The following is a 221,290-nucleotide window of genomic DNA, read 5'->3' as shown; positions in this document are numbered from 1 at the left end:
GCTTCCAAGGCCGAGCAGCGGCATCACGGTGCCGAGGCTGAGCTGGCGGTCGAAATCGGTGCCGCCGATCCGCACGCCGTCATTGGCCAGGATGTCGCCGGCCCGGTCCGGCCGCCCCCTGCGCTCCGGCGCGAGGCGCACGAGCGAGAAATCCGAGGTGCCGCCGCCGATATCGGCGACGAGGGCGATCTCCTCCGCGCGGACCTGCCGCTCGTAGTCGAGGGCCGCGGCGATCGGCTCGTACTGGAACGAGACCTCCCGGAAGCCGACGTCGCGGGCGATGTCGCGCAGCGTGTCCTCCGCGCGGCGATCCGCCTCCGGGTCACCGTCGACGAAGTGGACGGGACGGCCGTGGACCACGCTGTCGAGGCTCTGGCCGCAGGCGGCCTCGGCCCGCGCCTTCACGACGGTGAGATATCGGGCGATGACGTCGCGCAGGCGCAGCCGCTGGCGGCCGACCGGGGTCGCCTCCTCCATGAGCGGCGTGCCGAGGACCGATTTCAGGCCGCGCATCAGGCGGCCGGACCGGCCCTCGACGTAGGCCGCCGTGGCGGCCCGGCCGATGATCGGCTCCCGGCCGAGCTCGAAGAAGATCGCGCTCGGGATGGTCCGGTGCGCGCCCTCCAGGGGCAGCAGCGTCGGACCGTCCGGGCCGTCATGCCCGAGGGTCGTGTTCGACGTGCCGAAATCGAGGCCGCAGGCCGCCATCGTGTCGTGGATCCGAGTTTTCTCTGGGGGGCCGGTGCCCGTACAGGGCCGCGGCATCCCGGTCCAGGCCGTGCTCGGCACGGCTGGTATGGCGGGAAGCGTGGACAGCGCGCCGGCGGCACATCCGGACCCGCGGGGGCCGTGCTATGAGGCCCTATGCGTTCCGACATCGATCTCGGCCTGACCGGCGAGCGCCCCGCGCTCCTCGACCTCACCGAACTGCTCGCCACGCGGCTCCTGGTCCAGGGCAATTCCGGGTCCGGCAAATCGCACCTGCTGCGGCGGCTGCTGGAGCAGAGCGCCGGCCTCGTGCAGCAGGCGATCATCGACCCGGAGGGCGATTTCGCCAGCCTCGCCGACCGCTACGGCCACGTGGTGGTCGAGGCCGACGGCGACGATGCCGCGCTGCAGCGCATCGCCGCGCGGGTGCGGACGCACCGGGTCTCGGTCGTGCTGTCGCTGGAGAACCTCGACGCCGACGGCCAGATGCGGGCCGCTGCCGCCTTCCTGGGCGGGCTGTTCGACGCCGACCGCGACCACTGGTACCCGATGCTGGTGGCGGTGGACGAGGCGCAGCTCTTCGCGCCCGCGGCCGCCGGCGAGGTTTCGGACGAGGCCAGGCGCCTGTCGCTCGGCGCGATGACCAACCTGATGTGCCGCGGCCGCAAGCGCGGCCTCGCCGGCATCATCGCCACGCAGCGCCTCGCCAAGCTCGCCAAGAACGTCGCGGCCGAGGCCTCCAATTTCCTGATGGGCCGGACCTTCCTCGACATCGACATGGCGCGCGCCGCCGACCTCCTCGGCCTGGAGCGCCGGCAGGCCGAGACGTTCCGCGACCTGCCGCGCGGGCATTTCGTGGCCCTGGGCCCGGCCCTGTCGCGGCGCCCGCTCACCATCGCGGTCGGGCCGACCCAGACCGTGAGCCGGAGTTCCTCGCCGGTCCTCGTTCCCCTGCCGGACGCGCTGGAGGATGCCCGCGCGCTGATCCTCACGGCGAGCCCGCAGGAGACCGTCGCGCCGCTGGCACCGCGGCCGAAGCCGCGCTCCACGCCGGCACCCGACGTCCTCGTCCAGCTCGCCAATTACCGTCCGCCGGCGCCGGCCGAGGAGCCGGAGGAGGAGCCGATGGATCCGGAGGCCCGCGAGGCGGCGCTCGCCGAGGTGCTGGCCTCCGTGCTGGCGGATGCCGACGCCGCCGCCTGCACCCCCGCGACGCTCTATCAGGACTTCACGGTCCGCTGCCGCATCCGACGCCTGCGCGGCGACACGATGGGCCTGCCCGAGTTCAAGCGGCGGCTCGCCGTGGCGCGGGCCGAGGCTGGCGGCGCCGTCGCGGACAATTCCGGCTGGGAGCAGGCCCAGGCCATCGCGGCCGGCCTGCCGGACGACCTCGCCGGGCTGTTCCTCGTGGTCGCGCGGGCCGCCATCGAGGGCGCGCCCTGCCCGACCGACACCGTGCTGGCCGAGGCCTACGGCACCAGCTCGGGCGGCCGGGCGCGGCGGATGCTGGCCTATCTCGAGGAGCGCGGCGCGATCGTCACCCGCAAGGACCTGCGCGGCGCGCCGATCATCGCGGTGCCGGATCTCGGCGTCGAGACCGGACCGGGCGAGCCGCAGATGCTGCCGACGGGTCCGAAGCGGCGGGTGGTGTAGCGGGATCGGGCACCGGGATGGTGCCGGGTGCCCGGTCAGACGCCCCGGGCCATCTCCAGCTTGGCGAGCTCCACCGCGGCCCGCAGCTCGATCTCGGCCATGAGACCGTCGAGCCGCGGATCCCCCGAGAGGCCGGCGCGCTCGTTCAGGCGGCCGGCGATGGCGCGCAGATCCTGCGGCGCGACGCGGCCGCCGAGCAGTGCCGCCTTCAGCCGGTCGAGGCCGTCGAGCAGGTCCTGGCCGCGCTGGGCGGAGCGCCGGCGCCGCTCCTGGGGCGTGTCGGCCTCGGCCTGGAGAAGCAGGACCGCGTCGAGCCCGGCGAGCGTCGCGGCGGCGGCCGGCGCGCCGGCCGAAGTCGGCGACGACGGGGCCGCGCCGAGGCTGAAGGCTGCGCCGCCCTCGGGCTTCCGGGCGGACGCGACACCGCCGGCGCTCTGGATCGGCTGGCGAGTCTCGACACGCATGATCCGGTTCGCGTTGCTCCAAGCGCCCCCGCGCAGAACCGGAAAATCCGCCGCCAGGGTTAAGCGCGGGTAAACAAGGCGGCAGAAGCTGCCGGGTCGGCAGGTTCGGTGCCGGTGCCGCGGCGCGCGCGGGCGGGAACACTTCGAAAAGAATCCCTTCTCTTCAACAGCTTGCGCGGATCGAGCGACTGGCACGACCCTGGCAGGATGGCGTCAGGTCCGTCACGGTCGAAAACACGGCATGCGCCCGCGTCACGCGTTCAGTCCTCTCCGGTCTCTCCTGGCGGCCCTCACGGGCGCCCTGCTGCTCGCCGCCCTGCCCGTACCGGCGCTCGCCCTGTCGCGCGTCAAGGATCTCGCCTCCATCGAGGGTGTCCGCCAGAACCAGCTCGTCGGCTACGGCATCGTGGTCGGCCTCAACGGCACCGGCGACACGCTGAACAACATCCCGTTCACCAAGCAGTCCCTCCAGGCGATGCTGGAGCGCCTCGGCGTCAACACCCGCGGCGCCACGATGCGCACGCAGAACCTCGCCGCCGTGATGGTGACCGCGAGCCTGCCGCCCTTCGCCGCGCAGGGTACCCGGATCGACGTGACGGTCTCGTCGCTGGGCGACGCCAAGTCCCTCCAGGGCGGAACCCTGCTGGTGACGCCGCTGCTGGGCGCCGACGGCGAGGTCTACGCCCTGGCGCAGGGCTCGGTGGCGATCGCGGGCTTCTCCGCCGAGGGCGACGCCGCCAAGATCACCCGGGGCGTGCCGACCAACGGCCGGATCTCGAACGGCGCCAATATCGAGCGCGAGATCGCCTTCAAGCTGAACGACGCGCGCTCGCTCCGGCTGTCCCTGCGCAATCCCGACTTCACTACCTCTAAGCGGATCGCCGCCGCGATCAACGACTTCATGGGCGCCGACACCGCCGAGCCCACCGACCCGGCCACCGTCACGATCCAGATCCCGACCCGCTACAACGGCAACATGATCCGCCTTATCACCGAGGTGGAGCAGCTGAAGGTCGAGCCCGATCAGACCGCTCGCGTCGTGGTCGACGAGCGCTCCGGGATCATCGTCATGGGCCGCGACGTGCGCGTCTCGACGGTGGCGATCGCGCAGGGCAACCTCACCGTCACCATCACCGAGCAGCCGCAGGTCAGCCAGCCGGCGCCGCTCTCCAACGGGCGCACCGTCGTGGTGCCGCGGACGGGCGTGAAGGTCGATACCGGGGACGGCAACAAGCTCGCCCTGGTGAAGGAGGGCGTCAGCCTGCGCGAGCTGGTCGACGGCCTCAACGCGCTGGGCGTCGGCCCGCGGGATCTGATCTCGATCCTCCAGGCGATCAAGGCCGCGGGCGCGCTCCAGGCCGATATCGAGCTGATGTGACCGACCGGACGCGAAGGGACGATCCATGCTGCAACTCGCCAGTCTCGCGGCCAGCGCCGCCGCCAGCGTCGGGACCTCGGTCGCCGGGAGCGCCGTCGACGGGATCCTCAAGACCGCCAACAAGGCCAAGGCGCTGAAGACGGCGACCGAGTTCGAATCGATGTTTTTGGAGAACAGCCTCGACCGGCTGACCCAGTCGGAGGGCACCGATGGACCGCTGGGCGAGAACGGGACCGGCGGCGGCGTCTATCGCTCGATGCTGACCAAGGAATACGCGAAGCAGATCGTGAAGAGTGGCGGCGTCGGCATCGCCGATTCGGTTTTCCGTGAGATCATGAAGCTGCAGGGTGCCGCGAGCGATGGAGCGACCAATGCAAAGGGCTGAACCGCTGCGCGTCGGGGACCGGGTCACCGCCGAGGCCCTGGTGGCGGGCGTGCTCGGCAACATGGTCGCCCTGGAGGCCGTGCTCGCCGAGGAGGCCGCCTACGTCCGGGACGGGCGGCTGCAGGAGGGCGTCGCCGCGGCCGAGCCGAAGGCCGCGCTGGCGGCCGCCTACATGCAGGGCCTGGAGGTGGCGAAGGCGAACGCCGTCGCGCTGAAGCGCTTCCACCCCGACGGGATCGAGGCGCTGCGCACGGCGCATCGCCGCTTCACCGCGGCCGTGGAGGCGAACCAGACGGTGCTCGCCAGCGCCAAGACCGTCTCGGAAGGGCTGATCAAGACTCTGGCGGAGGATATCGGCCGGGCGCAGCTCCCGTCCGGCTACGGTCGGCAGGCCCCGTCGCCCTCCCCCTACGGCCGGGGCGTGCGCAGCGGGCCGCTGGTCCTCTCGCGCAACCTCTGAGCCGGCCTCACCGGCGACCGGCGCCGATCCGGACATAGGTCCGCACCTCGCCGAGATCGGTGTCGGCGCGGTTGTCGATCGCGATGCGGCCGGCGACAGCGGGCGCCGCCGCGACGCCGTGGACCGTGCCGACATCCGCACCCGCGACGACGCGGCCCGAGACACGGACGCAGCTGTCGCTCCCCGGCAGGCGCACGAAGCCCTGCCCCTTGGACGGGCACGGCACCGGACCCGGGATCACCGGCAGATCCCGGAGGTCGAGGGCCGCGGCCGGCCCCGCGCAGGTCAGGATCGCCGCGAGGGCGGCGCAGATCCGGAGGCGGCCGCGCATCTCAGGCGGCCTGGCGGGCGAGATCCCGATGAAGAAGGTCGATGTAGAGCTCGACCTCGCCGATGAACCCGTCGAGATCGGGCTCGTGGATGCGCATGCGGGCGAGATCGCGCAGCAGGATGTCGAGGGCTACGGCGCGCTCGTCGGGATACGCGTAGCCCGCGAGATAGGTGTCGACGGCCTGCTCCACCAGGACGATCGCGCCGATGCGCGGGGCGGCTCCCAGGCGGAGAACGAGTTCGATGGGTCCGGACAGCGCCATGCCGACCTCTCCTCAATCGAATGACGGCGCGCCAGCGCGTCCGCACGCTGCGCTTCATTCCCGGAAAGCGGCAAGACTATGGTGAATCCGACCGGTGACAAACCCATTTTTAAACGTCACACGCGCCGCGTCCGGTCGCCGCCCTCGACTCAGCCGATGTAGTTCACGAGCGAGAGCTTCGAGAGCGTCGCGGTGACCTGATAGCTGGCCTGGAGCCGGTTCTGCACGTCGAGCAGCTTGGTGATGACCTCCTCGGGGGAGATCTGCTCGATCCCGTCGAGGGTGTTCTGGACGGTGTTCTGGGTGGCCTTGTTGGTCGTGCTGGCATTCGAGAGCCGCGTCGACGCGACGGTCAGCTGCGTGATCGTGTCCTGGACGCTGGGGGTCTGGTTGACGGAGGCGAGCAGGCCGCCGGCCTTCGTCGCCACTGTCTGATAGGTGTTGTAGGTGTTGGCGTCGTTCGTGGTGGGCAGGCCGAAGGCCATGGTCGCCAGGCCGGCGAGCACGTTCTGGACCGTGGGATCGTTGGCGCGGGCCCCCGTTCCGACGCTCCCGGTCGCACTCACCTGGACCGACTGCGTGTCGATCGCCGAGGTCGGCTTCCCCGTAGAGGGATCGTAGGTGTTCTCGCCCTGGTACCAGAGCACCGTGTTCTGGGGCGTAGCCGCGGTGTAGCCGATCGGGTTCTTGCTCCCGTCGTACACGATGCGTTGCGGCATCACGCCGGACCCCGACGGGCCGCCCGTCGCCGCGCCCGAGAAGAAGTTCGACGCGGTCGCCGCCGTGGCGTTCACCGCCAGCGTGCTGTTGGCCGCGCCGGTGAGCGCGTTGCTCAGCGTCGTCGACAGGTTCGCCATCGTCTGGGCCGGGCTCGAGCCGATGGCGAAGTTGGTGATCGATTTCGGGTCCGCGCTCGTCGCGGCCGTGAGCGTGATCGTCGTCGAGGTGCCGTCCGCCATCTTCAGCGCGAACGACACGGTGTCGCCGGCACTCGGCTGCGTCGTCATGCTGAGGCTGAAGTTGCCCGGGCTCGTGGCCGTGCCCGCCGTGTAGGTCGCGCCGATCGCCGAACCGGTCGTCGTCGGCGCGCCTGCCAGCGTGAAGCCGAACTTCCCGCGCGTCGCGTTGTTCGTCTCCTCGGTGACCTGCACGGTCGTGGTCGGGTTGGCCGGCGTCTGCGTCAGGCGGCCGTTGCCCCCCGCGCCCAGCTCGGCGGTGACCCGCTGCGAGATCAGGGTCGAGAGCCCGTCGAGCTTGTTGCCGCTCGCGTCGGTCGTGCCGTCGAGGATCTTGCTCGAATCGACCACCGGCTGGGTCGTGGTGTTGCTGCCGCCGAACAGGTAGTTGCCGGCCGCCGACTCGTTGAGCGTGTCGAGCGCCGTCTGCAGGTTGGCCAGGGCCGTGGACCGCCCGGAGACCGAGTTCGCCGCCACGCTCTGCAGGCCGTTCTGGAGCATCGTCCCGGTGGAAGTGCCGAGGGTCGACACCTGCGTCAGGCTCGTGACCGCGAGGTTGGTCCGGGTCTGCGCGGCGGTGATGCCGGCGGCGTAGCCGGTGAGCGCGCTCAGGGTGGCCTGGGCGGACAGGGCCGTCGACCGACCGGAACCGAGGCCGCCATAGGTCTGCGAGACCTGACCGCTCGAGAGCTGGTTGGTCAGGTCGTTGAGCTGCCCCTTCAGCGCCTGGAGCTGCGAGGCGTTGCGGGTGGTCAGGTACGAGCCGGCCGCGAAGGGCGTGATCGTCGTCATGATCAGATCTGCAGCAGCTGGGTGAGCATGTCGCGGGCCGCGGTGAGCACCCGGGCGTTGGCGCCGTACGCGGTCTGCAGGGCGATCAGGTTCGACATCTCCTGGTCGATGTTGACGCCCGCCCCGGCGGAGAACCGGCTCTGCGCGGTGGAGAGCGCCGTCTGCTGGGTGGCGTCGAGTGCCGACGCGTTCGAGGCGTTTGCGCCCTGCGTGGAGACGATGTCCTGCGCGAAGCCGATCACGGTGGCGCTGTAGGGCGCCGACACGCCCCCGATCCCGCTCGATGATGAGAAGGTCTGCTGGGTCGAGGTCAGCGCCGAGAACAGCTTCTGGGCGCGAGCGCCGGACGCGCTCGTATCCGTGGCGCTCGTCGCCGTCAGCGCGGCGGTATTGCCCGACAGGGCGCCGTTGACGGTGATGCGCTGGGCGAAGCCGGTGAGCTGCGACCCGCCGTCGAACGAGCCGGTGTAGAGCTTGTTGCCCGAGCCGTCGACGAACATGGCCAGCGACGGGTTGCCGGTATTCAGGTCCGACGTCGAGACGGCCGAGACGCTGGCGCTCGCCGCGCCCGCGACCTTGCCGGCCGCCCCCAGCGTCAGCGTCGCGCTGGTGCCGGTCGAGGAGACCGGGGTCGCCGACAGGGTCGGCAACTTGTAGGCGCTGCCGGACGCGTTGAACGTGTTGAAGGCGGACTGGATCGCCGCCGCGTAGGTGCTGGGACCGCCGCTGGCGTTGAAGGTCAGGGTGAGGCCGCTCGAATCTGTGGTCTGCGCGGCGGGCACGATTGTGCCGCTGGAGGTCGCCGACGCCACCAGCGTCACGTTGCGCACCGCACCGGTGTTGTCGGTGACCGGGAAGGTGATCGTGTTGCCGGGCTTCATGGTCGACACGCTGATCTGCGTGTCGGTTCCGCTATACGTCCCGGTGGACGCGGTGTTCGTGAGCGCGGTCGAGAGGCCGGCCGCGAGGTCGTCGAGCTGGCGCTGCGCCTGCGGCAGGGTCTGGTCGCGCATCTCGATCTCGGCGGCCAGGCTGCCGGAGCGCAGCACGCCGGGCGCACCGAGGTCGATCTTGCCGCCGCCCGGCAGCGTCGCCGTTATGGTCCCGACCGTCCGCTGCGCCGGATCGGTCGCGTAGCTCGCGGTGGGGCTGAGCACGCCGCGCCCGTCGAAGCTCAGGGTCGCGGCGTTGCCGCGGTCCACCAGCGTCACGCCCGAACGGGTCATGACCGAGACCGTCCCGTCGCGCTGCGGGACCGTCTGCACGTCCATGTAGCTCGACAGGCTGTTGATCGCCTGGTCGCGCTGGTCCTGGAGGTCGGTGAGCGAGGTGCTGTCGGTGGTGTTCTGGATCTTGCCGTTGAGCTTCGCGATGTTGGACAGGATGGTGCTGGCCGCGCTCGTGTCGGTGCCGAGCTGCGACTCAAGGCCGGTGCGCAGGTTCTGAACCGTGCCGGCGGCGCTGTTGATGAGGCTCGCGACGGCCGAGGCATTGCCCAGCACCGTCGTGCGGGCGGCCGCCGAGGTCGGGTTGGCGGCGAGCTCCTGGAGGGATTCGGTGAAGGTGTTCAGCGTCCCGTCGAGAGACGTGAAACTCCCGGGCACGCCGTAGAGGGCGTCGAGCTGGGTGGCGATGCCGGACTTGGTGCTCGTATAGGCGGCGCCCGAGGTCTCCAGCCGGAGCTGGTTCAGCGCCGCGGCGTCGAAGCTGCGGGTGATCTGCCCGGTGGCGACACCGGAATTGTTCGGACCGTTGGCGACCGTCGAGAGCGTGCGCTTGACGTAGCCCGCCGTCCCAGCGTTGGCGACGTTCTGCGAGACGATGTTGATCGCCGCCTGCGTGGCGGCGAGGCCTGCGGCCGAGGTGGAAATCGCATTCAGCGACATGTCACGGCCTCCGCGGCTCGAATCGCACCCTCACTCAGCGGATCACGTTGAGCAGATCAGACATCATCGTCTGGGCCGTCGACATGACGCGCGTGTTCGCAGAGTAAGCCTGCTGGGTTACGATCATCTTAGAGAATTCGCTCGCAATGTCGGTGTTGGATTGCTCGTTGCTGGCCCCCGAGATCGTGCTGCCGTTGAGGCCCGCGAGCGGCGGCCCCGAATCGACGGTCTGAAGGTAGTTCCCGTTCGTATCGGCCTTCAGCCCGTCCGCGTTGGCGAACTGGACGACACCGACCGAGGCGAGAGCCACCACCGAACCGTTGGAGAAGGTGCCGTTGACCTTGCCGTCCGGACCGACGGCCACGCTCGTCAGCGTGCCGGAGCTGTTGCCGTTCTGCGTGAGCGCGTTGGTCGTCGCCGCGCCGGTGGTGTCGGCATACTGCGTCAGGCCGGAGGCGCTGAGATTCATGCTCAGGCTGGGGAACGTGTAGTCGCCCATGGTGATGGGCCCGAGCGGGACCGGATTCGTCGAGGGCGAGGTGAGCTTGCCGGTCGAGTCGAAGGTGAAGGCCGTGCCCACGTTGTTCCAGTCGGACGTCGTGAGCGCGCTCGGATTGCTCGAGTAGTACAGGTTCCACACGGCCGGCTGCGCCGGCGTGGTCGTCGCGTCCTGGACCTTGGCCCAGCGGGTCGTCAGCGTAAGCGGCGCGCCGGTCGACGTGTAGACCGGCAGCGACGGGCCGGCGATGCTGTTGCTCATGAAGGTCGTGACGGCGCCAGTCTGGGTCGAATCGACCTTGACGCCAGTCTGCCCCGATCCGGAGGTCACGACGGCCGCCGAATTCTGATTGTAGAGATCGGAGCCCGACGTCGCCGAGGCCGAGGTGCTCGGTGTCGAGGGCAAGTTGGCGGCGTAGGTGATCGTCGTGGTGGCCTGGGCCGGCAGCGCCGAGTTGCCGATCTTGATCGGACCGATGCTGGTCGTCTGGCCGGTGATGGGATCGAGGTTGGACCCGGTCAGGTACCCGCCGGCGCCGTTGACGAGGTAGCCGTCCTTATCCTGGGCAAAATCGCCCCGGCGCGTGTACAGGCTCGTGCCGCCGAAGGAGGTGGCGCCGTTCGCGTCGCCGGTCTTCTGCACGACGGTGAAGAAGCCCTGGCCGTTGATGGCCATGTTGGTGGGCACGCTCGACGAGACGACGTTGCCGGCCAGCGTGTTGGTGAGCTGCGACTGGGGCAGTACCGAGCCCGCGACCTCGCGACCCGGGGTCTTCTCGGACATCAGGTCGACGAAGCTGGTGTCGATGCGCTTGTAGCCGGTCGTCTGCGAGTTCGCGATGTTCCCGGAGATGTTGCTGATGGCGTAGGACTGCGCCTGGAGTCCGGAGACCGAGGTCTGCAGGGCGGTGAAAAGATCCATGGCGAACGATCCCGATGCGCGCCGCACTGGCCCGCAGGCCTGAACGGCCGCAACCAGCGTGCCAGGCCTAAGCCCTTGATCAATCAAGACTCGGCCGTCGCCGACCCGGCAGGGTTCGCCGGTTGCCGCAACGCGCCCGGCAGATCCTGCCGGGTCGAGCTCGCACGGGTTCGGGATCCTGCCGGGAAGCCCCGCCGATCGCGTTTACGCGGTGTTATTCGACACGCGCGAAGATGAAGCCGGGCCGGGGCCACGCGCGGTGAGTCCTGCCCGGAAGCGCTGAACGGGTACGGATTTCGGATCTCGGGATCATGCGGGCGAAACGAACGAGCCTCGTCCACATCATCTACTTCTCGCGCCTGAACCTGTCGTCGGATCCGGCGAAGAGGTCCGAGCAGATCAACGAGATCGGTCGGACCGCTCAGAAGAAGAACGAGTTTGCGGTGATCACCAGCTTCCTGGTCATCGAGGGCAACTTCGCCTGCCAGGTGATCGAGGGCGAGCGCTCCTCGGTGCACGAGACTTTCGACCGGGTGAGTGCCGACAGCCGCCACCGGGACGTTCAGATCAGCGAGTGGCGCGAGATCGCCAAGCGGGAATTCGTCCACTCGTTCAAGAGCGCGCAGCGGACCGTCGGCAACGACACCCTGTTCGCCAAGGCCAACCTGCTGCCGATGCTCCAGCGCGGGACGCCGAAGGCGTCCGCGATCCACGGGCTGTGCCTGTCGCTCCAATCCGACGCGATGTCCCGTCAGGGCATCGACCACCTCTTCATCTGAGTCGCCGATGTCCGAGAGCGATACGCCCCCGATTCTCATCGTCGACGATCAGGAGAAGCTCCTGCGGCTGATCGTGATGCTGATGACCCGCATCGGCTTCCCGGACGTGGAGGGCGTCACCAGCGCCCCCGAGGCGCTGGAGCGGATGCGGCAGCGCCGCTACGCCCTGGTGATCTCCGACCTCGACATGGAGCCGATGGACGGGCTCAGCCTGCTGCGCGAGATCCGCGCCGACGACACGCTGATGAACACGCCCTTCATGCTCACCGAGTCGTCCTTCGACTTCGAGGACATCAACCTCGCCCATCAGGCGGGCGCGGACGCCTTCATCCTGAAGCCGTTCGACATGGCGGTGCTGAAGACCAAGCTGAAGCAGGTCCTCAACCGCAAGCCGCGCAAGCGCGAGGCGCCGATCGCGTCCGAATCGAGCCTGAGCGTGGAATTTCCGATGCTCGGGAAGTTCTGAAGGTAACGCTGAGACGTCAGAGCTCCGACCCTCCACCTCATCCTGAGGTGCCGGATCGAAGCGGAGGCCACGAAGGAGGTCTCCAGAAATCACGCGTCGCGCTGGAGCACTCCTTCGAGGCCCGCTGGCGCGGGCACCTCAGGATGAGGGCGTGGGCTGGATCAGCCGCCTCGGACGGCTTCACGCCGCGCGCTTCTGGTAATCCTTCACGTCGGTGAAGCGGACGGCCGGGTAGCGCTCCTCCTCGTAGCGGAGCGAGAAGGCCGTGGTCGCCATGAAGACCGGGGCGCCGTCGAGGTCCTTGGCCATCGCCGAGCCGTGCGAGTCGACGAACTTGTCGAGCTCGGCCTCCGAATCGGACGACACCCAGCGGCAGACCGAGAACCGCGAGGTCTCGTAATCCACCGGCAGGCCGTACTCGGCCTGGAGGCGCTCCTTCAGCACGTCGAGCTGCAGCGCGCCGACAACGCCGACGATCGCCTGGCTGCCGTCCTGCGGCACGAAGACCTGGACGACGCCCTCCTCGCCCATCTGCTGGAGCGCCTCGCGCAGCTTCTTGGCCTTCATGGCGTCGGTCAGCTTGATCCGGCGCAGGATCTCCGGCGCGAAGCTGGGCACCCCGCGGAACACGATGTCCTCGCCCTCGGTGAGGGTGTCGCCGATCCGCAGCGTGCCGTGGTTCGGGATGCCGACCACGTCGCCCGCGAAGGCCTCGTCCGCGATGGCGCGGTCCTGGGCGAAGAAGAACTGCGGCGCCGAGAGCGAGATCGGCTTGCCGGTGCGCACCAGCCGGGCCTTCATGCCCCGGTTGAGCTTGCCCGAGCAGACCCGCATGAACGCGATCCGGTCCCGGTGGTTCGGGTCCATGTTCGCCTGGATCTTGAACACGAAGCCGGTCATCCGCGGCTCGGTCGGCTCGACGAGGCGCTTGTCGGCGTCCTGGCCGCGGGGCGGCGGCGCCACCTTCGCGAGACCGTCGATCAGATCGCGCACGCCGAAATTGCGCAGCGCCGAGCCGAAGAAGACCGGCGTCAGGTGGCCCTCGCGGAACGCGTCGAGGTCGAACGGCTTCAGGCCGCCCTCGGCGAGCTCGACCTCCTCGCGCCACGCGTCGGCGGCGCCGTTCTCGGTGAGCAACTCGTCGAACAGCGGGTCGTCCGGGCCGGACACCGCCACCATCCCGGCATCCTCCGCGGCGTCGAGCCGGCGCACGCGGTTGCCGCCGAGCTCGTAAGTTCCGGAGAAGTTGCGGCCGGTGCCGATCGGCCACGTGACCGGGGCGACGTCGAGGGCCAGCGTCTTCTCGATCTCGTCGAGCAGCTCGAACGGGTCGCGGGCCTCGCGATCGAGCTTGTTGATGAAGGTGACGATCGGGATATCGCGCAGGCGGCAGACCTCGAACAGCTTGCGCGTGCGCGCCTCGATGCCCTTCGCGGCGTCGATCACCATGACGGCCGAATCGACCGCCGTGAGCGTCCGGTAGGTGTCCTCGGAGAAGTCCTCGTGGCCGGGCGTGTCGAGGAGGTTGAAGACGCAGTCGCCGTACTCGAAGGTCATCACCGAGGTGACGACCGAGATGCCGCGCTCCTTCTCGATGCCCATCCAGTCGGACCGGGTCGAGACCCGGTTGCGCTTGGCCTTCACCTCGCCGGCGAGCTGGATCGCGCCCCCGAACAGCAGCAGCTTCTCGGTGAGCGTGGTCTTGCCCGCGTCCGGGTGGGAGATGATCGCGAAGGTGCGCCGCCGCGACACCGGATCGGCCGGCCTCGCCTCGGTCTTGGTCTGCATCAGCATGGAGCGAACGCTCTAAATCGGCGGAACGTGTGGGCGCGGCCTCGGGCGCGCGGTCTCGGGATCGTGTAGCGGCAAGCCCCGATATTGGCAAAGACGCCGGCAGACTCGGGCGGCCTTTCAGGCACGGTACAGGGGCGCGGCACCACGCTTCCCCGGCCGATCCACGCTTCGCGAGGCCCCGATGTCGCGCGCCGCATCACGCTGTTGTCTGGTCACCGTCCTGCTGGTCGCCGCGGCGGGCCCAGGGTCCCGCGCGGCCGAGGCGCCGCAGCGCGCCGCCGCGGCCGACGCCGCCTTCCTGGATGCCCTGACTTGGGGCGCCACCCCCTCTTCCTTCGCGCAGCTCACCGCGGAGGGGCGGGACCGCTGGCTCAACGGGCAGCTCCATCCGCCGGCCGATTCACGCTTGCCGCCCGCCGCCCAGGCGCAGGTCGACGCGCTGACCCCGCCGGGAAGCCTGTTCGAGCGGGCGCAGGCCCTGGACGCGCAGGCCAGGGCGGCCAAGGACATCGCCGATCCCGAGGCCAGGAAGGCCGCGCAGCAGGCGTTCCAGGGCGCGCTCAACACGGCCGCGCGGAACGCCGCCTCCGCGTGGGTGCTGCGGGCGCTCTACAGCCCCGACCAGCTGCGCGAGCGGCTGACGTGGTTCTGGTTCAACCGGCTCAACGTCCACCAGGGGAAGGCGACCCTGCGCGCCGCCGTGGGCGACTACCTCGACACGGCGATCCGCCCGCACGCGCTCGGGCGCTTCCGCGACCTGCTGATGGCGAGCCTGCGCCACCCGGCGATGCTGCGCTACCTCGACAATGCCGACAACGCCGCCGGTCGCATCAACGAGAACTACGCCCGGGAGATCATGGAGCTGCACACGATGGGTGTCGGCTCCGGCTACACGCAGGGCGACGTCGAGGCGCTGGCGCGGATCCTGACCGGGGTCGGCATCGACCTGAAGCCCGACGATCCGAAAATCCGGCCCGCGCACGCCGCCGACCTTCGCCGGGACGGGCTGTTCGCGTTCAACCCGAACCGGCACGATTACGGCGACAAGGTCTTCCTCGGCACGCGCATCCAGGGCCGCGGCTGGCCCGAGGTCGAGGAGGCGGTCGACCTCATCGCCCGCAACCCCGCCACCGCCACCAGCGTCTCCCGCGCGCTGGCCACCTACTTCCTCGGCCAGCCGCCCGACGGCCCCCTGGTGGCCCGCCTCGCCGCCGTCTTCGCGCGGACCGACGGCGACATCGCCGCGGTGATGGAGGCCCTGGTGCGCGAGCCGGCCTTCACGGCCGGGCGCGGCGGCGCCTTCAAGGACCCGGTTCGCTACGTCTTCTCGGCACTGCGCATGGCCTACGACGGGCGCGTGATCCGCAACGCCGGCCCGGTCCTCGGCTGGCTGAACCGCCTCGGCGAGGGCCTGTTCAACCGCTCGACGCCGGACGGCTACCCCCTCGACGCCGCCGCCTGGAGTGGGCCCGGGCAGCTCGCGACGCGGTTCGAGATCGCCCGGCAGATCGGGTCCGGCTCGGCCGGCCTGTTCAAGCCGGTCCTGCCCGACCAGGCCGAGGAGCCGGCCTTCCCGGTGCTCGCGAACGGGCTCTACTTCGCGGCGCTGTCGGGCACCCTGTCGGCGGCGACGCGGGCGGCCCTCGACCAGGCGGTCTCGCCGCAGGACTGGAACACCCTCTACCTCGCCTCGCCGGAGTTCATGCGATGAACCGTCGCGACCTGATCCGCGCCTCGGCGGCGCTGGGCCTGTCCACGGTGGCCGGCCGCGTCTGGGCCGCCCCGAAGGCCGACGCGCGCCTCCTCGTGGTGTTCCTGCGCGGCGCCTACGACGCCGCCAACGTGGTGATCCCGACCGGCAGCGAGTTCTACTACCGGTCGCGGCCGAATCTCGCGATCGCCAAGCCGGACGCCACCGACCCGAAGGCCGCCCTGGCGCTCGACGCCGACTGGAGCCTGCACCCGGCTTTGCGCGAGACGCTCCTGCCGCTCTACGCCAAGGGTCAGGCCGCCTTCTTGCCGTTCGCCGGCACGGACGACCTGACACGGAGCCATTTCGAGACGCAGGACACGATCGAGATGGGCCAGACGGTCGGGGCCGCCCGCGACTACAATTCCGGCTTCATGGCCCGGCTCGCCGCGGAGCTGACCCGGGTCCGGCCGATCGCCTTCACCGACCAGATGCCGCTGATCTTCCGGGGCGTCGAGACGGTGCCCAACATCGCCATCAACGGCGTCGGCAAGCCCGGCATCGACGACCGGCAGGCCCGCCTCATCGCCGCCATGTACAGCGACACAAAGCTGGCCGCCGCCGTGACCGAGGGGTTCCGGGTGCGCGACGCGGTCTACCACACGATCTCCGACCATGCCGGCCAGGCCGACCGCGGGGCGGTCTCGCCCAAGGGCTTCGAGCTGTCGGCCCGGCGCATCGGCCGCCTGATGCGCGAGACCTTCAACCTCGGTTTCGTGGATGTCGGCGGCTGGGACACGCACGTGAACCAGGGCGCCGGCACCGGCTACCTCGCCGACCGGCTCGGCGAGCTCGGCCGCGGCCTCGCGGGCTTCGTCGAGGAGATCGGGCCGGGTTGGTCCGACACGGTGGTGGTCGTGCTGTCGGAGTTCGGGCGCACCTTCCGGGAGAACGGCAGCCGCGGCACCGACCACGGCCACGGCAGCGTCTACTGGATCCTCGGCGGCGGGGTGCGCGGCGGCCGGATCGCGGGGCCGCAGGTGCGGACGGACGAGGCGCACCTGTTCCAGAACCGGGACTATCCGGTGCTCAGCGACTATCGCGGGCTGCTGAGCGGCCTGTTCCGGCGGCTTTACGGGCTCGACCAAGCGAGCCTGCGGCGGATCTTCCCCAGCGCGGACCCAGCGGATCTGGCGCTGCTGTAGGGGTCAGGTCGCCGACGTATCGCGTCGTCCCAGCCCTCTCGAGCCGGGATTTCCGATCCCTCCGTCATCGCGAGCGCAGCGAGCCGATCCAGGGCCGCACGATATCGGATGACGTCGCGCGACACCGGATTGCTTCGCTGCGCTCGCGAGAACGACGGTGCGCCCGTCGCGCCAGCGTATCGACGCGCCGCAGGGAAACCCGGCACCGGCGCGCGAAACACGTTCGGTGCGGCTCCGAACCTCTGTGTCCAGCGGATCAGGCCGCGGCGGCCGCCAGCGCGCGCAGGTCGCCGACCAGTTCGTCGACCCGCTCGGCCCTCGCATCCCACGCGAACATGAAGCGCGCGCCCCCGCCGATGAAGGTGTAGAACCGCCAGCCCCGGGCGCGCAGGCCCTCCATGGTGGCGGCGGGCATCGTCAGGAAGACGGCGTTCGCCTCCACGGGGAACAGCGCCCGCACCCCCGGCAGCCCGGCGACCGCCTCGGAGAAGCGCCGGGCGCAGGCATTGCCGTGGGCCGCGTTCCTCAGCCACGCGCCGCTCTCCAGCATGCCGACCCAGGGGGCAGCGAGGAAGCGCATCTTCGAGGCGAGCTGGCCGGCCTGCTTGCAGCGGTAGCCGAAATCCTCCGCGAGCCCGGAATCGAAGAACACCACCGCCTCGCCGGCATGCATCCCGTTCTTGGTGCCGCCGAAGCACAGGACGTCGACGCCCGAGCGCCACGTCATGTCGGCGGGGCTGCAGTTCAGGCTCGCGCAGGCATTGGCGAAGCGCGACCCGTCCATGTGCAGGGCGAGGCCGAGCTCGCGGCAGGTCGCCGACAGGGACCGCAGCTCGGCGAGGCTGTAGACCTGCCCCGTCTCGGTGGGCTGCGTGATCGTCACCACCCGCGGCCGCGGGAAGTGGATGTCGCTGCGGTTCTGGGCGAGCCCGCGAATCGCCTCCGGCGTGAGCTTGCCGCCCTCGGTCCGGACGGTCAGCAGCTTCGACCCGTTCGAGAAGAATTCCGGCGCGCCGCACTCGTCGGTCTCGACATGGGCCGAGTCGGCGCAGATCACGCTGTGATAGGACTGGCACAGAGCGGCCAGGGCCAGGGCGTTGGCGGCCGTGCCGTTGAAGGCGAAGAAGACCTCGCACGGCGTCTCGAACAGGTCCCGGAACGCGTCGGCCGCCCGGGCGGTCCAGACGTCCTCACCGTAGGCCGGGGCGTGGCCGCGATTGGCCGCCTCCATGGCCGCCCACGCTTCCGGACAGATGCCGGAATAGTTGTCGCTGGCGAATTGCTGCGAGTCGTCGTGTCTCATCCGCGCAACCTAGCACGGGCCGGACGCAGATGGATCGCGCGAGCAGGTTGGAACTGGTGCGCGCTTGGTGTAATAGCCCCGTCAAGGCGTGAGCTTCACGCCGATTCGGAAACCGACGTTCCCGTCCCTCCCGGGTTCAAACCGGGCGAGGGACGTTGCCGGTTTCCAGATCGGCGGCGGGCCACGTGAACTCAGACATTCAGGTCCAGAGGATCAAGTCCGTTGCAGGTACTCGTTCGCGACAACAACGTCGATCAAGCGCTCCGCGTCCTCAAGAAGAAGATGCAGCGCGAGGGCATCTTCCGCGAGATGAAGCAGCGCAAGGCTTATGAGAAGCCGTCCGTGCGCAAGGCTCGCGAGAAGGCCGAGGCCGTCCGCCGCGCCCGCAAGCAGGCGCGCAAGACCGCGATCCGCGAGGGCCTGATCGCCGCGCCGAAGCCGAAGCCCCGCTTCCCGGCCGGCGGCCGCCGTCCCGGCTTCCCCTCGCCGTCCGCCGCGCAGGGCCAGGGTGGCAACGCCTCCGGTCAGACCCCGGTCAGCCCGGCCCCCGCCGCCTGAGCGACACCCCATCGATGACGAGGAAGCCCGGCCTGCGCGCGCAGGCCGGGCTTTCTTTTTGAATTGCATCGAGACCGGACGGCGACGCCCTGTAGCGGGGGCCGTACGTGGCGAGAGAAGTCATTCCGGATCGGGACGGCGGCGATCGGAGCTCGTGCCGCACGAGGCGCGGGTCCCCTCTCCCGTGCGGGAGAGGGGGCATGGCGCGGCTGTCTCGACCTGAAGCGTCCTTCCAAACCGTTGCAGCGCGAGCGGGAACAGCTCTAGGCGCTCAAACCGACGCCGCATCCGCGGATGTGGCGCCGGGTCGTGCCGCAGTGCTCGCGATCACGTGACGGGCTCAGGCCACCAGCTCACGCCGCCTTGGCGGCCATGGTGGCGTGCTCGGCCTGGACCAGTACGTCGAGAGCCCGCCACGGCTTCTGCATGTAGACTGCCTGATCGGGGAGCCGCGCGTCCCGGCTCGCGCCCGAGGTGACGACGACGCGCACGTCCGGCCAGCGCCGCTTCACCGCCTGCGCCAGCGACACCCCGTCCATAGCACCGGGCAGGCGCACATCGGCGAAGAGCAGCGCCACCGTCACGTCGGGCCGCTCCAGCACCGACAGGGCAGCCTCCGCGCTCTCGCAGGCGATCACGCCCAGATCGGTTTCCTCGAGCACCGCGGTCGCGAGATCTCGCACAGCCGCGTCGTCCTCAACGACGAGCGCCACGGGGGCTGAACTATCGGGCGTTGCGCGATCCATAAAAGTCTCCTGCTGACGGTGCGTAGCCCCGCTTCGGGCGGCCGCCTCCTGGGCGAACTTCTGATTCCCCGATTCGGCCATGCTGACCCTTCATGAGACGGCTCACAAGAGCGGCGTGGCTCGGGAGGCGTATGCCTGCCCTGCAGCCAGACGGCACCAATTTCATGCGGAACGCACGAAAATGGCGCAGTTTCCGAGCGGTTAAGAAACTGTTCACCGGAGTGGACCGACTGTTAACGTCCTGCGGCGGAACGTCTCCACCCCTGGGAGGCCTCTTCCCGCACCGTACGCGAACCAGAGCTGAAGGATCACCGTCCGACATGTGCCGTTTCCTCGCCTATAGCGGTGAGCCGGTCTTCCTCTCCGACCTCGTCTGCGCGCCGACCCACTCGCTGGTGCACCAGTCGCTGCACGCCGACGAGGGGAAGACCGAGACCAACGGCGACGGCTTCGGCATCGGCTGGTACGCCGAGCGGCCCGAACCGGGTGTCTATCGCGACATCTCCCCGGCGTGGTCGGACGAGAACCTGGTCAACCTCTGCGGGCAGGTGCGGGCGCGGACGTTCTTCGCCCACGTGCGCGCCTCGACAGGGACGGCCACCGCCCGGGCCAACTGCCACCCCTTCGTGCACGGCCGCCACCTGTTCATGCATAATGGCCAGATCGGCGGCTATCACCGGATCAAGCGGCGCCTCGAGGCGCTGATCCCGGATTCCTACTACGATCATCGCCGCGGGAGCACCGACTCGGAGGCGATCTTCCTCCTGGCGCTCGCCAACGGCCTCGAGGCGGACCCCGTCGGCGCGATGGCACGAACGCTGAAGACCGTCCGCGAGCTGATGGAGGCAGCCAACGTCTGCGAGCCCCTGCGCTTCACCGCGCTGCTCACGGACGGCGAGACGCTCACCGCCTATCGCTGGGCCTGCGACGGTCGTCCACCGAGCCTGTACTACCGCGAGGGTCCGGGCGGCATCGTGGTGGTCTCGGAGCCGATCGACGGCTGCCGCGAGGGCTGGCGGGTGGTCCCGAAGGGCGCGACCCTGCGCGCCCGCCACGGAACGGCGACGCTGGTCGAGGCGCCGGAGCCCGCCCGCGCGGCCGCCTGAATACAGACGGTCCCAGCCATGCCGTCGCGGGGATTGCCGGGGCGCGCCACATCGCCACATTCCGCCTGCGGCCGATGGTGCGGCCGAGCGGGAATCGACCGATGTATCCGGATACCGAGCTTCACATCGCCGGGCGCTGGCGCGCGGGTGCCGACCGGGACACCCTGGGGGTCCTGAACCCCGCCACGGGCGAGACGATCGGCCAGTGCGCGGTCGCCACGACGGCGGATCTCGACGAGGCCCTGGCGGCGGCCGCCCGCGCCTTCCCGGCCTGGCGCAGGGTCGCCCCCTTCGAGCGCGCCAAGGTGATGCGCAAGGCGGCCGACCTGCTGCGCGCCCGGGTCGACGAGATCGCCCGGATCATGACTCTGGAACAGGGCAAGCCGCTGGCCGAGTCGCGGGTCGAGACCCTGGCCGCGGCCGACATCATCGACTGGTTCGCCGAGGAGGGTAAGCGCGCCTACGGCCGCGTGATCCCGGGCCGCGCCGACGGCGTGCTGCAGGCGGTGGTCCGCGAGGCGGTCGGCCCCGTCGCCTGCTTCACGCCCTGGAACTTCCCGATCAACCAGGCGGTCCGCAAGATCTCGGCGGCGCTCTGCACCGGCTGCACGGTGATCCTGAAGGGCCCTGAGGACACGCCGGCGAGCTGCGCGGCCCTGGTCCGCGCCTTCCTGGATGCCGGCATCCCGGGCGACGCGCTCTCACTGGTCTACGGCGACCCCGAGACCATCTCGGCCTACCTGATCCCGCATCCGGTGATCCGGAAGATCTCGTTCACCGGCTCGACGGTGGTCGGCAAGAAGCTCGCGGCGCTGGCCGGCGCGCACATGAAGCGGGCCACCATGGAGCTCGGCGGCCACGCCCCCGCGATCGTGTTCGGCGACGCCGACGTGGAGAAGGCGGTGGCCGTCCTGGCCCCGTCGAAGTTCCGCAACGCCGGCCAGGTCTGCGTCTCGCCGACCCGCTTCCTCGTGCACGACTCGGTCTTCGACCGGTTCGTCGAGGGCTTCACCAACTTCGCCAAGTCGGTGAAGGTCGGCGACGGCCTCGACCCCGAGACCAAGATGGGCCCGCTCGTCCACGGCCGGCGGCTCGACGCCATCGCGGCGCTGGCTGCGGACACCGAGTCGAGCGGCGCGACGCTGCGCACCGGCGGCAAGCGCATCGGCAACCAGGGCAACTTCTTCGAGCCGACCGTCTTCACCGAGGTGCCGCTGACCGCTCGGATCATGAACGAGGAGCCCTTCGGCCCCGTGGCGGCGATCAACCGGTTCTCCGACGACGAGGAAGCGCTCACCGAGGCCAACCGCCTGCCCTACGGGCTCGCCGCCTACGCCTATACCCGCTCCGCCGAGCGCGCGGCGCGGGTGTCGAACGCGGTCGAGAGCGGCATGATCTCCATCAATCACCACGGCCTCGCCCTGCCGGAGACGCCGTTTGGCGGCGTGAAGGATTCGGGCTACGGCAGCGAGGGCGGCCCGGAAGCCCTCGACGCCTATCTGGTCACCAAGTTCGTCACGCAGGCGAACTTCTGACACATCGTCCGGTGCGCCGCCCCGCGGCGCGCCGGCCTCCGCGCTCAGTAATGCGGCGGCGGGGGCTCCGGCCCCCGCGGCGCCGCCCGGGTGGCCGCCTCCTCCACCTGCTCCCGCAGCAGGTCCAGCTGCCGCGCGAGCCGGTCGATCACCCGCCACTGCTCGGTCACGGTGCGGTTCAGATCCTCGATCGTCGCGTCCTGCTCGGTCAGGCGCATCTCCAGGCGATCGATCCGGGTGGCCTCGTCCATGTCCGACCTCCAGTCCGCGCGATGCCGGGAGCCGCTCCCACCCGGTCGGGCCGGGCTACCGACGCGCATCCCTCCTCCTAGCCCAGACCGGCCTCCGAGCCACCCGGCCATCGGCACCGGGCCATGATCAGTCGGTCACCGACTGCGGCGCGATCCAAGACCGAAATCTCGCACCAGGAGCATCAGAATAATTCTATAACGGCCCGAGATATACATGGAGACAGTTTTTCCACGACGTTTGACCTAGGCACCGCAGATCTGCAATGCTGGCCTTCGGTCGGACTCATGGTGACAGGGCGCCATTGATGAATTTTTAAGCCCGTTTCCTTATCCTTGACGGCACACATACAGATCAGGCGGGTGCAGGCTGCGATGGCGATGTTTGGTTCACGCGACGATGCCCTGCTCGCGGCGATCGACCGGACGATGGCGCGAATCGAGTTCGATCTCGACGGCACCGTCACGGACGCCAATGCGCTGTTTCTCGACCTCGTCGGCTACACGCTCGAGGAGGTGCGCGGCCAGCATCACAGGCTGTTCGTGCCGGAGGCCGACCGCGCGGGCCCGGATTACGCCGCGTTCTGGGACCGGCTGCGCGCCGGCCAGCACGAGGCCCGGGCCTTCCGCCGCGTCACGAAATCCGGCGGGATCGTCTGGATCCAGGGATCGTACAACCCGATCCTCGACCGGCGCGGCAGGCCGACCAAGGTGGTCAAGCTCGCCACCGACATCACCGAGGAGCGCGACCGCAACGCCCGCCACGCGGGTCAGATCGCGGCCCTCGACCGGTCGCAGGCGGTGATCACCTTCACCCTCGACGGGACGATCACGGACGCCAACGCCAACTTCCTGTCGACGATGGGCTACACCCTGGAGGAGATCCGCGGGCGGCACCACCGGATGTTCCTGCCGCAGGCCGAGGCGGCGAGCGCGGCCTATGCCGCGTTCTGGACCGCCCTCGGCAACGGCGAGTACCAGGCCGGCGAGTTCCGGCGGATCGGGAAGGACGGCCGCACCGTCTGGATCTTCGGCGCCTACAACCCGATCCTCGACGCCGACGGCAAGCCCTGCGCCGTCGTGAAGTTCGCCACCGACGTGACCCGTCAGGTCGAGGATCGGCACCGCCGGGCCGAGGGCCAGCGCGCCATCGACGCCGACATCGCGGCGATCCGCGATTCGATGAGCCGGGTCGTCCGGCAGGCCGACGACACCGCCGAGACGTCCAGCCAGACCGCGCGGAACGTCGAGGCGGTCGCCGCCGGCTCCGAGGAGTTCGCCGCCTCCATCGAGGAGCTGAGCCGCCACGCCCTGCAGGCGAAATCCTCCGTGGACCTGGTCGTCACCCGCGCCGAGGAGGCCGGGGCAATCGTCGTGGGCCTGACCGGCGCTGCGGACCGGATCGGGGCGGCGGTGAGCTTGATCCGCTCCATCGCCGACCAGACGAACCTCCTGGCACTGAACGCCACCATCGAGGCGGCCCGCGCCGGGGCCGCCGGCAAGGGGTTCGCGGTCGTTGCCGCCGAGGTGAAGGCCCTGGCGGAGCAGACCGCCAAGGCGACCGGCGAGATCAGCACCCAGATCGCGGCCGTGCAGGCCGAGACCTCGCGGGCCGTCGCGGCGATCGACGGGATCGGCGCCACGATCGAGCAGCTCAGCGCGATCTCGCTGAGCGTGTCCTCGGCCGTGACCGAGCAGGCCGCGGTGACCCGCGACATGACCGAGAACATGCAATCCGCCGCGCAGAGTGTCGCGGCCGTCCACTCCGCCATGGCGGAGATCGCCGCGTCGGCGGGCGTGGTCGACGCCTCGGTGCGCAAGGTCTCGGAGGCCGCCCGCGCCCTCGCGTGAGCGGCCCGCGCCCGCTTCAGGCGGCGCGGATCGCGGCCGGCTCCGCCACGGCGACTTGGTCGCGCCCGCCCTCCTTGGCGACGTAGAGGGCGGCGTCGGCCCGTCGCATGAGCGCGTCGAACGCGATGCCGGCGCGGGCCTGCGCGATCCCGATGCTGACGCTGACGCGCAGAGCCGGGAGTTCGGGGACGCTGAGCTGCGCGAAGGTCTGCCGCAGCTCCTCGGCCCGGGCCAGGGCCTCGGCGGGCGACACGTCCGGCAGCAGGCAGACGAACTCCTCGCCGCCGAGGCGGCCCAGCAGGGCGTCGCGGGGCAGCAGGGTCGTCGCCACGGCGCAGAAGCCGACGAGGACCGCGTCGCCGACCGCGTGACCGAAGCGGTCGTTGACGGCCTTGAACCGGTCGAGATCGAACAGCAGCAGGGCCGCGTCGCCGTGCTGCGCCATAGCGGCCTCGGCGGCCTGGACGAAGGACCGGCGGTTGCGGACGCCGGTGAGCGCGTCGGTGGAGGCGGCGATGCGCTGCTCGCGCTCGGCCCGCTCCTTGACCAGCGCCATGAATGTGAAGGCCGAAGCGATCGAGAACATCAGGGTGACGAAGCACAGGATCGCCACCCAGGGCGACGTGAGGGGGCTGAGACCCGGCTGCGGCGGCGCCACCAGCGTCGCGGGGATCCGCACGATGTAGAAGGTGCCGTGCAGGCCCAGGATTGTGGCCGCCGCCATGCGGGAGGCGAGCCGCTCGGCCCGACCGCGCCAGATCTCCGCGGTCGCGGCGCAGCAATAGAGGGCCGCCACCGCCGAGGCGTAGATGATGCGGGCGTCGATCGACCCGTAGAAGGTCGGGATCAGGCAGAGGACGCACCAGCCGAGTGCGCCGGCCATCGCGATGCCCACCCGCGGCTCGCGGTGCTCGAAGGAGCGGACGCCGCTCCAGATCAGGCCGTAGGCGGCCAGCACCACGGCGTTGGCCAACCCCACCGAGATCAGGTCAGGGATCTGGTTGCGCAGCGCGAGGCCGGCCGATCCGGCCGCGCCCACGAGATGCGCCGCGCCCCAGTAGGCCAGCACCCGGGATTCGGGCGCCTGCCGCCACGAGGCCATGAACAGCGTGCCGACCAGGAAGGTCGTCGCCGCGCTGACGACCAGCAGGGTGGTGGGATCAAGCTGCACGGATGACTGTCAATCCTCGACACGGACGTCGGAGCCGTCCCCTCCCCCGCATCGAGACGCCGTGCGACCGAGCAACGATCCGAATTTCGGCAGGATATCACTACATCTAAACGGAAGCCACAATAAGCTAGATTAGAACGGCACCATGACACCGAGGTGCTAGTACACCAGCATATTCATCCCAGGACCTTGAGGACGGTTTGGAGCCCTCGGAGACGGAGCTTCCGGCGCCGGCCTTCGCCGGCTCCGCCCCGCGCGGACCGAACGCGTGGCGGGCGGGCCGGTCCGTCGGCACCCCGAGGTCTCTCGTGGCTCGATCCGCGGCCTTCCGGGGCGCCGCAGGCGGGTCCGGACCCCGGCGCCGCAGTCCCTCGCAGGAAACTCGCGGTCCGGAACGCGCGTCCCGGACCGCCGATCAGGCCCCGTGGATCACCGGGACCGCGGGCGCACCCTCCCACTCGGTGTTGGCGGGGATCGACTCGCCCTTCATGACGATGGTGAGCGGGCGCAGCCGGGCGTAGTCCCCGACCTTCGTGTCGTACAGGACGGTCGAGAACGCGCCCACCGAGACGCCCCGCCCGACGACGACGCGGCCGATCTTCATGATCCGGTCCTCGTAGAGGTGCGTCTGCAGTGCCGAGACCCGGTTGATGGTGGCGTAGTCGCCGATGGTGACGCAGTCGAACTCGGTGATGTCGGTCGTGAGCATGCACACGCCCTTGCCGACCTTCACGCCGAACAGCCGCAGCACCCAGGGCAGGAAGGGCGTACCCTGGAGGTGTTCGAGCAGAACCTTGCCGGCGAGACCCCAGTAGGCGACCGCGATCGCCTCCGTGCGCATCGCCCACCACGACCACATCGGCTGCATGCCGGGCTTGTAGACGCCCATCAGCAGCCACTTCATGGCGATGACCGCCGAGGACTGGATCAGCGCGATGGCGACGCTCGCAGCGACGAAGCTGTAGGCCAGTCCCCACCAATCCTGCTCCAGGATGGCCGGGTAGAAGTACCAATCGATCACCGTGATCGCGAGGGTGATGTAGAGCATCGGCGAGAACGAGGTCGCGAAGGCCTCGAACACGCCGCGCCGGATCTTCGGCCACGCGCCGGGCTCGTAGGTCTGGGCGGTGGAGCCGAGATCGACCTTCTGGCGGGCCGGCAGCCGGATCGGCGGCGAGCCGAACCACGTCTCGCCGGGGTTCATCGCGGCGTTCTCGGGCGGCTTCGACTTGATGCCGATCAGCACGTCGTCGGGGATGACCGCGCCCGGCGGCACCACGGCGTCGTTGCCGACGAAGACCCGCGCGCCGGTGCGGGTCGGCTCCAGGTGCATCCAGCCGCGCCGGATCTCCTCCTCGCCGTACACCACCTCGTCGGCGACGAAGTTCTTCGCGCCGACCTCGGCGAGGTCGTAGCGGCCCGCGAGGTTGGTCGAGATCTCGGCACCGTGGCCCATATCGGCGCCCATCAGCCGGTACCACGCCCGCATGTAGACGGTCGCGAACAGCGACGAGAGCGTCTCCAGGGTCACCTCGACGGCGAGCGCCAGAGACCATTTGCGCAGGTAGAACAGCGAGTGGACCGAGTAGGTGCCCGAGCGAGTCCGCGGCAGCACGATCCAGCGGATGCCGGCGATCAGCAGCACCGTGCCGGCCGTCATGAGCATGGCGGTGGGCCAGGTGAGGATCGGCAGGTACCAGTGATAGTCGATGTCGGTGATGTCGGAGAGCGAGTCCGAGATCTGGTCGAAGATGAAGAACGCCGGGAAGATCGGCAGCAGGCCGACCGCGGGGATCGCGCCGAGCAGCACGATATAGGCCGCCAGGAAGGCGGCGCGGCGCGCGAACGAGGCCTCGGCGGGCGCGGGCAGATCCGCCGGATCGGCCATCCCGACCCTGCGGCCGGGCGAGCCGTCCCAGCGCTCGGCCGCGCCGACGCGCGAGCCCGCCGGGATCGTGGTCAGGTCGGCGATCTCGGCCTGCGGTCCGATCACCGTGTCGTTGCTGATCACGCAGGAGGTGCCGACCGCCGCGTCGGCGCCGATCTCGGCCGTGCCGATGACCAGCTCGTTGCCGACGATTTCGGCGTTGGCGATGACGAGACGGCCGCCCAGGGACGCGCCGTCGCCGATGGTCAGGAGGTCGGGCGCGCCGATCTCGATGTCGGAGATCAGGGTGTCGCGGCCGACCTTGGCGCCCATGAGCCGCAGGTAGATGGCGATGGCCGGGGAGCCCTGGAGCCACTTCACGTGAACCAGGGGCGCCAGCCGCTGCGCGAGCCACCAGCGGTAGTAGTAGGTGCCCCAGAGCGGGTACCGGCCCGGCTTGGTTCGCCCCAGGATCAGCCACTTGCCGGCCACCGCGGCCACCGCGGTCGCGCCGTTGATCGCCACGTAGACGAGGAGCAGCACCCCGAGCTCGGCGAAGAAGCTCAAGCCGCCGCCCGTGAGCAGAAGGTAGGTCACGAACATGCCGAGCCACTGCGCGGTCGCCAGCGCGATCACGAAGGGCAGCGCGACGAGCTGCGCGAGGCCGCACAGAGCTCGGCGCAGCAGCGGCGGCGGGTCGAAGCTCAGGTCGCGGGTCGCGGCTCCGGCACCCATCCCGCCCGTGCGGGCGATGAGCGCGTCGGCCATCGCCCGCACGGTGCGCAGGGCGTAGACGTCCGGCAGGGTGATGCCGGCGAGCGGCGGGTTCTCCCGCACCGCCGAGACGAAGCGGGCGGCGAGCAGCGAGTGGCCGCCGAGATCGGAGAAGAAGTCGCCCTCGAGGGCGATCGGCTGGTTGCCGAAGACCTGCTTGGCGGCGGCGACGAGGGCCGCCTCGGTCTCGTTGGCGGGCGGCTCCTGCTCGCCGTCGGCGGCGACCACCGTGAGCGGGGCGATCCGCAGCGCCTTGCGGTCGACCTTCCCGGAGGTGAGCCGAGGGAGGGTCTCGGCCACCTCGAAATGGCCGGGCACCATGTAGGGGGGCATCTGTCCGGCGAGCGTCCGGCGCAACGCCGCGGCGTCGATGGTCCGGCCGCGCTCCGGGATCAGGAAGGCGACGAGCCGGTCGACGCCGTCGTCCTTCCGGAGCACGACGGCCGCCTGGTTGATGTCGGGCACCGCCCGGATCCGCGACTCGATCTCGCCCAGCTCCACCCGGAAGCCGCGGATCTTCACCTGGTCGTCGATCCGGCCGTGGAACACGATCCGCCCGGCAGCGTCGAGGGAGACCGCGTCGCCCGAGCGGTAGAGCACCGGGTCGGTCCCGTCCGACGCGAAGGGATTGGCGATGAACTTCTCCGCCGTCAGCTCGGGACGGGCGAGGTAGCCCCGCGCCACGCCGGGACCGCCGATCAGAAGCTCGCCCTGCTGGTCGCGGCCGAGCAGGCTGAGGTCCTCGCCGGCGACGTAGACGGAGTAGTTCGGGATCGGGCCGCCGATGGTCACCGGCTCGCCAGCGCGCATCTCGGCCGCGGTCGCCACCACGGTGGCTTCCGTGGGCCCGTAGGTGTTGAACAGCTGGCGCCCGCCCGTCGCCCAGCGGGCGATCAGCGGCTCGGGCAGCGCCTCGCCGCCGAGCAGGACGAGGCGGACCCGCGGCAGGTCGCCGGAGATCATCGCCAGAAGCGTCGGGACGGTGTCGAGCACCGTGATCCCCTCGGCCTCCAGGATGCCGGGGAGCGATTCGAGGTCGCCCATCATGGCGGGGCTCGCGACGAACAGCGTCGCGCCCACGAGATACGGGACCCAGATCTCCTCCATCGAGAGGTCGAAGGCCACAGAGGCGCCCTGGAAGACCACGTCGTCGGCGCGCATCCCGTAGAGGGCGTTCCCCGACCGCAGGAAGTGGCAGATGTTGGCGTGGCTGATGACGATGCCCTTGGGCACGCCGGTCGAGCCGGAGGTGTAGATCAGGTAGGCGGGATGCTCGGGGGTCAGACCGGCCGCGCGCGGGTCCGGCACCGGCGCGTCGGCGGGCGTCCCGGCGGCGAGATCGGCCGGCGTCAGGGCGGGCGCGTCGTCGGNATGGAGACATCCTTCATGCCGGTTCGCAGAGGTCGACAAAGGTCATGTCGTAGTCCGCGTCGAGGACGATCCGGAACAGCGCAGCGGCCATTGACGGCAGAGGGTCGCGCTCGGACAGGACGAGCCCGACCGACTGGCGGTACGCGGGCTCAACCAAGTCGCGCATGGCGAGATCGTCCGTACCGCCGAACAGGTGCCGGAAGGTGTGCGGGACGATGCTGGCGAAGCCGCCTTGGCTCGCGCCCGCGTCGGTGAGGCACACGCCCACCCGGTCGGCCGGCGCCTCGGCGTCGAAGGGCAGCCACGCCGCCCCCGACATCGTGATGCCGATCTGCGCGACGAGGAGGTCCGGGCCCCGGGCCATCCACAGGCCGACGACGTCGCCGGGGCCGATGCCGCGATGGGCGAGCCCGGCGGCGATCCGGCCGGCCCGGGCGGCGACCGCCGCGTAGGTCAGATGCGGGTGGACACCCCCGGCCTCGACGCGGGCGCCGTCGACGAGGCAGGGATGGTCGGGCCGCGTCCGGGCCGAGTGCAGGAAGATCTCGGCCAGGACCTCGTCGCGGATCAGGTCGGGCCGGTGGTCGCCGCGCAGGATCGCCGCCGCGTCCCCGAGAGGCGCGGGCTCCCCGGCCGCCGGGCCGGGCCGGGTCTTCTCGGCGACGTCGCTCATCCGCTGCTCCGCTGGCCGGCCGCTCGCGCCGGCGCCTGTCCTGGCCGCCGCCCTATAGCCTGCCGATCATGCCGTTATCGAGGCGGCTTTGCACTGCGCCGGCGCGCGGGATCAAGCCCAGCGCCAGCCGCCGGGCTCGAGGATCAGGACCTCGCCCTGCCGGATGCCGAGGCGGGGCGCGGCGTAGATGTCGAGATGGCCGAGGGCCACCAGGGCGGCCCGGGCGACGCCGCCGTGGGCGACGATCACCGCGTCCCGCTCCAGGGCCGCGATCATCGGGCCGACGCGCTCGACGAGGCCGGCGTAGCTCTCGGCGCCGAGGCCGGGCGGGCGGTAGTGCCAGCGGTCGCGGTCGCGGCCGGCGGCCCCGGCCGGGTCGCGGCGCCGGATCTCCGCCCAGGTGGAGCCCTCCCAGCTGCCGAAGCCGATCTCCCGGAGGCGCGGATCGGTGCGGTAGGCCTCCGGCGGCAGGCCAAGGGTGGTCCGGAGGATCTCCATGGTGCGCCGGGTGCGCTTCAGCGGGCTGGCGACGAAATCGGCCCCCGTCAGCGCCGGCCCCGCCGCGGCGGCGAGGCGCTCCGCCACGGCGGCGGCCTGCGCCTCGCCCTGCGCGTTGAGGTCGGTGTCGCGCCCGCCCTGGAGGCGTCCCTCGGCGTTCCAGGCGGTCTGGCCGTGCCGGATGAAGTAGATCGTAGCCAACCGTCTCAACCCCGTCCTGCGCAGGCATCCGGAACGGCCTGGATTGCCGGCCGTTCTCGCCGTCGGTCGGCCATATCCGGAAACAGGTCCTGCCCCATGTCCAAGAAGCACGGCAAGCATCATCGCGGCCACAAACGCGGCGACGGCATGACAGGTGGCGGCGATCTGCATGGCCCCACCGTGGATCACCGCCCGTCGACGGCCCGCTGGGCCGGCAGCGTCGACGCCCTGGCCGAGTCCGTACCGGCGGCGCTCGGCCAGCACGGGCCGGTGCCGATCCGCCCCGCGCCGGGCATCGTGGCGGTGGAGCCGGGCGCCCCCTTCGATCTCGGCACGGTCGACCCGGACGACGACGGCGGGCTCGACAAGGACTGGGCCAAGGACGCCCTCGCCGAGGAGCGCGAGCGCATCGTCGCCCTCCAGGAGCGCCTCTACGCGGAGCGCGCCCGGAGTCTCCTGCTGGTGTTCCAGGCGATCGACACCGGTGGCAAGGACGGCACGATCCGGTCGGTGCTCAAGGGGGTGAACCCGCAGGGCTGCGCGGTGGCCTCGTTCAAGGTGCCCTCGAGCGAGGAGCTCGACCACGACTTCCTGTGGCGCTACCACGCCCGGGTGCCGGGGCGCGGCATGATCGGGGTGTTCAACCGCAGCCACTACGAGGACGTGCTGGTGGTGCGGGTCAAGGGCCTCGTGCCGGACGCGGTCTGGCAGAGCCGCTACGGCCGGATCAACGATTTCGAGCGCCTGCTCACCGAATCGGGCACGACGGTCCTCAAGTTCTTCCTGCACATCTCCAAGGCGGAGCAGAAGAAGCGCCTGGAGGCCCGGATCGCCGATCCCGAGAAGCACTGGAAGTTCGACCCGGCCGACCTGGTCGAGCGGAAATCCTGGGACGCCTACCAGCAGGCCTTCGCCGACGCCCTCGGCCGCTGCTCGACGCCCGAGGCGCCCTGGCTGGTGGTGCCGGCCAACCATAAGTGGTTCCGCAACTACGTGATTGCCCGGACCGTGGCGGATACGCTGGCGGCCATGGACCCGCGATTCCCCGAGGCCGCCAAGGGCATTGCGGATCTGACGGTGCCGGACTGACGCGGAGGACCCGGGATGCTGGCGGTTCGGGAGGTCGCGGTCTCGGGCTACCGCTCGCTGCGGCGGATCGGCTTCCCGGTGGACGCGCGGTCGGTCTTCGTCGGTGGCAACGGCACCGGCAAGACCAACCTTTACCGGGCCCTCGAGCTCCTTCAGTCGGCCGCTCGCGGCACCCTCACCCGCGACCTCGCCGCCGAGGGCGGCATCGACTCAACTCTCTGGGCCGGCCGCCGGCGGCAGGACGAGGCCGCGCGGATACGCCTGTCGGCAACCCTGCGCCACGACACGATCGGGCAGGACTTCGTCTACGCGGTGGAAATCGGGCTGGTGCAGCAGGTCGGCGGAACGACCTTCGGCGCCGCCTTCCGGAAGGAGCCGCAGGTCAAGGTCGAGCGCCTGACAGTCCGCGCCCGCGGCCGGGCGACCGTGATCCTCGATCGCGACGGGCGGAGCGGCTTCGTCCGCGACGCGGAGGGCCGCAAGCGCGTCCTCGGCGGGGACCTGCTGCCCACCGAGACCGCTCTCGGGAGCCTCCTCGACGCCACCGGCCATCCCGAGATCGCCGCGGTCCGCCTCGCCCTGACGGGGTGGCGCTTCCACCACGACTCCCGGACGGATGCCGAGTCGCCCCTGCGCCGATCCTGCCTCGCGGTGACGACGCCGACGCTCGCGTCCGACGGCGCGGACCTCGCGGCCGTCTTCGCCACGCTGGCGCATATCCGGCAGGACACGACCGAACTCGACGCGGCCGTCGATGCCGCCTTCCCGGGCGCGGTGCTCGTCCTTCCGGAGCCCGGCCGTCACGCGCGCTTCGGCCTGCGCTTCCCCGACTTCCCCGCCCGGACCTTCGATCCGCCGGAACTGTCGGACGGCACCCTGCGCTACCTCGCGCTGGCCGGAGCGCTGCTCGGCTACCGGCTGCCGCCGTTCATCGCGCTGAACGAGCCCGAGACCAGTCTGCATCCCGATCTCATGGATCCCCTGGCGCGGCTGATCGCGCGGGCCGCGGAGCGGACGCAGGTCTGGCTCGTCACGCATTCGGAGCGGCTGGCGGCGGGGATCGCGCGGCACGGCAACGTCCGGCCGCGCCTCGTCGTCAAGCGCGACGGCGAGACCTGGATCGACGGGCTCAAGCTCTCGGGGGAGTTCGACCAGGCGGAGGACGCGTGAGGACGGTCGGCCCGTCGCTCCGCGAAGCCCGGCGCCGGCCGCTGTCCGACCCGTCTCAGTCCTTGTCGAGGGTGAGGTCCGGCGCCTCGGGGTTCTTCATGCCGACGACGTGGTAGCCGGCATCCACGTGGAGGATCTCGCCGGTCATGCCGGCCGCCATGTCGGACACGAGGTAGGCGGCGGTCTCGCCGACCTCGCCGATCGTCACGGTCCGGCGCAGGGGCGCGTTGTACTCGTTCCACTTCAGAATGTAGCGGAAATCGCCGATGCCGGAGGCCGCGAGCGTCTTGATCGGGCCGGCCGAGATCGCGTTGACCCGGATGTTCTTCGGGCCGAGATCGGCCGCGAGGTAGCGCACCGACGCCTCCAGCGCCGCCTTGGCCACGCCCATGACATTGTAGTGCGGCATCCACTTCTCGGCGCCGTAATAGGTCAGCGTCACCAGCGAGCCGCCCGGGCGCATGATCTTCTCGGCGCGCTGGGCCACGGCGGTGAACGAGTAGCACGAGACCAGGAGCGACTTGGTGAAGTTGTCCTCGGAGGTCTCGATGTAGCGGCCGGTCAGCTCGTCCTTGTCGGAGAAGGCGACGCAGTGGACGACGAAGTCGATGCCGTCGGGGAAGACCTTCGCGGCCTCAGCGAAGACCGCGTCGATCGTGGCCGACTCGGTGACGTCGCAATGTCCGATGACGTGGGCGTCGAGTTCCTTGGCGAGGGGCTCGACGCGCTTGCGCAGGGCGTCGCCCTGGTAGGTGAAGGCCAGTTCCGCGCCGTGGGCGCGGGCGCTGCGGGCGATGCCCCAGGCGATCGAGCGGTTGTTGGCGACCCCGAGGACGATGCCCCGCTTGCCCGCCAGAAGGCCCTGCCCGTGTTCCGCCATGATCGATCCCGAAGCCGCGCGACCCCTCTCGGGGTCGGGGGGCCTCCTTAGCGGAGCCGGCCCGGCGACGGAAGTCCGGGCCGCCTCCGAGCGCCTTCAAGCGGGCGCCGATGGCTCATTCCCGCCCATCGCGCCCGGCTCGTCAGGCGGCCTTGGCGGCCCGTCGTCCGCGGGCGAACTCCGTCAGCGCGGCGTCCTCGCCCTCCGGCAGGACGATCGCCGTCGTGGCGAACAGGTCCCCGGGGGTGCCGTCCTTCTTCGGCAGCCCCTTGCCGCGCAGGCGGAAGGTCCGCCCGGAGCTCGTCATCGCCGGGATCTTCATCTCGACGGCGCCGGTGAGCGTGGGCACGCGGATCGTGCCGCCGAGGACGGCATCCTCCAGGGGGACTTCGACGCTGGTGCGCAGGTCGGCCCCGTCGACGGTGAAGCGCGGATGCGGCCGGATCCGGATCGTCAGCAGGGCGTCGCCCGGCTCGGCCCGGAGGCCGCCGCTCTGGCCGAGGCCGCGCAGCCGGATGGTCTGGCCGTCGACCACGCCGCGGGGAATCACCACGTCAACCTCCCGGCCCGTGGGCAGGGCGAGGCGCAGCTTCTCCTCGCTGGCGACCTGCTCCAGCGCCACCAGCAGCTCCGCGGCGACGTCGTCGCCCTTTGCAGCCTGGCGCTGACCGCCCGGGCCGGCGCCGCCGGCGCGGAAGGCTTCGCCGAAGATGTGCGAGAAGATATCCTCGCCCATCCCGCCACCCATGCCGCCACCCATGCCGCCGCCGCGCTGGGCGCGCGCCATGTTCTCGAAGTCGAAATTGCCCCCGCGTCCGCCGCCGAAGCCGCCGAACCCCTCGAAGCCGGTCGCGCGCGGCTTGCCCTCGGCGTCGATCTCGCCGCGGTCGAACTGCTTGCGCTTCTCGGCGTCGCCCAGGATCTCGTAGGCCGAGTTCGCCTCGGCGAAGCGGTCCTTGGCCTTCGCGTCGTTCTTGTTGCGGTCGGGGTGGAAGTCCTTGGCAAGCTTGCGATAGGCCTTCTTGATCTCGGCCTCGCTCGCCCCCTTGGCCACGCCCAGCACGTCGTAGGGATTGCGCATGGATCTCTTGGCTGTGCGGTTGGCTGTGCGATGTGGGTTCGCCGCCAGGATGTGGGATGGATGTTGCATCCCTGCAACGGTCCTGGCGGCGAAAGTCTGCGGGTTCGCGCCGAACGTCAAGCGGCCGGTCTCGCCGCGGCTCCGCGCCGGCCCTATCGTCGGGCGCGGCGCGGAAGGGCGCCTCCCGCGGGGTCGGCCCGGAGGCCGACCCCGCCGACATCAGCCGGGGCCGGAGAGCCGATGCACTACGCCTGCGACCACCTCCACCTGCGCAGCCGCGACGCCGTCGCGGCCGCCACCTTCTACGTCGAGATCTTCGGGGCACGGGAGGTGAAGCGCGTCGGCGCCGATCCGGTGCAGCGGGTCGTGCTCGACCTCGGCGGCCTGACGGTCTTCATCGAGCAGGCCCCGGCGGAGGTGGCACCCGCGACCGCCACGCCCTGCCTCGGGATCGAGCATGTCGGGCTGCGCGTCGCCGACATCGAGGCCGCGATGGCCGATCTCACCGCCCGGGGCGTGACGGTGCGGACCGGCATCACCGCGCGCGGTCCCGACCTGCGGATCGCCTTCGTGGAGGGACCGGACGGCGCTCTGATCGAGATCCTGGAGCGGAAGCCCGCCTGATGGTGTCGAGACCCCGCCGTCAAGCCCTGGCCGGGGCGCTGATCCTTCTGCTGGCGTCATCCGGCGGCGTGGCGGCGCGCCCGTTCACGGACGCGGCCGGCCGCACGGTCGAACTCCCCGATCGGGTCGGGCGGGTGCTCGCCGCGGGACCGCCGGCGGCGGTGCTGCTCTACACCCTGGCGCCCGACCTGATGGTCGGCTGGGTGAGCGCCCCGCATCCCGAGGCGCTGCCCTTCCTCGAGCCCCGGACCCGCGCGCTCCCCGCCTACGGCCGGCTGACCGGGCGCGGCGGCACCGCCAATGTCGAGGCGGTACTCGCCGCCAAGCCGGACCTGATCGTCGATTCGGGCAGCCTCGGGCCGACCTACGCGTCGCTCGCCGACCGGGTCCAGGCGCAGACCGGGATCCCCTACATCCTGCTCGACGGCAGCCTCGCGAAGACCCCGGAAGCGTACCGGCAGCTCGGCGCGGCGCTGGGCCGTCAATCCGGCGCGGATGCCCTGGCGGACGAGGCCCGGAATCTCGCCGACACGGTCGAGCGCGCCGTCGCGACGATCCCGGAGGAGCGGCGGCCCCGGGTCTACTACGCGCGCGGGCCGCGCGGCCTGGAGACGGGCTTCGCCGGATCGATCAACACCGAGCTGGTCGATGCCGCCGGCGGCCGCAATGTCGCGCAGGACGGCGGAGGCCGCCTCGGCAACGTCTCGCCCGAGCAGGTTCTCGCCTGGAACCCGGACGTGATCGTCACCCTCGACCCAGCCTTCGAGGCCGGGCTGCGTGCCGACCCGCTGTGGCGGGACGTCCGGGCCGTCCAGACCGGGCGGGTCTACGTGGCCCCGCTCCTGCCGTTCCCTTGGTTCGACGCGCCGCCGGGGGTCAACCGGCTGATCGGCCTGCGCTGGCTGGCGGCGCGGCTCCATCCGGACCTGTTCCCGCAACCAATGCCCGAGGTGGTGCGCACTTTCTACAGCCGCTTCTACCATGTCGACCTCGAGGCCGGTCAGGCCGCCGCGCTCCTCGGCCCGACGCTGGACGTGCTCCCGGGCCCGGCCCGGTGAGCCGCGTCCCGGCAGCCGCCGAGACGATCCGGGCCCGCGCCCGTCTCCGCTTGCCCGCGGCGCTGCTGTCCGGGCTCGCCCTGCTGGCGCTCACAGCCCTCGCGCTGGCGGTCGGCAAGTACCCGGTCGCGCCCGCAGACCTCGCCGCGATCCTCGGGCACCGTCTGCTCGGGCTGCCGGCCCGGGCCCCGGCGACGGCGGAGACGGTGGTGATGCAGGTGCGCCTGCCCCGGGTGATCGCCGCGCTGGTCATCGGCGCGGCGCTGTCGGCGGCGGGGGCGACCTACCAGGGCCTGTTCCGCAACCCGCTGGTCTCGCCCGACATCCTCGGCGTCTCGGCCGGCGCCGGGCTCGGCGCCGTGCTCGGAATCTATCTCGGTCTGCCGGTGGCCCCGATCCAGGCCCTGGCCTTCCTGGGCGGGCTCGGCGCCGTCGCGGCGGTCTACGGCGTCGGTCTCGCCATGCGGCGGCACGATCCGGTCCTGACGCTGGTCCTGGCCGGAGTGGCGGTGGGGGCGGTGCTCGGGGCGGGGATCTCGCTCCTCAAGGTGCTGGCCGATCCCTACAACCAGCTCCCGGCGATCACCTTCTGGCTGCTGGGCAGCCTGTCCTCGGTCACGCTCGGCGACGTCGCCGCCACGCTGCCGATGATGCTGCTCGGGCTCGCGCCCCTGGTGCTGCTGCGCTGGCGCATGAACCTGATGAGCCTCGGCGACGCCGAAGCGCGCGCCCTCGGCGTGGAGACCCGGGTGCTGCGCCCCGTCCTGATCGCCGGCGCGACCCTGATCACGGCCGCGGCCGTCGCGATGACCGGAATCATCGGCTGGGTCGGGCTGATCGTGCCGCACATCGCCCGGCTGCTGGTCGGTCCGGATTACCGCCGCCTGCTGCCGGCCTCGCTGGTGCTCGGGGCGGGCTACCTCGTGCTGGTCGACCTGATCGCGCGGAATTTGGGTACCGTGGAGGTGCCCCTCGGCATCCTGACGGCCCTGGTCGGGGCCCCGTTCTTCCTCTGGCTGCTGGCGTCCGGGCGCCGGGGCTTCAGCTGATGCTGCTCCAGGTCCGGGATCTCGCCTTCGGCTACGGCGGCCGCACGGTCGGCCACGATGTGTCCTTCGACCTCGCCGCCGGCGAGGTGCTGTGCCTCGTCGGGCCGAACGGCGGCGGCAAGACAACTCTGTTCCAGACACTGCTCGGCCTGCTGCCCGCCCGCGCCGGGCAGGTCGTCCTCGACGGCGCGGACCTGTCGCGGCTGTCGCGGAAAGCCGTCGCCCGCACGGTCGCCGCCGTGCCCCAGGCGCACGCGGCCTTCTTCCCGTTCACGGTGCGCGAGGTCGTGGTGATGGGCCGGGCGAGCCGGGTCGGCCCGTTCGCCGCCCCCGGCCCGTCCGACGTCGCGGCCGCCGAGCGGGCCCTCGCCGCCCTCGGGATCGGGCATCTCGCCGACCGGGTCTACACCGAGATCAGCGGCGGTGAGCGGCAGCTCGCCCTGATCGCGCGGGCGCTCGGCGGCGAACCGCGGCTTCTCGTCATGGACGAGCCGACCGCCAGCCTCGATTTCGGCAACCAGGCCCGCGTCCTCGGGCAGATCCGCCGCCTCGCCCAGGCCGGCATCGCCGTGCTGTTCGCGACGCACGATCCCGGGCACGCCCTGCTCTGCGCCGACCGCCTCATCGCCCTGCACGCCGGCCGCCTCGTCGCCGACGGACCCGCGGCCGCGACCGTCACGCCGGACCTGCTGCGCCTGATCTACGGGATCGACGTCGTGGTGGCGCAAGTGCCCGGCCTCGCCGCGCCGGTCTGCGTGCCGGTCGTCGACTGACCGCGCGGGCCCCTCACCCGGTCCGCGAGAGCGCTTCGAGCGCCTCGTTACGACGACGGTCCTCGGCTCCGTAGACCGCGCCGAGCACCGCCTCGCAGTGTACCCGAACGCGGGCGTGGCACTCGCAGGCGGCGGTGGAGACCGCCCGACGGTCGAGGATGGTGATGCGCCCGCGGCCGACCCGGATGAGCCCCTGCTCCTGCAGCACCCGCAGGATCCGGGTGAGGTAGGTCCGCTGAACCCCGAGCATCGCGGCGAGCAATTCGTGGGTGATCGGCAGGGTGTCGCCGCCGGTCCGGTCCTGCAGCGACAGCAGCCAGCGCAGGCAGCGCTGCTCGATCGGGTGCAGGGCGTTGCAGGCCGCGATCTGGAAAAGCTGGGCCAGGAAGCAGTCGGCGTAGCGCGCGAACAGGTCGCGGAGCGTCTCGGACTCGAGCTCGGCCTGCCGCAGCCGCTCCGCGTCGAGGCGCAGCGCCGGCCCGCCGACTTGGACCAGCCCGCCGACGGCGGACGGGAGCCGCCCCTGGCCTATGATCCCGCCGATCGCCCCCTCGTGCCCGACGCTCGCGATCTCGGCCGTCCGACCGTCCCGCGTCGCGACGACCAGCGCCACGACGGCCTGCTCGCGCGGGAAGACCACGTGGCTCGCCGTGGAGCCCGCCTCCAGCGCCGTGTCGCCCTTGGCGAAGGTCACCGGCTCCAGATGGGACGCGATCAGAGCCCGGTCCGAACCCGGCAGCGCGTCGAGAAGCAGGTTGCCGGTGGAGGCGGCAGAGTCGATCGGCATGGCGGACGGAGAGGTGCGGGAGGAGAGTTTCCCGTCAGGACCCTCTCGAGGCTCGCCCGTCGATGCGCGGGCCCGTCAGCCATACCCCGCGCTCTACGCCCTTGAACTAACCTAGGTTTTGCCGGAGCCGCTCATCTACTTGTCCGTGCAGAGACCCTGCTCCGAGAGCCGCTTGTGCTCGCGCGGGTCGCAATCGGTCGTCAGGAACGAGGCCCATTCGGACGGGGTGCCGTAGAAGGCGTTGCGGTCGACGTCGCCGCGCACGCCAGGAACCCGGCCCGTCGAGGTGAACTGCCACAGCATCCACTTGCGGTTGACGAAGCGCTGCTCCGGCTCGGCCGCGGTGGAGCGCAGCCAGTGCGGGTAGTCGGGGAGTTCGCCCTCCAGCACGTCCTTGTGGAAGGTGATGTCGGTGTAGATGATCGGGCGCTTGCCGGTGTAGCGCTCCATCTCCTCCAGCATCTCGGTGACCATCGCCAGGGCCTGGGCCTTGGGCAGCTTCTTGGGGCAGGTCTGCGAGTGGCCGTTCCACTCGACGTCGAGGACCGGCGGCAGGGCGGTGGGATCGTTCGGGACGTTCTTCTTGAACCAGTCCATCTGCTCCCGGGCGGAGCGGCACCAGAACACGAAGTGGTAGGCCCCGCGCGGCACGCCGGCCCGAGCCGCGCCGTCCCAGTTGGTCCGGAAGCGCTCGTCGACGTGGTCGCCGCCCTCGGTGGCCTTGATGAAGGCGAACTGGGTCCCGGCGGCGCGGACCGAGGCCCAGTCGACGTTGCCCTGCCACTTCGAGATGTCGATGCCCTGGATCGGGTGGAGCTTGGCCTTGGCCACGCCCGGATGGGGCTTGGCGTCACCCTTGGTCGGGTAGAAGTCGTTGTTCGACGCGCAGGCCGCGAGACCGGCCAGGATCGCGGCGGCGGCGAAGCGGCCGGCGAGGCGCCGGGCCGGCTTCAGGCGACTGGTCAGGCGCCGAGCGAGATCTTCGATCGGTGACCGCGAAGGCGTGTAGATCCGCGACATCAGTGTTTAGCCCGCCACCGAAGATGCGCCACAGACAGGCGTATTCGATGGCCCTGGCGCGGTTAACGGAGCTTTGCGATCATTGCGGCGGAATTCCGGGACGCGTTGCATCCCCGCGACATACGGCGCCGATCCCCGGCTGGTTCACAGGGCCGCATACGGCTAAGTCGCGGTCCCGCAACGCGAGTCCGGACGGCGCACCGTGAGTAAGCAACTGTTCACCATAGGCTACGAAGGCCTCGACTCGGAGCGCCTCGTCGGTGTCCTGCGCTCGGCCGGGGTCGCGGTGCTGGCGGATGTCCGGGCGGTGGCGAACTCGCGCAAGCGCGGCTTCTCGAAGGGCGCGCTCGGCACGTCCCTGCGCGAGGCCGGGCTGGGCTACGCGCATCTGCGCAGCCTCGGGACCCCGAAATCCGGCCGGCAGGCGGCTCGGGCCGGGGACGCGGCGCTGATGCGCCGGATCTACTGCGAGGAGGTGCTCGATACCGCCGCCGGGATCGCGGCGCTCGACGCGCTCGCCGCGCTGGCCGAGGCCTCGCCGATCTGCCTGCTCTGCTTCGAGCGCGATCCGGCCGGCTGCCACCGGCGCGTGCTCGCGGAACGCCTCGCGCCGCGCGGCTTCGTGGTCAGCGATCTCTACGGCTGAGCGGGTCTCAGCGCCCGGACAGGGGCTGCGCGCGCATGCCGAGCGCGCCTGCCAGACGCCGGACCGGGCCGAGGGCGGCCGTCAGTCCCAGCGGCGCGGCCCTGCGCGGCGCGCGCGGCCGGCGCCGGTCGGCGTCAGGCACCGGCTCGACCGGCAGGTAGAGCGTGTCGAAGAACGACATCTCCAGGAGCACGGCGCCGTCGTCGTCGGTGATCACCATGGCGGCCTCCATGAGGCGCGGGTCGCCGCCGTGCTGACGCATCAGCCCCTGCACGATCGTGCGCGCGGTCGACCGTGCGGACTCGACATCCTCGACCCACTGGGCCGCCGAGGCCGGGAGCGAGGCGTCGCCGAGGCGGATGGTGAAGTGGGCGCGGACCATGGAGCGCTCCTGGGAGGGGACCGGCGGGACACCGCCGGCAACGGGTGTCAGGCGGCCTGGGCGTCGTCGACCGCTTCGGCGACGCTCGCGCCGTCGGCCTCGGATCTCTCGGCCGCGGATTTCGGGTCGAAGGCGTCCGCGAGCAGGCCGAGGCGCCGCGCCATGTCCCGCACCTCGTTGAGGGCGATCGACTTCTGGCCTTCCTTCACCGCCCGCGTGATGTCGCTGACCTGGGTGGTGGCGATCCGCTTCAGTTCGTCGGCGAGCTGCTGGCTGGTCATCATCGCATCCGGACTCGGCTTGTCGGGCTGAGCCGGGACCGTGGGGCGGCGGGGCTTACCAAGGCGTTTCGCCGAGGATCGACGCCTGTGGACAAGCTTGGGGATTCGCGGCCGGCGCAACCCTGCCGTTCGGTTCCGAGCGGGCTCAATCCTGCAGGTGCCGCGCGGCGATGATCGAGGCCGCCGTGCGGTTCTCCACGCCGAGCTTCGCGTAGATGCCCTCGAGGTGCTTCGTCACGGTCCGGTGGCTGAGCCCGAGGATCTCACCGATGTCGCGGCTCGACTTGCCCCGGGACAGCCAGAGCAGAACCTCCGCCTCGCGTCCGGTGACCGGCAGGCGCGCCCGCAACCGCTCGACCCCCGCCGACAGCGCGTCGCGCGAGAGGCGGAGCAGGATCTCGTCCGGGGTGCGGCCGATGAAGCTCAGGGCGTAGGCGACGCCGTCGCGATCGGTCAGCGTGAGGGGCTGGGCGGCGCCGGCGAGGCATCCGCGCAGCCAGTCGCGGGCCCTGGCGGGCAGCTCCCGGGCGCCGGACGGATCCGCGCCGAGCCCGGCGAGCAGCCGCCCGGCCTGCGGCGTCGACCACAGGACCGTCCCGTCCTCGGCGACGGCGAACAGGGTTCGCCCGGCCGTGTCGAGGGCGGCCCGGGCGCTCTGCGCGGCGCGGGCGCTCGCGAGATGCACGCGGATCCGCGCCAGGATCTCGTCCGGGGCGATGGGCTTGGTGACGTAGTCGATCCCGCCGGCGGAGAGGCCCTTCACGATGTGCTCGGTCTCGCTCAGCCCGGTCATGAAGATGACCGGCACGCCGGCGAGATGCGGCTTGGCCTTGAGCTGCCGGCAGGTCTCGAAGCCGTCGAGGCCCGGCATGACCGCGTCGAGGAGGATGACGTCGGGGGTGATCTCGTCCACCAGCGTCAGGGCGAGGTCGCCGCCGACCGCGACCAGAACGGTGGCCCCCGACCGCTCGATCGCCTCTGTGAGGAAGCTCAGCGTGTCGGGCGAATCGTCGATCACGAGGACGATGTCCCGGTGCGGCCGGACCTTCGGCGCCTCAGTCATGGCGGGCGAGTTCCTGCAGGACCGCGAGGTAGCGGCGCAGGTCGTACCCTTCGACCAGCCCGCGCATCCGGGAGACGAAAGCCGGCGGCACGGTCGCGTCCCCCTCCATCTGGGTCAGCTTGGCCTCGATGGCGCGGATATGCCCGATTCGGCCGAGGCGCAGGAGCTCGCCGACATGCTCGCGCCCGGGCCCCGCGACGTCTGCGTCGGCCGGGACGGGCTCGGATAGCGCCGGCGCGGCGCCCTCGGTCCATTCGAGGTGCAGGAGCTTGCCGATCCGCTCCATCACGTCGCGCAGGTCGAACGGCTTGGCGAAGATCGCGTCGTGGGGGGCGTCGCCGCCGCGAGTCGGGCTGATCTCGTGGACGTTGGCGGACATCATGGCGATCGGGCCGGTATGCCCGGCCTGCCGCAGAGCCGCCGCCGCCGCCCAGCCGCTCATCCCGGGCATCGCGATGTCGAGGAGGATCAGGTCGACCCCGCCCCGCGCGACCGTCGCGAGGCACTCGGTCCCCGACCCGGCCTCCAGGACGGAGATGCCGTGCGGCTCCAGGATCGCCCGCATCAGCGCGCGGTGGGCGCTGTCGTCGTCGGCGACCAGGACGGTCCGGCGCGCGCCCGCATAGGCGCGTTCTGGAGGTGCCGCCGGCGCGGGCGCGGCGACCGCCGCGGGCTGGGCCACGGAGGCCAGCATCAGGCGCAGCCGCGCCTGCGTGCCGCCGCCGGGGGCGGCCGTCACGGTGATCTCGCCGCCGAGGAGTTGGGCCAGCAGGTTGGCGATGGTGAGCCCGAGCCCGGTCCCCGGCGTGCTGCGGGCGGCCGGGCTCGAGCCGCGCTCGAACGGCTCGAAGATCCGCGCGAGATCCGCCTCCGGGATGCCCGGGCCCGTGTCGCGGATCGTGAACACCGCGATCTGGCTCCGGTAGCTCAGGTCCAGCGTGACGGTGCCGGCTTCCGTGAACTTGATGGCGTTCGACAGCAGGTTGAGCAGCACCTGCCGCAGGCGCTTCTCGTCGGTGGCGACCACCGCGGGCAGGATCTCGGGCCGTGAGAACCGGAACTCCAGCCCGGCCTCCCGCGCCTGGAGGCGGACCATGTCGACCAGCTGGTCGAGGAAGTCGGTCAGCCGGACCTCGTCCCGGTGGATCTGGAGGCGCCCGGCCTCCATGCGCGAGATGTCGAGGAGGCCGTCGATCAGGCCGGACAGGTGCTGGGCGCTGCGCCGGATCACCCGCAGGCCGTTGAGGCGGTGCGCCGGGATCGCGGGGTCGGATTCGAGCAGCTGGGCGTAGCCGAGCACGGTGGAGAGCGGAGTGCGCAGCTCGTGGCTGATCCCGACCACGTAGCGGCTCTTGGCCTGGTTGGCGGCCTCGGCCCGCTCCTTGGCCTCCTGCAGCTTGGCGTCGGTGATCTTATGAGCGGCGATCTCGGCCTGGTAGAGCGCGGTCTGGCGCATCGTCTCGGCCTGGGCGACGCGCCGGCTCTCCTGGGCGAGCACGAACAGCCACGCCACCACGCCGAGGATCACCACCAGGGTGAAGAACACGCTGGTCAGCGCCGTGCGCAGGAACGCGCTATTCTCCGGGTGGGCGATCGTCGCGCCCGCGTGCACGATGCCGAGGATCAGCCCGATCACCGCGCAGAGCGTCAGCATCACCGCGAGGTAGCGGCCGAGCGGCGCGCCGATCCAGGCGGCGGTGCGGCCCGGCAGGATCCGCGCGACGGCGGCCTGGGCCTGCACATCCAGGCGTCCGTGGGGCTTGCACAGGTCGCCGCAGCGGGCGTCCAGCGAGCAGCAGAGCGAGCAGATCGGCGCGTCGTAGGCCGGGCAATGGGCCATGTCCTCGCCCTCGAAGGGCAGCTCGCAGACCCGGCAGACCACCTCGGCCGCGCCCCAATCCCGCTTCGGCGTCCGGGCGAGATACCAGCGCCCGGCGGTGGCCCCGGCGATCGCCGGGGCGGCGCCGAACGCGACGGCGAGGGTCAGCAGCGGCGCGAAGGGCTGCAGGGTCGCGCCGAGCCAGCCGAGATAGGCCGCGCCCCCGGCCGCGAGGGCCAGCGCCATGGCGCCGGTGCCGACCGGGTTCACCGCGTAAAGATGGGCGCGCTTGAACTCGATGCCCGGCGGCGAGAGCCCCAGCGGCTTGTTGACGGCGAGATCCGCGGCGAGCGCCCCGACCCAGGCCGAGACCACGGAAGCGTAGAGCGGCAGCGTGCTCTCGATGGTCTTGTCGATGCCGAGCTCCATCAGGAGCACCGCGATGGCGACGTTGAACACGAGCCAAACCACCCGCCCCGGATGGCTGTGGGTCAGGCGCGAGAAGAAGTTCGACCACGCGATCGAGCCGGCATAGGCGTTGGTCAGGTTGATCTTGAGCTGCGACACGAGGACGAACAGGCCGGTGAGCAGCAGGGCCGCCCGGCTCCCCTCCCCCGTCAGGTAGCCGAAGGCGACCGCGTACATGCGGGTCGGCTCGGCGGCGTGCTCGGCCGGGACGCCGTGGCCCAGCGCCAGGACCGCCAGCGCGGCGCCGAGCAGGATTTTCAGCATCCCGGGCAGGATCCAGCCCGCGCCCCCCGCCAGGACCGCCAGCCACCAGCGGCGGTCGCGCGGCCCCTCCGGCTCAGGGACGAAGCGCAGGAAGTCGACTTGCTCGCCGACCTGGGCGAGCAGCGCCAGCAGGACGCCGGTGGCGAGACCGAACCGGGCGAGGTCGAAGCCGGCCCCGCCACCGTCGAGCCCTGGGAAGCGGGCGAGCGCCCGCAGCGGCCCCGCGCCCTGCGCCGCCACGAAGACCAGCGGCAGCAGACTCAGGCCGATCCAGACCGGCTGCGTCCAGATCTGGAACCGGCTGATCAGGCGGATCCCGTAGACGACGAGGGGAATCACCGCGCCGGCGCAGAGCAGGTAGCCGATGCCGAGCGGCAGCCCGAAGCAGAGCTGCAGCGCCAGCGCCATGATCGCCGCCTCGATGGCGAAGAACAGGAAGGTGAAGCTCGCGTAGATCAGCGACGTGACGGTCGAGCCGAGATAGCCGAAGCCCGCGCCCCGGGTGAGGAGGTCCATGTCGACGCCGTAGCGGGCGGCGTAGACCGTGATCGGCGCCGCCGTGGCGAAGATGATCAGGCCGACGACCAGCACGGCCGCCACCGTGTTGGGGAAGCCCGCGGTGAGCGCCAGCGTCCCGCCGATCGCCTCTAGCGCCAGGAACGAGATCGAGCCGAGGGCGGTCTGCGCCACCTCGAGGCTCGACCAGCGCCGCGCCTTCTTGGCGGTGAAGCGGAGGGCGTAATCCTCCAGCGTCTCGTCGGCGACGAAGCGGTTGTAGTCCCGGCGGATGGGAATGATGCGCTGCGGACCGCTCATGGGGCCCCGGCCGGGACGATCCGGGCGGCATGCCCGGGCGGCAGGGCGCGTGGGCGGACACGCGCGCGCGAAACATCGCGCACCGGCGCGGTGCCCACACTATTCGCGCTCTCAGCCACCCCGACCTCAAAGTATTCCGCCGCGATGGTGCGGCGCATGCAAGAGCACGGCCATACGCAAAATCGCGTATAGGCCGCACCGCAACCCAGGACCTAGCCTGCGCTCGTCGATCCGGGCCGCCTCTCAAGGCCCGGACGCGAACAGGGTCAGGCACATGGCAGACGACACCGAGACCGGCGCCGATCACGGCTTGCGCTCCCCGCTGCGGCGCAGGCTGCTCATGGGGCTCGCCGGCGCCCCGGCACTGGCGCTGATGCCGCGCTCCGCCTGGGCCGCACCGCCGACGTCGGCGGTCAACACCACCGGTCTCGCCGTGACCGACAGCGAGGTGACGGTCGGCATCCTGCACTCGATCACCGGGACGATGGCGATCTCCGAGACGGGCGCCCAGGAGGCCGAGAAGCTGGCGATCCAGCAGATCAACGACGCCGGCGGCGTCCTCGGCCGCAAGATCAAGATCATCCAGGAGGACGGCGCCTCCGACTGGCCGACCTTCGCCGAGAAGGCCAAGAAGCTCCTGGTCAACGACCACTGCGCCGCCGTGATGGGCTGCTGGACCTCGGCCTCGCGCAAGGCGGTGCTGCCGGTCTTCGAGCAGTACAACGGCCTCCTGTACTACCCGACCTTCTACGAGGGCCTGGAGCAGTCGAAGAACGTCTTCTACACCGGCCAGGAGGCGACGCAGCAGATCCTCGCCGGGCTCGACTGGGTCCACAAGGAGAAGGGCGGCGACAGCTTCTACTTCATCGGCTCGGACTACATCTGGCCGCGCACTTCCAACAAGATCGCCCGCAAGCACGTCGAGAATGTGCTCAAGGGCAAGGTCGTCGGCGAGGAATACTTCCCGCTCGGCCACACGCAGTTCAACTCGGTGATCAACAAGATCAAGCTGACCAAGCCGAAGGTGATCTTCGCCGACGTGGTCGGCGGCTCGAACGTGGCGTTCTACAAGCAGCTCAAGGCGGCCGGCATCGACCTGTCGAAGCAGGTGCTGATGACGATCTCGGTCACCGAGGACGAGATCGACGGCATCGGCGGCGAGAACATCGCCGGGGCCTACGCCTGCATGAAGTACTTCGAGTCGATCCAGAACGAGAACAACAAGGCCTTCGTCGCCGCGTTCAAGAAGATGTGGGGTGAGAAGACCGTCATCGGCGACGTGACGCAGGCGGCCTATCTCGGCCCGTTCCTGTGGAAGATGGCCTGCGAGAAGGCCGGCTCGTTCGACGTCGACAAGGTGGTGGCGGCCTCGCCGGGCCTGGAGTTCAAGGGCGCGCCGGAAGGCTACGTGAAGATCGACGAGAACCACCACCTCTGGTCGAAGACGCGGGTGGGCCGGGCCAAGCCCGACGGCCAGTTCGAGATCGTCTACACCAGTCCCGAGCTGATCAAGCCGGATCCGTTCCCGAAGGGCTACCAGTAGTCGCGCGGTACGCGCGCCTCCAACACGCGACATCATCCTGAGGTGCGGGGCGATCATCGATCGCCCTGCCTCGAAGGAGCCCTCCAGGACCCGTGCGAGTTCTGGAGCCCTCCTTCGAGGCCTCCGCTGCGCTCCGGCACCTCAGGATGAGGTGGTCTGAGTGGGATCACGGGCCTCCGCCGAGAGCGGATCGCGTATCGGATCGGGGAAAGAGAATCATGCTCGGCGACTATTCCCTCGGCGACCTCGGCGCGATCTTCGCCATGCAGGGCTTCGCCGGCCTGATCCTGTTCTCCGTCTACCTGCTGATGGCGCTCGGCCTCGCGATCATCTTCGGCCAGATGGGCGTGATCAACATGGCCCACGGGGAGTTCATGATCCTCGGCGCCTACGTCACCTACCTCTGCTCGACGTTCTTCCAGACCTACCTGCCGGCGCTCTTTCCGATCTACTTCTTCATCGCGATGGGCCTGGCGTTCCTCGCCTCCGGGGCCTTGGGGATGCTGGTGGAATGGGGCCTGATCCGGTTCCTCTACAAGCGGCCGCTCGACACGCTCCTCGCCACCTGGGGCCTGTCGCTGATCCTCCAGCAGGCCTACCGGTCGATCTTCGGCGCCCGCGAGGTCGGCGTCGAGCTGCCGTCCTGGCTGATCGGCTCGGTGCAGGTCACCGACACGATCGAGATCCCGATCAACGGCCTGTTCGTCATGGCCGTCACGATCCTGATCACCGTCAGCGTCGCGCTGCTGATCTTCCGCTCGCGCTTCGGCCAGCAGGTCCGCGCCGTGATGTCGAACCGCGCCATGGCGGGCGCCGTCGGCATCGATACCGAGAAGGTCGACCGCTACACGTTCGGCCTCGGCTGCGGCATCGCGGGGATCGCCGGCTCGGCCTTCACGATGATCGGCTCGACCGGGCCGACCTCGGGTCAGCTCTACATCGTCGACACCTTCCTGATCGTCGTGTTCGGCGGTGCCGCCAGCCTCCTCGGCACCATCGCGTCGGCCTTCTCGATCTCCCAGACGCAGTCGACCCTGGAGTTCTTCCTCTCCGGCTCGATGGCCAAGGTGATCACCCTGCTCGCGGTGGTCGGCATCCTGATGCTGAGGCCCCAGGGCCTCTTCACCCTCAAGGTCCGGCGCTGAGGATCTTCTTCAAGATGACCAACCCCGTCCAGACCCTCACCAAGTCGGTCACCGTCAACGACAACCCGTTCATGAAGCCGGTGGAGTGGCTGAGCCTCCTCCTCCTGGCCGGGGTGATCCTGGTCGTCCTGCCGCTGATGCTCGACGGCTTCCGCCTCAACCTCGTCGGCAAGTACCTCACCTACGCCTTCGTCGCCCTCGGGCTGGTGATCTGCTGGGGCTACGCGGGCATCCTCTCCCTTGGCCAGGGCGTCTTTTTCGGATTGGGCGGCTACTGCATGGCGATGTACTTGAAGCTAGAAGCTTCGAGCATCGAAAATACGAAAATCCAGTCGACGCCCGGCATCCCGGACTTCATGGACTGGAACCAGATCACCGCCCTCCCCTGGTTCTGGCAGCCGTTCAAGAGCCTGCCGCTGACGCTGATCCTAGCGGTCGCCGTCCCGGTCCTGTTCGCGATGCTGATCTCCTTCGCGATGTTCAAGCGCCGGGTCGGCGGCACCTACTTCGCGATCATTACCCAGGCGATCGCCGCGATCCTGACGATCCTGATCGTCGGCCAGCAGGGCTATACCGGCGGCATCAACGGCATCACCGACCTGCGCACCCTCCACGGCTGGGACATCCGCACCGACCACGCGAAGGTCATCCTGTACTTCGTCAACGGCGGCCTGCTGATCGCCTGCATCCTGGCGGCGCAGTACGTGAAGAAGTCGAAGCTCGGCCGCATCCTCGTCGCCATGCGCGACAAGGAGGACCGGGTCCGCTTCTCCGGCTACTCGGTGGCGGGGTTCAAGGTCTTCGCCTTCTGCTTCGCAGCCGGCCTGGCGGCGATCGGCGGCGCGATGTTCACCCTGCAGGTCGGGTTCATGTCGCCCTCCTTCGTGGGCATCGTTCCGTCGATCGAGATGGTGATCTACGCCGCGGTCGGCGGGCGCCTGTCGCTGTTCGGCGCGGTCTGGGGGACGCTGCTCGTCAACTGGGCCAAGACCAGCTTCTCCGAGAGCTTCCCGGACCTCTGGCTGTTCGGCCTCGGCGCCCTGTTCATCGCGGTCGTCCTGGCCTTCCCGAACGGCCTCGCCGGCATCTGGCGGGAGCACATCGAGCCCCGCCTCACCCGCCGGGTGAAGGGGCTGCGCGCCCCGCCGCCCGCGATCGTCCCGCCCCACGGCACTCCGGCCGAGTGAGTTCCTCCATGAACGCCGCGATCCTCTCCTCTCCCGTGGTCGGCGCCGAGGCGGCCCCGCCCGACTACCTCCTCGCCGTCGAGGCGCTCACGGTCTCGTTCGACGGGTTCAAGGCGGTGAACGACGTGTCGTTCTACGTCGATCCGGACGAGATCCGGGTGATCATCGGGCCGAACGGTGCCGGCAAGACCACGGTCCTCGACCTGATCTGCGGCCGCACCCGGGCCAGCGCCGGCTCGATCAAGTACAAGGGCCAGGAGCTGACCCGGCTCTCCGAGAGCGCCATTGTGCAGGCCGGCGTCGGCCGCAAGTTCCAGACGCCGTCGATCTACGACGACCTGACGGTGTTCGAGAACCTGGAGATCTCGTTCCCCCGCGGGCGTTCGGTCTTCGGCGCCCTGACCTTCAAGCGCGACGCGGAGGTCCGCGACCGCATCCACGCCATCGCCGAGACGATCTTCCTGAAGGACCAGCTCAAGGAGCGGGCCGAGTTCCTGAGCCACGGCCAGAAGCAGTGGCTGGAGATCGGCATGCTGCTGATCCAGGACCCGGAGTTGCTGATGCTCGACGAGCCGGTGGCCGGGATGAGCGTCGGCGAGCGGATCAAGACCGCTGAGCTCCTCAACCAGATCATCAAGGGTCGCTCGGTGCTGGTGATCGAGCACGACATGAAGTTCGTCGAGGACATCGCCCACCGGGTGACGGTCCTGCACCAGGGCAAGGTGCTGTCTGAGGGTTCGATGGAGCGGGTCAAGAACGACCCGAAGGTCATCGAAGTGTATCTGGGACATTGACGATGGCCTCGCTCCAGACCGCGCACCCGGCCACCGTCCAGGCCCCCCCGCTCGCCGCGATCCCGTCCGCGACGCCGGCGCTCGCCGTCGAGGACCTGCACGCCGCCTACGGCCAGAGCGAGGTCCTGCACGGGCTGACCTTCTCGGTGGCGCCGGGCGAGATCGTCGCCGTGATGGGCCGCAACGGCATGGGCAAGACCACGCTGATGAAGACCCTGATGGGGCTCGTTCCCGTCAAGGCCGGCTCGATCCAGGTCGAGGGCGCGGACATCGCCGGGCTCAAGAGCCACGCCCGGGTCGCCAGGGGCCTCGCCTACGTGCCGCAGGGCCGCATGATCTTCTCGACCATGACGGTGCAGGAGAACATCGAGACCGGCCTGACGGTCACCGGCGCCCGCACGGTGCCGCGGGACCTCTACGACATGTTTCCGGTCCTGCTGGAGATGAAGGGAAGGCGCGGCGGCAACCTCTCGGGCGGGCAGCAGCAGCAGCTCGCCATCGCCCGGGCGCTGGCGAGCCGGCCGAAGGTCCTGCTCCTCGACGAGCCGACCGAGGGCATCCAGCCCTCGATCATCCGCGAGATGGGCCGGACGCTGAAGAAGATCCGCGACCAGCGCGGCCTGTCCATCGTCGTCTCCGAGCAGGTCCTGAGCTTCGCCCTCGACGTCGCCGACCGGGTGATCGTGCTGGAGAACGGCGCCATCGTCCACGAGGCCCCGCGCGACGGCATCGACGAGGCCGCCGTCGCCCGGTTCCTGTCGGTCTAGGGGCGCAGCATGGCCGACTACGAGATCTTCGTGCTCGGCGACTTCGTGCTCCAGTGCGGCAAGACGCTGCGCGCGGCCAAGCTCGCCTTCAAGACCTTCGGGACGCTGAGCCCCGCCAAGGACAACGCCATCGTCTACCCGACCTGGTACTCGGGCCAGCACACCGAGAACGAGTGGCTGATCGGCCCCGGCAAGGCGCTCGACCCGGACAAGTACTTCATCATCATCCCGAACATGTTCGGCAACGGGCTCTCGTCCTCGCCGAGCAACACGCCCGCGCCCTGGAACGGGCCGCGCTTCCCCAACGTCACCGCCTACGACAACGTCCGCGCGCAGCACCGCCTCGTCACCGAGCATTTCGGCATCGAGAAACTGGTTCTGGTCACCGGGTGGTCGATGGGCGCGCTCCAGACCTATCACTGGGCGTCGATGTACCCCGACATGGTGCCGAGAATCCTGCCGTTTCAGGGCTCGGCGAAGTGCTCCCGGCATAATTACGTCTTCCTGGAGGGCGCCAAGGCGGCGCTCCAGGCCGACGCCGCCTGGGCGGAGGGCTGGTACACGAGCCCGCCGACGCGGGGCCTGCGCGCCTTCGGCCGGGTCTACGCGGGCTGGGGCCTGTCGCAGACCTTCTACCGGCTGGAGGCCGACCTCACCCACATGGGCTACGCCTCGCTGGAGGACTTCCTGATCGGGTTCTGGGAAGGCCTGTTCTACGAACGCGACGCCAACAACCTGCTTGCCATGCTGTGGACCTGGCAGCACGGCGACATCAGCGCGAACGACACCTTCAAGGGCGACTTCAAGGCCGCGCTCGGCGCCATCCGCGCCAGGGCGATCCTGATGCCCGCCTCGACCGACCTGTATTTCCCGCCCGAGGACAACGCCATCGAGGCGGCCGCCATGCCGAACGCGGAACTGCGCGTGATCGACACGTGGTGGGGCCACTTCGCGGGCGGGCCGGGCACAAGCCCGGACGACATCAAGGTCCTCGACGACGCGCTGAGAGAGCTGCTCGCGAGCGGGTGAGAGACGCGCAGCGGCGCGCGGACGGGGCCTGTGCCCCGGTCAAGTCAGGGAGCTGGAGACACGAGATGCCCGAGACGCTGATCAAGGTCGATCTCACGCAATCGGCCTACGACAACGACATGGTGCACAATCGCTGGCACCCCGACATCCCGATGGTCGCCTACGTGAAGCCGGGCGCCGACTTCATCGTCGAGACCTACGACTGGACCGGCGGCTTCATCAAGAACAACGATTCCGCCGACGACGTGCGCGACATCGACCTGTCGATCGTGCACTTCCTCTCGGGCCCGATCGGCGTCGAGGGCGCCGAGCCCGGCGACCTGCTGGTGGTCGATCTCCTCGACATCGGCGCCAAGCCCGAGAGCCAGTGGGGCTTCAACGGCTTCTTCTCCAAGAAGAACGGCGGCGGCTTCCTGACCGAGCACTTCCCGCAGGCCCAGAAGTCGATCTGGGACTTCGAGGGGATGTTCACCAAGTCCCGCCACGTCCCGGGCGTGCGCTTCCCCGGCCTGATCCATCCCGGCCTGATCGGCTGCCTGCCCGATCCGAAGATGCTGGAGACCTGGAACACCCGCGAGAAGGCGCTCTACGACACCGATCCGGAGCGCGTGCCGGCGCTCGCCACCCTCCCTTTCGGCCCGACCGCCCATATGGGCCGCCTGAAGGGCGACGCGAAGGATGCGGCCGCCGCCACCGGTGCCCGCACGGTCCCGCCCCGCGAGCACGGCGGCAATTGCGACATCAAGGACCTGTCGCGCGGCTCGAAGATCTACTTCCCGGTCTACGTGCCGGGCGCCGGCCTCTCCATGGGCGACCTGCATTTCAGCCAGGGCGACGGCGAGATCACCTTCTGCGGCGCCATCGAGATGGCCGGCTGGGTGCATCTCAAGGTCGAGCTGATCAAGGACGGCATGGCCAAGTACGGGATCAAGAACCCGATCTTCAAGCCGTCGCCGATCACGCCGAAATACGACGACCACCTGATCTTCGAGGGCATCTCGGTCGACGAGAGCGGCGGCCAACACTACCTCGACGTCCACATCGCCTACCGGCAGGCCTGCCTGAACGCCATCGAGTACCTCAAGAAGTTCGGATACTCGGGCGCCCAGGCCTACTCGATCCTCGGCACGGCGCCGGTCCAGGGCCATATCTCGGGCGTCGTCGACATCCCGAACGCCTGCGCGACACTCTGGATACCGACCAAGATCTTCGAGTTCGACATCAACCCGGGCGCCGACGGACCGACCAAGTTCCTCGACGGCTCGGTGCAGATGCCGCTCTCGCCGGATCTCTGACCCTCCGGGCGTCCGGTGGGCACCTCGGTCTCACCGGACGCGACCTGCCCCCTCTCCCGTGCGGGAGAGGGTTGGGGTGAGGGGTTCGCCCTTTCCGGAGAGACCTGATCCCTCACCCTGTCCCTCTCCCGCACGGGAGAGGGGACCCGCGCTTGACCCGCCCAGCGGTCTGATCCGGCAGCCTTTCTGAGAGCACCCCATGCCCGTCTACGACTACGCCTGCGAGGCCTGCGGGCCCTTCACGGTGATGCGGCCGATGGCGGAGTTCCGCGAGCCGCACGCCTGCCCGGATTGCGGCGGCGCGAGCCAGCGCGCCTTCCTCACCGCGCCGCGCATCGCCGGCATGGATGCGGGGCTGCGGGCCGCCCACGCCACCAACGAGCGCAGCCGTCACGCGCCCAAGCGCTCGGGCAGTCACGGGGCCGGCTGCGGCTGCTGCTCGCCCAAGAAGACGACCGCGGCGCCTGCCGCCGCCAAGAGCTTCCCGAAGGCGCGGCCCTGGATGATCAGCCACTGAGCCGCGCGCATCCGGGGAACGATCACGGTCAGGAGGACATCACGCCATGATGCACGGAGACATCTCGTCCAGCCAGGACAGCGTCGGCGTCGCCGTCGTGAACTACAAGATGCCGCGCCTGCACACCCGCGCGGAGGTGCTGGAGAACGCCAAGGCGATCGGCAAGATGATCGTCGGCATGAAGACCGGACTGCCCGGCCTCGACCTCGTGATCTTCCCCGAATACTCGACCCACGGCATCATGTACGACGCCGCCGAGATGTACGAGACCGCCTCGACGATCCCGGGCGCCGAGACCGAAATCTTCGCCGCCGCCTGCCGGGAGGCCAAGGTCTGGGGGGTGTTCTCGCTCACCGGCGAGCGCCACGAGGAGCACCCGCACAAGGCGCCCTACAACACCCTGATCCTGATGAACGACCAGGGCGAGATCGTCCAGAAGTACCGCAAGATCATGCCCTGGACGCCGATCGAGGGCTGGTATCCGGGCGACCGCACCTACGTGTCGGACGGGCCGAAGGGGCTGAAGATCAGCTTGATCATCTGCGACGACGGCAACTATCCCGAGATCTGGCGCGACTGCGCGATGCGCGGCGCCGAGCTGATCATCCGCTGCCAGGGCTACATGTACCCGGCCAAGGAGCAGCAGGTCGTCATCTCGAAGGCGATGGCCTTCGCCAACAACACCTACGTGGCGGTGGCCAACGCGGCGGGCTTCGACGGCGTCTACACGTATTTCGGCCACTCGGCGATCATCGGCTTCGACGGCCGCACGCTCGGCGAGTGCGGCGAGGAGGAGATGGGCATCCAGTACGCGGCCCTGTCGAAGTTCCTGATCCGGGACTTCCGCGCCCACGGCCAGTCGGAGAACCACCTCTTCAAGCTCCTGCACCGCGGCTACACGGGCATGATCAACTCGAAGGAGAACCGGCACGGGATGTCGGAATGCCCATACGACTTCTACCGGCGCTGGATCGAGGATCCCGACGGAACCCGCGACGCCGTCCGGGCCATTACCCGTCAGAGCGTCGGCACGGAGGAATGCCCGATCGAGGGCATCCCGTTCGTGGGAAAGGGCCAGGGTGCGCCCGACCCGGCGCGCTGATCACCGGAGGGGAGCCGCGCGGGGGCGGTCCCGGCCGGGCCTTCGACCAGGAGAACCATGGACACGACGCCCCTCAGCCCCACCGCCTTCCGGGCCCCCGCGGTGCTGCTCTCCGGCCCGGTCGATTACGACATGTACAAGGACTTCCGCCGCCAGCTCGACGCGGCGGCGGACCGCGACCTCGTCGTGGTCGAGCTGACGACGCTCGGCGGCGATCCGGAGGTCGCCCGGATGATGGGCGAGGACATCCGCTTCAACAGCGCGGCGGACCCGGACCGGCGATTCGTGTTCCTCGGCAAGGCGGCGATCTACTCGGCCGGCACGACCTTCATGAGCTTCTTCGCCCGGCCGAACCGCTACCTCACCTGCGGCACGCGGCTCATGATCCACGAGCGCAAGATGAACAAGCAGCTCCAGGTCGAGGGGCCGCTCACCACCTGCATCGACACCGTGAAGGCGACGCTCAACGAGATCCTGTGCTCGATCGAGATCCAGAACGAGGGGTTTTCGAACCTCGTCCAGGGCTCTGACGTGACCCTGGAAGAGGTGCTCGAGAAGGCGCCGTCCAATTGGTACCTCGAGGCCGAGGAAGCGAAGCGGCGCGGCCTGATCGAGGCGGTCATCTGAGCCGCGTCCTCGCGAATGCAGGGGAGCAATCCAGGGCAGCGCGGCATCGAGGAGCGTGGCGCGGCTGGATCGCTTCGCTCCGCTCGCAAGGACAGCGCGCCCTCAGGTCTGCGGGTAATCGGCCCCGAGGCTGGTCTCGCGCCACGCCTCGATCTCGGCGAGACGCTGCTTCAGGCGCGTCGTGACCGCGTCGTAGCCCCAGGCGCCCAGCACGAGGTGGCGCGGCGGATCCGCCATCTCAGTCACCCGGATCATCGCCTCGCCGGCCCGCACCGGGTCGCCGGCCTGGGTGCCGCTCTTCTCCGACGTCGCCTTCAGGCGCGCGCCGGCGGTCTCGGCGTAGTCGGGGATCGCGTTCAGGGTCTGCACCAGGGAGCGCCCGGCCCAGTCGGTGCGGAACGGACCCGGTTCGATGCAGGTGACGCGGATCCCGAGCGGCCCGGCCTCGAGGGCGAGGGAGTCCGAGAACCCTTCGACGGCGTGCTTGGTGGCCGCGTAGTAGCCCGAGGCCGGGAAGCCCACGAAGCCCGCCACCGAGGTGATGTTGAGGATGTGACCCGACTTCTGCGCCCGCATGACCGGCAGCACGGCCCGGGTCAGCGCGAACAGGCCGAAGACGTTGGCGTCGAACTGGGCGCGGATCTTGGCCTCCTCGCCCTCCTCGATGGCGGATTGGTAGCCGTAGCCGGCGTTGTTCACGAGCACGTCGATCCGACCGAATTTCTCGGTGGCGGCGCGTACGGATTCCGCGATCTGGCCCGCCTCGGTCACATCGAGGGCGAGGGGCAGGACGCGATCCTCGGCCCCGTGCGCGAGGTCGGCGACCTTGGCGCGGTCGCGCGCCGTCACCACGGCCCGCCAACCGCGCCCGATGACGAGCCGGGCGAGTTCGAGGCCGAAGCCGGTGGAGCAGCCGGTGATGAACCAGACCGGATCGCTGTTCTGCGTCATGGCATGTCCTGAACGCGTGTGGCGGGATCAGGGCGTCGCGGCCGGCTCGGTCAGGCGATCGACCGAGAGCAGGTAGGCGATCAGCGCCGTCTGCTCCTCGCGCGAGACGCCCGAGCTGGCATCCGCCCAGAAGGCGTGCCCCTTGCCGGTAACGCGGGCGATCCGCGCGGTATCCGAGGCGGCGTTGGCGGCGATCACCTTCGCCCGGAGATCCCGGTCGACCAGGGCGCGCAGGCTGTTTCCGGGATCGGGGGCGACGCCCCTGTACAGCGTGCCCGGGACGCCGAGCTGGCCCTCGGCATCGGGCCCGACCGCGACGCCGGAATCGTGCAGGTACGGCGCCGTCCAGGCCAGCCCCACGAGGTTCGGCACCTTGTAGCCGCCCTCGGTGCCGCCCTGCCCCCAGGCGAGCTGCACCTGGGCGAGCGCGTCGCCCGCGAGCGGCACCGGCACGATCACCGGATCGGTCGGGACCGGGAACGGCGTGTCGGTGGCGAACAGCGTCGGCGCCGTCAGGCGGGCCTCCATCTCGGCGCCCGCCCGCGCCCGGGTCGGCTCGGTGCCGATCTCGGCCTCCGGGACGATCCGGTGGTTGGTCAGCGCCGGCCCCGAATGGCAGGTCCCGCAGCCGGCCCTGTCGAACACCGCGCGGCCCGCGCGCACTTGGTCGGGATCCTGCCCGGCGGCGGGCGGGTGCAGCAGGTTCTGGAAGGCCGACATGGCGTTGTTGGCGTGGTTGACCGGCTCCCCGGGGACCGAGGTGAACAGGCCGTTGTCGGTGACGTAGTTGGTCGCCGGATAGGTCGGCAGGACCGCGTAGCTGTTCAGGCCCGGCGAGTCCGGGGTCGGGTCGACGCTGCGCAGCACCGCCGACGGGCTCCGGCCGCCGTCGGGCCTGTAGCGGAACGCCTCCGTGGCCGCGCCGCGCAGCACGATGCCGAGATACGTCTCCGGATCCATGCCGAACAGCCAGGGCGCGGCGGCGGCGAGCTGGGTCGTGTCGGAATTGGCGGCGTGGACGTTGTTGTTGAGCGAGGACAGGCCCGCGAAGGGCCCGATCGCCTCGCGCCCGCTCCAGCTGTAGGGCTCGCCGTGGGCCGAGAAGCTCGACGGGATCGAGGTCGGGTTGGTCACCCGGTCGGCCGACGAGTCGAAGCTGCCCGGCGGCCAGCTCGCGACCTGCACCTTGGTGGCCGCCTCGACGGAAGCCGCGTCCGGAAGCGCCGGCCCCGTCGTGGTCGAGCCGGTATGCTGCGGGTCGGCGGAGGACCGGGCGTCGGCCTCCGGCACGCTGGCGTGCATGAAGTAGGCCGAGGAGTTCTTCGCGAGCGCCAGCAGCAGACCAGCATTGAGGTCGGTGTTCGGCGCGCCCTCCACGACCTTGCCGGTTCCGGGATCGACCGCGGCGTGGCAGAGCGCGCAGGTGATGCCCATCCGCAGGTGGCCGCGGTCGGAGAAGGTCTTGATCCCGATGATGAAGGCGCCGCCCTTCGGCACGTCGAGTCCGGTGGGGACCAGCTCGCCGGTCCGATAGACGCGGTCGCCGACGCGCACGTCCTTGGCCATGGCGACCTGCAGGTTGTTGGTGCCCTGCCCGCCGAGCTTCGCCACCGCCAGGGCGACCGCGGTGGGTGTGAGCCCTCCGTCGAGCATGCCCATCACGTCGGTCAGGAAGACCTCGTTGCCGAACGTCTCCTGGTAGAAGGCCTGCCGCCCGCGCTCGACCATGGCGGGATCTATCGCCACGGCACCGCTGGTCGGCGCGAGCGCCTTTCGCCCGGCCTCGGTGCTGGTGAGGCGGTCGGCCTCCGCCCGCGTGACCCGGCGGCCGAGGACGTCGAAGGCGGTCTGGATCGGGTAGCGGTCCGGGTTCAGCAGGTCCGCCCGGTCGGGCATCGGCGCGTAGCTGAAGCGGCCGAGACTCAGGGTCGCGCCGCCTGCGACCAGCATGATTCCGGCGGCGATCAGGATGCGGCGTGGCCAACCCATGAAACCCGATCGTCCTTCCCGGCACCCGCCCGCGGAGGTGCGGGGCCGGAGGGCCGGGCCTTAAACCGCCGGGTACGGCCAGGGTTCACCGCGGCGGCCGGGACGGGGTGTCGCGTCCCGCCCCGACCGGACTTAAGTCGTCAGATCTGCACCTGCCCTCCATCGGCGAACAGCTCGACACCGTTGACGAAGCTCGCCGCGTCCGAGGCGAGGAACAGCACCGCCTCGGCGATCTCCGCCGGCTGGCCGACGCGCCCGGCCGGGATCTGGCCCGCGAGGTAATCCTTGGTGGCCGCCGCCTGATCGCCGCCACCGAAGAGCTCGTTCAGCCCCGCGGTCTCGGTCACGCCCGGGCTGATCGTGTTCACCCGGATGCGGCGGTCCTTGAGGTCGAGGATCCAGTTCCGCGCGAAGCTCCGTATCGCCGCCTTGGTGGCCGAGTACACGCTGAAGGCGGGCGTGCCCGCGCTGCCGGCGGTCGAGCCGGTGAGCACGATCGCGGCCCCGTCCCGCAGCAGCGGCAGCGCCTTCTGCACGGTGAACAGCACGCCCTTCACGTTGGTGTCGAATGTGCTCCGGTAGTGCGCTTCCGAAATCGCGCCGAGCGGTGCGAATTCACCGCCGCCGGCATTGGCGAACACCACGTCGATCTGCGCGTGCTTCTGCTGGACGGCGTCGTAGAGGCGGTCGATGTCGCCGAGATTCGCCATGTCGCCGCGCACGCCGGTGATCCGGCCACCGATCCGCCTCACCGCCGCGTCGAGCGCCTCCTGGCGTCGACCGGTGATGAAGACCGACGCCCCCTCGGCCGCGAAGGCCTGGGCAGCCGCGAGCCCGATGCCGCTGGTCCCGCCCGTCACCACCACAACCTTGTCCTGAAACCTGCCGGCCATCGTCGTTCTCCTTCGTTCGGCAACGTCTGCGCCGCTGGCTCGGGAGATGCCGCTGGAACGGTGATGCCGGTAGTCGGCAAATGTGGCACTCATCGTTCCTCTGGAGGAACGATGAGCCGGGCCGACCTCAACGACTACGTCTACTTCGCCGAGGTCGTGTCGCACGGCGGCTTCGCCGCGGCGGGTCGGGCTCTGCACCAGCCGAAATCGAAGCTCAGCCGCCGGATCGCGGCCCTGGAGACGCGCCTCGGCGCGCGCCTCATCGAGCGGTCCAGCCGGCGCTTCCGCGTGACCGAGGTCGGACAGGGCTTCTACGAACGCTGCCGGGCGATGATGCTGGAGGCCGAGCGGGCCGAGGCGCTGGTCGCGGAGGCGCAGGCGGAGCCGCACGGGCGCATCCGCATGAGCTGTCCGACGGGCCTCGCCGCGATCGTCGCTGCGCGCGTGCGCGGTTTCCTCGTCCGCTACCCCAAGGTGAGGCTGCAGCTGGTCGTGACCGACCGGCCCGTCGACCTGATCGAGGAGCGGATCGACGTGGCGCTGCGGGTCCGGCTCGACCTGACGAGCGACGCGTCGCTGACCATGCGCACGCTCGGATCCTCGCGCTGGATCCTGGTCGCCGCGCCGCAGGTCGCGCGCCGCCTCGGTCCCGACATCGCCGCGCTCGCCACGGTGCCGACCCTCGGCACACGCGACGATCCGGGCGAGGCGGAATGGCGGCTCGAACGCGGCGACGGCACGGTCTTCACGCTGCGCCATGAGCCGCGCCTGACCTGCAGCGACTTCGGCGCGCTCCGCGACGCGGCAGCCGACGGCCTCGGTGTCGCGTTCCTGCCCGACCACGCCTGCACGGACGCCGTCGCGGCGGGCCGGCTCGTCCCCGTCTACCCGGAGTGGCGGGGCCAGCCCGGGATCGTGCACATCGTCTTCACGACCCGGCGCGGGCTGCCGCCGGCCGTGCGCGTCCTGATCGACCACCTCGCGGTGACGTTCCCGAAGCTGTGAGCGGGGCGAGCCCTCTCCGCGCGTCTGGACCGCCTGCGCCACGGGACCGTTGCCGCACCGCGGTCGCGCCGCGCCCTAATACCCCCGGGCCGCGTCGACTCCGTCCGGCACGCGGCCGGTCCGCCGATAGGCCCGCAGGTTGGCCGCCACCGTGGCGGCGGCGGAATCCATGTCGGTCGGCCCCGAGATGTGGGGCAGCACCGTCACGCCGGGATGCGACCACAGCGGGGATTCCGCCGGCAGGGGCTCGACCGCGAAGACGTCGAGAACCGCGTGGGCGAGATGGCCGGAATCCAGGGCGGCGATCAGATCTTCCGCGACGACGATCGGCCCGCGGGCGAAATTGATCAGCGCGGCGGCCGGCTTCAGGGCGGCGAGGCGGTCGGCGTTCACCAGCCCGCGCGTTTCCGGCGTCAGGGGAACGAGGCAGACGAGGATGTCGCACCGGCCGAGCAGCGCCGGGAGGCCTTCGGCGCCGTGAAACGTGTCGAGGCCCGGCACCGCCTTGGGGCTGCGGCTCCAGCCGACGACGCGGAAGCCGGCGCCGGTGAGCCGCTCCGCGGCCGCGGTGCCGAGCGCCCCGAGGCCGAGCAGCCCCACCGTGGTGTCGGACGGCTTGCGGTAGGCGTGCGGGTGCCACACCCGCTCCCGCTGCTGGCGGGCATAGGCCGGCATGTCGCGCTGGAGATAATACGTCCAGGCCAGCACGGCCTCGGCCATGGTGCGGGCCATTTCCCGATCAACCAGCCGGACGATCGGCAGCGGCCGGTCGAAGGCGCTGACGAGCTTCTCGACTCCGGCCCAGAGGCTCTGCACCCAGACGAGCCCTGGCAGCGCCGCGACCTCGGCCGGATCGGGATTGGCCACGACGGCGACCCGTGCAGCCGTCCGGGCCGCGTCGTCCATGGTCCGGAACGGGATCAGACGCTCCTCGGGCATGGCCGCCGACAGGATCCGCAGATACTCGGTCTCCTGGTCCGGCCCCTTGCACCCGACCAGGGCGATTGCCTCCGCCATCCGCGTCCTCCGCACCGTACCGCTGAACCCGTCCACGCACGGACGAATCAGGCGCTGTGCCTGACGGGACCCGGATCGTCGAGATGGACCGGGCAGTCGATCGAGAATCGGCGCGGTCAGCGCGCCTCGATCAGGGCCGGGTAGACGAGGCGGACGTTGCGGCGATCCTCGGGAATCGCGGTCGCGGACCGCTTGCGGATGCTGCCGGTCGTCGCCGCCACCGCGGGCTCCGTCGGCCGCAGGCGCCAGCGCTCGGCCGCCTGGATCGCGACGCGGGGCTTCGGCCGTTCGAGATGCCGGTCCGCCCCCTCGGTCGGGACGGTGGCGAGCCCGGCGAGCGTCAAGGCGGTCAGGAGGACGTACCGGGACCAGGACCGGCGGGATCGGGCGGGACAGGAGGGCATGGCAGGGGCACCGCGTGGACCTCCCCGTTCTCCGCGGCGCGGATGAAGACGAAATCGAACCGAATCGATTTCCGACCCGTTCCCAACACCTGCCTACGGTCGCGGTAAATGCCCGTTGTCCAGGCACGGTAAACACTTGGAACGGGAGGACACGCGGACATGGCGAGCAAGGTCGAGGGGGGATCCGGGACGCCGGAGCGCGCGGAGATCGGCCGCGTGATCGACACCGACATCTCCGCGCGCCTGGACCGGCTGCCCTGGGGCCGCTTCCACGTGCTGGTGATCGTGGCGCTCGGCATCACCTGGGTGCTGGACGGCCTCGAGGTGACGCTCGCCGGCTCCCTGGTGGGCGCCCTGCGTCAGCCGCCCATGTCGTTCTCGGAATTCGACGTGGGGCTGGCGGCCTCCTGCTACCTCGTGGGCGCCGTCACCGGCGCGATCGGCTTCGGCTGGCTCACCGACCGGATCGGCCGCAAGAAGCTGTTCTTCATCACGCTCGCCCTCTACCTCGTCGCCACCGCGGCCACCGGCCTGTCGTGGAACATCTGGAGCTTCTGCGCCTTCCGCTTCTTCACGGGCGCGGGGATCGGCGGCGAGTACACGGCGATCAACTCGACCATCCAGGAGCTGGTCCCGGCCCGGGTCCGCGGCTGGACCAACCTCGTCATCAACGGCTCGTTCTGGATCGGCGCGGCGCTCGGCTCGTTCATGTCGATCGTGCTGCTGAAGCCCGAGGTGATCGACCCGGCCTGGGGCTGGCGCGTCGCCTTCTTCACGGGCGGGGCCATCGGTCTCGTGATCCTCCTCCTGCGCACCTGGATCCCCGAGAGCCCGCGCTGGCTCGCGACCCACGGCTACGCGGCGGAAGCCGACCGGGTCGTCACCGGCATCGAGAAGCGCTTCACCGACGAGGGCGTGACCCTGCCGCCGGTGGACGAGAGCAAGCGCATGAAGGTCCGCACCCGCGACCACACCCCGCTCTCCGAAGTGTTCAAGGCGCTGTTCGTGACGAGCCGCAAGGAGACGATGGTCGGCCTGGCGCTGATGATCGCGCAGGCCTTCTTCTACAACGCCCTGTTCTTCACCTACGCGCTGGTGCTGGAGCGCTTCTACGACGTGCCCGGCAACCATGTCGGCTGGTACCTCCTGCCCTTCGCGCTCGGCTCGTTCCTCGGACCGCTGCTCCTCGGGCGGCTGTTCGACACGATCGGCCGGCGCAAGATGATCGCCTTCACCTACGGCATCTCGGCGCTGCTGCTGGCCGGCGTCGGCCTGCTGTTCCGCCTCGACGTGCTCGGGCCGGTCGGCCAGACCGGGGCTTGGATGGTGGTGTTCTTCTTCGCCTCGGCGGCGGCGAGCTCGGCCTATCTCACGGTCTCGGAGACCTTCCCGCTGGAGATCCGGGCGCTGGCCATCGCGGCCTTCTACGCGGTCGGCACCGGCATCGGCGGCGTCTCGGGCCCGCTCCTGTTCGGCAGCCTGGTCGAGACCGGCTCCCGCGACTGGGTGCTGTTCGGCTACGGCCTCGGCGCGGTGCTGATGCTCATCGCGGCGGTCGTCGGCGGGATCTGGGGCACGGCCGCGGAGGGCAAGTCCCTGGAGGAGGTGTCGAAGCCCCTGGCGGCGGCCTGAACGCCGGGCCGCGACGACGCTCGACCGCGCGCGGAGCGGAGCCGCCCGGGGCTTCGCTCCGCACCGCGTCCGGCGCCGGCGCGGCCGGTCACGCCTCCTTGCGCCAGACTTGCCCGTGGTACACGAACTTCGCGCCCTCGTTCGCCAGGGCCGCCAGGCCCCGGAAGGCGGGGTCGTGGACGGTGATCACGCTGGTCGGGATCTGGCGCATCATGGCGGCGAAGGGCGCCTTCTTCTCGAAGGCGGCGCGGAAGCCGCTCTCCTCGAGCACCTTGAGGATCCGGGGCGCGATGCCCCCGCCGATATAGACGCCGCTCGTCGCCAGGAAGGTCAGCGCGAGGTCTCCGCAGACGCGTCCGAGCACCCGGCCGAACAGCTCGAGCGTCTCGGCCGCGTGCGGATCGGTGGCGTTGAGCCCCGCCTCGGTGACCGCGGCCGGCTCGATCTTCTCGTGCGGCTGCCCGGTCCGGACATGGGCGACGGCCGCGTGCAGCCGCGACAGGCCCGGCCCCGACAGCACCGTCTCCACGGTGATCCGGTCCTCGACCCGCTCCAGGGCGTGCCAGATCTTCTCCTCGAAGGCGTCGGCCGGGCCGATATCGGTATGGCCGACCTCGGTGGACACGATGGCGAGATGCGCCGCGTAGGGGATCAGGGCGGCCGCGCCGAAGCCGGTCCCCGGGCCCAGCACCACCCGGGCGCCGCCGGGCACGGGCGGACACGGGCCGACCGGCGTGAGGTCGTGGGGCTCGATATCGGCGGCGCCGGCCGCGACCGGCACGTAGTCGTTGACCACCACCGCGGAGGAGAGACCGAAATCCTCCGCGATGCGCCGACCCGCGATCTTCCAGTGCGCGTTCGTCAGCTGGATCTCCGGCCCGTCGATCCGGCCGGCGATCGCCAGGATGGCCGAGCGCGGCGCCGGGCCGCCGCCCTTGGCGACGGACGCCTTGATGGCGCTCGACGGATCGGGATGGTCGGCGGTGGCCTCGTGCGCGAGGAGGCGGGGCTGATCGCCGGCCTTCTCGATCAGACCGAACCGCGCGTTCGTGCCGCCGATGTCGCCGACCAGAACCGGAAACTCGAACATCGCATCTAGCCCCTGCTCTCTGGCCCGCCGCGACCGGACTCGCGCCCGGCCCGGCACCGGCGATTTCATCGACCGCGAAACCCCGCGCGGGCAAGCCCTATTCGGCACCGGCCGCCAGTTCGGGACCGGGCGATCGTCTTGTCACGCGGACGGCCGATGCCCCCGAGATGCGTCTCGGCAAATCCGCGCCGGTATCCGCGACCGTAACCGAGGGCGCGGTCCGGGCCGATAGGGCGGACCCGGATCAGGGCTGATCCCGAGCGGTTGGGGCGGTTGAAAGCGAGCGCCGGAGGCAGGCCGACGAGCGGGAGGGCCGGCTGTGCACCAGCATGGAGAGCGCGGCGGCGCCGGTCAGGCCGGCGGCAGCGCGGCGGGATCGATCGCCCCCCCGGCGGCCCAATCCCGCAGCAGGGCGCGGACGGCGGCGGGGTCGGGCAGGCGTCGCCGGGCGACGGTCTGGCCGTCGCCGACGCGTATCGCGACGCCGCCATCCTCGTTGACCGACGCGAAGGCGATCTCGTCGGTGCGGTCGTCGCCGAAGAAGACGGGCGTCCGGCCGGCATAGGGCGCCTGCGCCATGAAGGCTCGGATCGCGTGGGCCTTGGTGGCCTGCGCGGGGACGATCTCGCCGACCGCCTTGCCGAGTTGCAGGCGGTAATCGGCACCGAGCGCCTCCGCGGCCCCCTTCACCAGCGTCTCGGCCCGCAAGGCGTCGTCCGGGCTCGCGAGCCGCCAGTGCACCGCCACCGACGCGCCCTTGTCCTCGATCAGAACCTGCGCCAGCGCGGCGGTCTCGGCCTGCAGGCGCGCGACCTGCCGGCGCAGATCCGGATGGTCCTCCGCACGGCCGCCCGTGACCGCACCGCCGACCCGGCGCTCCACGCCGTGGAGACCGGCCGCGTCCAGGCGCGCGGGCGCCAGGAAACCGTCGATCACCGTGACCGGCCGGCCGGTCACGATCGCGAGGGCGCCGTCGAGGCGGGCCCGGAGCCGCTCCAGATCCTCCACCAGACCGGGCTCGACCCGCACGGCGTCCGGCCGCGGCGCGATCTCGGCGAGCGTGCCGTCGAAGTCGAGGAAGAGGGCGATGTCCATCGCGGGCGATCCCGGGCTCGAGTGTCGGCGACGGGCTAGCACGGGCGTGCCGGACGACAAACGCCGGCCGTGCCGCCCTATCTGGGTTCGTACTGGCACGTCACGAGGTTTACCATGCGCGGATCGCCCTTCCGGCCCGTTCCTGATCCGGTCAGGCCCGGCGAGGAGAGCGTCTGGGACTATCCGCGGCCGCCGCGGCTGGAACCCGTCGCGGACCGTCTGCGGGTCGTGCTCGGCGGCCGAGCGATCGCCGAGACCGGTTCGGGCTTCCGCGTCCTCGAGACCTCTCACCCGCCGACCTACTACCTGCCGCCCGTCGACATCGCGGACGGGACGCTCGTGAATCCGCGGCGCGGCGGGATCTGCGAGTGGAAGGGGCAGGCGGTCCTGTTCGACGTGCGCGGCGGCGATCGTCTGGCCCCGGGGGCCGCGTGGGCCTACCCGGACCCGACCCCGAATTTCCGCGGGATCGCCGGCTACGTCGCCTTCTACGCCGGCCCGATGGACGCGTGCTTCGTCGGGGCCGCCCCGGTCTCGCCGCAACCCGGAACCTTCTACGGCGGCTGGATCACGCCCGGCATCGTCGGACCTTTCAAGGGCGGCCCCGGCTCGATGGGCTGGTGATTTCGTCCCTCTCCCCCACTACGCTTCCGGACCGCAACGCCGAGGAGACCGCATGAGCGCGCTGACCGAGACCGATCCGACGGGTGCCGGTTTCAGCCCGGAGGGTCTCGCCCGGATCGTGCCGTGGATGGACCGCCTCGTCGCAGAAGGCCGGCTCGCCGGCCTGTCCGTCACGGTGGCGCGGCGCGGCCGCATCGCCTTCGCGCGCGCCTGCGGGCAGGCCGACCTCGCCCGGGCGACGCCGTTCACCCTGGATACGGTGACCCGGATCTATTCGATGACCAAGCCGCTGACCTCGGTCGCGGTGATGCAGCTCTACGAGCAGGGCCTGTTCCAGCTCGACGATCCGATCTCCCGGGTCCTGCCCGAGTTCGCCGAGATGCGCGTCGCCGTGGGCGGCAACCGGGCGAAGCTCGAGACCGAGCCGGCCCGCCGGGCGATCACCGTGCGGGACCTGCTGACCCACACGACCGGGCTGACCTACGGCTTCATGGAAGCGACCCTGGTCGACGCGCAGTACCGCGAGCAGGGCGTCGACTTCCTGGCGCGCGAGGGCACGCTCGCCGACATGACCGCGCGGGTGGCGAAGCTGCCGCTCCTCGCCCAGCCGGGCAGCGCCTGGAATTACAGCGTCGCCACCGACGTGCTGGGCCAGTACGTGGCCGCCCTGACCGGCCGCCCGTTTGCCGACCACCTCCGCGAGGCGGTGATCGGGCCACTGGGCATGGTCGATACCGATTTCCACGTGCGGCCGGAGCTGATGCCGCGCTTCTGCGCCACCTACGCGTACGACCGCGCACGGCAGCTTCGTCTGTTCGACGATTCCGTCGAGACGGCCTTCGCCAGGCCGCCCGCGATCGCGTCGGGCGGCGGCGGCCTCGTCTCGACGGCGGCCGATTACCAGCGCTTCTGCCGAATGATCCTCGACCGCGGCACCCTCGACGGCACGCGCCTCCTCGGGCGCAAGTCGGTCGACCTGATGCTGGCCAATCACCTGCCGGGCGATCTCGCCGCGATGGGCACGCCGCGCTTCGCCGAGACCTCGTATACCGGCATCGGCTTCGGCCTGGGCTTCTCGGTGATGCTCGATCCGGCCCGGGCCCAGATCCTCGGCACGCCCGGCGAGGTCGCCTGGGGCGGACTCGCCTCGACGGCGTTCTGGATCGACCCCGCCGAGGATCTGTCGGTGGTGCTCATGACGCAGCTCGTGCCGTCCTCGGCCCTGCCGATCCGGCGCGAGTTGCGCGTTCTGACCTACGCGGCCCTGGCCGATTGAGGGCCGGCCGCGCGAGGGTCGGCGCCGCTCACTCCTCCTTGGGAGCCTCGGTCGCGGCCGGCTTCGGAGCCGGCTTCGCGCCGGCCTTGGCGGTCGGCTTCGAGGCGGCGGTGGCGTATTCGGGATCGCTGCGCGGACCGTTCGCGCCGTTGGTCGGGCCGGGGAGCTGACCGGGCGCGAGGTCGGTCACCTTGGACCAGGTCTGCGACTTGCAGAGGAACGCGATCAGGCAGCCGCGCACCGTCAGCTCGCCGGGCGTCTCGGTCCAGATGGTGACGTCGTAGGACTTGCCATCCTCGGAGTTGTAGATCTTGCCCTCGTAGTGGGCGTCGGCATTCGGCTTCAGGCCCAAGATCAGCTGGTGCCCGAGAGACGGCCGGGTCTGCTTCTTGGGATCGGGGTTCTTGAAGTCGATCCGCGGCTCGCCCTTGTCGTTCAGCGGAACCTTCAGCCACACCACGTAGCCGCAGAGCCGGTCACCCGCGGTCCCGCACTTCTCGAGGCGCACGCGCGCGCGGCCGTCCTCGGTGAGATAGGTGCCGCTGGGATCGGTCGGCGTCTTGGCCTGGGCCGTGCCAGCCAGCGCCGACAGCGCCAGGATCGCGAGCGGCGCAACCCGGCGACCGATCGATGTAAACCGCATACCCGAACTCCCATCCCTCGCGAGTCGTGATGGAGCCTTGACCGCCCGCCTCGCGTAAACCGCTTCCGCGCGCGGAGAGATCGCTCCCTCCGCGTCATCGCGCCCGCGCCGCACCGAGAACCGGGCGGCGTGCGCGTCATGCCCGCCCTCTCCCGCGCGAAGTTGTCCGCATCATGACAACTCAGCGGAGGTTTTGAACGGCGATCGATCTCGGGATATTGGGACTGAAGCGGGATTGACGGTCAGATCCGCGTCGGCGGAAGGCTTTGGCCGGGTCCCACGACGCGCTGCATGAGGGTCACGTCGAGCCAGCGGCCGTGCTTGTAGCCGACGCCCGCCAGGGTTCCGACGGGCGTGAAGCCGAGGCTCGCGTGCAGCGTGATCGAGGCGGGAGAGCCGCTGTCGGCGATGATGGCGACCAGGGTCCGGCAGTCGACCTGCTCGCTCGCCGCGATCAGGGCCGTGAGCAGGCGTCGGCCGACCCCGCTGCCGCGGGCCGATTGGGCGACGTAGATCGAATCCTCGAGGGTCGAGCGGTAGGCGGCGCGCTGGTGATAGGGCCCGGCATAGGCATAGCCTGCGACCGTGCCGCCCCGGTCGGCCACGAGATACGGAAAGCCGCCCGCGCGCAGGACCTCGAAGCGGCGCGTCATCTCGGCCAGCGTCGGCGGCTCCGTCTCGAAGCTGGCCGTGGTGGTGGCGACGGCGTCGCCGTAGATCGTCGCGATGGCGGGGAGATCGGCCGCGGTCGCCGGGCGTATCACGTCTTTCACGGCCGCAGGTTAAGCGAAGCCGCGGCGTTCCGGCAATGCGCCCTGGCCAATCCGGGCACGGCCCGTTCCTGGGACTCGCCGTGAAGCGGCGGCGGGATCGGCGCCTCGGCGCAGATCCCGCACGACTGAGAAGGCGATGACTTACTCGGCGGCGGACATCTCGGCCGTGAAGTGGCCGCACCAATCCTTCGAGGCGACGACCGGCCACAGCCCTTTCGACTCGGGGGCCGGCTGGCTGACCGGAGGATTGAAGCGGCAGAGGCCCTCGTCACCCTTCGCCTGGGCGCCGTTGAGCTTGTGATCGTCGAAGAAGCGGCAGCTTTCGCAAGCGGCGTTCGCGGAACCGGCCATCTGGTGTCTCCGTCGGGTGTCTCGGATGAAGGGACCGTCCTGGCGGCGCCCCCTCCACAGTTCTTAATTAGAATAGCTCGAAACTGAGGTCAACGTCCGCGACGCTGGCGCGGTGCCGGTCCGGAAGCGAGGCGGGGTGGTGACACGGGCGGTGGCGAATGCGCCGGCGGGGCTCCACGGTCGGTACGGGCCGGCCCCTGCTGCGCCAGCGCGACCCCGTGCTGAGCCCGAGGAAATCGGGCATTCCGCGGCTGGTGTGGTCCCGAACGCAGCGAAGCCGGATTCCCGCGGGGAATCCGGCTTCGGAGAATCGGCGATGACCCGGTCATCGCATTGGGGATCCGGCCCGATCGCCGTCGACGGTGACGGCTTCGGGAGGATCAGCCCTGCTTGGCCTTCTTGTTCGCGTTGTGGTGACCGACAGCGCAGCCCGCAGCCGCGCCCATCTTGCCGTGCCCGGCCATGTGCCCGGCAACGCCGCCGACCACGGCGCCCTTGAGGCAGCCCTTCGCCTCGGCGGGCGCGCCGGTGAGCAGGCCCGCGATGGCCAGGGCGGAAACGAGTGCGATTCGATTCGTCATCGAGACTTCTCCTGTCGTTCCTGCTGCAACGGCCGGGCGGGCCGACCCGTTCCGACCGCGCCGGGGCGGCGCCTCTCGCGGTTTCCGTCTCGGGGCGCCGTCAGCGTGCGAGCCCGGCCACGAGCCGCACGAGATCCGACTGGCGCGTCGCTCCGGTCTTGGCGAAGATCGCCTTCAGCTGCGAGCGCGCGGTCGCCGCGGTGATCGCGAATCGCGAGGCGGCCTCCGCGAGGGAGATCCCGCTCGACAGCGCCTGGGCGAGTCGCGCCTCCGCCGGGGTCAGCCGATAGGCCGCCTGGAGAATCGCGGTCGCGGGTGCGGGTGGGGTGCCGGGAACACTTCCGAGGAGCAGCGTGGTCGCGCCGGCGAACAGCCCGCGGCTCGGCCCGACCAGCGGCACGACGTGGATGACGATCGGCGGCCCGTCCTGTCGCGCCGCCACGACGGCGGAGATCGGCGGGCGACCGAAGGGCCGCGCGAGGGCTTCCAGCTGCCGCGCGGCTTCCGGATCCTCCGCGGTGAGGCGACCGCCCGCGAGCTTCAGGTCGCGTCCCAGCAGGGCGCCGAACGCGTCGTTCCAGCGGAGCGCGCGCCCCTCCGCGTCGAGGATCAGGGCGGCGCGGTCGATCAGCTCGAAGGCCTGTGTCAGTCCCGCGAGCCGGGCCCGCTCGACCATCGATGTCAGCAGGGCCGCGCGCTGCAGGAGGGGCGACAGGGTCGCGAGGCGCCGCTGCTCGTGCGGTTCGTATGGCCCCTGCTCGACGGTCCGCTGCAGCGACAGGCACCACAGGCGCCCCTTCACGGCGAAGCCGATGCCGGCGAACCAGCGCAGGCCGCGGGAGGCCAGCAGGTCCTGGTAGAAGGGCAGACGCGCGATCTCATCCGGCGTGGTGAAGTCCTGATCGACCGCGATCCCGCGCGTCCGCATCAGCGGGATGCCGCGCATCCGATGGTCGTCGCGGTGCCAGCCCTCGTCGAAGTAGCGGCGAGAGGCATCGGCGAGCGACGCGGTACAGAGCGATTCGAGGCCGGTCCGGTCGGAGCGCAGCAGAAGGGCCCCCTCGCTGCCGGAAGCCCGCACCGCGCGCTCGGCCAGGTCCTGCCAGCGCGCGGGGTCGACCACCGCCTCCTCGAGATCCTCCCGGAACCCGGCCTCGAGGTCGTCGTGCAGGCGGGCGAAGAGATCCGGCCTCACGCCCGACATGTCGCGCGTCTCCCACATGACGGATACGGCCGCCCGGCGGCGGCGCTCAGAATCTGCCACGCGATCCGCACGGCTTCACACCGTCGAACTATAGATCAGGTCTTTGAACCCGAGCAACGCTACCGCTCTTTACAGCTTTCGGTTCGCTGCCGGCGTGCGGGACCTGTCGGGGGGCGGCCCCGCCGCCGCTCGGAAGCCGCGCGCACCGGGACGCCGCCGAAGAGTCGACGGATAGACGGGCGCGTCCGCTTGTGTCGCTCGGCGCGGGGCGGGCCGACCCCGACCGGCCAGGCCACGGCTCAGCACTTTGCCACGTCTGGCGGAACACAACTTCTGATAGATTTGCGTTGGGCCGGGTTCAAGCCTCGTTAACCAAGCTTGGCGATTGTATCGCGGTGCGCGGTTCGATCATGGGTTGTGATCGGGCGAGCGCAGTCGAGCAGGATGCGGCTGAAGGTCGATGGCGTTTTCCCTGTCTGCGTTCCTCGGCGCTTCGCAGCGGTGTGCCGGCCGACCATTCGGCGCCGCCGGGGCCGCGCTCGCGCTCCTTGCCTGCGCGCCGGTCCTGGCCGGCTGCATGTCGGGCCGCCCGCAGGGCGCGGCGCGCTCAGGGCCCGACGTGACGCAGACCGGCTCGGTCACCGAGGGCCTCCCGGCCGCGCTGGTCGCGGCCGCCCAGGAGGAGGTCGGGCGGACCATGCGCCTCGGGCTGGCGAACTACCGGCTCAACGTCGGCGACAACCTGGAAGTCTCGTTCCTCATCGATTCCAGCGTGGTCCAGCCGACCTACCGCCTGAACCCGAACGACGAGTTCGACGTCGATTTCCGGACGCACCCGGAATACAACCGTACGGTGATCGTGCGGCCGGACGGCCGGATCTCGCTGCCGGGCAAGAACGGCATCAAGGTCGCGGGCCTGTCGCCCGAGGCGGCCGCCGCGCTGATCAAGAGCACCTACGACGACGTGCTGATCGACCCGGTCGTCACCGTGATGCTGCGCCGGTTCCGCACCGTCACCGACGATTTCCGCGACCTCACCCAGCGGGCCGATATGGGCCGCGTGAAGGTCCTGGCGATCGAGCCGGACGGCAAGATCAACCTGCCGATGGTGCCCCCGGTCCAGGCGGCGGGCCGGACCGTGCACGAGGTCATGGGCAGCCTGAACGCCGCCTACAAGCACCAGCTGGCCTCGGTGACGACCAGCGTCCGGCTCGCGAGCCTCGTCCCGGCCAACACGATGGTGTTCGGCGAGGTCCGGGCCCCCGGGCCCGTCACCCTGCAGGGGCCGAGGACCCTGGCGCAGGTCCTGGGCTCGGCCGGCGGCGTCCTGCCGACGGCGGCCGGCGAGGCTGTTCGGATCATCCGCTTCGACGCCGAGGCGGCCGGCAGCGTGCGCATCGTCGACATCGGCCAGCCGGGCTTGGCGGACTCGATCGTGGTGCCGCCCAACGCCACCGTCTACGTGCCGCCCTCGCTGCTGGCCAAGACCGCCCGCGCGGTGGACCTCGTGGTGCGCCAGATCCTGCTCTTCAACGGGACCGGCTTCGGCGTGAACTACATCACCGGCCCGTCCGCCAGCACCTCCACCAGCGCCACCGTGAGGTCCGGCACGTGAGGCAGAGCGAGCTGACCGCCGCCGACGCGGTCGAGGGCCCGGCCTTCGACCTCCGCGACGCCCTCGCGGCCCTGTTCCGGCACATCCGCCCGGCGCTGCTGATCCTGGTCGCGGCGATTTTCGGCGCCGGGATCTACCTCCTGCTGACGCCGGCCGAGTACACGGCCGACGCCAAGCTGATCATCCGTCTCGGCCGCGAGAAGGCGGGCGCCCCGCTCCAGGGCGGCGCGAACCAGAACTACATGTTCTCGGAGCGCGCGCAGAACGTGAACAACGAGATCGAGATCCTGCGCGATCCCAGCATCGTGCGCGACGAGTTCGCGACTCTGAAGGCGATCACCCCGACCGGCGACCTCGGACCGCCGCCGGCGGACTGGACCGACTGGCTGATCTACCAGGGCCGTCAGGCCGTGCGCGGCGCCAAGGCGGTCAAGACCTGGATCGTCGACACGGTGCGGATCCCGTTCGAGGCGGTGGGCCTGCTGCGCCACCTGACCCCGGACGAGAAGCTCTACGAGGCCTATCTCGCGGCGTTCAAGGTCGTCTTCGTCAAGGAGACGGACGTGATCCTCACGGGCTTCACCTGGACGGACCCGCACTTCGCCGCCCAGGCGCTGAACCGGCTGCTCGACGCCTACAAGCGCCGCCACGTCGAGGTCTACGCCGACGAGACCCCGGCCTCGTTCTACCAGAGCAAGCTGGAGCGCGCCCGGGCCGACCTCGGCACCATCGACGCGCAGCTCTCGACCTACCTCAAGGGCAACAACACCGCGAGCTTCGAGATCGAGCAGCAGAACGACCTCGGCACCCTGGCCGACCTCGCCAAGCAGAAATCGGCGGCGCAGATCGAGCGCGAGGTGGTCGAGACCCGGCTCAAGCGCACCCGCGAGGCCGGACCCGACCGCTGGCAGCCGACGCCGCCCGACGCGGACCCGACGGTCACGGCCTTCGACCAGCGCTGGGCGGACCTGCGGACGAAGCGCGCCGAGCTGGCGGTGCGGTTCCGGCCGACCGCCCCCGAGTTCGTGAGCCTCGATCGGGACCTCGCGGCCCTGGCCCGGCAGAAGTACCAGGCGCTCCTCGCCGCCGACACGGCGAAGCTCGCCATCCTCGCCGAGAAGATCCAGAGCATCACGGGGATCGAGCAGACCCGCCGCCGGGCGGCCATCGGCCAGAGCGACGCGGCGCTGGCCTACGGCCGGCTGACCCAGCAGAAGGGCCTGCTCACCGACGAGATCACCGAGACCCAGAAGCGGATCGACGCTCTGAAGACCGGCACGGGTCTCGACGCGCAGGCCGTCACCTCCTCGGCCCTCGTGGCGCGCGCCGTGCCGCCGCGGCTGCCGTCCGGCCCGAACCGGCCGCTGATCCTCGGGCTCGCGGCCGGTCTCGGCCTGCTCGCCGCCCTGGCCTACGTCGCCCTCGCGGAGTTCCTGGCCCAGACCTACCGCAGCGCGTCGGAGGTCGCCCGCTCGCTGCGGGTGCCGGTGCTGGCCGCGGTGCCGCTGCAGACGGGAGCCGCCGCATGATCGCCGCCGCCATCGCGCCGAAGATCGATCCGGCGATCCTGGAGCCGGCCCTCGTCCAGCTCACCCGGCACGAGGCGCGCGTGCGCCGGGTCGGCGTCACCGCGGTCCAGCCCGGCGAGGGCGTGAGCACCCTCGCGCGTGAACTCGCCGGCGCCTACGCCCGGCGGGGCCGCAGCGCCGTGCTGATCGAGGCGAACTGGTCCCGGCCGTCGCTGGCGGAGGCCTACGGCCTGACCGGCCAGCCGGGCTTCGCCGACATCGTCGCCGGCACGGTCGCCCCGAGCCGCGGCGTCCACCCGGTCGCCGACAACCTCAGCGTCGTGCCCGCGGGCAGCCCGTCGGCCATCCGCCAGGCGACCCTGGACGACGGCCGCGTGGAGGATTTCCTGGCGCTCGTCGACGACCGCTTCGAGCTCGCGATCGTGGATTGCGAGCCGATCACCGAGATCGGCGACGCCGCCGCGCTCTCCCCCTTCGTGGACGGCTTCATCGTGGTGATCGGCGCCGAGCGCACCCGTCGGGCCGTGGCGCAGCGCGCCCTCGCCGACCTCAAGGCCGCCGGCGGGGCGCCGCTCGGCGTCGTCCTGAACCGCACGCGGCGGCCGATCCCGCGATGGCTCTACCGGTGGCTCGGATGAGCGCGGNCGGCGCCCGTCCGCGCGCTGCGGGTCCTGCCGCTCGCCGGGATCGGCTTCGCGGCCGCGGCCGGCGCGATCGCCCTGAGCGCGGCGCCGCTCAAATTCGCCGTCGTCGGCCTCGCGGCGGCCTTCGGCGGGGTCGGCGCCCTGATCGTCGGGCGGCGCTATCGCCTCACGCCGCTCCTGCTCGTCGCCCTCGCGGTCGGGCTGACGGTCAAGCTCGACGTCAGCTTCCTCCAGCATTTCGAGGCCGTCGGGCAGTACCTGCCGAGCATCGGCGGCGGCGCCGGCCTGACGGTGAGCGTCGCCCTGCTGGTGGCCGCGGCGCTGATCGTCGCCAAGCTCACCGGACTCGGGGAGGACGCCCCGGGCCTGCGGCTCGACCGGCCCCTCGTGCTGACGCAGCTCGGCTTCCTGATCGCGGGGCTGCTCTCGCTCTCCAACGCCACCGACCCGGCCTATCTCTGGTTCGACACGTGGCGCTTCGCCGGCCTCCTCCTGGTCTCGGTCGCGGTCTCGAACCTGTCCGAATCCGACATCCGGACCCTCGCGCTGGCGATCTGCGCCCTCTGCCTCGTCCAGACCGCGGTGGCAGGCCTGCAATACGTCTCGGGCTCGGAACTCGGCCTGTCGGTGCTGGGCGAGGAACAGATCGTCGAGGAGAACATCAACTTCTCGGCCCAGCGCCGCGCCGGCGGACTGAAGGTCCACCCGAACATCCTCGGCTACTACTACGAGTTCGTCTGGCCGCTCGCCCTGGCGCTGGCCCTGTCGCGCGGCCCGCTGCTCCTGCGCCTCGCGGGGGCGGCGGGCGCCGCCTCGGCCCTGGTCGGCGTGGTCCTGACCCTGTCGCGCGCGTCCTGGCTGACCTTCCCGGTCTCGGCCGCCCTCCTGATCCTGCTGGTCTACCGCGACCGCCTGTTCTCCCGGACGAGCCTGATCGTCCTCGGCCTGCTGGCGATCGTCGGCGCCGTCGCGGCGCTCTACGCCGGCCCGCTGATCTGGGAGCGGCTCACCGCCGACGACGGCGGCTCGGCCGCCCAGCGCGGCCCGCTGAACGCCGCGGCCCTCGCCCTGTTCGAGCAGTTCCCGATCTTCGGCGTCGGCCTGAACAACTTCGGCAACCAGTTCGCGGTCCTCGACAGGACCGGCCTGTCCCGGCTCGCCGGACTGTTCGACCGGTCGAACCACGTGGTGCACAACCTGCACATCCTGATCCTCACCGAGGTCGGGGTCGTCGGCTACGCGGCCTTCGCGCTGGTCTTCGGCATCGGCATCGCCCGGGGCTTCCGCGCCGCCCGCCGCGCGCCGGTGGGCGATCCGCTCGCGGCGATCGCGGCCGCCTGCGCGGTCGGCCTGATCGCGCACCTGCTGCACGGGCTGGTCGATCCGGGCTTCCGCCTGAATCTCGGCATCGCCGAGCTGCTCTACACCGGCCTCGGGCTGATCGCCGGGGTGCGGGCGGCGCAGCGGCGCAGGGCCGTCGCGGCGTCCCGGGCGGTCGCGTCGACGGGCCCGATCAGCGCGGTGCGCGCCCGACCGGAGCGGGTCCCCTCGCCGCGCGGTCCTTCGCGCGCGGAGCCGCCTCGGCGTCGCCCATCCCTCGCAGCGTACGGAGACCGTCCGTGAGCGCCGTCAGCCTCAGCGTCCTGATCGTCACCTACAATGCCGGCCGGGACATCGAGACCTGCCTGGACCTGCTGGCGGCGAGCCGGGTGAGACGCCCCTACGAGGTGATCCTGGTCGACAACGCCTCCACCGACGGGACGCCGGAGCGCGTCGCGGGGGCCTTTCCCTGGGTGCGGGTCATCGCCGAGCGGACCAATCACGGCTTCGCGGGCGGCAATGCCGTCGCGCTGGAGCACGCGCGCGGCGCCGCGATCCTGCTTCTCAACCCCGACGCGTTCCTGCACGATCCGGACGCGCTCTCGGGCCTCCTGGACCATCTCGACGCGCACCCGGATGTCGGGGCGGTCGGCCCGCGCCTGACCTTCCCGGACGGGACGCATCAGGTCGGCGACGCCGGCTACGAGCCGCGCCCGCTCTCGATCCTGGTGCACGCCGCCGGGCTGTCGGGCCGCTTCGGGCTGCGCGGCCTCTACCTCGCCGGCCGCCAGGCCAGGGGGGCGCGGTCCCTCGACGTCGACTGGATCTGCGGGGCCTGCCTGCTCCTGCGCCGCTCGGCGATCGCCGCGATCGGCGGCCTGCAGAGCCCGATGTTCCTCTACGGCGAGGACGTGGATTGGGGCTGCCGCCTGCGCGATGCCGGCCTGCGCGTCGCCTACCGCCCGGACATCGCCGTCACCCACCTCCAGGGCGGCTCGGGAAGCACCCGCTCGGCCCGCTGGCTCGACGGGCTGGCCGCCATCTACGGCCTGCGGAACGCCGGCCGGCCCCTGTCGTCGCCTGCCTTCTTCTCGGCCCCGCTCCGGCTCGGCTTCACCCTGCGGGCCCTGGCCTACGGTCTCGCGGCCCGGCTGCGCGGGCAGCCGGACCTCGCCCGCAAGGCCGAGGATATGCGCAGATTTGCCGGGCACCTGCGCAGTCTTCGTCCGTGGTCGCGCGAACCGTCACGGCCGCTTGCGGATGAACACCATGTGGTAGCCCTTGAACGGGCCCGGCGTGAGCCGGAACAGCAGCTCCCAGAACTTGCCCAGGACGATGTTCTCGCCATGATAGAACGGCTGCCCGTCGAAACTGTAGGTGAAGTGCTCGAACCGGTCAGTTGGGAAAAGCCGCTTCCGCGCCGCCTCCGTGTTCATCGTGTAGAGCGGCACGAACGAGTCGATCTCGACGCGCCGCGGCTCGACGAGGCGCAGTACCCGGGCGTGCAGCCGCTTCGGCACGAGCCGCGCCCCGATCCCGACATAGCCCCAGCGGTTCGGCGTCCAGGCGCAGAGCCAGCCGCCCGGGGCGAGCACGCGGCCGAGCTCCGCCGCGGTGACCTCGGGATGCTCGATATGTTCGAGGACCGAGAAGGCCGAGATCAGGTCGAAGCTCCCGTCCGGAAATGGCAGCACCCCGTCGTGACCGATCAGCCGGACCTCGTCGGCCGACCTGTTGCCGAGGACCGCCTCGTCGACGTCGCAGGCGACGACCTGGGCGCAGCGCCCCCGGAAGTCGCCGAGGTGCCGGCGCAGTGGGACCGGGTCATCGCTCCACTTGCCGCGCCCCGCGCCGAACTCCATCACCCGCATGTCCGGCCGGAGCAGCGCGTTGACGCGCACGATGTACTCCATCCGGTGGTCGTGCCGGGAATAGCCCCCGGCTCCCATCTCCCGGAACAGACGCTGTTCGACCGTGACCATGCTTCAGGCTCCTCTGAACGTGCCGCGCCCACGGCGCGCGTGAAAGCGGGGGGATCGGGCGGGCGCCCGGCGGTGGCGATCCTCGGCACCCGCGGGGTGCCGGCGGCGCACGGGGGTTTCGAGACTCTGGCGGAGCGCCTCGCGCTGGAGCTCGTGGCGCGCGGCTGGCGGGTCGAGGTCTACTGTCAGGTGCGCGAGCCGGCGCCGCCGACCGTCTGGCGCGGGATCACGCTGATCCCGGTCGCGGTCCGGGGCGACGGCGCCGTCTCGACGATCGTGTTCGACCTGAGATGCACCCTGCGGGCGGCATTCCGGCCGGCCCTGCCCCTCGTGCTCGGCTACAACACCGCGGTGTTCTCGCTGCTCTACCGGCTGACGGGCAAGCGCAGCGTGATGAACATGGACGGCATCGAGTGGAAGCGCGACCGTTGGTCGAGGCCCGCCAAGGCCTGGTTCTGGCTGAACGAGCGCCTCGGCAGCCTGTTCTCGACCCACCTCGTGGCGGACCACCCGGAGATCGCCCGGCACCTCGCCCGCGGAACCTCTTCGGCGCGGATCACCACCATCGCGTACGGCGCCGACCCGGTGGTCGAGGCCCCGACCGCGCCGCTGGCGAAGTTCGGCCTGCGCACGCGGGATTACGGCCTGCTGATCGCCCGGGTGGTGCCCGAGAACCTCGTGCTCCAGATCGTCCGGGCCTGGAGCGAGGTCCGGCCGGGGCTGCCGCTGCTCGTGCTCGGCAAGCTCGCGGAGTCCGACCCGTACCACTGCGCCGTCCAGGCGGCGGGGGGGCCGGACGTGATCTTCGCCGGCGCGATCTACGAGGCCGAGCGCGTGGCCGCGCTCCGCTTCCACGCCCGCTTCCACATCCACGGCCACACGGTGGGCGGGACCAACCCGTCGCTGGTCGAGGCGCTGGGGGCCGGCTCGCCGATCCTCGCCCACGACAACCCGTTCAACCGGTGGGTGGCGGGGCCGCAGGCGCTGTACTTCGGCGACGAGACCGAGCTGCGGCAGGGCATCCTGGGCCTGGTGCGGGCCGGGCCGCGCCGTCTCGCCGTCATGGGCGAGGCGTCCCGTCGCCGCCACGCCGAGGCGTTCACGTGGCGCGGCATCTTCGACGCCTACGAGCGCGTGCTGCGCCGCCAGCTCGCGCCCGAGCGGGCGGGCCGGCGGCCGGGCCTAGCGGCCATGGCCGGCCTCCGGGCCCAGCCCCCCGCTGCGCACCTGCCGCTGGGCCAGCATCGTCACGGTACCGGCCGGGACATCCCGGAGGCTGCAGACCCCGATCCCAACCGTCGCGCCCGCGCCGACGGCGACGGCCCCCTGCACGGCGGCGTGCGCGCCGACCACCGCGCCGTCGCCGAGGCTGGGGCCGTCGGCGGGGAACGGCTGGTTCGGGAAGACCCAGTCCCGCGGCCCGACAAGTGTACCGGGCAGGAGCGTGAGCTCGGCGCCGCCGGTGCCGCAGAAGGCGACACGCGCCGGATGCGGCACGAACAGCCCGGGTCCCAGCCGCGAGCCAGGATGCAGGGAGGCGCCCGTGAGCCGCAGCGACAGGTCGGCCACCAGGGCGGCGCAGCGACGCCGGCCCCGGCCGTGGAGCAGGTGCGCGGTCCGGTGGAGGATCGCCACCTGCATGGCCGGCAGCGTGAGGTGCATCATGCGGCGCAGCCGGGAGGTCGGCTTGCCGCCCGTGGTCTGGTGCAGGACGCGGGCGAAGTCGGCCGCCAGGAGGCGCCGCAGGCCCGGCAGGGTGACGTGATCCGTCATCGGGCCGCTCACGCCGCGACGCCCCGTCCGGGAAGAGGCCGCCAGGGCTGCGGCATGACCTCCTCGTCGGCCTGGACAGCTTTGAGGATGGTCGTCCGCGGGCCGAGCCGGGCCCGGTCGCCGATCGGCACGGCGCCGAGGACGATCGCGCCGGCCTCCAGGACGACGTCGTCGCCCAGCACCGGCAGGCCGGGGCCGCCGCCGATGTCCTGATCGGGCTCCTTCAGCAGGCCGCCGATGGAGGCTTGGATCCCGAAGGCGGCGTCGCGGCCCACGGCGCCGGCGATGATCGTCCCGTAGGGCTGCGGCAGGAACAGGCCGCCGGCGATGCGGCTGGAGGGCGGGATGTCGGCGCCCGTCCACCAGCCGTTCACCAGCCACAGCAGCCACGCCGCCATCCGCCAGCCGCGCTCGTGGGCGTAGCGGGACACGCGGTAGAGCCAGACCGCGTGATAGCCCCGGCGGAGGATTGCCGGCCCGCCGCCGCGCCGGCGCCAGTGAGCCCGGTCGGCGGCCAGAGCGGTTCGCACTTCGCCCCACCGGAGGCGCCGCCCCGGCTCGGCGTCCGATCCGCGCGAGAGACACAGCTCCGGCCCAGCGGCTGTCTCGCACATACGCAATCCTCCGGTTTTGCCAACGCGATAACTCTGCAACCATAAATTGAGACTGCAGTTGCAAGCCATACGCAGCCTGCCACGATGCAATCGTAGGTCGCAGTTTTCAGTCAGGCTTCACCGAGAGATGCTTCGCTTGGTAAACCGATTGTCGGTACGGAGGCGCGCCGGCGGGCTGCGCTACGGCGCGAACCTGCTCGGGCAGGCGGCGGGCCGCGGCGTCTATCTCGCGGCGGGCTTCGCGGCCTTCGCAATGGTCGGCCGCTTCGCCGGCCCGGCGGCGCTGGGCCGCTACGGCCTCGCCCTGGCGATCCTGGCGTTGGCGCTGATCGCGGCGGATTTCGGCACCACGCTGACCTTCGGGGCGCGGCTCGGCGCGCTCGGGCCGCAGATGCGGGCGGCCGAGTTCGGCCGGATGCTGTCGGCGCGCCTCGTTCTCGGTCTCGCGACAGGCGCCGCACTCCTCTGCGCCCTGCCGATGCTGCCGGACGCGATCCGGCCCGCCCTGGCGCTCGCCGCCCTGCTGATGCCGCTCGCGGCCGCGCGCTTCCTCGACGCCCTGTTCCAGGTCTGCGCGCGGCCGGCCTGGTCCGTCTGGCCGTCGCTCGCCAACGCCGCCCTGCTGATCGGCGGGACGGCACTCGCGCTCTGGCTGCAGCTTCCGGAGGCGGCGCTCAGCCTCGTGGCGGTGGCCGCCGGCATCGCGTACGGCGCGGTCGGGCTGGCGCTGGCGCTGCGCCTCGTCCCGGCGCGCCCCGCCTCGCTGCCGCACGCCCTGGCGACGATCCGGGCCGCGGCGGGGGTGGGCGTCTCGAACGCCCTCGGCGCGCTCAACGGCCGGATCAGCCTGATGATGCTGGCCGCCTTCGCGGGCGCGGCCGAGCTCGGCCAGTTCACGGCCGGCTTCCGGTTCTTCGAGCTCGGCGCCGCGGTGGCGATCACCCTGTGCGCCCCGCTGGTGCCGGTCTTCGGGCGCGCCGTCGGACCCATCGTGGAGGGGCGGTCGCGCGCCGGCACGACCACCCTGCGCGCGCGGGTCCGCGGCGCGCTGGTCCCGATCCTCGCCGCGTCCTGCGCCGGAGCGGTGGCGGCCTGCGCCCTGGCGGAGCCCCTGGTGCGCCTCGCCTTCGGACCGGGTTTCGGCGGCGCCGTCCCGGTGCTGCGCATCGCCACCGGGATGAGCGTCCTGCTGATCGCCGCCACGGTCCTGTTCGCGGGCCTCGTCCCGCTGGGCCGGACCGGCTTCGCGGTGCGCGGGAGCGCGGCGGCCTGCGCCACCAACCTCATCGCCTGCGCGCTGCTGATCCCTTGGGATCCGCTCCTCGGTGCGGGTCTCGCCGCGCTGCTCGCCGAGGCCGCGATGCTGCTCGTCCTGGCCCACGCCTTCTGGCGGGAGGCCGGACCGCCCGCGGCTCTGGCCGACGTGCCGACCGTAGCCGCGCCGGCCCTCCTCACCGCCCTCGCCTGGGCGGCCGGTCCCGCCGCGCTGGTGCCCGCGATAGTGCCCGCCGTCGCGATCCTCTCGGTCGCCCTCGCGGGGTGGCTGTGCCTGCGCCGCGCCCCGACCGATCCCCTCGACCTCCCGCTCCCGGACGCCTCCTCATGAGCGATCGACCCGTGCTCTCGGTCATCATCCCGACCTACAACCGCGCCGACACGCTGCGCCTGTGCCTGAGGGCCTTCGACCGGCAGGAGACGGACGCGCCCTTCGAGATCGTCGTCTGCGACGACGGCTCGACCGACCACACCGGGACGGTCGTCAGCCGCGCCGTCGCCACGGCCCGGATCCCCGTGGTGCACCTGCGCCAGGAGAATGCCGGAGCGAACGCCGCCCGCAACCGCGCCATCGCGGCGGCGCGGGGCGAGCGCCTCCTGATCGTCAACGACGACACGATCCCGGTCCCGAGCCTCGTCGAGGCGCACCGCCTCGCCCACGCCCGGCGGGGCGGTCGTGAGACCGCGATCCTCGGACGGATGACGATCGACCCCGCCCTGCCCTTCTCGCCCTTCTCGGCGCTCCACCACGACGCCTCCTACGACGCGCTGGCGGGCCGCGACGAGGTCGGCTGGGACGCGTTCCTGACCTGCAACGTCAGCGTCGACCGGCGCTTCCTGGAGGAGGCGGGCGGCTTCGACCCGAAGCTGTTCTGGCACGAGGACATCGAGCTCGGCGAGCGGCTGGCCCGGCGCGGCATGCGCCTGTTCTACGCGCCCGAGGCGCTGGGCTACCACCACCACCTCCTGGACGAGGCGGCCTACCTGCGGATCGCCGAGCGCGAGGGCGCGGCGCTGGTGCTGTGGTACCGCAAGCGCCCGGACCTCGTGGCGGATCTCGGCCGGCTCGGCCTCGTCGGGCCGCCGCCGCTGGGCGCGGCGGCGCGCCACCGGGTCGCCGACCTCGCCATGCCGCAGGCGCTCCTGCCCGGCTGGCAGATGGCGGCGCGCGCGCTGACGCGGATCAGCCCCGAGGCCGGTCGCAGCGTGTGGCGGCGGCTGTTCCAGCGGCGCAAGCGCCTCGCCATCGCCCGGGCGCTCGCGGCATGAGGTGGCCCCGCACGGTCCTCGGCGGCGCCCTGTCAACGCTGATCCTGCCGGTCCTGGCTGCCTGCGGCCCGGCCGACGCGCAGGTGCAGCGGAACATCCTGGTCGATCCCGCCGGCGGCGCGAAGCCCGGCTACACCACGGTGGCGCGGCTCGCCGACGTGCCCTTCGCCGCGCTCGGTCCTGGCTCGAGCGTGCTCGTCCGCGGCGGCAGCTACGGCGACGTCGTGGTCGTCGGCTCCCGCGGGACCGCGGCGGCACCGGTGACGGTGGCGGCAGAACCCGGCACGCAGCCGCGCCTGTCCAACTCCGTGGTGTTCGAGAACGCCGCCTACGTCACGGTCACGGGCCTGACCGTCCAGGGCGCGGTGAATTCCGGCTTCATCATCCGCCGGGGATCGAGCCACGTCACGGTCGCGGGCTCGACCGTGTCCCGCTCCGGCCTGGGGATCTGGATCGGCGACGGTGCTGGGGCGGGTCATCGCATCAGCGGCAACACGCTCGCCGACAACCAGACCCACGGCGTGGCCGTCGACGTGATCAGCGCGCCCGCGGAGGATCCGAGCTACATCCTCGACAACACCGTGACCGGCAACGGCATCCACGGGATGGAGATCAACGGCTCCGGCTACGTCGTGGAGGGCAACCGCGTCGCGGGCAACGGCGTGGGGATGTCGGGCACCTCGGGCATCCACGTCTACGCCAAGGACGCCGCCCAGGACGCCGGCGACCGCAACATCATCCGGTACAACATCGTCACCGGCCAGAAGGAGACCACCGGCCAGGACGGCAACGGCATCCAGATCGACCAGTGGTGCGACGGCAACGTCGTCGCGTTCAACGTCGCGGCCGACAACGACGGCGCCGGGATCAACCTGTTCGACGCCGGCTCCAACACGGTGGTCAACAACACGACCACCAGCAACATGCGCGATTCCGGCGGCAAGCACGTCTATCGCGGCGAGATCGTGCTGGCCTCCGACTACACCAAGCAGGTCGACCGCACGTCGAACAACCGGGTGCTCAACAACATCGCCTACGCGACCCGGCCGAACGTGGCCGCGATCGTGGTCGAGGCGACCACCACCGACAACAACAACGCGATCGGGCCGAACTTCCTCGGCAGCGCCGTCGGCGCCCCGCTCTACCGCTGGGGCACGCAGGCCACCGGCGACGGGGCGAGCCTGCCGCTCAACGGTCAGGGTCCCGACCTCACCGGCACGCCCGCCTTCCGCGATCCCGCGAACCCCATGGCCGGCGGGCTCGCCCTGACGGCGCCCCCGGCCCGCGCCGGCATCCCGCTCGGCGCCACCCGCGACATCGCCGGCCAGGCCTACGCCCCCGGCGAGGCCCCGACCTTCGGCGCCTACAGGAACCCGTAACATGCTTCGCATCGGCATCGACGCGCACGTGCTCACCGGCAAGCCGCAGGGCAGCCGGACCTGGCTCGTGAACATCATCGGGCGCGCCGCCGCGCGCCACCCGGACGCCACCTACGTGGTGTATTCCGGCGACCCGGAGGCCTGCGCCCGCATCGTCTCAGGCGACAACATCGAGCACCAACGGCTGCCGCGCGTGCCCGCGACCGTGCGGCTGACCCTGGTCTGGCCGTGGCTGTTCCTGCGCGACCGTCTGGACACGCTGCTGACCACCTACATCGCCCCGCCGCTGGTGCCGGGCGACCGGCAGGTGGTGGTGGTCCACGACATCCTGTTCGAGACGCACCCCGAGTTCTTCCCCTGGTCGATGCGCTGGCGGAACAAGATCCTGACCCGGCTCTCGGCGCGGCGCGCCAAGCTGGTCCTGACCATCTCCGACTACAGCCGCGACTCCATCGCCACGGTCTACGGCATCGCGCGGGAGCGCATCGCCGAGGTGCGCTGCGGCTCCACGCCGCCGCAGGCGGTCACGGAGCGGACGCCGCTCGCCGACGGGCGCCCGTACCTGCTGATGGTCGGCCGGCTGGAGCCGAGGAAGAATCTCGGCCTCGTCCTCGACGCCTTCGCGCGGCTGCCGGCGGGCGCGGCCCGGCTGATCGTGGTCGGCAAGGGCGACGGCGAGCGGCCCGAGACCCTCGACCGACTCGCCCGGACTCCGGACGCGGTGCACATCGCCGGCATCGACGACCGGGGCCTGTCCGACCTCTACGCCCGGGCCGCCGCCCTGGTCTTCCCGAGCCGCGGCGAGGGCTGGGGCATCCCGGTGCTCGACAGCCTCGCGCGGGGAACCCCCGTCATCGCCTCGAGCCTGACGGCCATCCCGGAGGCCGGCGGCAGCGCGGCGAGCTACTTCGACCCGGACGCGCCCGACCGGGTGGACCGGCTCGCGGAGCTGATGGCGGCGGCGATCGAGGGGCGGCTGCCCTTCGACGCGAGCGCCGCGCGGGCCCACGCGGCGCGCCACGATTGGGACGGGCCGGCCGCCACCTTCGTCGACCTGATGCGCCGGAGCTTCACGGCCCGCACGCATCTCCGCGACCTGATCCTGGCCGCCCCGAACCTGCGGGGTTGAGGGGGCCGGAGGTCGTCGGCCTGCCTATCGTGCGGCCCCGAGCGCGCCGACGGGAGGATCGACGGGTGCCTCGTCGGCGATGGGATCCTGGATCAGCGTCCAGTAGCCCAGGGCCGCCACCAGGGCGATCACGGCCCCGGTGATGAAGGCCATGGAGAAGTGGCCCGTGCCGCCGACGATGAAGCCCGTCACGGTCGGCGCCAGGGCGCCGCCGATGTAGCCGCCGAAATTCTGCATGGCGCCGAGCGACGCCGTGCAACTGGCCGGAGCCGCCACGGAGGCCATCGCCCAGGCCGAGGACGAGCTCATGTAGACCAGGAACAGAGAGGCCGAGATGCAGGCAATGGCGAGGGTGTCGCTCGGCGTCAGGGCCGCCACCACCGTGAAGGCGGCGGTCGCCACCAGGGAGCCGACCATCGGGATCTTGCGGCTGCGGATCGGGTCGACGCCGCGGCGGACCAGCACATCGACCACGCGGCCGCCCAGGATGCCGCCGAGCACGCCGAAGGCGAAGGGGATCGAGCCGACGAGGCCGGTCTTCTGCAGGGTGAAGTGCCGCTCGATCTCGAGGTAGCTCGGCAGCCACGCGGTGTAGAGCCACGTCATGTAGATGCAGCCGAAATAGCCGACGATCATCCCCCAGCTGGTGCGGAACCCGAAGAGCCGCCGCCACGCGCTCCAGGTGACCGCCCGGCTCGCGTTCGGGGCATCGCCCTCCTCCAGGAAGGCGCGCTCCCCCGGCGTCAGGTCGGTCTCGCGCGGGTTGCGGAAGACCAGGTAGACGATCGCGGCGAGCGCGAGGCCGGCCGCGCCCATGATGACGAACATCGCCCGCCAGCCGAAGCTCACCATCAGGAAGGTGAGCAGCGGCAGCGCCAGGAAGGTCCCGAGCGAGGAGGCGCAGTTCCAGATCCCGGTGGCGGTGCCGCGCTGGCGGATGTTGAACCAGTCGCGCGAGACCCGGGCGCAGGTCGGGAAGTGCGGCGCCTCGCCGATTCCGAGCACGATCCGCGCGCTCACGAACTGCCAGAACGACGTCACCGCGCCGCCGAGCATCTGCCCGAACGACCAGCAGGTCAGGCCGAGCGTCAGGGTCAGGCGCGGGCCGAGCCGGTCGGCGAGCGCTCCGGCCGGCAGCTGCGCGAAGGCGTAGGCCCAGAGGAAGGCCGAGAGCAGCAATCCCATGTCGGGGATCGAGAGGCCGAGATCCTCGCGGATCAGCGGGTTGGCCACCGCCAGGGTGGCCCGGTCGACGTAGTTCACGACGCCCGCCGTCACCAGCAGGGCGAGCGAGATCGTCTGGATGCGGCGCAGACGCGGCGTTGCGGCCAGGGCCATCATGTCCTCCCGAGTTACGGGCCCCTTGGGGGTCTCCGTGGCCGGCCGGTCCTTCGCGACTCGTGCGGCCCGGGCCATTCTGCACCGAACGCCGCCGGACGGAAGGCCCGCCCCCCTCGCCTCCCGGCGCCGGGCGTCGTAGACGGGCCGCTTCGTCACCCTTCGAGTCCGCCCGTTGCGCCTGATCCAGATCACCCACCACGACCTCGACGGCTACGGCGCCTCCACGGTCGCCGCCGCCTGCGCCACGGTCGAGCGCGTCGTCCACGTGCCCCGCTACAGCGATGTCGGCCCGGTCTTCGAGGACGAGATCAAGCGCCTCGGCCGCGCGGCGGAGCGCGAGATCCTGCTGATGACCGACCTCGGCCTGGAGGAGCAGACCATCGCGGGCCTGAAGAAGTTCGCCGCGATGAACCGGCGCCGCGAGGACGGGCAGAAGCACCGCCTCGTGGTCCTCGACCACCACGCCTCGTCCCTCGACCAGCTGCGGCGCCTGGGTCTCGAGGCGACGCCCGACGCTGCGCGGCCGGCGCTCCACCGGATCGACCTGGGCGACCCCGAGATCGCCGTGCTGATCGAGGACGACATCTGCGCGACGCGGATGACCTTCGAGCACCGCGCCCTGTTCGCCGCGCACGAGCCCGCGGCCGACCTGTCGAGCCTGCTCGCCGCGGTCGATGCCCTCGACCTCTGGCGCAAGGAGAGCTCTGCCTTCCGGGGCGGCCTCGCCCTGGACGAGCTGTTCTGGGAGGTCGTGTCGAGCTACGTGCCGGTCGGACATCCCTGGCACGACCGGTTCGTGTCCGAGATCCTGCTCGCGGCCGCCGCCGCCCTCCGGGACGGGGCGAGCCCGGCCGAGCTGGAGCGCCGCGCCTCGGCGATCCGCACCGGCGTGGTCGACGCCCTGCTGCGCGACGCGCCGGACGACGATCCGACCCTGACGACACGGATGCGGCTCGCCCGGGCGCTCGCCCGCTCGGACTCCCTCTTCCGGCCGCTGAAGGACGGCACGCTCCTGTCCTTCGCCCTCGACTCGGGCACCTTCCAGCGGGTCTCCGACCTGATCATGGATGCGGGCCGGGCCAAGCGCGTGGTCAACGTCCAGCGGATGGGCACGCTGTCGTTCCGGTCCAACGACGGCACGGCGCTGGACGGCGCCCGCCTGTTCCGCGGCGGCGGCCACCGCGACGCGGCGGGCGGCCGGCTCCAGAGCGGCTCGGCCTTCTCGATGGCGGACGCGATCAGCCAGGTCGAGCCGGTGCTGAACCCGGAGAAGCCGGCCGGCTCGGACAGCCCGTTCGCGGCGCTCAAGAACTGGAAGGGGTGAGCCATCGCTCGCCCCGTTCCCGCGGGCGCGGCGACGGCCCTAGAGCCGGAAATCCTCGCCGAGATAGAGCCGGCGCGCGTCCGGGTTCGCCACGATCTCCTCGGGCGTGCCCTCGGTGAGGATGCGGCCGGAATGGGCGATGTAGGCGCGGTCGATCAGGCCCAGCGTCTCGCGGACGTTGTGATCGGTGATCAGCACGCCGATGCCGCGCTGCTTCAGGTGCTTCACCAAGTCCTGGATGTCGCCGACCGCGATCGGGTCGATGCCCGCGAAGGGCTCGTCGAGCAGCATGAAGGTCGGCGAGGAGGCGAGCGCGCGGGCGATCTCGCAGCGCCGACGCTCGCCGCCCGAGAGCGCGATCGAGGGCGACTTGCGCAGGCGCGCGATGTCGAACTCCTCCAGCAGGGAATCCAGCTTGCGCGCGCGCGCCTTGCGGTCGGGCTCGGCCACTTCCAGCACCGCGCGGATGTTGTCCTCGACGGTGAGACCGCGGAAGATCGAGGCCTCCTGCGGCAGGTAGCCGATCCCGAGCCGCGCCCGCTGGTACATGGGCAGGTGCGTGATCGGGAGGCCGTCCAGGGTGATGTGGCCGCGATCGGCCGCCACCAGCCCGGTGATCATGTAGAAGATCGTGGTCTTGCCGGCGCCGTTCGGCCCGAGGAGCCCCACGGCCTCGCCGGTGCGGACGGTGAGACCGGCCTCGTGGACGACCGTGCGGGCGCCGTAGCTCTTGCGCAGCCCGCGCACGCTGAGGATGCCGAGGCCGCCCTCCTCGGCCGCGGACCAGCCGTCGGCCTCGGCGGCATCCGGCTGCCGCGCGCGCCGGCCGAACAAGCGTCCGAGCCAGCCCGTACGGCCCGCCGGCTCCTGCGGGCCCGCCTGGAACGCCACGGCGCCGCTCAATCGACCTGCGCCTTCGGCCGCGGCGGCGGCTGCGTGCAGCCCTTCGCCTTGCCGTCCTTGGCATCGGATTTCTCGCCGGGCACGAACAGGGCCGAGACGCGGCCGCCCGCCACCGGGTCCATGTTCGCCCGCCCGGTGTTCATGTCGTAGACGAGCCGCTGCCCGCGAGTGACGTTCTGGCACTGGCTCAGGACGACGTTGCCGGTCAGCACGATGCGCTTGGCATCCTGGTCGAACACCGCGTGGTCGCCGGTGGCGACCTGGTCCTTCTGCACCACCGTCACCGGCCCGGCGCAGTCGACCTTCTGGATCCCGTTCTCGGCGGGGTTCCGCGGCGCCGCGTCGGCGCCCTCGTCCCGCGCCTCAGGCTTGGCGTCGCCCTTGGCGCCCTTGCCCGACGCGTCCTTGCCGCGCTTGTAGGTCACCGTCATGGTCGAGCAGCGGATGGTGCTGTCGCCCTGCACGGCCACGACGTTGCCGGCGAAGACCGCCCTGTTCTCCCGGTCGAACACGTCGAGCCGGTCGGCGTCGATCTTGATCGGGTCCTTGCCGCCGCCGCCGATATTGCCGAAGGGCGAGTCCTTGCGCGCCGGCTTCTCGGCCAGCGCCGGACCGGCGAGGACCAGCCCGGCCGCCAGGGCGGCCCACAGGATGCGGGCGGCGCTCATCGCGCACCGTCCGCGGCTTCGGCATCCGAGGTCAGGATGCGGGCCTGCGGCTTCTCAGCCTGATCCTCGTTCGCGATGACCACGTGGACGTTGCCCACGAAGGAGATCCGCTTGCCGTTCTCGACGACGTCGAGGGTGTCGGCCTTCACGTTGGCCCGCGGGCTCGAGACGGTGACGGGTTCCTGCGAGCTGATCGAGCCGGTCTTGAACGCGACGGCGGCGGAGCGCAGCCGCGCCTCCTCGCCCTTGTCGGTCCAGATCCGGATGTCGTCCTTCAGATCGAGCGCCTCGCGGGCGGTGTCGAACAGGCCCGAGGCCGCCGAGAGGCGGGCGATGCCGCCCTGATCGTCGGTGGCGATGTGGCCGCGCATCTGCTGCAGCTCGATCTGGCTCGGCTTACGGACGTCCTGAAGGGCCGCGTCGGCCGTCACCTCGTAGCCGCGCGTGCCCTGGCGGAAGCCCGAGAGCCGCGGGTTCTCCATGCGGACCTTGGAGCCGGCCAGCGTCACCGGGCCGACCGAGACGCCCGGCAGCTGCGCCGCGAAGGGATTGAACAGGTAGCCCAGCAGCAGCGCCACCGCGCCGCCGGCGACCACCGGAATCAGCCGGCGCATGGTGCGCACGCGTCCGCTGTGGCGGTACGCCCGGGCGTGGGCCCGGGTCCGCGCCGCCGCGACCGCCTGTCCGTTGCCGGCTTCAGCCTCGACCGGGTTCATGCAGCGTCCGTGAGGCGCGCCCGAGGCGCGCGAGAGGGTTCGGCTCAGACGCCTGCGGCCCCCACCGCGCCCGCGCCTTCGGCCGGGCAATGATCCCGACCGGTGGCGAAGTTATGGCTCGACCATTTCCGAATGATCAACCGAACCCACAATCATCCCGAACGGATGTGTGTGGAGACACACGCCGCGCGCGGCGTCCCGGCAGCGTGCAGCGCGGGTCTCCGTAGTCCTACGCGCCCCGCGCGGCCGCGAGCGCCGCCGCCACCGTGCGGGCGAAGCCCGCCGGGTCGCGGGGGCTGTCGCCGTCCTGGATGCGGGCGAGGTCGAGGAGCGTGCCGGCGGCCTGCGGCACCTCCGATTCGGGTGCCGCGGCCAGCGCCCGAATCAGAGGGTGGCGCGGGTTGATCTCCAGGATCGGCTGCCCGGCACCGGCCCGCCCGGCCCGGCGCATGAGCCGCTGCATCTGCAGGTCGGGTCCGCCGGTGCCGGCCGAGAGGACCACGGCCGAATCGACGAGCCGGTCGGTGGTGCGCACGTCCGAGACCTCGGCGCCGAGCGCCGTCTTCACGGCGGCGACGAAGGCGTCGATGCCCTCCGGCGCCTCCGGCTGCTCGCCCTCCGGCGCGAACTTCGACAGGTCGAGGCCGCCCTTGGTGATCGAGCGGAGCGGCTTCTCGTCGAAGGTGCCGAGCTGATCGGGCCAGAAGGCGTCGACGTGGTCAGAGAGGAGCAGCACCTCGAGGCCGCGGGCCCGGAAGCCCTCCAGCTGCGGCGACGACTTGAGCGCCTCGGCGTCGTCGGCGACGAGGTAGTAGATCGCCTCCTGGCCGTCCTTCATGCGGGACACGTAGTCGGGCAGCGAGGTCCAGCCCTCGACCGCCGAGGAGCGGAAGCGCAGGAGCGGCGCGATCTCGCCCCGGCGCTCGAAATCCTCGTAGATGCCCTCCTTGAGGACGGGGCCGAAATTCTCCCAGAAGGACTGGTAGCCCTCCGCGTCCTTGGCGCGGGTGGTGAGTTCGGAGACGACGCGCCCGGTGACCGCGCGGCGGATCCGGGCGAGCGCCGGGGTCGATTGCAGCATCTCGCGGGAGACGTTCAGCGGCAGGTCCTCGGTGTCGACGACGCCCTGGACGAAGCGCAGCCACGGCGGCAGCAGCTCGGCCTCGTCGGTGATGAACATCCGCCGGACATGCAGCCGGACCTTGCTCTGCCGCTCGTTCTCGAGGGCCTGGAACGGCTTCGAGCCGGGGATGAAGAGCAGCGCGGAGAACTCGAGCTGCCCCTCGGCGCGCCAGTGGAGCGTCGCCCACGGCTTGTCGAAGTTCATGCCGATGGAGTGGTAGAATTCCTCGTACTGCTCCTCGGTGACCTCCGACTTCGCCTTGCGCCAGAGCGCGGTCCCCTGGTTGGCGGATTCGTCCTTGCCGTCGCGCACGACGGCGATCGGCACCGTGATGAAGTCGGCCCATTTCCGCACGAGGTGATCGAGCCGGTAGGGCTCCAGGTACTCGTCGGCATCGTCCTTGAGGTGCAGGACGATGTCGGTGCCGGGCTCCGCCCGCGTCGCCGGTTCGAGGGTGTAGCTGCCCTGCCCGTCCGACGCCCAGGCCCAGGCCTCGTCGCTGCCGGCGCGGCGCGACGTGACGGTGACCCGGTCGGCGACCATGAAGGCCGAGTAGAAGCCGACGCCGAACTGGCCGATCAGGCTCGGCCGGTCCTCGGCCTTGGCGGATTCCAGCGTCTGCGAGAAGGCCCGCGTGCCGGAGCGCGCGATGGTGCCGAGGTTGGTGGCGAGATCCTCCTTGGTCATGCCGATGCCGGCATCCGAGACGGTGAGGGTCCGCGCCTCCTTGTCGGGCGCGATGCGGACCTTGGCGTCCGGCGGGAGGGCGCTCGCCGCCGAGGTCAGCGCCTCGAATCGTCGCCGGTCCATGGCGTCGGCCGCGTTGGCGACGAGCTCGCGCAGGAAGATCTCGCGGTCGGAATAGAGCGCGTGCACGACGAGGTCGAGAAGGCGACCCACCTCCGCCCCGAACTCGTGCCGCTCGATCGTCTCGCTCACGGGTGATGCCTCCGCTGTGGGGAAATTGCGGTGGCGATATGCTGGCGAACGGGGCCGTTTTCAATGCGAAAGACGGCCGGCCTCGGCCTCCGATGCGCCGCTCACGCGCGACGCGGCCGGTCAGATCTCGATCTCGGTCCCAACCTCCACGATCTGCCGGGTCGGCAGGCAGAAATGGGCGCCGGTGCGCTCGGCGTTGCGCTTCATGAAGGCGAACATCGCCTCCCGCCAGGGCGCCATGCCGGGATGGGTGGGCGACGGGATGACCACTTCGTGGCCCACGAAATACGTCATGTCCTCGAGATATTCCGGCGGCAGCAGCCCGCTCGCCACCGCGCATTGCAGCCCCTCCGGGATCGAGGCGGTCTGCATGAAGCCGTAGCGCAGGACGACGCGCTCCATGCCCGGCGTGTACTTGGAGATCGCCTTGCGGATGCCTTGAGCCACCAGGGTGACCTGCGCCCGCTCGCTCGCCGGGATCACCGGCTCCTCCTCGTAGACGACGGTGATCAGCAGGATCCGTTCGTGCAGGCAGCGACTGCGCTCCAGCAGGCGGCCGAGCGCCATCGGAATGCCCTCGGTGGCGGCGGTCAGGAAGGCCGCGGTTCCGGGCAGCGTCACCGGTGGGTGGGAGCTGAGGCTGGACAGGAAGGCCGCCTCGGACATGCGCATGGTCTGACGGACGGATTCGAGAACGTGGTTGCCCTTCATCCAGGTCAGCATCAGGAAGGCGACCGCGCCGGCGAGCAGCAGCGGAAACCAGCCGCCCTCGAACAGCTTCACGCTGTTGGCGGCGAAGAACACGAGGTCGATGCCGAGGAAGAAGCCGTTGACCGCGAGGACCAGGATCGGGTTGTAGCCCCAGCGGAGCGCGATCAGCGCGGCGAGCAGCGTGGTGATGCCCATCAGCGCCGAGACCGCGATGCCGTAGGCGCCGGCCAGGGCGTCCGAGGAGCCGAACACCACCACGGCGGTCAGGGTCGCCGCGGCCAGCAGCCAGTTCACCGCCGGCACGTAGATCTGGCCGCGCTCGTCCTCATCGGTGTGCACCACCCGCATCATCGGCATGAAGCCGAGCTGGATCGACTGCTGGGTGAGCGAGTAGACGCCCGAGATCACCGCCTGCGAGGCGATGACGGTGGCCATCGTGGCGAGCGCCACCAGGGGGTAGTGCGCCCAGTCCGGCGCGAGCCGGTAGAACGGGTTCTCGATCGCGCTCGGGTCGGCGATGATCAGCGCGCCCTGCCCGCAATAGTGGATCAGCAGCGCCGGCAGCACCAGGGCGAACCACGCGGCCCGGATCGCCGGCGCGCCGAAATGGCCGAGATCGGCGTACATCGCCTCGCCGCCGGTCACCGCCAGGAAGGCCGCGCCCAGCATCAGGAAGCTGACGTGCCAGCCGGCATGGATCAGGAAATCCACGGCCCGGAACGGGTTGGCCGCCGCCAGGATCTCCGGCGCGCGCAGGATGCTCGGGACCGCGAGCAGGACGAGGACGACGAACCAGACCAGCATGACGGGCCCGAACACCCGGCCGATGGCGGCCACACCCTTGTGCTGGACCAGGAACAGCCCGACCAGGATCACCAGCGTGATCGGCACCACGTACGGGCCCAGACCCGGCGCGTCGACCTTCAGGCCCTCGATCGCCGACAGGACCGAGATCGCCGGCGTGATCGCGCCGTCGCCGTAGAGCAGCGCCGCCCCCACCAGCCCGACCACCAGCAGCAGCGCCTTCCACGTGCCCGGCCGGGCCTGACGGGCGCCGAGCAGCGCCAGCATGGCGACGATGCCGCCCTCGCCGCGGTTGTCCGCGCGCAGGATCAGCACCGCGTATTTCAGCGACACGATCAGGATCAGCGACCACAGGATCAGCGAGACCGCGCCGGTGGCCGCCGCCGGCACCGAGGCGCCGCCGGCCGTCGCCGCCTTCACGGCCTCCTTGAACGCGTAGAGCGGGCTCGTGCCGATGTCGCCGTACACGACGCCCAGCGCGCCCAGCATGAGCGCGGTGCCGGGTCCGTGCCGGGTCGCGCCGGGCTTGCGCGCCACCGGCGCCGCCGGGAGGTCGACCGCCGGGGCAGCCGCGGAAGGCAGGGCTTGGCTCACGGTCGGGTCCGGTGATGGCGTCGCTGTTGGGCGAAACCTTAGCGAGTCGGTCGCGCGGCGATAGACTCGTGACATCTCCGGAGCGACCTCGACGAAGACTTGTCACCCGAACGTGATGACAATCGAACCACCGCGACGGCCCCGCTGCACCGGTGGCGAACGGGACCCGCCGGTCAGGCGGCGTCGAGCCCGAGGTCGATGATCGCCGCCGAGTGGGTGATCCAGCCGCAGGAGATCAGGTCGACCCCCGAGGCGGCGACGGCCCCCACCGTCTCGCGGGTGATCCGGCCCGACGCCTCGGACAGGGCGCGGCCGTCGATCATCGCCACGGCGCGGGTCAGCTGATCCGGCCCCATATTGTCGAGGAGCACCGCGTCGACTCCGACCGACAGGGCCTCCTCCAGCTGCTCCAGGCTGTCGACCTCGCACTCGATTTTCACGAGGTGACCGGCCCGGGACCGCGCGCGCTCGATCGCCGGCACGATGCCGCCGGCCACCGCCACGTGGTTGTCCTTAATGAGCACCGCGTCGTCGAGGCCGAAGCGGTGGTTCGAGCCGCCGCCGGCCCGGACCGCGTGCTTCTCGAGCGCGCGCAGGCCCGGCGTGGTCTTGCGCGTGCAGACGATCGATGCCTTGCCGTGCGGGCGGGCCGCCGCGACGAGCCCGTGGGTCGCGGTGGCGACGCCCGACATCCGGCAGAGCAGGTTCAGGGCGACGCGCTCGGCGGTGAGGATCGCCCGCGCCGGACCTTCGAGCCGCAGCACCACGTCGCCCGGCGCCACCCGGGCGCCGTCGCCGCGCTCGACGGTGACGCTCACCGCCGGATCGATCAGCGCGAACGCGATGGCGGCCGCGTCGGTGCCGGAGATCACGCCGTCCTGGCGGGAGGCGATCACGCCGCGCATCCGCTCGCCCGGAGGCACGATGGCGTCGGTGGTGATGTCGCCCGCCCGGCCGAGATCCTCCAGCAGGGCGGAGCGGACCACCGGCTCGACCAGGAGCCGCGGCAGGGGCAGGATCTCCTCGGAGAGGACTGATTGGGTCATGGCGTCAGAACCTCCTCGGCGGCCACCCGGCCGCTCTGCGCCGCCCGGAGTTCGGCCAGCGAGGTCTCGGTGTGGGTCGCGGCCGCGAGATGCGGATGATCGCTCCGCCAATGAGCGCCGCGGCTCTCCCGGCGCTCCAGTGCGCCGCGGGCGATCATCAGCGCCACCAGGGCCGCGTCGCAGGACTCCGCCTCGGGCGCCAGCGCGGTTACCGCCGCCGCGAGACCGGCGGCGTCGCGCACGACCCCGACCTGGCGCTCCATCAGGGTGCGAATCGCCGGCAGGTCGCCGGAGCCGCGGGCGGTCACGGCCTGCGGCACGATGGCCGCCGGCGCCGGCGCGTCGAGCCCGTCGGCGATGAAGCGCGCATAGGCGAGCCCCTCCAGCAGCGAGTTGCTGGCGAGCCGGTTGGCGCCGTGCAGGCCCGTGGAGGAGACCTCGCCGCAGGCGTAGAGACCCGGCACCGAGGTGGCGCCGTGCGCGTCCACTTTCACGCCGCCCATGTGGTAGTGGGCCGCCGGGCGGACCGGGATCGGCTGAACGGCCGGGTCGATGCCCGCGGCGGCGCAGAGCCCCGCCACCGTCGGGAAGCGCGTCGGCATCGCGGCGCCGAGGGCGCCCCGGGCGTCGAGATAGACCGTGCGGCCCCGCTGCAGCGCCTGGAAGATGCCGCGGGCGACGACGTCGCGCGGCGCGAGATCCCCGCCCGCGATGCCGGCCATCACCGGGGCGCCGGTCTCGTCGATGAGGCGGGCGCCCTCCCCGCGCAGGGCCTCGGTCGCGAGCGGCATCGGGTCGGCGCCGGCCGCGATGGCGGTCGGGTGGAACTGCACGAACTCCATGTCGCGCATCACCGCCCCGGCCCGGGCGGCGAGCGCCAGGCCGCGTCCGACCGCGCCCGGCGGATTCGTCGTCGCCGCGTAGAGGGCGCCGACGCCGCCGGTGGCGAGCACGACGGCGCGGGCCGGGATGCGGAACAGGGCGCCGTCGCGCTCGGCGACGATGCCGGCCACGNGACCGCCGCGGCGATGCCGCCCTGCGCCCAGCCGGTGGCCGTGCCGAGGCCGAGGGGTGACGCGGTGACCAGCGTCACCGGGCGGGGCGCGAGGCGCAGCGCGACGCTGAGGCCCGCGACGCCGCCGCCGACCACGACGACGCGGTCGGCGAGTCTGGGGGAGACGGCGTTCATCGCGTGCGCACCTGGAGCATGCGCTCGACCGCGGCCCGGGCCCGGTCGGCCAGCGCCGGGTCGACCGTGACCTCGTGGGTCATCGTCTCGAGCGAGCGCCGGATGTTGCGCAGGCTCATCCGCTTCATGTGCGGGCACATGTTGCAGGGCTTGATGAATTCGATGTCCGGGTTCTGCGCCGCGATGTTGTCGGCCATGGAGCACTCGGTGACGAGCACCACCTGCTTCGGCCGCTTCTCGACGACGAAATCCATCATCATCGCGGTGGAGCCGGAGAAGTCGGATTCGGCCACCACGTCCGGCGGGCATTCCGGGTGCGCGATGACGGTGACACCGGGATAGCTGTCGCGGACGTCGCGGATGTCCGCTGGCGTGAAGCGCTCGTGCACCTCGCAGTGGCCGGCCCAGGTCAGGATCTCGACCTCGGGGACCTCGGCCTGGACGTTCTGCGCCAGGAACTCGTCCGGGATCATCAGCACGCGGGGCGCGTTCAGCGACTTCACCACCGCGACAGCGTTGCCAGAGGTGCAGCACAGGTCCGACTCGGCCTTCACGGCCGCCGAGGTGTTCACGTAGGTGACGATCGGCACGCCCGGGTACTTGGCGCGCAGGCCGCGCACATCCGCGGCGGTGATCGAATCGGCCAGCGAGCAGCCCGCCCCCATGTCGGGAATCAGCACGGTCTTGCTCGGGTTCAGGAGCTTGGCGGTCTCGGCCATGAAGTGGACGCCCGCCAGCACGATCACGTCGGCGTCGACCGTCACCGCCTCGCGGGCGAGCGCGAGGCTGTCGCCGACGATGTCGGCCACCGTGTGGAAGATCTCCGGCGCCTGGTAATTGTGCGCCAGGATCACGGCGTTGCGCTCGCGCTTCAGGCGCAGGATCGCCTCGATGTCCGGCGCCAGCGCCGGCCACTCGATCGCGGGAACGTGCCGGCTGACACGGGCGTAGAGATCGGGAAGCGGCAGGCCCGGGATGGGCGTGCGGGAGACGGTTGCAACGGTCGCCGCCATGGCGTCCTCCATTATGCTCAGTTTGAGCATTGTGCCGTCTAACTTATGTGGGCCGGACGCGCCTGTCCAGATATGCTAGCTGTGAGCATAAATCTTTTGCGGCGCGATGTTACGCTGCGCCGCCGAAGGCCGATCGGTCAGCAGAAGGTGGCGGGGTCCGGCCCGATCCGGCCGTCGGGCCGGTCGAGCGCGGCGATCCTCTCCATCTCGTCGGCGCCGAGTTCGAAATCGAACAGCGCGATGTTCTCGAGGATGCGCTCGGGCCGGGCGGTCTTCGGGATGGCCACGCAGCCGATCTGCACCTGCCAGCGCAGCACCACCTGGGCGGGGCTCTTCCCGTGCGCCTTCGCGATCGCACCGATCACCGGGTCATTCAGCTCCTTGCCCTGTCCCAGGGGACTCCAGGATTCGGTCACGATGCCGTGACGGGAATCGTCGGCCCGCGGCGCCTTGCGCTGGAAGCGCGGGTGCTGCTCGATCTGGTTCACCGCGGGCGCCACCCCGGTCTCGCCGACGAGGGTGGCGATGTGCTCGGGCGTGAAGTTCGAGACGCCGATCGACTTCGCCCGCCCCTCCTCGCGCAGCTGGATCAGCGTCTTCCAGGTCTCGACGAACAGGCGCCGCTGCGGGCACGGCCAGTGGATCAGGTAGAGGTCGACATAGGGGAGGCCGAGGCGCTGCAGGCTCTCGTCGAAGGCCCGCCGCGTCTCGTCGCGGCCCTGACGGTCGTTCCAGAGCTTCGTGGTGAGGAAGATCGCGTCCCGGGGCACCTGCGCGTCGCGAATGCCCCGGCCGACGCCGGCCTCGTTGCCGTAGACGGAAGCGGTGTCGATCAGGCGATAGCCCGCCTGGAGCGCCCGGCCGACCAAGTCCGGCGCCTGCTCGTCCGAGAGCTGCCAGCAGCCGTAGCCGATCTGGGGAATGCGGCGCCCGTCATTGAGCGGCAGGGTCGGAACGGCCATGGGGCGAGCCTCCGGTGTCGTTGTCCGATCAACCCAAACGCTCGCAGCGGGACGCGTTCCAAGGCGCCGCCGTCTTTGCGAGCACCGCGAAGCAATCCAGCGGGGCCACGGTCACCGATGTCGCGCTGCCCTGGATCGCTTCGCGTCGCTCGCGATGACGAACTGCAGGAGGCCAGCACGCGCAGCCGCGAAGCCGCGGTGAACGGGCGCAGTCTGGACCGGATCTAATCCCTCGAGCTCGGCGTTGGCACACTGGATTCCAGACTGCGTCGCGCCGTGATGCGTCGCGCATGGGCGGGATAGCAGCATGACAGACGCGACTCCGAAGAAGCCGTTCGCCTTGACGCGGCGGGCCGTGGTGGAGGGCTGCGCCGCGGCCGGGGCGCTCGGCGCCCTGGGCTTCCGGCCTGCGCCCGCGGCGGCGGCCCCGGGCGACCCGGCCCCGCAGACCATGCCGGTGCGGCTCACGATCAACGGCCAGCCGCGGGATCTCGTCCTCGACACCCGCACGACGCTGCTCGACGCCCTGCGCGAGCATCTGGCGCTCACCGGTACCAAGAAGGGCTGCGACCACGGCCAGTGCGGCGCCTGCACGGTGCTGGTGGACGGAAGGCGGATCAATTCCTGCCTGACGCTCGCGGCGATGCACGAGGGCGATCAGGTCACCACGATCGAGGGGCTCGCCGACGGCGACCAGCTTCACCCGATGCAGGCGGCCTTCCTGGAGCATGACGGCTTCCAGTGCGGCTACTGCACGCCGGGCCAGATCTGCTCGTCGGTCGGCATGCTGAGCGAGGCCAAGGCCGGCTGGCCGAGCCACGTCACCGAGGACATCGCCGCGACCCCGACGCTCAGCGACGCCGAGATCCGCGAGCGGATGAGCGGCAACATCTGCCGCTGCAGCGCCTACCCCAACATCGTCGCGGCGATCCGCGACACCGCCGCCAGCAACCTCTGAAGGGGGCGGACATGAAGGCTTTCACGTACGAGCGTCCGGCCACGGTTCAGGACGCCGCGAAGCTCGCGGCCGAGCGGCCGAACGCCAAGTTCATCGCCGGCGGCACCAACCTCCTCGACCTGATGAAGCTCCAGATCGAGACCCCGGCGACGCTGATCGACGTCAATCGGCTGCCCCTCGACAAGGTCGAGGCCACGCCGGAAGGCGGTCTGCGCATCGGCGCCCTGGTGCGGAACGCCGACCTCGCGGCCGACCCGCGGGTCCGAAAGGACTACGCCGTGCTGGCCAAGGCGCTGCTGGCCGGTGCGTCGGGGCAGCTGCGCAACAAGGCGACCACCGCCGGCAACCTCCTCCAGCGGACGCGGTGCTACTACTTCTACGACACGGCCATGCCCTGCAATAAGCGCGCGCCCGGCTCCGGCTGCTCGGCAATCGGGGGGTTCAACCGCATCATGGCGGTGGTCGGCGCGAGCGAGGCCTGCATCGCCACCAACCCGTCCGACATGAACGTCGCCATGCGGGCCCTCGACGCCACCGTCGAGACGATGAACCCGGACGGAAAGGCGCGCAGCATCCCGATTGCCGACTTCCACAAGCTGCCGGGCGACACACCGCAGATCGAGACCGACCTGCGCATGGGCGAGATCATCACCGCCGTGACGCTGCCGAAGCCGGTGGCCGGCACGCACATCTACCGGAAGGTCCGCGATCGCGCCTCCTACGCCTTCGCGACCGTGTCGGTAGCCGCCGTGATCGCCGGCGCGGAGGGCAGGAAGCCGACAGCCGCGCGCCTCGCCTTCGGCGGGCTGGCGCACAAGCCCTGGCGGGTCGCCGAGGCCGAGACGGCCCTGGTCCAGACCGGATCGGCCGACGCCGCCGCCGACGCGGTTCTCAAGGGCGCCCGCGGCTACGGCAGCAACGACTTCAAGATCCCGCTGACGCGCCGGACCCTCCGGGCCGTCGTGGCCCAGGCGACCCGCGCTTAAATCCCGGCAAGGACCGTTCCCATGGAGATGAACCAGCCGATCGGCCGGACGCCCCTCGACGATCGGCCCGACGGGCTCGTCGGCAAGCCGCTGAACCGGGTCGAGGGCAAGCTCAAGGTCACGGGCCACGCGCCCTATGCCTACGAGACGCGGGCGCTCGAGAACCCCGCCTACGGCTTCATCGTGCCGGCGACGATCGCCTCAGGCACGATCCGCTCAATCGACGCGGAGGCCGCCCGCAAGGCGCCGGGCACGATCCTGGTCCTGACCCATGAGAACGTGCCCGAGCAGGGCGAGAAGAAGGAGCAGGTCTGGCCGCAGCTCCAGGGAACCGAGGTCCGGTTCTACGGGCAGCCCGTCGCCTTCGTGGTCGCCGAGACCTTCGAGCAGGCCCGCGCGGCCGCCCTGCTGGTCAAGGTCCGGTACGACGCGGCCCAACCCAAGGGGCTGCTCAAGGACAGTCTGGCCGCCGCCTACGAGCCGAAGCCGGTCAACTCGCCGCCGGATACGAAGCTCGGTGATTTCGACGCGGCCTTCGCGGCCGCGCCGGTGAAGCTCGACGTGGAATACGTCACGCCGAACCAGATCCACGCGCAGATGGAGCCGCACGCCACCATCGCCGCCTGGGACGGCGACGGCGTCGTGCTGCACACGTCGAACCAGATGCCGAACCGGGGCCAGAAATCCCTCGGCTCGGTGTTGAAGCTGCCGCCCGAGAAGGTGCGGATCGTCAGCCCCTACATCGGCGGCGGCTTCGGCTCGAAGCTGCAGGTCCAGCCGGAGGCGACGCTCGCGATCCTGGCCTCGAAGCTGATCCAGCGCCCCGTGAAGGTCGCGCTCACGCGTCAGCAGGAATTCCACGTCGCGACTCACAGGACCGACACGATCCAGCGGATCCGCCTCGGCGCCGACAAGGAGGGGCGCCTCTCGGCGATCAGCCACGAATCGTGGTCCGACACAGCCGAGGGCGACGGATTCTTCGAGACCTCGGCCAACGTCACCCGCTCCCTGTACGCCGCGCAGAACCGCGTGACGCGCCACAGGCTGGTGAACCTCAACATGCCGATCGCCTCGGCGATGCGCGCGCCCGGCGAGGCCGTGGGCCAGCTCGCCTTCGAGTGCGCCATGGACGAGCTCGCCGAGCAGCTGAAGGTCGACCCGATCGAGCTGCGGGTGCGCAACGAGCCGGCCGAGGATCCAGAGAAGAAGGTCCCGTTCTCGACCCGCAAGCTCGTGCCCTGCATGCGCGAGGGGGCGCGCCTGTTCGGCTGGGACAAGCGGCAGGCCGCGGGCTCCCGGCGCGAGGGCAACTGGCTCGTCGGAATGGGCATGTCGGCGGCCGCCCGCCTCAACCCGCTGATGCCGTCCGCCGCGAAGGTCCGGCTCGGCCCGGACGGCGTGCTGGTGGTGCGGATGGCGATGACCGATCCCGGCACCGGCACCTACACGATCCTCACGCAGATCGCCGGCGAGATGCTGGGGCTGCCGCCCGAGCGCGTGCGGGTGGAGATCGGCGACACCGATTTCCCCTTCGCGGCCGGCTCGGGTGGATCCTTCGGCGCCGGCTCGGCGGGCTCCGCGCTCTACGTCGCCTGCGACAACCTCCGGCAGGCCCTGCTCAAGGCCGGCGACCTCAACCCGGACGGCGCCACCTTCCGCGACGGCGCGGTCACGTCCGGCAACCGCACGGAATCCCTCACCGATCTCGCCAAGTCCGGGCTGGAGGCCTCCGGCGAGATCAAGCCCGGCGAGATGAAGCAGAAGTTCTCGCAGTACTCCTACGGGGCGCACTTCGCCGAGGTCGGGGTCGACGTCGATACCGGCGAGATCCGGCTGCGGCGGATGCTCGGCGTCTTCACCGGCGGCCGCATCCTCAACGCCAAGACCGCGCGCAGCCAGGCGATCGGCGGCATGACCTTCGGCGTCGGCGCGGCGCTGATGGAGGATGCGGTGGTCGATCCGCGCTACAGCTACTTCGTCAACCACGACATGGCCGAGTACCACGTGCCGGTCCACGCCGACGTTCCCGAGATCGACGCGGTGTTCCTGCCGGAACTCGACGACAAGGCGAATCCTCTGAAGAGCAAGGGGCTCGGCGAGCTCGGCATCTGCGGCGCCGGCGCCTCGCTCGCCAACGCGATCTACAACGCCACCGGGATCCGGGTCCGCGACTATCCGATGACCCTCGACAAGATGCTCAAGGGCTTCGAGGAGCAGGAGGGGCAGGCGCAGCGGCGGACGTGATGCGCGGCGCCGCCGTCGCGGCGGGTTCTTCGCCGATCCGGGGGCGGGTTCCGGCAACGCCGCGCCCGTCAGAGCCGCCGGTGCAGCGGGAGCGGAGCGCGTCCCGGCGCCCGACCCGCGCCCCGCAGCGCGCGGCCGCCGCCCCAGTTGACGCAGGCGCGCCCAGGCGGGACACCCGGCGAAAAGCCCGCAGGGGGGAGCGTCCGGTGTCCGACAGCCAGCACGATGATCGCCGTCCGCCGGCCCGCTTCAACGCGGCGCGGTACTGCCTCGCCGAGAACGCGCGCCTGCGCCCCGACAAGACCGCCCTGGTGATGGTCGGCGACGGCACCGCCGAGCGCCTCAGCTTCGGCGCGGTCGAGCGGTCGGTGCGCAGCATCGCGGCGGGCCTGCTCGGCCTCGGTCTGAGGCCCGGCGAAAGGGTGATGATCCGCATGGGCAACGAGGCTGACTACGTCCTCGTCTATTTCGGCGCCCTGGCGGCGGGTCTCGTGGCGCTGCCCTCCTCGCCGCAGCTCACCGAGGGCGAGGCCGCCTTCCTCATGGAGAATTCCGGCGCCGCCGCCGTCGTCGTCGGAAGCGGCTGCACGGTCGCATCCGATGCGCTGGGGGGACGCCTCCTGCTCGACGCCTCCGCGGTCGCCGCCCTGAAGGCCGGTCCGCCCATGGCCGAGTACGCCGACACCGCCGCCGACGACCCGGCGATGCTGATCTACACGTCCGGCACGACCAGCCGGCCGAAGGGCGTGCTGCACGCGCACCGCGCCGCCTACGGGCGCCGCCCGATGCTCGACCACTGGCTCGGGCTCACCGAATCCGACGTGATGCTCCACGCCGGCACCATGAACTGGACCTACACGCTCGGCGTCGGGCTGAGCGATCCCTGGTCGGTGGGCGCGACCGCGGTGCTCTACAACGGCCCGCGCGATCCCGGAATCTGGCCGCGCCTGATCGCGGCCCACGGCGCGACCCTGTTCGCCGCCGTCCCGACGCTCTACCGCCAGATCCTCAAGTACGGCGACCTCGGCGCCCACGACCTGTCGAGCCTGCGCCACGGCTGCACGGCCGGCGAACCCCTCGCGGTGGAGCTCCTGGAGGCCTGGAGTCAGGCCACCGGAAAGCCTCTCTACGAGGCGCTCGGGATGAGCGAGATCTCGACCTACATCTCCAGCGGCCCGACCGTCCCGGTGCGCCCCGGCTCGCCCGGCAAGCCGCAGCCCGGCCGGCGGGTGGCAATCCTGCCCGTCGAGGGTGAGCCCGTGCCGCTCCCGGCCGGCGAGAGCGGGCTCCTCGCCGTGCACAGGACCGAGCCGGCGCTGATGCTCGGCTACTGGAACCGCCCCGAGGAGGAGGCCGAGGTGATGCGCGGCGACTGGTTCGTCGGCGGCGACCTCGCCCGGTTCGACGCCGACGGCTACCTCTGGTTCGAGGGCCGCAACAACGACCTGATGAAGGCGATGGGCTACCGGGTCTCGCCCAACGAGGTGGAGGCGGTGCTGTCGACCCACCCGTCCGTGGCGGAGGTGGGCGTGGCCGAATTGCCGGTGCGGGCGGACGTCACGGTCATCTGCGGATTCGTGGTGCTCCAGCCGGACGTCGAGCCCGACGCGGAGCCCCTGCTCGCGTGGTGCGCGGAGCGGCTCGCCGCCTACAAGCGGCCGCGGGAGATCCGCTTCCTCGACGCCCTGCCACGCACGGCGAACGGCAAGGTGCAGAGGAAGCGGCTGGCCGAGACGGCTTCGGGATGAGGCCTGCGCGCCTCCTCTACAGCAGCGTCCCGCGCAGGATCAGCAGCGCCACCGAGAAGTAGATGACGAGCCCGGTGACATCGACCAGCGTCGCAACGAAGGGCGCCGAGGCGGTGGCCGGATCGAAGCCGATCCGCTGCAGCAGGAAGGGCAGCATCGAGCCGGCGAGCGATCCGAAGGTCACGATCCCGACGAGCGCCGCCCCCACCGTGGCGGCGACCAGCGGCCAGTGCTCGCCGTAATCGTAGAGGCCGAGCTTCTGCCACGCCACGATCCGGATCACCGCGATCACGCCGAGGATCGCGCCGAGGAAGATCCCGGTCGGCAACTCGCGCAGCGCCACCCGCCACCAGTCGCGCAGGCGGATCTGGTGGAGCGCCAGCGCCCGGATCAGCAGCGAGGTCGCCTGTGAGCCGGAATTGCCGCCGGAGCTCATGATGAGCGGGATGAACAGGGTCAGGACGATCGCCTTCTCCAGCTCGCCCTCGAAGCCCTGCATGGCCGAGGCGGTGAGCATCTCCGACAGGAACAGCGCGCACAGCCAGCCGGCGCGCTTCCGGATCATCGTGAAGAAGCCGATATCCATGTAGGGCTCGGGCAGCGCCTCCATGCCGCCGAAGCGCTGCACGTCCTGGGTCTGCTTCTCGATCATCGCGTCGATCATGTCGTCGACGGTGACGATGCCGATCACGTGGCCGACCGCGTCGACCACCGGCAGCGCCAGGAGGTCGTACTTGGAGATCAGCCGGGCCGCCTCCTCGCGGCTGGCCGTCGGCGAGACCGCGAGCGGCCGGCGCCCCGGCGCGACGCTGAGCACGTTGTCGCTCGGGTCCCCCGAGATCAGGCGCCGCAGGGGCACCGCCTTGGTGAGCGCGCGGGTGCGTGGGTCGAGCACGAAGATCGCGTAGATCGTCTCGCGGGTCTTCTCGACGTGGCGGATGTGCTCCAGCGTCTGGCCCACCGTCCAGGTGCCCGGCACGGTGACGAACTCGGTGGTCATCAGCGAGCCGACGGTCTCCTCGCCGTAGGCCGAGAGCCGGTCGACGGCGCCGCGGGTCTCGGCGTCGAGGCGGGCGCGCAGGTCGGAGCGGCCGGGCTCCTCGATCTCGCGGAACACGTCGGTGACCCGGTCGGCCGACATGCCCGACAGGTAGCCGGCCACCCGGTCCCGCGGCAGCATCTCGATGATGTCGGCGGCGCAGTCGAGTTCCGGCTGGTCCAGCACCTCGATCGCCCGCTCCGTCGGCAGGCCGAGCAGGATGGCCGCGGCGACCTCGGGGGCCTCGTCGTTCAGGGCCTCGACGATGTCGGGCGCCCGTTCGTCCGACAGGCGTGCGGCCAGCACGGAAGGATCGACGCGCGTGTCGAAGGGGGCGATCTCGTTCATGGCCTCGCCTCGTGGTTACGAGGCGACGCGGCGCCGGTCATCCTGGGTCAGGGCCGTGGCCGGCCGCCGCGTCGGTCGCCCCGCGGCCAGGCCTCTCAGCGGCTCAGGCGGGACGACGGCACGGGGCCGGGCACGGCAAGCACGATCGGTCGGGCACGTCGCTTCGCGGGTCGCTGCTGGAATGGGAGCGCGACACCGTCGAGGACACCGTCGCGCGGGTGCGTCGTGCGCCCGCGCGCAGGGCCCGTCAAGCCATAACAGCGCCCATCCGCGGCCGGCGCCGAACCGCGCTCCGGCGGGTGGCCGCGCGGCCACGGGGCCGCCCCGCGCGGCTCACGGCCCAGCTCCCTATGAGAAATATAAGTGTTGTGCTCGCTTGTATTGCGTCCAAGATATTGCCTATATGGATCGCACCAACAGCGAGGAGAAACGCCATGGCCTGGTCCGCCCCGATCGTGTCCGAGATCTGCGTCGGCATGGAAGTCACCAGCTACGAGTCGGCTGAGATCGACACGTTCCACTAAGTCGCTCGCGGTCCGGAGCGCGCGTCGCTCCGGACTTCGTGGCCTCTCGATCCATCGCTTCAATTCACCTGGAGGAAATCATGGCTTGGTCCGCTCCCGTCGTCTCCGAGATCTGCGTCGGCATGGAAGTCACCAGCTACGAGTCGGCTGAGATCGACACGTTCCACTAAGTCGCCGCTCTGACGTTTTCGGGCGCCGCTTCAGCCGAAGCGGCGCCTTTTTCTTTGCGCGTGGGGCGAGCCGCGCCTCGGCTTGACCGGCCGCACCAAACCTGTGCCGCTACGGCGCCCCGGAGATCCGGGCACGCGGAGCGAGCGAGGACGGGTTTGGTGGACAGCGCGCACGCGGCCGATCAGGCGATACCCCCTTGCCCGATCACCGGTGCCCCCGCCCTGCGCTGCGTCGAGCGCCTGGACGCCGCCTTCCTGACTCTGCTCTGGCACTATTCCGGCGGCGTCGATGTCGGCCCGCTGCTGCGCCCCGCCGGCACGTTCCGGCTCTGGGAATCCCCGACCGGGCTGATCTTCTTCGATCCGCCGGTGGCCGGCGACGCGGCCTTCTACCGGGCCTTCTACGGCCGGATCGCCGCGCACGATAAGCTCGCCGGGCCGGGGACGGAGCGCCTGGAATTCCGCCAGGCCGCCGCGCACGTGCCGTCCGGCGCCCGGGTGCTCGATGTCGGCTGCGGCCACGGCGGGTTCCGCGCCTACGTTCCGGACGCCGTCTACACGGGCCTCGACCCGAACTTCTCCGCCGAGGACCCGACCGGCGCGATCCTCGACGAGACCGTCGAGGCGCACGCGGCGCGGGTCGGCCCGGTCTACGACGTCGCCTGCGCGTTCCAGGTGATCGAGCACGTGGCGGACCCGCTGGGTTTCGCCCGGGCGCTCGCCGCCTGCGTCAAGCCGGGCGGGGTGGTCCTGATCGGTACGCCGCTCTGGCCCTCGCCCAACACCACGATCCCGAACTTCGTCATCAACGCGCCGCCCCACCACCTGACATGGTGGACGCCCGCCGCCCTGGAGGCGCTGGCCGAAACGCTGGGCTGCACCCCTGAGGCCGTCCACGCTATCGGCATGGACCGGCACGACTCGCTGATCCACTGGATGGCCAAGGTCAGCCCCGTCCGCTGCCGCGACCGCTTCTTCCGGCGAACGTGGTCCTGGGCGGCGGCGCTCGCCTTCGCGTACGGCGTCGGAGCGATCCTCGACCGCGTCCTGCCGGTGCCGAAGCGGACCCGCCCGAACGCGCTGCTGCTCGCGGCGCGCAAGGGCACCTGATCCGTCACGCCACGAACAGCCCCGCGATCGCCGCGCTCGTGAGGTTCGACAGCGTCCCCGCCAGGATCGCCCGCAGGCCGTACCGGGCGACCTCGGCGCGCCGCTCCGGGACGAGGCTGGAGAAGCTCGCGAGCTGGATCGCGATCGAGGCGAAATTGGCGAAACCGCACAGGGCGAAGCAGACGATCGCCTGCGCCCGCGGCTCCAGGGTGCCCGCCTTCAGGACCGGCGACAGGTTGGCGTAGGCCAGGAATTCGTTGAAGGCGAGCTTCTGGCCGATCGCGCCGCCGACCAGGGTCGCCTGGTCCCAGGGCACGCCCAGGAGCCACGCCAGCGGGGCGAGCGCCCAGCCGAGCACGCCCTCGAACGTGGCGGACGGGTAGCCCAGCCAGGCCCCGAGGAGGCCGAACAGGCCGTCCGCCAGGGCGATCAGCCCGACGAAGGCGATCAGCATGGCGCCCACCGAGACCGCCACCGCGAGCCCCTTCTGGGTGCCGTCGGCCGCCGCCTCGATGATGTTGGCCGCCCGGGTCTCGCCGAACTCCACACGGGTGGTGGCGATCCGGGTCGGCTCCGTGGAGGGCATCAGGATCTTGGCGTAGACGAGCCCACCGGGGATCGCCATCACGGAGGCCGCGAGCAAGTAGGTCATGGGCACGCCGAGCGCCGCGTAGCCCGCCAGGATCGATCCCGCGGTCGAGGCGGCGCCGCTCGACATGACGGCGAACAGCTCGGCCCCGGTCAGCAGGGCGAGGAACGGGCGCAGGGCGACGGCGATCTCGCTCTGGCCGATGGCGATCGTGATCACCGCCGCGAAGGACTCGATCGGCGAGGTGCCGAGGATCCGCCGGAGCACCGCGCCGAGCCCCCGGGCGAGCGCCTGCATCACGCCGAGGTGGTAGAGCACGCCGATCAGCGCGGAGACGTAGAGGATCTGCGGCAGGACCCGCAGCGCCAGGATGAAGCCCGAGCCGCCGAACAGCTCGAACATCTTCGGCTCGACCAGGCCGCCGAACAGGAAGGCCGTGCCGCGGTCCCCGTAGGACAGCACGGTCACGACCGCGTCGGCGGCGGCCCGCAGCGCCGCCTGCCCGGCGGGCAGGAACAGGACCAGGGCGCCGAGGCCGACCTGCAGCGCCAGCCCGGTCAGCACCACGCGGGGACTGATCGCCCGCCGGTTCGTCGAGAACAGGAGCGCGACGGCGAGCAGCACCAGAAGGCTGAGGCCGGCATGGGTCAGGCGGTCGAGCATCGCGTCCTTCGGGTCCGAGCTTGGCCGGCGCGCATGGAAGGATCGGGCCAGGGACCGTCAGATAGGGCCTTCGGGCGCGAGATAGGGGGCGAACAGGTCGCGGACCTGCGCGAAGCCCCAGTCCCGATCGACCTCCGTCAGGGTCGTGCCTCCCTGGAGGCGGTGACTCATCCAGTGGCTGGACACGATCCAGGCATTGTCGATGAGCCGCCCGAGGGCGTCCGGGGCTACGCGCAGCCGGCCCGCGCGCATGGCCGCCTCGAAGACGCCGCGGGCCAGCGCCTGGGTTTCGGTCCGGAGGGTGTGGACGCGGGGGCGCAGGGCCGGCGCGATCTCCACCATCGCGATGCCGTCGCGATAGACGCAGCGGTAGCGCCACATCAGGTCGAACCAGGACCGCTGGTAGGCGAGCAGCGCTTCCGGCGCCGCAGGGTCGGCGGGCATCCGGCCCGCCACCGCCAGGGCCTCGGTCTCGAAGGCGGCGAACAGGGCTTCGACCAGGCCGCGCTTGCGCGGAAAATGGTACTGCAGATTGCCCTCGCGGATCCCTGCCGCGGCCGCGATCTCCGCCGTCGTGACGTGACCGAGACCGCGGGTGTTGAACAGCGCGAGGCTGACGGCGAGGATGCGCGTGCGCGTATCCGGCGACGCGGGCTCGGCCACCGGGCCAACCTCCGCACCCCGCTCGATCCTGCGGCCCGCTTCCCGCGACATGATCCCGTCCCCGCCTAGGGTGCTCACCCTAGACAATCCGGCCGGCCGGGCCTATCCCCCGAGGACAGTCCGATCCAGGTCGGCGGCACGGGGAGGCGCGGTTTGGCACAGCGGTTCCAACTCGCGGGAGCGGTGGCCCTGATCACCGGCGCGGCGAGCGGCATCGGCGCGGCGCTGGCCGAGGGTCTCGCCGCGAAGGGCTGCAACCTCCTCCTCGTGGACCGGGACGAGACCGGCCTGGCGGCCGTTGCCGCCAAGATCCGCGGCGTCACGGTCGAGACGCGCGTCCTGGACCTCACGGATGCCGAGGGGATCCGCGCGCTGCCCGACTGGGTCGCCGAGCGGTCCGGACATCTCGATATCCTGATCAACAATGCCGGCGTCGCGCTCGGCGGCCGGTTCGACGAGACGCATCTCGAGGATTTCGAGTGGCTGCTCGACATCAACCTGCGCGCCGTCGTGCGGATGTGCCACGCCTTCCTGCCGATGCTGCGTGCCCGGCCGGCGGCGCAGATCGTCAACCTGTCGAGCCTGTTCGGCCTGATCGCGCCGCCGGGCCAGGTCGCCTACTGCACCAGCAAGTTCGGGGTACGCGGTTTCTCGGAGGCCCTGCGGCACGAGTATGCCGGCACCGGCCTCGGCGTGACGGTGGTCCATCCGGGCGGCGTCGCCACCGCCATCTCCCGCAACGCTCGCGGCCGCCGGCCGCCGAGCGACCCGGAGGCGGCGAAGCGCGCGGCCGTGGAGGACGAGAAGGCCCGGGAGGCGTTCGGGAAGCTCCTGACCCTGGCGCCCGCGGATGCCGCCGCCGCGATCATCCGCGGCGTCGAGGCCCGGGCACCCCGGATCGTCATCGGCAAGGACGCCAAGAACGCCGCTCTGATCCAGCGATTGATGCCGGTCGGGTACTGGAAGGCGATCGTGCGCCTGTCCGGGGGAACGCTCTGAGATGGCGAGCCTGCGCGCGTATCTCGGGGCCTACATGGTCCGCAGCCGGGTTCGCGGGCCCCTGTCCCGGGCACGGGACGCGGCCGCGTTCCGCCGGATCTTCGAAGCTCCGGCCTTCCCGGATCCCAAGGGCGTGACCTACGAGCCGGGCATCGTCGGCGGCGTGAGAGGCGAGTGGATCCGACCGAAGGCGGGCCCAGGCCGGCGGATGCTCTACATCCACGGCGGCGGCTTCATCGCCTGCTCGCCCCGCACGCACCGGCCGGTCACGGGCGCGCTGGCGAACCGCGGCTTCACGATCTTCGCGCCCGATTACCGCCTCGCTCCCGAACACCCGTTTCCCGCGGCGGTCGACGACGTGACCGCCGTCTGGGGGGCGTTCAGCGCCGAGGGCGCCGCCTGCGTGGCGGGCGAGTCGGCCGGCGGCAACCTCGCCCTCGTGCTGATGGGCGAGGCCCGCGCCCGCGGCCTGCCGATGCCCTGGGCGGCAGCCCTGTTCTCCCCCGCCACGGATTTCATCTCCGAGGACGGGTCGCGGGTGAGCAATGCGTGGCGCGACGCCATGTTCGACCCGCAGGCGCTCGCCGCGATCCGGCCGATGTATCTGGGCGGCGCCGATCCGGCCGACCCGCGGATCTCGCCGCTCTACGGCGACCCGACCGGCTTCCCGCCGCTGCTGTTCCACGTCGGCGCCCGCGAGGTCCTGCGCGACGATTCGGTGCGCATGGCCGAACGGGCCCGCGCGGCCGGCGTCGCGACCGAACTCAAGCTCTTCCCCGTCGTATCCCACGCCTGGCAATTCGCCGCCGGGATGCTGCCGGAGGCGCGGACCTCCCTCGACGAGGCCGCGGCCTTCCTGGAGGCGCACGCGCCCCACGCCCCGTCCGGGAGCCCCCAGCGATGACCGAGCCCGCGTCCGAGACCCTGGCCGTCCTGATCGTCGGCGCCGGCTTCTCGGGGCTCGCGATGGCGATCCGCTGCCGACAGGCGGGAATCGGCCCGCTGCGGGTGATCGAGAAGGCCGACGGCATCGGCGGCACGTGGCACGACAACACCTATCCGGGGGCGGCCTGCGATATCCCCTCGCACCTCTACTCGCTGTCCTTCGCCCCGAAGGCCGACTGGAGCCGGATGTACGCTCCGCAGCCGGAGATCCTGGCCTACCTGCAGGACACCGCCGAGCGGAACGGGCTGATGCCCCTGATCCAGCTCGGGACGACCTTCACCGGAGCCGCCTGGGACGCGGCGCGCGCCGTGTGGCACGTGGAGACCGACCGGGGCAAGATCACGGCGCGCGCGATCGTCTCCGGGATGGGCGGGCTGCACCACCCGGCCTACCCGGACATCCCGGGTCGCGACGCCTTCGCGGGCCCCGCCTTCCACACCGCCGCCTGGGATCACTCCGCGGCGCTGGCCGGCAAGCGGGTCGGCGTTATCGGCACGGGGGCCAGCGCGATCCAGGTGGTGCCGGAACTCGCCGCCATCGCGTCCCACCTCACCCTGTTCCAGCGCACGCCGCCCTGGATCATGCCCAAGAACGATCACGCCATCGCGGAGCAGGCCCAGGACCGCTACCGCCGCGTGCCCCTCAGCCGGCGTCTCGAACGGGCGCGGCTGTTCTGGCTGCACGAGGTCCGCGCGCTCCTCGGCTTCACCAAGGTCTCGAAGCTCACCGGCCAGGCCGAAACCCTCGCCCGCCGCCACCTCGCCAAGGCGATCCCCGACAAGGCTCTGCGGGCTCAGCTGACGCCGAATTACAGGCTCGGCTGCAAGCGGGTTCTGATCTCCGACGACTACTACCCCGCGCTCCAGCGCCCGAACGTCACCCTGGAGACGGACGGTATTGCCCGGATCACCGAGACCGGCGCGACCACCAAGGCCGGACGACGGCACGACCTCGACGTGATCGTCTACGCCACGGGCTTCGACGTGACCGCGACCTTCGCGCGGATGAACCTCGTCGGGCGCGACGGCCTGCGGCTGACCGACGCCTGGGCCGGCGGCATGGGCGCCTACCAGGGCATCACGGTCGCGGGATTCCCCAACTACTTCATGCTGCTCGGGCCCAATACCGGGCTCGGCCACAACTCGGTCGTCTCGATGATCGAGATCCAGGTGCAGCACGTCCTCGACTGTCTGAAGACCCTGCGCCGCGGGACGAGGACCGTCGAAGTCCGGCCGGAGGCCCAGGCACGCTTCCTCGACCGGATCCACAGCCGCATGGCCGACAGCATCTGGCAGGCCGGGGGCTGCCGCAGCTGGTACCTCGACGCGAGCGGGCGCAACACCACCCTCTGGCCCGACTCGGTGATGGCATACCGCCGGAGCGCCCGCCGCGCCCGGATGGGCGATTACAGGCTCGGCTGATCGGGGCGTCCGCGCGCGGCGCCCCGCCGCGCGGCGTCAGAACGCGAAGCCGGCTTCCGCCGCGAAGGCCTCGAGACCGGGCAGCGACGCGTCGAACAGCGGACGGGCCCCGAACGCGTCGCCGGCGCGCACGAAGAGGGTGACCTTGGCGTTGCGATGCGGACCGAGCACGCAGACCAGGCGGCCGTCGTCCTTGAGCTGGTTCAGCAGCGTCTGAGGCCGGACCTCGACGCGGCCGTTGATCAGGATGACGTCGAACGGACCCTGCTTGGGGGCGCCGTCCGCGATCGGGCCTTCGATCACCTGGGCGGAGGCGCCGAGCCGGGCGCGCGCGGCCGCGGCGAGGTCGGACACCGATTCCAGCGCCGTCACCCGCGCGCCGAGCTGCGCCATGATCGCCGCCGCGTAGCCGTAGCCGCTGGCGACGTCGAGGGCTGCGATCCCGGGCCGGACCCGAAGGGCCTGAACCATCCGGGCGAGAACCATCGGCGCCGGCATGCAGCGGGTCTCGCTGCCGGCCTCGCCGAGGTTCAGGGTCTGATCGATATACGCGAAGGGCTCGCGACCCTTCGGCACGAAGGCTTCGCGCGGCACGGTGTCGAACGCGTCGAGCACCGTGTTGTCGTTCACGTCGAAGGTCCGCAACTGGCAGTCGACCATCATCCGCCGCGCCTGCGCGTAATCGATCATCGATACGTGTCCTCGAACCGGATCGGAACGCCGCGTCGGCCGGGCTCCGGCGGACGGCCGGCAGCCCCGGCCAAGCCTAAGCTTCCCGGACGGGGGGCGTTTTCGGAGATCATCGCTTAAAACGCAAGGTGAGCCGACGCGACAGCCCGAGACGGCTCCGGAGGACGCGGCAGCGCTCGTCATCCTGGCCCGCGTTACGGCGGCCGCAGAGTGTCGCCCCGGCGCCGCCGGCCCCGGTCGCGCGGCCCGGCCGACCGATGAATAATGAGTGCACAGCGAGCGGGCGGTCCGCGAGGCCGCCCCCGCCGGGAGACACCATGACGCCGATCAGCCAGCCGATCCTGACCCGCAGCCTCACAGCCGCCCTCGCCGGACTGAGTCTCAGCCTGATGGGATCCGGCCCGGTCGCCGCGCAGGAGACGCCCGCGACCGCGGCCCCGCCGCCCAGCGTCCAGGTCGACCGAGGCTCGGCTCTCTACGGCCGCCCCGAGGGCGGCGCCGCGGCCAAGCTCGCGCCGGTGGCCGGACCGCCGCTCGCGACGGCGGCCGCCAAGCTGCCGCTCGACAAGCTGAAGGTTCCGGAGGGCTTCAAGATCGAGGTCTACGCCAGCGGCCTCGCCAACGCCCGCGAGATGACCCAGGCGCCGGACGGCACGCTGTACGTGGGCACCCGGACGGTGGGCAAGGTCTACGCGGTGCTGCCGAAGGCGGACGGCGATGGCAAGCGCGAGGTGAAGACCATCGCGACGGGCTTGCACCGGCCGAACGGGGTCGCGTACCACGACGGCGCGCTCTACGTCGCCGAACTCTCGAAGATCTGGCGCTACGACGACATCGCGAACCACTCCGACGGCGCGGCGAAGCCGACCCTGGTCTACGACGACCTGCCGAAGGACGAGGCCCACGGCTGGAAGTTCATCGCTATCGGCCCGGACAACAAGCTCTACGTCCCGGTCGGCGCGCCGGGCAACATCGTGATGCCGCCGGACACCCACGCGCAGATCCGGCGCATGGATCTCGACGGCAAGAACGCCGAGGTGATCGCCCGCGGCGTGCGCAACACGGTCGGATTCGACTGGAACCCGAAGACCAAGCAGCTCTGGTTCACCGATAACGGCCGCGACTGGGTCTCGGAGGACATCCCGAACGACGAGCTGAACGTGCTCACGGAGCCGGGCAAGCAACATTTCGGCTACCCGTTCTGCCACCAGGGCACGTTCACCGATCCGGAATACGGCTGGGGCCACGCCTGCTCGGAATTCACCGCGCCGGCGGCGCTGCTCGGCCCGCACACGGCCTCCCTCGGCCTGCGGTTCTACACCGGGACGCAGTTCCCGGAGGCGTACCGGGACGCGATGTTCGTCGCCCGGCACGGCTCGTGGAACCGCACGACCAAGCTCGGCGGCGACGTTGTCGTGGCCAAGCCTGGATCGGACGGTAAGACTGCCGCGGTGGAGCCGTTCCTGACCGGCTTCCTGCAGGACAACAAGTATGTCGGCCGGCCGGTCGACGTGCTGGTCGCCAAGGACGGATCGCTGCTCGTGTCCGACGACTACAACGGCGCGATCTATCGCGTCAGCTACGGCCGGTGATGCGCCGCCACCTCCGGGCGCTCCGCGGACCGGCCTCGGCCCTCGGCGGCCTGCTACTCACGGGCGCGGCGCTCGCGGCCCCCGACGCGGCCCTGCAGGAGCGCCTCGCCCCCTGCATCGGCTGCCACGGGGCCGGCACGTCGGCGACGGAAGGCGTGCCCTCGCTCGGCGGGCAGCCGGCGGACTACGTGGTCACGCAGCTCTTCCAGTTCCGGGAGAAGCAGCGGGAGGCGCCGCCGATGAACGAGGTCGCCGCCGGGTTCTCCGACGACGATCTGCGCGCATACGCCGACGCGGTGGCGACGCTGCCGCCGCCCGCCTGGTCCGGGCCGCCGGCCGACGCGGCCCTGGCGACGCGCGCGCAGGCGCTGGTCGCCAAGCACCAGTGCAATTCCTGCCACGGGCCGGACCTCGCGGGCCGGGACGCGATCCCGCGGATCCGGGCGCAGCGGGAGGAGTATCTCGCCAAGGCGCTCGCCGCCTACAAGTCGAACGCCCGGCCCGGCTACGATCCCGCCATGAACGAAGTCGCGCAGGGCCTGAGCGAGGCGGACATCAGGGATCTTGCGGCCTACGTGTCGCACCTCTGACACGACGTCCCTTGATTGCGCCGAGCCGTCATCACGAGCGCAGCGAAGTGACCCAGGCGTGCGCGCGGCCCGCAAGCGTGGCGCTGCCTGGATTGCTTCGCCGCGCTCGCCACGACGGCAGCGCCGGACCGATGGGATCACCCATCGCTCATCACCCGACCACGCGCAGCGCGTCGCCCTTCGCCAGCGCCCCGCCTGCGATCACCTCCGCGTAGACGCCGAGGTCGCGGTGACCGAGGCGCGCGTCGAGGGTCCAGGGGATGTCGCAGTCGCGCACGCCGCTGACCGGGTCGACGTTGGTCGCCGCGCACCGGACCGTCCGCTTGATGATCTTGAGCCGCAGCCCGCTCGGCGCCTCGATCACCTGCCCGACCATCTCCAGCTCGGCGAAGGGTTCGAGCCCGTCGACCAGCAGGTTGCCGCGGAAGCGCAGCGGGTCCACGGGCGCACCGAGATAATCCTCCACCGCCGCCACGCTCGCCCGGTTGATGAGCGACACGTAGCCGGTGGGGGAATCGGTGAAGCGGTACTGCGGCGGCGCGGCGAGCACCTTCGGCTCGCCCCGCAGGCTCCCGGGGACGAAGCGCCGCATCAGCTCCGCGAGTCCCTCTCGGCCCGCCTCGGTGTCGAGGCGGAAGGCCTGCGGTTCGCCGTAGCCCTCCACGGTCAGCGTCGCGGTGGCGTCGTCGTAGCGGGTGCGCAGGCGGGCGAGCGCCTCGTCGCGCATGAGCATCAGGTACTTGGTCTTGGGTTGGTGGCGGGGCGCGACTGCGTTGAAGCCCGACGGCCCGTTCTCGATAGCGTAGAGCCGGTCGCCAGGAAAAAAGCCGCTCGTCTCGAGTTCGGCCCGCCCGATCGGTTCGGGGCTCAGGCCCTTCACCGGGTAGCGATACAGGGCGCTGACATGAATCAATGCGGTCATGCGCGGAGCGTGGCCCTGAATTGATCCGCCGCGCAAGAGCGTCGCCGCCCCTTGTGGTGCTGAATTGCAACACCACATCGGGTCTACCGGCGGCCACCACGGCGCCGGGGCCCTCGCGCGGCGGATAGCCGGAGGGCGACGTTTCGGTGGCGCCGCGCCTCTCACCGGGCGGCGGATGCCGGTACGGGAGGGTTGTGCATGAATTTCGAGAAGTACACCGAGCGCGCCCGCGGCTTCGTGCAGGCGGCTCAGAACCTCGCGATGCGCGAGGGACATCCCCAGCTCCAGCCGGGTCACCTGCTCAAGGTGCTGCTCGACGATCCGGAAGGCCTCTGCGCCGGCCTGATCGACCGCGCGGGCGGCCAGTCGCGCGTGGCGCTGGCCCAGACCGAGCAGTGGCTCGCCAAGCAGCCGAAGGTGTCCGGCAACGCCGCCGCGCCGCAGGCGACGCGCGAGCTGATGCGCCTGTTCGACACCGCCGAGAAGGCCGCCGAGAAGGCCGGCGATGCCTACGTGACGGTGGAGCGGCTGCTCCTCGCCCTCGCCGTGGAGAAGGATTCCGAGGCCGGCCGCGCGCTCCAGGCGGCGGGCGTCACCCCCGCCTCGCTCAACGCCGCGATCAACGCGCTGCGCAAGGGCCGCACCGCCGACAACGCCTCGGCCGAGAACGCCTACGACGCGCTGAAGAAGTACGCCCGCGACCTCACCGAGGCCGCCCGGGACGGCAAGCTCGACCCGGTGATCGGCCGCGACGAGGAGATCCGGCGGACCATCCAGGTCCTGTCCCGGCGCACCAAGAACAACCCGGTCCTCATCGGTGAGCCCGGCGTCGGCAAGACCGCGATCGTCGAGGGTCTGGCCCTGCGCATCGTCAACGGCGACGTGCCCGAATCCCTGCGGGACAAGAGCCTGCTCGCCCTCGACATGGGCGCGCTGATCGCCGGCGCGAAGTACCGCGGCGAGTTCGAGGAGCGGCTGAAGGGCGTGCTCTCCGAGGTCACGGCGGCCGAGGGCGGCATCATCCTGTTCATCGACGAGATGCACACGCTGGTCGGCGCCGGGAAGGCCGACGGGGCGATGGACGCCTCGAACCTCCTGAAGCCCGCGCTCGCCCGCGGCGAGCTGCACTGCGTCGGCGCGACCACGCTCGACGAGTACCGCAAGCACGTCGAGAAGGACGCGGCGCTCGCCCGCCGCTTCCAGCCGGTCTTCGTGTCGGAGCCGACCGTGGAGGACACGGTTTCGATCCTGCGCGGCCTGAAGGAGAAGTACGAGCAGCACCACGGCGTGCGCATCCAGGATTCGGCCCTGGTGGCGGCCGCGACGCTGTCGAACCGCTACATCACCGACCGCTTCCTGCCCGACAAGGCGATCGACCTCGTCGACGAGGCCGGCTCGCGCCTGCGCATGCAGGTCGATTCGAAGCCCGAGGAGCTCGACAACATCGACCGCGAGATCGTCCGGCTGAAGATCGAGGCCGAGGCGCTCAAGAAGGAGACCGACTCCGCCTCCCGCGACCGGCTGGTCCGGCTCGAGAAGGAACTCGGCGACCTGGAGGAGCGCTCGGCGGCGATCACCGCCCGCTGGAAGGCCGAGAAGGACAAGCTCGGCACGGCCGCCGGCCTCAAGAAGAAGCTCGACGAGGCCCGCAACGACCTCGCGGCGGCGCAGCGCCAGGGCCAGTACCAGCGCGCGGGTGAGCTCGCCTACGGGGTCATCCCGGGGCTCGAGAAGCAGCTCGCCGAGATCGAGGCGAAGGCGGAGAACGGCCGCGACGCGATGATGGAGGAGGCGGTCACGCCCGCCCACGTCGCCGGGGTCGTCTCCCGCTGGACCGGCGTGCCGGTGGACAAGATGCTGGAGGGCGAGCGCGAGAAGCTGCTGGCCATGGAGGAGGCGCTGTCCAAGCGCGTCGTCGGCCAGCGCGAGGCGGTGGAGGCGGTCTCGACCGCGGTCCGCCGTGCCCGCGCCGGGCTTCAGGACCCGAACCGGCCGATCGGCTCGTTCATGTTCCTGGGCCCGACCGGCGTCGGCAAGACCGAGCTGACCAAGGCGCTCGCCGGCTTCCTGTTCGACGACGACACGGCGCTCGTGCGCATCGACATGTCCGAGTACATGGAGAAGCACGCGGTCGCCCGGCTGATCGGCGCGCCTCCGGGCTATGTCGGTTACGAGGAGGGCGGCGCCCTCACCGAGGCCGTGCGGCGGCGGCCCTACCAGGTCGTGCTGTTCGACGAGGTCGAGAAGGCGCATCCGGACGTGTTCAACGTCCTGCTGCAGGTGCTCGACGACGGGCGGCTCACCGACGGCCAGGGGCGGACGGTCGACTTCCGCAACACGCTCCTGATCATGACCTCGAATCTCGGGGCCGAGTATCTGGTTAACCAGCCCGCGGGCCAGGACACCGACGCGGTCCGCGAGGAGGTGATGGGCGTGGTGCGGGGCCACTTCCGGCCGGAATTCCTGAACCGGGTCGACGAGATCATCCTGTTCCACTGCCTCGCGCGGTCGGAGATGGGGACGATCGTCGAGATCCAGCTCGGGCGCCTGCAGAAGCTGCTGGACGATCGCAAGATCACCCTGGAGGTCGACGAGGACGCCAAGAACTGGCTCGCCGACAAGGGCTACGACCCGGCCTACGGGGCGCGGCCGCTGAAGCGGGTGATCCAGAAGAACGTCCAGGACCCGCTGGCCGAGCTGGTGCTCTCCGGCAAGGTCCACGACGGCGAGACGGTGCCGGTCCGCTCAGGCCCGATGGGGCTGATGATCGGCGACGTCACGGTCGGCGCCGAGCGCCGGCCGGTCCACGCGACGCTGAACTGAGCGCCGCCGACACGCCGAACCGGGGCGGCGCGCCACGCGATGGCGCGCCGCCCTTTTTCATGCGCCCGGGACGCCGCGCCGACGGCGCCCGGGATCGGGTCCGGCGGGGCGGCACCGCGCTGACCGAGTTGACTGGACAGCGCCGACAGGACGGAGAATCCTGGCAAGACGCGTCGCGCCGTCGCGGTTCCCGGGCTCTCGGTGGCGCCGGCTGCCGCGGAGGCAGGCGATCGACCGCGCGTCGCCGCGCAGACCGAGGCGCTCCGGGGCTGCCGGCCTCCCGTCGGCGACCGCGCAGGGGCGGGCGCGACGGTACCGGCAGCTCGAATCTGCCGTCACAACCGCGCCCGCCGCGGCGAACGGCGCTCGAACGGGAGGAAGGCGATTTGGTGACGTCTCATGTCGTGTGGGCCGGCGTTCTGCTGTGCATGGTCGCGGCCGCGCCGCCCCTGATGGCGGCGTCCTCGGGGGGGATCCGCGCCGTCACCCTGTCGAGCGGCGGCCTCGCTGAAGTGACCCAGGTCCACCCGGTCGATGGCGACGCGACGATCGGGCTCGACGCACGCTCCGAGCAGATCGACGACATCCTCAAGAGCCTCGTCGTGCGCGATCCCGTCGGCACGGTCGGTGCCCTTCGCCTGGACGGGGTGGATCGGGCCGACGAGACGCTGCGGACGATGCCGTTCACCGCGGACGACCTGTCCGCGCCGGCACGCCTCTTGGGCAAGCTGCAGGGCGTCCCCATCAGGATCCAGAGCAGCGGGCGCACGCTCGAAGGGCGGGTGCTCGGCGTGTCCGAGCGGAATGCCGGGACCGAGACCGGCGAGGTCGCGATCCTGACCGTGCTGACCGGGGCGGGCATGCTCGAATCCGTGCCGATCGAGGACGGCGCCTCCGTGACGATCCAGGATCCGGCCATGGCGGCCAAGATCGCCGAGGCGATTGCGGCGACCGGGAGGGCCAAGGTCGGCGACGCGCACCGGGTCGAGATCGACGTATCGGGGCGCGGCCAGCGCGAGGTCCGTCTGACCTACGTGGTCGCCGCGCCCGTCTGGAAGACGAGCTACCGCATCGTCGACGGCGGCGACGGCCGCGCGAACCTGCAGGCCTGGGCCATCATCGAGAACGCCCTCGGCGCCGACTGGACAGGCGTCGACGTCACGCTCTCGTCGGGGTCGCCGGTGGCGCTCCTCCAGCGCCTGCACCGGCGCTACTGGCGCAAGAGGCCGGAGGCGCCGGTGATGGTCGAGGATGTCGGCATGCCGGACCTCGACCCGGGCACGGTCGCGTCGAAGTCGGTCGCGCGCCTGCGCGCCCCGGCCCCCGCCGCCGCGCCGCTTCCGGCACCGATGGCGCGGATGGACACCCACGACAGCCGCATGGAGGCCGCGGAACCGAGCTACGATGCCGCGGCCGCCACCGTGGGCGCCGCCGCCAGCGAGGGGGATGTCGCGGCGAACTTCACGCTGCCGCATCCGGTCGATCTGCGCGCCGGCGGCACGCTGTCGGTGCCGTTCCTCGACACCGAGATCGAGGCCGAGCGGGTCGCCCTCTGGAAGTCGGGCCAGGGGGTCCATCCGATCGCGGCCCTCCGGATCCGCAACAGCTCGGGCGCGACCCTTCCGGCGGGCCTGATCACCCTCTACGACCGCAAGTCCGGCTACCTGGGAGACGCCCGCCTGCCCGCGACGTCCGTCGGCGAGCAGCGGCTCGCCAGCTTCGCCCTCGACCGCAAGGTCGCCGTCCAGGCGGAGACCGCGCCGAGCGAGGCCCTGACCAAGATCACGATGGTCGACGGCGTGGCGCGCGCGACGGTGATCGCCCGGGAGGTGACGACCTACACGATCAAGGGCGCGCCGGACGCCGCCCGCTCCGTGATCATCGAGCATCCCCGACGGGATGGCTGGACCCTCACCGCATCCGCCCGCGAGAGCGAGACCCCTACGGCCTATCGCCTCAAGGTCGCGGTTCCAGCCGGCGGGACGGCCGAGACCCGGGCCGTGCTCGAGCGCGTCCGGGTCGACGCCTACGACCTCGTCGACGCCGACGCGGCGCTGCTCGTCCGGTGGGCCTCCCTGGCGACTGACCCGGAGCTGGGCGGCAAGCTCAAGACCCTCTCCCAGGCCCGCGCCGAGGTCGCCGCGGCGACCCGGACCGTCGAGGAGATCGACGAGCGCGCGGCGAAGGTGCAGGCGGAGCAGGAGCGCATCCGCAGCAATCTCGGCGCCGTTCCGAAGGACAGCGAGCTGGCGCGGCGCTACCTCACCCGCATGGGTGCCCAGGAGGACGAGCTGGCGAAGCTCGATGCCGCGAGGGCCCAGGCGGAGGATGGGCTCAAGGCATCGCAGGCGCGAATCCGGTCGCTGATCGCGACGCTCTGAGAGCGGTCGCGGACCCTCCCGCGATCCGGGACCGCCCGATCGACGGCCATCCCGGACGCTGTCCTAGGCGGGGCGGATGGCCGTCGCCAGATCGGCGGCCTGCGCGCGGTCCCGGCACACCAGCCAGAGGTCGTCGTGGGCGGACAGCCCCGCGTCGAACAGGTCGACGAAGGCCGCCGGCGGATCCCCGAGGTCGGGCCAGTGGAACAGGCGGAAGCCCAGCGCCTCGAACAGCGGGAGGATCGGGCCCAGGTCCCACAATCGATTGTTGCTCAGGGTCGCGTCGAGGCGCCCGGTGGCCAGGAGCGCGGCGTCCGAGATCGCCCCGCCCTCGCTCCAGGGGAACCAGCCGCGGCCGTAATCCAGGGTGTAGCGCTGCGCCGTGACCGACAGCCAGCCGACATGGCCGGTCCTCCGCTCCGAGCGCTCGAGCGGGCGCAGCGCGGCCGTCATGCGGCCGCCGCGGGTCGGTGCCCAGAAGGCGCGACCCTCGCTCGCCGCCAGCAGGAGCCCCTCCGTCGTCTCTGCCGGCCCGCTCCGCGCCGGGGCGGAGCGGTCCTCGTTCCAGGCCGGCAGGCTCATCACGCAGGCCCGGGGCCAGCCCGCGCGGCAGGCCGCCACCATCACGCCCCAGCCCGACAGGCCGCCCGCGAAGGGGCGGGTCCCGTCGATCGGATCACCCACGAAGGTCCAGGCGTCGCGGGCGAGCAGCGCCCGGGCCGCCGCCTGGCCCAGATCCTCGGCCGTCTCCTCCTCGATCAGATCGGGGCCGAACCGCGCGTGCATCAGCCGGCTGACGGCGAGGTCGGCCTCGGTCAGGGCCTGGCCAAGATCCGGCCCCTTGTTGCTCATCGCGAGGCCAGACGCCCGCATGGCGAGAGCCAGCGGGGCCGCCTCCTCGGCGAAGGCGAGCATCTCCGCGAGGACATCCGGCGCGGGCGTGGCGGGCGAGAGGGTCATGCGGCGAACAGTTCGGGGTTTCGGAGCATCAGAGCCTGAACCAGGACGAGGGTCTTGAGATCGGGCAGACGCCCGGCGCGGGCCTGATCCGCCAGCGCGGCGAGGGATATCTCCACGACCACAACCTGCTCGCCCTCGGCGTGCAGGCCCCCGCCGGGGCCGACCTGGTCCGCCGCGCCGTAGGGCGCGAGGTAGAGCCAGAGCCGCTCGGAGGACACGCTGGGCATGCTGTAGGCGTGGGCCACCGGCTCCAGCCGGGTCAGCCTCACGCCCGCCTCCTCCATCGCCTCCCGAATCGCCGTCGCCTCGGGGGCACCGCCGTCGAGGCCGCCTGCCGGGGCCTCGTCGAACTCGGCCGACTCGCCCCAGAAGGCGGGCCCGACCCGCGCCTGCCGGACGAGCAGCGCCACGCGCCGCTCGGGATCGTAAGGCAGGACGCAGGCCGCCTGCCCGTGATCCTCCAGCGCCCGCCGCACGGTGCTGCCATCCTGCAGCGTCAGCGTGGCGATGCCGAAGGTGTTCCAGCCGCGGTGGAGCACCTCCAGCGGCAGGGCGGGCACGGTCTCGGTCATGGTCCGGTCAGCGCTTGGTGTTGGAGGCGGTCTGGCCGAACATCACCTTCTTGGCGTCCTCGCTCATGGTCTTGCCGAAATCCGGATTGACCTCCGGCGCGCGGGCATAGGCCGCCTTGGTGGCGGGCCGCTCGGCGATCGCCGTGAACCAGCGCTTCAGGTTCGGGTGGTCGTCCAGGTTCTGCCCCTGCTTCTCGTACGGCACGATCCAGGGATAGCAGGCCATGTCGGCGATGGAGTAATCCGGGCCGGCGACGAAGGCGCGGTCGGCCAGCCGCCGGTCGAGGACGCCGTAGAGCCGGTTGGTCTCGTTGACGTAGCGCTTGATCGCGTAGTCGATCTTCTCCGGCGCGTACTGCGAGAAATGGTGGTTCTGGCCGAGCATCGGACCGAGGCCGCCCATCTGCCAGAACAGCCATTGCAGCACCTCGGCCCGGCCGCGCAGGTCGCCCGGGATGAAGCGCCCGGTCTTCTCGGCGAGGTAGAGCAGGATCGCACCCGACTCGAACAGCGAGACCGGCGCGCCGCCGCCGGCCGGCTCGTCGTCGACGATCGCCGGCATGCGGTTGTTGGGGGCGATCTTGAGGAAATCCGGGTTGAACTGCTCACCTTTGCCAATATTCACCGGGTGAATTCGGTAGGGAAGCCCCGTCTCCTCGAGAAACATCGTGATCTTATGGCCGTTCGGCGTCGGCCAGTAGTGGAGTTCGATCATCGGCTGGTATCCCGCTATGCCCCCGGCGGACGGGAAGTGGGTCGGCGCGGCGCTCCGGTCAAGCATGACGCCGGCGGCACGGTCAGGCCGTCTTCTCTCGGCCTCATCCGCCGGCGCAGCCCTGGACATCGACGTAGACGGCGTAGAGCGACTGACTCGCCGCCATGAACAGGCGGTTGCGGTGCCGGCCGCCGAAGCAGAGGTTCGCGCAGCGCTCCGGCAGGCGGATCCGGCCGATCGGACGGCCGTCGGGGTTGAACACCATGACGCCGTCCAGCGCGTCGTCGCCCATGCCCCAGCCGCACCAGAGGTTGCCGTCGACGTCGCAGCGGAGGCCGTCGGGCGTGCCCGGCCCGGCATCGATCAGGACACGCCGCCCCCGGAGCGCGCGGCCGGCGACCACGTCGTAGGCGACGATGCGCCGGGTCGGCCGCCCGCGCGACTCCACGAGGTAGAGCACGCTGCCGTCTGGCGAGAAGCACAGGCCGTTGGGACCGGCGAGATCGGTGGCCACGGCCTCCAGCGCGCCGGTGACCGGATCGAGCCGGTAGACGTTCTGCGGCAGTTCGGGCTCGGCGCGCGCGCCCTCGTAGAAGCCGCCGATCCCGAAGGGCGGATCGGTGAACCAGATCGCCCCGTCGGCGGCGGCCACGACGTCGTTGGGCGAGTTGAGCCGCCGGCCCTCGAACGTGTCCGCCAGGAGGGTGATCGCGCCGTCATGCTCGGTCCGGGTGACCCGACGTCCCCCGTGCTCGCAGGTGACGAGCCGCCCCTGCCGGTCGCGGGTGTTGCCGTTGGCGAAGCCCGATGGCTTCCGGTAGAGCCCGACCGCCCCGCTCTCCTCGTCCCAGCGCAGGATCCGGTCGTTGGGGATGTCGCTCCACAGCAGGTAGCGCCCGTCGCCGAACCAGACCGGCCCCTCACACCAGCGAAAGCCGGTGGCGAGTCGCTCGACCGCCGCGTTGAACACCCGGTAGCGGGCGAAGGCGGCGTCGAGGATCTCGACCGCCGGGTCGGGATAGCGCGGGCTCGGTGTCCACACGGGCAAGATCCATGTCGCTCGCGGTGATCGTCACCGTTTCGGCGCCGGCCGGCAAGGGCCCGGCTCGGCCGCGGACCGACGCGGCGGTGACGAGGGCCGGAACCGCCCGGCACGGCGATCCGAGCGCACCATCCTCCACCCCCCAGTGATGGCAGGCGCCGGATCGACAGCGGGGAGGCCCGGCCCTCGTCCCGGAACGGACGCTACCGCCCGCCGATTTGTCTGACAAGTGGGCTGGGTGCGATCCCGGCGCCGGGAAGCCGGTCGCGGCTTAGCGGGCCCGCACCGCGCCGCGCCTTGCGGGGGAACGGCGGAACCGCTACGGCATTGAGGCCGTGTGGCAGTCGGGGTGTGGCGCAGTCTGGTAGCGCACCTGGTTTGGGACCAGGGGGTCGTAGGTTCGAATCCTATCGCCCCGACCATTCTATCAGGAGCTTGTCGAGTCAGATGCCGAGCGCCCGCATCTTCCGTCCGTCTCGGGATGCCACGCAGTCGGGCCTCGCCCGGACCAAGCAGTGGATCCTGGAGTTCGACCGGACCAGCCCGCGCGAGATCGATCCGCTGATGGGGTGGAACGGATCCTCCGACATGCTCCAGCAGGTGCGCCTGGAATTCGACACCGAGGAGGAGGCCGTCGCCTACGCGAAGCGCGAGGGGATCGCGTTCCGGGTCGAGCAGCCGGCCAAGCCCGTCCAGCGCAAGGGCCTGTCCTACTCGGACAATTTCAAGTTCAACCGCACGGCGCCCTGGACCCATTGAGGCGAGAGGCCGCGTCAGGCCTCCCGGCGCGCCTTCCAGGCCGCGTAGGGCGAATCGCCCGGCGGCCGGATCTGGCTGATCCGCATCGGCTGCGCGTCGAGGGGCTGGCAGAGTTCGGCGTAGATCGTGGCGCTGCCGGCACCGTAGGTCTCGGCCTCCTCGGCCGAGAAGGCGAAGTAGCCCTCCTTGAAGCCGGCGAGCCGCATCGCCGCGTGGCACATCGGGCACGGGCGGCCGCTCGCGTACATCACGCAGTCGCCGAGGTCGCGACGGCCGAGCAGACGGCTCGCCTCGCGCAGCGCCACCATCTCGGCATGGGCGCTCGGATCGTTGGTCGCGTGCACGGTGTTGGCCGCGCGGACCAGTACGGCACCGTCCCGCACGATGACCGCGCCGTAGGGCGCCCCGCCGGCCTCGACATTGGCCGCGGCGAGCGCGACCGCCTCGCCGATATGGACCTCGTGCATCGGCATGGCTGAACGTTCCTCCGCTGGCGCGCCAACGCCGCGGACAGCCGGAAGTTCGGCTCCGCGTGTTCAGAACGCGTAGCGCACCGTGCAGTAGGGCATCGTCTCGGCGAGCAGGGCCTTGAACCGGGCGAGCCACCTTCCCTTCCAGCCGGCGCGGTAGCGCAGGTTGGCGCCCCCGCCCTCCGAGACCTTCGCCTCCTGGATGTCCGGCCGCCAGAGCAGCTCCTCGGCCTTCGGGTGCCATCCGAGGTTGACCGCATGCAGATCCGCATTGTGGGTCAGCATGATGATCTCGCACTTGAGCTGCGCCTTGGCGGCGTCGGACAGCGTCGCGTCGAGCTCGGTGAACAGCGCGCGCCAGTCCGCCTCCCAGCCCTCGTACAGGATCACGGGCGAGAAATTGGCGTGCACCTCGTAGCCGGCCGCCACGAAGTCGTCGATGGCGGCGATCCGCTCGGCGATCGGGGCGGTGCGCACGTCCACGATCCGGGCGATGCGCGCCGGCATGAGCGAGAAGCGGATGCGCGTCTTGCCCTGCGGATCGTAGGCCAGGAGGTCGCGGTTCACCGCCTTGGTGGCGAAGGAGGCCTTGGCGTTGGGCAGGGTGCGGAACAGCGCGACGAGGTCGCGCACGCCGTCGCTCACCGCCGCGTCCACCGAGAGATCGCCGTTCTCACCGATGTCGTAGACCCAGTATTCCGGATCGATCGGGTCCGGCTCCGACAGCCGTCCCTGGCGTCCGGCGTGCCGGGAGATCGCCGCGCAGGCCTGCTCGACGTTCACGAACAGCGAGATCGGGTTGGCGAAGCCCTTGCGGCGCGGCACGTAGCAGTAGGCACAGGCCATGGCGCAGCCATTGGAGGTCGAGGGCGCGATGAAGTGGGCGCTGCGGCCGTTGGGGCGCATCGCGAGGCCCTTCTTCACGCCGAGGACCAGGGTCGAGCGCTTGATCCGCACCCAGTCCTCCACCGAGCCGGCATTGCCGTGGAGGTCCGGGATGTTCCAGTGCGACGGTACCACGACGCGCCCGGCGTCGGGGAAGCGCGCCAGGATTTCCCGCCCCAGCGGGAAGTCACCCACGCCGGGCTCATGATAGATCGTCCGGATATCGAGCAGGTCGCGGGTCAGGGCCATGGACGATCCGGGGCCCGGGAGCGGCCCGGGACCCGATATGGTGCGCTCGGACGCGGCCGGAATGCCTTGCGACCGGTGGTCTCTCTTCGTCCGGAGCGGGAAAAACCCGGGATCGCGCGGGGTGGTCGATGATCGTTCAACGATATCTTACGATTCGCTGTCATGAGTCCCTCAGATGTGAGTGGACGTGCGATGATCGTTTGGGACCCAGAGAGATCCGAGCCGGGGTCACCCGGCTCCGGTGATTCTCTCGACCCTGCGGATCCGAGGTGGAACGCGCTGATCCGGCGGGACCAGCTGGAAGCCATGCGCGGGAGCGTGCTGGCGGCCATCCCGGTCAACATGCTGCTCGGCCTCGCCAGCGTCCTGGTCGCCTACCGGAGCGGACACGGGACCGTCGGGGCCGTCTGGTTCGCGGCGTCGACCAGCGTCAATCTGCTGCGAATCGCTCTCTGCCGGATTCCCTGCCTCGGCTTGGCGCTGACCGCCGACATGACGCCGGGCTTGGCCGCGGTAGCCGCGCGCTCCGTCGACCGGCAGCTGCGCACCTGCACGTTCGCGGCGTTCCTCTCCGGGCTGGTCTGGGCCTGCCAGCCGCTCCTGTGCGACGGCTACACCAGCGCCGAGACCCTGTTCTACCTCACCATCACCTGCGGGGTGACCGCGGGCGCCGTGACGCACGGGATCGCCTTCGCGCGCATCCCGCTCGCCTTCATCGCTCTGCCGCTGCTGTCGGTCACGGCCTGCCTCGCCTATGCCGGCGACTTCGACCGGAACTGCCTCGCGGCCTGCGTGCTGCTCTACTTCCTCGCCCTGACGCACACCGCATTTCGCAGCGAGGCGGTGTTTCGCCAGGCGAGCCGGCTCAAGAACGAGGCCCACGCCCTCGCCCGGTCCCGCGCCGAGGCGCATGCCAGCGCCAGCGCCCTCGTCGACGAGATGCGCTGGCGCGCCACGCACGACGATCTCACCGGCCTGCTGAACCGCGCGGGCTTCCTCCAGGCGACGGAGGACCGGCCGCGTTCCGGGACCCTGAGCCTGCTGATGCTCGACCTCGACGGGTTCAAGTTCGTCAACGACGTCTACGGCCACAAGGCGGGCGACCGGGTGCTGGTCGAGGTGGCGCGCCGGCTGCGCGACGCGCTCCCGGAGAACGGCCTCGCGGCCCGGCTGGGCGGCGATGAATTCGCCGTCCTGTACGATCCCGTGGCCTCCGGCGTGGCCGACGACGTCATGGCGGCAGCGCTCATCACCGCGGTGGCGCAGCCCTTCGACGGCTTCGACGCGGGCCGCCTCGGCGTCAGCATCGGCATCCACGCGAGCCCCGAGCCCAGCCTGACCGAGATGCTGAGCTGCGCCGACGAGGCGCTCTACGCCGCGAAGGCCGCCGGCCGGAACCGCTACCGCGTGTTCGACTCGCGCCTGCGCGAGCGGCTGCAGATGCGGCGGGACCTGGAGCGCGACCTGTCGCAGGCCCTGGTCGAGAACGCCCCGAAAGTGTGGTTCCAGCCGATCTACGCCGCGGATGCCCGGACGCTGGTCGGGCTGGAAGCTCTCGTCCGCTGGGAGCATCCGCGGCTCGGCTGGATCGCGCCCCCGGACCTGATCGCCGCCGCCGCGATGGCGGGCCTGACCGAATCGCTCCTCCGCTACATCCTCGAGCAGGTCTGCGCGATGCTGGCGATCCTGCATCGCCGCGGCCTGGGCGGCGTGCGCGTGGCGATGAACGTCTCACCACGCGAGATGGCGCAGGTGCCGGTGGACGAGATCGTCATCGAGCGCCTGAGCCTCCTCGGCCTGCCGCCCACCATGCTGGAGATCGAGATCACCGAGGAGACGGCCCTCGACATCGGCGCCGTTCAGGGGAAGCTGCAGGCGCTGTCCCGCGCCGGCATCCGGGTCGCCCTGGACGATTTCGGGATCGGCTACTCGTCGCTCTCCTCGCTGCGGCAGCTCAGGGCGGACCGGATCAAGATCGACCGGAGCTTCGTCACCGGCCTCGGTGCGAGCGACGACAAGCGCGGCCTGGTCCTCGCCGTCCTCGGCCTCGGCCGTCTGCTCGGGCTCGACGTCGTGGCGGAGGGCGTCGAGTCGGCCGAGGACCTGAACATCCTGCAGGCGATGGGCTGCCCGTTCCTGCAGGGCTACCATCTCGGCCGGCCGATGCCGGTGGAGACCCTGGAAGCCACCCTGCTCAGCACGCGCATCGCCGCGGCCTGAACCGCGCCTGTGGGCAGAGAGGCCGCGGCCGCGGGCGCCGCTCAGAACCGTTCCGCATCCGCCGGATTGCCGCGCAGGAGCCGGCGCGCCGCCGCGCGCCATAGCCCGTTCGGCAGCCCGTAGAGCCACACAAGCCCCGCGCAGCCGGCGATCGCGAGCAGGAACAGCCAGGCCAGGGCTTCGAGGATGGGCCCGGGCGGCGTCCCCGACTCCGTCCGGTCGTACCAGAGCGGGTCCGTGTCCCAGGGCGGGTCGTTCTCGTCCACGGCTGAACCCTCCACCGCGGGTCCGACGCCGGACCCGGGGCGCTCGCGCGGTGCCGCTCGCAGGATCGGCATGATGGATCGCGACGCGGCCATCCGCGCCGGTCCGTCAGCCCGCCCGAACGGCGCGCACCGCTCCTCGGCCGGGCCCGGTCCGCACACGCCTGAACCGCCCCAGCGGGAGCACGCTACAGGTCCCGCCGCGCGCCCTTCGAATACCCATTTCGGATAACGGCGCTCGCCCTGCCGCGCTTTTCCACATCCAATTTTCTCCGCAATTTATTGCTTAGTTTGCGGGCTATGGCATTCTGACCGTCGGAAAGACTGTGTGATCTGCCATGACATCTGCCAAGCGCCTGTGGCGCGAGCGCTGGGCGCTATGTTCGATGCTGGTCCTGACGGCCGCCTGCACGGGCGCGGCGCAGGCCGAGGACATGCGCATCGAGGCCGCCAAGATCACCGGCGGCGATCTCTGGATCATCGGCTATGCCGACGATCCGGGGGTGGAGATCACGCTCGACGGCCAGTTCCCGCACCGGACCGACAGCCGCGGCTATTTCGAATTTCGCGTCGTCTACCATCCCGCCACCTGCATCGCGACGCTGCGGACGCCGAAACAGTCCCGCAGCATCGTGGTGGGCGAGTGCGGACAGCAGGGACCGCAGGCACCCGGCCTCGCCGGCCCGGCCGGACCGCGCGGCGCGACGGGTCCGCGGGGCGAAGCGGGTCCGCCCGGCGAGCGCGGCGCGATGGGCCCGCATGGCCGGCGCGCCGGGGCTGATGGGCGCCATGGGTCCGGCCGGACCACCCGGGCCGCCCGGTTCCCGCGGACAGCCGACGACCCCGAGCGCGATACCGAAGCCGAAACCCAAGCCGGTCCCCGCGCTGACCGGCTCGGTGCCCAAACCGCGCCCGCCGGCGCGCGCGCGCCGTGCGCCGGAGCCCGATACGGCTCCCGACGCCCCGCTGGAGCTCGAGCCGGACGCGGGCGGCAGCGGGATGGACCGGTACTAGGCGGGAACCGGCGCCGAAGACCGTGATCGGCGGTCGCGGACGGGCCCGCCCTCCCCCGCTGGAGGCGACTGCCCAGGTCTGAATTCTCGCGTCCCCGCAAGCCGGCAATAGCCTCCGACGGAGCGTATTTATGAAACTAAAACAGCTCAATACGCCTGCTCGCCCCGCTCTGCGTTCGGGGTGTGTCACCTTAATGCCCCAACGCCGCACATTCGGTCGCCGCACCCGCACCGAGGCGAGCCAAAGCGCCCAGTTTGCGCTAAGCGTGACGGTGGGGCGGGCTTGATCGGAGACGAGCGAAACGCCGTACCTTGGCCGTTTACGTCTCGGACATCCGGACCGAAAGAGACCGCAAGGGCTTGTTCATCGTGACACGACGTCCACAAGCGAGTTGCCCGACGTTCCGCCTGGTCGGGATGGTGTCCGGACTCGCGGTGCTGGCTGCCATGCCGGCATCCGCCGAGACTCTGGAGAGCGCGCTCGCGAAGGCCTATCAGGGCAATCCGAGCCTGAATGCCAGCCGCGCGGGCGTGCGCGCGATCGACGAGAACGTGGCGATCGCGCAGTCGGGCTATCGGCCGACCGTGAACGTCAACGCCGCGATCGGCGTCCAGTACCTTCAGACGCGCTCGTCGAGCAGCGTCGCGTCCGCGGGCACCGCCGGCACGACGGCGGCCACCGCCGGTTCGACCCTCGGGACGACGGGCGGCGGCCTGGGTGGAACGACGGGCGCCGGGACGACCGGCACGGGGGCGACCACGGGTATCGGGACGGTGGGAACCGGGACCGCGGGGGGGACCTCCGGCCTCGGAACCTCGGGCCTCGGCACGGCGGGCGCCGCGACCGGCGGCGAGGGCCTGTCCGGCGGCGCGACGTCCGACATCGCCAGCCAGGTCATCACCTCGCGTCGGACGACGCGCACCACGTACCTGCCGAGTTCAGCCAGCCTGAACGTCACGCAGACGATCTTCAACGGCTTCCAGACCGACAACACGGTCCGGCGCGCCGAATCGCAGGTGTACAGCCAGCGCGAAAGCCTGCGCTTCACCGAGCTGACGGTGCTCTACAACGCCGTTCAGGCGTACATGAACGTGCTCAGCAACACGGCGACGCTGGAGCTGAACCGGAACAACGTCGAAGTTCTGGAAGAGCAGCTGCGCCAGACGCGAGACCGCTTCAACGTCGGCGAGGTGACCCGGACCGACGTCGCGCAGGCCGAGGCACGGCTGGCCGGCGCCCGCTCGCAGGTCAGCGCCGCCGAATCGACCCTGCGCACGAGCATCGGCGTCTACCGGCAGAATATCGGCGTCGAGCCGCGCCAGCTCGCGCCGGGTCGGCCGCTGGACCGGTTCGTGCCGCGCAACCTCGATCAGGCGATCGCCGTCGGCCTGCGCGAACATCCGCAGGTCGTGTCGGCCATCCACAACGTCGACGCGACCGAAGCTCAGGTGAAGGTCCTGGAAGGTCAGCTCGCCCCGCAGCTCAGCCTGCAGGGCTCGCTGAGCCAGCTCTACGATCAGAACGGGCCGAATCAGAGCTTCTTCGTCGGCTTCGTCGGCGGCCGGCTTTCCATCCCGATCTACGAGGGCGGCCAGACCTACGCGCAGATCCGGCAGGCCAAGGAGTCGGTCGGCCAGGCCCGCATCCAGGTCGACCAGATCCGCGACCAGGTCCGCGCCCAGATCGTGGATTTCTGGGGCCGGCTCGAGGCCGCGAAGGCGCAGGTCATCGCCGCCCAGGCCCAGGTCCAGGCCAACGAGGTGGCGCTGAACGGCGTGCGCGAGGAAGCGCGCGTCGGCCAGCGCACGACCCTCGACGTGCTGAACGCCCAGCAGGAATTGCTGAACTCCCGCGTGAGCCTCATCCTCGCCCAGCGCGACCGCGTGATCTTCTCCTACGGGGTGGTCCAGGCGATCGGCCAGTTGACCGCGCGCTTCACGGCGCTCCCGGTCGAATACTACAGCGCCAAGGTCCACTACGATCAGGTCAAGGATCTGTGGTTCGGCCTGCGCACGCCGGACGGCCGCTGACGGCTTTTCCACGGGGAGTGTGTTGCGGGCGCGCTTGCCGCCACGAAACGGCATGGAATACTGATTGAACATCGATCCATTCGGGTCGCTTTCCAGTCTCCCATGCCCGAGTGCGCCTGCCGATGAGTGCAGCTAGCCCCAAGATCCCGGACTCGAAATTCCAGGACAAGGCTGCCGATAAGGCGCACGAGCCTTCGATGGAAGAGATCCTCGCGTCGATCCGGAGGATCATCGCCGACGATCAGGCCGCCAAGCCCGCCGAGGTGCCGGCGCCCGCTCCGGAGCCCGACGACGTGCTCGACCTCGCGGAGGTCGCCGAGCCAGTCGCGCGCCCGCGGGTGGTCGAGCCGGAACCCGAGGTGGCCCCGGACCTGCTCGACTTCGACGCGATCGACTTCGAGGACCCGGTCACCGCCGCGCCGGAACCGGAGCCCGAGCCGGAACCCGAACCCGAGCCGGAGCCGATCCCGGAGCCCCCGGCACCGCCGCCGCCGCCGGTACTCCAGGCCGCCCGCGCACCGGACCCGGAGCCCGAGGCGCTGGTCTCCCCTGCGACCGACGCCAGCGTCAGCGGTGCGTTCAACCTGCTGGCCCACACGGTGCTGACGCAGAACGCCCGGACCCTGGAGGATCTCGTCAAGGAGATGCTCCGGCCGATGCTGAAATCCTGGCTGGACGACAACCTGCCGGCCGTGGTCGAGCGCCTCGTGCGCGCCGAGATCGAGCGGGTCTCGCGCGGCCGCTGAGCCGGTGGCCTGGGTACGGCGGCCGCGGGTCGCCGTCCGCGTGTTGACGGGAGCGGCGTGACGGTCGAAAGCGGGGCCAACCCCCTTTGGACAAGCGCCGGCCCGTACCCGCGATGATGGACAAGACCTTCGAGCCCACCTCCGTCGAGGCGCGGATCTCCGCCGCCTGGGCTGAGGCGGACGCCTTCCGCGCCGGCCGGCCCGAGCGCGCCGGAGCTCCGCCTTACTGCATCGTGATCCCGCCGCCGAACGTGACGGGCTCGCTGCACATGGGCCACGCCCTCAACAACACGCTGCAGGACATCCTCTGCCGCTTCGAGCGCATGCGCGGGAAGGACGTGCTCTGGCAACCGGGGACGGACCATGCCGGCATCGCCACCCAGATGGTGGTCGAGCGGCGGATGATGGAGCGTCAGGAGCCCGGCCGCCGCGAGATCGGCCGCGCGGCCTTCGTCGAGAAGGTCTGGGCCTGGAAGGCGGAATCCGGCGGCGCGATCGTCAACCAGCTGAAGCGGCTCGGCGCCTCCTGCGACTGGTCCCGCGAGCGCTTCACCATGGACGAGGGCCTCAGCCGGGCCGTCCTCAAGACCTTCGTCGACCTACACCGACAGGGCCTGATCTACCGCGACAAGCGGCTGGTGAACTGGGACCCGAAATTCCAGACCGCGATCTCGGACCTGGAGGTCCAGCAGATCGAGACGAGGGGCCATCTCTGGCACTTCGACTACCCGGTGGTGGACGAGGCCGGCAACGAGACCGGCGAGGTCATCACGGTGGCGACCACCCGCCCCGAGACGATGCTGGGCGATACCGGCGTCGCGGTCCATCCCGAGGACGAGCGCTACACGGTGCTGGTCGGCAAGCGCGTGCGCCTGCCGCTGGTTGGGCGGCTGATCCCGATCGTGGCCGACACCTACTCGGATCCGGAGAAGGGTACGGGCGCGGTCAAGATCACGCCCGCCCACGACTTCAACGATTTCGATGTCGGCCGCCGCCACGGGCTCGGCCTGATCAACGTGCTCGATCCCGAGGGCCGGATGCTGCTCGACGGCAACGCGGACTTCCTCGACGGGATCGCGCCCGAGCCGGAGGCGCTGGCGCTCCACGGCCTCGACCGCGCGCAGGCCCGCAAGGAGGTCGTCGCGCTGATGGAGGCGCGCGGGCGCCTGCGCGCGATCGAGCCGAACACCCACGCGGTCCCGCACGGTGACCGCTCGGGCGTGGTCATCGAGCCCTACCTGACCGACCAGTGGTACGTGAACGTCAAGCCGCTCGCGGAGCGCGCCCTCCAGGCGGTGCGCGACGGGCAGACCAAGTTCGTGCCCGAGAACTACGAGAAGATCTTCTTCCAGTGGCTCACCAACATCGAGCCGTGGTGCATCTCGCGCCAGCTCTGGTGGGGTCACCAGATCCCGGTCTGGTACGACGACGCGGGCGGCATCTTCGTCGCCGAGAGCGAGGAAGAGGCGCTGGCCGCGGCCGAGGCGCGGCACGGCCGACCGGTCGCGCTCACCCGCGACGAGGACGTCCTCGACACGTGGTTCTCCTCGGCGCTCTGGCCGTTCTCGACGCTGGGCTGGCCGGACACGACCCCGGAGCTCACCCGCTTCTACCCGACCAACACCCTGGTGACCGGCAAGGACATCCTGTTCTTCTGGGTCGCCCGGATGATGATGATGGGCCTGCACCTCACCGACCGGGCGCCCTTCGACACGGTCTACCTGCACACCCTGGTGCGGGACGCCTCCGGGGCGAAGATGTCGAAGTCGAAGGGCAACGTCGTCGATCCCCTGGAGCTGATCGATCAGGTCGGCGCCGACGCCCTGCGCTTCACCCTCTGCGCGCTGGCCGTCCAGGGCCGCGACATCAAGCTGTCCACCGACCGTGTGCAGGGCTACCGCAACTTCGCGACCAAGCTCTGGAACGCCGCCCGCTTCGCCGAGCTGAACGGCTGCCGCCTGGATCCCGCCTTCGACCCGCGTTCGGCCACCGGCGCGATCAACCGCTGGGCGCTCACCGAGGCGGCCCGCGCGGTCGACGAGGTCGCGGGCGCCCTCGAGGCCTTCCGCTTCAACGACGCTGCGGCGGCCGCCTACCGCTTCGTCTGGAACATCTTCTGCGATTGGTATCTCGAGCTCGCCAAGCCCGTGCTGCAGGGCGAGAGCGTCGATCCCGCGATCCGGGCCGAGACGCAGGCGAGCGTGGCGTTCCTGATCGATCAGGTCGCCAAGCTCCTGCACCCGTTCATGCCCTTCCTCACCGAGGAGCTGTGGGCGATCAAGGGGGCCGACCTGCCGGAGCGCGGCCTCCTGACCCTCGCCGCCTGGCCCGACCTCGGCGGCCTCGCCGACGCGGCCGCCGAGGCCGAGGTCGGCTTCGTAGTCGATCTCGTCAGCCAGATCCGCTCGGCGCGGTCTGAGACCAATGTCCCGGCCGGCGCGCAGATTCCCCTGGCGATGGTCGGCGCCGCTCCGGAGGTCCGAGCGCGGGTGGAAGCGTGGCGGGACACGCTGCTGCGCCTCGCACGGCTGTCGGACATCACCTTCGCGGACACGCCGCCGAAGAACTCGGTCCAGCTCCTGGTGCGCGGCAGCGTCGCCGCGCTGCCGCTGGAGGGTGTGGTCGACCTCGCGGCCGAGGTCGCGCGCCTGAAGAAGGAGCAGGGCAAGGCGCAGGGCGAGATCAAGAAGATCGACGCCAAGCTCGGCAACGCCGACTTCGTGGCCCGGGCGCCCGAGGAGATCATCGAGGAGAACCGGGAGCGCCGCGAGAGCGAGTCGGCGCGGCTGGCGAAGATCGAGGAGGCGCTGGCCCGGCTCAGCGGGGGCTGAGCGCCGGTTCAGAGAGCCTCGAAAGCCGCGCCCCGATCCTGAGGTGCCGGAGCGAGGCTCCTCGGGATGCCGGTGGGTGTGCGATCACCGTCCGGGCGCACCCGGCATCGGGCGGTCACACGGGGGGCCGGATCGGGGCGCAGCCGCTGACGGCGGTCGCGCCGGCGTCGATGTCTCCTGCCCGGGAAGCCGAGATCATCGGCGGGTACCGAGCGTACCGGTGAAGGCCTTTGGGGTCCCCCAGCTCGCGGACGACGTGTCGATCGGGCTCCAGAAGCCGTCCCGCGACGCGCCGTGGGGATGCGTAGAATAGTCCGGCGGGACATACCCTCCCGCCTGGTTCCAATGCCCGGGCTTCAGGTTGGTCACCGCACGGTCCGCACGCCCGTCATCGTAGCGGCGCGTATCGATGTCGTACATCGTCCTGGAAACGCCGCGCGCTGCGCGATCTGTTACGATGGAATTTGCGTCAAAGTAGTCACGGTAGTCCGCATAGGACTCGACCGCCATCGCACCGACAGTCGACCCGAAGAAGATGGCGGCCATCAACAGCGTCCTCATCGCACCCTCTCTACCCAGACATTGGCCTCTGGCAGCACCGGGATCTGCGCCGGCCTGCCGAACTGAGCGGGATTGTAGGGAGACTCTGGGGAAGCGCGGTGCCGGACGGCACAAGCCCGGCCCTTTCCCACGTCGCAGAGGGTCGTCGCGCCCCGCCGCCCCGGGCGGGCGTCAGGACCGCGAGGGCGCGCCGCGACCGACCGGTCACATGTCCAAACGGTAATTTGATCGCCACGACCGGGTCAGGCGCCGCCCCTTAAACCGATCCCATCGACCGCCGCGACCACCGGCGTCGTCCCGATCAGTTCCGAGAGGTTGAGACCCCCCATGACCGAGACCCGTCCCACTGGCCGCACCTCGCGCCGCGCCCTCGCCTCCGTGGCGGCTGCCGCGCTGATCGCCGGCGGCGCTATCGGCAGCGGCTATCTGCCGGCCGCGACCCCAGCCTACGCGCAGGCGCTTCCCAAGTCGCCGATCGAGGCCCCCGAGCACCCGCCGGGCTCGTTCGCCGGCATCGTCAACAAGGTGAAGCCGGGCGTGGTCTCGGTGAAGGTGAAGCTCGACGACTCGGCGAGCAGCGACGACGACGACGGCCCGAGCCAGGGGCGCAACCTCCAGAACGTGCCGCCGCAGCTGCGCGAGTTCTTCAAGCGCTTCGGCCAGAACGGCCCCGGTGGCATGCAGCCCCAGCATCAGGGCCCGCGCGGCGCGGTCGGCTCCGGCTTCATCATCTCGGCCGACGGCTACGTGGTCACCAACAACCACGTCGTCGACCATGCCAAGACCGTGCAGGTGACGCTGGACGACGGCCGTACCCTCGACGCGAAGGTCATCGGCAAGGATTCCAAGACCGACGTCGCCCTGCTGAAGATCACCGAGGGCTCGAACTTCCCGTACGTGCAGTTCGGCAAGTCGGCCCCCCAGGTCGGCGACTGGGTGGTGGCGATCGGTAACCCGTTCGGCCTCGGCGGCACCGTGACTGCCGGCATCGTCTCGGCCCGCGGCCGCGACATCGGCGCCGGCCCCTACGACGACTTCCTGCAGATCGACGCGCCCATCAACAAGGGCAACTCGGGCGGCCCGACCTTCAACGTCAACGGCGAGGTGGTCGGCATGAACACCGCCATCGCCTCTCCGTCGGGCGGCAGCGTCGGCCTCGCCTTCGCGATCCCCGCCGAGACCGTGCAGGCGGTGGTCGACCAGCTCCGGACCGACGGCAAGGTCGCCCGCGGCTACCTGGGCGTCCAGATCCAGCCCGTGACGCAGGATATCGCCGAGGGTCTGGGCCTCGACAAGGCCAAGGGCGCCCTCGTCGACCACGCCGAGAACGGAACCCCGGCGGCCAAGGCCGGCCTGAAGGCGGGCGACGTGATCGAGAAGGTCAACGGCGACACCGTCGACAGCGCCCGCGAACTCTCGCGCAAGATCGCCGGCCTCAAGCCGGGCGCGAAGGTCGAGCTGAGCTACCTGCGCGGCGGCAAGACCGACACCGCCACGGTGACGCTGGGCACTATGCCGACTGACGGCACCAAGATGGCGAGCCGCGACGACGACTCGGGCAACGGCCAGCCGCGGCTCGGCCTGCAGCTCGCCCCGGCCGGCGATGTCGGCCTGTCGGATCAGGGCGTCGCGGTGGTCCAAGTCGATCCCGACGGCCCGGCGGCCGCCAAGGGCATCGAGGCGGGCGACGTGATCCTCGATGTCGGCGGCCAGAGCGTGTCCCGTCCGGCGGACGTGGCGACGCAGATCCGGGCGGCCGAGTCGAGCGGGCGCAAGGCCGTGCTGATGCGGGTGAAGAGCGGCAAGGGCCAGACCCGGTTCGTGGCGGTCTCGCTCAACAAGAAGGCTGGCTGAGTCCGGTTTCTCCCGGCGCGGGGTCCGCCCCGCGCCGTCTCGTGGTGACCTCGACTCGCGCCGGCCGAACAGGCCGGCGCTTTTTCGTGCCCAGCCCGGCCGCGTCTGGGCGTCTCAGCGCCCCGGGACCGGTATGCCCAGTCCCGGCCCGAGCCGCGTCCGGCACCGTCCCAGCGCCGCGAAGGCGGCGTTCGAGTCCCGGGCGAGGCGCATCAGGTCTCCCAGGCGCGCCCGGCCGCGCGCGAAAGCGAAGAACACGGCGGCGATGTCGGGTTCGCCGTCCGGCGTGAGCGCCGAGGCCGCGAAGGCCGGCAGGGCCTGATCGGCCGGATCGCAGATCACGCGCACGGCCGCGAAGGGCAGGCCGTGCCGGCCCGCGAAGGACGCGGCCACGTGCGATTCCATGTCGACCGCCGCGGCGCCGGTGGTGGTCCGCAGGTCCGTCTTGCCGTCGACCGCGAGAACCGCGGTGTCGACGCCCGCCAGATCCGCCGGGATCACCCGCGGCCCGACGCCGGACAGGAGATTGAGGAGCGTGGCCGACAGGTCGAGATCGGCGGCACGCCGGCCCTCCTCGCTGACCACGCCGGTGCCGACCACGACGTCGCCGGGCCTGAGCGAGGGATCGAGGCCGCCCGCGATGCCGAAGCTGATCACCGCCCGGCAGCCGGGTTCAGGCCGGGCCTCGAGGAGCTGACGCAGCCGGTGGGGATTTCCGCCGGCCCCCACCGCCTCGACCCCCTCCCCCGCCGCCATGCGGCGCTCGCGGGCGAGGCCGGTGACGGCCAGGACGGGTGCGGCAGGATCGATCATGGCCCGCTCGTGGACGAGTCCGGCGAGGTCCGCAAGCAGGCGCGAGCGCCGGGGCGGGGTCCGGGCCGGATCCGGCGCGGGGGGCGGATCGTCCGGGCCCGCGGGATCACTGTCTGAGGAGGCCACGTGTCGGGTACCAGGGCTCGCGGATCGGCTGTCGGGACGGTCGAGCGCGCCGCGATCCGGCGGAGCGGAGCCGGCCCGTCGGGCCGGCCCCAGGACGTCAGCGGACGTCACATGCCGAACTGGACGCGCCGGCTGTTGCCACGCTTGAGGTTGCGGAAACGCGCCATCGCCCACAGCGGGAAGAACTTCGGGTAACCATGGTACCGCAGGTAGAACACCCGCGGGAAGCCCGTGGCGGTGTAGCGCTCCTCCTTCCAGAACCCGTCCGCGCCCTGCGTGCGGGTCAGGAAGTTGATGCCCCGGGTCACGGCCGGATCGTCGACCGCGCCGGCCGCCATCAGGGCGAGCAGCGCCCAGGCGGTCTGCGAGGCGGTGGACGAGCCGGGCTCGAAGGCCGGGTCGATCTTGTACGAGGAGGCGTCCTCACCCCAGCCGCCATCCGGGTTCTGGATCCGGATCAGCCAGTTCACCGCCCGCTGGATGCGCGGATCGGCGGGGTCGACCCCGGCGGCGTTGAGGGCGCAGAGCACGGACCACGTGCCGTAGATGAAGTTCATGCCCCAGCGGCCGTACCAGGACCCGTCCTCCTCCTGGTCGTTCAGGAGGTAGTTCACGCCGCGGTCGAGGGCGCGGGAGGTCTCGCGGGTCTCGCCGAGCTGGGACAGCATCCCGACCACGCGGGCGGTCACGTCCGCGGTCGGCGGGTCGAGCAGCGCGCCGTGATCCGAGAACGGGATGTGGTTGAGGTACATGTGGTTGTTGTCGGCGTCGAACGCCGCCCACCCGCCGTCCTCGGATTGCAGCCCCTCGACCCACTCGCGGGCGCGGGCGATCGCGGCCTTGTAGTCCGGCATGCCGGCGACCAGCCCGTGCTGGTGCATGGCCCGGTCCATCGCCATCACCACCACGGCGGTGTCGTCGAGGTCGGGATAGTGGGCGTTGGCGTACTGGAACGCCCAGCCGCCCGGCCGGACCTTCGGCTTGCGCGCCGCCCAGTCGCCGACGATGTCGAGCACCTGGCGGGGCTTCAGCCAGTCGAGGCCGGCGCGGGCCTGGGCCTCGGCCTCGGGGCCGCCGGCCTCGAGCAGCGCGTGGCTCGCGAGCGCCGTGTCCCAGACCGGCGAGACGCAGGGCTGGACGTAGGCCTCGTCGGCCTTCTCGACGACGAGCTTCTCGATGGCGTCGCAGGCCACGCGGACCTGCGGGTGATCGGGCCGGTAGCCCATCACCTCGTACATCAGCACCGAGTTGACCATGGCGGGGAAGATGGCGCCCAGGCCGTCCTCACCGTTCAGGCGCTCGCTCACCCAGGCGCGCGCCATCTCCATGGCGCGCTGCCGGCTCTTGCGCGGCAGGTGGTTCTCGACCCGCTGCAGCACCCGGTCGATGAAGCCGAAGATCGGCGTCCACGGCCACGTCGCGTGGGGCGAGCCCGGCCAGGAGCGGACGCTCTCCGGCGGCGTGACGAACAGCTCCTGCACGCTGATGCCGCGCGGGTTGCGCGCCCGGGGCTTGGTCGCCTGCAGCACGAACAGCGGCACCACGGTGGTGCGGGCCCAGTAGCTGATCTTGTCGAGGTGGAACGGGAACCACTTCGGCAGGAACATCACCTCGACGGGCATCACCGGCACGGCGCGCCACGGCACCTCGCCGTAGAGGGCCAGCATGAAGCGGGTGAACACGTTGGCGTTGGCCGCGCCGCCGCGGGACAGGATGCCCTCGCGCGCCCGGCGCATGTGCGGCGCCTCGATGTCGTCGCCGATCATCTTGAGCGCGAAATACGCCTTGACCGTGCAGCTCATGTCGAACGGCCCCTCGTGGACGAGGGCCCATCCGCCGTGCCGACCCTGCGTGCGGCGGAGGTAGTTGCCGATCTTGGCCTCCAGGTCGCCGGGGACCTGGGTGCCGCGGAAATGGTGGAACAGGATGTACTCGGACGGGATCGTGGCATCCGCCTCGAGCTCGAAGCAGATGTGCCCGTCGTCGTGCGCCAGGGCGGTCAGCGCGCGCGTCGCCTGCGCCACGCCGCGCTCGACGTCCTCGAGCGAGATCCCCTGCGTCTTCGAGCGCTGCAGCGCCTCGACTTTGCTTACGGCCTCTCTCATAGTCCTCGCCTCGAGCGACCGCCTCGCGGCGGACGCCATGCCTCAAGCTGCGCCGCGCACCTGGGTTCCAGCGCGCACGACAGATCCCGCACGCAAGGAACGTGCGGCCGTCTGGCCCGAGCGGATCGCTCCCTCGATCGTCGAAGGCAGGCCGGTGGCGGTCCAATCGCCTGCCAGGACGAGATTGTCGTAGGCGGTTTCGGCCTTCGGGCGCCGCGCGGCTTCCGCCGGCGTCGCCGCGAAGGTCGCACGCTTCTCCTTTACGATCTGCCAGCTGGGCAGGTCCGGTGCAAGGTTGCACAACTGTGCGATCTCGGCCCAGATCTGCCGGGCGAGGTCTTCGCGGGGCACGTCGAGAAGGCGATCCGCGCCGCTGATCGTGACCGAATACCGGTCCGGATAGGCGAAAAGCCACTCTGTCAGGCTGTTGACGACGCCGAGCACGAGGGGGCTGCCGGGCTTCGGCACCAGCGCGAAATGCGCGTTCACGATGGAGCGGAATTCCACCGGTGCGAGGAGACCGGGCAACACCTCCCGGGCGACCCACGGCGGCAGCGCCAGCACGACGCCGTCCTCCGGGCCGAGGCTCTCAGCGCCGTCCGAGAAGACGAGCTGCCCGACCCGGCCGTCGGCGAACTCGAGCGCGCGCAGGCGACGGCCGAGGCGGATCTCGCAGCCGCGGCCCGTGAGATAGCGGATCGCCGGGTCGACGAAGGCGTAGGACAGGCCCTCGACGGCGACGAGCGGCCGGCAGGCCTTGCCGCCCGCGCCCAGGGTCTCGCGCAGGATCCGCGCCGCCAGACCGACATCGCTGTCGCGGGGCTCGGTGTTGAGCGCGGCGAGCAGAACCGGGTGCCAGAGGCGCCGGTAGAGCGTGCCCTCGCAGGCCATGTGGGCGCCGATGGTCCCGCCCGCGCCCTCCGCCTTGCCGGCGGCCGCGCGCAGGATCCCGAGGGGCGCCAGGTAGTCCCGCGCCCGGGTGCCGGGGACGCGGCGGGCCGGGCTCATCACCCACCAGGGCAGCCGCCCGGCATTGGGGCGCAGCCGCCAGCGCTCGCCGGTCTTCAGGTCGGCGAAGTCGAACGCCGCCACGTCCGGCCCCACCAGGGCGTCGGCCGGCGCGCCGATGGTCCTGAGGAAGCCGAGGGAATCGGCGTTGCCGGACAGCAGCAGGTGGTTGCCGTTGTCGATGGTCAGGCCGAGGGCCGGATCGTAGTACGAGCGGCAGCGGCCGCCCGCCTGCTTGGCGGCCTCGTGCAGGACCACCCGGGCCCCGGATTCGGCGAGCGCGACGGAAGCGGAGAGGCCGGCGAGGCCGGCGCCGACGACGTGGACGGTACCCATCAGATCAGGCCGTGCCGGAGGACGACGCCCAGCAGCGCGAGCTTGCCGGGCTTTACCCGGGCGCGGGGCATGGCCCAGCCGCGCGCGAGGACCGCCTTCAGGTAGAGGTGATAGGCCGCCGCCATCAGCCGGGCGGCCTTGGTCGACTTGCGGGGGCTGCGCCGGATGATCTCCCAGGTCGCCTGGTAATGGTCCTCGGCCTCGCGGGCGAGGGAGATGCAGACCTCGCCGATGCGGGGATGGCTGATCGCCTCGACCGGCGTCGGGTCGGCGAGGCCGATCGCCCGGAGCTTCTCGCGCGGCAGGTAGAGGCGGCCGCGCTCGGCATCCTCGTCGATGTCGCGCAGGATATTGGTGAGCTGGAGCGCGCGGCCCTGGTGCCACGCCAGCCGGATGCCGTCCGCCTCCGGCATGCCGAAGATCCGCACCGACAGCCGGCCGACCGCGCTCGCGACCCGGTCGCAGTAGAGGTCGAGGGTCTCGGCGTCCGGGGCGACGATGTCCGCGACGGCGTCCATCGCCATGCCGTCGATGACCGCCTGGAAATCCTCGCGCTTCAGGCCGAAGCGGCGCACGGGCTCCACGAGGTCGCGCACGCGCGCGGCCGGGCGGCCGGCGTAGAGCGCGTCGATATCGGCCCGCCAGCGGTCGAGCTCGACCTGCCGGACGGCGCGAGTGCCGCCGTCGTCGGCGACGTCGTCGACGGCGCGGCAGAAGGCGTAGACGGCGTACATCGCCTCCCGCCGCTCCTTCGGCAGCAGGCGCATCGCCGTGTAGAAGGAGGAGCCGGCGGCGGGCAGCGCCGGGGCGGCGCCCTCCGGGTCCTGGGCGGGCGTGGCGGTGGCGGTCACGAGCGGATTCCTTGAGCCGCGGCCCGGACGGTCCGGCCGCGGAAGGGCCGGCGCGCCAGGGTGGCGGCGACGCCGCCCAGCGCCGTCAGCGCGAAGGCGGCCTTGCCGTGATGGACTTTCTCGGAGAGCGGGTCGCGCTCCAGCAGGCCCCGGCTCAGCACGACGGCGAGCCGGTGGATGGCGGCGATCTCCAGCGACAGGCGCAGGTCGTCGATCAGGTCCGGCAGGACCGCGCCCTCGTCGAGGAGGTCGAGGCATCGCTGCGCCAGCTCGCGGGTCGCGGCCCGGAGCTGCGGCGGCGCCTTCGCCTCCCCGAGCATGGCCACGGTGGCGCCGTGACGGTCGAGGCAATCCTGCGGGAGGTAGACCCGGTCGAGGGCCGCGTAGTCCTTGCCGCAATCCTGGAGGTGGTTGATCACCTGGAGCGCCGCGCAGATCGCGTCGGAGGCCCGGTAGACCCGCGCCGGATCCTCGCCGTGCACGTCGAGGACGAACCGCCCGACCGGCATGGCCGAGTAGCGGCAGTAATGGATCAGCTCGTCCCAGTCCGCGTAGCGGTTCTTGCGCGCGTCCATGCGGAACGCGTCGAGCAGTTCCAGGGCGTGCCGGGGCGGCAGGCCGCGGGCCGCGAGCTCGCGCCTCAGCGGCTCGGCCTCGGGATCGGACGGTCCGGCGCCGGTGAGCGCGTCGGCGAGGCGATCGAGCAGCTCGATCTTGCGCTCCGGCGCCAGCGCGGAGTGATCGGCCACGTCGTCGCCGGCGCGGACGAAGTCGTAGAAGGCCAGGATCGCGCCCCGGTGACGGGGATGGATCAGGTGCGACGCGACGGGGAAATTCTCGTCGCGGTGCCCCTTGCCGGAGCGCGTCGCGGTGGCGGAATCGAGGGTGCTCATGCGAGGTACCCGGCTTCGCGGAACCACGTGATCGCGTCCGACAGGCCCTCTCGGTACGGCCGGGCCGTGTAGCCGAGTTCGGCGCGCGCCTTCCGGTCCGAGAAGAACATCCGGTAGCGCGACATGCGGATCCCGTCGATCGTCGCGAAAGGCTGCCTGCCGGTGACCCGGGCGGCGAGCTGCGCGAAGAACGCCACCGGGTAGACGGCGGCCCGCGGCAGACTCACGGTCGGCGGCTTGCGGCCGACCATGCCGGCGATGTCGGCGAGCATCTGCGACAGGAACACGTCCTCGCCGCCGAGGATGTAGCGCTCGCCGGCCCGCCCCTTGCGGAGCGCCAGCAGGTGGCCCTGGGCCACGTCGTCCACGTGGGCGAGGTTGAGGCCGGTATCGACGAAGGCCGGCATCTTGCCGAGCGCCGCCTCCTGGATGATCCGGCCGGTCGGCGTCGGCTTCACGTCGCGGGGGCCGATCGGCGTCGACGGGTTGACGATCACCGCCTTGAGCCCGTCCCGGGCGACCATCTCCTCGACCACGCGCTCGGCCACGACCTTGCTGCGCTTGTAGGCGCCGATGGCGGTCTCGGGCGTGAGCGGCATGGTCTCGTCGGAGGGCGTGACGCCGTCGGCCGGCGGCCGGATGGTGGCGACGCTCGACGTGTAGACGACCCGCTCCACCCCGGCCTCCAGGGCCGCGCGCATCATCAGGCGCGTGCCGTCGCGGTTGGTGCGGACGATCTCCTCCATGTCCGGCGCCCAGAGCCGGTAATCGGCCGCGGCGTGGATCAGGTAGCGCTGGCCGCGCATCGCCGCCGCCACGGCGGCCGGGTCGCGCATGTCGCCCTCGGCGATCTCGACGTCGGTCCAGGTGAGGTTCCGGCGCGGGCTAGAGGCGCGCACGAGGATGCGCACCGGGAAGCCGGCCCGGCGGAACACGTCGACCAGGGCTGAGCCGAGGAAGCCGCTCGCGCCGGTGATCAGCACGGGACCGACCTCGGAGGGGCCGGAAGATGGGGCCTCTGCCATCGCGGATCTGGAGAATTACCGGAAACCAGCGCGGCCGGGGATCCCCGGCCGCGCCGCGCTTGTGTCATCGAACCGCCCGAGCGGCAAGCCGCGGCGGTTCCGGGCAAGGTCGCGCCGCAGCGTGGACTGGGAAAGCCTCCGCACCGGACGGGGCGGGTCTCCGGAGCGGGCGGATGTGCCTGTCCGGGGACGCGGCGTCGCCGCCTCGTACTGTCGTCGGGTATCGATCATCGGCGCGGGGGAACCCCGCGCTCGGGACGGATCGGGTCGGCGCCGCGCACCGGCTCCGCGCGGTGCTGCCCTGGCGTCGCCACCGCGCGGCCACCGCGCGAAGCCGCACCAAGTCGTGTTCGGCCGCCCGACGAGCGCGCCGATCTTGCCAGCGCCGGGAAAACCGACTATGCGCCGCCCCTCGCGTTCGCTCCGGCCGGGGGCTGAACGGACGGTGCCGTTCGCGGCACAGGGATCTTCCGGATCCCGTCGTCCGGTGTCTCCGCCTTCGATCAACCGCTCGGGCCTGAAAATCGGCTCGGAGGGCTTGGCGCCGAGCGTATCGCGAGATGAACCGGCCCGAATCAGCCGCCTTCCGGCGGCCGGGCTCCTTTTGACGCTGAAAGGCCCGACAATGCCTCTCTACGAGCATGTGCTCTTGGCCCGCCAGGACGTGACGTCCCAGCAGGTCGAGACGATGATCGACACCTACAAGGGTGTGATCGAGCAGAACGGTGGCCGTCTCGAGAAGATCGAGATGTGGGGCGTGAAGTCCCTCGCCTACCGGATCAAGAAGAACCGCAAGGCGCATTTCGCGCTCCTCAACATCGACGCCCCGCCGGCCGCCATCGCCGAGATGGAGCGCCAGATGCAGATCTCCGAGGACGTGCTGCGCTTCATGACCGTCCGGGTCGAGGAGCTCGATCCCGAGCCGTCCGCCATGATGCAGAAGCGCGACCGCGACGACCGCAAGGATCGCGAGCGCGGCCGTCGTCGGGACGACGAGGGCTTCGGCGGTGGCGGCTTCGGCGGCGACCGTGGTGACCGCGGCGATCGCGGTGACCGCGGCGAGCGCAGCTTCGGCGGGGAGGGCTAACCCATGGCATTCGGTGCTGGTGCGGGCGGCGGACGCCGTCCCTTCTTCCGTCGTCGCAAGACCTGCCCGTTCTCCGGCGCGAACGCGCCGAAGATCGACTACAAGGACGTCAAGCTCCTGTCCCGCTACGTGTCCGAGCGCGGCAAGATCGTGCCGTCGCGGATCACCGCGGTCTCGGCCAAGAAGCAGCGCGAGCTCGCCCAGGCGATCAAGCGCGCCCGCTTCCTCGGCCTGCTGCCCTACGTGATCAAGTAGGCCATCGAACCCTGCCGGCCCGGCATCAGTCCGGGCCGGTCCTCGCAGAGGGCGGCTCGCGCCGCCCGATCGTTGGGGCGCCTTGCCGCCCCTAACCCTGCCGGACCGGCAGCGGGACAGCGGAACCCATGGCACAGCATATCGGCATCGGTATCGGCGCGGGCCTCGTCTCGGCACTCCTGTTCGGGGTGCTTCTGAAGGCGACCCCGCTGGCGATCCTGCTCTACCTCGTGGCACCGCTGCCGATCCTGATCGTGGGGCTCGGCTGGAGTCACAAGGCCGCGCTCGCCGCCGCCGCCGCCGGCAGTCTCGCGCTGGTCCTGGTGATCGCGCCCTTCATGGGACTGGCCTTCGCGGCCTACATCGCTCTCCCCGCCTGGTGGCTCGCCTACCTCACGCTCCTCGGGCGCGAGACGCCCGCCGGCCTCGAATGGTACCCGACCGGCCGCCTGCTCGGCTGGATCGCCGCCACGGCCGCCCTCGCCTTCATCGCCATCGCGGTCCTGTCCTCGCCGAACCACGCCGCCTTCGACGCGCAGCTGCGCGGGCTCGCCCAGACCCTGGTTCAGACGCGGCTGCCCGAGGCTCGCCCGCCCGCCGAGACCCGGCGCGCCGACGCGCGCCCGACCGCCGGCGGTGACGCGGTCGGCAAGGACGGGGCGGCCGCGCCCGATCCGGCGCCGCGGGCCGACACCGATCCGGCGGACGTCACGCGGGGCGAGGTGGCGGACGCCCTCGCCCGCGTCGTGCCGGCCTTCGCGGCGAACGGCCTGGCCCTGCTGCTGGCCTTCTACCTCTGGGCCTCGGCCCGGATCGTGAAGATCTCGGGGCGCCTGCCGCGGCCCTGGCCCGACATCCCGTCCACCGCCATGCCGCGCAGCACGCTCGCGGCGGTCGCGGCGGCCGCCGCGATGTGCTTCGCGCCCGGCTATGTCGGCGTGTTCGGGGTCGCGCTCCTCGGCGCGTTCAGCGCGGCCTTCGCGCTCCAGGGCCTCGCCGCTTTCCACGACCGCTCGCGCGGCCGTCCGGGCCGCGGGCTCATGCTGTTCGGCATGTACCTGATCCTGTTCGTGACCCAGGGCATCGCCCTGGTCGCCCTCACCCTGTTCGGCCTCGCCGACACAGCCCTCGACCGCCGACGTCCCAAGGGCGATCCGGCGCCGTGAGACCCCGGCCCGCGTGGCCGAAAACCCGAAGGAGAAAGACCATGGAAGTGATCCTGCTCGAGCGCGTGGCCAAGCTCGGCCAGATGGGCGAGACCGTGAATGTCCGCCCGGGCTTCGCCCGCAACTTCCTGCTCGCCCGCGGCAAGGCCCTGCGCGCGACGGAAGCCAACAAGAAGCACTTCGAGGCCCAGCGCGCCCAGCTCGAGGCCCGCAACCTCGACCGCAAGAAGGACGCCGAGGCGGTCGCCGAGAAGCTGAACGGCCAGAGCTTCATGCTGATCCGCCAGTCGGGCGAGACCGGCGTGCTCTACGGCTCCGTCTCGACCCGCGACCTCGCCGAGGTCGTCTCGAAGGAGGGCTTCACGGTGGATCGCGGTCAGTTCACCCTGAACCAGCCGATCAAGACGCTGGGCCTGCACAAGGTCCCGGTGGTGCTGCATCCCGAAGTCGAGGTCGAGATCACCGTCAACGTCGCCCGCAGCCCCGAGGAGGCCGAGCGTCAGGCCCGCGGCGAGTCCGTCACCGAGCGCGAGGCGTTCAACCTCGACGACCTCGGCCTCGAGGTCGGTCAGGCGCTGGCCGATGCCGGCGAGGGTGCCGACGACCGCGGCTGATCCGCGGCCCGCGCCCGCGAGCCCGGCCGGGCTCGCGGGCGCGACGCGATGCGGCGGGGTCCCTGCCCCGCCCTGTATGCCGGTGAACACTGGGGATGAACGCCCCCGAGACTTGACACGTTCCAGTTTTGTTCCAGCATGGACGCCCGCCGCTCGCGAGAGTCGGCGGGCGTCCGCTTTTCCGCGCCCCGGCCCGGGAGAACCGGCCGTCGGCTAGGCTTCGGTAACCATACCGGGGCCAAGGTCGTGCGGTGTGATCCTGGCGCGCCCGCCGCGGCGCCTGATACGGAGTCGTCCGCCGATGGCCCTGCCCAATGCGCTCACGGCCAAGCTCGAAGCAGTCCAGGCCGAGTACCGCGTCGCCCCGCACAACATCGACGCGGAACAGGCGCTGCTGGGCGCGATCCTGGTGAACAACGACGCCTATTACCGGGTGTCGGACTTCCTGCTCGCCGAGCACTTCATGGAGGATGCCCACCAGCAGATCTTCACGGTGGCGGCCTCCCTGATCAAGGCCGGCAAGCTCGCCACGCCCATCACCATGAAGACCTATCTGGGCGACGCCGATTTCGGCGGCCAGACGGTGATGCAGTACCTCGCGCGGCTCGCCGCCGACGCCACGACGGTGATCAACGCCGGCGAGTACGGCCGCACGATCTACGACCTCGCCATCCGCCGCCGGCTGATCACCATCGGCGAGGATCTGGTGAACGGCGCCTACGAGGCGCCGGTGGAGCAGGCGCCGCGGGACCAGATCGAGGAGACCGAGCGACGCCTGTATGAGCTGGCCGAGGCCGGGCGCTACGACGGCGGCTTCCAGAAATTCTCGGACGCGCTGACCGCCGCGGTCGACATGGCCGCCAAGGCCTACCAGCGCGACGGCAAGCTCTCGGGCATCGCCACGGGGCTGTCCGACCTCGACGCCAAGATGGGCGGCCTGCAGCCCTCCGACCTGATCATCCTCGCGGGGCGACCGGCGATGGGCAAGACCTCGCTGGTGACCAACATCGCCTTCAACATCGCCAAGGCCTACCGCGGCGAGAAGCAGCCGGACGGCACGACCAAGACCGTGAACGGCGGCATCGTGGGCTTCTTCTCGCTGGAAATGTCGGCCGAGCAGCTCGCCACCCGTATCATCGCCGAGCAGTCGGGCGTGCCCTCCTACAAGATCCGCCGCGGCGATATCCGGCCCGAGGATTTCTACAAGATCACCGACGCCGCCCGGGACATGCAGACGATCCCGTTCTACATCGACCAGAGCGGCGGCATCTCGATCGCCCAGCTCGCCGCCCGAGCCCGGCGCCTGAAGCGCCAGAAGGGGCTCGACCTGCTGATCGTCGATTACCTCCAGCTGCTGTCGGGCTCCGGCAAGCGCAGCGACAACCGCGTGCAGGAGATGACCGAGATCACCACGGGCATGAAGGCGCTCGCCAAGGAGCTGGCGGTGCCGATCATCGGCCTGTCCCAGCTCTCCCGTCAGGTGGAGAACCGCGACGACAAGCGCCCGCAGCTCGCCGACCTGCGCGAATCGGGCTCGATCGAGCAGGACGCCGACGTCGTGATGTTCGTGTTCCGCGAGGAGTACTACGTCGGGAACAAGAAGCCCCGCGAGGGCACGGAGGAGTTCTTCGCCTGGGAGGCCGAGATGCAGCGCGTCCACGGCAAGGCCGAGGTGATCCTCGGCAAGCAGCGTCACGGCCCGACCGGCACGGTGGAACTGCAGTTCGACGCCAACATCACCCGGTTCTCGAACCTCGCGCAGACGGACCGGATCCCCGAGCAGATGTGAGGCGGCCCCAGTCCGGCTGGCTCCGTCATCGCGAGCGTAGCGAAGCGGCCCCGGGGCGGCGCGCGATCGCTCAGGGCGGCGCCGGCTGGATCGCTTCGCCGCGCTCGCAACGACAACGCGACCTTTCATCCGCCGAGCCTGGGAGCCGTCTGGTGGCCATCCGAGCCGCCGCGATCCCGACCCGCGAACCATCGGCAGATCCGGCCGTTGAGCGAGCACGATTGTCCCGCCGCGGCAGGAGCGACGATGAGCGAGCCAACCCCTCCGAAGATGCCGTACTGGCACGTCTACACCGATGCGGAGGGTGTCAGCCGCCAGGAGCTGTTCCACCTCGAGCGGTTCAAGTTCGAGGGGATCAACCCCGAGACCGCGCCCCAGTGGAACGACAAGATGGATCCCGCGCCGTCGGTCGTGACCTTCACGGTCCTGCCGGTCGGCTGGGTCGGCGAGTGGCACGAGAATCCGCGACCGCAATGGATCGCCATCCTCTCGGGCCGCTGGTTCGTCGAGACGATGGACGGTCACCGGGTCGAGATGGGCCCGGGCGAGCTGATGATGGGCGAGGATCAGAACACCAAGGCGCGGGACGGCAGGAAGGGCCACCTGTCCGGCACGGTGGGCGACGAGCCCTGCACGATGATCGTGACCGGGCTTCAGGTCGAGCCGACCGTCAACCAGCCCGGCCGCTTCAAGTAGGGGCGGGTTCATGGACGGCTTCGAACTGACGCAGCCGCGCTTCAAGGGCTACGTCCTGCCGAACGCGCCGCTGCAGAAGCTCGCCGAGGGCTTCCGCTGGACGGAAGGTCCGGTCTGGTTCGGCGACCGCGACGAGCTGCTCTTCTCGGATCTCCCCAACAACCGGGTGATGCGCTGGGTGGAATATGCGGGCCTGAGCGTCTACCGGGAGGCGAGCGACTTCGAGAACGGCCACGCCCGCGACCGGCAGGGCCGCATGCTGTCCTGCTCGCACCGCGGCCGGCGCATCCACCGGACCGAGCTCGACGGCAGCATCACCAGCTTGGTGGAGCGGTACCGGGGGCGGCGGCTGAACTCGCCCAACGACATCGTCTGCAAGTCGGACGGGACGATCTGGTTCTCGGATCCGCCCTACGGCATCCAGACCGATTACGAGGGCGGCAAACAGGAATCCGAGCTGCCCGCCGCGGTCTACCGCTTCGACCCGCGCGACGGTTCGCTCCGGGTGGTGGCCGACGATTTCCAGGGCCCGAACGGGCTCTGCTTCTCGCCCGACGAGCGCAGGCTCTACATCGTCGAGACCGGGCTGCAGTTCGCCACCGACCCGGTCCAGCACGTCCGCGCGTTCGACGTGGCCGAGGATGGCGGCCTGTCGGGCGGCGCGGTGCTCTTCAAGATCGCGCCCGGCAACGCCGACGGGATCCGGTGCGACGAGCACGGCAACATCTGGTCGAGCGCCGGGGACGGGGTCCACTGCATCGACCCGGGCGGCGAGCTGGTCGGCAAGATCCTGGTGCCCGCGACGGTCGCCAATCTCACCTTCGGCGGCCGCAACAACAGCCGCCTGTTCCTGTGCGCCTCGCAGGCGCTCTACGCGATCTACGTGAACGTGCGGGGGGCACCGCTCCTGTGAGCGGCACCGCTCCCGCGAGCGGCGTGCGGGCACTCGTCGGGTTCGGCCGCACCGTCGCGGACCTCGCCGTCACGGAAGCCTTCTACCGTGACGGGCTCGGCTTCGCGCGGACCGCCCCGCCGGAGCCCCTGCCCGCCGCGCAGGCGGAGGCGATGGGGCTCGCGGACCGGCGCGCCACGCAGCTGCGCATGCGGCTCGGCGGGCAGACCATGACCTTCCTGGCGGTGGATCCGCCCGGCGCGCCCTACCCGGCCGATCCCGCGGCGACGGACCCGTTCTTCCAGCACCTCGCGATCCCGGTCCGCGACATGGAGGCCGCGGCGGCGCGGCTCGGGCGGCTCGCCCCGGCGCCGATCAGCCGCGGCGGACCGCAGCGCCTGCCCGCCTCCACGGGGGGCGTGACCGCCTACAAGTTCCGCGACCCCGACGGGCATCCCCTGGAGCTGATCTTCTTTCCCGACGGCCCCGCGGCCGCCCGCTGGCGCGGCGCGCCGGGCCTGTTCCTGGGCATCGATCACTCGGCGATCACCGTCACCGACCTCGACGCCACTTTGGCCTTCCTGACCGGCTCCCTCGGCCTGACAGTGGCGGCGCGCGGCCTGAACCGCGGGCCGGAGCAGGCGCGCCTCGACGGCGTCGTCGATCCGCAGGTCGACGTCATCGCCCTCGAGCCCCCGGACCCCGCGCCGCACGTGGAGCTGCTGCATTACCGCGCGCCCGCCACCCGGCGGCGGCTCACCTTCGGCCCCGCCGACCGGGCCTCCACCCGCTACGTCTTCTCCGCGGCGGATCCGCAGGCCCTGTCGCGGCGCCTGCGCGAGAGCGGACAAACTCCGCTGACCTCCGCCGACGGCGCGGCCGCCTACTGCGCCGGCCCGGACGGACACGGCTTCTTGTTCGTGCGCGGCTGAGGCCTCCGCTCCGGGAGCGTGCCCCCGGGCTTGACGCGTCGCCCCTCCGGCGTCCAATCCGGCCGCCCCGGAGGTGAGATAGATGCCGCTCCTCGCCCTGCCCTTTCCGGCCATCGATCCGGTGGCGATCGCGATCGGGCCGATCACGATCAAATGGTACGCGCTCGCCTACATCGCCGGCCTCATCGGCGGTTGGTACTACGCGCGCCGCCTCGTCATGGCCGACAGCCTCTGGGGCGTGGTGAAGCGACCGCAGGTCGTCGACATCGACGACCTCGTCGTCTGGGTGGCCCTCGGCGTCGTGCTGGGCGGCCGGATCGGCTACGTGCTGTTCTACAATCTGCCGATGTACATCGCCGATCCGTGGGAGATCCTGGCGATCCGCAACGGCGGCATGTCGTTCCACGGCGGCTTCATCGGGGCGATCCTGGCCTTCGTGCTGTTCGCCCGCGGCAAGGGCCTCAACGCCTACACGCTCCTCGATATCGGCGCCGTGGTGGTGCCGATCGGCCTGTTCTTCGGCCGGATCGCCAATTTCGTGAACGGCGAGCTCTGGGGCCGCGCGGCGCCGGACTTCCCCTACGCGATCGTGTTCCCGAGCGGCGGGCCGCTGCCGCGCCACCCGAGCCAGCTCTACGAGGCGGCCACCGAGGGGCTGCTGCTGTTCATCCTGATGGCGATCAGCGTCCGCCGGTTCGGCTTCCGCAAGCCCGGGCTGCTCGGCGGCATCTTCGTCCTCGGCTATGCGCTGGCCCGGACCTTCTGCGAGTTCTTCCGCGAGCCGGATCGCCAGCTCGGCTTCCTGTTCGGCGACCATCTCGGTCCGATGGGCGGCGGCGTGACCATGGGCATGCTGCTCTGCGTGCCGATGATGATCGTCGGCCTCACCTACATCGTGCTGGCCGCGACCGGCCGGACACGTCCGCGGCATCCGGTGGAGACCCCGGCCGCCGAGGCGGCCCGCAAGGCGGCCGTCGAGGCGTGACGCCGCTGGGATCCGAGATCGCGGCGCTGATCCGCCAGAACGGGCCGATCGGCGTCGACCGCTACATGGCCCTCTGCCTCGGTCACCCGGTCCACGGCTACTACCGCACCCGCGATCCCCTCGGTGCCCAGGGCGACTTCACCACCGCGCCCGAGATCAGCCAGATGTTCGGCGAGCTGCTCGGCGCCTGGACAGCCTACGTCCGCGGCCTGATCGGGGCGCCGGATCCGCTCCTCCTGGTCGAGCTGGGACCCGGCCGCGGCACGCTGATGACGGACGCGCTGCGGGCCCTGCGGGCGGCGCTCCCGGCGGTGCGCGTGGCGCCGCACCTCGTCGAGACGAGCCCGGTGCTGCGGGCCGCGCAGGCGCGCGCCCTCTCCGGGACCGGCGCCGCGTGGCACCACAGCGTCGAGACGCTGCCCGAGGGGCCGGCGATCATCCTGGCCAACGAGTTCTTCGACTGCCTGCCGGTGCGCCAGTTCGAGCACCGGCCGTCCGGCTGGCACGAGCGGCAGATCGGCCTCGATCCGGCGGGCGGCCTCGCCTTCGGCCTGTCGCCGGAGCCGGTCCCGGGCCTCGCGGCGGACGGTCCGGACGGCGCGCTGATGAGCGTGCCGACGGCCGGCCTCTCGCTGATCCGCGCGCTGGCGCGGCGCCTGTGCTCCGAGGGCGGCGCCCTGCTGGCTATCGATTACGGCCATGTCCGCCCGGGCTTCGGCGACACCCTCCAGGCGCTGGCGGGACATCGTTTCGCCGACCCGCTGGCGGAGCCCGGCGAGGCGGACTTGACGCATCACGTCGATTTCGCCGCCCTCGCCCAGGCAGCACGGGCCGAAGGCGCCGCGATCCATGGACCGGTCGATCAGGGCGAGTTCCTGGCCGCCCTCGGCCTCGGCGTCCGTGCCGAGCGTCTGAAGGCCCGGGCCAATCCGGCGCAATCGGCCGCGATCGACGCGGCCGTCACGCGCCTGACCGATCCGGCCCGGGGCGGGATGGGCAGCCTGTTCAAGGTGCTGGCGGTGAGCGGCCCGTCCCTCGGGCCGCTCCCGGGATTTCCGACGCCCTGAGCCGCCGGGGAGGTCCTCGGCCCCGTTCGGGGCCGGGTTCGCTCAGCCGAAGGAGCCGAAGCCGGAATCGGTCTGGCTGGCGGGCCGCGGGGTCGGCGGCGCGGGCGGGTTAAGGTCGGTCGGGTCGAAGGCGGCGGGCTCTCCCGTGACGGGGTGGGCGGGCGCGCTCGGGATCCGGGGCTTATCGGCCTCGGAGGTTTCGGGCAGGGCGTCGGTCTCGATCCCTCGTGACATTGCGATCCTTCTCAAGGCGGAGCCGGATCGGCTCCATACTGCAATGCAACAAGAATCTGACGCTTGAACGACATCGTCAAGGGTTCGCCCTTGCGCTATCGGGGCGCCCCAGGGGCAATCGAGAGGCCGACCGTGACCGCAGGCATGTTCATCGAGGCGCCGGAGCTCTCCGCCCACGCGGGTGTGCGCCACGCCTTCTTCACCCGCGTCGGCGGGGCGTCGGAAGGTCTCTACGCGTCGCTCAACGGCGGCCTCGGCTCCCAGGACGTGCCTGAGCGCGTCGCCGAGAACCGGGCGCGGATGTGTGCGCAGCTGGGCCTGCCGCCGGACCGGCTCGTCAGCCTGTACCAGGTCCACTCGGCCGAGGTGGTCACCGTCGAGGCGCCCTTCGCGGCGGAGCGGCCGAGGGCCGACGCCATGGTGACGCGGGTGCCCGGCCTGGCGCTCGGCATCGCCACCGCGGATTGCGGACCGATCCTGTTCGCGGATCCCGAGAACGGCGTCGTCGGCGCCGCCCATGCCGGCTGGAAGGGCGCGCTCACCGGCGTGATCGGCGCGACGGTGTCGGCGATGGAGGCCCTCGGCGCGCGGCGGAGCCGGATCGTCGCCGTGCTGGGACCGACGATCGGGCCGGCCTCCTACGAGGTGGGACCGGACTTCGTCGCGCGGTTCCGGAACGACGCCCCCGGCATGGAACGCTTCCTCGGTCGCGGCACGCGTCCCGGGCACGCGCAGTTCGACCTGCCGGGCTTCATCCTCGCGCGGCTGGAAGAGGCCGAGGTCGGCGAGGCCACCGCGCTCAACCTCTGCACCTACGCGGATCCGGAACGCTTCTACAGCTACCGGCGGACCACCCATCGCGGCGAGGCGGATTACGGCCGCCTGATCTCCGCCGTCACGCTCGTGCCCTGAGGACCGGGTTCCGCCGCGAACGGAGGGTGCGACACTTTGTCGAGTCCTGGCCGAGAAAAAAGCGTAGCCGCAGATGAACCTTGGCCATTCGGCCGCGTTTAGGGGTCAAGGTGCCGGGGAAAACGGCGGGTTGCCACAAGGGGCCGCGAGAGCGGTCGGCGACACCGCGGAGCGCAAAGCAACCCTGGAACCGCTGGAACGCAGCCAGACCCGGTTCCGCAACCGTCCCCGCGATGGACGGCGCGGACCACCAGTGAGGACCAGATCATGAAATCCATGCTCCGTGTGACCACGGCCCTCGCGGGCGTCGCCTTTGCCGGTTCGGCCTTCGCCGCCGACCTGCCGCGTCGCGCCGCCCCGCCGCCGGTGTTCACCCCCGTCCCGGTCTTCACCTGGACCGGCGCCTACTTCGGTATCAACGCCGGCTACGCCTTCGACGCCAGCGACCGCAACACCGGCAACACCTTCGCCGTCCCCTTCCCGTACGCCGCCCCCGGCACCGTCGCCTCCTTCCGCAACCGCAGCCAGGACGGCTTCTCCGGCGGTGGCCAGATCGGCTACAACTGGCAGATCACCCCCGGCTCCGGCCTCGTGATCGGCGTCGAGGCCGACGCCCAGTACCTCGACTTCGGCCGTAACCGGAACAACGCCTTCGTCTCCGGCGCCGTCGCCCCCGGCTACTACCTCACCGACCCGCGCGGCCTCTCCAGCCTCGACTTCTTCGGCACCGTCCGCGGCCGCATCGGTTACGCCTTCGNCGCGCCGCCCCGCCGCCGGTGTTCACCCCCGTCCCGGTCTTCACCTGGACCGGCGCCTACTTCGGTATCAACGCCGGCTACGCCTTCGACGCCAGCGACCGCAACACCGGCAACACCTTCGCCGTCCCCTTCCCGTACGCCGCCCCCGGCACCGTCGCCTCCTTCCGCAACCGCAGCCAGGACGGCTTCTCCGGCGGTGGCCAGATCGGCTACAACTGGCAGATCACCCCCGGCTCCGGCCTCGTGATCGGCGTCGAGGCCGACGCCCAGTACCTCGACTTCGGCCGTAACCGGAACAACGCCTTCGTCTCCGGCGCCGTCGCCCCCGGCTACTACCTCACCGACCCGCGCGGCCTCTCCAGCCTCGACTTCTTCGGCACCGTGCGCGGCCGCCTCGGCTACGCCTTCGACCGCACCCTCGTGTACGGCACCGGCGGCTTCGCCTACGGCTCGGGCAGCGCCGACCGCTCCTTCGGCGGCTTCGCCGGCAACGACAGCTTCCGCACCGGCTGGGCCGCCGGCGGCGGCATCGAGTACGCCCTGCCGACCGACTCGTTCCTGAACTTCTTCCGCTCCTCGGCCGTGACGCTCAAGGTCGAAGGCCTGTACGTCAACCTCGACCGCCCGGCTACTACCTCACCGACCCGCGCGGCCTCTCCAGCCTCGACTTCTTCGGCACCGTGCGCGGCCGCCTCGGCTACGCCTTCGACCGCACCCTCGTGTACGGCACCGGCGGCTTCGCCTACGGCTCGGGCAGCGCCGACCGCTCCTTCGGCGGCTTCGCCGGCAACGACAGCTTCCGCACCGGCTGGGCCGCCGGCGGCGGCATCGAGTACGCCCTGCCGACCGACTCGTTCCTGAACTTCTTCCGCTCCTCGGCCGTGACGCTCAAGGTCGAAGGCCTGTACGTCAACCTCGACCGCGGCACCCGCAACCAGGGCGCGTTCGTCATCAACGCCGCCAACAACTTCCCGGTCGTCTACAGCGGCGTCGGTCGCCGCGACGACCAGTTCGCCGTCGTCCGCGCCGGCCTGAACTACAAGTTCGGCACGTTCTAGGACCGCGGCGGCGCGGTCACGGCCGCGCCCCGTCCCCATCGTTCGACCGCGGAAGCCCGGCCCACAGGCCGGGCTTCTCGCGTTTCGGGGTGGGCCGATGAAGTTTTCACAATCCCCCTGACAAAGCGTCGCCGCGCACCCATGTCCTAGCTGCCATGCGGCGCGTTCGGGCCCGCGGGTGAGATTCGAGGAGGACGACTCCATGAACAGCGAAGAACGCGACGTCATTTCGGGAATCTTCCAGCGGCTGGAGCAGGCGCAGTCCCAGCCCCGCGACGCGGAGGCGGAGCGCTTCATCGCCGACAAGATCCGCGCGCAGCCCTACGCGCCCTACGCGATGGCGCAGCTGATCTACGTGCAGGAAGAGGCGATCAAGAGCCTGAACCAGCAGCTGGAGCAGGCCCGCAGCCAGGCGGCCCCGGCCCAGTCCTCCGGGGGCGGCGGCTTCCTGTCGAGCATCTTCGGCGGCGGCGGCCAGCAGCGCCAGGAGCCGCAGCCCGGCTACGGCCAGCCGCGTCCGGGCGGCCAGCCCTGGGGCAACCAGGGCGGCCCGCCGCAGGGCTACCCGCAGCAGGGTTACCCGCAGCAGGGCGGCTACCCGCAGCAGCAGGGCGGCCCGTGGGGCGGCCACTCTCGAACCTGACCGTGCTGCAGCCCAAGGGGCAGCTCTACGGCGGCCAGCAGGCCGTGGCCCTGCAGAGCAACGACCAGATCACGACGGCCGCCGGCTTCGAGGACGCCATCGTCGCCTACCGCGATGGGGCCCCGATCCGGGTCCGGGACCTTGGGCGCGCGGTGAAGGCGCCCCAGGACGCCTCGGCAGCGCCCTGTCGAACGCCTTCGCGGGCGGCCATTCCAGCCTCGGCAGCGCCGCGGCGGCGGGCCTCGGCGGCGGGAGCGGCGAGACCATCGTCAACAACTACTACGGCGACGGCGGCGGCAACCAGGATCTCGGCTCGGCCCTCGACAACAGCGGCGGCGACATGGGCGGCTTCCAGGACGCCGGCTACAGCGATCCGGGCGGTGATTTCGGCGGCGACCTCGGCGGCGGCGACGACAGCGACTGGACCTGATCGTCCCGCACGCCGGGCGGATCCAGCACGTCAAGGGCAAGGCCCGGTCGCGTCAGGCGCGGCCGGGCCGTCTCGTTTCCGGGAGCTGCAACCCGCGTCGGGCGCTCAGAGGACCTCGACCCGCGTTCCCACCGGCACGCGCTCGTAGAGGTCGATGACGTCGTCGTTCATCATCCGGATGCATCCCGACGAGACCGACTGCCCGATCGTGTTGGGCTCGTTCGTCCCGTGGATCCGGTAGAGCGAGGAGCCGAGATAGAGGGCGCGGGCGCCCAGCGGGTTCTCGGGGCCGCCGGCCATGTGGCGCGGCAGGTCGGGGCGCCGGGCGAGCATCTCGGGCGGCGGTGTCCAGTCGGGCCACTCCGCCTTGCGGCTGATCGTCTTGAGACCGCTCCAGGCGAAGCCGGGGCGGCCGACGCCGATCCCGTAGCGCAGGGCGCGCTGCCCGGCCTGCACGAGGTAGAGATGCTTGCCGGCGGTGTCGATCACGATCGTGCCGGGCCTCTGCCGCCCCGGGAAGGCGACCTCCTGGCGCTGGTATTCCGGCGAGACCGCGCGGCCGATCCGGCCCGGATCCGCCTGGGGCGCGCCGTAGGCGGCCGCGGGCTGTGCGCCGTAGGGCTGGGGAGCGCCGTAAGCCTGCCCGTAGGCCTGGGCGGGCTCCGGCTCCGCCGGCACCAGCTCGCCGGAATAGGCCGCGACCCGCTGCGGCGCCGCGGATCGCTGCGGCCAGCCGCGCCCGCCGCCGCCGGCGCTGCCGGTGACGAGGTACTCGATCAGCCCGCCGCCGTAGCCGCCCTCGGAGTAGCGCGCCTGCTGCGCCCGGGCGGGGCCGCACAGCACGAACGCGGCCGCGGCCACCCCCATTCCCAAACGGACTGACCGCCGCATCGTCGCCTGCTCCCGCGCCGGAGCCCGTGCGCCCGGCCCGCGGACTATCCCGTCAAATTTTACCGAATCAGGTGAACGAACGTGGTGAATCGCCGGTGTGGCCCGGCCTCTCCCCATCCCGTCGCGGCCAGCGTGAATCGGCGGTTAAGCCGCGCTCGGCCGTCGCCCCCCTCGGCGGACGAAGCCCCCCGGAAGAAGCGCGGCAGTCACAGTCCGCTAACCGTTATGGTAGACAGTCGCGTCGACGGAACCCGAACGCTCACGCCCGGACGATGACCCAGAAGCGCTATCGCATCGAAGACAGCCTCGGGCTTCCCGCGGCTCCCCCTCCCGGGCCGGGGGCGTCCGCCTCGAGCGAGCGCCTCGAGGAGATCTTCAACGCCATCCAAGACTTGCGCCGCGTCACGCAGATGAGCGCGAGCGAGACCATCGAGTCGTGCCGCCGCGAGCTGCACGAGGCGCTGGCGATGCGCACCGAGCTCGACGTGATGAAGGAGGCGATCACCCGCACCAAGTCGGAGCTGGCGACGCTGCACCGGACCGAGAATACCGGCAAGGGCATGCGCCGGGCGGCCGACGAGCTCGACGCGGTGGTCGACTCGACGGAGCGCGCCACCACGCAGCTCCTCGGCGCGATCGAGGAGATCGAGAGCCACGCCGGCATGCTCAACGCCGCGACGCTGCCGCCCGGCACGAAGCAGCACGTCGACGTGATCCTCGAGCGCGTGATCACCGCCTACGAGGCCTGCAACTTCCAGGACCTGACCGGCCAGCGGATCACCAAGATCGTCGGCGTGATGAAGTTCATCGAGGAGCATCTCGACCGGCTCATCGCCACGTGGTCGGAGCTCGACAGCTTCAAGGAGCTCATCACCGTCATGCCGGTGCCGACCTCCCTGGACGACGAGAGCTCGCTCCTGAACGGGCCCAAGCTCGACCACGATATCGGCCACGTCGACCAGAGCGACATCGACTCGCTGTTCGACTGACCGAGCGGACCGGGCGCGCGATTTTTGTCGCCGCCCCGGTCCCCCTGGCGGTCCGGAACGCTTAGATCTGCGGTATGAGCCGCAGAGCCCTCACAGACCTGCCCCCCGACACCTTCGACGACGGCCGCGACGCCGAGCGGGACGACGCCGCCGACGAGCCGGAGGCCGGACTCCCCGACGGGGAGGCGCCGGAGATCGATTTCGACTTCGAGCCGGGCGCCGTCCAGGCCGGCACGGAGGTGATCCGCCGGTTCTGGTCGACCCTGCCGTCCTCGCCCGGCGTGTACCGGATGTTCGACCATCGCGGCGACGTCCTCTACGTCGGCAAGGCCAAGAACCTGAAGGCGCGGGTCGGCTCCTACGCGCGGGGTCAGGCGCACTCGAACCGCATCGCCCGGATGATCTCGCAGACGGCGGCGATGGAGTTCGTCACCACCGCGACCGAGACCGAGGCGCTCCTCCTCGAAGCCAACCTGATCAAGCAGCTGAAGCCCCGCTTCAACGTGCTGATGCGGGACGACAAGTCGTTCCCCTACATCCTGGTCACCGACGACGGCCCCGCGCCGCAGATCGTCAAGCACCGCGGCGCCCGCCGCCGGAAGGGCAACTATTACGGCCCCTTCGCGAGCGTCTGGGCGGTGAACCGGACGGTGAACGCCCTGCAGCGCGCCTTCCTGCTGCGCACCTGCACCGACAGCTACTACGAGAACCGCACCCGGCCCTGCCTGCTCTACCAGATCAAGCGCTGCTCCGGCCCCTGCACGGGCGAGATCGCCGCGGAGGACTACGCCACCATGGCGGATTCCGCGCGGGCGTTCCTCGCCGGCAAGTCGAACGCCGTGAAGGACCGGATGCGCGCCGAGATGCAGGAGGCGTCCGAGGCGATGGAATTCGAGCGCGCCGCCCGATTCCGCGACCGCATCGCCGCCCTGTCGGCCATCCAGGGCGTGCAGGGGGTCAACACCCAGGGCGTCGAGGAGGCGGACGTGTTCGCCCTCGACGAGCAGGCCGGCCAGTTCTGCATCGAGGTGTTCTTCTTCCGGAACTTCCAGAACTGGGGCAACCGCGCCTACTTCCCGAAGGCCGACCGGACCATGACGCCCGACGAGGTGCTGGGCTCGTTCATCGGCCAGTTCTACGACGACAAGCCCGCGCCCCGGACGGTGCTGACGAGCCACGCGATCGAGGACGCGGAGCTGGTGGCGGCGGCCCTGTCGAGCCGGGTGGAGTACCGCGTCGAGATCCACCGTCCGAGTCGCGGGGAGCGGAAGAACCTCGTCGACTACGCCCAGCGCAACGCCAAGGAGGCGCTGGCGCGGCGCCTCGCCGACACGGCCTCCCAGGGCAAGCTGCTCGCGGCGCTCGGCCAGGCCTTCGGGCTCGACGGCGCGCCCCGCCGGATCGAGGTCTACGACAACTCGCACATCATGGGCACGAACGCGGTCGGCGGCATGATCGTCGCCGGCCCGACGGGGTTCATGAAGGCGCATTACCGCACGTTCAACATCAAGTCGGAGGATCTCACCCCGGGCGACGATTACGGCATGATGCGCGAGGTGCTGCAGCGGCGCTTCAAGCGGCTCGTGAAGGAGGCGCCGCGCACCGAGCGCGAGGCGGCCGTGGCCGCCGCCGAGGGCGGCGTGCCGGCGCCGGTCCCCGCCCCGGCAGAGGAGAGCGAGGCGTTCCCGGCCTGGCCGGATCTCGTGCTGATCGACGGCGGCAAGGGCCAGCTCGACGCCGCGCGGGCGGCACTGGAGGAGGTCGGCGTGGCGGGCGTACCCCTGGTCGGCGTCGCCAAGGGCCGCGACCGGGATGCGGGGCGCGAGACGTTTTTCGTGCCCGGCCGGCCGCCCTTCAAGCTTCCGCCGCGGGATCCGACGCTCTACTTCGTGCAGCGGCTCCGAGACGAGGCGCACCGCTTCGCCATCGGCAGCCATCGGGCCAAGCGGAAGCGTGAGATGGTGAGGAACCCCTTGGACGAGATCGCCGGCATCGGACCCAGCCGCAAGCGCGCCCTGCTGCACCACTTCGGGACGGTGAAGGCGATCCAGCGCGCCGCCTTCGAGGACCTGGCCAAGACCCCGGGCGTCAACGCCGCCACCGCGCGGGCGGTCTACGACTTCTTCCATGCCGGCGCCTGAGAACCCGGCCGCGATGGCCGAGGCGGAAACAGGGGCGTTGACGCCCGGGCCCCGCTCTGATTTCACCCCTGCGATGAACGCCGTCCTTCCCCGACGACGGTCGCCGGCCTGGACGCTCGCGAATTGCCTGACCTACGGGCGCCTCGTTGCCGTGCCGGTGATGGTCGCGCTGCTGTTCTGGCCCGAATCCCACACGGCGCGGTGGACGGCGCTGGGGGTGTTCGTCGCGGCCGCGATCACCGACTACCTCGACGGCTACGTCGCCCGGACCTACCACCAGAGCTCGGCGCTCGGCCGGATGCTCGATCCGATCGCCGACAAGCTCCTGGTCTCGGCCTGCCTGCTGATGCTGACGGCGGACCACACCATCGTCGGCTCGAACATCTGGGCGGCCATCGTGATCCTGTGCCGGGAGGTGCTGGTCTCCGGCCTGCGCGAGTATCTGGCGGAGCTGAAGGTCGGCGTTCCGGTCAGCAGGATCGCGAAGTGGAAGACCACCGTGCAGCTCGTCGCCCTCGGCTTCCTGGTGGCCGGCCCGGCGGGCGAGACGGTGCTGCCGGGGACCAAGCCGATCGGCCTGACGCTCCTGTGGCTCGCCGCCGCCCTCACGCTCTGGACCGGCTGGGACTACATGCGGGCCGGGATCAAGCACGTCATCGACGATCCGCGCTGACGGATCTGCCCGCGGGCCGCGCGGTCCCAGCCCTGTCTCCGGTACGGTGATGCGATGAAGCTCGTCTATTTCGCCTGGGTCCGCGAACGGATCGGCCGCTCCGAGGAGGAGCTGGCGCCGCCGCCGGAGGTCGCCACCGTCGCGGATCTCGTCGGGTGGCTCCGGGACCGGGGCGAGGAATACGCCTACGCCTTCGAGGATCCGGGCGTCGTCCGCGCCGCGATCGACCGGGCCCACGCCAAGCCGGACACGCCGATCGCGGGTGCCCGCGAGATCGCCTTCTTCCCGCCGATGACGGGCGGCTGAGACCCGGTCGCGCACGTAGTCCGCCGGGGTTGCAACGGGCCGGCTTCCGCGGTCATTGGCGCCGTCGCTCCGGCTGCCCGTCAGCCGAACGGCGCGCGGGCCGAGCCAAGTTCTTTACGGGTTCGGCCCGCCTCGGGACGCCACAATCCGCGGAACGCTCAAGCTGGCATTGCCGTTACCCGCTACCGAAACCGGTATTGGAGTTTCCGCATGCGCACGATCTTGCTCGCGACCGCCGCCCTGTTGAGCCTCGGCGCCGCCGCGCAGGCCCAGACCACCGTCATCGAGCGTGACCGTCCGGCCGTCGTCGTCGACCGCCCGGCGAGCGAATCGAAGTCCGTGACCGTCCATGAGCACGGCGACGGCTGCGTCACCAAGACGGTCCGCAAGGAGAACGACATGGGCGACTCGAAGACGGTCAAGAAAGAGACCTGCGACTGAGGCGAGCGGGCCGGGCCGGAGCGCGATCCGCGCCCCCAAGTCCGGCCGGTCCCCGCCCCCCGTCCGTCGCCGGCTCAGCGCCAGCCCGCGTCGATGAAGTACGGGTGACCCGTGCACATGCGCGCGTCGTCCGAGGCGAGGAACAGGACCAGCGCGGCGACGTCGGCCGGCTGGATCCGGCCGTCCAAGCATTGCGCGGCGACGATCTCCGCCTCGCCCTCCGGCGTGTACCACCGCTCCTGGCGCGGCGTCCGGACGTTGCCGGGCACGACCGTCGCCACCCTTATGCCGTCGCGGCCGAGGTCGCGGGCCAGGGCGCGGGTCAGGCCCTCGATGGCCGCCTTCGCGGCCTGGTAGAGCGGCATCTCCTTCAGTCCCAGATGCCAGCTGATCGATCCGAGATTGAGGATCGCGCCGCCGCCGCCGCGCCGCATCGCCGGGATCGCCGCCTGGGCGGCGAAGAACAGGTGGCGCAGGTTCACCGCCATCCGGTCGTCCCAGTAGGCGGGCGTCACGTCCGCGAAGCTGTGGCGGTCGTCGTTGCCGGCGTTGTTGATCAGGACGTCGAGCCCGCCCAGGGCGGTGTCGGCCTCGGCGACCAGCGCGCGGACCGCCTCGACATCCGTCAGGTCGCAGCGCCGGTAGAGCGGGGCGTGCGCGGCGCCGGGCGCGAGGCGCGCCACCAGGGCGCCGGCCGCGTCGTCCGCGACATCGCAGAACAGCACGCGGGCGCCCTGCGCGACGAAGGCCTCGACCAGACCCGCGCCGATCCCCGAGGCGCCGCCGGTCACCAGGACACGCTTGCCGGCGAGGCTCGGATACCGGGCGCGCTGATCGGGCTGCACCACCATCCGGACCTCCTCGACACGATCCCGCCGGCCGTGATTTGTCTGAGTTTACCATCGCCCGCGCCCGCCGCAACGGCGGACGGCGCGCCGGAGATTCGCGAAACGTTAACGGTTCGCGAATGAAATCGCCGGGTCTTCTAGAAAGGAACGCCGGATGCCTCTGCGCCTGGAACTCAAGCCGTTCGAACGGCTGATCATCAACGGCGCGCTGCTGCGCAACGGCGACCGTCGCTCGACCTTCCTGATCGAGACCCAGTGCAAGTTCCTGCGCGAGAGCGAGATCATCACGGAGAGCGAGGCCGACACGGCCTGCAAGCGTCTCCACCTGACGCTGACCGTCATCTACCTCGCGGACGACCCGACGCAGAGCATCGACCTGTTCTTCCGCCAGGCCACGGACTTGCTCGGGCTGGCGCCGGGCGCGGCCGGGCAGATCGCCGCGATCGCCCAGGCCGTCGAGGCCGGCGAGTACTACCGGTCGCTCAAGCTGAGCCGCAAGCTCGTCGAGTGGGAGGCCGCCGGGTCGCCATCACAGGCCGACGTGCCCGACCAGGCGGCGGCTCCCTGACGGGGGGCGCCGGGCCTCAGCCGGGATTGCCCTGGAGGCCGGCGGCGATGTGATTGTTGATCGTCACCAGCGTGGCGATCTTCTCCGGCGTCGGGGCGATCATGGTGTCGATGCAGCTCTGGAGCACGAACACGCCCAGCCGGCCGACGCCCTGCTTCACGTCGGTGGGGAGCGGGTTCTCGTCGGAGGTCGCCTCGGAGGTCAGCAGCGTCCAGACCCGCTGGTTGAACGACAGGGCCTCGTTGATGCGTCCGGCATCGCCGCTGGCGAGCCCCTGACTGGCACCGATCAGCTTCTGTGCGGCCTTCAGCAGCACTGCGGATTCGGCTTCGCGCGGCGTCAGCGCGCTGTGGGAAGTCTTGGCGTAGGCGTTGGCGGCGTAGTTCATCGGCGGTCCAGCCCCGTCGTCGGGCCTGCCACTGGGGCAAGCTAGCGCGTAGCTGTCGCAGATCAGGAGTTAAAAGCGTGTGAGCGCCCCATCCGCCATGATGCCGCCGGGTTGGTTATCGACGACGCTGAGCGGCCGAAAGGAACCGGCCCCCGGATCCCGACCCCGATGCTGAATTTCGTTCTCGGAACTGTTGCCGGCGGCCTGATCGCCTGCGTGCTGACCATCGCGGCGGCGCGGCAGCCGGAAGTGCAGGCCCGCCTCGGCCTGATACCGGCGGCGGTTCCCGCGACCCTGGCGGCCGTCACGAAGCCGGCCGAGCCCGATTGTGTACGGCGGACGGAGCCGGCCCCGAAGATCGGCTCCCAGGAGATGCTGTTCAACCGCCAGAGGTTCTGGTCGGTGGCACCGTAATCAGAACGTGCCGATGAGCATGAGCAGCATCGTCGTGGCGACGGTGGTGCTGACGAAGCCGCACAGGGCGGCCGCGAAGGACGGGCCGGTGCGGGTGACGGTGGGCTCGACGTCGTTCGGGAGCGTAGCGGGGGTCATCGGCGCAAACCTTCTCGGCGACCAGCGTCGCGCGTAACGGGGTGATGCTGCAGGAACGGGGCGTCCGAGGTGCGGGCGCGCACCCGGTCAGTCGCAGCGGTTGATTTTCTTGGCGATCCGCAAGCCCCGCAGCTCGCTGCGGAGATCGATGGCCACCACGCCTTCGCCGCATCGCTCGAACGCGTCGCGGGCATCGTCGTAGCGGTCGCCCACCTCGTCGAGCGTGTCGCAGACGCGGTCATGGTTGCCCAGGCGGGCTTCCTGACGCGCCTGGAAGCGCAGGGCATTCGCCTCGTCGACCTTGCGCTGGGCTTCGATGCAGGACGGCAGGGCCGACGCGGCGGAAGTCAGGGCGAGGCCTGCCAGGAGGCTGGCGAGGCTGCGGGTCAGAGTGACCGACTTGGCACTCACGGGAACACTCACACACGGTTCGTGATGGCAGATCCGCGGGCGGTCCTGCCGGGTTTCTCGGAGCGGCGCTGGTCCACTCCCTCTCTGTCCGCTGAAACAGTGAAGCTGACGTGAAGGTTCCGCCTCGAATCACCGCTTCCGGCGCAGCCGGGAGGTCAGGATTGCGGAGAGTGGCACCGGGGCCGCACCCATCGGATCGACGCCGACATCGTACTGCTTGGGCATCGGCTTGAGCTTGCCGTGGCTGTGCCCGTGGAGATTGAGAGCTCCCCGGCTCATTCCGTTCCAGGTGCGGAACGCGTAGTGGCAGAGCACCACCATCCGCCCCTCGACGGCGAATTCCGCGTAGTGCCGCACCGATGCCCAACCGGGTGCGGTCAGCGTGTCCGACCCGTCGTTGTTGCCGACGATCAGGTGCTTCTCGCCGTTCAGTCCGGCGAGGATCTCGCGGATCCGGTCGCCGCTCGGGCCGAGGGCGAAATCGCCGAGGTGCCAGACCGTGTCGGCGGGCGCGACCGTCGCGTTCCAGGCCGCGATCAGGCCGGCATCGTGGGCTTCGAGATCCGGATAGGGCCGGTGATCGAAGCGCAGCGCGCGCGGGTCACCGAAATGCGTGTCGCCCGTGAAGAAGGTGGTCACCGGTCTGCTCCGCCTCGCCCGGTAGGGACCGGACCTGCCGCCGAAATCGGCCCGCGGCCGCCTTGTTCCCGCGGCCCCGCGTCCGCCTGGCGCGTTGACGGCCCGCGCGCCAGGGCCGAAGCCTCCCCGGGCGCGGCGCCGGCGGGAGGGCACGGGACATGCTGGGAACGGTTGGGTTCGCCTTCCTGGCCGGCCTGCTCTCGGTGCTCTCGCCCTGCGTGCTGCCGCTGATCCCCATCGTCCTCGGGACGGCGGCGGCCGAGCATCGCCTCGGTCCGGCGGCGCTGGCCGCCGGCCTCGCGATCGCCTTCACGGCCATCGGGCTGTTCGTCGCGACGATCGGCTTCACCCTCGGGCTGGACGGCGACGTGTTCCGGCGCGCCGGCGCGGTGCTCCTGGTGCTCCTGGGCGCGGTGCTGATGCTGCCGCGGCTCCAGGCCCGGGTCGCGACGGCGGCCGGCCCGGTCGGCGCCTGGGCGGAGGACCGCTTCGGCGGCGTCGGCTCCGGGGGATTGTCGGGTCAGTTCGCGGTGGGGCTGCTGCTCGGCGCGGCCTGGAGTCCCTGCGTCGGGCCGACCCTCGGCGCGGCCTCGCTGATGGCGGCGCGGGGCGAGCATCTCGGGAGCGTCGCCCTGACCATGCTCGCCTTCGGGATCGGCGCCACCGCCCCGCTGATGCTCCTGGGCTTCGTCTCCCGCGAGGCGCTCCTGCGCTGGCGCGGCGGCCTCGCGGCGGCCGGGCGGGCCGCCAAGGCCGCCCTCGGCACCGTGATGGTGGTGCTCGGCCTGCTGGTGCTGACGGGGCTCGACAAGCGGGTCGAGGCCGCGGCCGTCTCGGCCTCGCCGGACTGGCTCAGCGCGCTGACGACGCGCTACTGACGCCGCGACGGCCCGAGCTTATCCGGAACGGAGATCAGCGATGAGCGACGCCCCCCGCCTGACCAGTCTCGCCCACGGCGGCGGCTGCGGCTGCAAGCTCGACCCGGCCACCCTGCGCCAGCTCCTCGCGCAGCAGCCGGCGGCGGGCCCGTTCGAGCGGCTCCTCGTCGGCAACGAGACCGCCGACGACGCGGCCGTGTGGGAGCTGGAGGACGGCACCTGCCTCGTCGCCACCACGGACTTCTTCACCCCGATGGTGGACGATCCCGTCGATTTCGGTCGGATCGCCGCGACGAACGCCATCTCGGACGTCTACGCCATGGGCGGGCGGCCGCTCTTCGCGCTCGCGATCCTCGGGATGCCGCTGGGGAAGATCGACCCGGAGGTCGTCGCGCGGATCCTGCGCGGCGGCGCGGAGCAATGCGCCGCGGCCGGCATCCCGGTGGCGGGCGGCCACTCCATCGACGCGCCGGAGCCGATCTACGGTCTGGCGGTGATCGGCACCTGCCGCCGGGAGGCCGTGCGGCGCAACGCCGACGCGGTGGTCGGCGACGCCGTCCTGCTCACCAAGGCCCTCGGGGTCGGGGTCTACTCGGCGGCGATCAAGCGGGCGACCCTCGACGAGGCCGGCTACCGCGACTTCGTCGACACGACCACGCTGCTCAACCGGGTCGGGATCGACCTCGCCGCCGATCCCGCGGTGCACGCCCTCACCGACGTGACCGGCTTCGGCATCCTGGGGCACGGCCTGGAGATCGCCCGCGGCGCCGGCCTCACGGTCACCCTCGCGGTCGACGCCCTCCCCCTGCTGCCGCAGGCGGAGGCGCTGGCGCGCGCCGGCACCGTCACCGGCGCCTCGCACCGCAACTGGGCGGCGTTCGGCGAGGCGGTGGACCTGCCGGCCGACTTTCCCGAATGGCGCCGCCATCTCCTGACCGACCCGCAGACCTCGGGCGGCCTGCTGGTGACCTGCTCGGCCGACCGGGCCGACGCGATCCTCGCGCGCATCCGGTCGGCGGGCTACCCGGCGGCCGCCCGCATCGGCCGGATCGAGGCCGGTCCGGCGCGGATCCGCGTGGAGGGCTGAGCCGCCGCGGGCCCGGAGAGGCAATCTTCAACCTTCCCGGCCACTCTGCCGCCCCGCACCATACCCGAGCCGCCGCCAGAGCCGCCTTGACCGACGCCGCAGACATGTCACCGCCCGCCCACGGCGTCGCCGGCTGGCCGTTCGGGCGCAGCGCCGGCGCGCTGCGCCGTCCCGGGTCGCTGCCCGACGGGCGTCCCTGGCCCCGGATCCGCGTCGTGACNCCGGGCGGGGGCCGCGCTGGCCGAGACCGTCGCGTCGGTGCTGCGCCAGGGCTATCCGGAGCTGCGGCACGACGTGCTGGACGCCACGGAGAGCCGCGCGACCGCGGCGCGGATCCTGGCGGATCCCGATCCGGATTACCTGCTGTGGCTCCGCGCCGGCGACCTGCTGGCGCCGGGCGCGCTGATCGCCCTGGCGCTGGAGGCCGCGCTCGCCGGCGCCGACGCGGTGGCGGGGCTGCGCGTCCTGTTCGACGACGCCGTCCGCGGCCTCGACGGCCCCGGCGACGCGGAGGCGGGAAACGATCTCCCGCCCGCCGGGAGCGGGATCCTCTGGCGGCGGGACGTGCTCGAGATCCGCGCGGCCCTCGCGACCGACGGCCTGCGCGGCGCCGCGCCCGCCTGGTCGGCGATCCCCGAGACCCGGCGCAGCCTGATCGGCCGTCCGGTCCTGCTCCACAGGCTGGACTCCGGGCCGCCCCCGGCCGCCACCGGCCTGTCGATCGTGTCGCTCACCGGGACGGGCACCCGTGGGGGCGCGGGCGTGGCCCAGCGCCGCCTCGCCGAGGCGCTGACGCTCGCGGGCCACCGGATCACCGAGGTCACGCTGAGCGGCCGTCCCGAGGCCGCCGAGTGGACCGACACATTCCCGCAGGCGGAGGCCGAGGTCGCGGCCGCCGCCCCCGATCTCGTCCTCGCCGGCAACCTGCACGGCGCCACCCGCAGCCTCGACGTCGTCGGCCGCCTCGCCCGGCGGGGGCCGGTCGGTCTCGTGCTGCACGACCTCTTCCCCCTGACGGGCCGCTGCGCCCATCCGCGCGACTGCGGGCGCGCCGCGATCGGCTGCGACGCGGCCTGCCCGGGCCCGGACGAGTACCCGCAGCTGGCGCCCGGACGCATCGCCGGCATGCACGGGCGCAAACGCGCGGTGCTCGCCGGCACCGCTGCCGGAGGCGCGATCCGGTCCGCGGCGCCCTGGCTCCTCGCCAATTCAGACTGGACGCTGGCGCGGGCCCGCGAATTCGCGCCGCCCGGCAGCGTGATCGAGCCCGTCCGCCTCGCCTTCCCGACCGCCGTGTTCCGCCCCGGCGATCGCGCCGCGCTGCGCGGCCGGCTCGGCCTGCCGCCCGACGATGTCCTGATCCTGGTGTCCTCGGTCATCGTCGACGGACCCGACAAGGGCTTCGCCGATCTCCGGACCGCCCTCCGGGCCGTATCGGGACCGGGCGTGGGCGTGGTGGCGATCGGCCGGCTCGACGATCCAACCCGTCTCGGCGTCGCGAACCTGTTCGCGCCCGGCCTCATCGCCGATGAGGGGGTTCTGGCCGCGTGGTACGGCGCCTGCGACGTCCACGTGACCGCGAGCCGTCACGAGACCCTCGGGCAGACGCCGATCGAGGCCGGCCTGTGCGGGGTGCCGACCGTGGCCTACCGCACCTCCGGCCTGACCTCCGCGGTGATCGACGGCGTGTCGGGCCGCCTCGTGCCGACGCGGCCCGGAGCCCTCGCCGAAGCTCTGGCCGCGCTGGTCGGCGACCGCGAGGCGCGCGCACGGCTCGGCGCCTTCGCGCGCATCGCTCTCGAGAGCCGCTACAGCCCGGCCGCGTCGGCGCTGTCGCTGGACGCGGTCTTCCGCCGGCGGGGTCTGCCGGACGCCGCGACGGGGCCCCGCTTCGCCCCCGAGATGCTCGGGCACTTCCCCTTCGCGGCGGCACCGCGGGTGGGTGCGGCCGACACCGTTCCGGCAGCCTCGCGCCCGCTCGTGCGCCGGCTGCGGCGGGCCAAGCAGATGGTCTTCGGGCGGCGGATGCCGCTCCTCGTGCGCCGGTGCCTGTATCTCGCCGGCACCCTGCGCCGGAGCGGGCCGTGACGGCCGGCCGAGATGACCCGACGGGCCGGGTGGGGTCGGCGCCGGCGCGGCGGCGGATCTACCTCGATCAGACCCACCTGCGCGCCCACGTGACGGGGATCGAGCGGGTCACCCTCGACCTGTTCGCCCCGGACCGGCTCGCCCCGCACGCGGTGCGGCCGGTGAGAGCCGCCTCCCTGCCGGGCATGATCGCCGCGCAGCAGCTCGGCCTCCCGGCGCGGGCGCTGATGGATCGGGACGCCCTGTTCCTGTTCCCGGGCTTCCCGCCCGGGCCGCTCTGCGCCGTCGCGGCCTCGCGCTGCCTGCTCTACGTCCACGACACCTTCCTGCTGACCCGGAAGGAGGACCTGAGCCTGCGCAGCCGGATCTACATGAGCCCGAGCTTCGCCCTGGCCCTGCGCTGGTGCCCGAACCTGTTCGTCAACAGCCGCACGACCGGGTTGGACGTGCGCGCGCACTGCGCCCGGCGCGCCCGCGTCGCCCTGCTGCGCCCGCCCGTCCGCGACGCCTTCGGCCTGGACGACCTGCCGGGACCGGCGGCCTACGCGCCGGGCCGGACCCTGCGCATCCTGGCCATCGGGACCATCGAGCCGCGCAAGAACTATCCGGCGACCCTCGCGCTGACCGCGGCGCTGATCCGCGCCGGCATCCCGGCGGAGCTTCACCTCGTCGGACGGGTCGGCTGGGGGCAGCACGCCTTCCTGGAGACGCCGCCGCCCTTCCTGCATCGTCACGGATACCTCGCGGACGCCGAACTGCGCGCCCTGGCAGGCTCGTGTCACCTGCTGGTCTCTACCTCCAAGGCGGAGGGGCTCGGCCTGCCGCTGCTGGAGGTGCAGCATGGCGGCCTGCCTGTCGTGGCGCCGGACGAACCAGTCTTCCGCGAGGTGCTGGGCCCGTCGGCCCTGCTGATCCGGCCGGAGACGCCGGACGACGCGGCGCAGGCGATCGCCGCCTGGATCCGCGACGGCGATCTGGCGCGCGCCGCCGGGATGAGTCGGGCCAACGTCGCGCGCTGGAACGCGACGGCGGCCGAGGACGGCCTGCGCTTCCAGCGCTTCCTGGCCGGAGACCTCACCGCCTACGACGCGCTGGAGTCAATTGTCGCATCGGAAGGCGACGCCTGAGGCGGCTCACGTAGTCCCCAGCAAATCGGGAACTTTTCACGCCCGATTGTCGTGACAGTTAGGACTGCATCGGTAAGCGATATCTGCCGGCTTCCTGAACCGAGCCCCGCACCGGCACGGCACTACTGGTCCGGTATGCTGATTGCTGGGCTAACGGCGAAGGCAGCGCCTCGGGCGAGCACCTGTTCCAGATCGGCACGAAGCTGGTCAGAACGGGAACGGGCGACGAGGATGGCGACGGGCGGTTGTCTCCGCCCGGGCAGGTCAGGGAGCGAGGCGTATGTTCGACTTCTCGACACGGATGAGCGGCGAGCAGCCCGTCCGGATGGTGCTGCCGCAGGTCGCGCCGCAGACGGACAGCCGCGTGATCCTGCGGCGCCTGTGGCGCGGCAGCGGCTTCATCGTGCTGGGCGGCCTGTTCATGGTCGCCGTGGCGGTGGCGCTGCTCGGCCTGATACCGCCGCGCTACACGTCGAGCATCCAGGTCCTCGTGGACCCGAGCGACCTGCGCGTCGTCGAGAACGACGTGAACGCGCGCCAGCCCCAGGCCGACAGCGGCGTCTCCATCGCCGAGAGCCAGGTGCGGGTGATCCAGTCGGACAGCGTCCTGCGCCGGGTGATCGCCAAGCTCCACCTCGATCAGGACGACGAGTTCGTCCTGCCGGACAGCAACAATCCGACCCTGACCTGGATCAAGGGCGCGCTGGGCATGCTGCCCCCGCCGGCGAGCCGCGACCCGGTCATCACCGCCCTCGACACGCTGCAGAACCGGCTCACCGTCCGGCGGGCCGAGCGGACCTTCGTGATCGACGTCTCGGTGCAGTCGCGCGATCCCGAGAAGGCCGCCCGCATCGCCAACGCCGTCGGCGACGCCTACTTCGCCGAGGAGGCCGCGGCCCGGACCGAGACCGCGCGGCGCGCCTCCGACGCGCTGGCCGGCCGGCTCAACAGCCTCAAGCGCGACGTCGAGCAGGCGGAGAGCGCCGTGGTGCGCTACCGGGAGGATCACAAGCTCGTGGCCGCCAGCGGCCGCCTGCTCACCGACCAGCAGCTCGGCGACCTGAACCAGCAGCTCGTCACCGCCTCGATCAAGACCGCCGAGGCGAAGTCGCGCCTCGAGCAGGCGCGCCGGATGCGCTCCTCGGATCCCAGCACCGCCCTGCCGGAGATGCTGCAGAGCCTGGAGATGCAGGCCCTGCGGCAGCAATACGCCACCCTGTCCCGCAACACCGCGGAACTCGCCACCCGCCTCGGCGAGCGCCACCCGGCCATGGCCGAGCAGTACGCCCAGCAGCGCGACCTCCAGCGCCTGATCCAGCGCGAGAAGGAGCGGATCATCGAGACGACCCAGAAGGATTACGACCGCGCCGCCGCGAGCGAGGCGGCGATCCGGGCCAATCTCGACCGCGTGAAGAACGAGACCGCGTCCAGCGACCGGGCCTATGTCGGCCTGCGCGAGCTGGAGCGGAGCCTCGATGCCCGCCGCGGCATCTACGAGGCCTACCTGAAGCGCGCCCGCGAGGCGAGCGAGCAGGAGCGGCTCAACACCACCAACGTCCGGATCATCTCGGCGGCGACCCCGGCGCGCCAGCGGACCTTCCCGCCCTCGCCCAAGATCGTCCTGCCCGTGGCGCTGGTTCTCGGCCTGCTGCTCGGCGGCGGCATCGCCCTGCTGCTCGGCGCCGACAGCGACCGCCGCCGCAACCTGCGCGCCGCGAACCGGCCGGCCGCGAGCTTCCGGGCCGCCGATGCGTGACATCGGCGAGATCAGCCTCTACCTGGGCGCCATGGATCCGGTCCTCGGGGAGGCACATACGGTGAGCGCCCCGGCTTCCGCGGCGTCCGGGTCGCCGCAGACGGGCGCGACCGTCGACCTGTTCGGATACCGGTTTCACACCGGTCCCGCCGCGGCCCTGGTGGCCGCCGTCGCGGCCCGGCGCGATGGCCGTCCGCGCATGATCGTCACGGCGAACGTCGATCATATCGTGCAGCTCAGCGAGAACGCGCTGTTCCGCGAGGCCTACGCGCGCGCCGCGGCCCGCACCCTCGACGGGATGCCGCTGGTCTGGCTGGCCCGGAAGGCGTGCGGCCAGCCGGTGCACCGGATCACCGGCCACGACCTTCTGGGCTGCGTCCTGGCCGATCCGCCGGCCTACGCGCAGCGGGTCTTCTTCGTCTCCGCCCGCCAGGACGCGGCGGACGCGCTGGCGACCCGGCTGCAGGCGGCGGGGCTTCCGGCCGGCGCGGTGGCGAGCGCCGTGCCGCCCTTCGGGTTCGAGCACGATGCCGCCTACAGCCGCGCCCTGGCGGAGCGGATCCGCGCCCACGGGACGACGCTTCTGGTGATGGGCGTCGGCGCGCCCAAATCCGAGATCTGGGTGGATCGGCACGGCCAGACGCTCGGCGAGCCGGTGGTCTTCTGCGTCGGCGACGCCCTCAACGTCGCGGCCGGGTTCCTGCCGCGCGCGCCGCGGCTGATGCAGCGCCTCGGCCTCGAATGGATCTACCGGTTCCTGCAGGCGCCGCGGCGGCTGTTCCGCCGCTACTTCATCAAGTCGTGGCGCTTCGTCGGTCTCGCCCTGCGGGACAGGCGGGGGCGGCGCGCCGGCTGAGCTCAGGGCCGCTCCGCGAAGAGATCCGGCCGCCGCAATTGCAGCGCGAACAGCAGCGTCAGCGACTTCATGTCGGTGATCGCCCCGCGGCGGCCCATGGCGGCCAGTTCCGGCAGCGGGATCTCGTGGACCGCCACGGCCTCGCCCTCGGCGGCGAGCCCGCCGCCCGTCCCGGTCCGGTCGGCCTCGCCGTAGGCGGCGAGGAACAGGTCCATCCGCTCCGTGGAGATGCCCGGCATCGACCACGCGCTGGCGACGAAGTCGAGCTCGCCCAGGCGCAGGCCCGTCTCCTCCATCGCCTCGCGGCGCGCCTCGTCCTCGGAGGCGCCCTCGTCGAGGAGGCCGGCCGGCACCTCGACGTGGCTCGGCGGCCCGCCCGAGTAGAGGACCGGCGCCCGGAACTGCGAGACGAGCGTGGCGACCCGCCGGTCGGGATCGTAGGGGAGCACCGCGACCGCCCGGCCGTGATCCTCCATCTCCCGCGTGATGCGGCTCCCGTCCTCCTGCATCACCTCGGCGACGAGGTAGCGCGCCCAACCGTCATGTACGAGGCGCACGCCCCCGATCCGTGGTGCCATGCCGATCTCACCCTGCTCCTGGAAGCCCGACGGATCCTTCAGGAATGCGGCGGCCTTGCGGACACGGTGATGCGGAAGCGAAGACGACCCTCGCTCAGCCGCTCGGCGGCGTCGAGGCGGGCGCCCTCCTCGCGCACGAGGTTCGGGATATCAAGGGCGGCCAGCGGGTCGGTGCAGGTCACCACCAGCGTCCGGCCGGCAGCGAGGCCGCGCAGCGCCTTCCGGGTGCGCAGGACCGGGAGCGGACATTTCAGGCCGCTCAGGTCGAGGTCGACGCAGTCCGGATCCTCGTCCCGCACGCCGGAAGCTCCCGAGCCGGCGCGGATGCCGGCCCCGGCGCGTCATAGGCACCGCCGCGCTCCGGCGCCAGCGGCGCCCTCACCACACGTGATAGCCGAAGGCGGGTCCGGAATAGCTGTCCAGCGCCGTCCAGACGTAGCGGGGGCCGTTGTAGCCGTACTCGAAGCCGCGGCTCGGGACCGGCGCGTAGGCGTAGCCGTAGCCGAACGGCGCGGGATAGCCGTACTCGCCGTAATAGCTGTACTCCGGCCGCCCGCGCACGGCCACGGTGCCGGCGATGCGGCCGCCGGTTCCGGCGTGCCAGCGGCTCGGCGTCGGACCTGAGCCCTGGAACGGCGCCAGGTCGGCGGCCTGCCCCGTACCGAGGCTCGCCGGCACGGACGCCAGCCCGGCGAGGATTGCGACGACGATGCGGGTCATGATGCGGCCTCTCCCCGAGCGCTACGCCCTGTCGGAACGTTCCATTAGCACGTTCCAACCGCGATTCGCGCGGGCCGCGGGAGCCGCTCAGGCGGGCGCTAGAAGACGCATTCGGTGAAGGCCGCGCGCACGCAGGCGCCCCAGCGCCCCTCGTAGTCGGCGAGCAGATCCTCGGCCCGCGTGCGCCCGGCCGCGACGATGGCCTCGAGCGGCTGCAGGTAGATCACCTCGTCGCGGCCCTCGGCGTCGCGGCGGCCCCGCGCCCGGAGGCCCGCCCGGGCGATCGCCAGGGCCTCGGCGGCGACGGCTCCGAGCGTGGTGTTGGCCACCGGGGTCGCGAGCCCCAGACGCGGTGCCGTGGCCCGCGCGGCCTCCCGGTTGGCGGGGCTCCACCCCTTCACGAGGTCGAGGGCCGCGTCGAGGGCCGCCTCGTCGTAGAGGAGCCCCGTCCAGAAGGCCGCCTGGGCGGCGATCATGCCGGGATCGCCGACATCGGCGCCGCGCATCTCCAGGAAACGCTTGAGCCGCACCTCCGGGAAGGCGGTGGAGGCGTGGTTGGCCCAGTCCGAGACCGTGGCGAACTCGCCGGGCAGCTGCGGGAGCTTGCCGGCCATCAGGTCGCGGAACGAGGCGCCCGACACGTCGTGGTAGGTGTCGCCCCGCTTGACGAAGTACATCGGCATGTCGAGCAGCCAGTCGACATAGGCCTCGTAGCCGAAGCCCGCGTCGAACGCGAAGGGCAGCATCCCGGTCCGGTCGCCATCCGTGTCGCGCCAGATCTCGGACCGGCGCGACAGGAAGCCGTTCGGCCGACCGTCGGTGAAGGGCGAGTTGGCGAAGAGCGCCGTCGCGACCGGCTGCAGCGCCAGGGACGCGCGCATCTTGCGCACCATGTCGGCCTCGGAGGCGAAGTCGAGATTCACCTGCACGGTGGCGGTGCGCAGCATCATGTCGAGGCCGAGGGACCCGACCTTCGGCATGTAGCCGGCCATGATCCGGTACCGGCTCTTGGGCATGACCGGGGTCTCGTCCCGGCGCCATTTCGGGCTCATGCCCAGCGTCAGGAAGCCGATGCCCAGGGGATCGGCCACCCGCTTCGTGGCGGCGAGGTGCGTGGCGAGCTCCGCCGCGGTGGCGTGCACGTCGGGAAGCGCCGCGCCGGACAGCTCGAACTGGCCGCCGGGCTCGATCGAGATCGCGCCGCCCGCCTCCGCCGACAGGCCGATGATGTTGCCGAGATCGAGGATCGGCTCCCAGCCGGTCTCGCGGGCGAGCCCCTCCAGAAGCGCCCGGATGCCGTTGTCGCCCTCGTAGGGAACCGGCGCCCGGGTGTCCCGGTAGAACGGGATCTTCTCGTGCTCGGTGCCGATCGCGAAGCGCGCGCGCGGCTTCTCGCCCGCCGCGAACCATTCGATCAGCTCGGCGCGCGTGGTGAGCGGCGTGGTGTCGTTGCTGTCGCGCGCCATGCGCTGCCTGCCCGTGCGTCTGACCTGTGCCTGGGAGCGGCGCGCCGGACTGCTCCGGCGGATCCACCCGGTACATACCCGCTCTCGCGAGCGGGATCCGGGCGGACACCCGCCCCCGACCCCGATGAGCACGCGGCGCAGGCGGCGTCCGATCCGGGACATAATCGAGCCGCCGTGAACCCACAACGCGGCGGCCCCGACAGGCGCGCCGCTTCACGTCCGATCCGGGGAAACAATCGCCCGGGGCGCTACATCCATGTGCGCCGGCACACATGGATCCGGCCGGCGCGCCGTCAGCGCGCGTCGCCGAGCACCGCCTGCACCACGGCCAGCACGGCGACTCCGGCGGTGTCGGCTCGCAGGATGCGCGGTCCCAGGGAGAGCGCCACGGTGTTCGGCCGCGCGCGGATCGATGCCCTCTCCTCCTCCGAGAAGCCGCCCTCCGGACCGACCAGCACGGCGAGCGGGGGCGGCGCCAGCGGATCGCCGGCCGCCCGCAGGGCCGCGACCGGATCGCGCACGGGTGCGTCCTCGTCGCAGAAGACGAGGAGCCGCTCGGGCGCGAGGCCCGCAAGCGCCGCCGCCAGCCGCTCGGGCTCGGGACAATCGGGAATCGCCAGGATCCCGCACTGCTCGGCGGCCTCCACCGCGTTGGCCCGCAGCCGGTCCATGTTGACGCGGTCGCCCTGCGTGAACCGGGTGATGACCGGCCGAATCGTCCCGGCTCCCATCTCCACCGCCTTCTGCGCGAGGTAGTCGAGGCGCGCGCTCTTCAGCGGGGCGAAGAGGTAGTGCAGGTCGGCGCGCCCGCTCTGCGGGCGCGTCCGCGCGGCGACGTGAAGGTCGGCGCCCTTGCGCCCGGTCTGGACCAGATGCGCCCGCCACTCGCCGTCGCGACCGTTGAAGACCAGGACCGGATCGTCCGGCCCGCGGCGCAGCACGTTGAGCAGGTAGTTGGCCTGGGCACGGTCGAGGGGCAGAATCACCCCCGCGGCGAGATCGGCCGCGACGTGAAGGCGCGGTGCGGTGAAGTCATAGGCCGGCATGGCGGCGTGGTCGCGCGGGCCGGCGAGGCTGTCAACGCGGGTGGGGCCATCGAGAGTGTTGCCGAATGGTTACGAGCCCCGGTTTTCGGCAGCCAGTCCACCGGTGCATGGCGCGGCCGGTTTGCCGCTCGAATGACGCCACAATCCTATGGCGAACCCAACGGAACGGAAGAGAGCCGGCCGCTCGCGGATTCGGCAGGGGCGTCGAGGGAGTCGCGGAATGGCGAAGGGGAGTCTGAAGCTGGGGGCGGCGGTGCTGGTCGGCACCGTTCTGTTCGGCACGGCGGCGTTCGCGCAGAGCGCGGCACCGGAATGCGGCGCCATCCAGAAGACCCTGGCCGAGCGCAAGGCCCTGGTCGGCCGCGCCAACGCGGCGTCGCAGTCCAAGAAGAAGATGACGCCGCAGGAGGCCTGCGCCCTGTTCGGGAAGCTCCAGTCCAACGGCGCCGAGGGCATGAAGTGGATCGCCGCCAACAAGGAATGGTGCTCGATCCCCGACTCCTTCGCCGAGGGCTTCAAGGCCGACCACATGAAGGTCAGCGGCATCCGCACCAAGATCTGCAGCGTGGCCGCCCAGGCGACCAAGATGGAGGCGCAGGCCCGTGCCCAGGCTCAGGCCCAGGCGGGTGGCGGCGGCGGCGGGCTGCTCGGCGGTCCGGGCTTGACCGGAAGCTTCAAGCTGCCGCAGGGCGCTCTCTGAGATCGTCTGAGAGGATCACGGATCCGGCGCGGGTCCCCCCTCTGCAGCGGCGGGGGATTCACGTGCGGGACGACCGGAGATCCGACCGATGAACGGCACGGTGTTTGACGACGGGCGCCCGGCCGATGCCGTCTCCGGGCACTGGGTCGACCGGCGGGCGCCCCGACCCTGGCGCCCGTACCTGCGCCTGGCCCGGATCGACCGGCCGATCGGCTGGTGGCTGCTGCTCCTGCCCTGCTGGTGGTCGGCCGCACTGGCGGCGATCGCCGCCGACCAGGCCTTTCCCGACCCCTGGCACTGCCTCCTGTTCCTGATCGGTGCGGTGGCGATGCGCGGCGCCGGCTCGACCTACAACGACATCGCCGACCGCGACCTCGACGCGCAGGTCGAGCGCACGCGCCTGCGCCCCCTGCCCTCCGGGCAGGTGCGGCCGCGCCACGCGGCCCTGTTCCTGGTGATCCAGGCCCTGATCGGGCTCGCCGTCCTGCTGCAGTTCAACGCGGAGGCGGTGATCATCGGCCTCTGCTCGCTGCTGCCGGTGGCGATCTACCCGTTCATGAAGCGGGTCATGCCGATGCCGCAGGCGATCCTGGGCCTGGCCTTCGCCTGGGGCGCGCTGATGGGCTGGGCCGCCGTGTTCGCCCGCCTCGACCCGCCGGCGCTGCTGCTCTACGCGGGCGCCCTGTGCTGGGTGATCGGCTACGACACGATCTACGCGGTGCAGGATATCGAGGACGACGAGATCGCGGGGATCCGCTCCTCGGCCCGCCTGTTCGGCCGGCACGTGCGGCTCGCGGTCGGGCTCTGCTACGCGCTCGCGGCGCTGTTCGTGATGCTGGCGGCGCGCGGGGCCGGAGCGGGCCTCGTCGGATATCTCGGGGTCGCGGCCTTCGCCGGGCACCTCGCCTGGCAGGTCCTGTCGCTGCGCGAGCGCGACGGGCGCGGGGCTCTCACGCTGTTCCGGTCGAACCGGGATGCGGGCCTGATCCTGTTCGTCGGCCTCACCGCCGACGCGCTGCTGCGCAACCTGTTCTAGGCGCGGTCGGCGCCCTCAGGTGCGGGCGATGATCTCGTTCTCGCCGCGGAAGATCTGCGGGCGGGCCGGCAGCCGGCCGGTCTTGCGACGGGCGAGGAAGCGCGGGCGGCGGCGGCCGAGACCGGCATGGCGACGACGGATCCTGACCTGACCGAGAATCAGCCGGCCGACCTGCTGGGAGACCGGGACGAGGAGGCCGTCCTCCCGGACGATCATCCGCACGAGGCCCGCCCGCGCCGCGATGTCGCGCCACACGGCGACGACGTCGTCCTCCTCGAAGCTGCCGAGGCGCTGCAGCACGTCCCCCTCGTCATCGACCAGGATCAGGCTGAACCGGTCGGCACCCACGATCTCCGCGTCCTCGGCGGCGTAGGCGAGCGCGATCCCGACGGCCCGGCGCACCCCGGAGGCGCGGCCGATCACCGGAAGCGGCGAAGCGACGAAACGGGGCGCGGTGTCGGCACCGTGCATCGAGGGTCCTGCGTGGCTTTTATCCGTGGTCGGGGAAGTGTTCATCGGTCCGAGTCCCTGGAGCAAGTGGCAGCCCCTGTCGGGCCGTCCGTTATGCCAAGCAAAATCGCACCCGAACTCCTCCGCACCGCTTAAGAGCCGTCGTTAAGCGAATCTGGACGGCGCTGTCATTTGCGGAATGCTCAATGCTTCCTTGAATGCTCAACATTTCCTTGCCCAGACCGGTCGTTATCGATCGATCAACCGGCATCCTTGTGGCGCTGCGGGAGGCGCCGTACAACGGGGCGACCGGGCGCGCGATCCTCCGCGCCGGGTCTTCTCAGCCCGAGCGGGTGAGCCCAGGCGGGCCCGGATGTCCGAGCGACCGGACGGACGGGACAGCGAGGCCCGCTCGGGCCGCACGGATTCCACGCGGAGCGCGATGCCCGAGCCCCTCACCGACGATGCCGTATCCGCCCTGATGCCGGAACTGCGCGCCGTGATGCGCGAGGCCGCCGATATCGCGCGGCCCTTCTTCAGGCGCGGCGGTCAGACCTCGGCCCGCATCTGGTCCAAGACCGGCGGCTCGCCGGTGACCGAGGCCGACGTCGCGGTCGACGCCTTCCTCAAGGTGCGCCTGAGCGCCCTCGTGCCGCAGGCGGCGTGGCTGTCGGAAGAGACCGCCGACGACCCCGCCCGCCTCGGCCACGACCTCGTCTGGATCGTCGACCCGATCGACGGGACGCGGGCCTTCCTGTCGGGCCATCCGGATTGGTCGATCGCGGTGGCGCTCCTGTCCAGAGGCGAGCCGCTGATCGGCTTCGTCCACGCGCCGGTGGGCGACGCGGATTACGAGGCCGTGCGCGGGCGCGGCGCGACGCGGAACGGCGAACCGATCCGCGTCGATCCCCGGCGGAGCCTGGACGGCGCGCGCATCACCGGCCCGAAGCCGATGCTCGACCGCCTGACCCGGGGCGCCGGGCCGAGCCCGGATTTCGAGGTGATCGCGCGGATCCCCTCCCTCGCCCTGCGGCTCGCCCGCGTGGCGGACGGGACGGTCGATGTCGGGATGATCTCCGGCAATGCCCGCGACTGGGACCTCGCCGCCGCCGACCTCGTCCTGCGCGAGGCAGGCGGCGTGGTCTGCGATTTCTCGGGCGCGGCGACACCGTACAATCGCGCCGACCCGGTGCACGGCGAGTTGCTCGCCGCGCCGGTGGGCCTGCGCGACCCTGTCCTGACCGCCTGGGAGCGCTGAGGCCTCGGGCGGTGCCGCGGTGGGCAGAGGCGGACGGCCTCAGGCCGTCGCGGTCTCGCGGATCCTCACCGCGGCGGGCGCGAGCCCGAGACGCTCGGCGAGATGCCAGTGCAGCTCGCGCGGGGAGTGGTAGTTGTAGGACCGGTCGATCAGGTCGCTGAGATCGGCCCCGGTCTGATCCGCGGTCTTGGCCCGCGCCAGCTTGCCGACCCGGAAGGTCGGGGCATCGGTGACGGGGGAACGGACGCCGCGGCGCCGTGTGTACTCGAATATCATCTATGTCTTTTCTTTTCTGGACCGGACGTTGGCTGCGCCCGGCGTCGTTTCTGGGATATTGCCTCCGACGCGACCGGTACCCGGACAGTCTCGCCCGGGCAGGCAGCGTCGGAAGGGGGAACCGCGTCAGGCGGCCGCTTCGTGCGTCACCTACGACCTTCGGTTGCACACACCGGTGCAACGAGAGCCGCGGGAGGCGCTTCGGAATCCGCGACGGTCAGGCCGCCTGCAGGTTGCCGGCGGCGTCCTTGCCGCTGCGCTTGTCCGTGAGGATCTCGTAAGTGATCCGCTGGCCTTCGATCAGGTTGCGCATCCCGGCGCGCTCGACGGCCGAGATGTGGACGAACACGTCCTTGCCGCCATCGTCGGGCTGGATGAAACCGTAGCCCTTGGTCTCATTGAACCACTTCACAGTGCCGGTATTCACGTAGTGTACCTCGTTCGTCCATAGGCCATCCGCGCGGCACGAGGGCCGCGTGATGCACCACGGTCTTTCTGGATTTGGCCAGTGCGGCGGGGCGCGAGTCGCTGAACCTTGAACAGCGTCAGCCTCGGTGGATAAGCCCCCCGAGGACGTATTTAGGCGCAGGCTGCGGCCGCAACAAGGCATGGGCGGCGTATGATCTGCGTCGCAGGCCCGGTTCGGAAGGCGGCCGAGGGGCGCCGCCCCCTGTGATTCCGGGCATTCACGATGCATATACGGAATGCGCACAAGCAGTTAAGGCGCGTGGCTCTGGACGATACATGGCAGGCATCTCGGTCTCGCTGGACGGTGCGAACATCCAGCTGTCCTTCCAGAAGGACGATCAGGCGACGGCGGTGGTGATGGATGCCCGCGCCGCGCGGGCGCTCGTGCGCGCGGTCGGGCAGCTCCTCACGGCGATCGACGACACGGACGAGCCCGACATGGCCGACGAGATGGGCGACGAGGAGGTCGCCATGCTCGACGTGACGTCGTCGGCGATCGAGATCGGCACCGACGACGAGGGTCAGGCCGTGGTCGCCCTGCAGGCCGGCGCGCTGCCGCCGTTCCAGCTCCGCCTGACGGACGAAGAGGCCCGCCACGTCGTGACGAGCCTCTCCGAGATCCTGAACGCTCCGCGCGACGTGCGGACCTCGCACGGCGGTCACTGACGGCGAACCGCGCCGCCGCGGGCGCGCGCCGGCAGGATCACATGCGCGTGCCGGGATCCGTCGGCGTGCCGGGGAAGATGTCGGGCTCGGAGCCCGGGCCGCCGGGCTCCCCGATCCCCGGATCGTTCACCGGGTAGGGCGTGCGCGGCCCGGTCGGGCCGATATCGGGCTCCTCATCGGGCGTCGACGGGGGTGGCGGCAGGTCGCCGGGCGTGGGCTCGGGAAGGCCGGGATTGGCCATGACGCGACTCCTGATGGTTGGGATTGAGACCAACGGGCCGCCCTCGCGGGGGTTCCGATCCCGGTCCCGATGTCTCCTCGCGGGCGCGGTCGGGCGGCCGAGGGCCGCAGGAACGGGCGGTGGGACCTTCCGTTAGCCGGGCAGAGCCCCAAGCAGGAGGTCCACCATGCCCGTTATAAGCCAAGCCAAGATCCTGATCCTCGCGACCGACGGTTTCGAGGAGAGCGAGCTGACCGTGCCCCAGGCCAAGCTGTCCGAGGCGGGCGCCACCGTGACCGTCGCCGCCCCGCGATCGCGCCAGAGCAAGGGCACGATCCGCGGCTGGGACAAGACCGACTGGGGCAAGGCGGTGGCGGTCGACGCCGACCTCGAGCAGGTCGATCCGTCGGCCTACGACGCCCTTGTCCTGCCGGGCGGCCAGATCAACCCGGACAAGCTCCGGCTGGAGCCCCAGGCGCTGGACCTGATCAAGAGCTTCCTGACCTCCGGCAAGGTCGTGGCCGCGATCTGCCACGCTCCCTGGCTGCTGATCGAGACCGGCGCGGCCAAGGGCCGCGACATGACCTCGTTCAGCTCGATCCGGACCGACGTGATCAATGCCGGCGGTCGCTGGCACGACAAGGAAGTCGTGACCGACCACGGCATCGTCACGAGCCGCAACCCGGGCGACCTCGACGCCTTCTGCGCGAAGATCGTCGAGGAGATCCAGGAGGGCGGCCACGGCGCCCGCCAGCTGGCGGCGTGACCCGCGCGGGCGCCGGACGACCGGCGTCCCCGCTCAGCCGCGGCCGCGCTCGCCGGTGACCTCGAGCACCGTGCAGCCGCGGATCGGGCGTCCGTACTCATCCGCGCCCTCCACGGTGACGCGGTGGGCGCCGGGCGCGAGGTCGTCCGGAAGCTGCGCCGTCCAGATATGGGTCGAGGGCACCGCCTTCACCCAGCCCTTCTTGGTCTCGGGGTAGCGCTCGTAGAGCTCGGCGACGAACGGGTCGGGCCGGCGGGCGCGCACCATCGGTTGGGACGGCGCGTCGCCGACCCGGAACGCGAGCCGCGTGCGCGGACCGCCGTCGAACACGTTCACCACGAGGGTCGTGTCGGCGAGGGCGTCCTGCGGCACCGGCGGCCGGAGGCCCTGCACCGGCCGGGTCCAGCGCACCACCTCGGGCGCCCCGGCCCGCAGCTCGCTCTCGAACAGGATCCGCATGGTCTCGTCCGGCTGACCCTGCGCGGCGACGTAGCGCGTCGTGTAGGCGGTGCCGCGGACCGACAGGACGTGGAACCCGTTCGGCGTGCCGTCGCGGCTGTCGGCCGAGGGAATGCCGGTGCGGGTGTCGGGGCCACTCCACCACGAGCCCGAGACGGCGGTGAGCACGTGGTGATGGTGTCCGTCGGCGAGGTAATGGTGCTCGGTCGTGTGGGTGTGGCCCGCGAGGCTCAGGACCTTGCGGCCGGCGAGGAGATCGAGGAGCGCGGCGCGGTCGGTGGTGGTGTTGCGGGGATCGTCCGGCGCGGTGTCGGTGTGCAGTGGGATGTGCATCGCCAGGACGATCAGGTCGTCGCGCGCGATCTCGGCCAGGAGATTGCGCAGGAAGGACAGGCCGCGGTCGCCGATCCGGCCCCGGTAGGTGTTGGCGCCCACCGGCACCGGCGGCCCGAGCCACTCGACATTGTCGAGCATCACGAACCACGCCCGGCCGTGCCGGAACGCGTAGGTCGGCGCGCCGAAGACCCGCTTCCAGGTCTCGCGGCTGTAGCGCGCGTCCGGCGCCTGCATGTTGAGGTCGTGGTTGCCCGGCAGGCTGTACCAGGGCAGGCCGATCCGCCCGACGATCCGGTTGGACCGGCCGTAGAGCGATAGGTCGTCGAACAGCACGTCGCCGGTGGTCAGGCCGAAGGCCGCCGGGATCGCCAGGGCGCGGGCGACCGCGGTATCCCGCACGTGGTCGAGCTCGAACCGGCTCTCGGGCTGCGGATCGGTGAACAGCACGACGTCGAAGTCGTCGGGCTCCTCGGCGCGGGTCAGAGTGAAATCGATCGAGGCCGGGAGCCGCCCCGTCGGCGCGAGCCCGCGGTAGCGCAGGCCAAGTTCGGCCGGGGTCCCGCCGGGCTGGTGGATGTAGGAATGGCGCGGCACGTTGTCGGCGTCGCGCGGCAGGGCGTAGCCCGGCGGCTTGATCACGAAGACCGCGCCGTCGCCCGGCATCGGCAGGCGGTAGCGGCCACGCTCGTCGGTCCGCGCGATCTCGCGACCGTTGGACACCAGCACGCCCGGCAACGGGGCCGGATCGCCGCCGGCAGCGTCGCGCGCGGAGACGGTCCCGGTGGCCTCCGCGGCCTCCTGCGCGCCGGCCCGGCCCGCGACCAGGCCGAGGGCGGCGGCGCCCGTCACGGTGCTCCGGCGGGTCAGACCTCCGGGTTGGGACTCGCGCGACATGGACGGCTCCTGCACGGCTTCGCGGCGCGTCGTCCCGCGCGAGGCCGGCAACCGGCATCCGGGACTCAGCCTCTGCGGCGAAGCAGACGCGATTGACGCCACGATGACAGAGGCGGCCCCGAACGCGCGAGGCCCGCACCTCGGCGGAGATGCGGGCCTCGGATCGGGTGCGACGGAGGGGCGGCGCCGGACGAGGCCGGCGCCCGCGGATCGCCTACTCCTCGTCGCCGGGCTCGAAGGTCTGCGGCATCGGCTCGGCGCTGGCGACCGGGGTCGGCGCGCCGATGGTCGAGGGGACGTTCACGCCGTCGCGCTTGTAGATGTCGTCGCGGAACTGGACGATGCCGTCCGGGGTCGACCAGGCGGTGATGTAGGTCCAGTAGACCGGCACCGGCTGGGCGATGTTGGCGTCGACGCGCTTGCCGCTCTCGATCGCCTCCTCGACCTTCTGGCGGTCCCAGCCGGGCGTGTCCTTCAGGAGCCACGTGATGTACTCGCGCACGTTCTGCACGCGCACGCAGCCCGACGAGATGAAGCGGAAATCGTCGCCGAACACGCCCTTGGTGTTCGTGTCGTGCATGAACACGCCGTAGGGGTTCGGGATGTTGATGCGGACGATGCCCATCGAGTTGAAGTCGGCGCCCGAATCCTGCCGATAGGTGTAGCGGGTGCCCTCGTCCGAGAACCAGTTCACCGACTTCGGCGAGACCTCGGAGCCGTTCGACAGGATCCGGATCTTGTTGTCCGTGAGGTAGTTCGGATCCTTCTGCATCTTCGGGATCAGGTCCTTCTTCACGATGGAAGCCGGGACCGTCCAGGTCGGGTTGAAATTGATCTGCGTCGCCTTGGTGTTCATGATCGGCGACTGGCGGTCGATCTTGCCCACGCCGGCGGCGTGGAGCGTGACGACCTGGCCGTTCTCGACCGTCTCGACGAGGGCGGCCGGGATGTTGGTGATCACGAAGCGCCGGCCGAGATCGCCCGAGTAGGAGCGCAGGCGCACGACGTTGATCTCGAGCTGGCGCAGGCGCACATCGGCCGGGACGTTCATGGCCTGCTGGGTGGCCATCGTCATCGCGCCGGTCTGGCTGAGGCCGTGCCGGGCCTGGAACCGCTTCACGCCCGCGGCGACGTAGGAATCGTAGACGCCCGAGCTGCCCGCCGCCGGGTCGAGGTCGCCGGTGACGATCAGGCGCTGGCGAATGGCCGCCACGGCCGGGCCGCGCGAGCCGATCCGCAGGTGGTCGGCGCCCGACACCTGCCGCCAGCCGCCGCGGGCGACGATGTCCTTGTAGCGCTCCACCATCTGCTCGGTGGACGCCACGGTCTGGGGCGAGAGGATCGGCACCGTCTCGCGCTGCACCTGCATGCCGGCGGGCGAGGCGTAATCCTGCGCCCACTCGGCCTGGGCGTAGTTGCCCTGATCGCGGGCTTGGGCGTCGCCGAGGCCGAGCGCGCCGAGGGCGGCGACGCTCAGGATCGCGGAGAACCGGTTTTGTGCCTTCTTGCGCATCGGTCGCTGGCTCTGGTCCGGGGTTCGTCAGGTCGTGACGGGAGCGGATTGTCTCGGGCGCCACGGTGTCGGGATGGCGTTAAGACTCCCTATCGAAGGGGCCGGAATGTGGCATCGCCGTGCGCCAGCGCACGCCGTGTCCGGGTGCGGCACCCTGGCAACAGCCATCGTCGCGCCGGTGTGGCAGGGATGCCATAGCGGTCCGGTTCGGACGGTGCGCGGGAGCAGCATGGATTCGGGCGAGGCCCCATCGGATCGACGTGTCGGGCCGGCCCCGCGGGCCGTGATCGCCGTGCTGGCGCTCTACGCCCTGCTGCTCAAGGCCTTTCTCGGCGGCCTGATGCCGTTGCCGACCGCGATCGACGGCCTCTGCGCGCAGCATTCCGAAGCGTCCGCCATACCGGGCGCGCCCGTCCCTCACGGCCACGGCGATTGCTGCGCGGCGGCCCAGATCGCCGGCCCGGCGCTCCCGCCGCGGCCGTCCGCCATCGGCGTCCGACGGGCCGCCGTTGTGAACCCTCATCCCGCCGGGCTCCTCACCGGCAGCGTCGGCGCCCGCGCGCCGCCCGGCACCATCGCGTCCCCGAGGGGACCGCCGACCGCCTGAGCGATCACCACCTCTCGGATCCCTCAGGACGGATATATTCCTATGAAGACCCTTGTCTCGACCGCCCTCGGCCTCGGGCTGCTCGCCTCCGCGGCGCAGGCCCACGCGGTGCTGGAACGCAAGCAGGCCGCCCCCGGCGCCGCGTATCGCGGCGTCGTCCAGATCATGCACGGCTGCAACGGCCAGCCGACGACCCGCGTGAGCGTCACCATCCCGGAGGGCCTCATCGGCGCCAAGCCGATGCCGAAGCCCGGCTGGACCCTGGCAACGACGCGCGGCCCCTACGCCAAGACCTACGCGACCCACCACGGCACGGCCTCGGAGGGCGTGACGGCGATCACCTGGAGCGGCGGCTCCCTCCCGGACGATCAGGTCGACGAGTTCACCTTCCTGGCGCAGGTTGCCGGCACGTTCGAGCCCGGCGCCACCGTCTACGTCCCGGTCCAGCAGGATTGCGCGGAGGGCGGCTATTCCTGGTCGGAGATCCCCAAGGCCGGCCAGGACGCCCATGACCTGAAGGCGGCCGCGCCCTCCTTCCGGATCGTCCAGGCGGCTCAGGTCGGCGGCGCGCCGTCCGCGGCGACGCCCGCCGCCGCCTCGACCGTGAAGGCCGGCGACCTGACGATCGAGACGCCGTGGCTGCGCGCCACGCCGAACGGCGCCAAGGTCGCGGGCGGATACGTGCGCATCACCAACACGGGGAGCGCGCCCGACACGCTCACGGGCGCGACGGTGCCGTTCGCCAAGAGCAGCGACATCCACTCCATGTCGATGGAGGGCGGCGTCATGAAGATGGCGCCGGTCTCGGGGGGGCTGACGATCAAGCCCGGCGAGACCGTGGAGCTGAAGCCCGGCGGCTACCACCTGATGTTCGAGGACCTCACCGGCGCGCCGAAGGCCGGCGAGACCGTCGCGGGAGCGCTCACCTTTCAGCGGGCCGGCGCCGTGCCGGTGACCTTCACGGTGGCCCCGATCGGCGCGGCCGCGCCGGGTGGCCAGCACCAGCACCCGCACTAGCCGCCCGATCCGAAGCATCCGCCGCCGGGCGACCGACGTGACGGGATCGCTTCCACGGGGCCGGGCTGCCGCGCCCGGCCGTCGCGGCCGCGACGGCAGTCCCACCGCGCCGCGACCGCGGCGGCCGGGCGCCGTGGCCGCCTTCCATCCCGTCAGCGGCAGGAGCGTCTTCGGCGGTATCCACGCGGCGTTCTGAGCGCGCGTGCCGCCATCCGGGGCTCTTCTCCAGGACCCGGACGGCGGATTAAGGTTAAAAAAACATGAACCCTGCTGTTCGGTCCAATCGGCGCTAAGATTGCGGCGTCGTCCGAAAGCCACGGACGGAGCGTCCCGGATCGGAACGAGCCGGGCCGTCGGACGGCACAGGAGAGGCAGATGAACGGCTTCGATGTCACGTTCCGGGACGATCAGGACTGGGTCGATTTCGGCAGGTCCTACGTCAATTCGGAAGCCTTCAAGGCGCTGTTCCGCGATGGGATGACGCTCGTGGAGGAGACGGCCGCCTATCTCGACGGTGAGGGCCGCGACGAGTCGCGCCTCGTCTCCCGGGACGCGACGCTCAGCTACGCGGCCGAGAGCATGCGCCTGACCACGCTGCTGATGCAGATCGCCTCGTGGCTTCTCGTGCAGCGCGCGGTCGCCGAGGGCGAGATGACCCCGGCCGAGGCGCTTCTGGAGAAGCACCGGGTCAAGCTCGGCACGACCGAGCCGCCGAAGCAGCAGGATTTCAACCTGCTGCCGATGCGCCTCCAGCAGCTGATCATCCGGGCGCGGCGCCTGCACAGCCGCATCCTGCACCTCGACGCGCTGATCGCCGAGGACCGGCCCACGCCCCAGCCGGTGGAGAGCCCGGTCGCCGCGCAGCACGGCCTGCTGCGGATGGCGTTCCGGATGAGCGAGGGCTGAGCGGCGCCCCTGGGCGCCGCCGCCCCGGGCCGGCCCGGCCGGCCCCGACGATCAGAAGGCCGGAAACTGGCCCGGGAACTGCTCCTTGAGGATCTGGCGGATCGCGTCGTTCTGGAAGGCGTGGACGAGCTTCGGCACCCACGGCGCCTTCGTGTCGGCCTCGCGGACGACGATGACGTTGTTGTACGGGTTGTTGACCTTGGCCTCGATCGCGACGGAATCTTTGCCGGGGATCAGGCCGGCATCGACGGCGTAGTTGGTGTTGATCACCGCCGCGTCGAGGTCCTCGAGGCTGCGGGGCAGCTGCGCGGCGTCGACCTCCTGGAACTTCAGCCGCTTGGGATTGTCGACGACGTCGAAGACGGTCGGCAGCAGGCCGACCCCGTCCTTCAGCCGGATCAGCTTCTCGGCCTGCAGCAGCAGGAGCGCGCGGCCGCCGTTCGACGGGTCGTTCGGGATGCCGATCAGCGCCCCGTCCTTGAGATCACCGACGGCCTTGACCCGCTTGGAATACAGGCCGATGGGCGTCACGATCGTCTCGCCGACAGGGACGATCTTGTAGCCGCGCGCCTTGATCTGGTTGGCGAGAAACGGCTTGTGCTGGAAGGCGTTGGCGTCGAGATCGCCGGACTGGAGCGCCTCGTTCGGCAGCAGGTAATCGGAGAACACGACCAGGTTGATGTCGAGTCCGTCGCGGGCCGCGATCTCCTTGGCCTTCGCCCAGAGGACTTCGGCATCCCCGCCCATGATGCCGACCTTGATCTTGTCCGCGGCCAGGGCCGGCGCGGCGGCCAGCGCGAGCATGGCGAGGAACAGCAGCAGCAAACGTCTCATCGTATCCCGATCCTAGCACGACGTCCGAAGACCATCGGCCCCTGGACAGGCAGGGGCGCCCGCACGCCCGCGGCGGCTCCGGCGCGGAGCCCGGACGAACCGCGGGTGACCGGGGAAGGATACGACGACCCGGCCGCGCTTTGAATGATCCGGCAGCGGCCGGGCCCGGCCACGGAGACCGCACGCGCGGCCCGCACGAGAAGAAGCGTTTCCTCCCGCGCGCCCGGACGCGCCGTTTGCGGCATGGCCACCCCGATCTTTGCAAACGCGTCCTGTGGATAACGCGCGCCGCCTCAACTCGCGACGCCACGCACGAAAACGGGCGGCCCCGCCAGGGACCGCCCGTCTCGAACAGCATCACCGTGTGGGGGCGGCGCTCAGCGCTTGCCGAGATTGCCGAACCGCGAGTTGAAGCGCGACACGCGACCGGCGCGGTCGAGCATCTTCTGCTCGCCACCGGTCCAGGCCGGATGGGTCAGCGGATCGATGTCGAGATTGAGGGTATCGCCCTCCTTCCCGTAGGTCGAACGGGTCTGGTACTCGGTACCGTCCGTCATCACGACCTTGATGAAGTGGTAATCGGGGTGCTCGGTCCCCTTGGCCTTCGCGGCCGCGTCCTTCGCCATGACCTTGGTCCCTGTCTGGCACGCCGGCGGGAAGCGCAGGAGGCGCCGCCCGGCCCGGAATGCGGAAGATGTCACCGGTTGCACCGAACCATGGGTTCGTGGCAACGGCACGTCCAAGCCGACCGTGGTGGCGGCCCGCGGCCATTGAACACACGCAATCGGATGAGCGGCGGCCTATACCGCAGCCGCTCCCCGGTCACAAGCGCCGCGGACCGGGAGAAAGAAGAACACGTGAGGCGTGATGGCCCGTAAGACCAAGGCGGCCGCGGCCGGCCGACCCAGAGCCCCGCTGAGCGCCCTCAGGCCGCTCCTTCCCTTCGCGCTGCGCTACCGCGTGCGGATCGCGGCGGGCCTCGTCGCCCTCATCTGCGCCTCGGCCTCGACGCTGGTCGTGCCGATCGCCATGCGCCGGGTCATCGACCACGGTTTCACCGCCGACGGCTCGGGGGTGATCGACGCCTACTTCCTCGCCCTGCTCGGCGTCGTCGCGGCCTTCGCGCTGTCGAGCGCCGCCCGCGTCTACACGGTGGTGACCCTGGGCGAGCGGGTCGTCGCCGACCTCCGCAGCGCCGTCTTCGCCCGGCTGACCCAGCTGGATCCCGCCTTCTTCGACCGGGCGCAGTCCGGCGAGATCGTCTCGCGGCTCACCGCGGACGCGACCCAGATCAAGTCGGCCTTCGGCGTCTCGGTCTCGATCCTGCTGCGCAACCTGTTCCTGTTCGTGGGGGCCACCGCCATGATGGTGGTGACGAGCCCGCGCCTGTCCGTGATGGTGCTCGCCGCCATCCCGATCATCGTCTTCCCGCTGATCGTGTCGGGCCGCGGCGTGCGTCGGCGCTCCCGGGCGGCCCAGGACCGGCTCGCCGAGGCCTCCGCCTACGCGGCCGAGGCGGTCGGCGCGGTGCGCACCATGCAGGCCTTCGGCCGCTCGGCCTCGACGGCGGCCCGATTCGCCGCGGCCTCCGAGGAGGCCTACGGCGCCGCCCGCGCCTCGATCCGTGCCCGCGCGCTGCTCACCGGCGTCGCGATCTTCCTGATCTCCGCTTCGGTGGTCGGGGTGATGTGGTACGGCGCCCAGGGCGTCCTCAATCACACGATGACGGGCGGCGAACTCTCGCAATTCGTGCTCTACGCCGTCTTCGGCGCGGGCGCCCTCGGCCAGCTCTCCGAGGTCTACGGCGACCTCGCCATGTCGGCCGGCGCGGCCGAGCGGCTCACCGAGATCCTCGCCGCGGAGCCCGCGATCCGCGCGCCGTCCCCGGCCCTGCCGCTGCCCGAGCCGGCCCGGGGCGCGGTGACCTTCGAGGACGTGCGCTTCGCCTACCCCACCCGCCCGGAACACGCCGCTCTGGGGGGCCTGAGCTTCGCGGCCGCGCCCGGCGAGCGCATCGCCATCGTCGGACCGTCCGGCGCAGGCAAGTCGACGGTGTTCCAGCTACTGCTGCGCTTCTACGATCCGCAGGGGGGCCGGATCCTGGTGGACGGCACCGACATCGCCCGAGTCGACCCGGAGCGCCTGCGCGCCCGCACCGCCCTGGTCCCTCAGGACCCTGTCGTGTTCTCCGGAACCGTCACCGAGAACATCCGCTACGGACGTCCGGAGGCCAGCGAGGCGGAGGTTCGGCGCGCCGCCGAGCTCGCCAACGCGCACGGGTTCATCTCGGCCCTGCCGCAGGGCTACGGGACCCAGGTGGGCGAGCGCGGCGTGACCCTCTCCGGCGGCCAGCGGCAGCGCGTCGCCATCGCCCGGGCGATCCTCAAGGACGCGCCGATCCTGCTCCTCGACGAGGCCACCTCGGCGCTGGACGCCGAGTCCGAGCGCGCCGTCCAGGCCGCCCTCGCCACGCTGATGCAGGGCCGCACCACGCTGGTGATCGCCCACCGGCTCGCCACGATCCGCGCCGCGGACCGCATCCTGGTCCTCGACGACGGCCGCATCGTCGAGACCGGAACCCACGAGAGCCTGCTGGCGCAGGGCGCGCTCTACGCCCAGCTCGCGAACCTGCAGTTCACCGACGCCCTGGACGAGACGGCGCGCGGCAAGGAGCCCCGTAGCCGGGGCGAGCGCCTGCCGGTCGCCGAGTAGCCGGGTCGCGTCCGGAGCCGCCCGCGGGGACGGTCCGGCACACCCGGGACCGTCGCCGCGAAGGATGCCGCCTCAGTGTGCGGAATCGGGCGCGGGCCGGAGATGCGTCCGGGCGGCCGCGTCCTGCGCCCGCTCCGCCGCGGCCTGGATCTGGCCGACCTGCGCCACGATCGTGTCGGTCGCCCGTGCCATCTGGCCGGCCAGATCCCGGACCTCCGCGGCCGCGGCCGCGAAGCCCCGGCCGTCCCCGCCGCGCGCCGCCTCGATCGCGGCCCGGAGCGCCATCAGGCTCGTCTGTCCGGCGATGCCGGCCAGGAGACCGGTCGCCGCGTCGGCGTCCGCCGCGGCCGAACCCGCATCGTCCGCGACCGTCGCGCGCGCCCGCAGGCCGATCAGCCCATCCTCGAAGACCTGCACGGCCGCGGCGATCGCGCCGGCCTCGTCCCGCAGCTCTCCGCCCGGCCGCCGGGTCGCCGCATCGCGCCGCGCGTCGGCGGGCGCCTCGAACGGGTGCTCGGCTCCGGGCCGAACCGGGTTCAGGGCTAGGCTGAGCTTCGACATCGATACGGACTCCCTCGATCGCCCGCACCATGCGACGTCAAGGATAACGATGTGTTAATCCAGCAGAGCGGCACCCCGTTCGAGACAAAATCGACGCGCGCGCCCAAATTTCCGCGCCTCTGCTTGATGATGCGGACAGTCTGAGCTTGCAGAACGCCCACGAATGCAAGCCGTATCAGTCTTGGCACCCGAAAAGACGAGATGAAGCGATCGAAGATCTGCGTCCAGAGCCGCATTCCAGGGCGGCCGCACGTGAGCGCCGCGCTGACCCGGCAGCCCTACCGTTCGGTCAGCTTCATCTCGATCCGGCGGTTGCGGGCATAGGCTTCCTCGGTCGCCCCGGCCTCGAGGGGCTGGAACTCGCCGAAGGCGCCCGCCAGGAGGTGCTGCGGCGGGATCCCCTTGCCGGCGAGGAACTGCACCACCGCGATGGCGCGCGCCGCCGAGAGCGACCAGTTTGACGGGAACTGCGACGTGCTGATCGGGCGCGCGTCGGTGTGTCCGTCGACCCGCAGCACCCAGGGCAGATCCGCCGGGATCTGCTTGGCGAGGTCCGAGACCGCGCTGGCGATGCGGTCGAGTTCCGGGCCGGCCTCGGGCTTGAGGGTCGCGGAGCCGGCCGGGAACAGCACCTCGGATTGCAGCACGAAGCGGTCGCCGACCACGCGGATGTCCGGCCGGTTGCCGAGGATCTGACGCAGGCGGCCGAAGAAGTCGGACCGGTAGCGGGCCAGTTCCTGAACCTTCTGCGCGAGGGCCACGTTCAGCCGGCTGCCGAGCTCGGCGATCCGGGCCTGGGATTCCTTGTCGCGGCTCTCGGAGGCCGCCAGGGCGTCCTCCAGGGCGGCGAGCTGGCGCCGCATGGCGCTGATCTGCTCGTTGAGCAGGTCGATCTGGGACTGCGCCCGCCGGGTCGCGCCGCGCTCGGTCTCCAGCTGCTTGTCGAGGGTGCCCGCGGCGCCCTGGCTGACCGTGGCGGCCTCGGCCTGCACCTTGGCCCGGTCGCGCTCGGCCTCGACGCCGGCGAGCGTCGTGCGGAGGTTGCGCGCCTCTTCCTCCTGGTTGCGGCGGTTCGTCCGCTCCAGGGCGAGCAGGTCGGTGAGGTCGGCGATCTGCCGGTTGAGCTTGGCGAGCGTCTCGTCCCGGCCGGTCAGCTCCTGCGACAGGAAGAACTGGCCGACCACGAAGACCGTGAGCAGGAAGACCACCGACAGGAGCAGCGTCGCCAGCGCGTCGACGTAGCCGGGCCAGACGTTGACCGTCCGCCGGGTCCGGGTCGCCGTCGAGGCCACTAGACGCGCTCCCGGCCCAGCCGGTCGAGCACCTGCTTTAGCTCGCGCTCGCGGCTCGCCTGCGCCTCCACCCAGTCGCGGATCATCTGCTGCTCGGCGCGCATGTGCTGGACGAGGCCCTGGATCCCCTCGGCGAGGTTCGTCATCGCCTGCGTCGCCGCGCGGCTGCCGCCGCCCTCGGCCACGAGGGCGGTGAGGCGGTCGACGGCCTCTTTCAACTCCTGCGTTCCGGCGGCCGGCCGCGCTGCCACCGCCACAGGCGCCGCCTCCTGGGCGGCCGCGCCGGACAGCAGCCAATCCTGCAATTCGTTGTGGAAACGGGCATGGGCCTGGCCGGCCTGCAGCTCCAGGAAGCCGGTGATCAGCGACGAGGCGAGGCCGAACAGCGAGGCCGAGAACGCCAGACCGATGCCCGAGAGCGGCACCGCGAGGCCGGATTTCAGCTCGTCGAACATCACGCCGGCATCGCCGCCGCCGCGCATGCCCTTGATCACGCCGCCCACCGCCGACAGCGTGTCGATGAGGCCCCAGAAGGTGCCGAGCAGACCGAGCAGGATCAGGATACCGGCGATGTAGCGCAGGATCTCCCGGCCCTCGTCGAGGCGCACCGCGATCGTGTCGAGATAGCCGGTCGTGCCGGACAGGGTGGTCCCGCCGGCCCGCGCGGCGATCATCGGCGCCATCGGCGCCAGCAGGGCGGGCGGGCGCTTGGCCTGCGCGCCGTTGGCGATGGCGTTGACGTAGGCGGTCTCGCGGAACAGCCGGACGACCTGCCCGAAGGCGATCAGGACGGCGATCAGCAGCACACCGAGAATGAGCCCGTTGAGCCCGGGATTGGCCAGGAAGGCCGGGGTGATCTGCCTGAACAGGATGAAGGCGAGGAAGCCCACCAGGATCAGGAAGATGACCATGCGCCCGAGATAGATCCCGGGCTGTGCCAGCGGCCCATTTTTGTCGTCGCCGGTTTCTCGGGCGGCCATCGGTCGCTCTAGCCTGATCTCACCACGCGGCAGCCGGCCATCGGCGCCCATCGCGGGCACTGTGGGGGTAGGCCCGCACGCGATCAAGTCTCGGGAAGGTCACGGCCGAGCTATGCCCAAGCCTATCGGGACCGGTCCCGCACAAAAGGCTTAGCCGCTCGCGCCCGACTTACCCCAAACCGGCATCCGCCGGCCCGGACAGGGCGCTAATCCCAGAACAGCGGCGCGGTCTCCTCGAGATTCGGCCCGAGGCGCAGGGCCGCGACGCGCGTGGCGAGGCCGCGCACGTCGGTCTCCACCGCGATCCCGCACAGGGTGCCCTCGCCGACCGCCACCTCCCAGCGGGAGCCCGGCGTCTTCTGGATCATGCGGCGGATCGGCTCATCCTTCTGCATGCCGATCACCGAGTCGTAATCGCCGCACATGCCGGCATCCGACATGTAGGCCGTGCCGCCGGGCAGGATCCGGTGGTCCGCCGTGGGCGTGTGCGTGTGCGTCCCGACGACGAGGCTGGCCCGGCCGTCGAGGTAGTGGCCGAAGGCCTGCTTCTCGCTCGTCGCCTCGGCGTGGACGTCGACGATCACCGCGTCGGCCGCCGCGCCGAGGGGGCAGGCGGTGAGTTCGCGCTCCACCGCCGCGAAGGGATCGTCCATCGCGTCGAGGAAGACGCGGCCCATCACGTTGACCACGAGCACGCGGGCGCCGCCCTGAGTCTCCACCACCGTGGCGCCGCGGCCGGGCGTGCCGGGCGGATAGTTCGCCGGCCGCACCAGGCGCGGCTGGCGGGCGATGAACACCATCGCCTCGCGCTGGTCGAAACTGTGGTTGCCGAGGGTCACCGCGTCGGCGCCGGCCTGGATCAGCTCGTCGCAGATGGTCTCGGAGATGCCGAAGCCGCCGGCCGCGTTCTCGCCGTTGACCACCACGCAGTCGAGGCGCCAGCGCTCGCGCAGGCGCGGCAGCTGCTCGCACACGACGGTGCGGCCCGAGCGCCCGACGACGTCGCCGAGGAAGAGCAGACGCATGGGTCAGGCGGTCCTGTCGCAGCGGATCACGCCGTCTTCGGTGATCACGAACTGGAGGGGCCGGTCGTGCGGCTCGGCCGGCACGCGCTCCACCTCCTGGGCGGCGAAGCCGATGCCGACGGTCAGGACCGGACGGGTCTGGGAGAGGCGCGCGATCGCCCCGTCGTAGTAGCCGCGGCCGTAGCCGATGCGCTGCCCGGTCCGGTCGAAGGCGGCGAGCGGCACGATCAGCGCGTCGGGTTCCACCGGCGGCAGCGACGGATCGGGCTCGCTGAGGCCGAACCGGCCGGCGACCAGGGCGTCGCCGACGCGCCATTCGCGAAACACCAGGCCGTCCGGCGTGACGTGCGGCAGGGCCAGGGCCTGGCCGCGGGCGCGCAGGCCTTCGGCGGCGGGCCGCGGGTCGACCTCACTGCGGATCGGCCAGAAGACTCCGACCAGACGGGGCCGGGCCAGTTCGGGCAGCGCCAGGAGCGCGCGCCCGATCGCCGCCGAGGCCGCCTGCCGGGCCGCGGGATCGAGGGCGTCCCGGGCCGCGAGGGCCGTGCCGCGGAGTTCCGCCTTGCGGGCGACGTTCGGAGCCTCGGCGCCGGTTCTGGGAGGGGTCGGGTGCGGAGCCACGTGAGCCGTTGGAGGATCGATCCCGGGAAACCTACAGCGTAGGTGGGCGCCGTGTTGGCCAAGTCCAGGGACGAGGCCAGGGACAGCTCCCGAGGGAGTCGATAAGGCCCCGGGGATAGTGCTCCTGACGAACTCTGCAGCCCCGCGTTCGTCATGTAGCGGTCCCGACGCGATCCCGCCAGGGCCGCGCGCATCAAAATCCGCGGGCCCGGACGTCAGGCCGGCCCGCCGGCCTCGTCCCGCGTCCCCGCGGCCCTCGCCCGGGCCACCGCCAGGATCTCGCCGCGGTCCTCCTCGTCGGCGATCGACTGCCAGAGGCTGATCAACTCGCCGAGCTCGGCCAGCGGGCGCTGCGCCGGCGCCCCGAAGAAGGCCGCGATCGGGACGCCGGTCGCCGCCGCGATCCGACGGAGACGGGCATCGACGGCGCGCCGGCCGCCGCCCCGGTCCTCGACGCTGATCGCTTCCATGACAGGGCACCCGAATGAGAGCAGAGGCCGTGGCCTGAAGCGATGATCACGCTTGGTCGAAGCCAATACAATTTATCCGATTGGAGAATAGAGAAACTTGGCGGCATTATCCACGCCGACGAAGCCCCGCCCATGTCGAATCCAGGATTGGCGCGCCCGCCGCGCGGACCCGGCCTGCGGGTGAGTTGGTCGGGCCGTCGACCGGTCTTCGCGACACGGCGACGCGTCCGCGCCGCGCGCCGCCGACATGCTGCAGCAACACGACGCGTTCGAAGGCTGACGCGGGTCTCGGAGCCCGTGCCGCGCGCGGACCGTTTACCACGCTCCCAGTCATCCGGGCGGTCACGGCGCGGATCGCGGCCTCGATACATTGTCAGCAGGCTGCGCGACTCTTGCAGTAGGGAAGGCACCCGCGAGGGACCGACCAGGATTGAGACGACGGTGACCGATCGTGGCACAGATCGACCATAACATCGCTGTCGCGACGTGGCTCGGCCCGGTGCAGCCGGCGCAGCCCGAGCGTCCGGGCCCGAACCGTCCCGACACCACGGCCGAGCTGGGTGACCTGTGGCGGATCCTGTGGCGGCGCAAGGGGCTGGTCTTCGGGACGGCGCTGCTGCTCGGCCTGCTCGTCCTGACCTACGCCCTGATCACGCCCTCGCTCTACACCGCCACGGCGCAGATCCTGATCGATCCCCGCGACCGGCAGGTCGTCTCGAACGACGTCAACCCCGCCGGCCTGTCGCCGGACGGGGGCATCGCGCAGGTCGAGAGCCAGGTGAAGGTGATCGAATCGGACGCCGTGCTGGGTCGGGCGGTCGATCAGGTCGGCCTCGCGACCGCGCCGGGCTTCGGTGCGCCGCAGGACGGCGTCATCACCCGGACGCTCTCGGAGCTCCGCGCGATGGTGACCGGACCGAAGGCGGAGCGGCCCGTCGACGCCCGCGGCCGGGCGCTGGACCAGCTGCGCCGCCGGCTCGCGGTCAAGCGCGCCGACAAGGTCTTCGTCATCGACCTCGTCGTCACCACGACGGACCCCGACCTCTCGGCGCGGATCGTCAACGCCATCGCGAGCGCCTACCTGACGGACCAGACCGACGCCCGCTCGGACGCCGCCAAGCGCGCCGCGGGCGAGCTGCGCGGCCGCCTCGACGAGCTGCGCGGCGCCGTCAACGCCGCCGACAAGAAGCTCGAGGACTACAAGGCGCGCAACGGCCTGATCGCGTCGAGCGGCCGGCTGGTGAACGAGCAGCAGCTCACCGACCTGAACGCGCGGCTGGTCGCCGCGCGGGCGCGGACCGCCGATGCCAAGGCGCGGCTCCAGGGAATCCGCGAGGCGCGCGGTCAGGCGATCGGGTCCGGGGCGATGCCGGAGGCGGTCCAGTCCTCGGTCATCGAGCGGCTGCGCGGGCAGTACGCGGAGCTCGCCGCCAAGGAGGCGGACCTGCGCACCAATCTCGGCGAGCGCCACCCGTTCATCGCCGCCGTGCGCGCGCAGATGCAAGATGTCCGACGGCTGATCGACGCTGAGCTGAACCGCATCGCGGGCGCGGCCGAGACCGAGTACCAGCGTGCCCAGTCCAACGAGCGGACCCTCTCGGCGGAGCTGGAGCGCCTGCAGCGGCAATCGGCGGTCAACGCCCAGTCGTCGGTGCAGCAGCGCGAGCTCGAGCGCGAGGTCGACGCGGCGCGCTCGGTCTACAACGCCTTCCTGGTGCGCGCCCGGGAGATCAAGGAGCAGACCAGCATCGACAGCTCGAACGCCCGGATCATCACCGCGGCGCGGCCGCCGCAGGACCCGAGCTGGCCGCCGCGGCTGATCCTGGTCGCCGCCGCCCTCGCGGGCGGCCTCGGCCTCGGCGCCGGCCTCGCGCTGACGCGGGAGTACCTCGCGCCGACCGTGCTCTCGTCCCGGCAGCTGGAGCGGCTGTCGAACGCCCCGGTGGTGGCGGTGCTGCCCGGCCTCCGGCCCCGGGGCGCGAGCGCGACCGCCGCGAGCGTCACCCTCGATCACTTGGCCGCGACCTCCGGCAGCCGCGGCCATTCGCTGGCGCTGCTCGTCACCTCGGGCGAATCCGACGAGGCGGAGCGCCGGGCGGTGATCGGACTGCTCGCCGCGGTGGCCGTCGCGCGCGGCGACCGGGTGCTGCGCGTCGACGCCGACCTCCGGGCGGACGGCTCCGGCACCGGCGGCCTGCTCGACGTGCTGCGCGGCGAGCAGAGCCTGAACGCCGTGACCCGGACGGACCCGGCCTCCGGCGCCCGCCGGATCGGGCTCGGCGACACCGAGAAGCCCCTGCGCGATGCCCTCACCCCCGCCAACGTCGAGCGCTTCATCGCCGGCGTGAAGGGACGCTTCGACCTCATGCTCGTCGATGGCGGCGTGCTGACCGAGAACCTGCGCCTCGGTCCCCTGGCGGCCGCCGCCGACCGGCTGCTGCTCGTCGCCTGCAACGGCGCGACGCGCCAGCGCGACCTGATCGACCTCGTGGACACGTCGGAGGCGCTGGGCCGGCCGATCTCGGGCTCGCTGCTCCTGACCCGGCGCAAGGCGTGAGGACCGTCCGGCAGACCGGCTTCGCGCGCCGCCACGATCCGGCGGCGCGCACCGGCCCGGTGCTGCGCGCCCTCCTACGAGGGGAATCGGCGGCGCTGTCGGTCTGGGCGCTGCTCCTCGTCGGGGTCTCGGGCGGGCTCCTGTGGGCGCTGGGCCTCAATTACGAGGGGATCACCGGCTCGGCCGCCTCGAAGATCCACCCGGCCACCTACCTGGCCGTCATCCTGGTCGGCTGGACCCTGATGCGCGCGGGCAACCCCGTGATCCCCGTGGCTGGGGCGCTGAACCGGCGGCCGGCCAGCGTGCTCCTGGCCGCCTGCGGCGTGCTGCTCCTCGCGCTGATCGCGGCCCGGGGCGGCGCGGGCCTCGCCGGCTCGATCGACACCTTCGTGCTCGCCGGCCTCGTCCCGATCCTCCTGATGGACCGGGACGCCGCCACTCTCGGGCGGCTGGAGACGATCCTCCACCTCGTGATGCTCGCCAACGCCCTGCTCGGCCTGTTCGAGCTCGCGAGCGGCCAGCGCTTCTTCCCCTACCGGTTCGACGGCGTTGCGTTCGAGTCCGACACCCGGTCGGCGGCCCTCCAGGGCCACCCGCTGGCCAACGCGACGATGACGGCGTGCTACATCCTGGCGCTGGCCAAGGGCGGCGGCCGCCTCACGCCGATGACGCGCGCCGCCATGATCGGCCTCCAGCTCGTGGCCCTGGTCACGTTCGGCGGCCGCTCGGCCACCGTCACGACGCTGATCCTCGGCGGCGGTGTCGGGCTCGTGGCCCTGAACCGCACCCTGCGCACCGGCCGCGTCCCGCTGGCGGCGGCGGCCTGCGCGTGCTTCGCCCTCACCCTGCTGCCGGTCTTGGTCGCCGTCCTGGCCGCGGCCGGGTTCTTCGACACCCTGCTGGACCGGTTCGTCTCGGACGGCGGCAGCGCGCAGGCCCGGGTCGACATGCTCACGGTGTTCGACGCGATACCGTTCCGGCAGCTCCTGCTCGCACCCGACTTCCTGCAGGTGAACACGCTGCGCCGGATCTACGGCCTGGAATGGGGCATCGAGAACTCGATCATCTCGGCCGTGCTCTACCACGGCATACTGGTCACGGCGGTGCTGGTGATCGCGGTGGGGCTCTACCTCGCGGAGATCGCGCGGGATTGCCGCCGCGGCGTCTGGCTGCCGATCCTGGCCTTCGTGATCCTCGTGAACACCTTCGAGGGCCTGGCCGGCAAGACCACGCTGCTCGCCAAGTTCGCCCTGATGCTCATCGTCCTGTTTCCGCCCCTTCCCCTGCGCGGCCGCGGCTAGAAGCGGGCGGCCCGATCCGCGGCCGTTTCACGAACGCGTCCGCAGCCCGAGCGCCGCGATCAGGGCGGGATCGGCGACGTGCGCGTCGTCCATGAGGCCGAGGCCGTCGAACAGATTCCAGAACGACCACGCGAACCCGTTCGCCTCCGCCGCCAGCCGCACGTCCCGGATGTAGGCGGCCCGGTCCGGCGCCCGGGACGCCGTGAACCGGGCATCGGTGCGCAGGGCCCCGAACTCGCCCATCAGCACCTGCCCGCGCGGGATCCCGTAGAGGTCCGCCCAGGTCGACACCGGCGCCATCGCGTCGGCGATGTAGGCCGGGCCGGGCGCGGCCTCGAAATATTCGTGCAGCTTCGCCTCGATCACCGCGCGGTCGCGCGCCTTCTCGGCCCGCGGCACCGCGCGGTCCGCGTCCATGCGCGCCTGCACCGCCGCGAGCGTCTCGCGCAGCGTGCCGCGGCTCCCGGGCCAGGGCACGGCGGTGAGCCAGCGGTAGAACGGCTCCTCGGTGAGCCACGTCGCCCCCTGGTGGGAGAACAGGTACGGCTCGTAGAAGTGGAACGTGTAGAGGAGCGGCGCGAACCGCGCGAGCGCGGCCGGATCCAGGGCCGTCAGGCCGGCGGCGAGGCTGCCGCAGGAACCGGTCGCCACGAGGGTGAGCCCCGGCGCGGCCGCTCGGGCCGCGGCCAGGAGCCCGTCCTGAACCCGGTTCCAGGCGCCCGCACCGCAGGCCTGCGGCGGCTCGTTCACCGGCTCCAGGGCCACGCGGTCCGTGCCCTTCCGCGCGCAGAGGCGCGCGAGGTCACCGACGAGATCGCGATAGGCGGCGAGGAGCGGTGCCCGGTCCGAGCCGTAGAACGCGTCCGGCGTGTAACGGTGGGTCGCGGCGTTCGCCTGGACATTCACCAGGACCCGCAGCCCGGCCGCCAGGGCCGCGTCGACGGCCGCCGACAGGGTGCCGAGGAGTTCGGCGCGCCTGGGCCCCGTGAAGGCCACGAACGGCCCGGGATCGAGGGGCAGCCGCACGAAGTCGAAGTCGAAGCCGGCGATCCGGGCGAGGTCGTCGCGGGTCGGCACCGGCCGGTCGGCCTGGAAGGGCGGCCACGCGTAGTCGGTCCGCGGGGGCGGGAACTCGGTGGTCAGCGAGAACCAGGGCCAGAGAGCGATACCCCGGCGCAGGGCGATCGGGGCGGGACTGCCCTGGACGGGCCTGATACCCGCACCCGCCGCGAGGGCGCCGGCGAGCACCGAGCGCCGGCTGGGGCCTACCATCCCGGACCGGCCGCGGTGCTGACGGGCTTGGCCACGGCGGCACGCGCCGCCTTGTCCGGGGCCGGCGGGTAGCCGCCGACGAGGCGCAGCGCGTCCTCGTAGGAGGCCAGCACGTCGTCCCAGCGGAACTGCGCGGCGCGCGCCCGCGCCGCCGCGCGGGCCGCCGCCACCGCGGCCTGGTCGGTGAGCACGCGCTCGATCGCCGCGGCACAGCTGTCAGGATCCGAGAAGTAGAACTGACCGTCGCCGGCCGTGCCCCGGTTGAACGGATTGTCGTGGGCGACCACGGCGTTGCCGGCCCAGAGCGCCTCGACCAGCGACGGGTTGGTGCCGCCCACGGTGTGGCCGTGGAGGTAGGCCCGCGCGTGGACCCGCAGGGCCTGGACCTGCTCGGGCTCGTAGATGGCGCCGGGGAACAGCACCTCCGGCGAGGCGGCCGCCTCCACGGCGCGATGGTACGGGTTGCCGACCCGCAGCGTGCCGAGCACCACCAGCCGCGCGCCGCGGGCACGGCGCGAGAAGGCCTCGACGAGCGTCAGGATGTTGTTGTCCGGCTCGATGCGGGCGATCGAGACGAGGTAGCGGCCCGGCTCGAGCCCGAGGGGCGGCGGCCCCGGATCGGCGGCCGGGGGATCGCCGCCGTACGGGATGGTCGCGACGGCCGCGCGCGGCCTGCGACGGGCGAGGTGGTCGGCGATGGCGGGATGGTCGGCCACCAGCCGCTGCGAGGACCACGCGGCGATCCACTCGCTGACGTAGAAGAAGGCGCGCACGGGCAGCGACCATTTCGGACGGCGCCACTCGATCCCGTCCATGTTGGTCAGGATCCGTCCGCCGCGGGCCCGCAGGTAGGGCAGGAACACGGCGCCGTTGTAGCCGAGCACGAGGCAGACGCCGCCGCGGGAAGCGGCGTCGTGGGCGCAGATAGCGTCGAAGGCGAGAGTCGCCGCGGGGCCGCTGAGGGCGGTCTCCACGGTGATCAGTTCGATGCCGTTCCAGATGGCGGTGGAGATGCGCTCCCGCACAGTCTCGACGTCCCGCTGGCAGTACACGCCGACCTGCCAGCCGCGTCCGGCCAAGTAGAGCGCGAGACATTCGGCGAAAGTCTCGAAGCCCCCATGTGCCGCCGGAATTCCGCGCGTGCCAAGGATAAGTAGTTTCGGTGCGCGGTCAGGCATGGACCTTCCTTCCCAATTTACCGGCCCTATTGTAAACCCCAAGCATACAGTCGAAGCCGTCGGCATATACAACTGCTAGTTGTTTATATAATACAGAAATCATCTTATGGTAGCTAGCTCAGGACTTGGAGCCGCGCGCGCGGGCGATCGCGTCGGCGCGCCGCGGGCCGTCGGCAACGCCGCGGCGGGACTTCGGATCACGTGCGTCCACCAGGGATTCGAGCTGTACGGCTCGGATCGCTGCTTCATCGAGACCGTTCGCACGATCCGGGCGGCTCATCCGAACGCGCGGATCGACGTTGTCCTGCCGCGGCGCGGGCCGATCGTGGCCGCCCTGGAGCCGTTCGCCAGCGCCATCGTGATCGCGCCGCTCTGGATCCTGCGGCGCAAGAATCTGGCTCGCCTCGCAACCCTCGGTCTGATGGCTCTGCCCATCGCGGCGATCCGTGCCTGGCGCCGCATCCGCGCGAGCGACCTCGTCTACATCAACACCACCGTTGTGGCCGACTACCTGCTGGCCGCCAGGCTGGCGCCCGGGCGGAGCGTCGTCCACGTCCACGAGATTCCCGAAGGCGCCGTGCTGAAGGTCCTGCGCGGGCTGATCCGCTGGAGCGGCGCCAACGTGGTGTTCAACTCGCGCGCCACCGAGCGGGCCTACGCCCTTCCCGCGGGCGCGACCGCCCGGGTGGTCTACAACGGGATCGCCGGACCGGCCGTGCCCAACCGGGCCGCCTACGACGGGTCCCGCCCGCTCCGGGTGCTGATGCTCGGCCGGATCAGCCGGATCAAGGGCCAGGACGTTCTCGTCGAGGCGCTGGCCTCCCTTCCGGAACCCGTGCGTCGGCGGATCGCGCTGCGCATCGTCGGCAGCGCCTTCGAGGACGAGGCCCGCGAGCAGGCCCTGGTGCGGCGGATCGCCGAGGCGGGTCTCGCCGAGCAGGTCGCGTTGGAGCCGTTCGTGGCCGATCCCACTTCCCTGTACCGCTGGGCTGACGTGGTCACGATGCCGTCGCAGCGGCCCGAATCCCTGGGCCGCGTGGCGATCGAGGCGATGGCCTACGGCGTGCCGCCGCTCGTCACCGCGGTCGGCGGCCTGCCCGAGGTGGTGGAGGCCGGGAAGACCGGCTGGATCGTTCCGCCGGGCGGCCCGGAGCCGATCGCCGCCGTGCTCGCGGATCTGGTCGCCGACCCGGCGCGCTGGCGCGGCTTCGGCCAAGCGGCCCGGGCGCGGTACGAGAGCCTGTTCTCCGAAGCCTCGGCGGCGGAGGGCATCGAGGCCGTGGTCCGGACGACGCTGCGCCGCTCGCGGGCGGCCGACCCGTCGTCCGCCGCGGACGCTCCGGCGCGACCGGCGGCCTAGGTTCCGGCGGGCTCCGCCGAGATCGAGGCCGCTCCGGAAGCGTTAGCCCGGAGACAGGTGGCCGGGGCGTGACCGAGGGTCGTCGCCCTCATCGGCCTGAGCCGCGCGGCCCCGCTATCGACGAATCGGCGGCCTACCGGCGTCGCGGCCGTCACCCTGTGGACGATCGCCGGCGCGAGGATGCAATGCGGTCGCGCCTGTCCGATGAGGCGTGCGGCGCGAGAGACCCAGCCCGGGCAGGACGAGGAGCGACATGGCGGCCAAGCTCGCGGTTCAGGAGACCGCGGATGCGCTGGACTGGGACCGGCGGGTCTGGGCTTGCCCGGGCGCGAGCATCTACTGCGGCAGCCCCTGGGGCGCCTACAAGGCGCGGCGCGGCCTGGAGGTGCGGCGCGCGGTCGTGACCGGCGACGGTGCGGACCTCGCCTTCATCCAGTGGCAGACGCGCCGCAAGGGGCCGGCGCGGTTCATCCATGTCCAGGGCGGCCCGCTGCTGACCGAGGCGGGCGCGCACCGCGCGGAGGCGGTGTTCGCCGCCTTCATCGACCATCTCGCGCTCGGCCGGTTCGACATCCTCGCCGTCGACTACGAGCAGTTCGAGAGCCGCGACGCGACGCTGGCGCTGCTGCTGCACGGGTTCGCCCCGGTGATCGGCGCGCACGACCACACCCTGGAACTCGACCTGACCCAGGAACTCGACGCCATCCAGGCCGGCATGGAGCCGCGCTGGCGCAAGGCCCTGCGCAAGGCCGAGCGCAACGCCGACGTGACGACGCATTTCCTCGAGGACAGAGCCGAGCGCCTCGCGGCCTTCGACGATTTCACCGCGATGTTCGCGGCCCTGCGCGAGCGCAAGGGCTTCGCCACGACGCTGCAGCCGCAGGCCTATCGCGACATCGCGGCCGGGGACGAGCACCTGCTCTTCCTCGACGTCCGCGAGAAGGGGCAGCGCGTCCTGGTGCGCATCGCGCACCTGTCGGATACCCGCTGCACGGATTTCTACACCGCCTCGAACGAGCGGGCCCGCGCGACGGGCGCCGCGACCCTCGCGGTCTGGCGCTTCGTGGAGCGGGCGAAGGCGGAAGGCTGCCGGGTCTTCGATTTCGGCGGGATCGATCCGGCGGCGAACCGCCCCGTCTTCGATTTCAAGCGCGGCCTGTGCACCAACGTGGTCCAGCACAACCCGCTCTGGGTCTACAGCAGGACGCCCGCGCTGCGGAAACTGGCACCCGTCCTGCTCTCGCTGCGCTGAGCGGCGCGACCGGCTCCGTCACAGGGCGCCGACGGGCCGCGCCGGTCCCGGATGCCGCGCCAGCGTCCGAAAGGCCGAGACCGACCAGACCAGGGTGGCGATCTCCGAGGCCAGCAGGCCGAGGAGCGCGGTCGCGGGAGGCAGCAGCAGCAGCGCCGGCACCATCACGGCCATGCCGAGGGCGGCGCTCGCCACCGCACCCGCCGTGATCGTCCGGAACGCCGCCGAGGCCTCGAGGTAGGCGCGCGGGATCGCGTAGAGGAGCGACACGGTCACCACCGCCCAGACGCCGAGCCCGATCCAGCCCATCGGCTGCTCGGCGAACCGTCCCTTGAACAGGATGTCCTCGATCAGCGGCAGGGCGGCCGCCATCACGGCTCCGTAGGCGAGACAGGCGCCGCCGAGCAGGATCCCGTTGCGGATGACGAGCCGGCGGGCGGCGTCGACCTGCCCGGCCGCGAGCAGCCGGCTGATCTCCGGCAGGATCATGTTCAGCAGCGCGCTCGCCGGGATGCGCAGCGGCGCGTAGAGCACGATCGTGGCGGCGATCGGCGCGTAGGCGGCGGGGCCGGCCAGGAGCGCCAGCAGCAGGGTCAGCCCCTGCCCCTGCACGGTCAGGCTGGTGACGCCGGCGAGCGACCAGGCCAGGGTCCGCCAGATCGCCCGGTAGCGGGCCCGCGCCCGCGCGTGCAGGGAGAAGCGGACCCGCTCGCGCAGGGCCGCGTAGGCCACGGCGATCGCGACCGCGTGCGCGAGCGCGATCGCCGCGAAGGCTCGATCGAGCAGGGCCGTGCCCTCCCCGTTCAGCCAGCGCGCGACGAGGATACCGCCGCAGGCGGCGTAGACCAGATCGCTCAGGCCGGCGATCCGGGGCCGGCCGCGGGCGAGGAGCACGATCCGCAGGTAGCTGCGGAAGGCGTAGAGACCCACGAAGGCCCCGGCCGCGAGGGCGCCGCGGCCGATGACCGGGATCAGGACGATGCCGACGCCGGTCGCCATGAGGCCGGAGACCAGCACCGCGCCCGACCCGAACATCACGTCGTAGCCGAGTGCCGCCGGTCGCCCCAGGCTCCGGGCGACGTGGATCGTCGCCGGCACCGCGACCAGGGCCCGGATGTAGGTGATCCCGACCGCGCCGACCGCGAAGACGATGGCGAACAGGCCGTAATCGTGGGCGCCGAGCGCGCGCACCAGCAGGATGTTGAGGAGGAAGTGAAACAGGCTCTGGGTCAGCTCGCCCGACAGGATCACCGCGAACCGCCCCGAGAGAACGGCGCGCACCGGCCCGGGCAGACGGAGGCGGCCGGCGCCCGGGATCCGGAGCCAATCGCCGGGACGCGGCATCGAATCGGGCATGTGGGTCCGGACGGTCTCCGTGTGGGCGCGCTTTTCATGCCCCGGCGCCGTCGCCGGGAACCGGCCGGCGGCGCAGCATCCGCCTCCCTCTCGTGCGGCGCTTATGCCGAACGGTCCGTTTCCTGACCGTCTCAGGTGATCCCGCGACAGGCCCTGGACAGTGCGGCAAGGCAGCGCGCGATGTCGTCCTCGTCAGCCCAGACATGCGGGCTGATGCGCAGCGCGCCGGAGCGCGCGCTGACGTAGACCCGGTCGCGTTGCAGGCGATCGACGAGATCGTCCGGCAAGCCCGCGCGCGGCCGCAGACCGAGGATGTGGGGGGCTCGCAGGGACGACGGCATCGGCGCCAGGCCGAGTCCGGCGACCCCGTCCGCCAAGCGGTCCGTCAGCCCGCGCAGCCGAGCGGAGACGGCCGGCACGCCCCACTCGCCGATCTGCTCGAGCCCGGTCACGGCCATGAACAGCGCGACCGGATCGTAGAGTTCGCCGCGGTCGTAGCGGCGCGCGCCGGCGGCCGGCGGCCGGTTGCCGACATTCTCCTCGAGGGGCGCCCCGTCCAGCCGGTGCGGCGCGGCGTAGAGGAAGGCGAGACCGTAGGGACCGAGCGCCCATTTGTAGGTCGGGAAGGCGAGGAAGTCGGGGCGCCAGCGCGCGACGTCGACGGGCGCGGCGCCGACCGCCTGCGTGGCGTCGATCACCAGGGCCGCGCCGGCGGCGTGGACCAGTGGGGCGAGCCGGTCGAGGTCGATCAGGCCGCCGTCGGTCCAGTGGAGCGGGGTCAGGGTGGCGAGGGCGAGCGGCGCGGCCCCCGGCCGCGCGAGCGCGGCCGCGACCGCCTCGGTCCAGTTCCCGTCCGGGGGGCGCGGGACCTCCTCGACCACGAGCCCCTGCCGCTCGGCCAACCGGTCGAAGGCGAAGCGCAGGGACGGGAACTCGTCGGCCACGCGGAGCAGGCGCCCGCCCGGCGCGAGGGTCAGGTTGCGGGCGGCCACCGCCATGGCGTGGCTGATCGCGCCGACGATCGCGATCTCGTCCGCGGCGGATCCGATCAGCCGGGCGGCCGCCCGGCGCGCCCGTTCGGCCCAGGGCGGGATTGCGGTGCGGGGATGCTCCCAGGGACGGCTCTTGACCAGGATCCCCGCCTCGCCCGCTTCGCGCACGACGCGCGGCAGCGGCGACCACGCGGCGGCATCGAGGTAGCAGACGTCGGCGGGCATCTCGAAGAGATGGCGCTGGCACGAAAGCGGCGCGGCGACGGATTCGGGGAACGCCATGATGCGCGGGAGCCTAGAGGATCGGATCCGCCAGGACCACGGCTCCCGTTTCCGTGCGGGATCGGGACGGTGCCCGTCGCTCACGCGAGCGGCCGGGTCCGCGCGGAGGATCTCCGGGCGCGGCCCGTCCGGGCGACGCCCTGCCCTACCGGGCGCACGGGGCGCTCGGCGCGGCCGGCAGCTGAGCTGTTGTTCCGGGCCGCGAGGTTGTAGAGCCTCGGGACACGTTGCCACGACCCGACCGAGACCCCGTGACCCTGCTCGCCGATCGCGCCCCCGCCAAGGTCAACCTGACGCTCCACGTCCTCGGCCGCCGCGTCGGTGACGGCTACCACGTGCTCGAGAGCCTCGTCGCCTTCGCGGGGACCGCCGACCGCCTGACGCTGGATCCCGCTGCCCCGCTGGGCCTGACCGTCAGCGGCCCCACCGCCGGCCCCGCGGGCCCGACCGACGACAACCTCGTCCTCCGGGCGGCCCGAGGGCTGGCCGCGCGTGTGCCGGGCTTGCGCGCGGGCGCCTTCCACCTGGTGAAGCGCCTGCCGGTCGCGGCGGGAATCGGCGGCGGCTCCTCCGACGCCGCCGCGGCCCTGCGCCTGCTGGCGCGCCTCAACGGGCTGCCTCACGACCACGAGGCCGTGGTCGCGGTGGCGCGGGAGACCGGCGCCGACGTGCCGGTCTGCCTCGACCCGCGGGCCCGGATGATGCGGGGTGCCGGCGAGGAGATCGACCCGGCCCTGGGACTCGCACCGCTGCCCGCGGTGCTGATCAATCCCGGCGTTCCGGTGCCCACCGCCCCGGTCTTCAAGGCGCTCGGACTCGCCGTCGGCCAGGATCTCGCGGGCGCAGCGCATCCCGCGATCCCGCAGGGCGTGGCGACCGGCTCGCTGCTTCAGGCCCTGGCCGGAGCCCGCAACGATCTGGAGGCGCCGGCCCTGACCGTGGCGCCGGTGATCGGCGACGCGCTGGCGGCCCTCCGCGGCCAAAGCTGCCGGCTCGCGCGGATGTCGGGCTCCGGCGCGACCGTGTTCGCGCTGTTCGCCGACCGCCGCGCGGCCGTCCAGGCCGCCGCGGCCCTGCGCGCGGCCCATCCCGGATGGTGGGTGGCGCCGACCTTCCTGCGCTGACCCGGATGGCGGGCGGCGTTCAGCCGGGCTCCGCCTCGTAGACCGTCACGACACCGCGTCCCTCAGGCACCATCACGCGCCAGCGGCTCGTCCGCGGCAGGTCGTCGGGATCGATCGCGCTGGCTCGACCGCTCCCGACGTCGAAGGTCGCGAGCCGACCGTCCCCGTCGCGTCCGCGCAGGTACGAGTTGCCGTCGCCGAGGTGGAGCGCGGCCGGAGCGGCGGCGCGGCCGAAGGCGATATCCGCGAGGTTGCCGCTGGGCGCCAGGACGGCGCCCCGCAGTGCCAGAACCTCGGCTTCCGGGGCGATCTCGGACACGAGCTGCAGGTGGCCGTCGCCGGCATGACGGCGGTTCAGCAGCAGGGCCTCCCGACGTCCCGCGCGCAGGACGACGAGGGCGAGATCCGGACCGTCGCGGCCGGCGATCAGGTAGCAGCTGCCCGGCTCGAGCCGATCGAGGCGGGTGGCCCGGCCGGGACGGTGCAGGTCCATGGTCATGCCTCCATCCGTGCGCGGCGCTCACCCCGCCCCTTCCGGTAGAACGCGCGGCGCTCGGCTTCGGCCCGCACCACGGTGGCGTGCACCTGAAGCAGGTCCTTGCGGGTCAGAAGCCCGACGAGGCCGCCGGTGCGCGGATCGGTGACCGGCAGGCGTCCCTGCCCGGCCGACAGCATCACGTCGAGGGCGTGCGAGACCACGTCGCCCGGATGGACGACCGCGAGGTCGGCGTCCGAGACGCGCTCGCCCAGCGTCCCCTCCTCCACCTCGCCGTCGCGCTCCTCCAGGGTCCAGCGCAGGGCGTCGTTGCGCGAGACGAGGCCCACGGGCCGGTCCGCACCGTCGACCACCGGGTAGGCGTGGTGGGCGCCGGTCTCGATCGCCGCGAGAGCCTCGGTCAGAGGCAGGTCCGCGCCCAGGGTCTCGACCGTGCGGGTCATCACCGCCCCGACCCGGGCCAGATCGTAGGGATCGATCCCGTATTCCCGGGTGACGTGCTGCCCACGCCGGGCGATCTTCTCGGTCAGGATCGAGCGCTTGAGGAGGAGTACGGTGACCGCGTAGGCTGCCACGGTGGCGGCGAGCAGCGGCGCGAGCGCGGCCACGTCGCCCGTCACCTCGACGGCGAAGACGACGCCGGTGAGCGGCGCCGGCAGCGTCCCGCCGAGCATCGCCGCCATGCCGATCAGCGCCCAGAAGCCGTGGACGCCCGGCAGGAGGAGGCCGATCAGCCAGCCGACGGCGCCGCCGATGATCAGAAGCGGTGCCAGCACGCCCCCCGACGTGCCCGACGACAGGGCGGCGAGCCAGATCACCGCCTTCACCACCAGGATCAGCACGACGGCGCTCGCCAGCATGTGGCCGGAGAGCAGGTCGTGGATGACGTCGTAGCCGACGCCCAGCGCCCGCGGCTCCACGAGGCCGCCCAGGCCGACCACGACAGCGCCGAGGGCGGGCCACCACATCCAATGGACGGGAAGCCGGCCGAAACCGTCCTCCAGGGCGTAGAGCGCCCGGGTCAGCGCGCCCGAGATCAGGCCGCAGGCGACGCCGAGCAGCGCGCAGGCAGGCAGCCCCCACCAGGGCAGCGCCGGGTTGTCGGCGAAGGGAAAGAGCGGGCCGGCGCCGAACAGGGCCGGCCGCCAGCAGGCCGCCGTCACCGCCCCGACCGTCACCGGGACGAGGCTCCGCGGCCGCCACTCGAACAGCAGCACCTCGACGGCGAGCAGCACGGCCGCCACGGGCGTCCCGAAGATGGCGGTCATGCCCGCCGCCGCGCCCGCCACCAGCAGGGTCTTCCGCTCGGCCGCGCTGAGATGGAAGAACTGGGCGAAGAGCGAGCCGACGGCGCCGCCCGTCACGATGATCGGCCCCTCGGCGCCGAACGGGCCGCCGGTGCCGATCGCCACCGCCGAGGAGAGCGGCTTGAGCACGGCGACCTTGGGCGACATCCGGCTGCCGCCGATCAGGATCGCCTCCATCGCCTCCGGGATCCCGTGGCCGCGGATCTTCTCCGAACCGTAGCGCGCCATAGCGCCGACGATCAGCGCCCCGATGACCGGGACCGCCACCATCCAGGGCCCCGCCGCCGCGCCGGCCAGGGAGGTCAGGGCGGTGTCCAGGCGGCCGTACCACACCAGGTTGGTCACGAGGCCGATCAGCGTGAGCAGGATCCAGGCGGTGCCGCTCGCGGCAGTCCCGGTGACGATCGCCATGCCAGCCAGCGTCAGGACCCGCCGGTCCGCGCTGAAATCTCCCAGCGCCCGACGCAACGGCCTGCCACCCCCGTCCCCCCTCTCAGTCCCGCCGATCATCAGAGCCTCCTTTCCTCTCGGCCGCTTATATGTCGTAATACGACATATTTCACAACGGCTCGGCCGTTGCAGCTGGGACCGGACTGTCGATACGAGGCAGCATCGGCGGCGAGAGAGAGACACTACGGAGGCGATCATGGAGGCCGATGCCCCCGGGACGGCGGCGCTGTCGCAGGAGCAGTACGCGGCGCTCGCGGATTTCCGATTCCGTCTCCGCCGCTTCCTGGCGTTCAGCGAGGCCGCGGCGGCCCGGGCGGGGCTGCCGCCGCAGCAGCATCAGGCCCTGCTGACGCTGGCGGGGCATGCCGGGCGCGCGCCGGCCACGGTCGGCCTCCTGGCCGAGCAGTTGCTGATCGCCCCCCACAGCGCGGCCGAGCTGGTGTCCCGCATGGTGGAGGCCGGCCTGCTGACCAAGACGCGCGCCGTCGAGGACAGGCGGCGGAGTGAATTGTCGCTCACGCCGCGCGCCGAGGCCCTTCTGCGCACCCTGACGGAAGCGCATCTCGCGGAGTTGCGCGACCTCGCCCCCGCCCTCGCCGAAGCGCTGGGACCTGCCACGCGTTGAGGCCGAAGCGGGCCCGCGACAGCCCGGTCGCTGGATCCAGCCGCGGCGGCATGTTGACGATGCAACGTCCCGCCGGCGACGGGGCGTGGCCGGCCCGGTTCGTCACGACGGCCGCCTCACCCGCGCTGCAGGACAGGCCGTGGGCGTCACGGCCCGGCTCGGCGCGGCGCCCGACGCCAGCGGCCGGTCCGCGGGCGGGTAACAGTGGTTGTCGACGCGGTCGCCGCGGGGCCCCGCCTTCAGCGCGCCCGCGCCACGCAGAACTCCACGGCCCCGAGCAGCGCTGCCTTGACGGGCCCGTCCGGGAAGATGTCGAGGGCGGCCCGGGCCTCGGCGCCGTAATGGTGGGCGCGGGCCACGGTCTCCTCCAGGGCGCCGTGGCGCTGCAGGAGGTCGAGGGCGGTCTCCAGGTCGGTCTCGCCGATCTCGCCCTGCTGCAGGGTGCGCCGCCAGAAGCCGCGCTCGCCCTCGCTGGCCCGGCGATAGGCCAGCACGATCGGCAGGGTGATCTTGCCCTCGCGGAAATCGTCGCCGACGTTCTTGCCGAGCTCGGCCGAGGTGCCGCCGTAATCGAGCACGTCGTCGATCAGCTGGAAGGCGACGCCGAGATTCATCCCGTAGGACCGGGCGGCCGCCTGCTCGGCCTCGGGCCGCCCGGCGAGCACCGGCCCGACCTCGCAGGCGGCGGCGAACAGCTCGGCGGTCTTGCCGCGGATCACCGCCAGGTAGGCGGCCTCGTCGGTCTCCAGGTTCTTGGCGTTGGTGAGCTGCATCACCTCGCCCTCGGCGATCACCGTGGCGGCGGCCGAGAGGATGTCGAGCGCCCGCAGCGAGCCGACCTCGACCATCATCCGGAAGGCCTGGCCGAGCAGGAAGTCGCCGACCAGCACGGAGGCCTCGTTGCCCCACTTGATCCGGGCGGCGACGCGGCCGCGCCGCATATCGCTCTCGTCGACCACGTCGTCGTGGAGCAGCGTCGCGGTGTGCATGAACTCGACGCTGGCGGCGAGCTTCACGTCGCCGTCGGTGGCGCCCGCGTAGCCGCAGAGCTGGGCGCAGGCCAGGGTCAGGATCGGGCGCAGCCGCTTGCCGCCGGAGGCGATCAGGTGGTTGGCGACCTCGGGGATCATCGCCACGTCCGATCCCGTCCGCGACAGGATCGTGGTGTTGACCCGCGCCATGCCGTCGGCCACCAGCGCGACGAGGTCGTTGAGCCCCGCCTCCGCCTCGGGCTTCGGATTCTCGATGGAGAGGGCCATACCCAAGATCCGTGACCTCCAGACCGGTCGCCCCTCAGGGGGCGGGCGATCCCTTCGCACGCGCCCCGCGGCGCCGCAACATCGTCGCCGGCCGGATATGGGGTGTCGCCAGCGCGGATCTCACGCGACGAAACCGCCGATCCCTGCCCGTTTCGGAGCGAACCCGCGATGATCGAGCTGATCCGGGCCAACGACGTCGTGCTGATCGGGTTCGCCCGGTCGGTCCTCGAGGCGGCCGAGATCCCGGTCCTCGTGGCCGACAGCCACATGAGCCTGATGGAGGGTTCGATCGGCGTCTTCGGCCAGCGCCTCCTCGTGCCGCGCGACCACGAGGCCCAGGCCCGCCGCCTGCTGACCGATGCCGGCATCGCCCACGAGCTGCGCCAGCCGTGACGGCCGAGGCCGACAGCGGCGCCGATCCCTTCCTCGGCGGCCGCCTGCGCCTGCACCAGCCGCCGCGGGGGGCGCACCGCGCCGGGACCGACGCGGTGCTGCTCGCCCGACTGNCTCTGCGACGTCGGCGCCGGGACGGGTGCCGTCGGCCTCGCCTGCGCGGCCCTGGTGCCGGGCCTCCGGCCGACCCTGGTCGAGCGCGACCCGGTGCTCGCCGGGCAGGCCCGCGCCAACGCGGCCCTCAATGGCATCGACGCGCGAGTCTTGGTCGCCGACGTGCTCGCGCCCGCGGCGGAACGCCGCGCCGCCGGCCTGCTGCCGGACAGTTTCGACGTGGTGCTCACCAACCCGCCGTTCTTCGCCGCCGGCGGCCACCGCGCCTCGCCGCATCCGGGCCGCGCCGCCGCCCACACCTTCGCGGGCGGCGATCTCGACACCTGGATCCGGACCTGCACGGCGATCCTGCGACCCGGCGGCCAGCTCGGCCTCATCCACCGGGCGGACGCCCTCCCGGCCTGCCTCGACGCCCTCCGGGGCCGCTACGGCAAGCTGGTGATCCGCCCGGTCCATCCCCGCGGCGACGCGCCCGCGATCCGCGTGCTGATCGCGGCGACCCGCGGCAGCCGCGCTCTACCGAGCCTGCTGCCGCCCCTCGTCCTGCACGGCGCCGGCGGCACCTTCACCGACGAGGCCGAGGCGCTCCATCGCGGTGCGCCCTGGCCGGCGCCCTGAAGGCCGAAGTCACGCCGCGAGGGCGGCGGGCTCGGCGTCGCGGATGCCGAGGAACCGCTCGACCTCCGGAAGGTCCGGGAAGGCGAGGAATTCCGGGCGCAGCGGCTCGGGCAGCCCGTCGAAGTTGAGGCCCGGGAACGTGTCGGGATGCGGGTAGAGCTGCCAGGCCGCGCCGGGCTCGGCCGGGGGGAACAGGATCGCCACCTTCTCGGCGCCGAGGCGCACGATCCGCGTCGGGCTGTAGGACAGCGTCTCGATGCTCCAGCCGTGCTGGGACTCCCGGCGGGCCTTCATGGTGCGGCGGCTCGTCGCGCGATGCATGGCGGTCTCCTTCGGTGGGTGTGGAAGCGGGATCAGGCGGCGCTGCGGCGTCCGGCGCGCTTCGGCCAGCCGAGCGCCACGAGGCGGGCCTTGGCGTAATCGCGCACCTCGTCGCGGGTGCCGGGTGGCATCGTCGCCAGGACGGCCTGGGTGGCGCCGTCGAGCATCAGGTCGGTGACCGCGTTGATCGTCCCGGCCTCGTCGATGCGGCGCTTGAGGTCGCCCTCGGCCTCGGTGACCTCGTCGAAGGCGGGCGCCTCCTCGAAATCCTCGTCGACGGCCCGGACCGGGACTTGGTGAGCGCGGAACTCGTCGGCCTCCTCCTCCGAGTAGACGAGGCCGTGCAGCTCGATGAGCTTGAGGATGACGCGGTCCTTCCCACGCTTCTCGGCCATGGCGTAGACGTAGGCCGCCTGCTTGCCCGAGACGCGGTAGTTCACGTTGACCAGCGCCTCGCCCATGGACCACTCGACCCGCTCGGTCCCGGGCTTCGCGCCGGGTAGCCGGCCGGTGACCAGGATCACGGCCTCGTCGCGCTCGGCCCGGATGACGGTCGGCGGCTCGAAGACGATACCGGCCTGCGCGGCGATGCGCTCCAGGGTCTTGTGGTAGATGACGGCGGTCCCCTGGACGCGCCAGACGTTGCCCCCGAAGGGCTCGCCGTAGCGGACGAGGATGTCGGCGATCTGCTTGTCGGCGGTTCGCATGGGGCGCTCGTTCCGTCAGGATGAGGTCGCGTCGTCCACAGGTTTTATCGCGGACGCTCTTTCGTTCTCTTTTTGTTCACATCTATATGCGCAATCCGCCCGCGATGCGCAAGGTTCGGGCGCGAAAACCTGCGGCCTCTTGCATGCGTCATCGTCCCCGCGCGGCTCGCGCGAGGTCACGGCCCGAGAGCCGAACACGCCCAGACGCTTCTCGGCGCGATCGCCCCGACAAGAAGGCAACCCCGTCGATACATCCGTGACGGTCCCGGCGCGCGAGCACATTCCGGCGACCGCGCAGGCTGCGCCGCCGGCCCGCATTGTTGCTGCACCGCACCCTAGGCTAGACCGCCCTGACGATGTCCGAGACAGCTGCCGCGATGACGCCTTCCCTCTGGACCCGCCTGTCCAATCCCAGCCACTTCATGCGGTGGTCGGGAGCGCTCGTGCCGTGGCTGACGATCCTGTCCCTCGGCGTCCTGGCCGTCGGCCTGTACCAGACCTTCTTCGTGGTGCCGCCCGACTACCAGCAGGGCGAGACCGTGCGGATCATGTACATCCACGTCCCGGCGGCGTGGCTCGGCGTGTTCTTCTACGGCGCGATGAGCCTGTCGGCGATCGGCACCCTGGTCTGGCGCCACCCGCTGGCCGACGTCGCCCAGCGGGCGGCCGCGCCGATCGGGGCCGCCTTCACGCTGATCTGCCTCGTGACCGGCTCCCTCTGGGGCAAGCCGATGTGGGGCACCTACTGGGTCTGGGACGCGCGCCTGACCTCCATGCTGATCCTGCTGCTGATCTACTGCGGCATCATCGCCCTGTGGCGGACCCTGGAGGATCCGAACCGCGCCGCGCGCGCCGTGGCGATCCTGACGCTGGTCGGCGCCGTGAACCTGCCGATCATCAAGTTCTCGGTGAACTGGTGGTCGACCCTGCATCAGCCGGCCTCGATCCTGCGCATGGGCGGCTCGACCATCGATCCCTCGATGCTCTACCCGCTGCTGGTCATGATCGGCGCCGCGACTCTCGGCGGCGCGACGCTGCATCTCTACGCGATGCGCACCGAGATCATGCGCCGCCGAGTGCGGACGCTGACGATCCGCGAGGCCGAGCGCCTCGACCGCGCCCAGCCGCGCATCACCCCGACACCGGCCGCGATGCCGGTCGGGCAGCCGGTCTAGGAGGGCCGCGATGGATCTCGGGTCTCACGGCGGCTTCATCCTGGCCGCCTACGCGTTCACGGCGGCGGTGATGGTCGCCCTCGTGGGCAACGCCCTGCGCGACCGCCGGGCGCAGCGGCGCGCCCTCAGGGGCTTCGGCGAGGACCGGCGATGACCGAACCTCTCGACGACGACGCCGGCCGGGCG

204 protein-coding genes, 1 tRNA gene, 1 other RNA gene and 11 pseudogenes (2 of these 217 cut by a window edge) are annotated in these 221,290 nt (G+C 71.6%); 115 read left to right on the top strand and 102 right to left on the bottom strand.

Annotation, left to right across the window (positions count from 1 at the left end):
* A protein-coding gene (locus MOTC310_RS13415) for an Hsp70 family protein (protein WP_331302106.1) crosses the window boundary here: on the bottom strand, window positions 1-708 show its 5' portion. The gene continues 540 nt to the left of window position 1, outside the view; only the first 708 of its 1,248 coding nucleotides appear in the window; it begins with the start codon at window positions 706-708; its stop codon lies off the left edge, out of view.
* Window positions 709-864: 156 nt separating this feature from the next.
* Between MOTC310_RS13415 and MOTC310_RS13410 the strand changes: the two genes are divergently transcribed.
* The gene (locus MOTC310_RS13410) at window positions 865-2,361 is read left to right on the top strand and encodes an ATP-binding protein (RefSeq protein WP_331302105.1); all 1,497 of its coding nucleotides are present in this window, start codon (window positions 865-867) and stop codon (window positions 2,359-2,361) included.
* A gap of 35 nt (window positions 2,362-2,396) precedes the next feature.
* Here MOTC310_RS13410 and MOTC310_RS13405 read toward each other — a convergent pair whose 3' ends face one another.
* On the bottom strand, window positions 2,397-2,825 hold the full coding sequence (locus MOTC310_RS13405) for a flagellar assembly protein FliX (protein ID WP_273561759.1): 429 nt from the start codon (window positions 2,823-2,825) through the stop codon (window positions 2,397-2,399).
* A gap of 241 nt (window positions 2,826-3,066) precedes the next feature.
* On the opposite strand from MOTC310_RS13405, the gene MOTC310_RS13400 reads away from it, so the two are divergent.
* Genes MOTC310_RS13400 through MOTC310_RS13390 form a run of 3 tightly spaced genes read left to right on the top strand, consistent with a single transcriptional unit; the run spans window position 3,067 to window position 5,048 of the window.
* Window positions 3,067-4,203, top strand: coding sequence for a flagellar basal body P-ring protein FlgI (locus MOTC310_RS13400; protein WP_331302104.1), 1,137 nt, complete (start codon window positions 3,067-3,069; stop codon window positions 4,201-4,203).
* A 25-nt stretch (window positions 4,204-4,228) separates the two neighbouring features.
* Window positions 4,229-4,588: a rod-binding protein gene (locus tag MOTC310_RS13395; RefSeq protein WP_331293412.1), complete on the top strand. Its 360-nt coding sequence runs from the start codon at window positions 4,229-4,231 to the stop codon at window positions 4,586-4,588.
* The gene (locus MOTC310_RS13390) at window positions 4,575-5,048 is read left to right on the top strand and encodes a hypothetical protein (RefSeq protein WP_331302103.1); all 474 of its coding nucleotides are present in this window, start codon (window positions 4,575-4,577) and stop codon (window positions 5,046-5,048) included. Before MOTC310_RS13395 ends, MOTC310_RS13390 begins: the two co-directional genes overlap by 14 nt.
* Window positions 5,049-5,055: 7 nt before the next feature.
* Here MOTC310_RS13390 and MOTC310_RS13385 read toward each other — a convergent pair whose 3' ends face one another.
* The 5 genes from MOTC310_RS13385 to MOTC310_RS13365 all read right to left on the bottom strand — a co-directional run bounded on the left by MOTC310_RS13385 (window position 5,056) and on the right by MOTC310_RS13365 (window position 10,695).
* Window positions 5,056-5,379 (bottom strand): porin family protein, encoded by a 324-nt coding sequence (locus MOTC310_RS13385; protein WP_331293414.1) that lies wholly within the window; start codon window positions 5,377-5,379, stop codon window positions 5,056-5,058.
* A gap of 1 nt (window position 5,380) precedes the next feature.
* Window positions 5,381-5,641, bottom strand: a complete 261-nt coding sequence (locus tag MOTC310_RS13380) for a hypothetical protein (protein WP_331302102.1) — start codon at window positions 5,639-5,641, stop codon at window positions 5,381-5,383.
* A 149-nt stretch (window positions 5,642-5,790) separates the two neighbouring features.
* A complete protein-coding gene (locus MOTC310_RS13375) occupies window positions 5,791-7,389 on the bottom strand; it encodes a flagellin (protein ID WP_331293416.1) in 1,599 nt (532 codons plus the stop codon).
* Window positions 7,390-7,391: 2 nt separating this feature from the next.
* The gene (gene flgK, locus MOTC310_RS13370) at window positions 7,392-9,275 is read right to left on the bottom strand and encodes a flagellar hook-associated protein FlgK (protein WP_331302101.1); all 1,884 of its coding nucleotides are present in this window, start codon (window positions 9,273-9,275) and stop codon (window positions 7,392-7,394) included.
* A gap of 34 nt (window positions 9,276-9,309) precedes the next feature.
* Complete coding sequence (locus MOTC310_RS13365) at window positions 9,310-10,695, bottom strand: flagellar hook protein FlgE (RefSeq protein WP_331293418.1); 1,386 nt, start codon at window positions 10,693-10,695, stop codon at window positions 9,310-9,312.
* Window positions 10,696-11,006: 311 nt separating this feature from the next.
* On the opposite strand from MOTC310_RS13365, the gene MOTC310_RS13360 reads away from it, so the two are divergent.
* On the top strand, window positions 11,007-11,474 hold the full coding sequence (locus MOTC310_RS13360; protein WP_331293419.1) for a BLUF domain-containing protein: 468 nt from the start codon (window positions 11,007-11,009) through the stop codon (window positions 11,472-11,474).
* Between the two features lie 7 nt (window positions 11,475-11,481).
* Window positions 11,482-11,940, top strand: a complete 459-nt coding sequence (locus tag MOTC310_RS13355; RefSeq protein ID WP_331293420.1) for a response regulator — start codon at window positions 11,482-11,484, stop codon at window positions 11,938-11,940.
* Window positions 11,941-12,120: 180 nt separating this feature from the next.
* Here MOTC310_RS13355 and MOTC310_RS13350 read toward each other — a convergent pair whose 3' ends face one another.
* A complete protein-coding gene (locus MOTC310_RS13350; RefSeq protein WP_331302100.1) occupies window positions 12,121-13,734 on the bottom strand; it encodes a peptide chain release factor 3 in 1,614 nt (537 codons plus the stop codon).
* Between the two features lie 181 nt (window positions 13,735-13,915).
* Here MOTC310_RS13350 and MOTC310_RS13345 point away from each other — a divergent pair, with 181 nt between their 5' ends.
* Entirely contained in the window at window positions 13,916-15,445 is a 1,530-nt protein-coding gene (locus tag MOTC310_RS13345; RefSeq protein ID WP_331302099.1) for a DUF1800 domain-containing protein, read from the top strand.
* The gene (locus MOTC310_RS13340; protein ID WP_331302098.1) at window positions 15,442-16,629 is read left to right on the top strand and encodes a DUF1501 domain-containing protein; all 1,188 of its coding nucleotides are present in this window, start codon (window positions 15,442-15,444) and stop codon (window positions 16,627-16,629) included. The genes MOTC310_RS13345 and MOTC310_RS13340 overlap by 4 nt, the downstream gene beginning before the upstream one ends.
* A gap of 256 nt (window positions 16,630-16,885) precedes the next feature.
* Here MOTC310_RS13340 and MOTC310_RS13335 read toward each other — a convergent pair whose 3' ends face one another.
* Entirely contained in the window at window positions 16,886-17,932 is a 1,047-nt protein-coding gene (locus MOTC310_RS13335; RefSeq protein WP_331302097.1) for a threonine aldolase family protein, read from the bottom strand.
* A 222-nt stretch (window positions 17,933-18,154) separates the two neighbouring features.
* On the opposite strand from MOTC310_RS13335, the gene rpsU reads away from it, so the two are divergent.
* The gene (rpsU, locus tag MOTC310_RS13330; protein ID WP_331293424.1) at window positions 18,155-18,490 is read left to right on the top strand and encodes a 30S ribosomal protein S21; all 336 of its coding nucleotides are present in this window, start codon (window positions 18,155-18,157) and stop codon (window positions 18,488-18,490) included.
* 353 nt (window positions 18,491-18,843) lie between these two features.
* On the opposite strand, the gene MOTC310_RS13325 is transcribed toward rpsU, so the two are convergent.
* Window positions 18,844-19,236: a response regulator gene (locus MOTC310_RS13325; protein ID WP_331293425.1), complete on the bottom strand. Its 393-nt coding sequence runs from the start codon at window positions 19,234-19,236 to the stop codon at window positions 18,844-18,846.
* Window positions 19,237-19,556: 320 nt separating this feature from the next.
* Between MOTC310_RS13325 and MOTC310_RS13320 the strand changes: the two genes are divergently transcribed.
* Both MOTC310_RS13320 and MOTC310_RS13315 read left to right on the top strand, forming a co-directional pair.
* Entirely contained in the window at window positions 19,557-20,342 is a 786-nt protein-coding gene (locus tag MOTC310_RS13320; RefSeq protein WP_331293426.1) for a class II glutamine amidotransferase, read from the top strand.
* A 101-nt stretch (window positions 20,343-20,443) separates the two neighbouring features.
* Window positions 20,444-21,877, top strand: coding sequence for an NAD-dependent succinate-semialdehyde dehydrogenase (locus tag MOTC310_RS13315; protein WP_331302096.1), 1,434 nt, complete (start codon window positions 20,444-20,446; stop codon window positions 21,875-21,877).
* A 44-nt stretch (window positions 21,878-21,921) separates the two neighbouring features.
* Here the strand turns inward: MOTC310_RS13315 and MOTC310_RS13310 are convergent, their stop codons facing one another.
* Window positions 21,922-22,128, bottom strand: a complete 207-nt coding sequence (locus tag MOTC310_RS13310; protein WP_331302095.1) for a SlyX family protein — start codon at window positions 22,126-22,128, stop codon at window positions 21,922-21,924.
* Between the two features lie 372 nt (window positions 22,129-22,500).
* Here MOTC310_RS13310 and MOTC310_RS13305 point away from each other — a divergent pair, with 372 nt between their 5' ends.
* A complete protein-coding gene (locus MOTC310_RS13305; protein ID WP_331293429.1) occupies window positions 22,501-23,976 on the top strand; it encodes a methyl-accepting chemotaxis protein in 1,476 nt (491 codons plus the stop codon).
* Window positions 23,977-23,992: 16 nt separating this feature from the next.
* Here MOTC310_RS13305 and MOTC310_RS13300 read toward each other — a convergent pair whose 3' ends face one another.
* From MOTC310_RS13300 to MOTC310_RS13285, 4 genes and pseudogenes are all read right to left on the bottom strand, one after another.
* Window positions 23,993-25,147: a GGDEF domain-containing protein gene (locus MOTC310_RS13300; protein WP_331302094.1), complete on the bottom strand. Its 1,155-nt coding sequence runs from the start codon at window positions 25,145-25,147 to the stop codon at window positions 23,993-23,995.
* Between the two features lie 415 nt (window positions 25,148-25,562).
* Window positions 25,563-29,156: pseudogene (locus MOTC310_RS13295) on the bottom strand (Pls/PosA family non-ribosomal peptide synthetase); the annotation flags it as partial.
* A 238-nt stretch (window positions 29,157-29,394) separates the two neighbouring features.
* Window positions 29,395-29,832 (bottom strand): annotated as a pseudogene (locus MOTC310_RS13290) (AMP-binding protein); the annotation flags it as partial.
* Window positions 29,833-29,943: 111 nt separating this feature from the next.
* Complete coding sequence (locus MOTC310_RS13285; protein ID WP_331302231.1) at window positions 29,944-30,531, bottom strand: histidine phosphatase family protein; 588 nt, start codon at window positions 30,529-30,531, stop codon at window positions 29,944-29,946.
* 96 nt (window positions 30,532-30,627) lie between these two features.
* Here MOTC310_RS13285 and MOTC310_RS13280 point away from each other — a divergent pair, with 96 nt between their 5' ends.
* A complete protein-coding gene (locus MOTC310_RS13280; protein ID WP_331302091.1) occupies window positions 30,628-31,620 on the top strand; it encodes a polyphosphate kinase 2 family protein in 993 nt (330 codons plus the stop codon).
* 15 nt (window positions 31,621-31,635) lie between these two features.
* Window positions 31,636-32,790, top strand: coding sequence for an AAA family ATPase (locus tag MOTC310_RS13275; RefSeq protein WP_331302090.1), 1,155 nt, complete (start codon window positions 31,636-31,638; stop codon window positions 32,788-32,790).
* A 55-nt stretch (window positions 32,791-32,845) separates the two neighbouring features.
* Here the strand turns inward: MOTC310_RS13275 and fabI are convergent, their stop codons facing one another.
* Entirely contained in the window at window positions 32,846-33,670 is an 825-nt protein-coding gene (gene fabI / locus MOTC310_RS13270; protein WP_331293434.1) for an enoyl-ACP reductase FabI, read from the bottom strand.
* A 142-nt stretch (window positions 33,671-33,812) separates the two neighbouring features.
* Window positions 33,813-34,751, bottom strand: coding sequence for a DnaJ C-terminal domain-containing protein (locus MOTC310_RS13265; RefSeq protein ID WP_331302088.1), 939 nt, complete (start codon window positions 34,749-34,751; stop codon window positions 33,813-33,815).
* 240 nt (window positions 34,752-34,991) lie between these two features.
* On the opposite strand from MOTC310_RS13265, the gene MOTC310_RS13260 reads away from it, so the two are divergent.
* From MOTC310_RS13260 to MOTC310_RS13245, 4 genes are read left to right on the top strand one after another with little or no spacing between them, the layout of a single operon-like run.
* Window positions 34,992-35,375 carry a VOC family protein gene (locus MOTC310_RS13260; RefSeq protein WP_331293436.1) on the top strand — a complete coding sequence of 128 codons (384 nt, stop codon included), beginning with the start codon at window positions 34,992-34,994 and terminating at the stop codon, window positions 35,373-35,375.
* Window positions 35,375-36,433: an iron ABC transporter substrate-binding protein gene (locus tag MOTC310_RS13255; protein WP_331302087.1), complete on the top strand. Its 1,059-nt coding sequence runs from the start codon at window positions 35,375-35,377 to the stop codon at window positions 36,431-36,433. The genes MOTC310_RS13260 and MOTC310_RS13255 overlap by 1 nt, the downstream gene beginning before the upstream one ends.
* Entirely contained in the window at window positions 36,430-37,482 is a 1,053-nt protein-coding gene (locus MOTC310_RS13250) for a FecCD family ABC transporter permease (RefSeq protein ID WP_331302086.1), read from the top strand. Before MOTC310_RS13255 ends, MOTC310_RS13250 begins: the two co-directional genes overlap by 4 nt.
* Entirely contained in the window at window positions 37,482-38,255 is a 774-nt protein-coding gene (locus MOTC310_RS13245) for an ABC transporter ATP-binding protein (RefSeq protein WP_331302085.1), read from the top strand. Before MOTC310_RS13250 ends, MOTC310_RS13245 begins: the two co-directional genes overlap by 1 nt.
* Window positions 38,256-38,268: 13 nt before the next feature.
* On the opposite strand, the gene MOTC310_RS13240 is transcribed toward MOTC310_RS13245, so the two are convergent.
* Both MOTC310_RS13240 and MOTC310_RS13235 read right to left on the bottom strand, forming a co-directional pair.
* Window positions 38,269-39,042: a Crp/Fnr family transcriptional regulator gene (locus tag MOTC310_RS13240; RefSeq protein ID WP_331302084.1), complete on the bottom strand. Its 774-nt coding sequence runs from the start codon at window positions 39,040-39,042 to the stop codon at window positions 38,269-38,271.
* A gap of 135 nt (window positions 39,043-39,177) precedes the next feature.
* Window positions 39,178-40,062: a glycoside hydrolase family 25 protein gene (locus MOTC310_RS13235; protein WP_331302083.1), complete on the bottom strand. Its 885-nt coding sequence runs from the start codon at window positions 40,060-40,062 to the stop codon at window positions 39,178-39,180.
* Window positions 40,063-40,264: 202 nt separating this feature from the next.
* Between MOTC310_RS13235 and MOTC310_RS13230 the strand changes: the two genes are divergently transcribed.
* The gene (locus MOTC310_RS13230) at window positions 40,265-40,708 is read left to right on the top strand and encodes a DUF488 domain-containing protein (RefSeq protein ID WP_331302082.1); all 444 of its coding nucleotides are present in this window, start codon (window positions 40,265-40,267) and stop codon (window positions 40,706-40,708) included.
* Window positions 40,709-40,715: 7 nt separating this feature from the next.
* Here the strand turns inward: MOTC310_RS13230 and MOTC310_RS13225 are convergent, their stop codons facing one another.
* From MOTC310_RS13225 to MOTC310_RS13210, 4 genes are all read right to left on the bottom strand, one after another.
* On the bottom strand, window positions 40,716-41,090 hold the full coding sequence (locus tag MOTC310_RS13225) for a DUF6894 family protein (protein WP_331302081.1): 375 nt from the start codon (window positions 41,088-41,090) through the stop codon (window positions 40,716-40,718).
* A 47-nt stretch (window positions 41,091-41,137) separates the two neighbouring features.
* A complete protein-coding gene (locus MOTC310_RS13220) occupies window positions 41,138-41,374 on the bottom strand; it encodes a hypothetical protein (RefSeq protein WP_020092961.1) in 237 nt (78 codons plus the stop codon).
* A gap of 142 nt (window positions 41,375-41,516) precedes the next feature.
* Entirely contained in the window at window positions 41,517-42,434 is a 918-nt protein-coding gene (locus MOTC310_RS13215) for a DNA-binding response regulator (RefSeq protein WP_331302080.1), read from the bottom strand.
* Window positions 42,427-45,801, bottom strand: a complete 3,375-nt coding sequence (locus MOTC310_RS13210; RefSeq protein ID WP_331302079.1) for an ATP-binding protein — start codon at window positions 45,799-45,801, stop codon at window positions 42,427-42,429. The genes MOTC310_RS13215 and MOTC310_RS13210 overlap by 8 nt, the downstream gene beginning before the upstream one ends.
* A gap of 274 nt (window positions 45,802-46,075) precedes the next feature.
* Here MOTC310_RS13210 and urtA point away from each other — a divergent pair, with 274 nt between their 5' ends.
* From urtA to MOTC310_RS13160, 10 genes are all read left to right on the top strand, one after another.
* Complete coding sequence (gene urtA, locus MOTC310_RS13205) at window positions 46,076-47,344, top strand: urea ABC transporter substrate-binding protein (protein ID WP_331293445.1); 1,269 nt, start codon at window positions 46,076-46,078, stop codon at window positions 47,342-47,344.
* Window positions 47,345-47,562: 218 nt separating this feature from the next.
* Entirely contained in the window at window positions 47,563-48,489 is a 927-nt protein-coding gene (urtB, locus tag MOTC310_RS13200) for an urea ABC transporter permease subunit UrtB (RefSeq protein ID WP_012322399.1), read from the top strand.
* A 14-nt stretch (window positions 48,490-48,503) separates the two neighbouring features.
* The gene (urtC, locus tag MOTC310_RS13195; protein WP_331293446.1) at window positions 48,504-49,676 is read left to right on the top strand and encodes an urea ABC transporter permease subunit UrtC; all 1,173 of its coding nucleotides are present in this window, start codon (window positions 48,504-48,506) and stop codon (window positions 49,674-49,676) included.
* 8 nt (window positions 49,677-49,684) lie between these two features.
* Window positions 49,685-50,470, top strand: coding sequence for an urea ABC transporter ATP-binding protein UrtD (gene urtD, locus MOTC310_RS13190; RefSeq protein ID WP_091785770.1), 786 nt, complete (start codon window positions 49,685-49,687; stop codon window positions 50,468-50,470).
* A 2-nt stretch (window positions 50,471-50,472) separates the two neighbouring features.
* On the top strand, window positions 50,473-51,237 hold the full coding sequence (urtE, locus tag MOTC310_RS13185) for an urea ABC transporter ATP-binding subunit UrtE (protein ID WP_331302078.1): 765 nt from the start codon (window positions 50,473-50,475) through the stop codon (window positions 51,235-51,237).
* 9 nt (window positions 51,238-51,246) lie between these two features.
* Window positions 51,247-52,266, top strand: coding sequence for an alpha/beta fold hydrolase (locus MOTC310_RS13180; RefSeq protein WP_331302077.1), 1,020 nt, complete (start codon window positions 51,247-51,249; stop codon window positions 52,264-52,266).
* Between the two features lie 65 nt (window positions 52,267-52,331).
* Entirely contained in the window at window positions 52,332-53,561 is a 1,230-nt protein-coding gene (gene fmdA, locus MOTC310_RS13175) for a formamidase (RefSeq protein WP_103984884.1), read from the top strand.
* A gap of 199 nt (window positions 53,562-53,760) precedes the next feature.
* A complete protein-coding gene (locus MOTC310_RS13170; RefSeq protein WP_331302076.1) occupies window positions 53,761-54,078 on the top strand; it encodes an FmdB family zinc ribbon protein in 318 nt (105 codons plus the stop codon).
* 46 nt (window positions 54,079-54,124) lie between these two features.
* Window positions 54,125-55,180, top strand: coding sequence for an aliphatic amidase (locus MOTC310_RS13165; protein ID WP_331302075.1), 1,056 nt, complete (start codon window positions 54,125-54,127; stop codon window positions 55,178-55,180).
* A 57-nt stretch (window positions 55,181-55,237) separates the two neighbouring features.
* On the top strand, window positions 55,238-55,807 hold the full coding sequence (locus MOTC310_RS13160) for a ClpP family protease (RefSeq protein WP_331302074.1): 570 nt from the start codon (window positions 55,238-55,240) through the stop codon (window positions 55,805-55,807).
* Window positions 55,808-55,909: 102 nt separating this feature from the next.
* Here the strand turns inward: MOTC310_RS13160 and MOTC310_RS13155 are convergent, their stop codons facing one another.
* The 3 genes from MOTC310_RS13155 to MOTC310_RS13145 all read right to left on the bottom strand — a co-directional run bounded on the left by MOTC310_RS13155 (window position 55,910) and on the right by MOTC310_RS13145 (window position 59,640).
* Window positions 55,910-56,758, bottom strand: a complete 849-nt coding sequence (locus MOTC310_RS13155) for an oxidoreductase (protein ID WP_331302073.1) — start codon at window positions 56,756-56,758, stop codon at window positions 55,910-55,912.
* 27 nt (window positions 56,759-56,785) lie between these two features.
* Window positions 56,786-58,747, bottom strand: a complete 1,962-nt coding sequence (locus MOTC310_RS13150) for a cytochrome C oxidase Cbb3 (RefSeq protein WP_331302072.1) — start codon at window positions 58,745-58,747, stop codon at window positions 56,786-56,788.
* Between the two features lie 140 nt (window positions 58,748-58,887).
* Entirely contained in the window at window positions 58,888-59,640 is a 753-nt protein-coding gene (locus tag MOTC310_RS13145; RefSeq protein WP_331302071.1) for an SDR family NAD(P)-dependent oxidoreductase, read from the bottom strand.
* A 111-nt stretch (window positions 59,641-59,751) separates the two neighbouring features.
* On the opposite strand from MOTC310_RS13145, the gene MOTC310_RS13140 reads away from it, so the two are divergent.
* Window positions 59,752-60,645: a LysR family transcriptional regulator gene (locus MOTC310_RS13140; protein ID WP_331302070.1), complete on the top strand. Its 894-nt coding sequence runs from the start codon at window positions 59,752-59,754 to the stop codon at window positions 60,643-60,645.
* Window positions 60,646-60,720: 75 nt separating this feature from the next.
* On the opposite strand, the gene MOTC310_RS13135 is transcribed toward MOTC310_RS13140, so the two are convergent.
* Together MOTC310_RS13135 and MOTC310_RS13130 are read right to left on the bottom strand one after the other, a co-directional pair.
* Window positions 60,721-61,662, bottom strand: a complete 942-nt coding sequence (locus MOTC310_RS13135; protein ID WP_331293454.1) for a 2-hydroxyacid dehydrogenase — start codon at window positions 61,660-61,662, stop codon at window positions 60,721-60,723.
* A 116-nt stretch (window positions 61,663-61,778) separates the two neighbouring features.
* Window positions 61,779-62,066 carry a hypothetical protein gene (locus MOTC310_RS13130; RefSeq protein ID WP_331293455.1) on the bottom strand — a complete coding sequence of 96 codons (288 nt, stop codon included), beginning with the start codon at window positions 62,064-62,066 and terminating at the stop codon, window positions 61,779-61,781.
* 159 nt (window positions 62,067-62,225) lie between these two features.
* Here MOTC310_RS13130 and MOTC310_RS13125 point away from each other — a divergent pair, with 159 nt between their 5' ends.
* Entirely contained in the window at window positions 62,226-63,698 is a 1,473-nt protein-coding gene (locus tag MOTC310_RS13125; RefSeq protein WP_331293456.1) for an MFS transporter, read from the top strand.
* 88 nt (window positions 63,699-63,786) lie between these two features.
* Here the strand turns inward: MOTC310_RS13125 and MOTC310_RS13120 are convergent, their stop codons facing one another.
* Both MOTC310_RS13120 and otsB read right to left on the bottom strand, forming a co-directional pair.
* Window positions 63,787-64,788, bottom strand: a complete 1,002-nt coding sequence (locus MOTC310_RS13120) for a glucokinase (protein ID WP_331293457.1) — start codon at window positions 64,786-64,788, stop codon at window positions 63,787-63,789.
* A gap of 351 nt (window positions 64,789-65,139) precedes the next feature.
* On the bottom strand, window positions 65,140-65,883 hold the full coding sequence (otsB, locus tag MOTC310_RS13115; protein ID WP_331293458.1) for a trehalose-phosphatase: 744 nt from the start codon (window positions 65,881-65,883) through the stop codon (window positions 65,140-65,142).
* 114 nt (window positions 65,884-65,997) lie between these two features.
* Between otsB and MOTC310_RS13110 the strand changes: the two genes are divergently transcribed.
* Together MOTC310_RS13110 and MOTC310_RS13105 are read left to right on the top strand one after the other, a co-directional pair.
* Window positions 65,998-66,507: a DUF427 domain-containing protein gene (locus MOTC310_RS13110; protein ID WP_331302069.1), complete on the top strand. Its 510-nt coding sequence runs from the start codon at window positions 65,998-66,000 to the stop codon at window positions 66,505-66,507.
* 52 nt (window positions 66,508-66,559) lie between these two features.
* Window positions 66,560-67,783: a serine hydrolase domain-containing protein gene (locus MOTC310_RS13105; protein ID WP_331302068.1), complete on the top strand. Its 1,224-nt coding sequence runs from the start codon at window positions 66,560-66,562 to the stop codon at window positions 67,781-67,783.
* A gap of 28 nt (window positions 67,784-67,811) precedes the next feature.
* Here MOTC310_RS13105 and MOTC310_RS13100 read toward each other — a convergent pair whose 3' ends face one another.
* From MOTC310_RS13100 to MOTC310_RS13080, 5 genes are all read right to left on the bottom strand, one after another.
* Complete coding sequence (locus MOTC310_RS13100) at window positions 67,812-68,426, bottom strand: DUF2147 domain-containing protein (protein WP_331293461.1); 615 nt, start codon at window positions 68,424-68,426, stop codon at window positions 67,812-67,814.
* 242 nt (window positions 68,427-68,668) lie between these two features.
* Complete coding sequence (locus MOTC310_RS13095; protein ID WP_331302067.1) at window positions 68,669-69,199, bottom strand: GNAT family N-acetyltransferase; 531 nt, start codon at window positions 69,197-69,199, stop codon at window positions 68,669-68,671.
* 141 nt (window positions 69,200-69,340) lie between these two features.
* On the bottom strand, window positions 69,341-69,550 hold the full coding sequence (locus MOTC310_RS13090; protein ID WP_012322376.1) for a hypothetical protein: 210 nt from the start codon (window positions 69,548-69,550) through the stop codon (window positions 69,341-69,343).
* A gap of 380 nt (window positions 69,551-69,930) precedes the next feature.
* Window positions 69,931-70,131 (bottom strand): hypothetical protein, encoded by a 201-nt coding sequence (locus MOTC310_RS13085; RefSeq protein WP_331293463.1) that lies wholly within the window; start codon window positions 70,129-70,131, stop codon window positions 69,931-69,933.
* A 100-nt stretch (window positions 70,132-70,231) separates the two neighbouring features.
* Window positions 70,232-71,335 (bottom strand): helix-turn-helix transcriptional regulator, encoded by a 1,104-nt coding sequence (locus tag MOTC310_RS13080; RefSeq protein ID WP_331302066.1) that lies wholly within the window; start codon window positions 71,333-71,335, stop codon window positions 70,232-70,234.
* A gap of 460 nt (window positions 71,336-71,795) precedes the next feature.
* Between MOTC310_RS13080 and MOTC310_RS13075 the strand changes: the two genes are divergently transcribed.
* From MOTC310_RS13075 to MOTC310_RS13055, 5 genes and pseudogenes are all read left to right on the top strand, one after another.
* Window positions 71,796-72,950: a polysaccharide biosynthesis/export family protein gene (locus MOTC310_RS13075; RefSeq protein WP_331302065.1), complete on the top strand. Its 1,155-nt coding sequence runs from the start codon at window positions 71,796-71,798 to the stop codon at window positions 72,948-72,950.
* Window positions 72,947-74,479: a GumC family protein gene (locus MOTC310_RS13070; protein WP_331302064.1), complete on the top strand. Its 1,533-nt coding sequence runs from the start codon at window positions 72,947-72,949 to the stop codon at window positions 74,477-74,479. The genes MOTC310_RS13075 and MOTC310_RS13070 overlap by 4 nt, the downstream gene beginning before the upstream one ends.
* On the top strand, window positions 74,476-75,117 hold the full coding sequence (locus MOTC310_RS13065; RefSeq protein ID WP_331302063.1) for a CpsD/CapB family tyrosine-protein kinase: 642 nt from the start codon (window positions 74,476-74,478) through the stop codon (window positions 75,115-75,117). Before MOTC310_RS13070 ends, MOTC310_RS13065 begins: the two co-directional genes overlap by 4 nt.
* A gap of 297 nt (window positions 75,118-75,414) precedes the next feature.
* The gene (locus MOTC310_RS13060; protein ID WP_331302062.1) at window positions 75,415-76,746 is read left to right on the top strand and encodes an O-antigen ligase family protein; all 1,332 of its coding nucleotides are present in this window, start codon (window positions 75,415-75,417) and stop codon (window positions 76,744-76,746) included.
* Window positions 76,743-77,423 (top strand): annotated as a pseudogene (locus tag MOTC310_RS13055) (glycosyltransferase family 2 protein); the annotation flags it as partial. The gene MOTC310_RS13060 and the pseudogene MOTC310_RS13055, both read left to right, overlap by 4 nt.
* Before the next feature lie 264 nt (window positions 77,424-77,687).
* Here the strand turns inward: MOTC310_RS13055 and MOTC310_RS13050 are convergent.
* Window positions 77,688-78,305 carry a class I SAM-dependent methyltransferase gene (locus MOTC310_RS13050; RefSeq protein ID WP_331302230.1) on the bottom strand — a complete coding sequence of 206 codons (618 nt, stop codon included), beginning with the start codon at window positions 78,303-78,305 and terminating at the stop codon, window positions 77,688-77,690.
* On the opposite strand from MOTC310_RS13050, the pseudogene MOTC310_RS13045 reads away from it, so the two are divergent.
* Window positions 78,246-78,995: pseudogene (locus MOTC310_RS13045) on the top strand (DUF1972 domain-containing protein); the annotation flags it as partial. The gene MOTC310_RS13050 and the pseudogene MOTC310_RS13045 overlap by 60 nt on opposite strands.
* A gap of 1,211 nt (window positions 78,996-80,206) precedes the next feature.
* Here MOTC310_RS13045 and MOTC310_RS13040 read toward each other — a convergent pair.
* Entirely contained in the window at window positions 80,207-80,728 is a 522-nt protein-coding gene (locus tag MOTC310_RS13040) for a serine acetyltransferase (RefSeq protein ID WP_331302061.1), read from the bottom strand.
* 232 nt (window positions 80,729-80,960) lie between these two features.
* Between MOTC310_RS13040 and MOTC310_RS13035 the strand changes: the two genes are divergently transcribed.
* The 4 genes from MOTC310_RS13035 to MOTC310_RS13020 are packed head-to-tail and all read left to right on the top strand — an operon-like array spanning window position 80,961 to window position 85,864.
* The gene (locus MOTC310_RS13035) at window positions 80,961-82,418 is read left to right on the top strand and encodes a lipopolysaccharide biosynthesis protein (protein ID WP_331302060.1); all 1,458 of its coding nucleotides are present in this window, start codon (window positions 80,961-80,963) and stop codon (window positions 82,416-82,418) included.
* Window positions 82,415-83,356: a glycosyltransferase family 2 protein gene (locus MOTC310_RS13030; RefSeq protein ID WP_103984900.1), complete on the top strand. Its 942-nt coding sequence runs from the start codon at window positions 82,415-82,417 to the stop codon at window positions 83,354-83,356. The genes MOTC310_RS13035 and MOTC310_RS13030 overlap by 4 nt, the downstream gene beginning before the upstream one ends.
* The gene (locus tag MOTC310_RS13025) at window positions 83,353-84,735 is read left to right on the top strand and encodes a right-handed parallel beta-helix repeat-containing protein (RefSeq protein WP_331302059.1); all 1,383 of its coding nucleotides are present in this window, start codon (window positions 83,353-83,355) and stop codon (window positions 84,733-84,735) included. Before MOTC310_RS13030 ends, MOTC310_RS13025 begins: the two co-directional genes overlap by 4 nt.
* Before the next feature lies 1 nt (window position 84,736).
* Window positions 84,737-85,864, top strand: coding sequence for a glycosyltransferase family 4 protein (locus tag MOTC310_RS13020; protein WP_331302058.1), 1,128 nt, complete (start codon window positions 84,737-84,739; stop codon window positions 85,862-85,864).
* A 24-nt stretch (window positions 85,865-85,888) separates the two neighbouring features.
* Here the strand turns inward: MOTC310_RS13020 and MOTC310_RS13015 are convergent, their stop codons facing one another.
* Entirely contained in the window at window positions 85,889-87,202 is a 1,314-nt protein-coding gene (locus MOTC310_RS13015) for an MFS transporter (RefSeq protein WP_331302229.1), read from the bottom strand.
* 175 nt (window positions 87,203-87,377) lie between these two features.
* Between MOTC310_RS13015 and MOTC310_RS13010 the strand changes: the two genes are divergently transcribed.
* A complete protein-coding gene (locus MOTC310_RS13010; protein ID WP_331302057.1) occupies window positions 87,378-88,529 on the top strand; it encodes a dimethylmenaquinone methyltransferase in 1,152 nt (383 codons plus the stop codon).
* A gap of 39 nt (window positions 88,530-88,568) precedes the next feature.
* Here MOTC310_RS13010 and lptB read toward each other — a convergent pair whose 3' ends face one another.
* The 9 genes and pseudogenes from lptB to MOTC310_RS12965 all read right to left on the bottom strand — a co-directional run bounded on the left by lptB (window position 88,569) and on the right by MOTC310_RS12965 (window position 99,197).
* Entirely contained in the window at window positions 88,569-89,420 is an 852-nt protein-coding gene (lptB, locus tag MOTC310_RS13005; protein WP_419539895.1) for an LPS export ABC transporter ATP-binding protein, read from the bottom strand.
* Window positions 89,421-89,428: 8 nt separating this feature from the next.
* Entirely contained in the window at window positions 89,429-90,100 is a 672-nt protein-coding gene (locus MOTC310_RS13000; RefSeq protein WP_331302056.1) for an LptA/OstA family protein, read from the bottom strand.
* The gene (lptC, locus tag MOTC310_RS12995) at window positions 90,097-90,816 is read right to left on the bottom strand and encodes an LPS export ABC transporter periplasmic protein LptC (RefSeq protein WP_331302055.1); all 720 of its coding nucleotides are present in this window, start codon (window positions 90,814-90,816) and stop codon (window positions 90,097-90,099) included. The genes MOTC310_RS13000 and lptC overlap by 4 nt, the downstream gene beginning before the upstream one ends.
* Before the next feature lie 229 nt (window positions 90,817-91,045).
* On the bottom strand, window positions 91,046-92,878 hold the full coding sequence (gene htpG / locus MOTC310_RS12990) for a molecular chaperone HtpG (protein WP_331302054.1): 1,833 nt from the start codon (window positions 92,876-92,878) through the stop codon (window positions 91,046-91,048).
* A gap of 120 nt (window positions 92,879-92,998) precedes the next feature.
* On the bottom strand, window positions 92,999-94,882 hold the full coding sequence (locus MOTC310_RS12985; RefSeq protein ID WP_331302227.1) for a potassium transporter Kup: 1,884 nt from the start codon (window positions 94,880-94,882) through the stop codon (window positions 92,999-93,001).
* 278 nt (window positions 94,883-95,160) lie between these two features.
* Window positions 95,161-96,033: a carboxylating nicotinate-nucleotide diphosphorylase gene (nadC, locus tag MOTC310_RS12980; RefSeq protein ID WP_331302053.1), complete on the bottom strand. Its 873-nt coding sequence runs from the start codon at window positions 96,031-96,033 to the stop codon at window positions 95,161-95,163.
* Window positions 96,030-97,222, bottom strand: a pseudogene (locus tag MOTC310_RS12975) (FAD-binding protein). Before MOTC310_RS12975 ends, nadC begins: the two are co-directional and overlap by 4 nt.
* Window positions 97,219-98,235 (bottom strand): quinolinate synthase NadA, encoded by a 1,017-nt coding sequence (nadA, locus tag MOTC310_RS12970; protein WP_331302052.1) that lies wholly within the window; start codon window positions 98,233-98,235, stop codon window positions 97,219-97,221. The pseudogene MOTC310_RS12975 and the gene nadA overlap by 4 nt, the downstream one beginning before the upstream one ends.
* Window positions 98,236-98,372: 137 nt before the next feature.
* Window positions 98,373-99,197 (bottom strand): aldo/keto reductase, encoded by an 825-nt coding sequence (locus MOTC310_RS12965; protein WP_331302051.1) that lies wholly within the window; start codon window positions 99,195-99,197, stop codon window positions 98,373-98,375.
* Window positions 99,198-99,504: 307 nt separating this feature from the next.
* On the opposite strand from MOTC310_RS12965, the gene paoA reads away from it, so the two are divergent.
* The 4 genes from paoA to MOTC310_RS12945 all read left to right on the top strand — a co-directional run bounded on the left by paoA (window position 99,505) and on the right by MOTC310_RS12945 (window position 105,133).
* On the top strand, window positions 99,505-100,155 hold the full coding sequence (gene paoA, locus MOTC310_RS12960) for an aldehyde dehydrogenase iron-sulfur subunit PaoA (protein WP_331302050.1): 651 nt from the start codon (window positions 99,505-99,507) through the stop codon (window positions 100,153-100,155).
* An 11-nt stretch (window positions 100,156-100,166) separates the two neighbouring features.
* Window positions 100,167-101,141 (top strand): FAD binding domain-containing protein, encoded by a 975-nt coding sequence (locus MOTC310_RS12955; RefSeq protein ID WP_331302049.1) that lies wholly within the window; start codon window positions 100,167-100,169, stop codon window positions 101,139-101,141.
* 21 nt (window positions 101,142-101,162) lie between these two features.
* Window positions 101,163-103,385 (top strand): xanthine dehydrogenase family protein molybdopterin-binding subunit, encoded by a 2,223-nt coding sequence (locus MOTC310_RS12950; protein ID WP_331302048.1) that lies wholly within the window; start codon window positions 101,163-101,165, stop codon window positions 103,383-103,385.
* A 206-nt stretch (window positions 103,386-103,591) separates the two neighbouring features.
* The gene (locus MOTC310_RS12945) at window positions 103,592-105,133 is read left to right on the top strand and encodes an acetate--CoA ligase (RefSeq protein ID WP_331302047.1); all 1,542 of its coding nucleotides are present in this window, start codon (window positions 103,592-103,594) and stop codon (window positions 105,131-105,133) included.
* 16 nt (window positions 105,134-105,149) lie between these two features.
* On the opposite strand, the gene mgtE is transcribed toward MOTC310_RS12945, so the two are convergent.
* A complete protein-coding gene (gene mgtE / locus MOTC310_RS12940; protein ID WP_331293492.1) occupies window positions 105,150-106,520 on the bottom strand; it encodes a magnesium transporter in 1,371 nt (456 codons plus the stop codon).
* Window positions 106,521-106,954: 434 nt separating this feature from the next.
* On the opposite strand from mgtE, the gene pqqA (MOTC310_RS12935) reads away from it, so the two are divergent.
* The 3 genes from pqqA (MOTC310_RS12935) (at window position 106,955) to MOTC310_RS12925 (ending at window position 108,324) form a co-directional block, all read left to right on the top strand.
* Window positions 106,955-107,044 (top strand): pyrroloquinoline quinone precursor peptide PqqA, encoded by a 90-nt coding sequence (gene pqqA, locus MOTC310_RS12935; protein ID WP_041372433.1) that lies wholly within the window; start codon window positions 106,955-106,957, stop codon window positions 107,042-107,044.
* An 80-nt stretch (window positions 107,045-107,124) separates the two neighbouring features.
* Window positions 107,125-107,214, top strand: coding sequence for a pyrroloquinoline quinone precursor peptide PqqA (pqqA, locus tag MOTC310_RS12930; RefSeq protein ID WP_020090597.1), 90 nt, complete (start codon window positions 107,125-107,127; stop codon window positions 107,212-107,214).
* 159 nt (window positions 107,215-107,373) lie between these two features.
* On the top strand, window positions 107,374-108,324 hold the full coding sequence (locus tag MOTC310_RS12925; protein ID WP_331302046.1) for a class I SAM-dependent methyltransferase: 951 nt from the start codon (window positions 107,374-107,376) through the stop codon (window positions 108,322-108,324).
* 4 nt (window positions 108,325-108,328) lie between these two features.
* Here the strand turns inward: MOTC310_RS12925 and MOTC310_RS12920 are convergent, their stop codons facing one another.
* Both MOTC310_RS12920 and MOTC310_RS12915 read right to left on the bottom strand, forming a co-directional pair.
* The gene (locus MOTC310_RS12920) at window positions 108,329-109,576 is read right to left on the bottom strand and encodes a NupC/NupG family nucleoside CNT transporter (protein ID WP_331302045.1); all 1,248 of its coding nucleotides are present in this window, start codon (window positions 109,574-109,576) and stop codon (window positions 108,329-108,331) included.
* A 57-nt stretch (window positions 109,577-109,633) separates the two neighbouring features.
* Window positions 109,634-110,290 carry a TetR/AcrR family transcriptional regulator gene (locus MOTC310_RS12915; RefSeq protein WP_331302044.1) on the bottom strand — a complete coding sequence of 219 codons (657 nt, stop codon included), beginning with the start codon at window positions 110,288-110,290 and terminating at the stop codon, window positions 109,634-109,636.
* 102 nt (window positions 110,291-110,392) lie between these two features.
* On the opposite strand from MOTC310_RS12915, the gene MOTC310_RS12910 reads away from it, so the two are divergent.
* From MOTC310_RS12910 to MOTC310_RS12900, 3 genes are read left to right on the top strand one after another with little or no spacing between them, the layout of a single operon-like run.
* Complete coding sequence (locus MOTC310_RS12910; protein WP_331302043.1) at window positions 110,393-111,238, top strand: SDR family NAD(P)-dependent oxidoreductase; 846 nt, start codon at window positions 110,393-110,395, stop codon at window positions 111,236-111,238.
* Between the two features lies 1 nt (window position 111,239).
* On the top strand, window positions 111,240-112,142 hold the full coding sequence (locus MOTC310_RS12905; RefSeq protein WP_331302042.1) for an alpha/beta hydrolase: 903 nt from the start codon (window positions 111,240-111,242) through the stop codon (window positions 112,140-112,142).
* The gene (locus tag MOTC310_RS12900) at window positions 112,139-113,605 is read left to right on the top strand and encodes a flavin-containing monooxygenase (protein WP_331302041.1); all 1,467 of its coding nucleotides are present in this window, start codon (window positions 112,139-112,141) and stop codon (window positions 113,603-113,605) included. Before MOTC310_RS12905 ends, MOTC310_RS12900 begins: the two co-directional genes overlap by 4 nt.
* A gap of 36 nt (window positions 113,606-113,641) precedes the next feature.
* Here the strand turns inward: MOTC310_RS12900 and MOTC310_RS12895 are convergent, their stop codons facing one another.
* Complete coding sequence (locus tag MOTC310_RS12895; RefSeq protein ID WP_331302040.1) at window positions 113,642-114,295, bottom strand: protein-L-isoaspartate O-methyltransferase family protein; 654 nt, start codon at window positions 114,293-114,295, stop codon at window positions 113,642-113,644.
* 317 nt (window positions 114,296-114,612) lie between these two features.
* Here MOTC310_RS12895 and MOTC310_RS12890 point away from each other — a divergent pair, with 317 nt between their 5' ends.
* Both MOTC310_RS12890 and MOTC310_RS12885 read left to right on the top strand, forming a co-directional pair.
* Window positions 114,613-115,887: a PQQ-dependent sugar dehydrogenase gene (locus MOTC310_RS12890; protein ID WP_331302039.1), complete on the top strand. Its 1,275-nt coding sequence runs from the start codon at window positions 114,613-114,615 to the stop codon at window positions 115,885-115,887.
* The gene (locus MOTC310_RS12885; RefSeq protein ID WP_331302038.1) at window positions 115,887-116,477 is read left to right on the top strand and encodes a c-type cytochrome; all 591 of its coding nucleotides are present in this window, start codon (window positions 115,887-115,889) and stop codon (window positions 116,475-116,477) included. Before MOTC310_RS12890 ends, MOTC310_RS12885 begins: the two co-directional genes overlap by 1 nt.
* Window positions 116,478-116,628: 151 nt before the next feature.
* On the opposite strand, the gene MOTC310_RS12880 is transcribed toward MOTC310_RS12885, so the two are convergent.
* Window positions 116,629-117,399, bottom strand: coding sequence for an MOSC domain-containing protein (locus MOTC310_RS12880; RefSeq protein ID WP_331302037.1), 771 nt, complete (start codon window positions 117,397-117,399; stop codon window positions 116,629-116,631).
* Between the two features lie 198 nt (window positions 117,400-117,597).
* Here MOTC310_RS12880 and clpB point away from each other — a divergent pair, with 198 nt between their 5' ends.
* Entirely contained in the window at window positions 117,598-120,222 is a 2,625-nt protein-coding gene (gene clpB / locus MOTC310_RS12875) for an ATP-dependent chaperone ClpB (RefSeq protein ID WP_331302036.1), read from the top strand.
* Between the two features lie 389 nt (window positions 120,223-120,611).
* Window positions 120,612-122,603, top strand: coding sequence for a DUF4139 domain-containing protein (locus MOTC310_RS12870; protein WP_331302035.1), 1,992 nt, complete (start codon window positions 120,612-120,614; stop codon window positions 122,601-122,603).
* A 63-nt stretch (window positions 122,604-122,666) separates the two neighbouring features.
* Here MOTC310_RS12870 and MOTC310_RS12865 read toward each other — a convergent pair whose 3' ends face one another.
* The 4 genes from MOTC310_RS12865 to MOTC310_RS12850 form a co-directional block, all read right to left on the bottom strand.
* Complete coding sequence (locus tag MOTC310_RS12865) at window positions 122,667-123,563, bottom strand: inositol monophosphatase family protein (RefSeq protein WP_331302034.1); 897 nt, start codon at window positions 123,561-123,563, stop codon at window positions 122,667-122,669.
* Window positions 123,560-124,135, bottom strand: coding sequence for an NUDIX hydrolase (locus tag MOTC310_RS12860; RefSeq protein WP_331302033.1), 576 nt, complete (start codon window positions 124,133-124,135; stop codon window positions 123,560-123,562). The genes MOTC310_RS12865 and MOTC310_RS12860 overlap by 4 nt, the downstream gene beginning before the upstream one ends.
* Window positions 124,136-124,142: 7 nt before the next feature.
* Window positions 124,143-124,850: a glutathione S-transferase N-terminal domain-containing protein gene (locus MOTC310_RS12855; RefSeq protein ID WP_331302032.1), complete on the bottom strand. Its 708-nt coding sequence runs from the start codon at window positions 124,848-124,850 to the stop codon at window positions 124,143-124,145.
* Window positions 124,851-124,953: 103 nt separating this feature from the next.
* Window positions 124,954-125,892: an SMP-30/gluconolactonase/LRE family protein gene (locus tag MOTC310_RS12850; RefSeq protein WP_331302031.1), complete on the bottom strand. Its 939-nt coding sequence runs from the start codon at window positions 125,890-125,892 to the stop codon at window positions 124,954-124,956.
* A 345-nt stretch (window positions 125,893-126,237) separates the two neighbouring features.
* On the opposite strand from MOTC310_RS12850, the gene MOTC310_RS12845 reads away from it, so the two are divergent.
* Both MOTC310_RS12845 and MOTC310_RS12840 read left to right on the top strand, forming a co-directional pair.
* A tRNA-Pro gene (locus tag MOTC310_RS12845) sits at window positions 126,238-126,314 on the top strand.
* A gap of 25 nt (window positions 126,315-126,339) precedes the next feature.
* Window positions 126,340-126,651, top strand: a complete 312-nt coding sequence (locus MOTC310_RS12840) for an ETC complex I subunit (protein ID WP_331293510.1) — start codon at window positions 126,340-126,342, stop codon at window positions 126,649-126,651.
* 14 nt (window positions 126,652-126,665) lie between these two features.
* Here MOTC310_RS12840 and MOTC310_RS12835 read toward each other — a convergent pair whose 3' ends face one another.
* Complete coding sequence (locus MOTC310_RS12835; RefSeq protein ID WP_331293511.1) at window positions 126,666-127,124, bottom strand: nucleoside deaminase; 459 nt, start codon at window positions 127,122-127,124, stop codon at window positions 126,666-126,668.
* A gap of 63 nt (window positions 127,125-127,187) precedes the next feature.
* Window positions 127,188-128,255, bottom strand: coding sequence for a spore photoproduct lyase family protein (locus tag MOTC310_RS12830; RefSeq protein WP_331302030.1), 1,068 nt, complete (start codon window positions 128,253-128,255; stop codon window positions 127,188-127,190).
* Between the two features lie 306 nt (window positions 128,256-128,561).
* Between MOTC310_RS12830 and MOTC310_RS12825 the strand changes: the two genes are divergently transcribed.
* Window positions 128,562-130,475 carry a putative bifunctional diguanylate cyclase/phosphodiesterase gene (locus tag MOTC310_RS12825; protein WP_331302029.1) on the top strand — a complete coding sequence of 638 codons (1,914 nt, stop codon included), beginning with the start codon at window positions 128,562-128,564 and terminating at the stop codon, window positions 130,473-130,475.
* 41 nt (window positions 130,476-130,516) lie between these two features.
* Here MOTC310_RS12825 and MOTC310_RS12820 read toward each other — a convergent pair whose 3' ends face one another.
* Complete coding sequence (locus tag MOTC310_RS12820) at window positions 130,517-130,741, bottom strand: hypothetical protein (protein ID WP_331302028.1); 225 nt, start codon at window positions 130,739-130,741, stop codon at window positions 130,517-130,519.
* 335 nt (window positions 130,742-131,076) lie between these two features.
* Here MOTC310_RS12820 and MOTC310_RS12815 point away from each other — a divergent pair, with 335 nt between their 5' ends.
* The 4 genes from MOTC310_RS12815 to MOTC310_RS12800 all read left to right on the top strand — a co-directional run bounded on the left by MOTC310_RS12815 (window position 131,077) and on the right by MOTC310_RS12800 (window position 137,359).
* Complete coding sequence (locus MOTC310_RS12815; protein WP_331302027.1) at window positions 131,077-131,778, top strand: collagen-like domain-containing protein; 702 nt, start codon at window positions 131,077-131,079, stop codon at window positions 131,776-131,778.
* A gap of 390 nt (window positions 131,779-132,168) precedes the next feature.
* Entirely contained in the window at window positions 132,169-133,782 is a 1,614-nt protein-coding gene (locus tag MOTC310_RS12810; RefSeq protein WP_331293516.1) for a TolC family outer membrane protein, read from the top strand.
* A 197-nt stretch (window positions 133,783-133,979) separates the two neighbouring features.
* Window positions 133,980-134,528: a PopZ family protein gene (locus MOTC310_RS12805; protein ID WP_331302026.1), complete on the top strand. Its 549-nt coding sequence runs from the start codon at window positions 133,980-133,982 to the stop codon at window positions 134,526-134,528.
* A 113-nt stretch (window positions 134,529-134,641) separates the two neighbouring features.
* Window positions 134,642-137,359, top strand: a complete 2,718-nt coding sequence (locus MOTC310_RS12800; protein ID WP_331302025.1) for a valine--tRNA ligase — start codon at window positions 134,642-134,644, stop codon at window positions 137,357-137,359.
* A gap of 195 nt (window positions 137,360-137,554) precedes the next feature.
* Here MOTC310_RS12800 and MOTC310_RS12795 read toward each other — a convergent pair whose 3' ends face one another.
* Entirely contained in the window at window positions 137,555-137,905 is a 351-nt protein-coding gene (locus tag MOTC310_RS12795; RefSeq protein ID WP_331302024.1) for a hypothetical protein, read from the bottom strand.
* Window positions 137,906-138,247: 342 nt separating this feature from the next.
* Here MOTC310_RS12795 and MOTC310_RS12790 point away from each other — a divergent pair, with 342 nt between their 5' ends.
* Window positions 138,248-139,774, top strand: coding sequence for a Do family serine endopeptidase (locus MOTC310_RS12790; protein WP_331293520.1), 1,527 nt, complete (start codon window positions 138,248-138,250; stop codon window positions 139,772-139,774).
* Between the two features lie 114 nt (window positions 139,775-139,888).
* Here the strand turns inward: MOTC310_RS12790 and MOTC310_RS12785 are convergent, their stop codons facing one another.
* The 6 genes from MOTC310_RS12785 to hpnA form a co-directional block, all read right to left on the bottom strand.
* On the bottom strand, window positions 139,889-140,587 hold the full coding sequence (locus tag MOTC310_RS12785; protein WP_331293521.1) for a phosphorylase: 699 nt from the start codon (window positions 140,585-140,587) through the stop codon (window positions 139,889-139,891).
* A gap of 233 nt (window positions 140,588-140,820) precedes the next feature.
* Entirely contained in the window at window positions 140,821-142,818 is a 1,998-nt protein-coding gene (gene shc, locus MOTC310_RS12780; protein ID WP_331302023.1) for a squalene--hopene cyclase, read from the bottom strand.
* Window positions 142,819-142,860: 42 nt separating this feature from the next.
* Complete coding sequence (gene hpnE / locus MOTC310_RS12775; RefSeq protein WP_331302022.1) at window positions 142,861-144,162, bottom strand: hydroxysqualene dehydroxylase HpnE; 1,302 nt, start codon at window positions 144,160-144,162, stop codon at window positions 142,861-142,863.
* Window positions 144,162-145,013, bottom strand: coding sequence for a presqualene diphosphate synthase HpnD (hpnD, locus tag MOTC310_RS12770; RefSeq protein WP_331302021.1), 852 nt, complete (start codon window positions 145,011-145,013; stop codon window positions 144,162-144,164). Before hpnD ends, hpnE begins: the two co-directional genes overlap by 1 nt.
* Window positions 145,010-145,906 (bottom strand): squalene synthase HpnC, encoded by an 897-nt coding sequence (gene hpnC, locus MOTC310_RS12765; RefSeq protein ID WP_331302020.1) that lies wholly within the window; start codon window positions 145,904-145,906, stop codon window positions 145,010-145,012. The genes hpnD and hpnC overlap by 4 nt, the downstream gene beginning before the upstream one ends.
* Window positions 145,903-146,931 (bottom strand): hopanoid-associated sugar epimerase, encoded by a 1,029-nt coding sequence (hpnA, locus tag MOTC310_RS12760; protein WP_331302019.1) that lies wholly within the window; start codon window positions 146,929-146,931, stop codon window positions 145,903-145,905. Before hpnA ends, hpnC begins: the two co-directional genes overlap by 4 nt.
* A 625-nt stretch (window positions 146,932-147,556) precedes the next feature.
* Between hpnA and rpsF the strand changes: the two genes are divergently transcribed.
* The 10 genes from rpsF (at window position 147,557) to MOTC310_RS12710 (ending at window position 156,414) form a co-directional block, all read left to right on the top strand.
* The gene (gene rpsF / locus MOTC310_RS12755) at window positions 147,557-148,018 is read left to right on the top strand and encodes a 30S ribosomal protein S6 (RefSeq protein WP_331293528.1); all 462 of its coding nucleotides are present in this window, start codon (window positions 147,557-147,559) and stop codon (window positions 148,016-148,018) included.
* Between the two features lie 3 nt (window positions 148,019-148,021).
* Window positions 148,022-148,273 (top strand): 30S ribosomal protein S18, encoded by a 252-nt coding sequence (rpsR, locus tag MOTC310_RS12750; RefSeq protein WP_007561044.1) that lies wholly within the window; start codon window positions 148,022-148,024, stop codon window positions 148,271-148,273.
* Between the two features lie 128 nt (window positions 148,274-148,401).
* Window positions 148,402-149,439, top strand: coding sequence for a hypothetical protein (locus MOTC310_RS12745; RefSeq protein WP_331302018.1), 1,038 nt, complete (start codon window positions 148,402-148,404; stop codon window positions 149,437-149,439).
* Window positions 149,440-149,480: 41 nt separating this feature from the next.
* Window positions 149,481-150,053, top strand: a complete 573-nt coding sequence (rplI, locus tag MOTC310_RS12740; protein ID WP_331294054.1) for a 50S ribosomal protein L9 — start codon at window positions 149,481-149,483, stop codon at window positions 150,051-150,053.
* A 301-nt stretch (window positions 150,054-150,354) separates the two neighbouring features.
* The gene (locus MOTC310_RS12735) at window positions 150,355-151,842 is read left to right on the top strand and encodes a replicative DNA helicase (protein WP_273561639.1); all 1,488 of its coding nucleotides are present in this window, start codon (window positions 150,355-150,357) and stop codon (window positions 151,840-151,842) included.
* Between the two features lie 246 nt (window positions 151,843-152,088).
* A complete protein-coding gene (locus tag MOTC310_RS12730; protein ID WP_243925471.1) occupies window positions 152,089-152,538 on the top strand; it encodes a cupin domain-containing protein in 450 nt (149 codons plus the stop codon).
* A 10-nt stretch (window positions 152,539-152,548) separates the two neighbouring features.
* Window positions 152,549-153,451 carry an SMP-30/gluconolactonase/LRE family protein gene (locus MOTC310_RS12725; RefSeq protein WP_331302017.1) on the top strand — a complete coding sequence of 301 codons (903 nt, stop codon included), beginning with the start codon at window positions 152,549-152,551 and terminating at the stop codon, window positions 153,449-153,451.
* A 23-nt stretch (window positions 153,452-153,474) separates the two neighbouring features.
* Window positions 153,475-154,362, top strand: coding sequence for a VOC family protein (locus MOTC310_RS12720; RefSeq protein ID WP_331302016.1), 888 nt, complete (start codon window positions 153,475-153,477; stop codon window positions 154,360-154,362).
* Between the two features lie 82 nt (window positions 154,363-154,444).
* Entirely contained in the window at window positions 154,445-155,347 is a 903-nt protein-coding gene (gene lgt, locus MOTC310_RS12715; protein ID WP_331302015.1) for a prolipoprotein diacylglyceryl transferase, read from the top strand.
* Window positions 155,344-156,414: a class I SAM-dependent methyltransferase gene (locus MOTC310_RS12710; protein ID WP_331302014.1), complete on the top strand. Its 1,071-nt coding sequence runs from the start codon at window positions 155,344-155,346 to the stop codon at window positions 156,412-156,414. Before lgt ends, MOTC310_RS12710 begins: the two co-directional genes overlap by 4 nt.
* A gap of 42 nt (window positions 156,415-156,456) precedes the next feature.
* Here MOTC310_RS12710 and MOTC310_RS12705 read toward each other — a convergent pair whose 3' ends face one another.
* Window positions 156,457-156,648, bottom strand: a complete 192-nt coding sequence (locus tag MOTC310_RS12705; RefSeq protein ID WP_331302013.1) for a fibronectin-attachment protein (FAP) — start codon at window positions 156,646-156,648, stop codon at window positions 156,457-156,459.
* A 144-nt stretch (window positions 156,649-156,792) separates the two neighbouring features.
* Here MOTC310_RS12705 and pgeF point away from each other — a divergent pair, with 144 nt between their 5' ends.
* The 6 genes and pseudogenes from pgeF to MOTC310_RS12675 form a co-directional block, all read left to right on the top strand.
* The gene (pgeF, locus tag MOTC310_RS12700) at window positions 156,793-157,560 is read left to right on the top strand and encodes a peptidoglycan editing factor PgeF (RefSeq protein ID WP_331302226.1); all 768 of its coding nucleotides are present in this window, start codon (window positions 156,793-156,795) and stop codon (window positions 157,558-157,560) included.
* A gap of 267 nt (window positions 157,561-157,827) precedes the next feature.
* Window positions 157,828-158,316: pseudogene (locus MOTC310_RS12695) on the top strand (outer membrane protein); the annotation flags it as partial.
* Window positions 158,317-158,318: 2 nt separating this feature from the next.
* A pseudogene (locus tag MOTC310_RS12690) lies at window positions 158,319-158,942 on the top strand (outer membrane protein); the annotation flags it as partial.
* Window positions 158,942-159,376, top strand: a pseudogene (locus tag MOTC310_RS12685) (outer membrane protein); the annotation flags it as partial. The pseudogenes MOTC310_RS12690 and MOTC310_RS12685, both read left to right, overlap by 1 nt.
* Window positions 159,377-159,578: 202 nt before the next feature.
* Window positions 159,579-160,050, top strand: a pseudogene (locus MOTC310_RS12680) (DUF2076 domain-containing protein); the annotation flags it as partial.
* Window positions 160,051-160,158: 108 nt separating this feature from the next.
* Window positions 160,159-160,449 (top strand): annotated as a pseudogene (locus tag MOTC310_RS12675) (DUF2076 domain-containing protein); the annotation flags it as partial.
* A gap of 105 nt (window positions 160,450-160,554) precedes the next feature.
* Here MOTC310_RS12675 and MOTC310_RS12670 read toward each other — a convergent pair.
* Window positions 160,555-161,340 (bottom strand): L,D-transpeptidase, encoded by a 786-nt coding sequence (locus MOTC310_RS12670; RefSeq protein ID WP_331302012.1) that lies wholly within the window; start codon window positions 161,338-161,340, stop codon window positions 160,555-160,557.
* 272 nt (window positions 161,341-161,612) lie between these two features.
* Here MOTC310_RS12670 and MOTC310_RS12665 point away from each other — a divergent pair, with 272 nt between their 5' ends.
* The 5 genes from MOTC310_RS12665 to MOTC310_RS12645 all read left to right on the top strand — a co-directional run bounded on the left by MOTC310_RS12665 (window position 161,613) and on the right by MOTC310_RS12645 (window position 165,890).
* Window positions 161,613-162,329, top strand: a complete 717-nt coding sequence (locus MOTC310_RS12665; RefSeq protein ID WP_331294067.1) for a protein phosphatase CheZ — start codon at window positions 161,613-161,615, stop codon at window positions 162,327-162,329.
* A 74-nt stretch (window positions 162,330-162,403) separates the two neighbouring features.
* Complete coding sequence (gene uvrC / locus MOTC310_RS12660) at window positions 162,404-164,470, top strand: excinuclease ABC subunit UvrC (RefSeq protein ID WP_331302011.1); 2,067 nt, start codon at window positions 162,404-162,406, stop codon at window positions 164,468-164,470.
* 73 nt (window positions 164,471-164,543) lie between these two features.
* The gene (gene pgsA, locus MOTC310_RS12655; protein WP_331302010.1) at window positions 164,544-165,143 is read left to right on the top strand and encodes a CDP-diacylglycerol--glycerol-3-phosphate 3-phosphatidyltransferase; all 600 of its coding nucleotides are present in this window, start codon (window positions 164,544-164,546) and stop codon (window positions 165,141-165,143) included.
* Window positions 165,144-165,197: 54 nt separating this feature from the next.
* A complete protein-coding gene (moaD, locus tag MOTC310_RS12650; protein WP_331294070.1) occupies window positions 165,198-165,449 on the top strand; it encodes a molybdopterin converting factor subunit 1 in 252 nt (83 codons plus the stop codon).
* 210 nt (window positions 165,450-165,659) lie between these two features.
* Window positions 165,660-165,890, top strand: a complete 231-nt coding sequence (locus tag MOTC310_RS12645; RefSeq protein WP_331294072.1) for a hypothetical protein — start codon at window positions 165,660-165,662, stop codon at window positions 165,888-165,890.
* 74 nt (window positions 165,891-165,964) lie between these two features.
* Here the strand turns inward: MOTC310_RS12645 and xylB are convergent, their stop codons facing one another.
* Window positions 165,965-166,741, bottom strand: coding sequence for a D-xylose 1-dehydrogenase (gene xylB / locus MOTC310_RS12640; RefSeq protein WP_331302009.1), 777 nt, complete (start codon window positions 166,739-166,741; stop codon window positions 165,965-165,967).
* A 151-nt stretch (window positions 166,742-166,892) separates the two neighbouring features.
* Here xylB and MOTC310_RS12635 point away from each other — a divergent pair, with 151 nt between their 5' ends.
* Window positions 166,893-167,306, top strand: a complete 414-nt coding sequence (locus tag MOTC310_RS12635; protein ID WP_331294074.1) for a flagellar biosynthesis repressor FlbT — start codon at window positions 166,893-166,895, stop codon at window positions 167,304-167,306.
* A gap of 16 nt (window positions 167,307-167,322) precedes the next feature.
* Here MOTC310_RS12635 and flaF read toward each other — a convergent pair whose 3' ends face one another.
* Window positions 167,323-167,694, bottom strand: a complete 372-nt coding sequence (gene flaF / locus MOTC310_RS12630) for a flagellar biosynthesis regulator FlaF (RefSeq protein WP_331294075.1) — start codon at window positions 167,692-167,694, stop codon at window positions 167,323-167,325.
* A 168-nt stretch (window positions 167,695-167,862) separates the two neighbouring features.
* Between flaF and MOTC310_RS12625 the strand changes: the two genes are divergently transcribed.
* Window positions 167,863-168,108, top strand: coding sequence for a hypothetical protein (locus MOTC310_RS12625; protein WP_331302008.1), 246 nt, complete (start codon window positions 167,863-167,865; stop codon window positions 168,106-168,108).
* Here MOTC310_RS12625 and MOTC310_RS12620 read toward each other — a convergent pair whose 3' ends face one another.
* The 3 genes from MOTC310_RS12620 to MOTC310_RS12610 all read right to left on the bottom strand — a co-directional run bounded on the left by MOTC310_RS12620 (window position 168,109) and on the right by MOTC310_RS12610 (window position 169,296).
* Window positions 168,109-168,246 (bottom strand): hypothetical protein, encoded by a 138-nt coding sequence (locus MOTC310_RS12620; RefSeq protein ID WP_331294077.1) that lies wholly within the window; start codon window positions 168,244-168,246, stop codon window positions 168,109-168,111.
* 87 nt (window positions 168,247-168,333) lie between these two features.
* Window positions 168,334-168,657 carry a hypothetical protein gene (locus tag MOTC310_RS12615; protein WP_331294078.1) on the bottom strand — a complete coding sequence of 108 codons (324 nt, stop codon included), beginning with the start codon at window positions 168,655-168,657 and terminating at the stop codon, window positions 168,334-168,336.
* 129 nt (window positions 168,658-168,786) lie between these two features.
* Window positions 168,787-169,296 carry a metallophosphoesterase gene (locus tag MOTC310_RS12610; protein WP_331302007.1) on the bottom strand — a complete coding sequence of 170 codons (510 nt, stop codon included), beginning with the start codon at window positions 169,294-169,296 and terminating at the stop codon, window positions 168,787-168,789.
* A 158-nt stretch (window positions 169,297-169,454) separates the two neighbouring features.
* Here MOTC310_RS12610 and MOTC310_RS12605 point away from each other — a divergent pair, with 158 nt between their 5' ends.
* The 6 genes from MOTC310_RS12605 (at window position 169,455) to MOTC310_RS12580 (ending at window position 177,088) form a co-directional block, all read left to right on the top strand.
* Window positions 169,455-170,174 carry a cytochrome c biogenesis CcdA family protein gene (locus MOTC310_RS12605; protein WP_331302006.1) on the top strand — a complete coding sequence of 240 codons (720 nt, stop codon included), beginning with the start codon at window positions 169,455-169,457 and terminating at the stop codon, window positions 170,172-170,174.
* 40 nt (window positions 170,175-170,214) lie between these two features.
* Window positions 170,215-171,261 carry a selenide, water dikinase SelD gene (selD, locus tag MOTC310_RS12600; RefSeq protein WP_331302005.1) on the top strand — a complete coding sequence of 349 codons (1,047 nt, stop codon included), beginning with the start codon at window positions 170,215-170,217 and terminating at the stop codon, window positions 171,259-171,261.
* 258 nt (window positions 171,262-171,519) lie between these two features.
* Window positions 171,520-173,349: a glycosyltransferase gene (locus MOTC310_RS12595; protein WP_331302004.1), complete on the top strand. Its 1,830-nt coding sequence runs from the start codon at window positions 171,520-171,522 to the stop codon at window positions 173,347-173,349.
* Entirely contained in the window at window positions 173,346-174,476 is a 1,131-nt protein-coding gene (locus tag MOTC310_RS12590) for a glycosyltransferase (protein WP_331302003.1), read from the top strand. The genes MOTC310_RS12595 and MOTC310_RS12590 overlap by 4 nt, the downstream gene beginning before the upstream one ends.
* A 280-nt stretch (window positions 174,477-174,756) precedes the next feature.
* Window positions 174,757-176,232 carry a GumC family protein gene (locus tag MOTC310_RS12585; RefSeq protein ID WP_331302002.1) on the top strand — a complete coding sequence of 492 codons (1,476 nt, stop codon included), beginning with the start codon at window positions 174,757-174,759 and terminating at the stop codon, window positions 176,230-176,232.
* Complete coding sequence (locus tag MOTC310_RS12580) at window positions 176,225-177,088, top strand: WecB/TagA/CpsF family glycosyltransferase (RefSeq protein ID WP_331302001.1); 864 nt, start codon at window positions 176,225-176,227, stop codon at window positions 177,086-177,088. The genes MOTC310_RS12585 and MOTC310_RS12580 overlap by 8 nt, the downstream gene beginning before the upstream one ends.
* Before the next feature lie 2 nt (window positions 177,089-177,090).
* Here MOTC310_RS12580 and MOTC310_RS12575 read toward each other — a convergent pair whose 3' ends face one another.
* The 5 genes from MOTC310_RS12575 to MOTC310_RS12555 form a co-directional block, all read right to left on the bottom strand.
* Window positions 177,091-177,666, bottom strand: a complete 576-nt coding sequence (locus tag MOTC310_RS12575; RefSeq protein ID WP_331302000.1) for an NUDIX hydrolase — start codon at window positions 177,664-177,666, stop codon at window positions 177,091-177,093.
* 38 nt (window positions 177,667-177,704) lie between these two features.
* Window positions 177,705-177,965: a sulfurtransferase TusA family protein gene (locus tag MOTC310_RS12570; RefSeq protein ID WP_331301999.1), complete on the bottom strand. Its 261-nt coding sequence runs from the start codon at window positions 177,963-177,965 to the stop codon at window positions 177,705-177,707.
* Between the two features lie 79 nt (window positions 177,966-178,044).
* Window positions 178,045-178,386, bottom strand: a complete 342-nt coding sequence (locus tag MOTC310_RS12565) for a hypothetical protein (RefSeq protein WP_331301998.1) — start codon at window positions 178,384-178,386, stop codon at window positions 178,045-178,047.
* Between the two features lie 98 nt (window positions 178,387-178,484).
* Window positions 178,485-179,852, bottom strand: coding sequence for a glutamate--cysteine ligase (locus MOTC310_RS12560; RefSeq protein WP_331301997.1), 1,368 nt, complete (start codon window positions 179,850-179,852; stop codon window positions 178,485-178,487).
* Window positions 179,853-180,145: 293 nt separating this feature from the next.
* Window positions 180,146-180,898, bottom strand: coding sequence for a 16S rRNA (uracil(1498)-N(3))-methyltransferase (locus MOTC310_RS12555; RefSeq protein WP_331301996.1), 753 nt, complete (start codon window positions 180,896-180,898; stop codon window positions 180,146-180,148).
* Window positions 180,899-181,118: 220 nt separating this feature from the next.
* Here MOTC310_RS12555 and MOTC310_RS12550 point away from each other — a divergent pair, with 220 nt between their 5' ends.
* Both MOTC310_RS12550 and ubiA read left to right on the top strand, forming a co-directional pair.
* A complete protein-coding gene (locus tag MOTC310_RS12550) occupies window positions 181,119-181,598 on the top strand; it encodes a hypothetical protein (RefSeq protein ID WP_331294091.1) in 480 nt (159 codons plus the stop codon).
* Between the two features lie 88 nt (window positions 181,599-181,686).
* On the top strand, window positions 181,687-182,634 hold the full coding sequence (gene ubiA / locus MOTC310_RS12545; RefSeq protein ID WP_273561611.1) for a 4-hydroxybenzoate octaprenyltransferase: 948 nt from the start codon (window positions 181,687-181,689) through the stop codon (window positions 182,632-182,634).
* A 15-nt stretch (window positions 182,635-182,649) separates the two neighbouring features.
* Here the strand turns inward: ubiA and MOTC310_RS12540 are convergent, their stop codons facing one another.
* Window positions 182,650-183,105: a DUF6101 family protein gene (locus MOTC310_RS12540; protein ID WP_331301995.1), complete on the bottom strand. Its 456-nt coding sequence runs from the start codon at window positions 183,103-183,105 to the stop codon at window positions 182,650-182,652.
* A 421-nt stretch (window positions 183,106-183,526) separates the two neighbouring features.
* Between MOTC310_RS12540 and MOTC310_RS12535 the strand changes: the two genes are divergently transcribed.
* The gene (locus tag MOTC310_RS12535) at window positions 183,527-184,342 is read left to right on the top strand and encodes an inositol monophosphatase family protein (protein ID WP_331294093.1); all 816 of its coding nucleotides are present in this window, start codon (window positions 183,527-183,529) and stop codon (window positions 184,340-184,342) included.
* 39 nt (window positions 184,343-184,381) lie between these two features.
* Here MOTC310_RS12535 and MOTC310_RS12530 read toward each other — a convergent pair whose 3' ends face one another.
* Both MOTC310_RS12530 and MOTC310_RS12525 read right to left on the bottom strand, forming a co-directional pair.
* Complete coding sequence (locus MOTC310_RS12530) at window positions 184,382-184,618, bottom strand: AsnC family transcriptional regulator (protein WP_331294094.1); 237 nt, start codon at window positions 184,616-184,618, stop codon at window positions 184,382-184,384.
* A gap of 217 nt (window positions 184,619-184,835) precedes the next feature.
* Window positions 184,836-185,045 carry a cold-shock protein gene (locus MOTC310_RS12525; RefSeq protein WP_010682786.1) on the bottom strand — a complete coding sequence of 70 codons (210 nt, stop codon included), beginning with the start codon at window positions 185,043-185,045 and terminating at the stop codon, window positions 184,836-184,838.
* Window positions 185,046-185,362: 317 nt separating this feature from the next.
* On the opposite strand from MOTC310_RS12525, the gene MOTC310_RS12520 reads away from it, so the two are divergent.
* The gene (locus tag MOTC310_RS12520) at window positions 185,363-185,752 is read left to right on the top strand and encodes a hypothetical protein (RefSeq protein ID WP_012322268.1); all 390 of its coding nucleotides are present in this window, start codon (window positions 185,363-185,365) and stop codon (window positions 185,750-185,752) included.
* Between the two features lie 37 nt (window positions 185,753-185,789).
* Here MOTC310_RS12520 and MOTC310_RS12515 read toward each other — a convergent pair whose 3' ends face one another.
* Window positions 185,790-185,993, bottom strand: a complete 204-nt coding sequence (locus MOTC310_RS12515; protein WP_331294095.1) for a hypothetical protein — start codon at window positions 185,991-185,993, stop codon at window positions 185,790-185,792.
* Window positions 185,994-186,159: 166 nt separating this feature from the next.
* Here MOTC310_RS12515 and MOTC310_RS12510 point away from each other — a divergent pair, with 166 nt between their 5' ends.
* On the top strand, window positions 186,160-186,738 hold the full coding sequence (locus MOTC310_RS12510; protein WP_331301994.1) for a type 1 glutamine amidotransferase domain-containing protein: 579 nt from the start codon (window positions 186,160-186,162) through the stop codon (window positions 186,736-186,738).
* A 33-nt stretch (window positions 186,739-186,771) separates the two neighbouring features.
* On the opposite strand, the gene MOTC310_RS12505 is transcribed toward MOTC310_RS12510, so the two are convergent.
* Both MOTC310_RS12505 and MOTC310_RS12500 read right to left on the bottom strand, forming a co-directional pair.
* Window positions 186,772-188,427: a calcineurin-like phosphoesterase family protein gene (locus MOTC310_RS12505; protein ID WP_331301993.1), complete on the bottom strand. Its 1,656-nt coding sequence runs from the start codon at window positions 188,425-188,427 to the stop codon at window positions 186,772-186,774.
* Between the two features lie 214 nt (window positions 188,428-188,641).
* The gene (locus tag MOTC310_RS12500; protein WP_331294098.1) at window positions 188,642-189,940 is read right to left on the bottom strand and encodes a L,D-transpeptidase family protein; all 1,299 of its coding nucleotides are present in this window, start codon (window positions 189,938-189,940) and stop codon (window positions 188,642-188,644) included.
* Window positions 189,941-190,169: 229 nt separating this feature from the next.
* Between MOTC310_RS12500 and MOTC310_RS12495 the strand changes: the two genes are divergently transcribed.
* From MOTC310_RS12495 to rcdA, 3 genes are all read left to right on the top strand, one after another.
* Window positions 190,170-190,547, top strand: coding sequence for a hypothetical protein (locus MOTC310_RS12495; RefSeq protein ID WP_331301992.1), 378 nt, complete (start codon window positions 190,170-190,172; stop codon window positions 190,545-190,547).
* Window positions 190,548-190,589: 42 nt separating this feature from the next.
* Window positions 190,590-191,564 carry a copper chaperone PCu(A)C domain-containing protein gene (locus MOTC310_RS12490; RefSeq protein WP_331301991.1) on the top strand — a complete coding sequence of 325 codons (975 nt, stop codon included), beginning with the start codon at window positions 190,590-190,592 and terminating at the stop codon, window positions 191,562-191,564.
* Window positions 191,565-191,939: 375 nt separating this feature from the next.
* Window positions 191,940-192,470 carry a protease adaptor protein RcdA gene (rcdA, locus tag MOTC310_RS12485; protein ID WP_331294101.1) on the top strand — a complete coding sequence of 177 codons (531 nt, stop codon included), beginning with the start codon at window positions 191,940-191,942 and terminating at the stop codon, window positions 192,468-192,470.
* Window positions 192,471-192,521: 51 nt separating this feature from the next.
* On the opposite strand, the gene MOTC310_RS12480 is transcribed toward rcdA, so the two are convergent.
* The gene (locus MOTC310_RS12480) at window positions 192,522-193,304 is read right to left on the bottom strand and encodes a MetQ/NlpA family ABC transporter substrate-binding protein (RefSeq protein ID WP_331301990.1); all 783 of its coding nucleotides are present in this window, start codon (window positions 193,302-193,304) and stop codon (window positions 192,522-192,524) included.
* Window positions 193,305-193,681: 377 nt separating this feature from the next.
* Window positions 193,682-193,930, bottom strand: coding sequence for a 50S ribosomal protein L31 (rpmE, locus tag MOTC310_RS12475; RefSeq protein WP_091712745.1), 249 nt, complete (start codon window positions 193,928-193,930; stop codon window positions 193,682-193,684).
* Between the two features lie 241 nt (window positions 193,931-194,171).
* Between rpmE and MOTC310_RS12470 the strand changes: the two genes are divergently transcribed.
* Window positions 194,172-196,016 (top strand): ABC transporter transmembrane domain-containing protein, encoded by a 1,845-nt coding sequence (locus MOTC310_RS12470; protein WP_331301989.1) that lies wholly within the window; start codon window positions 194,172-194,174, stop codon window positions 196,014-196,016.
* 72 nt (window positions 196,017-196,088) lie between these two features.
* Here MOTC310_RS12470 and MOTC310_RS32790 read toward each other — a convergent pair whose 3' ends face one another.
* From MOTC310_RS32790 to MOTC310_RS12435, 7 genes are all read right to left on the bottom strand, one after another.
* Window positions 196,089-196,577 carry a methyl-accepting chemotaxis protein gene (locus tag MOTC310_RS32790; protein WP_419539893.1) on the bottom strand — a complete coding sequence of 163 codons (489 nt, stop codon included), beginning with the start codon at window positions 196,575-196,577 and terminating at the stop codon, window positions 196,089-196,091.
* Between the two features lie 278 nt (window positions 196,578-196,855).
* Window positions 196,856-197,869, bottom strand: a complete 1,014-nt coding sequence (locus MOTC310_RS12460; protein ID WP_331301988.1) for a peptidoglycan -binding protein — start codon at window positions 197,867-197,869, stop codon at window positions 196,856-196,858.
* Window positions 197,869-198,849, bottom strand: coding sequence for a flagellar motor protein MotA (locus MOTC310_RS12455; protein ID WP_331301987.1), 981 nt, complete (start codon window positions 198,847-198,849; stop codon window positions 197,869-197,871). Before MOTC310_RS12455 ends, MOTC310_RS12460 begins: the two co-directional genes overlap by 1 nt.
* A 206-nt stretch (window positions 198,850-199,055) precedes the next feature.
* A complete protein-coding gene (locus MOTC310_RS12450; RefSeq protein ID WP_331301986.1) occupies window positions 199,056-199,874 on the bottom strand; it encodes a TIGR00282 family metallophosphoesterase in 819 nt (272 codons plus the stop codon).
* Between the two features lie 3 nt (window positions 199,875-199,877).
* A complete protein-coding gene (locus MOTC310_RS12445) occupies window positions 199,878-200,495 on the bottom strand; it encodes a 5-formyltetrahydrofolate cyclo-ligase (RefSeq protein WP_331301985.1) in 618 nt (205 codons plus the stop codon).
* Window positions 200,485-200,641: non-coding RNA, 6S RNA (gene ssrS / locus MOTC310_RS12440), on the bottom strand. The genes MOTC310_RS12445 and ssrS overlap by 11 nt, the downstream gene beginning before the upstream one ends.
* Before the next feature lie 69 nt (window positions 200,642-200,710).
* On the bottom strand, window positions 200,711-200,965 hold the full coding sequence (locus MOTC310_RS12435; RefSeq protein ID WP_331294108.1) for a hypothetical protein: 255 nt from the start codon (window positions 200,963-200,965) through the stop codon (window positions 200,711-200,713).
* A gap of 451 nt (window positions 200,966-201,416) precedes the next feature.
* Here MOTC310_RS12435 and MOTC310_RS12430 point away from each other — a divergent pair, with 451 nt between their 5' ends.
* A complete protein-coding gene (locus MOTC310_RS12430; RefSeq protein ID WP_331301984.1) occupies window positions 201,417-203,522 on the top strand; it encodes a GumC family protein in 2,106 nt (701 codons plus the stop codon).
* Entirely contained in the window at window positions 203,519-204,823 is a 1,305-nt protein-coding gene (locus MOTC310_RS12425) for a VpsF family polysaccharide biosynthesis protein (protein WP_331301983.1), read from the top strand. Before MOTC310_RS12430 ends, MOTC310_RS12425 begins: the two co-directional genes overlap by 4 nt.
* A 27-nt stretch (window positions 204,824-204,850) precedes the next feature.
* Here the strand turns inward: MOTC310_RS12425 and MOTC310_RS12420 are convergent, their stop codons facing one another.
* Both MOTC310_RS12420 and MOTC310_RS12415 read right to left on the bottom strand, forming a co-directional pair.
* The gene (locus MOTC310_RS12420) at window positions 204,851-206,095 is read right to left on the bottom strand and encodes a glycoside hydrolase family 5 protein (RefSeq protein WP_331301982.1); all 1,245 of its coding nucleotides are present in this window, start codon (window positions 206,093-206,095) and stop codon (window positions 204,851-204,853) included.
* Complete coding sequence (locus tag MOTC310_RS12415; protein WP_331301981.1) at window positions 206,089-207,273, bottom strand: DUF1972 domain-containing protein; 1,185 nt, start codon at window positions 207,271-207,273, stop codon at window positions 206,089-206,091. The genes MOTC310_RS12420 and MOTC310_RS12415 overlap by 7 nt, the downstream gene beginning before the upstream one ends.
* A gap of 106 nt (window positions 207,274-207,379) precedes the next feature.
* On the opposite strand from MOTC310_RS12415, the gene MOTC310_RS12410 reads away from it, so the two are divergent.
* Window positions 207,380-208,633, top strand: coding sequence for a glycosyltransferase family 4 protein (locus tag MOTC310_RS12410; protein WP_331301980.1), 1,254 nt, complete (start codon window positions 207,380-207,382; stop codon window positions 208,631-208,633).
* A 253-nt stretch (window positions 208,634-208,886) separates the two neighbouring features.
* Window positions 208,887-209,885 carry a lipid II:glycine glycyltransferase FemX gene (locus tag MOTC310_RS12405; RefSeq protein ID WP_331301979.1) on the top strand — a complete coding sequence of 333 codons (999 nt, stop codon included), beginning with the start codon at window positions 208,887-208,889 and terminating at the stop codon, window positions 209,883-209,885.
* A gap of 18 nt (window positions 209,886-209,903) precedes the next feature.
* Here MOTC310_RS12405 and MOTC310_RS12400 read toward each other — a convergent pair whose 3' ends face one another.
* Together MOTC310_RS12400 and MOTC310_RS12395 are read right to left on the bottom strand one after the other, a co-directional pair.
* Window positions 209,904-211,241, bottom strand: coding sequence for an MATE family efflux transporter (locus MOTC310_RS12400; RefSeq protein ID WP_331301978.1), 1,338 nt, complete (start codon window positions 211,239-211,241; stop codon window positions 209,904-209,906).
* Between the two features lie 131 nt (window positions 211,242-211,372).
* Complete coding sequence (locus tag MOTC310_RS12395; RefSeq protein WP_331301977.1) at window positions 211,373-212,515, bottom strand: aminotransferase class V-fold PLP-dependent enzyme; 1,143 nt, start codon at window positions 212,513-212,515, stop codon at window positions 211,373-211,375.
* Between the two features lie 251 nt (window positions 212,516-212,766).
* Between MOTC310_RS12395 and MOTC310_RS12390 the strand changes: the two genes are divergently transcribed.
* Window positions 212,767-213,639 (top strand): 4-(cytidine 5'-diphospho)-2-C-methyl-D-erythritol kinase, encoded by an 873-nt coding sequence (locus MOTC310_RS12390; protein WP_331301976.1) that lies wholly within the window; start codon window positions 212,767-212,769, stop codon window positions 213,637-213,639.
* Window positions 213,640-213,658: 19 nt separating this feature from the next.
* On the opposite strand, the gene MOTC310_RS12385 is transcribed toward MOTC310_RS12390, so the two are convergent.
* A complete protein-coding gene (locus tag MOTC310_RS12385) occupies window positions 213,659-214,138 on the bottom strand; it encodes a hypothetical protein (protein ID WP_331301975.1) in 480 nt (159 codons plus the stop codon).
* On the bottom strand, window positions 214,135-215,952 hold the full coding sequence (locus MOTC310_RS12380; protein WP_331301974.1) for a chloride channel protein: 1,818 nt from the start codon (window positions 215,950-215,952) through the stop codon (window positions 214,135-214,137). The genes MOTC310_RS12385 and MOTC310_RS12380 overlap by 4 nt, the downstream gene beginning before the upstream one ends.
* Window positions 215,953-216,088: 136 nt before the next feature.
* Here MOTC310_RS12380 and MOTC310_RS12375 point away from each other — a divergent pair, with 136 nt between their 5' ends.
* The gene (locus MOTC310_RS12375) at window positions 216,089-216,517 is read left to right on the top strand and encodes a MarR family winged helix-turn-helix transcriptional regulator (protein WP_331301973.1); all 429 of its coding nucleotides are present in this window, start codon (window positions 216,089-216,091) and stop codon (window positions 216,515-216,517) included.
* 239 nt (window positions 216,518-216,756) lie between these two features.
* Here MOTC310_RS12375 and MOTC310_RS12370 read toward each other — a convergent pair whose 3' ends face one another.
* Window positions 216,757-217,776, bottom strand: coding sequence for a polyprenyl synthetase family protein (locus MOTC310_RS12370; RefSeq protein WP_331294117.1), 1,020 nt, complete (start codon window positions 217,774-217,776; stop codon window positions 216,757-216,759).
* Window positions 217,777-217,944: 168 nt separating this feature from the next.
* Between MOTC310_RS12370 and MOTC310_RS12365 the strand changes: the two genes are divergently transcribed.
* Both MOTC310_RS12365 and MOTC310_RS12360 read left to right on the top strand, forming a co-directional pair.
* Window positions 217,945-218,169, top strand: a complete 225-nt coding sequence (locus MOTC310_RS12365; protein WP_026604550.1) for a putative signal transducing protein — start codon at window positions 217,945-217,947, stop codon at window positions 218,167-218,169.
* Window positions 218,166-218,901, top strand: a pseudogene (locus tag MOTC310_RS12360) (tRNA1(Val) (adenine(37)-N6)-methyltransferase). The gene MOTC310_RS12365 and the pseudogene MOTC310_RS12360 overlap by 4 nt, the downstream one beginning before the upstream one ends.
* A 9-nt stretch (window positions 218,902-218,910) precedes the next feature.
* On the opposite strand, the gene MOTC310_RS12355 reads toward MOTC310_RS12360, so the two are convergent.
* Both MOTC310_RS12355 and MOTC310_RS12350 read right to left on the bottom strand, forming a co-directional pair.
* Entirely contained in the window at window positions 218,911-219,222 is a 312-nt protein-coding gene (locus MOTC310_RS12355) for a hypothetical protein (protein WP_331301972.1), read from the bottom strand.
* Between the two features lie 32 nt (window positions 219,223-219,254).
* Complete coding sequence (locus tag MOTC310_RS12350; RefSeq protein ID WP_331301971.1) at window positions 219,255-219,929, bottom strand: trna delta -isopentenylpyrophosphate transferase; 675 nt, start codon at window positions 219,927-219,929, stop codon at window positions 219,255-219,257.
* A 377-nt stretch (window positions 219,930-220,306) separates the two neighbouring features.
* On the opposite strand from MOTC310_RS12350, the gene MOTC310_RS12345 reads away from it, so the two are divergent.
* The 3 genes in view from MOTC310_RS12345 to MOTC310_RS12335 are tightly spaced (at most 10 nt apart) and all read left to right on the top strand, a layout consistent with a single transcriptional unit that may run on beyond the window.
* Window positions 220,307-221,104 (top strand): heme ABC transporter permease, encoded by a 798-nt coding sequence (locus tag MOTC310_RS12345; RefSeq protein ID WP_331301970.1) that lies wholly within the window; start codon window positions 220,307-220,309, stop codon window positions 221,102-221,104.
* Window positions 221,105-221,114: 10 nt separating this feature from the next.
* Complete coding sequence (gene ccmD / locus MOTC310_RS12340) at window positions 221,115-221,258, top strand: heme exporter protein CcmD (protein ID WP_331294122.1); 144 nt, start codon at window positions 221,115-221,117, stop codon at window positions 221,256-221,258.
* Window positions 221,255-221,290, top strand: partial view of a DsbE family thiol:disulfide interchange protein gene (locus MOTC310_RS12335; protein ID WP_331301969.1) — the start only. Its footprint extends 579 nt past the window's final position; only the first 36 of its 615 coding nucleotides appear in the window; it begins with the start codon at window positions 221,255-221,257; its stop codon lies beyond the right edge, outside the window. The genes ccmD and MOTC310_RS12335 overlap by 4 nt, the downstream gene beginning before the upstream one ends.

This window comes from Methylobacterium oryzae, assembly GCF_036441375.1.
GTDB lineage: Bacteria > Pseudomonadota > Alphaproteobacteria > Rhizobiales > Beijerinckiaceae > Methylobacterium > Methylobacterium oryzae_A.
The sequence above is the reverse complement of the archived record's forward strand: the minus strand, read 5'-3'. Positions and strand labels throughout refer to the sequence as shown.

Bases quoted from the DNA above. Each gene is read 5' to 3' on its own strand.
- MOTC310_RS13410 (WP_331302105.1), top strand. From the start codon at position 865: ATGCGTTCCGACATCGATCTCGGCCTGACCGGCGAGCGCCCCGCGCTC.
- MOTC310_RS13405 (WP_273561759.1), bottom strand. From the start codon at position 2,825: ATGCGTGTCGAGACTCGCCAGCCGATCCAGAGCGCCGGCGGTGTCGCG.
- MOTC310_RS13400 (WP_331302104.1), top strand. From the start codon at position 3,067: ATGCGCCCGCGTCACGCGTTCAGTCCTCTCCGGTCTCTCCTGGCGGCC.
- MOTC310_RS13395 (WP_331293412.1), top strand. From the start codon at position 4,229: ATGCTGCAACTCGCCAGTCTCGCGGCCAGCGCCGCCGCCAGCGTCGGG.
- MOTC310_RS13390 (WP_331302103.1), top strand. From the start codon at position 4,575: ATGCAAAGGGCTGAACCGCTGCGCGTCGGGGACCGGGTCACCGCCGAG.
- MOTC310_RS13385 (WP_331293414.1), bottom strand. From the start codon at position 5,379: ATGCGCGGCCGCCTCCGGATCTGCGCCGCCCTCGCGGCGATCCTGACC.
- MOTC310_RS13380 (WP_331302102.1), bottom strand. From the start codon at position 5,641: ATGGCGCTGTCCGGACCCATCGAACTCGTTCTCCGCCTGGGAGCCGCC.
- MOTC310_RS13375 (WP_331293416.1), bottom strand. From the start codon at position 7,389: ATGACGACGATCACGCCCTTCGCGGCCGGCTCGTACCTGACCACCCGC.
- flgK (WP_331302101.1), bottom strand. From the start codon at position 9,275: ATGTCGCTGAATGCGATTTCCACCTCGGCCGCAGGCCTCGCCGCCACG.
- MOTC310_RS13365 (WP_331293418.1), bottom strand. From the start codon at position 10,695: ATGGATCTTTTCACCGCCCTGCAGACCTCGGTCTCCGGACTCCAGGCG.
- MOTC310_RS13360 (WP_331293419.1), top strand. From the start codon at position 11,007: ATGCGGGCGAAACGAACGAGCCTCGTCCACATCATCTACTTCTCGCGC.
- MOTC310_RS13355 (WP_331293420.1), top strand. From the start codon at position 11,482: ATGTCCGAGAGCGATACGCCCCCGATTCTCATCGTCGACGATCAGGAG.
- MOTC310_RS13350 (WP_331302100.1), bottom strand. From the start codon at position 13,734: ATGCTGATGCAGACCAAGACCGAGGCGAGGCCGGCCGATCCGGTGTCG.
- MOTC310_RS13345 (WP_331302099.1), top strand. From the start codon at position 13,916: ATGTCGCGCGCCGCATCACGCTGTTGTCTGGTCACCGTCCTGCTGGTC.
- MOTC310_RS13340 (WP_331302098.1), top strand. From the start codon at position 15,442: ATGAACCGTCGCGACCTGATCCGCGCCTCGGCGGCGCTGGGCCTGTCC.
- MOTC310_RS13335 (WP_331302097.1), bottom strand. From the start codon at position 17,932: ATGAGACACGACGACTCGCAGCAATTCGCCAGCGACAACTATTCCGGC.
- MOTC310_RS13325 (WP_331293425.1), bottom strand. From the start codon at position 19,236: ATGGATCGCGCAACGCCCGATAGTTCAGCCCCCGTGGCGCTCGTCGTT.
- MOTC310_RS13320 (WP_331293426.1), top strand. From the start codon at position 19,557: ATGTGCCGTTTCCTCGCCTATAGCGGTGAGCCGGTCTTCCTCTCCGAC.
- MOTC310_RS13315 (WP_331302096.1), top strand. From the start codon at position 20,444: ATGTATCCGGATACCGAGCTTCACATCGCCGGGCGCTGGCGCGCGGGT.
- MOTC310_RS13310 (WP_331302095.1), bottom strand. From the start codon at position 22,128: ATGGACGAGGCCACCCGGATCGATCGCCTGGAGATGCGCCTGACCGAG.
- MOTC310_RS13305 (WP_331293429.1), top strand. From the start codon at position 22,501: ATGGCGATGTTTGGTTCACGCGACGATGCCCTGCTCGCGGCGATCGAC.
- MOTC310_RS13280 (WP_331302091.1), top strand. From the start codon at position 30,628: ATGTCCAAGAAGCACGGCAAGCATCATCGCGGCCACAAACGCGGCGAC.
- MOTC310_RS13275 (WP_331302090.1), top strand. From the start codon at position 31,636: ATGCTGGCGGTTCGGGAGGTCGCGGTCTCGGGCTACCGCTCGCTGCGG.
- fabI (WP_331293434.1), bottom strand. From the start codon at position 33,670: ATGGCGGAACACGGGCAGGGCCTTCTGGCGGGCAAGCGGGGCATCGTC.
- MOTC310_RS13265 (WP_331302088.1), bottom strand. From the start codon at position 34,751: ATGCGCAATCCCTACGACGTGCTGGGCGTGGCCAAGGGGGCGAGCGAG.
- MOTC310_RS13260 (WP_331293436.1), top strand. From the start codon at position 34,992: ATGCACTACGCCTGCGACCACCTCCACCTGCGCAGCCGCGACGCCGTC.
- MOTC310_RS13255 (WP_331302087.1), top strand. From the start codon at position 35,375: ATGGTGTCGAGACCCCGCCGTCAAGCCCTGGCCGGGGCGCTGATCCTT.
- MOTC310_RS13245 (WP_331302085.1), top strand. From the start codon at position 37,482: ATGCTGCTCCAGGTCCGGGATCTCGCCTTCGGCTACGGCGGCCGCACG.
- MOTC310_RS13240 (WP_331302084.1), bottom strand. From the start codon at position 39,042: ATGCCGATCGACTCTGCCGCCTCCACCGGCAACCTGCTTCTCGACGCG.
- MOTC310_RS13235 (WP_331302083.1), bottom strand. From the start codon at position 40,062: ATGTCGCGGATCTACACGCCTTCGCGGTCACCGATCGAAGATCTCGCT.
- MOTC310_RS13225 (WP_331302081.1), bottom strand. From the start codon at position 41,090: ATGGTCCGCGCCCACTTCACCATCCGCCTCGGCGACGCCTCGCTCCCG.
- MOTC310_RS13220 (WP_020092961.1), bottom strand. From the start codon at position 41,374: ATGATGACCAGCCAGCAGCTCGCCGACGAACTGAAGCGGATCGCCACC.
- MOTC310_RS13215 (WP_331302080.1), bottom strand. From the start codon at position 42,434: ATGACTGAGGCGCCGAAGGTCCGGCCGCACCGGGACATCGTCCTCGTG.
- MOTC310_RS13210 (WP_331302079.1), bottom strand. From the start codon at position 45,801: ATGAGCGGTCCGCAGCGCATCATTCCCATCCGCCGGGACTACAACCGC.
- urtA (WP_331293445.1), top strand. From the start codon at position 46,076: ATGGCAGACGACACCGAGACCGGCGCCGATCACGGCTTGCGCTCCCCG.
- urtB (WP_012322399.1), top strand. From the start codon at position 47,563: ATGCTCGGCGACTATTCCCTCGGCGACCTCGGCGCGATCTTCGCCATG.
- urtC (WP_331293446.1), top strand. From the start codon at position 48,504: ATGACCAACCCCGTCCAGACCCTCACCAAGTCGGTCACCGTCAACGAC.
- urtD (WP_091785770.1), top strand. From the start codon at position 49,685: ATGAACGCCGCGATCCTCTCCTCTCCCGTGGTCGGCGCCGAGGCGGCC.
- urtE (WP_331302078.1), top strand. From the start codon at position 50,473: ATGGCCTCGCTCCAGACCGCGCACCCGGCCACCGTCCAGGCCCCCCCG.
- MOTC310_RS13180 (WP_331302077.1), top strand. From the start codon at position 51,247: ATGGCCGACTACGAGATCTTCGTGCTCGGCGACTTCGTGCTCCAGTGC.
- fmdA (WP_103984884.1), top strand. From the start codon at position 52,332: ATGCCCGAGACGCTGATCAAGGTCGATCTCACGCAATCGGCCTACGAC.
- MOTC310_RS13170 (WP_331302076.1), top strand. From the start codon at position 53,761: ATGCCCGTCTACGACTACGCCTGCGAGGCCTGCGGGCCCTTCACGGTG.
- MOTC310_RS13165 (WP_331302075.1), top strand. From the start codon at position 54,125: ATGATGCACGGAGACATCTCGTCCAGCCAGGACAGCGTCGGCGTCGCC.
- MOTC310_RS13160 (WP_331302074.1), top strand. From the start codon at position 55,238: ATGGACACGACGCCCCTCAGCCCCACCGCCTTCCGGGCCCCCGCGGTG.
- MOTC310_RS13155 (WP_331302073.1), bottom strand. From the start codon at position 56,758: ATGACGCAGAACAGCGATCCGGTCTGGTTCATCACCGGCTGCTCCACC.
- MOTC310_RS13150 (WP_331302072.1), bottom strand. From the start codon at position 58,747: ATGGGTTGGCCACGCCGCATCCTGATCGCCGCCGGAATCATGCTGGTC.
- MOTC310_RS13145 (WP_331302071.1), bottom strand. From the start codon at position 59,640: ATGGCCGGCAGGTTTCAGGACAAGGTTGTGGTGGTGACGGGCGGGACC.
- MOTC310_RS13140 (WP_331302070.1), top strand. From the start codon at position 59,752: ATGAGCCGGGCCGACCTCAACGACTACGTCTACTTCGCCGAGGTCGTG.
- MOTC310_RS13135 (WP_331293454.1), bottom strand. From the start codon at position 61,662: ATGGCGGAGGCAATCGCCCTGGTCGGGTGCAAGGGGCCGGACCAGGAG.
- MOTC310_RS13130 (WP_331293455.1), bottom strand. From the start codon at position 62,066: ATGCCCTCCTGTCCCGCCCGATCCCGCCGGTCCTGGTCCCGGTACGTC.
- MOTC310_RS13125 (WP_331293456.1), top strand. From the start codon at position 62,226: ATGGCGAGCAAGGTCGAGGGGGGATCCGGGACGCCGGAGCGCGCGGAG.
- MOTC310_RS13120 (WP_331293457.1), bottom strand. From the start codon at position 64,788: ATGTTCGAGTTTCCGGTTCTGGTCGGCGACATCGGCGGCACGAACGCG.
- otsB (WP_331293458.1), bottom strand. From the start codon at position 65,883: ATGGACATCGCCCTCTTCCTCGACTTCGACGGCACGCTCGCCGAGATC.
- MOTC310_RS13110 (WP_331302069.1), top strand. From the start codon at position 65,998: ATGCGCGGATCGCCCTTCCGGCCCGTTCCTGATCCGGTCAGGCCCGGC.
- MOTC310_RS13105 (WP_331302068.1), top strand. From the start codon at position 66,560: ATGAGCGCGCTGACCGAGACCGATCCGACGGGTGCCGGTTTCAGCCCG.
- MOTC310_RS13100 (WP_331293461.1), bottom strand. From the start codon at position 68,426: ATGCGGTTTACATCGATCGGTCGCCGGGTTGCGCCGCTCGCGATCCTG.
- MOTC310_RS13090 (WP_012322376.1), bottom strand. From the start codon at position 69,550: ATGGCCGGTTCCGCGAACGCCGCTTGCGAAAGCTGCCGCTTCTTCGAC.
- MOTC310_RS13085 (WP_331293463.1), bottom strand. From the start codon at position 70,131: ATGACGAATCGAATCGCACTCGTTTCCGCCCTGGCCATCGCGGGCCTG.
- MOTC310_RS13080 (WP_331302066.1), bottom strand. From the start codon at position 71,335: ATGTCGGGCGTGAGGCCGGATCTCTTCGCCCGCCTGCACGACGACCTC.
- MOTC310_RS13075 (WP_331302065.1), top strand. From the start codon at position 71,796: ATGGCGTTTTCCCTGTCTGCGTTCCTCGGCGCTTCGCAGCGGTGTGCC.
- MOTC310_RS13065 (WP_331302063.1), top strand. From the start codon at position 74,476: ATGATCGCCGCCGCCATCGCGCCGAAGATCGATCCGGCGATCCTGGAG.
- MOTC310_RS13050 (WP_331302230.1), bottom strand. From the start codon at position 78,305: ATGGAGTTCGGCGCGGGGCGCGGCAAGTGGAGCGATGACCCGGTCCCA.
- MOTC310_RS13030 (WP_103984900.1), top strand. From the start codon at position 82,415: ATGAGCGATCGACCCGTGCTCTCGGTCATCATCCCGACCTACAACCGC.
- MOTC310_RS13025 (WP_331302059.1), top strand. From the start codon at position 83,353: ATGAGGTGGCCCCGCACGGTCCTCGGCGGCGCCCTGTCAACGCTGATC.
- MOTC310_RS13020 (WP_331302058.1), top strand. From the start codon at position 84,737: ATGCTTCGCATCGGCATCGACGCGCACGTGCTCACCGGCAAGCCGCAG.
- MOTC310_RS13015 (WP_331302229.1), bottom strand. From the start codon at position 87,202: ATGGCCCTGGCCGCAACGCCGCGTCTGCGCCGCATCCAGACGATCTCG.
- MOTC310_RS13000 (WP_331302056.1), bottom strand. From the start codon at position 90,100: ATGAGCGCCGCCCGCATCCTGTGGGCCGCCCTGGCGGCCGGGCTGGTC.
- lptC (WP_331302055.1), bottom strand. From the start codon at position 90,816: ATGAACCCGGTCGAGGCTGAAGCCGGCAACGGACAGGCGGTCGCGGCG.
- MOTC310_RS12985 (WP_331302227.1), bottom strand. From the start codon at position 94,882: ATGCTGGGCGCGCTGGGCGTCGTGTACGGCGACATCGGCACGAGCCCG.
- nadC (WP_331302053.1), bottom strand. From the start codon at position 96,033: ATGACCCAATCAGTCCTCTCCGAGGAGATCCTGCCCCTGCCGCGGCTC.
- nadA (WP_331302052.1), bottom strand. From the start codon at position 98,235: ATGGCGGCGACCGTTGCAACCGTCTCCCGCACGCCCATCCCGGGCCTG.
- MOTC310_RS12965 (WP_331302051.1), bottom strand. From the start codon at position 99,197: ATGGCCGTTCCGACCCTGCCGCTCAATGACGGGCGCCGCATTCCCCAG.
- paoA (WP_331302050.1), top strand. From the start codon at position 99,505: ATGACAGACGCGACTCCGAAGAAGCCGTTCGCCTTGACGCGGCGGGCC.
- MOTC310_RS12955 (WP_331302049.1), top strand. From the start codon at position 100,167: ATGAAGGCTTTCACGTACGAGCGTCCGGCCACGGTTCAGGACGCCGCG.
- MOTC310_RS12950 (WP_331302048.1), top strand. From the start codon at position 101,163: ATGGAGATGAACCAGCCGATCGGCCGGACGCCCCTCGACGATCGGCCC.
- mgtE (WP_331293492.1), bottom strand. From the start codon at position 106,520: ATGAACGAGATCGCCCCCTTCGACACGCGCGTCGATCCTTCCGTGCTG.
- pqqA (WP_041372433.1), top strand. From the start codon at position 106,955: ATGGCCTGGTCCGCCCCGATCGTGTCCGAGATCTGCGTCGGCATGGAA.
- pqqA (WP_020090597.1), top strand. From the start codon at position 107,125: ATGGCTTGGTCCGCTCCCGTCGTCTCCGAGATCTGCGTCGGCATGGAA.
- MOTC310_RS12920 (WP_331302045.1), bottom strand. From the start codon at position 109,576: ATGCTCGACCGCCTGACCCATGCCGGCCTCAGCCTTCTGGTGCTGCTC.
- MOTC310_RS12915 (WP_331302044.1), bottom strand. From the start codon at position 110,290: ATGTCGCGGGAAGCGGGCCGCAGGATCGAGCGGGGTGCGGAGGTTGGC.
- MOTC310_RS12905 (WP_331302042.1), top strand. From the start codon at position 111,240: ATGGCGAGCCTGCGCGCGTATCTCGGGGCCTACATGGTCCGCAGCCGG.
- MOTC310_RS12900 (WP_331302041.1), top strand. From the start codon at position 112,139: ATGACCGAGCCCGCGTCCGAGACCCTGGCCGTCCTGATCGTCGGCGCC.
- MOTC310_RS12895 (WP_331302040.1), bottom strand. From the start codon at position 114,295: ATGATCGATTACGCGCAGGCGCGGCGGATGATGGTCGACTGCCAGTTG.
- MOTC310_RS12890 (WP_331302039.1), top strand. From the start codon at position 114,613: ATGACGCCGATCAGCCAGCCGATCCTGACCCGCAGCCTCACAGCCGCC.
- MOTC310_RS12885 (WP_331302038.1), top strand. From the start codon at position 115,887: ATGCGCCGCCACCTCCGGGCGCTCCGCGGACCGGCCTCGGCCCTCGGC.
- MOTC310_RS12880 (WP_331302037.1), bottom strand. From the start codon at position 117,399: ATGACCGCATTGATTCATGTCAGCGCCCTGTATCGCTACCCGGTGAAG.
- clpB (WP_331302036.1), top strand. From the start codon at position 117,598: ATGAATTTCGAGAAGTACACCGAGCGCGCCCGCGGCTTCGTGCAGGCG.
- MOTC310_RS12865 (WP_331302034.1), bottom strand. From the start codon at position 123,563: ATGACCCTCTCGCCCGCCACGCCCGCGCCGGATGTCCTCGCGGAGATG.
- MOTC310_RS12860 (WP_331302033.1), bottom strand. From the start codon at position 124,135: ATGACCGAGACCGTGCCCGCCCTGCCGCTGGAGGTGCTCCACCGCGGC.
- MOTC310_RS12855 (WP_331302032.1), bottom strand. From the start codon at position 124,850: ATGATCGAACTCCACTACTGGCCGACGCCGAACGGCCATAAGATCACG.
- MOTC310_RS12840 (WP_331293510.1), top strand. From the start codon at position 126,340: ATGCCGAGCGCCCGCATCTTCCGTCCGTCTCGGGATGCCACGCAGTCG.
- MOTC310_RS12835 (WP_331293511.1), bottom strand. From the start codon at position 127,124: ATGCCGATGCACGAGGTCCATATCGGCGAGGCGGTCGCGCTCGCCGCG.
- MOTC310_RS12830 (WP_331302030.1), bottom strand. From the start codon at position 128,255: ATGGCCCTGACCCGCGACCTGCTCGATATCCGGACGATCTATCATGAG.
- MOTC310_RS12825 (WP_331302029.1), top strand. From the start codon at position 128,562: ATGCGCGGGAGCGTGCTGGCGGCCATCCCGGTCAACATGCTGCTCGGC.
- MOTC310_RS12815 (WP_331302027.1), top strand. From the start codon at position 131,077: ATGACATCTGCCAAGCGCCTGTGGCGCGAGCGCTGGGCGCTATGTTCG.
- MOTC310_RS12810 (WP_331293516.1), top strand. From the start codon at position 132,169: ATGGTGTCCGGACTCGCGGTGCTGGCTGCCATGCCGGCATCCGCCGAG.
- MOTC310_RS12805 (WP_331302026.1), top strand. From the start codon at position 133,980: ATGGAAGAGATCCTCGCGTCGATCCGGAGGATCATCGCCGACGATCAG.
- MOTC310_RS12800 (WP_331302025.1), top strand. From the start codon at position 134,642: ATGATGGACAAGACCTTCGAGCCCACCTCCGTCGAGGCGCGGATCTCC.
- MOTC310_RS12795 (WP_331302024.1), bottom strand. From the start codon at position 137,905: ATGGCCGCCATCTTCTTCGGGTCGACTGTCGGTGCGATGGCGGTCGAG.
- MOTC310_RS12790 (WP_331293520.1), top strand. From the start codon at position 138,248: ATGACCGAGACCCGTCCCACTGGCCGCACCTCGCGCCGCGCCCTCGCC.
- MOTC310_RS12785 (WP_331293521.1), bottom strand. From the start codon at position 140,587: ATGATCGATCCTGCCGCACCCGTCCTGGCCGTCACCGGCCTCGCCCGC.
- shc (WP_331302023.1), bottom strand. From the start codon at position 142,818: ATGAGAGAGGCCGTAAGCAAAGTCGAGGCGCTGCAGCGCTCGAAGACG.
- hpnE (WP_331302022.1), bottom strand. From the start codon at position 144,162: ATGGGTACCGTCCACGTCGTCGGCGCCGGCCTCGCCGGCCTCTCCGCT.
- hpnC (WP_331302020.1), bottom strand. From the start codon at position 145,906: ATGAGCACCCTCGATTCCGCCACCGCGACGCGCTCCGGCAAGGGGCAC.
- hpnA (WP_331302019.1), bottom strand. From the start codon at position 146,931: ATGGCAGAGGCCCCATCTTCCGGCCCCTCCGAGGTCGGTCCCGTGCTG.
- rpsF (WP_331293528.1), top strand. From the start codon at position 147,557: ATGCCTCTCTACGAGCATGTGCTCTTGGCCCGCCAGGACGTGACGTCC.
- rpsR (WP_007561044.1), top strand. From the start codon at position 148,022: ATGGCATTCGGTGCTGGTGCGGGCGGCGGACGCCGTCCCTTCTTCCGT.
- MOTC310_RS12745 (WP_331302018.1), top strand. From the start codon at position 148,402: ATGGCACAGCATATCGGCATCGGTATCGGCGCGGGCCTCGTCTCGGCA.
- rplI (WP_331294054.1), top strand. From the start codon at position 149,481: ATGGAAGTGATCCTGCTCGAGCGCGTGGCCAAGCTCGGCCAGATGGGC.
- MOTC310_RS12735 (WP_273561639.1), top strand. From the start codon at position 150,355: ATGGCCCTGCCCAATGCGCTCACGGCCAAGCTCGAAGCAGTCCAGGCC.
- MOTC310_RS12730 (WP_243925471.1), top strand. From the start codon at position 152,089: ATGAGCGAGCCAACCCCTCCGAAGATGCCGTACTGGCACGTCTACACC.
- MOTC310_RS12725 (WP_331302017.1), top strand. From the start codon at position 152,549: ATGGACGGCTTCGAACTGACGCAGCCGCGCTTCAAGGGCTACGTCCTG.
- lgt (WP_331302015.1), top strand. From the start codon at position 154,445: ATGCCGCTCCTCGCCCTGCCCTTTCCGGCCATCGATCCGGTGGCGATC.
- MOTC310_RS12705 (WP_331302013.1), bottom strand. From the start codon at position 156,648: ATGTCACGAGGGATCGAGACCGACGCCCTGCCCGAAACCTCCGAGGCC.
- pgeF (WP_331302226.1), top strand. From the start codon at position 156,793: ATGTTCATCGAGGCGCCGGAGCTCTCCGCCCACGCGGGTGTGCGCCAC.
- MOTC310_RS12670 (WP_331302012.1), bottom strand. From the start codon at position 161,340: ATGCGGCGGTCAGTCCGTTTGGGAATGGGGGTGGCCGCGGCCGCGTTC.
- MOTC310_RS12665 (WP_331294067.1), top strand. From the start codon at position 161,613: ATGACCCAGAAGCGCTATCGCATCGAAGACAGCCTCGGGCTTCCCGCG.
- uvrC (WP_331302011.1), top strand. From the start codon at position 162,404: ATGAGCCGCAGAGCCCTCACAGACCTGCCCCCCGACACCTTCGACGAC.
- pgsA (WP_331302010.1), top strand. From the start codon at position 164,544: ATGAACGCCGTCCTTCCCCGACGACGGTCGCCGGCCTGGACGCTCGCG.
- moaD (WP_331294070.1), top strand. From the start codon at position 165,198: ATGAAGCTCGTCTATTTCGCCTGGGTCCGCGAACGGATCGGCCGCTCC.
- MOTC310_RS12645 (WP_331294072.1), top strand. From the start codon at position 165,660: ATGCGCACGATCTTGCTCGCGACCGCCGCCCTGTTGAGCCTCGGCGCC.
- xylB (WP_331302009.1), bottom strand. From the start codon at position 166,741: ATGGTGGTGCAGCCCGATCAGCGCGCCCGGTATCCGAGCCTCGCCGGC.
- MOTC310_RS12635 (WP_331294074.1), top strand. From the start codon at position 166,893: ATGCCTCTGCGCCTGGAACTCAAGCCGTTCGAACGGCTGATCATCAAC.
- flaF (WP_331294075.1), bottom strand. From the start codon at position 167,694: ATGAACTACGCCGCCAACGCCTACGCCAAGACTTCCCACAGCGCGCTG.
- MOTC310_RS12625 (WP_331302008.1), top strand. From the start codon at position 167,863: ATGCTGAATTTCGTTCTCGGAACTGTTGCCGGCGGCCTGATCGCCTGC.
- MOTC310_RS12620 (WP_331294077.1), bottom strand. From the start codon at position 168,246: ATGACCCCCGCTACGCTCCCGAACGACGTCGAGCCCACCGTCACCCGC.
- MOTC310_RS12605 (WP_331302006.1), top strand. From the start codon at position 169,455: ATGCTGGGAACGGTTGGGTTCGCCTTCCTGGCCGGCCTGCTCTCGGTG.
- selD (WP_331302005.1), top strand. From the start codon at position 170,215: ATGAGCGACGCCCCCCGCCTGACCAGTCTCGCCCACGGCGGCGGCTGC.
- MOTC310_RS12585 (WP_331302002.1), top strand. From the start codon at position 174,757: ATGTTCGACTTCTCGACACGGATGAGCGGCGAGCAGCCCGTCCGGATG.
- MOTC310_RS12580 (WP_331302001.1), top strand. From the start codon at position 176,225: ATGCGTGACATCGGCGAGATCAGCCTCTACCTGGGCGCCATGGATCCG.
- MOTC310_RS12575 (WP_331302000.1), bottom strand. From the start codon at position 177,666: ATGGCACCACGGATCGGGGGCGTGCGCCTCGTACATGACGGTTGGGCG.
- MOTC310_RS12565 (WP_331301998.1), bottom strand. From the start codon at position 178,386: ATGACCCGCATCGTCGTCGCAATCCTCGCCGGGCTGGCGTCCGTGCCG.
- MOTC310_RS12560 (WP_331301997.1), bottom strand. From the start codon at position 179,852: ATGGCGCGCGACAGCAACGACACCACGCCGCTCACCACGCGCGCCGAG.
- MOTC310_RS12555 (WP_331301996.1), bottom strand. From the start codon at position 180,898: ATGCCGGCCTATGACTTCACCGCACCGCGCCTTCACGTCGCGGCCGAT.
- MOTC310_RS12550 (WP_331294091.1), top strand. From the start codon at position 181,119: ATGGCGAAGGGGAGTCTGAAGCTGGGGGCGGCGGTGCTGGTCGGCACC.
- ubiA (WP_273561611.1), top strand. From the start codon at position 181,687: ATGAACGGCACGGTGTTTGACGACGGGCGCCCGGCCGATGCCGTCTCC.
- MOTC310_RS12540 (WP_331301995.1), bottom strand. From the start codon at position 183,105: ATGCACGGTGCCGACACCGCGCCCCGTTTCGTCGCTTCGCCGCTTCCG.
- MOTC310_RS12535 (WP_331294093.1), top strand. From the start codon at position 183,527: ATGCCCGAGCCCCTCACCGACGATGCCGTATCCGCCCTGATGCCGGAA.
- MOTC310_RS12530 (WP_331294094.1), bottom strand. From the start codon at position 184,618: ATGATATTCGAGTACACACGGCGCCGCGGCGTCCGTTCCCCCGTCACC.
- MOTC310_RS12520 (WP_012322268.1), top strand. From the start codon at position 185,363: ATGGCAGGCATCTCGGTCTCGCTGGACGGTGCGAACATCCAGCTGTCC.
- MOTC310_RS12515 (WP_331294095.1), bottom strand. From the start codon at position 185,993: ATGGCCAATCCCGGCCTTCCCGAGCCCACGCCCGGCGACCTGCCGCCA.
- MOTC310_RS12510 (WP_331301994.1), top strand. From the start codon at position 186,160: ATGCCCGTTATAAGCCAAGCCAAGATCCTGATCCTCGCGACCGACGGT.
- MOTC310_RS12505 (WP_331301993.1), bottom strand. From the start codon at position 188,427: ATGTCGCGCGAGTCCCAACCCGGAGGTCTGACCCGCCGGAGCACCGTG.
- MOTC310_RS12500 (WP_331294098.1), bottom strand. From the start codon at position 189,940: ATGCGCAAGAAGGCACAAAACCGGTTCTCCGCGATCCTGAGCGTCGCC.
- MOTC310_RS12495 (WP_331301992.1), top strand. From the start codon at position 190,170: ATGGATTCGGGCGAGGCCCCATCGGATCGACGTGTCGGGCCGGCCCCG.
- MOTC310_RS12490 (WP_331301991.1), top strand. From the start codon at position 190,590: ATGAAGACCCTTGTCTCGACCGCCCTCGGCCTCGGGCTGCTCGCCTCC.
- rcdA (WP_331294101.1), top strand. From the start codon at position 191,940: ATGAACGGCTTCGATGTCACGTTCCGGGACGATCAGGACTGGGTCGAT.
- MOTC310_RS12480 (WP_331301990.1), bottom strand. From the start codon at position 193,304: ATGAGACGTTTGCTGCTGCTGTTCCTCGCCATGCTCGCGCTGGCCGCC.
- rpmE (WP_091712745.1), bottom strand. From the start codon at position 193,930: ATGGCGAAGGACGCGGCCGCGAAGGCCAAGGGGACCGAGCACCCCGAT.
- MOTC310_RS12470 (WP_331301989.1), top strand. From the start codon at position 194,172: ATGGCCCGTAAGACCAAGGCGGCCGCGGCCGGCCGACCCAGAGCCCCG.
- MOTC310_RS32790 (WP_419539893.1), bottom strand. From the start codon at position 196,577: ATGTCGAAGCTCAGCCTAGCCCTGAACCCGGTTCGGCCCGGAGCCGAG.
- MOTC310_RS12455 (WP_331301987.1), bottom strand. From the start codon at position 198,849: ATGGCCGCCCGAGAAACCGGCGACGACAAAAATGGGCCGCTGGCACAG.
- MOTC310_RS12450 (WP_331301986.1), bottom strand. From the start codon at position 199,874: ATGCGTCTGCTCTTCCTCGGCGACGTCGTCGGGCGCTCGGGCCGCACC.
- MOTC310_RS12435 (WP_331294108.1), bottom strand. From the start codon at position 200,965: ATGGAAGCGATCAGCGTCGAGGACCGGGGCGGCGGCCGGCGCGCCGTC.
- MOTC310_RS12420 (WP_331301982.1), bottom strand. From the start codon at position 206,095: ATGGTAGGCCCCAGCCGGCGCTCGGTGCTCGCCGGCGCCCTCGCGGCG.
- MOTC310_RS12415 (WP_331301981.1), bottom strand. From the start codon at position 207,273: ATGCCTGACCGCGCACCGAAACTACTTATCCTTGGCACGCGCGGAATT.
- MOTC310_RS12410 (WP_331301980.1), top strand. From the start codon at position 207,380: ATGGTAGCTAGCTCAGGACTTGGAGCCGCGCGCGCGGGCGATCGCGTC.
- MOTC310_RS12405 (WP_331301979.1), top strand. From the start codon at position 208,887: ATGGCGGCCAAGCTCGCGGTTCAGGAGACCGCGGATGCGCTGGACTGG.
- MOTC310_RS12400 (WP_331301978.1), bottom strand. From the start codon at position 211,241: ATGCCCGATTCGATGCCGCGTCCCGGCGATTGGCTCCGGATCCCGGGC.
- MOTC310_RS12395 (WP_331301977.1), bottom strand. From the start codon at position 212,515: ATGGCGTTCCCCGAATCCGTCGCCGCGCCGCTTTCGTGCCAGCGCCAT.
- MOTC310_RS12385 (WP_331301975.1), bottom strand. From the start codon at position 214,138: ATGACCATGGACCTGCACCGTCCCGGCCGGGCCACCCGCCTCGATCGG.
- MOTC310_RS12380 (WP_331301974.1), bottom strand. From the start codon at position 215,952: ATGATCGGCGGGACTGAGAGGGGGGACGGGGGTGGCAGGCCGTTGCGT.
- MOTC310_RS12375 (WP_331301973.1), top strand. From the start codon at position 216,089: ATGGAGGCCGATGCCCCCGGGACGGCGGCGCTGTCGCAGGAGCAGTAC.
- MOTC310_RS12370 (WP_331294117.1), bottom strand. From the start codon at position 217,776: ATGGCCCTCTCCATCGAGAATCCGAAGCCCGAGGCGGAGGCGGGGCTC.
- MOTC310_RS12365 (WP_026604550.1), top strand. From the start codon at position 217,945: ATGATCGAGCTGATCCGGGCCAACGACGTCGTGCTGATCGGGTTCGCC.
- MOTC310_RS12355 (WP_331301972.1), bottom strand. From the start codon at position 219,222: ATGCATCGCGCGACGAGCCGCCGCACCATGAAGGCCCGCCGGGAGTCC.
- MOTC310_RS12350 (WP_331301971.1), bottom strand. From the start codon at position 219,929: ATGCGAACCGCCGACAAGCAGATCGCCGACATCCTCGTCCGCTACGGC.
- MOTC310_RS12345 (WP_331301970.1), top strand. From the start codon at position 220,307: ATGACGCCTTCCCTCTGGACCCGCCTGTCCAATCCCAGCCACTTCATG.
- ccmD (WP_331294122.1), top strand. From the start codon at position 221,115: ATGGATCTCGGGTCTCACGGCGGCTTCATCCTGGCCGCCTACGCGTTC.